Annotated in this window: 198 protein-coding genes and 1 pseudogene (2 of these 199 cut by a window edge); 89 read left to right on the top strand and 110 right to left on the bottom strand. The window is 72.6% G+C overall.

Features of this window, described 5'->3' with window-relative positions; translation table 11 throughout:
- Positions 1-95: the 3' end of a PucR-like N-terminal domain-containing protein gene (locus tag R2D22_RS04020; protein ID WP_318101272.1), read on the top strand. It extends 1126 nt beyond the left edge of the window; 95 of the gene's 1221 nt are visible here — the last part of the coding sequence; its start codon lies beyond the left edge, outside the window; its stop codon occupies positions 93-95.
- A 17-nt stretch (positions 96-112) separates the two neighbouring features.
- Here the strand turns inward: R2D22_RS04020 and R2D22_RS04015 are convergent, their stop codons facing one another.
- The 3 genes from R2D22_RS04015 to R2D22_RS04005 are packed head-to-tail and all read right to left on the bottom strand — an operon-like array spanning position 113 to position 3336.
- The gene (locus R2D22_RS04015; RefSeq protein ID WP_318101270.1) at positions 113-1342 is read right to left on the bottom strand and encodes a PP2C family protein-serine/threonine phosphatase; all 1230 of its coding nucleotides are present in this window, start codon (positions 1340-1342) and stop codon (positions 113-115) included.
- Between the two features lie 43 nt (positions 1343-1385).
- Positions 1386-2000 carry a phosphatase PAP2 family protein gene (locus tag R2D22_RS04010; RefSeq protein WP_318101269.1) on the bottom strand — a complete coding sequence of 205 codons (615 nt, stop codon included), beginning with the start codon at positions 1998-2000 and terminating at the stop codon, positions 1386-1388.
- A complete protein-coding gene (locus tag R2D22_RS04005) occupies positions 1993-3336 on the bottom strand; it encodes a diacylglycerol/lipid kinase family protein (protein ID WP_318101268.1) in 1344 nt (447 codons plus the stop codon). The genes R2D22_RS04010 and R2D22_RS04005 overlap by 8 nt, the downstream gene beginning before the upstream one ends.
- Before the next feature lie 165 nt (positions 3337-3501).
- Here R2D22_RS04005 and R2D22_RS04000 point away from each other — a divergent pair, with 165 nt between their 5' ends.
- Complete coding sequence (locus R2D22_RS04000; RefSeq protein ID WP_318101267.1) at positions 3502-3900, top strand: STAS domain-containing protein; 399 nt, start codon at positions 3502-3504, stop codon at positions 3898-3900.
- Positions 3901-4000: 100 nt separating this feature from the next.
- On the top strand, positions 4001-7027 hold the full coding sequence (locus R2D22_RS03995; RefSeq protein WP_318101266.1) for a hybrid sensor histidine kinase/response regulator: 3027 nt from the start codon (positions 4001-4003) through the stop codon (positions 7025-7027).
- A 30-nt stretch (positions 7028-7057) separates the two neighbouring features.
- On the opposite strand, the gene R2D22_RS03990 is transcribed toward R2D22_RS03995, so the two are convergent.
- Positions 7058-9355 carry a SpoIIE family protein phosphatase gene (locus R2D22_RS03990; RefSeq protein WP_318101264.1) on the bottom strand — a complete coding sequence of 766 codons (2298 nt, stop codon included), beginning with the start codon at positions 9353-9355 and terminating at the stop codon, positions 7058-7060.
- A 144-nt stretch (positions 9356-9499) separates the two neighbouring features.
- Here R2D22_RS03990 and R2D22_RS03985 point away from each other — a divergent pair, with 144 nt between their 5' ends.
- From R2D22_RS03985 to R2D22_RS03975, 3 genes are read left to right on the top strand one after another with little or no spacing between them, the layout of a single operon-like run.
- A complete protein-coding gene (locus tag R2D22_RS03985; protein WP_318101262.1) occupies positions 9500-9922 on the top strand; it encodes a DUF3040 domain-containing protein in 423 nt (140 codons plus the stop codon).
- 26 nt (positions 9923-9948) lie between these two features.
- Complete coding sequence (locus R2D22_RS03980; protein WP_318101261.1) at positions 9949-10266, top strand: hypothetical protein; 318 nt, start codon at positions 9949-9951, stop codon at positions 10264-10266.
- Positions 10267-10299: 33 nt separating this feature from the next.
- A complete protein-coding gene (locus R2D22_RS03975; RefSeq protein ID WP_318101260.1) occupies positions 10300-11229 on the top strand; it encodes a glutaminase in 930 nt (309 codons plus the stop codon).
- A gap of 14 nt (positions 11230-11243) precedes the next feature.
- Here R2D22_RS03975 and R2D22_RS03970 read toward each other — a convergent pair whose 3' ends face one another.
- Both R2D22_RS03970 and R2D22_RS03965 read right to left on the bottom strand, forming a co-directional pair.
- Positions 11244-12551: a serine hydrolase domain-containing protein gene (locus R2D22_RS03970; RefSeq protein ID WP_411976970.1), complete on the bottom strand. Its 1308-nt coding sequence runs from the start codon at positions 12549-12551 to the stop codon at positions 11244-11246.
- Between the two features lie 72 nt (positions 12552-12623).
- The gene (locus R2D22_RS03965) at positions 12624-14354 is read right to left on the bottom strand and encodes an FAD-dependent monooxygenase (protein ID WP_318101259.1); all 1731 of its coding nucleotides are present in this window, start codon (positions 14352-14354) and stop codon (positions 12624-12626) included.
- A 157-nt stretch (positions 14355-14511) separates the two neighbouring features.
- Between R2D22_RS03965 and R2D22_RS03960 the strand changes: the two genes are divergently transcribed.
- Positions 14512-15315 carry an N-formylglutamate amidohydrolase gene (locus tag R2D22_RS03960; RefSeq protein WP_318101258.1) on the top strand — a complete coding sequence of 268 codons (804 nt, stop codon included), beginning with the start codon at positions 14512-14514 and terminating at the stop codon, positions 15313-15315.
- Positions 15316-15357: 42 nt separating this feature from the next.
- Here the strand turns inward: R2D22_RS03960 and R2D22_RS03955 are convergent, their stop codons facing one another.
- A complete protein-coding gene (locus tag R2D22_RS03955; RefSeq protein WP_318101256.1) occupies positions 15358-15702 on the bottom strand; it encodes a MazG-like family protein in 345 nt (114 codons plus the stop codon).
- A gap of 88 nt (positions 15703-15790) precedes the next feature.
- Here R2D22_RS03955 and R2D22_RS03950 point away from each other — a divergent pair, with 88 nt between their 5' ends.
- From R2D22_RS03950 to R2D22_RS03890, 13 genes are all read left to right on the top strand, one after another.
- Entirely contained in the window at positions 15791-16384 is a 594-nt protein-coding gene (locus R2D22_RS03950; protein WP_318101255.1) for a TetR/AcrR family transcriptional regulator, read from the top strand.
- A gap of 142 nt (positions 16385-16526) precedes the next feature.
- Positions 16527-18596, top strand: coding sequence for a galactose-binding domain-containing protein (locus R2D22_RS03945; protein ID WP_318101254.1), 2070 nt, complete (start codon positions 16527-16529; stop codon positions 18594-18596).
- Between the two features lie 232 nt (positions 18597-18828).
- On the top strand, positions 18829-21210 hold the full coding sequence (locus tag R2D22_RS03940; protein WP_318101253.1) for a collagenase: 2382 nt from the start codon (positions 18829-18831) through the stop codon (positions 21208-21210).
- A 94-nt stretch (positions 21211-21304) separates the two neighbouring features.
- Positions 21305-22369 (top strand): proline racemase family protein, encoded by a 1065-nt coding sequence (locus R2D22_RS03935; protein ID WP_318101252.1) that lies wholly within the window; start codon positions 21305-21307, stop codon positions 22367-22369.
- Positions 22370-22392: 23 nt separating this feature from the next.
- A complete protein-coding gene (locus R2D22_RS03930) occupies positions 22393-23325 on the top strand; it encodes an ornithine cyclodeaminase family protein (protein WP_318101251.1) in 933 nt (310 codons plus the stop codon).
- 40 nt (positions 23326-23365) lie between these two features.
- Positions 23366-24082, top strand: coding sequence for a GntR family transcriptional regulator (locus tag R2D22_RS03925; protein WP_318101250.1), 717 nt, complete (start codon positions 23366-23368; stop codon positions 24080-24082).
- Positions 24083-24196: 114 nt separating this feature from the next.
- A complete protein-coding gene (locus R2D22_RS03920) occupies positions 24197-25354 on the top strand; it encodes an NAD(P)/FAD-dependent oxidoreductase (RefSeq protein WP_318101249.1) in 1158 nt (385 codons plus the stop codon).
- A gap of 34 nt (positions 25355-25388) precedes the next feature.
- Entirely contained in the window at positions 25389-25703 is a 315-nt protein-coding gene (locus R2D22_RS03915) for a (2Fe-2S)-binding protein (protein ID WP_318101248.1), read from the top strand.
- The gene (locus tag R2D22_RS03910) at positions 25684-27189 is read left to right on the top strand and encodes an NAD(P)/FAD-dependent oxidoreductase (RefSeq protein ID WP_318101246.1); all 1506 of its coding nucleotides are present in this window, start codon (positions 25684-25686) and stop codon (positions 27187-27189) included. The genes R2D22_RS03915 and R2D22_RS03910 overlap by 20 nt, the downstream gene beginning before the upstream one ends.
- 78 nt (positions 27190-27267) lie before the next feature.
- Positions 27268-28203: a dihydrodipicolinate synthase family protein gene (locus R2D22_RS03905; RefSeq protein ID WP_318101244.1), complete on the top strand. Its 936-nt coding sequence runs from the start codon at positions 27268-27270 to the stop codon at positions 28201-28203.
- Between the two features lie 35 nt (positions 28204-28238).
- A complete protein-coding gene (locus R2D22_RS03900) occupies positions 28239-29243 on the top strand; it encodes a proline racemase family protein (RefSeq protein WP_318101240.1) in 1005 nt (334 codons plus the stop codon).
- On the top strand, positions 29240-30616 hold the full coding sequence (locus tag R2D22_RS03895) for an aldehyde dehydrogenase family protein (RefSeq protein WP_318101239.1): 1377 nt from the start codon (positions 29240-29242) through the stop codon (positions 30614-30616). Before R2D22_RS03900 ends, R2D22_RS03895 begins: the two co-directional genes overlap by 4 nt.
- A 61-nt stretch (positions 30617-30677) precedes the next feature.
- The gene (locus tag R2D22_RS03890; RefSeq protein ID WP_318101238.1) at positions 30678-31226 is read left to right on the top strand and encodes a flavoprotein; all 549 of its coding nucleotides are present in this window, start codon (positions 30678-30680) and stop codon (positions 31224-31226) included.
- A 37-nt stretch (positions 31227-31263) separates the two neighbouring features.
- Here R2D22_RS03890 and R2D22_RS03885 read toward each other — a convergent pair whose 3' ends face one another.
- Positions 31264-33804, bottom strand: coding sequence for a PEP/pyruvate-binding domain-containing protein (locus R2D22_RS03885; RefSeq protein WP_318101237.1), 2541 nt, complete (start codon positions 33802-33804; stop codon positions 31264-31266).
- A gap of 114 nt (positions 33805-33918) precedes the next feature.
- Here R2D22_RS03885 and zapE point away from each other — a divergent pair, with 114 nt between their 5' ends.
- The 3 genes from zapE to R2D22_RS03870 all read left to right on the top strand — a co-directional run bounded on the left by zapE (position 33919) and on the right by R2D22_RS03870 (position 36655).
- Entirely contained in the window at positions 33919-34989 is a 1071-nt protein-coding gene (gene zapE / locus R2D22_RS03880) for a cell division protein ZapE (RefSeq protein WP_318101236.1), read from the top strand.
- A gap of 140 nt (positions 34990-35129) precedes the next feature.
- Positions 35130-35924, top strand: coding sequence for a pyridoxamine 5'-phosphate oxidase family protein (locus tag R2D22_RS03875; RefSeq protein WP_318101234.1), 795 nt, complete (start codon positions 35130-35132; stop codon positions 35922-35924).
- Between the two features lie 38 nt (positions 35925-35962).
- Positions 35963-36655, top strand: a complete 693-nt coding sequence (locus R2D22_RS03870) for a class I SAM-dependent methyltransferase (RefSeq protein WP_318101232.1) — start codon at positions 35963-35965, stop codon at positions 36653-36655.
- A gap of 18 nt (positions 36656-36673) precedes the next feature.
- Here the strand turns inward: R2D22_RS03870 and R2D22_RS03865 are convergent, their stop codons facing one another.
- From R2D22_RS03865 to R2D22_RS03845, 5 genes are all read right to left on the bottom strand, one after another.
- The gene (locus R2D22_RS03865; protein ID WP_318101230.1) at positions 36674-37174 is read right to left on the bottom strand and encodes a DinB family protein; all 501 of its coding nucleotides are present in this window, start codon (positions 37172-37174) and stop codon (positions 36674-36676) included.
- Positions 37175-37255: 81 nt separating this feature from the next.
- The gene (locus R2D22_RS03860; protein WP_318101229.1) at positions 37256-38878 is read right to left on the bottom strand and encodes an ABC-F family ATP-binding cassette domain-containing protein; all 1623 of its coding nucleotides are present in this window, start codon (positions 38876-38878) and stop codon (positions 37256-37258) included.
- Between the two features lie 296 nt (positions 38879-39174).
- On the bottom strand, positions 39175-39954 hold the full coding sequence (locus R2D22_RS03855) for a class E sortase (RefSeq protein ID WP_318101228.1): 780 nt from the start codon (positions 39952-39954) through the stop codon (positions 39175-39177).
- Positions 39955-40060: 106 nt separating this feature from the next.
- Positions 40061-41488 carry a chondroitinase-B domain-containing protein gene (locus R2D22_RS03850; RefSeq protein WP_318101227.1) on the bottom strand — a complete coding sequence of 476 codons (1428 nt, stop codon included), beginning with the start codon at positions 41486-41488 and terminating at the stop codon, positions 40061-40063.
- A gap of 161 nt (positions 41489-41649) precedes the next feature.
- On the bottom strand, positions 41650-42948 hold the full coding sequence (locus R2D22_RS03845; RefSeq protein WP_318101226.1) for a YhgE/Pip domain-containing protein: 1299 nt from the start codon (positions 42946-42948) through the stop codon (positions 41650-41652).
- Positions 42949-43117: 169 nt separating this feature from the next.
- Here R2D22_RS03845 and R2D22_RS03840 point away from each other — a divergent pair, with 169 nt between their 5' ends.
- The 3 genes from R2D22_RS03840 to R2D22_RS03830 all read left to right on the top strand — a co-directional run bounded on the left by R2D22_RS03840 (position 43118) and on the right by R2D22_RS03830 (position 47462).
- Complete coding sequence (locus R2D22_RS03840) at positions 43118-43705, top strand: thioredoxin domain-containing protein (RefSeq protein WP_318101224.1); 588 nt, start codon at positions 43118-43120, stop codon at positions 43703-43705.
- A 102-nt stretch (positions 43706-43807) separates the two neighbouring features.
- A complete protein-coding gene (locus tag R2D22_RS03835; RefSeq protein WP_318101223.1) occupies positions 43808-46345 on the top strand; it encodes an ATP-dependent Clp protease ATP-binding subunit in 2538 nt (845 codons plus the stop codon).
- A gap of 172 nt (positions 46346-46517) precedes the next feature.
- Positions 46518-47462, top strand: coding sequence for an NAD-dependent epimerase/dehydratase family protein (locus tag R2D22_RS03830; protein WP_318101222.1), 945 nt, complete (start codon positions 46518-46520; stop codon positions 47460-47462).
- 295 nt (positions 47463-47757) lie between these two features.
- On the opposite strand, the gene R2D22_RS03825 is transcribed toward R2D22_RS03830, so the two are convergent.
- The 4 genes from R2D22_RS03825 to R2D22_RS03810 all read right to left on the bottom strand — a co-directional run bounded on the left by R2D22_RS03825 (position 47758) and on the right by R2D22_RS03810 (position 53210).
- A complete protein-coding gene (locus R2D22_RS03825; protein ID WP_318101220.1) occupies positions 47758-48675 on the bottom strand; it encodes a LysR family transcriptional regulator in 918 nt (305 codons plus the stop codon).
- 63 nt (positions 48676-48738) lie between these two features.
- Positions 48739-49575 carry a formate dehydrogenase accessory sulfurtransferase FdhD gene (gene fdhD, locus R2D22_RS03820; protein ID WP_318101219.1) on the bottom strand — a complete coding sequence of 279 codons (837 nt, stop codon included), beginning with the start codon at positions 49573-49575 and terminating at the stop codon, positions 48739-48741.
- A 116-nt stretch (positions 49576-49691) separates the two neighbouring features.
- Positions 49692-50888: an MFS transporter gene (locus R2D22_RS03815; RefSeq protein WP_318101218.1), complete on the bottom strand. Its 1197-nt coding sequence runs from the start codon at positions 50886-50888 to the stop codon at positions 49692-49694.
- Positions 50889-50909: 21 nt separating this feature from the next.
- Positions 50910-53210 carry an FdhF/YdeP family oxidoreductase gene (locus tag R2D22_RS03810; RefSeq protein ID WP_318101216.1) on the bottom strand — a complete coding sequence of 767 codons (2301 nt, stop codon included), beginning with the start codon at positions 53208-53210 and terminating at the stop codon, positions 50910-50912.
- 324 nt (positions 53211-53534) lie between these two features.
- Between R2D22_RS03810 and moaA the strand changes: the two genes are divergently transcribed.
- The 4 genes and pseudogenes from moaA to R2D22_RS03790 all read left to right on the top strand — a co-directional run bounded on the left by moaA (position 53535) and on the right by R2D22_RS03790 (position 57312).
- Positions 53535-54575, top strand: a complete 1041-nt coding sequence (gene moaA / locus R2D22_RS03805; protein WP_318101215.1) for a GTP 3',8-cyclase MoaA — start codon at positions 53535-53537, stop codon at positions 54573-54575.
- A 31-nt stretch (positions 54576-54606) separates the two neighbouring features.
- A complete protein-coding gene (locus R2D22_RS03800; protein ID WP_411976969.1) occupies positions 54607-54906 on the top strand; it encodes a DUF6457 domain-containing protein in 300 nt (99 codons plus the stop codon).
- Positions 54907-55072: 166 nt separating this feature from the next.
- A pseudogene (locus R2D22_RS03795) lies at positions 55073-55423 on the top strand (molybdenum cofactor biosynthesis protein MoaE); the annotation flags it as partial.
- A gap of 95 nt (positions 55424-55518) precedes the next feature.
- Entirely contained in the window at positions 55519-57312 is a 1794-nt protein-coding gene (locus tag R2D22_RS03790) for an FUSC family protein (RefSeq protein ID WP_318101213.1), read from the top strand.
- An 11-nt stretch (positions 57313-57323) separates the two neighbouring features.
- Here R2D22_RS03790 and R2D22_RS03785 read toward each other — a convergent pair whose 3' ends face one another.
- The gene (locus R2D22_RS03785) at positions 57324-59645 is read right to left on the bottom strand and encodes an FdhF/YdeP family oxidoreductase (RefSeq protein ID WP_411976968.1); all 2322 of its coding nucleotides are present in this window, start codon (positions 59643-59645) and stop codon (positions 57324-57326) included.
- A 193-nt stretch (positions 59646-59838) separates the two neighbouring features.
- On the opposite strand from R2D22_RS03785, the gene R2D22_RS03780 reads away from it, so the two are divergent.
- The 4 genes from R2D22_RS03780 (at position 59839) to R2D22_RS03765 (ending at position 63873) form a co-directional block, all read left to right on the top strand.
- A complete protein-coding gene (locus tag R2D22_RS03780; protein WP_318101210.1) occupies positions 59839-60855 on the top strand; it encodes a Dyp-type peroxidase in 1017 nt (338 codons plus the stop codon).
- A complete protein-coding gene (locus R2D22_RS03775) occupies positions 60852-61664 on the top strand; it encodes a family 1 encapsulin nanocompartment shell protein (RefSeq protein ID WP_318101209.1) in 813 nt (270 codons plus the stop codon). Before R2D22_RS03780 ends, R2D22_RS03775 begins: the two co-directional genes overlap by 4 nt.
- Positions 61665-61670: 6 nt before the next feature.
- Entirely contained in the window at positions 61671-62306 is a 636-nt protein-coding gene (locus tag R2D22_RS03770; RefSeq protein WP_318101208.1) for a DUF1345 domain-containing protein, read from the top strand.
- A gap of 103 nt (positions 62307-62409) precedes the next feature.
- On the top strand, positions 62410-63873 hold the full coding sequence (locus tag R2D22_RS03765; protein WP_318101207.1) for a phytoene desaturase family protein: 1464 nt from the start codon (positions 62410-62412) through the stop codon (positions 63871-63873).
- Between the two features lie 64 nt (positions 63874-63937).
- On the opposite strand, the gene R2D22_RS03760 is transcribed toward R2D22_RS03765, so the two are convergent.
- Complete coding sequence (locus R2D22_RS03760) at positions 63938-64420, bottom strand: GreA/GreB family elongation factor (RefSeq protein WP_318101206.1); 483 nt, start codon at positions 64418-64420, stop codon at positions 63938-63940.
- A gap of 105 nt (positions 64421-64525) precedes the next feature.
- Positions 64526-64912 (bottom strand): VOC family protein, encoded by a 387-nt coding sequence (locus R2D22_RS03755; RefSeq protein WP_318101204.1) that lies wholly within the window; start codon positions 64910-64912, stop codon positions 64526-64528.
- Positions 64913-65042: 130 nt separating this feature from the next.
- On the opposite strand from R2D22_RS03755, the gene recQ reads away from it, so the two are divergent.
- A complete protein-coding gene (recQ, locus tag R2D22_RS03750; protein WP_318101203.1) occupies positions 65043-67028 on the top strand; it encodes a DNA helicase RecQ in 1986 nt (661 codons plus the stop codon).
- A 46-nt stretch (positions 67029-67074) separates the two neighbouring features.
- On the opposite strand, the gene R2D22_RS03745 is transcribed toward recQ, so the two are convergent.
- Entirely contained in the window at positions 67075-67530 is a 456-nt protein-coding gene (locus R2D22_RS03745) for a cupin domain-containing protein (protein ID WP_318101202.1), read from the bottom strand.
- Positions 67531-67682: 152 nt separating this feature from the next.
- Between R2D22_RS03745 and R2D22_RS03740 the strand changes: the two genes are divergently transcribed.
- Positions 67683-68576, top strand: a complete 894-nt coding sequence (locus tag R2D22_RS03740; protein ID WP_318101201.1) for a LysR family transcriptional regulator — start codon at positions 67683-67685, stop codon at positions 68574-68576.
- Between the two features lie 36 nt (positions 68577-68612).
- Positions 68613-69230 (top strand): DUF998 domain-containing protein, encoded by a 618-nt coding sequence (locus tag R2D22_RS03735; protein WP_318101200.1) that lies wholly within the window; start codon positions 68613-68615, stop codon positions 69228-69230.
- A 36-nt stretch (positions 69231-69266) separates the two neighbouring features.
- On the opposite strand, the gene R2D22_RS03730 is transcribed toward R2D22_RS03735, so the two are convergent.
- Positions 69267-70019: a hypothetical protein gene (locus R2D22_RS03730; protein WP_318101198.1), complete on the bottom strand. Its 753-nt coding sequence runs from the start codon at positions 70017-70019 to the stop codon at positions 69267-69269.
- Between the two features lie 166 nt (positions 70020-70185).
- On the opposite strand from R2D22_RS03730, the gene R2D22_RS03725 reads away from it, so the two are divergent.
- Entirely contained in the window at positions 70186-71379 is a 1194-nt protein-coding gene (locus tag R2D22_RS03725; protein ID WP_318101197.1) for an ROK family protein, read from the top strand.
- A gap of 65 nt (positions 71380-71444) precedes the next feature.
- Here R2D22_RS03725 and R2D22_RS03720 read toward each other — a convergent pair whose 3' ends face one another.
- The 4 genes from R2D22_RS03720 to helR form a co-directional block, all read right to left on the bottom strand.
- Positions 71445-71930 carry a VOC family protein gene (locus R2D22_RS03720; protein ID WP_318101196.1) on the bottom strand — a complete coding sequence of 162 codons (486 nt, stop codon included), beginning with the start codon at positions 71928-71930 and terminating at the stop codon, positions 71445-71447.
- Positions 71931-72121: 191 nt separating this feature from the next.
- A complete protein-coding gene (locus R2D22_RS03715) occupies positions 72122-73078 on the bottom strand; it encodes a hypothetical protein (RefSeq protein WP_318101194.1) in 957 nt (318 codons plus the stop codon).
- Positions 73079-73377: 299 nt separating this feature from the next.
- Complete coding sequence (locus R2D22_RS03710; RefSeq protein WP_318101193.1) at positions 73378-74856, bottom strand: glutamate-cysteine ligase family protein; 1479 nt, start codon at positions 74854-74856, stop codon at positions 73378-73380.
- 110 nt (positions 74857-74966) lie between these two features.
- Positions 74967-77135: an RNA polymerase recycling motor ATPase HelR gene (helR, locus tag R2D22_RS03705; protein WP_318101192.1), complete on the bottom strand. Its 2169-nt coding sequence runs from the start codon at positions 77133-77135 to the stop codon at positions 74967-74969.
- A 306-nt stretch (positions 77136-77441) separates the two neighbouring features.
- Between helR and R2D22_RS03700 the strand changes: the two genes are divergently transcribed.
- The 4 genes from R2D22_RS03700 to R2D22_RS03685 all read left to right on the top strand — a co-directional run bounded on the left by R2D22_RS03700 (position 77442) and on the right by R2D22_RS03685 (position 82475).
- Positions 77442-78953: a flavin-containing monooxygenase gene (locus tag R2D22_RS03700; protein ID WP_318101191.1), complete on the top strand. Its 1512-nt coding sequence runs from the start codon at positions 77442-77444 to the stop codon at positions 78951-78953.
- Between the two features lie 40 nt (positions 78954-78993).
- A complete protein-coding gene (locus tag R2D22_RS03695) occupies positions 78994-79953 on the top strand; it encodes an AurF N-oxygenase family protein (RefSeq protein ID WP_318101190.1) in 960 nt (319 codons plus the stop codon).
- Between the two features lie 126 nt (positions 79954-80079).
- Complete coding sequence (locus R2D22_RS03690) at positions 80080-81708, top strand: FAD-dependent oxidoreductase (RefSeq protein WP_318101189.1); 1629 nt, start codon at positions 80080-80082, stop codon at positions 81706-81708.
- Between the two features lie 56 nt (positions 81709-81764).
- Positions 81765-82475 (top strand): TetR/AcrR family transcriptional regulator, encoded by a 711-nt coding sequence (locus R2D22_RS03685; protein WP_318101187.1) that lies wholly within the window; start codon positions 81765-81767, stop codon positions 82473-82475.
- Between the two features lie 50 nt (positions 82476-82525).
- Here R2D22_RS03685 and R2D22_RS03680 read toward each other — a convergent pair whose 3' ends face one another.
- Positions 82526-83335, bottom strand: a complete 810-nt coding sequence (locus R2D22_RS03680) for a crotonase/enoyl-CoA hydratase family protein (RefSeq protein ID WP_318101186.1) — start codon at positions 83333-83335, stop codon at positions 82526-82528.
- Between the two features lie 83 nt (positions 83336-83418).
- Positions 83419-84138, bottom strand: coding sequence for a DUF2470 domain-containing protein (locus R2D22_RS03675; protein WP_318101185.1), 720 nt, complete (start codon positions 84136-84138; stop codon positions 83419-83421).
- A 181-nt stretch (positions 84139-84319) separates the two neighbouring features.
- On the opposite strand from R2D22_RS03675, the gene R2D22_RS03670 reads away from it, so the two are divergent.
- Positions 84320-85585, top strand: a complete 1266-nt coding sequence (locus R2D22_RS03670; RefSeq protein WP_318101184.1) for an NAD(P)/FAD-dependent oxidoreductase — start codon at positions 84320-84322, stop codon at positions 85583-85585.
- Positions 85586-85999: 414 nt separating this feature from the next.
- Positions 86000-86419 (top strand): TOBE domain-containing protein, encoded by a 420-nt coding sequence (locus R2D22_RS03665; RefSeq protein WP_318101183.1) that lies wholly within the window; start codon positions 86000-86002, stop codon positions 86417-86419.
- Positions 86420-86437: 18 nt separating this feature from the next.
- Here R2D22_RS03665 and R2D22_RS03660 read toward each other — a convergent pair whose 3' ends face one another.
- The 3 genes from R2D22_RS03660 to R2D22_RS03650 form a co-directional block, all read right to left on the bottom strand.
- Positions 86438-88378, bottom strand: coding sequence for an ABC transporter permease (locus tag R2D22_RS03660; RefSeq protein WP_318101182.1), 1941 nt, complete (start codon positions 88376-88378; stop codon positions 86438-86440).
- A gap of 95 nt (positions 88379-88473) precedes the next feature.
- Entirely contained in the window at positions 88474-89289 is an 816-nt protein-coding gene (gene modA / locus R2D22_RS03655) for a molybdate ABC transporter substrate-binding protein (RefSeq protein ID WP_318101181.1), read from the bottom strand.
- Between the two features lie 91 nt (positions 89290-89380).
- Entirely contained in the window at positions 89381-89773 is a 393-nt protein-coding gene (locus tag R2D22_RS03650) for a TOBE domain-containing protein (RefSeq protein ID WP_318101179.1), read from the bottom strand.
- A 75-nt stretch (positions 89774-89848) separates the two neighbouring features.
- Here R2D22_RS03650 and R2D22_RS03645 point away from each other — a divergent pair, with 75 nt between their 5' ends.
- The gene (locus R2D22_RS03645) at positions 89849-90355 is read left to right on the top strand and encodes a PucR family transcriptional regulator (RefSeq protein WP_318101178.1); all 507 of its coding nucleotides are present in this window, start codon (positions 89849-89851) and stop codon (positions 90353-90355) included.
- Positions 90356-90412: 57 nt separating this feature from the next.
- Here R2D22_RS03645 and R2D22_RS03640 read toward each other — a convergent pair whose 3' ends face one another.
- The 9 genes from R2D22_RS03640 to R2D22_RS03600 form a co-directional block, all read right to left on the bottom strand.
- Entirely contained in the window at positions 90413-90811 is a 399-nt protein-coding gene (locus R2D22_RS03640) for a TOBE domain-containing protein (protein WP_318101177.1), read from the bottom strand.
- A 63-nt stretch (positions 90812-90874) separates the two neighbouring features.
- Positions 90875-92293 (bottom strand): NADH-quinone oxidoreductase subunit N, encoded by a 1419-nt coding sequence (locus R2D22_RS03635; protein WP_318101176.1) that lies wholly within the window; start codon positions 92291-92293, stop codon positions 90875-90877.
- 5 nt (positions 92294-92298) lie between these two features.
- The gene (locus R2D22_RS03630) at positions 92299-93804 is read right to left on the bottom strand and encodes a complex I subunit 4 family protein (protein WP_318101175.1); all 1506 of its coding nucleotides are present in this window, start codon (positions 93802-93804) and stop codon (positions 92299-92301) included.
- A gap of 3 nt (positions 93805-93807) precedes the next feature.
- Positions 93808-95658 carry a proton-conducting transporter transmembrane domain-containing protein gene (locus R2D22_RS03625; RefSeq protein ID WP_318101174.1) on the bottom strand — a complete coding sequence of 617 codons (1851 nt, stop codon included), beginning with the start codon at positions 95656-95658 and terminating at the stop codon, positions 93808-93810.
- Positions 95655-95960, bottom strand: coding sequence for an NADH-quinone oxidoreductase subunit NuoK (nuoK, locus tag R2D22_RS03620; RefSeq protein WP_318101172.1), 306 nt, complete (start codon positions 95958-95960; stop codon positions 95655-95657). The genes R2D22_RS03625 and nuoK overlap by 4 nt, the downstream gene beginning before the upstream one ends.
- The gene (locus R2D22_RS03615; RefSeq protein ID WP_318109563.1) at positions 95957-96463 is read right to left on the bottom strand and encodes an NADH-quinone oxidoreductase subunit J; all 507 of its coding nucleotides are present in this window, start codon (positions 96461-96463) and stop codon (positions 95957-95959) included. The genes nuoK and R2D22_RS03615 overlap by 4 nt, the downstream gene beginning before the upstream one ends.
- A 50-nt stretch (positions 96464-96513) precedes the next feature.
- Positions 96514-97401: an NADH-quinone oxidoreductase subunit H gene (locus tag R2D22_RS03610; protein ID WP_318101171.1), complete on the bottom strand. Its 888-nt coding sequence runs from the start codon at positions 97399-97401 to the stop codon at positions 96514-96516.
- Positions 97394-98563 (bottom strand): hypothetical protein, encoded by a 1170-nt coding sequence (locus R2D22_RS03605; protein WP_318101169.1) that lies wholly within the window; start codon positions 98561-98563, stop codon positions 97394-97396. The genes R2D22_RS03610 and R2D22_RS03605 overlap by 8 nt, the downstream gene beginning before the upstream one ends.
- Positions 98554-98910 (bottom strand): NADH-quinone oxidoreductase subunit A, encoded by a 357-nt coding sequence (locus R2D22_RS03600; RefSeq protein ID WP_318101168.1) that lies wholly within the window; start codon positions 98908-98910, stop codon positions 98554-98556. Before R2D22_RS03600 ends, R2D22_RS03605 begins: the two co-directional genes overlap by 10 nt.
- Before the next feature lie 309 nt (positions 98911-99219).
- On the opposite strand from R2D22_RS03600, the gene R2D22_RS03595 reads away from it, so the two are divergent.
- Positions 99220-99459, top strand: a complete 240-nt coding sequence (locus tag R2D22_RS03595; RefSeq protein ID WP_318101166.1) for a hypothetical protein — start codon at positions 99220-99222, stop codon at positions 99457-99459.
- An 86-nt stretch (positions 99460-99545) separates the two neighbouring features.
- Positions 99546-99929 carry a hypothetical protein gene (locus R2D22_RS03590; protein WP_318101164.1) on the top strand — a complete coding sequence of 128 codons (384 nt, stop codon included), beginning with the start codon at positions 99546-99548 and terminating at the stop codon, positions 99927-99929.
- On the opposite strand, the gene R2D22_RS03585 is transcribed toward R2D22_RS03590, so the two are convergent.
- Positions 99926-100906, bottom strand: a complete 981-nt coding sequence (locus tag R2D22_RS03585; RefSeq protein ID WP_318101163.1) for a GlxA family transcriptional regulator — start codon at positions 100904-100906, stop codon at positions 99926-99928. The genes R2D22_RS03590 and R2D22_RS03585 overlap by 4 nt on opposite strands.
- A 127-nt stretch (positions 100907-101033) precedes the next feature.
- Between R2D22_RS03585 and R2D22_RS03580 the strand changes: the two genes are divergently transcribed.
- On the top strand, positions 101034-101957 hold the full coding sequence (locus tag R2D22_RS03580) for an NADP-dependent oxidoreductase (protein ID WP_318101162.1): 924 nt from the start codon (positions 101034-101036) through the stop codon (positions 101955-101957).
- Between the two features lie 24 nt (positions 101958-101981).
- On the opposite strand, the gene R2D22_RS03575 is transcribed toward R2D22_RS03580, so the two are convergent.
- The gene (locus tag R2D22_RS03575; RefSeq protein ID WP_318101161.1) at positions 101982-102620 is read right to left on the bottom strand and encodes a TetR/AcrR family transcriptional regulator; all 639 of its coding nucleotides are present in this window, start codon (positions 102618-102620) and stop codon (positions 101982-101984) included.
- A gap of 74 nt (positions 102621-102694) precedes the next feature.
- Here R2D22_RS03575 and R2D22_RS03570 point away from each other — a divergent pair, with 74 nt between their 5' ends.
- Complete coding sequence (locus tag R2D22_RS03570) at positions 102695-104332, top strand: FAD-binding oxidoreductase (protein WP_318101159.1); 1638 nt, start codon at positions 102695-102697, stop codon at positions 104330-104332.
- A gap of 54 nt (positions 104333-104386) precedes the next feature.
- On the opposite strand, the gene R2D22_RS03565 is transcribed toward R2D22_RS03570, so the two are convergent.
- Both R2D22_RS03565 and R2D22_RS03560 read right to left on the bottom strand, forming a co-directional pair.
- Complete coding sequence (locus tag R2D22_RS03565; protein ID WP_318101158.1) at positions 104387-105955, bottom strand: glycerol-3-phosphate dehydrogenase/oxidase; 1569 nt, start codon at positions 105953-105955, stop codon at positions 104387-104389.
- A complete protein-coding gene (locus R2D22_RS03560; RefSeq protein WP_318101157.1) occupies positions 105952-106551 on the bottom strand; it encodes a TetR/AcrR family transcriptional regulator in 600 nt (199 codons plus the stop codon). The genes R2D22_RS03565 and R2D22_RS03560 overlap by 4 nt, the downstream gene beginning before the upstream one ends.
- 74 nt (positions 106552-106625) lie before the next feature.
- On the opposite strand from R2D22_RS03560, the gene R2D22_RS03555 reads away from it, so the two are divergent.
- The 3 genes from R2D22_RS03555 to R2D22_RS03545 are packed head-to-tail and all read left to right on the top strand — an operon-like array spanning position 106626 to position 109935.
- Positions 106626-108221, top strand: coding sequence for an FAD-binding oxidoreductase (locus R2D22_RS03555; protein ID WP_318101156.1), 1596 nt, complete (start codon positions 106626-106628; stop codon positions 108219-108221).
- A 32-nt stretch (positions 108222-108253) separates the two neighbouring features.
- Complete coding sequence (locus R2D22_RS03550; RefSeq protein WP_318101155.1) at positions 108254-109135, top strand: diacylglycerol/lipid kinase family protein; 882 nt, start codon at positions 108254-108256, stop codon at positions 109133-109135.
- A 53-nt stretch (positions 109136-109188) separates the two neighbouring features.
- A complete protein-coding gene (locus R2D22_RS03545) occupies positions 109189-109935 on the top strand; it encodes a CPBP family intramembrane glutamic endopeptidase (RefSeq protein WP_318101154.1) in 747 nt (248 codons plus the stop codon).
- A gap of 37 nt (positions 109936-109972) precedes the next feature.
- Here R2D22_RS03545 and R2D22_RS03540 read toward each other — a convergent pair whose 3' ends face one another.
- Positions 109973-111664, bottom strand: a complete 1692-nt coding sequence (locus tag R2D22_RS03540; RefSeq protein ID WP_318101152.1) for an alpha/beta hydrolase — start codon at positions 111662-111664, stop codon at positions 109973-109975.
- A gap of 82 nt (positions 111665-111746) precedes the next feature.
- Between R2D22_RS03540 and R2D22_RS03535 the strand changes: the two genes are divergently transcribed.
- On the top strand, positions 111747-112718 hold the full coding sequence (locus tag R2D22_RS03535) for a 1-aminocyclopropane-1-carboxylate deaminase/D-cysteine desulfhydrase (protein WP_318101150.1): 972 nt from the start codon (positions 111747-111749) through the stop codon (positions 112716-112718).
- A gap of 5 nt (positions 112719-112723) precedes the next feature.
- Here the strand turns inward: R2D22_RS03535 and R2D22_RS03530 are convergent, their stop codons facing one another.
- Positions 112724-114148 carry a tetratricopeptide repeat protein gene (locus R2D22_RS03530; protein WP_318101149.1) on the bottom strand — a complete coding sequence of 475 codons (1425 nt, stop codon included), beginning with the start codon at positions 114146-114148 and terminating at the stop codon, positions 112724-112726.
- A 218-nt stretch (positions 114149-114366) separates the two neighbouring features.
- Here R2D22_RS03530 and R2D22_RS03525 point away from each other — a divergent pair, with 218 nt between their 5' ends.
- The 4 genes from R2D22_RS03525 to R2D22_RS03510 all read left to right on the top strand — a co-directional run bounded on the left by R2D22_RS03525 (position 114367) and on the right by R2D22_RS03510 (position 119713).
- Positions 114367-115578, top strand: coding sequence for a 4-hydroxybenzoate 3-monooxygenase (locus R2D22_RS03525; protein WP_411976967.1), 1212 nt, complete (start codon positions 114367-114369; stop codon positions 115576-115578).
- Positions 115579-115661: 83 nt separating this feature from the next.
- Positions 115662-117386 (top strand): methyltransferase, encoded by a 1725-nt coding sequence (locus tag R2D22_RS03520; RefSeq protein WP_318101148.1) that lies wholly within the window; start codon positions 115662-115664, stop codon positions 117384-117386.
- Positions 117387-117525: 139 nt separating this feature from the next.
- Positions 117526-118725, top strand: a complete 1200-nt coding sequence (locus R2D22_RS03515; RefSeq protein ID WP_318101147.1) for an NAD(P)/FAD-dependent oxidoreductase — start codon at positions 117526-117528, stop codon at positions 118723-118725.
- A gap of 13 nt (positions 118726-118738) precedes the next feature.
- A complete protein-coding gene (locus tag R2D22_RS03510; RefSeq protein WP_318101145.1) occupies positions 118739-119713 on the top strand; it encodes a sigma-70 family RNA polymerase sigma factor in 975 nt (324 codons plus the stop codon).
- On the opposite strand, the gene R2D22_RS03505 is transcribed toward R2D22_RS03510, so the two are convergent.
- Positions 119697-121082, bottom strand: a complete 1386-nt coding sequence (locus R2D22_RS03505) for a glycosyltransferase 87 family protein (RefSeq protein WP_318101142.1) — start codon at positions 121080-121082, stop codon at positions 119697-119699. The two genes, R2D22_RS03510 and R2D22_RS03505, sit on opposite strands and share 17 nt — an antisense overlap.
- Before the next feature lie 126 nt (positions 121083-121208).
- Between R2D22_RS03505 and R2D22_RS03500 the strand changes: the two genes are divergently transcribed.
- Both R2D22_RS03500 and R2D22_RS03495 read left to right on the top strand, forming a co-directional pair.
- Positions 121209-122366 (top strand): molybdopterin-dependent oxidoreductase, encoded by a 1158-nt coding sequence (locus R2D22_RS03500; protein WP_318101141.1) that lies wholly within the window; start codon positions 121209-121211, stop codon positions 122364-122366.
- On the top strand, positions 122363-122788 hold the full coding sequence (locus R2D22_RS03495) for a hypothetical protein (RefSeq protein ID WP_318101139.1): 426 nt from the start codon (positions 122363-122365) through the stop codon (positions 122786-122788). The genes R2D22_RS03500 and R2D22_RS03495 overlap by 4 nt, the downstream gene beginning before the upstream one ends.
- Here R2D22_RS03495 and R2D22_RS03490 read toward each other — a convergent pair.
- From R2D22_RS03490 to R2D22_RS03480, 3 genes are read right to left on the bottom strand one after another with little or no spacing between them, the layout of a single operon-like run.
- On the bottom strand, positions 122764-123426 hold the full coding sequence (locus tag R2D22_RS03490; RefSeq protein ID WP_318101137.1) for a class I SAM-dependent methyltransferase: 663 nt from the start codon (positions 123424-123426) through the stop codon (positions 122764-122766). The two genes, R2D22_RS03495 and R2D22_RS03490, sit on opposite strands and share 25 nt — an antisense overlap.
- Positions 123423-124055, bottom strand: coding sequence for a TIGR04282 family arsenosugar biosynthesis glycosyltransferase (locus tag R2D22_RS03485; RefSeq protein ID WP_318101136.1), 633 nt, complete (start codon positions 124053-124055; stop codon positions 123423-123425). Before R2D22_RS03485 ends, R2D22_RS03490 begins: the two co-directional genes overlap by 4 nt.
- Positions 124052-124729, bottom strand: coding sequence for a glycosyltransferase family 2 protein (locus R2D22_RS03480; protein WP_318109561.1), 678 nt, complete (start codon positions 124727-124729; stop codon positions 124052-124054). Before R2D22_RS03480 ends, R2D22_RS03485 begins: the two co-directional genes overlap by 4 nt.
- A 134-nt stretch (positions 124730-124863) precedes the next feature.
- Between R2D22_RS03480 and R2D22_RS03475 the strand changes: the two genes are divergently transcribed.
- Entirely contained in the window at positions 124864-125595 is a 732-nt protein-coding gene (locus R2D22_RS03475; RefSeq protein ID WP_318101135.1) for a response regulator transcription factor, read from the top strand.
- Positions 125592-126704, top strand: coding sequence for a sensor histidine kinase (locus R2D22_RS03470; protein WP_318101134.1), 1113 nt, complete (start codon positions 125592-125594; stop codon positions 126702-126704). Before R2D22_RS03475 ends, R2D22_RS03470 begins: the two co-directional genes overlap by 4 nt.
- 8 nt (positions 126705-126712) lie before the next feature.
- On the opposite strand, the gene R2D22_RS03465 is transcribed toward R2D22_RS03470, so the two are convergent.
- Positions 126713-127777, bottom strand: coding sequence for an NAD-dependent epimerase/dehydratase family protein (locus R2D22_RS03465; protein ID WP_318101132.1), 1065 nt, complete (start codon positions 127775-127777; stop codon positions 126713-126715).
- Positions 127778-127921: 144 nt separating this feature from the next.
- Here R2D22_RS03465 and R2D22_RS03460 point away from each other — a divergent pair, with 144 nt between their 5' ends.
- Together R2D22_RS03460 and R2D22_RS03455 are read left to right on the top strand one after the other, a co-directional pair.
- Positions 127922-128491 carry a DM13 domain-containing protein gene (locus tag R2D22_RS03460; RefSeq protein WP_318101131.1) on the top strand — a complete coding sequence of 190 codons (570 nt, stop codon included), beginning with the start codon at positions 127922-127924 and terminating at the stop codon, positions 128489-128491.
- Positions 128492-128596: 105 nt separating this feature from the next.
- On the top strand, positions 128597-130171 hold the full coding sequence (locus tag R2D22_RS03455; protein WP_318101130.1) for a multicopper oxidase family protein: 1575 nt from the start codon (positions 128597-128599) through the stop codon (positions 130169-130171).
- Positions 130172-130258: 87 nt separating this feature from the next.
- Here the strand turns inward: R2D22_RS03455 and R2D22_RS03450 are convergent, their stop codons facing one another.
- The 4 genes from R2D22_RS03450 to R2D22_RS03435 are packed head-to-tail and all read right to left on the bottom strand — an operon-like array spanning position 130259 to position 135568.
- Complete coding sequence (locus tag R2D22_RS03450) at positions 130259-131626, bottom strand: cytosine permease (RefSeq protein ID WP_318101129.1); 1368 nt, start codon at positions 131624-131626, stop codon at positions 130259-130261.
- 32 nt (positions 131627-131658) lie between these two features.
- Positions 131659-133101, bottom strand: coding sequence for a YlbE family protein (locus R2D22_RS03445; protein ID WP_318101128.1), 1443 nt, complete (start codon positions 133099-133101; stop codon positions 131659-131661).
- Positions 133098-134645 (bottom strand): acyl-CoA synthetase FdrA, encoded by a 1548-nt coding sequence (gene fdrA, locus R2D22_RS03440; protein WP_318101127.1) that lies wholly within the window; start codon positions 134643-134645, stop codon positions 133098-133100. Before fdrA ends, R2D22_RS03445 begins: the two co-directional genes overlap by 4 nt.
- On the bottom strand, positions 134642-135568 hold the full coding sequence (locus tag R2D22_RS03435) for an oxamate carbamoyltransferase subunit AllH family protein (protein WP_318101125.1): 927 nt from the start codon (positions 135566-135568) through the stop codon (positions 134642-134644). Before R2D22_RS03435 ends, fdrA begins: the two co-directional genes overlap by 4 nt.
- A gap of 115 nt (positions 135569-135683) precedes the next feature.
- Here R2D22_RS03435 and R2D22_RS03430 point away from each other — a divergent pair, with 115 nt between their 5' ends.
- Complete coding sequence (locus R2D22_RS03430; RefSeq protein ID WP_318101124.1) at positions 135684-136619, top strand: carbamate kinase; 936 nt, start codon at positions 135684-135686, stop codon at positions 136617-136619.
- 324 nt (positions 136620-136943) lie between these two features.
- Here R2D22_RS03430 and R2D22_RS03425 read toward each other — a convergent pair whose 3' ends face one another.
- From R2D22_RS03425 to R2D22_RS03415, 3 genes are all read right to left on the bottom strand, one after another.
- Entirely contained in the window at positions 136944-138908 is a 1965-nt protein-coding gene (locus R2D22_RS03425; protein WP_318101122.1) for an alkyl/aryl-sulfatase, read from the bottom strand.
- Positions 138909-138975: 67 nt separating this feature from the next.
- Positions 138976-139620 (bottom strand): TetR/AcrR family transcriptional regulator, encoded by a 645-nt coding sequence (locus tag R2D22_RS03420; protein WP_318101121.1) that lies wholly within the window; start codon positions 139618-139620, stop codon positions 138976-138978.
- A gap of 203 nt (positions 139621-139823) precedes the next feature.
- Positions 139824-141326 carry a SulP family inorganic anion transporter gene (locus R2D22_RS03415; RefSeq protein ID WP_318101120.1) on the bottom strand — a complete coding sequence of 501 codons (1503 nt, stop codon included), beginning with the start codon at positions 141324-141326 and terminating at the stop codon, positions 139824-139826.
- Positions 141327-141452: 126 nt separating this feature from the next.
- On the opposite strand from R2D22_RS03415, the gene R2D22_RS03410 reads away from it, so the two are divergent.
- Positions 141453-141782 (top strand): TfoX/Sxy family protein, encoded by a 330-nt coding sequence (locus R2D22_RS03410; protein WP_318101119.1) that lies wholly within the window; start codon positions 141453-141455, stop codon positions 141780-141782.
- Positions 141783-142038: 256 nt separating this feature from the next.
- On the opposite strand, the gene rpsR is transcribed toward R2D22_RS03410, so the two are convergent.
- From rpsR to rpmG, 3 genes are all read right to left on the bottom strand, one after another.
- On the bottom strand, positions 142039-142275 hold the full coding sequence (rpsR, locus tag R2D22_RS03405) for a 30S ribosomal protein S18 (RefSeq protein WP_318101118.1): 237 nt from the start codon (positions 142273-142275) through the stop codon (positions 142039-142041).
- Positions 142276-142350: 75 nt separating this feature from the next.
- Positions 142351-143502, bottom strand: a complete 1152-nt coding sequence (locus R2D22_RS03400; RefSeq protein WP_318101117.1) for a CobW family GTP-binding protein — start codon at positions 143500-143502, stop codon at positions 142351-142353.
- A 96-nt stretch (positions 143503-143598) separates the two neighbouring features.
- Positions 143599-143763 (bottom strand): 50S ribosomal protein L33, encoded by a 165-nt coding sequence (gene rpmG, locus R2D22_RS03395; protein ID WP_318101116.1) that lies wholly within the window; start codon positions 143761-143763, stop codon positions 143599-143601.
- Between the two features lie 67 nt (positions 143764-143830).
- Between rpmG and rpmB the strand changes: the two genes are divergently transcribed.
- The 4 genes from rpmB (at position 143831) to R2D22_RS03375 (ending at position 145875) form a co-directional block, all read left to right on the top strand.
- Positions 143831-144067 (top strand): 50S ribosomal protein L28, encoded by a 237-nt coding sequence (gene rpmB, locus R2D22_RS03390; RefSeq protein WP_318101114.1) that lies wholly within the window; start codon positions 143831-143833, stop codon positions 144065-144067.
- Positions 144067-144372, top strand: coding sequence for a 30S ribosomal protein S14 (rpsN, locus tag R2D22_RS03385; RefSeq protein ID WP_318101113.1), 306 nt, complete (start codon positions 144067-144069; stop codon positions 144370-144372). The genes rpmB and rpsN overlap by 1 nt, the downstream gene beginning before the upstream one ends.
- A 193-nt stretch (positions 144373-144565) precedes the next feature.
- Entirely contained in the window at positions 144566-145093 is a 528-nt protein-coding gene (locus R2D22_RS03380) for a VOC family protein (RefSeq protein ID WP_318101111.1), read from the top strand.
- 110 nt (positions 145094-145203) lie between these two features.
- On the top strand, positions 145204-145875 hold the full coding sequence (locus R2D22_RS03375; RefSeq protein WP_318101109.1) for a class I SAM-dependent methyltransferase: 672 nt from the start codon (positions 145204-145206) through the stop codon (positions 145873-145875).
- A gap of 15 nt (positions 145876-145890) precedes the next feature.
- Here R2D22_RS03375 and R2D22_RS03370 read toward each other — a convergent pair whose 3' ends face one another.
- Both R2D22_RS03370 and R2D22_RS03365 read right to left on the bottom strand, forming a co-directional pair.
- Positions 145891-146265 (bottom strand): FKBP-type peptidyl-prolyl cis-trans isomerase, encoded by a 375-nt coding sequence (locus R2D22_RS03370; RefSeq protein WP_318101107.1) that lies wholly within the window; start codon positions 146263-146265, stop codon positions 145891-145893.
- Between the two features lie 140 nt (positions 146266-146405).
- Positions 146406-147236: a dienelactone hydrolase family protein gene (locus R2D22_RS03365; protein ID WP_318101106.1), complete on the bottom strand. Its 831-nt coding sequence runs from the start codon at positions 147234-147236 to the stop codon at positions 146406-146408.
- A gap of 89 nt (positions 147237-147325) precedes the next feature.
- On the opposite strand from R2D22_RS03365, the gene R2D22_RS03360 reads away from it, so the two are divergent.
- From R2D22_RS03360 to R2D22_RS03345, 4 genes are all read left to right on the top strand, one after another.
- Complete coding sequence (locus tag R2D22_RS03360; RefSeq protein WP_318101104.1) at positions 147326-147919, top strand: TetR/AcrR family transcriptional regulator; 594 nt, start codon at positions 147326-147328, stop codon at positions 147917-147919.
- Positions 147916-149751 carry an alpha/beta fold hydrolase gene (locus R2D22_RS03355; protein ID WP_318101102.1) on the top strand — a complete coding sequence of 612 codons (1836 nt, stop codon included), beginning with the start codon at positions 147916-147918 and terminating at the stop codon, positions 149749-149751. The genes R2D22_RS03360 and R2D22_RS03355 overlap by 4 nt, the downstream gene beginning before the upstream one ends.
- Positions 149748-150806 (top strand): hypothetical protein, encoded by a 1059-nt coding sequence (locus R2D22_RS03350; protein ID WP_318101101.1) that lies wholly within the window; start codon positions 149748-149750, stop codon positions 150804-150806. Before R2D22_RS03355 ends, R2D22_RS03350 begins: the two co-directional genes overlap by 4 nt.
- Positions 150807-150995: 189 nt before the next feature.
- On the top strand, positions 150996-152849 hold the full coding sequence (locus R2D22_RS03345) for a glycoside hydrolase family 15 protein (RefSeq protein WP_318101100.1): 1854 nt from the start codon (positions 150996-150998) through the stop codon (positions 152847-152849).
- Between the two features lie 25 nt (positions 152850-152874).
- Here the strand turns inward: R2D22_RS03345 and R2D22_RS03340 are convergent, their stop codons facing one another.
- From R2D22_RS03340 to R2D22_RS03310, 7 genes are all read right to left on the bottom strand, one after another.
- Positions 152875-154647, bottom strand: coding sequence for a cation:proton antiporter (locus tag R2D22_RS03340; protein WP_318101098.1), 1773 nt, complete (start codon positions 154645-154647; stop codon positions 152875-152877).
- Between the two features lie 44 nt (positions 154648-154691).
- Positions 154692-155750 (bottom strand): cytochrome d ubiquinol oxidase subunit II, encoded by a 1059-nt coding sequence (locus R2D22_RS03335; protein WP_318101097.1) that lies wholly within the window; start codon positions 155748-155750, stop codon positions 154692-154694.
- Positions 155747-157183: a cytochrome ubiquinol oxidase subunit I gene (locus tag R2D22_RS03330; protein WP_318101096.1), complete on the bottom strand. Its 1437-nt coding sequence runs from the start codon at positions 157181-157183 to the stop codon at positions 155747-155749. The genes R2D22_RS03335 and R2D22_RS03330 overlap by 4 nt, the downstream gene beginning before the upstream one ends.
- 36 nt (positions 157184-157219) lie before the next feature.
- A complete protein-coding gene (locus R2D22_RS03325) occupies positions 157220-158059 on the bottom strand; it encodes an SDR family oxidoreductase (protein WP_318101095.1) in 840 nt (279 codons plus the stop codon).
- 159 nt (positions 158060-158218) lie between these two features.
- Positions 158219-159799, bottom strand: coding sequence for a GMC oxidoreductase (locus R2D22_RS03320; RefSeq protein ID WP_318101093.1), 1581 nt, complete (start codon positions 159797-159799; stop codon positions 158219-158221).
- A 147-nt stretch (positions 159800-159946) separates the two neighbouring features.
- Positions 159947-160864, bottom strand: coding sequence for a cyclase family protein (locus R2D22_RS03315; RefSeq protein ID WP_318101092.1), 918 nt, complete (start codon positions 160862-160864; stop codon positions 159947-159949).
- A gap of 38 nt (positions 160865-160902) precedes the next feature.
- Entirely contained in the window at positions 160903-162420 is a 1518-nt protein-coding gene (locus tag R2D22_RS03310) for a gluconokinase, GntK/IdnK-type (protein WP_318101090.1), read from the bottom strand.
- Positions 162421-162664: 244 nt separating this feature from the next.
- On the opposite strand from R2D22_RS03310, the gene R2D22_RS03305 reads away from it, so the two are divergent.
- Positions 162665-163345 carry a phosphatase PAP2 family protein gene (locus R2D22_RS03305; protein WP_318101089.1) on the top strand — a complete coding sequence of 227 codons (681 nt, stop codon included), beginning with the start codon at positions 162665-162667 and terminating at the stop codon, positions 163343-163345.
- A gap of 15 nt (positions 163346-163360) precedes the next feature.
- Here R2D22_RS03305 and R2D22_RS03300 read toward each other — a convergent pair whose 3' ends face one another.
- The 21 genes from R2D22_RS03300 to R2D22_RS03200 all read right to left on the bottom strand — a co-directional run bounded on the left by R2D22_RS03300 (position 163361) and on the right by R2D22_RS03200 (position 190938).
- Positions 163361-164686: a glutamate-1-semialdehyde 2,1-aminomutase gene (locus R2D22_RS03300; RefSeq protein ID WP_318101088.1), complete on the bottom strand. Its 1326-nt coding sequence runs from the start codon at positions 164684-164686 to the stop codon at positions 163361-163363.
- Positions 164687-164693: 7 nt separating this feature from the next.
- Positions 164694-165245 carry a dTDP-4-dehydrorhamnose 3,5-epimerase gene (gene rfbC / locus R2D22_RS03295; protein ID WP_318101087.1) on the bottom strand — a complete coding sequence of 184 codons (552 nt, stop codon included), beginning with the start codon at positions 165243-165245 and terminating at the stop codon, positions 164694-164696.
- The gene (locus R2D22_RS03290) at positions 165242-166462 is read right to left on the bottom strand and encodes a polysaccharide pyruvyl transferase family protein (protein WP_318101085.1); all 1221 of its coding nucleotides are present in this window, start codon (positions 166460-166462) and stop codon (positions 165242-165244) included. Before R2D22_RS03290 ends, rfbC begins: the two co-directional genes overlap by 4 nt.
- On the bottom strand, positions 166459-167406 hold the full coding sequence (locus R2D22_RS03285; protein ID WP_318101084.1) for a glycosyltransferase family 2 protein: 948 nt from the start codon (positions 167404-167406) through the stop codon (positions 166459-166461). Before R2D22_RS03285 ends, R2D22_RS03290 begins: the two co-directional genes overlap by 4 nt.
- Entirely contained in the window at positions 167403-168704 is a 1302-nt protein-coding gene (locus tag R2D22_RS03280; protein WP_318101082.1) for an MATE family efflux transporter, read from the bottom strand. Before R2D22_RS03280 ends, R2D22_RS03285 begins: the two co-directional genes overlap by 4 nt.
- A complete protein-coding gene (locus R2D22_RS03275; RefSeq protein WP_318101081.1) occupies positions 168701-169981 on the bottom strand; it encodes a DUF4910 domain-containing protein in 1281 nt (426 codons plus the stop codon). Before R2D22_RS03275 ends, R2D22_RS03280 begins: the two co-directional genes overlap by 4 nt.
- Positions 169978-171003 (bottom strand): NAD-dependent epimerase/dehydratase family protein, encoded by a 1026-nt coding sequence (locus R2D22_RS03270; RefSeq protein ID WP_318101080.1) that lies wholly within the window; start codon positions 171001-171003, stop codon positions 169978-169980. Before R2D22_RS03270 ends, R2D22_RS03275 begins: the two co-directional genes overlap by 4 nt.
- Positions 171004-171006: 3 nt before the next feature.
- Entirely contained in the window at positions 171007-171669 is a 663-nt protein-coding gene (locus R2D22_RS03265; RefSeq protein WP_318101079.1) for a PIG-L deacetylase family protein, read from the bottom strand.
- Positions 171666-172460, bottom strand: coding sequence for a glycosyltransferase family protein (locus tag R2D22_RS03260; RefSeq protein ID WP_318101078.1), 795 nt, complete (start codon positions 172458-172460; stop codon positions 171666-171668). The genes R2D22_RS03265 and R2D22_RS03260 overlap by 4 nt, the downstream gene beginning before the upstream one ends.
- A complete protein-coding gene (locus R2D22_RS03255; RefSeq protein WP_318101077.1) occupies positions 172457-173692 on the bottom strand; it encodes a class I SAM-dependent methyltransferase in 1236 nt (411 codons plus the stop codon). Before R2D22_RS03255 ends, R2D22_RS03260 begins: the two co-directional genes overlap by 4 nt.
- Positions 173693-174967 (bottom strand): glycosyltransferase, encoded by a 1275-nt coding sequence (locus R2D22_RS03250; RefSeq protein WP_318101076.1) that lies wholly within the window; start codon positions 174965-174967, stop codon positions 173693-173695.
- A 7-nt stretch (positions 174968-174974) separates the two neighbouring features.
- Positions 174975-176255, bottom strand: coding sequence for an O-antigen ligase domain-containing protein (locus tag R2D22_RS03245; RefSeq protein WP_318101074.1), 1281 nt, complete (start codon positions 176253-176255; stop codon positions 174975-174977).
- A gap of 1 nt (position 176256) precedes the next feature.
- Complete coding sequence (locus R2D22_RS03240; RefSeq protein ID WP_318101073.1) at positions 176257-177795, bottom strand: right-handed parallel beta-helix repeat-containing protein; 1539 nt, start codon at positions 177793-177795, stop codon at positions 176257-176259.
- A gap of 9 nt (positions 177796-177804) precedes the next feature.
- A complete protein-coding gene (locus R2D22_RS03235; protein ID WP_318101071.1) occupies positions 177805-179763 on the bottom strand; it encodes a heparinase II/III family protein in 1959 nt (652 codons plus the stop codon).
- Complete coding sequence (locus R2D22_RS03230; protein WP_318101070.1) at positions 179760-181949, bottom strand: bi-domain-containing oxidoreductase; 2190 nt, start codon at positions 181947-181949, stop codon at positions 179760-179762. The genes R2D22_RS03235 and R2D22_RS03230 overlap by 4 nt, the downstream gene beginning before the upstream one ends.
- 19 nt (positions 181950-181968) lie before the next feature.
- Positions 181969-183903, bottom strand: a complete 1935-nt coding sequence (gene asnB, locus R2D22_RS03225; RefSeq protein WP_318101069.1) for an asparagine synthase (glutamine-hydrolyzing) — start codon at positions 183901-183903, stop codon at positions 181969-181971.
- Between the two features lie 3 nt (positions 183904-183906).
- Positions 183907-185427, bottom strand: a complete 1521-nt coding sequence (locus R2D22_RS03220) for a Wzz/FepE/Etk N-terminal domain-containing protein (RefSeq protein ID WP_318101067.1) — start codon at positions 185425-185427, stop codon at positions 183907-183909.
- Positions 185424-186818, bottom strand: coding sequence for a Wzz/FepE/Etk N-terminal domain-containing protein (locus tag R2D22_RS03215; RefSeq protein WP_318101065.1), 1395 nt, complete (start codon positions 186816-186818; stop codon positions 185424-185426). The genes R2D22_RS03220 and R2D22_RS03215 overlap by 4 nt, the downstream gene beginning before the upstream one ends.
- Positions 186815-188080, bottom strand: coding sequence for a glycosyltransferase family 4 protein (locus R2D22_RS03210; RefSeq protein ID WP_318101064.1), 1266 nt, complete (start codon positions 188078-188080; stop codon positions 186815-186817). The genes R2D22_RS03215 and R2D22_RS03210 overlap by 4 nt, the downstream gene beginning before the upstream one ends.
- The gene (locus tag R2D22_RS03205; protein ID WP_318101063.1) at positions 188070-189386 is read right to left on the bottom strand and encodes a nucleotide sugar dehydrogenase; all 1317 of its coding nucleotides are present in this window, start codon (positions 189384-189386) and stop codon (positions 188070-188072) included. The genes R2D22_RS03210 and R2D22_RS03205 overlap by 11 nt, the downstream gene beginning before the upstream one ends.
- 73 nt (positions 189387-189459) lie before the next feature.
- Positions 189460-190938 (bottom strand): sugar transferase, encoded by a 1479-nt coding sequence (locus R2D22_RS03200; protein WP_318101061.1) that lies wholly within the window; start codon positions 190936-190938, stop codon positions 189460-189462.
- A gap of 406 nt (positions 190939-191344) precedes the next feature.
- Between R2D22_RS03200 and R2D22_RS03195 the strand changes: the two genes are divergently transcribed.
- Positions 191345-192736, top strand: coding sequence for a DUF5685 family protein (locus R2D22_RS03195; RefSeq protein WP_318101059.1), 1392 nt, complete (start codon positions 191345-191347; stop codon positions 192734-192736).
- A gap of 76 nt (positions 192737-192812) precedes the next feature.
- Here the strand turns inward: R2D22_RS03195 and R2D22_RS03190 are convergent, their stop codons facing one another.
- From R2D22_RS03190 to R2D22_RS03175, 4 genes are read right to left on the bottom strand one after another with little or no spacing between them, the layout of a single operon-like run.
- A complete protein-coding gene (locus R2D22_RS03190) occupies positions 192813-197327 on the bottom strand; it encodes an SAV_2336 N-terminal domain-related protein (RefSeq protein ID WP_318101057.1) in 4515 nt (1504 codons plus the stop codon).
- Positions 197327-198349, bottom strand: a complete 1023-nt coding sequence (locus R2D22_RS03185) for an AAA family ATPase (protein WP_318101055.1) — start codon at positions 198347-198349, stop codon at positions 197327-197329. Before R2D22_RS03185 ends, R2D22_RS03190 begins: the two co-directional genes overlap by 1 nt.
- The gene (locus R2D22_RS03180) at positions 198349-200382 is read right to left on the bottom strand and encodes a VMAP-C domain-containing protein (protein ID WP_318101054.1); all 2034 of its coding nucleotides are present in this window, start codon (positions 200380-200382) and stop codon (positions 198349-198351) included. Before R2D22_RS03180 ends, R2D22_RS03185 begins: the two co-directional genes overlap by 1 nt.
- Before the next feature lie 58 nt (positions 200383-200440).
- Positions 200441-200824, bottom strand: a complete 384-nt coding sequence (locus R2D22_RS03175; RefSeq protein WP_318101052.1) for a CU044_2847 family protein — start codon at positions 200822-200824, stop codon at positions 200441-200443.
- A 306-nt stretch (positions 200825-201130) separates the two neighbouring features.
- Between R2D22_RS03175 and R2D22_RS03170 the strand changes: the two genes are divergently transcribed.
- The gene (locus R2D22_RS03170; protein ID WP_318101051.1) at positions 201131-201865 is read left to right on the top strand and encodes a dienelactone hydrolase family protein; all 735 of its coding nucleotides are present in this window, start codon (positions 201131-201133) and stop codon (positions 201863-201865) included.
- On the opposite strand, the gene R2D22_RS03165 is transcribed toward R2D22_RS03170, so the two are convergent.
- The 10 genes from R2D22_RS03165 to R2D22_RS03120 all read right to left on the bottom strand — a co-directional run bounded on the left by R2D22_RS03165 (position 201814) and on the right by R2D22_RS03120 (position 215217).
- Positions 201814-203751 (bottom strand): hypothetical protein, encoded by a 1938-nt coding sequence (locus tag R2D22_RS03165; protein WP_318101049.1) that lies wholly within the window; start codon positions 203749-203751, stop codon positions 201814-201816. The two genes, R2D22_RS03170 and R2D22_RS03165, sit on opposite strands and share 52 nt — an antisense overlap.
- Before the next feature lie 16 nt (positions 203752-203767).
- Entirely contained in the window at positions 203768-205315 is a 1548-nt protein-coding gene (locus R2D22_RS03160; RefSeq protein WP_318101047.1) for a patatin-like phospholipase family protein, read from the bottom strand.
- Positions 205312-207000: a GMC family oxidoreductase gene (locus R2D22_RS03155; protein ID WP_318101046.1), complete on the bottom strand. Its 1689-nt coding sequence runs from the start codon at positions 206998-207000 to the stop codon at positions 205312-205314. Before R2D22_RS03155 ends, R2D22_RS03160 begins: the two co-directional genes overlap by 4 nt.
- 178 nt (positions 207001-207178) lie before the next feature.
- A complete protein-coding gene (locus tag R2D22_RS03150) occupies positions 207179-208579 on the bottom strand; it encodes an aminobutyraldehyde dehydrogenase (protein WP_318101044.1) in 1401 nt (466 codons plus the stop codon).
- Entirely contained in the window at positions 208572-209888 is a 1317-nt protein-coding gene (locus R2D22_RS03145; protein ID WP_318101042.1) for a flavin monoamine oxidase family protein, read from the bottom strand. The genes R2D22_RS03150 and R2D22_RS03145 overlap by 8 nt, the downstream gene beginning before the upstream one ends.
- 25 nt (positions 209889-209913) lie before the next feature.
- Complete coding sequence (locus tag R2D22_RS03140; protein ID WP_318101041.1) at positions 209914-211020, bottom strand: ABC transporter ATP-binding protein; 1107 nt, start codon at positions 211018-211020, stop codon at positions 209914-209916.
- A gap of 5 nt (positions 211021-211025) precedes the next feature.
- Complete coding sequence (locus tag R2D22_RS03135; protein WP_318101040.1) at positions 211026-211862, bottom strand: ABC transporter permease; 837 nt, start codon at positions 211860-211862, stop codon at positions 211026-211028.
- Entirely contained in the window at positions 211859-212749 is an 891-nt protein-coding gene (locus R2D22_RS03130; protein WP_318101039.1) for an ABC transporter permease, read from the bottom strand. Before R2D22_RS03130 ends, R2D22_RS03135 begins: the two co-directional genes overlap by 4 nt.
- Position 212750: 1 nt before the next feature.
- Complete coding sequence (locus R2D22_RS03125; RefSeq protein ID WP_318101038.1) at positions 212751-213881, bottom strand: polyamine ABC transporter substrate-binding protein; 1131 nt, start codon at positions 213879-213881, stop codon at positions 212751-212753.
- Positions 213882-213984: 103 nt separating this feature from the next.
- Positions 213985-215217, bottom strand: a complete 1233-nt coding sequence (locus tag R2D22_RS03120; protein WP_318101037.1) for an aromatic ring-hydroxylating oxygenase subunit alpha — start codon at positions 215215-215217, stop codon at positions 213985-213987.
- 414 nt (positions 215218-215631) lie between these two features.
- On the opposite strand from R2D22_RS03120, the gene R2D22_RS03115 reads away from it, so the two are divergent.
- The 8 genes from R2D22_RS03115 to R2D22_RS03080 all read left to right on the top strand — a co-directional run bounded on the left by R2D22_RS03115 (position 215632) and on the right by R2D22_RS03080 (position 223897).
- Positions 215632-216123, top strand: coding sequence for a hypothetical protein (locus R2D22_RS03115; protein WP_318101036.1), 492 nt, complete (start codon positions 215632-215634; stop codon positions 216121-216123).
- Positions 216120-217583, top strand: coding sequence for an NADH-ubiquinone oxidoreductase-F iron-sulfur binding region domain-containing protein (locus tag R2D22_RS03110; protein WP_318101035.1), 1464 nt, complete (start codon positions 216120-216122; stop codon positions 217581-217583). Before R2D22_RS03115 ends, R2D22_RS03110 begins: the two co-directional genes overlap by 4 nt.
- Positions 217580-217771 carry a ferredoxin gene (locus R2D22_RS03105; RefSeq protein WP_318101033.1) on the top strand — a complete coding sequence of 64 codons (192 nt, stop codon included), beginning with the start codon at positions 217580-217582 and terminating at the stop codon, positions 217769-217771. The genes R2D22_RS03110 and R2D22_RS03105 overlap by 4 nt, the downstream gene beginning before the upstream one ends.
- Before the next feature lies 1 nt (position 217772).
- Positions 217773-219842 carry an acetate--CoA ligase family protein gene (locus R2D22_RS03100; RefSeq protein WP_318101032.1) on the top strand — a complete coding sequence of 690 codons (2070 nt, stop codon included), beginning with the start codon at positions 217773-217775 and terminating at the stop codon, positions 219840-219842.
- A gap of 111 nt (positions 219843-219953) precedes the next feature.
- Positions 219954-221123, top strand: coding sequence for an acyl-CoA dehydrogenase family protein (locus tag R2D22_RS03095; RefSeq protein WP_318101029.1), 1170 nt, complete (start codon positions 219954-219956; stop codon positions 221121-221123).
- A 59-nt stretch (positions 221124-221182) separates the two neighbouring features.
- Complete coding sequence (locus tag R2D22_RS03090; RefSeq protein WP_318101027.1) at positions 221183-222355, top strand: acyl-CoA dehydrogenase family protein; 1173 nt, start codon at positions 221183-221185, stop codon at positions 222353-222355.
- Positions 222352-223242 (top strand): 3-hydroxybutyryl-CoA dehydrogenase, encoded by an 891-nt coding sequence (locus R2D22_RS03085; RefSeq protein ID WP_318101025.1) that lies wholly within the window; start codon positions 222352-222354, stop codon positions 223240-223242. The genes R2D22_RS03090 and R2D22_RS03085 overlap by 4 nt, the downstream gene beginning before the upstream one ends.
- Positions 223243-223285: 43 nt before the next feature.
- Entirely contained in the window at positions 223286-223897 is a 612-nt protein-coding gene (locus R2D22_RS03080; RefSeq protein WP_318101023.1) for a TetR/AcrR family transcriptional regulator, read from the top strand.
- Positions 223898-223925: 28 nt separating this feature from the next.
- Here R2D22_RS03080 and R2D22_RS03075 read toward each other — a convergent pair whose 3' ends face one another.
- Together R2D22_RS03075 and R2D22_RS03070 are read right to left on the bottom strand one after the other, a co-directional pair.
- Positions 223926-224621: a DUF6766 family protein gene (locus R2D22_RS03075; RefSeq protein WP_318101020.1), complete on the bottom strand. Its 696-nt coding sequence runs from the start codon at positions 224619-224621 to the stop codon at positions 223926-223928.
- A gap of 82 nt (positions 224622-224703) precedes the next feature.
- Positions 224704-225078 carry a hypothetical protein gene (locus R2D22_RS03070; protein WP_318101017.1) on the bottom strand — a complete coding sequence of 125 codons (375 nt, stop codon included), beginning with the start codon at positions 225076-225078 and terminating at the stop codon, positions 224704-224706.
- Between the two features lie 365 nt (positions 225079-225443).
- Here R2D22_RS03070 and R2D22_RS03065 point away from each other — a divergent pair, with 365 nt between their 5' ends.
- The 4 genes from R2D22_RS03065 to R2D22_RS03050 all read left to right on the top strand — a co-directional run bounded on the left by R2D22_RS03065 (position 225444) and on the right by R2D22_RS03050 (position 228460).
- Positions 225444-226142 carry a nucleotidyltransferase family protein gene (locus R2D22_RS03065; protein ID WP_318101015.1) on the top strand — a complete coding sequence of 233 codons (699 nt, stop codon included), beginning with the start codon at positions 225444-225446 and terminating at the stop codon, positions 226140-226142.
- On the top strand, positions 226129-226401 hold the full coding sequence (locus R2D22_RS03060) for a BON domain-containing protein (protein ID WP_318101013.1): 273 nt from the start codon (positions 226129-226131) through the stop codon (positions 226399-226401). The genes R2D22_RS03065 and R2D22_RS03060 overlap by 14 nt, the downstream gene beginning before the upstream one ends.
- A 50-nt stretch (positions 226402-226451) precedes the next feature.
- Entirely contained in the window at positions 226452-227213 is a 762-nt protein-coding gene (locus tag R2D22_RS03055; RefSeq protein ID WP_318101010.1) for a metallophosphoesterase family protein, read from the top strand.
- Positions 227214-227275: 62 nt separating this feature from the next.
- Positions 227276-228460 (top strand): alcohol dehydrogenase catalytic domain-containing protein, encoded by a 1185-nt coding sequence (locus R2D22_RS03050; protein ID WP_318101008.1) that lies wholly within the window; start codon positions 227276-227278, stop codon positions 228458-228460.
- Positions 228461-228538: 78 nt separating this feature from the next.
- Here the strand turns inward: R2D22_RS03050 and R2D22_RS03045 are convergent, their stop codons facing one another.
- Together R2D22_RS03045 and R2D22_RS03040 are read right to left on the bottom strand one after the other, a co-directional pair.
- Complete coding sequence (locus R2D22_RS03045; RefSeq protein ID WP_318101007.1) at positions 228539-228862, bottom strand: plasmid stabilization protein; 324 nt, start codon at positions 228860-228862, stop codon at positions 228539-228541.
- 24 nt (positions 228863-228886) lie between these two features.
- Positions 228887-229465 (bottom strand): SRPBCC family protein, encoded by a 579-nt coding sequence (locus R2D22_RS03040; protein WP_318101005.1) that lies wholly within the window; start codon positions 229463-229465, stop codon positions 228887-228889.
- A 147-nt stretch (positions 229466-229612) separates the two neighbouring features.
- Here R2D22_RS03040 and R2D22_RS03035 point away from each other — a divergent pair, with 147 nt between their 5' ends.
- A complete protein-coding gene (locus R2D22_RS03035; protein WP_318101003.1) occupies positions 229613-230440 on the top strand; it encodes a ribonuclease BN in 828 nt (275 codons plus the stop codon).
- A 12-nt stretch (positions 230441-230452) separates the two neighbouring features.
- Here R2D22_RS03035 and R2D22_RS03030 read toward each other — a convergent pair whose 3' ends face one another.
- Positions 230453-230686: the final stretch of a potassium channel family protein gene (locus R2D22_RS03030; RefSeq protein WP_318101001.1), read on the bottom strand. The gene runs 648 nt beyond the window's last position; 234 of the gene's 882 nt are visible here — the last part of the coding sequence; the start codon falls outside the window, past its right edge; its stop codon occupies positions 230453-230455.

Below are 230686 nucleotides of genomic sequence, written 5' to 3'. Positions count from 1 at the left end.
ACGCCCTCTTCGGCGAGCGCCTCGGCGACCCGCGCTTCCGCTTCGAAGCCCTCCTGGCGCTCCGTACCCACGCGCTGCGACCCGACGCCGGGTAGCCGGCGCCGGACCGGGCTCAGAGCCCCACCACGATGAGCGCGGTGTCGTCGGTCGCGCCGCCGAGCGGCAGCATGTCGAGCAGCAGCGCGTCGGCGAGCGTCTCCGGGTCGGCGTCGCGGTGCCGTTCCAGCGTTTCGGCGAGGCGACGGAGACCGGCGTCGATGTCCTCGCCGCGCCGCTCCACCAGACCGTCTGTGTACAGCACCAGCGTGGCGCCCTCGGTGAACGCGGCCTCGGCCTGCGGGCGGGCGGCGTGCGAGAGACGGGCGCCCAGCGGCGGATCGGTGGCCCGGTCCAGGAACTCCACCCTCCCGTCGGCGTGCAACAGCGCGGGCGGCGGATGCCCGGCACTGCTGTACGCGACGCTCCGGCCCTCCCAGTCGATCCAGGTCTCCACGGCGGTGCAGTTCTCCGCGCCCTCGACGGACCGCGCGTACAGGTCCAGGACGTCCAGCGCCTGCGCGGGACCCCGCACGACCCGGGACGCGGCGCTCAGGGCGCTGCGCAGCTGGCCCATCACCCCGGCGGCGACCAGACCGTGCCCGACGACGTCGCCGACCGCGACGCCGACGCGGTCGCCGCCGGGCAGCACGACCAGGTCGTACCAGTCGCCGCACACGTTCAGCGCCCCGACGGCCGGCCGGTAGCGGACCGCCGCCCGGTGCCGCCCGATCGGCGCGGGCGCGGGCAGCATCGCCTCCTGCAGCGCGAGCGCCACCTCCCGCTCCCGGGCGTGCGCCTTGCGCAGCCGCTCGTTCACCTCCTGGAGCTCACGGGCCCGGGTGTACAGCTCGGCCTCCAGGACCCGGGACCCGCTGCCGGACGGCCCGCCGCGGGCCCGCATCAGTTCGGTGACCTCCTCCACCCGGTGCACCAGCAGCACCACCCGCCCGTCCGGCCCCAGCACCGGGGCGTTGACCGGGCTCCAGTACCGCTCCGCCCACTCCCCGGGCCGCTCCACCGACTCGACGTCGTACCGCTGGAGCGCCATGGCGTCCCGCTCGCCGGTCTCCACCACCCGCCGCAGCGACGCCGCCAGGTTCCGCACACCGCTGGCCGCCGGGTCGCCCGGGTTGTCGGGGAACACGTCGAACAGATACCGCCCGACGAGCTGTTCCCGGGTGCGCCCGGACATGCGCATGAAGTCTTCGTTGGCGTCCACGTAGATCAGGTCGGGGGTGAGCAGCGCGACCATGCCGGGCAGTGCCGCGAACACTCCCGCGTAGTCGATCACCGCGTCGCTCATCCCTGGTCCTCCTCCGTCTCAGGGTGCGCCGTGCACGGGCCGCTCACATCTCGGAGCGGTGCGGAGAGGCGTACACGACCGTCAGGGACATCGCCGCCGCCGCGAAGCCGATCACAGCCCCGGCCGCGACGTCGCCCGGGTAGTGCACGCCGGTGTGGACGCGGGAGTAGCCCACGGCGACCGCCAGGGCCGCGAGCGGCACGGCCGCCGGCGGGAGCGCCACGCCCACGGCGGTGGCGAACGCGACCGCCGAGGCCGTGTGCCCGGACGGGAAGGACGCCGACGCCGGCATCCGCACCTGCCGGGCCACGATCACCCGGGCCGCCTCCCGGTCGGGCCGACGCCGGCGGACCATCCGCTTGCCGAACAGGTTCACCGTCACCGAGGCCAGCGCGATCGCGCCGGCGCCGGCCAGCGCCGCCCGACGGGGACGGCCCGGCCCCAGCGCCAGCAGGCCGGCCACCGCCAGCGAGATCTTGGAGTGGTCGGCCGTACGGGACAGCCGCCGCAGCGCGCGATCGAGCGTCGGCGTGGGCGTGGCGGCCACGGCCGCGTACAGCGCGCCGTCGATCGCCCGCAGGTCGCCGAGTACGGCGGCGACGGCCGTCTCGGTGCGCGGGGTGGGCCCGGCGGGTGCTGTGTCGTTCGGTTCAGACACGGTCTTCTCCTCGGGAGGTGCGCTCGGGCCGGGTGAAGGCGAGGGTGACGATCAGCCGCCAGTCCAGGCGCGGCGCGGGGGCCACGACGCCCGGCCGGTCGCGCGGCACCACGACCCGCAGCCCGCCCGGACGCAGGGAGCAGGTCACCGGGGCGGGCATCGTCAGGGCCTCGCCGTCCACCGCGACCGGAATCTCGTCCGTCGCGGCGCTCACCACGACCCGCCGCGCGGTGAGCACGTTGAGGCCGGGGGAGGCGGAGCCGCGTACGGCGAGGGCGGCGGCCTGCGCCGCACCCTCCACCCGGATCCCCACCACCCCCAGTTCGCCGCTGTCGAGGCGCGGCCTGCGGCCGCCGCCGAACGGGTCGGGGGAGTTGTACGGGTTGTTGCTGACGAGCAGCGCCTGCTGGTCGGCCAGCTCGGTGTCGTCGGCGAGCGCGTCGAGCCGCCGGACGCCCTCGCCGATCAGTAGGTCCGGCATCAGGTTCAGCGCCGTGCCCGCCTTGTCGTCGCGGTACTCGGGACGCTGCACGACGTCCGCGTACACCCCGAAGGACACCGTGTTGACGAACGGCCGGCCCGAGACGTCGCCCAGGTCGATGCGGAGCTCCTCGCCGTCCGTCAGCGCGTCGAGGCAGCGGGACGGATCGGCCCGGTCGAGCCCGAGGTCCATGGCGAAGTGGTTGCGCGTCCCCGCCGAGACGACCAGGAACGGCAGCCCGTGCTCCGCGGCGACCGCCGCGACCAGCGCCTGGGTCCCGTCGCCGCCCGCCACCCCCAGCAGGTCGGCCCCCTCCGCCACGGCCCGGCGGGCCAGTTCCGTCACGTCCGTCTCGACGGACGGGTCGAGCAGGATCACCGTCGCGCCGAGCTTCGCCGCCCGCTCGACCAGCCCGAAGCGGCCGACCTTCCCGCCCCCGGACTTCGGGTTCATGATGATGACGGCCCTGCGCGGCCGGGCCGCGGTGATCGTGCGCGGCCGCGCCGTGGGAAGCGCCCCGCGCAGCGCCGCCCGCGCGAGCGCGAGCGCGGCGACCCAGAGCGCGCACGCCACCAGCGCCGTCACCCAGCTGCCGCGCTTGACGTCGATGAGCACGACGCCGACCGGAGCGGCCAGCGCCACCAGTGCCCCCAGCAGACGCATCGCGCCGTGGTGCGCCACGAACCACCAGGCGCCGGCGGCGCACAGCACCAGCCCGACGAAGCCCGCGACGAGGATCAGCGCCCCGCCCTCGCCCAGGGCGAGCACCAGGACGACCACCGTGGCCACCGCCATCAGGACGGCACAGCGCGCGAGGAGCCGGGCGGCCCGCCGCTCGGTTTCGGAAGTCCTCATCGTCGTCCTCCCCACGTCGTCCACGTCGTCCTCATGCCCATGCCCTGCGGATCCATCCTCTCCCTCCTGGGGCGCAGGGCGTCCCGGTGGCGCCGTCCGGGTGAGTCGAGCGGGCGAATCCGGGCAGGGGCCATAGGGGAGTCCGACTGACAGGTGCGAGGAGAGATGCAGCCGATGGAGGCCGGTCCGGACGGGCGGTTCGCGGTGGCGAGCAGGACCGCGGGCGGCCCCGGCAGGATCGTGCTCGCGCTCAGCGGCGAGCTCGACGAGGACACCGTGGACGCGCTCCGGGGCGCGCTGTACGCCGCCCCCGGCGCGGGCCACGTCGTCGTCGACTGCTCCGCGCTGCGGTTCTGCGACTCCAGTGGCCTCAACGTGCTGCTGCGCGCCCGGCTGCGGATGCGCGAGCGGGGCGGCCGGCTCGACCTCGCGGACCTCCGCCCCCCGGTGGACCGGATGTTCGAGATCACGGGCGCGCGCTCCGTGTTCCGGGTGTACGAGAGCGTGGCCGCGGCCCTGGCCGCCGGACCCGGCGACGGGCCGGAGCCGCCGTCCCGAGCCTGATCCGCGGGCCGGTCCTAGAGTGGAGGCAGGGCGGACCGCCGCGGACCGATGCGACCACGGGGCCGTACTGCGCGCCGCGACCGCCCGGCGCGAGGCATCCATGACAGAGCACGGACCACCTCCCGACGGACCACCTCCCGGCGGCGCCCTTCCGGCGCGGCCGGAGTCCGGCAGGGAAGGGCTCCGGCAACTGCTCGCCGGACTCACCGCCGTACGGGACGGGGACCTCTCCGTGCGGCTGCCCGATCCCGCAGACCCCTCCGACGCCGTGCTCGGCGAGATCGTGCTGGTCTACAACGAGATGGTCGACCGGCTCTCCCTGCTCACCTCCGAGGTCACCCGCGTCGCCGGCGAGGTCGGCGGACAGGGCCTGCTCGGCGGCCGGGTCCGTGAGCCGCGGGCCAGGGGCGCGTGGCAGGAACTCACCTCCGGCGTCAACGCCATGGCGGACAACCTCACCTCCCAGGTCCGCTCCATCGCCCAGGTGGCCACCGCGGTGGCCCGCGGTGACCTCACGCAGAAGATCCGGGTGGACGCGCGCGGCGAGATCCTGGAACTGAAGGAGACCATCAACACGATGGTCGACCGGCTCTCCTCCTTCGCCGAGGAGGTCACCCGGGTGGCCCGCGAGGTCGGCACCGAGGGCAACCTCGGCGGGCAGGCGACCGTGCACGGCGTCTCCGGCACCTGGAAGGACCTGACCGACAACGTCAACTCCATGGCCGACAACCTGACCAACCAGGTGCGCAACATCGCCCAGGTCACCACCGCCGTCGCCCAGGGCGATCTGACCAGCCGGATCGACGTCTCCGCGCGCGGCGAGATCCTGGAGCTCAAGACCACCATCAACACGATGGTGGACCAGCTGTCGTCGTTCGCCGCCGAGGTGACCCGGGTGGCCCGCGAGGTCGGCACCGAGGGCCAGCTGGGCGGCCAGGCCGAGGTGGAGGGCGTCTCCGGGACCTGGAAGCGGCTCACCGAGAACGTCAACGAACTGGCCGGCAACCTGACCCGGCAGGTCCGCGCGATCGCCGAGGTCACCAGCGCCGTCGCCGAGGGAGACCTGACCCGGTCCATCACCGTCGAGGCGCCCGGCGAGGTCGGGGACCTGCGGGACAACATCAACTCGATGGTCGAGTCGCTGCGCGCCACCACCCGCGCCAACCAGGAGCAGGACTGGCTGCAGACCAATCTCGCCCGGATCACCGGCCTGCTGCAGGGCACCCGCAACCTGCCCGAGATCGCCTCCCTGATCATGGCCGAGGTGCCGCCGCTGGTCTCCGCCCAGTACGGGGCCTTCTTCCTGGCCGGCGAGGACGAGCGGGGCACCGAGCTGGTGGTGATCGCCTCGTACGGGGCGCCGGACGAGCCGGACGCCGAGCCGCGCCGCTTCCGCGTCGGCCAGTCCCTCGTCGGGCAGGCCGCCCGGGACCGCCGGGCGCTCCTCGTCGAGCAGGTGCCCGCCGGGTACGCGACGGTCGCCTCGGGCATCGGCTCCGGCGAGCCGGCCACCCTGATCGTGCTGCCGATCGTCGTCGAGGACCAGGTCCTCGGCGCCGTCGAACTCGCCTCGCTGCACCCGTTCACCGCCCTGCACCGCGACTTCCTGGACCGGTTCACGGACAGCGCGGGCGCCGTGCTCAGCTCCCTCGTCGCCAACCTCCGCACCGACGAGCTGCTCGGCCAGTCCCGTCGGCTCGCCGACGAACTGCGCTCCCGCTCGCAGGAGTTGCAGGCCCGGCAGCAGGAACTCCAGCGCTCCAACGCGGAACTGAAGGAGAAGGCCGCGCTCCTCGCCCAGCGCAACAAGGACATCGAGTCCAAGAACCGGGTCATCGAGCAGGCCCGCCAGGAACTGGAGGAGCGGGCCCAGGAGTTGTCCCGGACCTCGATGTACAAGTCCGAGTTCCTCGCCAACATGAGCCACGAACTGCGGACCCCGCTCAACAGCCTGCTGATCCTCGCGCGGCTGCTCTCGCAGAACCCCGAGGGCAATCTGACGGAGAAGCAGGTCGACTACGCCGAGGTCATCCACTCCGCCGGCTCCGACCTGCTGCAGCTGATCAACGACATCCTCGACCTCTCCAAGGTCGAGGCGGGCAAGATGGACATCCGGCACGAGCCGTTCTCGCTGCGCCGGCTCCTGGAGTACCTGGAGGCGACCTTCGGGCCCGTCGCCGACGAACGGGCGCTGGAGTTCACCCTCAGCGTCGCCCCGGACGTCCCGGAGGAGCTCACCACCGACGAGGAACGGGTCCGCCAGATCCTGCGCAACCTGCTGTCCAACGCCCTCAAGTTCACCGACGAGGGCGGGGTCGTCGTCACGGTGGAGTACGCCCCGGCCGACGAGCCGCCGGTTGACCTGCGAGGCGACCGGCCCGTCCTGGCCTTCCGGGTCACCGACACCGGCGTCGGCATCCCCGCCGAGCGCCTGGCGCACATCTTCGAGGCGTTCCAGCAGGGCGACGGCACCACCGCGCGCCGCTACGGCGGCACCGGCCTCGGTCTGTCCATCAGCCGAGAGGTCGCCGGACTGCTCGGCGGCACCATCCGGGCCGAGAGCACCCCCGGCCGGGGCAGCCGGTTCACCTTCTACCTCCCCGACCCGACGTCGGCGGCGGCCCCCGCCCCGTACGCGACGGGCGGCCCCGGCGCGTTCCGCACCGCGCACCCGCCCGGCATCGCGAGCCCGGCCCCCGAGGACGCCTCGGCGTCCGCGTCCCCCGCCCCCGGCACCGAAGGCGCCCCGGCCGGGTCCCGCCGGACGGTCCTGGTGGTCGACGACGACCCCCGCAACGTCTTCGCGCTCACCGAGGTCCTGGAGGGGCACGGCCTGCGCGTCCTCACCGCCGACGGCGGCAGGGCCGGCGTCGACCTGGTCACCGCGCACTCCGAGATCCGGCTCGTCCTCATGGACGTGATGATGTCCGGCATGGACGGCTACGCCGCCATCAAGGCCATCAGGCGACTTCCCGGCCGCGCCGATCTGCCCGTCATCGCCGTCACCGCCAAGGTGATGCCCGGCGACCGCGCCCGCGCGCTGAACGCGGGAGCCGACGACTACCTCGCCAAACCGGTCGACGGGACCGAGCTGATGGAGAAGATCCGTACCTGGCTTCCGGACTGACCGACCGTCACGGGTGCGGCGGTGCCGACCTCAGGACTCTTCGTCCGGCGCCTCGTCGCCCAGCCGTACCACGACGATGCTGGTGTCGTCGTCGGTGTCCCCGGCCGCCGCGCCCAGCAGCCCGTCCACCAGCCGGTCCACCGGCTGGTCCGCCAGCCCCTCCGCCGCCGCGGCGAGTTCGAGCAGTCCCGAGCCGAGCCCGTCGTGGCGGCGCTCGACCAGCCCGTCGGTGTACAGCAGCAGCGTGTCGCCGCGCCGCAGCATGGTCCGCCGCTCCTGGTAGGCGAACGACGGCAGTGCGCCGAGCAGGATGTCCTGCGGCGGGTCGAGCAGTTGGGCCCGGCCGTCCCGGATCAGCAGCAGCGGCAGATGACCGGCGCTCGACCAGTGCAGCGCCCGGTCCTCGGGGTCGTACAGCGCACACACCGCCGTCGCCGTGGTGCCGTTGCCGGTGCGCAGCGTCACCTCGTTGAGCCAGCCCATCAGCCGGCGCGGCGGGTGCCCGGTGAACGCCAGCGCCCGCCCGGCGTTGCGCAGCGCGACCATGCCGGTGACCGAGTCGATGCCGTGCCCCGCGATGTCGCCGACGGCCACCAGGATCTTGCCGCTCGGCAGCGGCAGCACGTCGTACCAGTCGCCACCGACCTGGTACTCCTCCGCGGCCGGCCGGTAACGGACCGCGACCTCCAGACCACCGGTGAGCTCCTGGACGCCGGGCACCTCCGGCACGATCGCCTGCTGCAGCTGGAGGGCCAGCTGACGGCGCATCTCCGCCTGGTTGCGCACCTCGGTCAGGTGGTCGAAGGTCGCGGTCAGCGCGGCCTCGGTGCGCAGGCTGTCCGACACGTCCTGGTAGACCCCGGCGAACCCGGTCACCGCGGTGCCTTCGAGCAGCGGCTGCGCCGCCACGCGCAGATGGCGCACCGCCCCGCCGGGCACCACGATCCGCAGCACCGCGTGCGCGCCGGTCTGCCGTTCGGTCAGCGTTCGGAGCAGCTCGGTGAGCGCCTCGCCGTCGCCGCGGTGCAGCCGGCCCCGCATCCCGAGGAGGGGGACCGGCGGCTCGTCCCGGCCGACGCCGAACAGCGCGTAAGCCTGCTCCGACCAGACCGTGCCGCCTCCGGTCAGGCTGTCCTGGAAGGTGGCCACTCCCTGCAGCTGCGCGACCGCCCGGTCCGTCGCGAGCCGGGGGTCGCCGGCCGTGTGCCACAGGACGACCGAACGCTCCTCGCCGCACGGCAGCACCCGGACGTCGATCAGGGGCACGCCCTCGCCCGGCTGGGCGGCGGCGGGGAGCCGGGCCGCCCGCTGGGTCCGCGCACTGCGCTCGGCCAGCCGGACGAGCCGGGCGAGGTCCTTGTGGACCAGCGGGAACGCGAGCGTCAGCGAGCCGAGGTCGGGGAATTCGGCGCCGTCGAGCGCCGCGACCGCCGCCTCGTTGAGGTGCTCCACCGTCGGAGTGCCGGACCGGCCGTGGGTGCGCAGCAGCATCGCCGGATGCACCAGGGCGTCGAGGACGTCCGCCAGCACCGGGGTGGCGGACTGGGGGGAGTCCGCGCCGTCCAGGACCGTGGCGGCGACCTCCAGGAGACCTGTGATCGCCCGCCGCACGGGCGCGTCGAGCACGGCGGTGCCCGGCCAGCCGACCAGGGCCAGGCCGAGCGTCGTGCCGTGCCGGCGCAGCGGCACCAGCGCCCGGGCCGCGTCCGGGGACGGGCCGGGCAACGGCTCGCCGCCCGGCGGACCCTCGTCCAGCCAGGCGGGCGTGCCCTCCGCGAGCACGGAGCGGAACGGCTCCGAGACCGCCGGGGGAAGCCACTGCCAGGCCGCTGCCTCGGAGGCGCCCACCCCAGCCTGCCCGGCGAGCCGAAGGCTCCGCGACCCGGCGCTGCGCCACAGCCACAGGCTGTCCGCGCCGAGCGGCGCGAGGCCGCCTTCGAGCAGGGCGCGGGCGGCCTCGCCGACGGTGTCCGCGGTCTCGGCCGCCGCGGCAGCCCTGCGTTCCCTGCGGGCCTCCTCGGAGCGCGCGGGAGCCGGTACGGGTGCGGCCTCCGGCGACGGCACGGTCACGGCGGGAGCGTCCCCGGCGACCGCGTTCACGATGTCCGCGGCGATGTCCGCGACGGAGAGCCCCGTCGCCCGCGCGAGGCTGTCGAGGTGCTCGGTCGCGTCGGGCAGGGGCAGGTGCAGCTGGGCGGAGAGGACGCCGGTGGCGAGGTCGAGCAGGTGACGGTGCGCGGCCTCCGCCCTCAGCCGCCGGTTCTCGGCGGCGAGGTCGGCGTACGCGGACTGCGTCCGGGCCCCGGACGGCCCGGCAGAGCTGGTCACGACGACCTCCGTTCTGCCACGGGGCATCCCGGAACGAGCGCGTTCTCCGCTCCCGATTTTACGCGTGCGGAAGCCACCGTTCCGGGTCTGAGCCGGGCGGTACGGGGTATCTGCTGGGCAGCAACTGGTGCATCAGCAGCAGCGGTGGCGGCGGCGTCCGGCCGGCGGGCGCTGCCGGAGCAGGAGGAGGTGTCCGGGATGGACGACGCCCGGCTCTCGCAGCGCGAGCGACGGATCCTGGCCGAGATCGAGCAGGCCCTCAGCCGCGACGACCCCCTCGACCGCAGCCTGCGCACCATGCGCCGGCGGCACTGGAGCCCGGGACGGGCCGTGGCCGGAGTCGCGTTCCTGGGTGCGGCGACGGTCACCCTGCTCGTGGCCGCCGTCGCCACCGCGGAACCCGCCCTGGTCTGGGCGTTTGCCGCGGCATGGGTGGTGACGCTGGTCTGCCTGCTGCGTCTGGTGATGAGCTGGTCGAGCCGACGGCTGGCCGCCAGGGCGGCGCGCAGCCGCGGCGCGGGCCGGGAGAAGGACGGGAGCGAGGGCGGCCCGTCCGCGAGCGCGTGAGGGGGATCCGACCCTAGGATCGGCCCATGGCCAAGCGCACGGACTCGCACCTGTCCCTGTGGTCCCGGGACTCCTTCCTCTCCATCGGTTCGGTGGGTTCGACGCTGTCCATCGGCTCCGTCGGGTCCTTCCTCTCCGTCGGCTCGGTCGGCAGCGCCCTGTCGGTCGCGTCGGTCGGCTCCTGGGCGAGCCTCGGCTCGCTGCTGTCCGCCCAGTCCTGCTGGTCGGTCATGTCCTGGCGCTCGAACAAGGGCGTCATGGCGGCCGGCTCGGCGGTCCTGCTCACCGGGGCGGTCGCGGGCGCGCTGCTCCTCACCACCCGGGATCGCCGCGGTCGTCCCTAGCCGGTTCCCCGCCGAGGACGTCGTACGGGCAGAATGGCGATCATGGTGCTGCAGTCCTTCCGCCCCGTCCTCGACACGATCGCCGAGGAGATCGCGAACCTCGACGGACGCGGTCGCCCCGCCGACTACATTCCCGCGCTCGCCGCCGGCGACCCACGGCACTTCGGCATGGCCGTGGCGGATCTGGACGGCACGGTGTACGGGGTGGGGGAGTGGCAGCGGCCGTTCTCCACGCAGTCCGTGACGAAGGTCTACACCCTCGCCCTGGCGCTCGCGCACGAGGGCGAGATCCTCTGGGAGCACGTCGGGCGCGAACCGTCCGGCAACCCGTTCAACTCCCTCGTGCAGCTCGAGTACGAGAACGGCATCCCGCGCAACCCGTTCATCAACGCCGGCGCGCTCGTCGTCACCGACCGGCTGCATCGCCTCACCGGCGACGCCTCCGGCGCCCTGCGGGACTTCCTGCGAGCCGAGAGCGGCAACGACGGCCTCGACTTCGACAGGGACGTCGCCGCCTCCGAGACCGCCCACGGCGACCGCAACGCGGCTCTGGCGCACTTCATGGCCTCGTACGACAACATCACGACCCCCGTGCCGACGCTGCTCCGTGAGTACTTCCGGCAGTGCTCGATCGAGGCGTCCTGCGCCGACCTGGCCGTGGCCACCGGCTTCCTGGCCCGTCACGGCATACGCGCGGACGGCACCCGCCTGCTCACCCGCAGCCAGGCCAAGCAGGTCAACGCCGTCATGCTCACCTGCGGCACGTACGACGCGGCCGGCGACTTCGCCTACCGCGTGGGCCTGCCGGGCAAGAGCGGCGTCGGCGGCGCGATCATCGCCGTCGTCCCCGGACGCTGCACGCTCTGCGTCTGGAGTCCCGGCCTGGACGCCCGCGGCAACTCGGTCGCGGGCGTCGCGGCGCTGGACCGCTTCACCACCATCACGGGCCTCTCCGTCTTCTGACTTCTGACGCCCGCTCAGGAGGACGGCGAAGCAGGGGTGGGTGAAGCGGAGGCCGGCGGTCTCGGCAGGTCGAAGACGTGGTCGGGGGTCACGATCCTGGTGATCGCCTCGCCGAAGAGGGTGCTCGGTTCGACGCCCTCGTCGAGGATGTCGGTGTTGAGGAGCACGACCAGGGTGGCCTGTGCCTCGGGCAGATAGACCGTCAGGGACTCGTAGCCCGGCAGCGAGCCGTTGTGGCCGATCCAGCCCTGGACGTCGAAGATGCCGAGGCCGTATCCGGAGCCGGGGACCGTCTGCGGGGCCTCCAGGCGCTCGGCCTGGGTCTCCGGGCTCAGCAGGGTGCCGGTGGCGACGACCCGGGCCCAGGTCCGCATGTCCTGGAGGTTCGAGATCATCGCGCCCGCGGCCCAGCCCCAGGAGGGGTTCCAGTCCGTGGCGTCCTCGACGTCACCGGACGCCGTCTGGTTGGTGTAGCCGTGCGCGTGCGGGCTGGGGAACGCGGCGTCCGTCGGGAAGAGGGTGTGCCGCAGCCCGGCCGGCTGCACGACGTTCTCGTCGATGTACTCGTCCAGCGGCATGCCGCTGACCTTCTCGACGACGAGCCCGAGCAGGATCGTGTTGGTGTTGCTGTACTCGAACTCCTCACCCGGCTGGAAGTTGACCGGGTGCTTGAACGAGTACGCCAGCAACTGCTCCGGGGTGAACGGCTGATCGGGGTCGCTCGTGAACGCGTCGAAGAAGTCCTCGTCCGCCGTGTAGTTGAACAGCCCGCTGCGCATGCCGGCGAGCTGCCGCAGGGTGATCTTGTCCCCGTTGGGGACCCCGTCGACGTACTTGTCGATCGTGTCGTCCAGTCCCACCTCGTCCTCGTCCACGAGTTCGAGCAGCGCCGTCACGGTGAACGTCTTCGTCTCGCTGCCGATCCGCATGTAGAGCCCGGGGTTCATCGGCGCCCCGGTGGCCTTGTCGGCCACGCCGAAGGAGCGGATGTACGTACCCTTGCCGGGCGCCGACAGGGCGACCATGACGCCGGGCACGTTCGCCTGCCGCATGACCCGCTGCACTGCGGCGTCCAGCTTCGCGGTGACGGCCGGGGTGAGTTCCGCGAACTCGGTGTCCGAGGGCGCCGGAGGTGGCGTGGGCGACGGCTGTCCGGTGAACGCGGCCACGGGGGCCGCCGGGTCGGTCATTCCGTACGCCGCTCCCGCCGTGACCGGAACGGCCAGCGTTCCGGCCGTGACCAGGGCCACGCAGAGCCTGGACCAGCGCGTCTGTGGATACCTCACGGCAGCCCTCCTGCCGGCCGAGGACGACACTCCCATCCAGGCTAGGCCCGGGCCCGGGTCCCCGCGCGGCGAGTTCCAGGTGCCGCGCGGGCGACCCTGTCCCGGCCCTCAGGTCCGGAAAACGGTCGCGAGATGCGCGGCGAGCCGCTGCTCGCCCGGCGGCGCGATCCGGGCGCCCAGGTACCCGTCGGGCCGCACCAGGAAAGCCGTTGGGGTGCTCACCGCGTAGCGCAGGGCGAACTCCCCACGCACGTCGCGGTACAGGGGCAGCCGGGTCCCGTCCGCCGACGACGCCGCCGCGAAGGATTCGCCGTCCGCGCCCGCGAGCACGGCGCACGCGTCCGTCCGACCGCGCGTCAACAGCCGTGCCGCGTCCGCGAGTCGGCGGAACCCGGCGACCGATCCGGCGTCGCCCTCCCCGTACAGGACGAGGACGTGCCCGCGCTCCCGGAGGAGGTCGTACAGCCGCAGCGGGTACGCCGCGATGTCCCCGGCGAGGCCGCCGCAGTCCGGTGCGCGGTCGCCGGGCTGCGGCCCGGTCCCGGCCTCGACGACGAGGTCCGGCGGGCCGACGATCGGGCTGCCGCGGTAGCCGACGAGGAGCTGCGCCTCGCGCAGCATCAGCGTCACGGGGTCCTCCGGGTCGGCCTGTACGCCCTCCGCCGCGTGCCGGACCGTCCGGCCGACGACCTCCTCGCCGACCGGCCGCCGCTCGACGTCGTAGCTGGCGAGCAGCCCGGCGTGCGCGCCGCCCTCGACCGCCAGGGCGAGCTTCCAGGCCAGGTTGTACGCGTCCTGGATGCCGGTGTTCATCCCCTGCGCGCCGGTCGGCGGATGGATGTGCGCCGCGTCCCCGGCGACGAACACCCGGCCCTCGCCGTACCGGTCCACCAGGCGGTGGCTGATCCGGAACACCGACGACCAGCGCAGCCGTGTCGCCGTCACCGGCCGCGGCGCCAGCCGGTCCAGGACGGCCTGGATGTCCGCAACGCCGGGGGCCGCGCCGCCCGCGAGGCCGTGCGCCACCCCACCACCTTCCTCGGGCCCGCCCTTCCGCAGCCCGGCCCCGTCCGGTGCGGAGAACTCCGCCGGCGCCGTCATCGACACGCGATAGCGGCCGGAGCCCGGCAGCGGGATGCACACGAGCACGTCGTCGACCTCGCCGTCCGCGTCACGGTGCATGGAGCGCACGCCGTAGCCGGCCGGCAGGTCCCAGCCGACCTCCACGTCGCCCAGCATGTACGTCGCGGGGAACGCGCTGCCCTCGAAGGACAGCCCCAGCCCCTTGCGCACGGCGCTGTGCGCGCCGTCGCAGCCGACCAGGTACCGGCAGCGGACCTCCTCCTCGACCGGCTCGGCCCCGTCGTCCCCGTCGTCGTCCGACACCAGGCGGGCGGTCACGCCGTCCGCGTCCTGCTCGAACGAGAGCAGGGCCGTGCCGCGTTCGACCTCGGTGCCGAGGCGGGCGAGGAGCTCCGCGAGGATGCGCTCGGTCTCGTACTGTGGCAACGCGGCGAATCCGTACGGCACTTCGGGCGGCAGGACGAGGTCGATCCGGGCCTGCTCCGCGCCGTTGACGTACACGAGCTGGCCGCGCATCGGCACGGCCGCGTCGAGGACCGGGCGTACACACCCCATCCGGTCCCAGACCTCCAGGGTACGCGGCTGGATGCCCACGGCCTTGGCGAACGGCATCCTGGCCCGCAGCCGGTCCACGATCCGCACGTCGATCCCGCGTCTGCGCAGCTCCGCCGCCGCGGTGAGCCCGACGGGCCCGGCCCCGACGACCAGTACGTCCGGCGAGAGGTCGCCACCGCTGTTGCTCCTGGACTCGCGCATCCCGGCGCCTCCTGATGTCGGCCCCTCCTTCATGGTCGGCCGCGCGGCCCGGCGCTGCACATCAGGGGCGCCCGGCGACCGGCCCCCGCCGCCGGGCACTCCGGGGGGCCGCCGTACGTTTCCGCACCGGCAGCGCCCCCAGACGACAAGGACCTCGATGAGCAACGCGACGGAGCCGTTCCGGCTCCTCGCCGGCGACCCCGGCTCTCCCGTCATCCTCCACGTGCCGCACTCCTCGCGGGTCGTCCCGGAGGACGTGCGCGCGGACATCCTCCTCGACGACCGCGCGCTGGAGACCGAGCTGGACCACATCACCGACGGGCACACCGCGGAGATCGCGGCCGTGGCGGCCGACCGGGCCGCGCTGCGGCCGTGGCGGTTCGTCAACGGTCTTTCCCGCCTGGTGATCGACCCCGAGCGGTTCCCCGACGAGCGCGAGGAAATGCTGGCCGTCGGCATGGGCGCGGTGTACACGCGCACCACCCACCGCGAGCCGCTCCGGCGGCCGGACCTCGACGGATCGCCGCTGGTCGAGCGGTACTTCCGACCGTACGCCCGGGCGATGACGGAGGCGGTCGCCGACCGGCTCCGGGCCGTGGGCCGAGCGGTGATCGTCGACGTCCACTCGTACCCGACGGCGCGCCTCCCGTACGAGCTCCACGGCGAGGGCCCGCGCCCGCCCGTCTGCCTCGGGACGGACGCGTTCCACACCCCGGAGTGGCTGCTCGGCGCGGCCCGCAAGGCCTTCGAACAGCTGGGGGAGACGGGCCTCGACAGCCCTTTCGCCGGCACGTACGTCCCGCTGCGGTACTACGGCCAGGACGCCCGCGTCACCGCCCTGATGGTGGAACTCCGCCGCGACGGCTACATGTACGAACCGGGCGGCCCCGCCCACGACGGACTGGCCCCGACCGCCGCGGCCCTGGCCGCACTCGTCGACGCCACGTCCGGACCGAGCTGACCGACACGAGCTCCCGCGGCACGCGCCCGCACGTCCCTGCGGCTAGGCGTCCTCGGGCCCGGGCAGGAACGCGGCGGACTTCTGGGCGAGCACGGCGTCGAAGTGCGGGCGTGCCTGGTCGCCCAGGAGTCTGGCCAGGGCGACCATGCCCGTGATCACGCAGTCGGCGACCTCGTCGCGGACGTCTTCCCACGAATGACTGTGCCCCTTGCGAGGGTTGGTGCCCCGGGCGCCGATCACGGCCTGCGCCGCCTCCCCGACCTCCTCGGCCAGCTTGAGGATCTGGAGCGACCACTGTTCCTCCCGCGCCATGCCCCGTGCGTCGTCCCACGCGGCGAAGTGCTCGGCGAGACGGCCGATCGTCTCCCACGGGTCGGTGCTGTCCATCAGGTCTCCTCGGATGCGTGACGGCGTTGCCGGAGAAACGCTCTCAGACTGCTGCGGTTACCCTGTCGGCCGGACGCGAGGAGGAATCATGGCGCGGATGCCGTCGGCCGAACGACGCCGTCAGCTGGTGGAGGCGGCGATCAGGGCGATGACCAGGGACGGTGTCGCCCGGACGACGACCCGCTCGATCTGCTCCGAGGCCGGCGTCTCGCTGAGCGTCTTCCACTACTGCTTCGACTCCAAGCAGGCGCTGCTCGAAGCCGCCATCGAGGCGATCACCGGCAACTACGTCGCCCGCGTGATGTCCGCCGTCGAGCTGAGGAGCACCCTGCGGGAGACCGTGCGCGGCGCGCTCCAGACGTACTGGGACCACGTCACCGCCCACCCCGGCGAGCACATGCTGACCTACGACCTCACCCAGTACGCCCTGCGCGAGCCCGGGTTCGAGCATCTCGCGCGCGCCCAGTACGAGCAGTACGTGGCCTCTGCGGCGTCGCTGATCGAGCAGGTCTGCGTGGGGCGGGGGATCAAGCCGCGGGTTCCGCTGGACCTGCTGGCCCGGTGCCTGGCGGCCGCGATCGACGGGCTCACCCTGCAGTTCCTCGTCCTCGGCGACGAGCGGGCCGCCGACGCGCTGCTCGACACCACCGCCGACCAGATGGTGGCCCTCATCGAGGGCTGAGAATTTCTGAACAGGTCATTTGACCCGGACTATTGACTCACTGCTCGTTCGTCGCGATCCTCTGGCGTTGAGTCACTGTTACCGCCAGAAACACCCGGTGGCTCGAGGAAGGTCCCCCCTCAAGCCGAAGGCGTCACTGACCATGATTCGACCCAACACACGCGGGGCCGGTGTCCGGCTCCCGCTGTTGTCCTTGTTCCTCGCCCTGGCGGCCGTCCTCTTCGGCGCGGCGCCCGTGCCCGCGGCCGACGCGGACGGCTCGTGGTGGGAGCCCACCGCGCGTCCCGCGGCGGACTCCCAGATCAACGTCACCGGCGCTCCGTTCAAGGGCAAGGACGCGCAGGGCAAGGTGCGTGGCTTCGTCGACGCGCACAACCACCTGATGTCCAACGAGGGGTTCGGCGGCCGCATGATCTGCGGCCAGACGTTCTCCGAGCAGGGCATCGCCGAGGCGCTCAAGGACTGTCCCGAGCACTACCCCGACGGCTCCGGTGCGCTCTTCGAGCACCTGACCGGCGGCGACAACGGGAAGCACGACCCGGTGGGTTGGCCCACGTTCAAGGACTGGCCCGCCCACAACTCGCTGAGCCACCAGCAGAACTACTACGCCTGGGTGGAGCGCGCCTGGCGCGGTGGACAGCGGGTGCTGGTCAACGACCTGGTCACGAACGGTCTGATCTGCTCGCTCCTGCCGCGGGACCGCACCTGCGACGAGATGACCGCCATCCGTCTGGAAGCCCGTAAGACCTACGAGCTGCAGGACTACATCGACAAGATGTACGGCGGTCCGGGCAAGGGCTGGTTCCGCATCGTGACCAGCTCCGACCAGGCCCGGTCCGTGGTCGAGCAGGGCAAGCTCGCCGTGGTCCTCGGCGTGGAGACCTCGGAGCCGTTCGGCTGCAAGATGATCCTCGACGTCGCCCAGTGCGACGCGGCGGACATCGACCGAGGACTCGACGAGCTGTACGACCTCGGCGTGCGCAGCATGTTCCTGTGCCACAAGTTCGACAACGCGCTGTGCGGCGTGCGCTTCGACTCCGGAACCACCGGTGTCGCGGTCAACATCGGTCAGTTCCTCTCCACCGGAACGTTCTGGATGACCGAGAAGTGCGCCGGTCCGCAGCACGACAACCCGATCGGCCTGGCCGCGGCGCCGCCCGCGATGGCCGAGAAGCTGCCCGCCGGGGTGAGCGTGCCCTCGTACGCCTCGGACGCCAAGTGCAACAAGCGGGGCCTGACCAGGCTCGGCGAGCACGCGCTGAAGGGCATGATCGACCGCGGGATGATGCTCGAGCTCGACCACATGAGCGTCAAGGCCGCGGGCAGGGCGCTCGACATCCTGGAGTCCCAGGAGTACCCGGGTGTCATCTCCAGCCACAGCTGGATGGACCTCGACTGGACCGAGCGTCTGTACAAGCTCGGCGGGTTCGTCGGGCAGTACATGAGCGGTGCGCAGGGCTTCATCGGCGAGGCCGGCCAGAAGGCCGCGCTGCGTGAGAAGTACAAGGTCGGCCTCGGCTACGGCACCGACATGAACGGTGTCGGCGGCTGGCCGGGTCCGGTCGGTGAGGGCGCGCCGAACGCCGTGAAGTACCCGTTCCGCAGCTTCGACGGCGGATCGGTCATCGACCGGCAGGTCACCGGTCAGCGCACCTGGGACATGAACACCGACGGGGCCGCGCACAACGGTCTCGTCCCGGACTGGGTGGAGCAGATCCGGCTCAGCGGTGGCCAGAGCGTCGTCGACGAGCTGGCCGGTGGTGCGGAGTCGTACCTGACCACGATGAAGCGCACCGAGCAGCACGAGCCGGGCGTCAACCTCGCGGCAGGGGCGCCGGCCTCGGCCAGTTCGACCGAGTGGTGGAACCCGTTCGTGACCTACGCGCCGTACCGTGCCACCGACGGTGACACCGGTACGCGCTGGGCCAGCGAATGGTCGGACGACCAGTGGCTGCAGGTCGACCTCGGTGCGGTTCGCCGGGTGGGCCGGGTCACCCTCGACTGGGAGCGGGCGTACGCCCGGGAGTACCGCATCGAGGTGTCGGAGAACGGCTCCGACTGGCGCACGGCGTGGTCCACCGAGGCGGGCGACGGCGGGTACGACACCGCCGAGTTCCCCTCCCAGTCGGCTCGTTACGTCCGTGTGCACGGTGTGCACCGGGCGACCGACTGGGGGTACTCGCTCTACGAGATGAAGGTCCAGCGGGCCTGACCGCAGGGCTGAACACGGCGCGCCCGTCGGAGCTTTCGCTCCGGCGGGCGCGCTGCGTCGTGCGAACTGACGGGTGCACAGGTCTTGTCAGTGCAATTTCACATTACTATGTTACAGCTCACGCAACGGCGCCCACCCGTTCGTCAACGACCGGACGAATCAAGGGTGTTCGCCCCGCGCGCCTTGCTCCACGCACCACTTCCCCCACTTCTCCTCAGACCAGGAGTCCTTGGTGTCCCAGCACAGAGCTGTGCGCTCGACCCTTCTCGCCACCGCCGTCACGGTGGCCCTCGTCGCCTCCACCGGGCAGGCCGTCACCCAGGCCGCCGAGAGGCCGACCGCGACGCAGACCCCGGGCTCGCCGGGCGCACTCGCCGCGCCGAGCGCCGCCGCGCCCGCCACCGCGCCCAACCCCTTCGACGAGGTGGACCGGCTCGCCGCCGCCAAGCCGTTCAAGCCCTCCCCGGCTCCCGCCCCGGGCGAAGTCCGCGACCAGGGGCGGGTGTTCGGCCCGGCCAGGACCGGAGTCGAGGCCGGAGCGAAGACGGCGATGCCGTCCCGGTCCGCTGCCGCCCGCACCGCGGCCGGCGTGCCCTGCACCCTCGACGGCATCACGAACCTCGCCCCCGAGCGGTTCGCCGACTTCCTCGCCGACCCCGCCGTCACCACCGAGGGCTGCCTGCGCGGCCTGATATGGACCTGGGACGCGCGCCTCGCCCCGGTCATGTCCGATGCCCACGTCCAGGCCGTCTCCCGCCGGATCTCCTCCCTCGCCGCCGCGCACGACGGCCGCAACTCCTCCCATCTGGAGGAGATGTTCACCTACCTGCACGCCGTGGCGTACCACGACTTCTCCCGCACCGAGATCGACGTCACCGACGCCCCCACCGTCGACGCGATGCGCCGCGCGATCGCCGACTTCGGCAACGCCGCCCGCACCTTCGACGTCACGCCCACCAACGCCTCCACCCTGCGCGAGGCCCTCTACGCGGGCAGCGCCCCCGGACTGCGGCAGCACCAGCTCGGGCTCATCAAGAAGGTCCTGGCGACGATGGACGCCGCGCACCCGGCGACGAACCAGGACCCCACCTGGGCGGGCGGCGCGCTGGCCGCGCTCTCGGTCAACTACCTCGGCGTCTACCCCGGCAACCGGGACACCGCCTTCCACGCGGCGGTCGCCGCCGACCCCGCCTACCGCGCCGCCTTCCGGGCGTTCTCCGGCCACACCCACCTGAAGGGCACCGCGAACGCCTGGGTGGTCCGCGACGCCCTCTCCGAGTACGGCCGCTTCGGCCAGATCGACGGTCTCGAGGCGCAGATCGTCCCGGACCTCGGCGCCCTGCTCGGGCCCGTCGAGTCGGCCTTCGGCACCGGCAGCCAGCCCTGGGCCAAGCTCGTCGGCTGGCTCAACTTCTTCGACGCGTGCGCGCCGTACGGCGTCTGCAAGGCGGACATCGAGAAGCGGATCTTCCCGTACACGTACACCTACGACAACGGCGCCATCAAGGTCCGCACCGGCCTGGACCGCGCCACCGTCGACCAGCTCTACTACGCCTCCAAGCAGGTCAAGGCGCAGTTCCACCGCGTGCTCGGTACCGAGCAGCCGCTCGCCGGGGACCCGAACTCCACCCTCAACATCGTGCTGTACGCGTCGCGCGCCGACTACGAGATCTACCACCCGATCCTGACCGGCTACGACACCAACAACGGCGGCATCTACATCGAGCGCGGCGCGACGTTCTACACGTACCAGCGCCGCGTCCCGCAGGACTCCTCGCTCACCCTCGAGGAGCTCTTCCGGCACGAGTACACGCACTACCTCAACGGCCGTTACGCCGTGCCCGGATTCTTCGGCGAGGGCCCCTGGTACGAGGGCGACCGCACCACCGCCATGGACGAGGGCACCGCCGAGTTCTTCGACGGCGCCACCCGCGACAACGGCATCGCCGTCCGCAAGTCCCTGGTCCGCAGCGTCATCGCCGACACGGCGGGCGGCGGCCCGCGCATGAGCGTGGAGCAGCTCCTCAACGCCACGTACGAGGGCGACGGCTTCCGTTTCTACTCGTACGCGGGCACGTTCTTCGAGTTCCTGTGGACCGAACGGCCGTCCCTGCTCCGCGAGATGTACACCCACCTGCGGGCGAACGACGTGGCCGGGTACGACTCCTGGCGGCACCGCCTCGGCGCGGACAGCTACCTCCAGCGCGACTACGACCGCTTCCTCGACGCACAGATCGCCAAGGTCGACGAGCTGTTCGTGCCGAACACCACCTACACGCCCAACGCACAGCTGCGTGACGCGACGCCCGCCGCCGTGCGGTCCGCCTTCGCCGCCGCCACGTCCAACACCCCCGACTGCGTGGAGAACGGCGACCCGGGCAAGCGCCGGTTCGTCTGCACGGGCCGGATCACCGCCAACCTGACGGACTGGCGCAGCGAGGACAGGGTCTTCAAGGACATGTCCGAGACGGTCGACTACTTCATCCTCGACCGGGCCGGCGCGGCCACCAACAACCTGGCCGACATGAACTGCTCCTTCGGACCCGTGGACATCTGGGACACGAAGGTGGCCGGCACGTCGGACTTCCGCTGCGAGGGCCCCCTGCGCAGCTGACCCACCGTCCGATACCGGCCCGGGAGGGGTAGTCCTGTCGGGACGCCCCCTCCCGGGCGCCGCGCACTGTCGCCCGCACCAGCCGAAGGACAGCATGAGCACCCGACACGCCCGTTCCCCCGTCACCGCCGTCCGCACCGCCGATTACCACACCGCAGGAGAGCCCTTCCGGATCGTCGACCTCGCGGCCGGCGGACTGCCGCCCGTCGCCGGGGACACCGTGGCCGAGCGCCGCGCCACCCTCCTCGGCCCGGCGGGCGACGGCACCAGCCCGCGCCCCGGCCCGCTGGACGACGTACGCCGACTGCTCGTCCAGGAACCACGCGGGCACGCGGGGATGTACGGCGGCTTCGTCGTGCCGCCGGACGACGACGGGGCGCACCTGGGCGTGCTGTTCTGGCACAAGGACGGTTACTCGACCGCCTGCGGTCACGGCACCATGGCGCTCGGCGCGTGGGCCGTGGACTCCGGCCGCGTCGCCGCCCGTGCCGACGGCGACGTCCAGGTCCGGATCGACGTACCGTCCGGGCGGGTCACCGCGACCGTGCACCGCACCACGGGCCGGACCACCGGCGTGACCTTCCGGAACGTCCCGGCCGTGGTCACCGCCCGCAAGGTCCCCGTCGCCACGGGCGCGGGCACCGTCGAGGTCGACATCGCGTACGCCGGCGCCTGCTACGTCTCGCTCCCCGCGAGCGCCCTCGGCCTGTCCGTGGAGCGGGCCGCACTCCCCGAACTCGTGCGGGCGGGCCGGGAGATCCGCGCCGCGCTCGCCGGACACCCCGCCACCCTTCATCCGGACGGCCCGGGGCTCTCCGGGGTGTACGGCGTGATCCTGTACGAGGAACTGCCCGACACCCCCTCCGGGCCGCGCCAGCGCAACGTCACCGTCTTCGCCGACGGCCAGATCGACCGCTCGCCCTGCGGCTCGGGCACCTCTGCCCGGATCGCCCTGCTCGCCGACGAGGGACGCCTCGCGGCCGACGCGGTCCTCACCCACGAGTCCGTCGTGGGAACGGTGTTCACCGGACGGGCGGTCCGTGCGGGCAGCGGACCGGACGGCCTCGTCACCGACGTGACGGGCACGGCCCACCGCACGGGCGAGCACCTGTTCACCCTGGACCCGGACGACGGCCTCGGCGCCGGGTTCCTGCTGTGAGGCCCGGCCGCGACGGGCCGCGTGTGATCGACGCCGCGGCGGTACGGCGGCTGCTCCGTCCGGCCGACGCCGTGGAGGCGCTGGCCGAGGCACTGTCCGCGGGGCTGGACCCGGAGGCCGAGCCGGCGCGCACCGCCGTTCCCGTCCCCGCCGGTGAACTGCTGCTCATGCCCGCCGCGTCCGGGTCCTGGGCGGGCGTGAAGATCGCCGGGGTGGCGCCGGGGAACCCGGCCCGCGGCCTGCCCCGCATCACCGGAAGCTACCTGCTCCTGGACGGGACGACGCTGACCCCGCTCGCCCTCGTCGACGGCGCCGCGCTCACCGCGCTGCGCACCCCGGCGGTCTCCGCCCTCGCGGTTCGTCACCTGGCCGCACGAGACAGGCCGTTGCGGCTGGTGCTGTTCGGATCGGGGCCTCAGGCGTACGGGCACCTGGACGCCCTGCTCGCCGTACGGGACGTCGCCGAGGCGGTGGTGGTCTCGCGGGACCCGGAGCGCGGGGACGCCCTCGCCGCGTACGCGCGCGGGCTCGGTGTGCCCGAGTCCGGTACCGGCGCCCCCGAGGACGTGGTCGGCGCGGACCTGGTGGTGTGCTGCACGACGGCGCGCACCCCGCTCTTCGACGGGCGGCTGGTGCCCGACGGGTCCGTGGTCGTGGCGGTCGGCTCGCACGAGCCGGAGGCCCGGGAGACCGACACCGTGCTGGTGCGCCGGGCCGAGGTGTACGTCGAGTCGCGGGCGGCGGCCCTGCGGGAGGCCGGCGACCTCCTGATCCCCGCGGCCGAAGGGGCGTTCGTGCCCGGGCGGGTCGCCGGGACGCTCGCCGACCTGGTGGCCGGACGGCTGCCCGACCGCGGGCCGGTGACCGGGCCGCGGTTCTTCAAGAGCGTCGGCATGGCCTGGGAGGATCTCGCGGTGGCGGTGGCTCTGTACCGGGCCGCTGGCAGCGAAACGTGACATTGTACGCTGTGCCTCCGCGAGTTCTCGGAGGTTGAGCGTGGGTGACCTGAAGCAGCACAGTCTCATCAAGGCGCAGGAGCGGCTCCGCGACCAGGTCGGGCACGCCCTCCGGGCGGCCCTGATCGCCGGCGAACTGAAGCCCGGCGGCGTGTACTCCGCGCCCGGACTCGCCGCCGAACTCGGTGTGTCGGCCACCCCGGTGCGCGAGGCCATGCTCGACCTGGCGCGCGAGGGCCTGGTCGAGCCGGTGCGCAACAAGGGCTTCCGGGTCACGGAGGTGAGCGAGCGGGAACTCGACCAGTGCACCGAGCTGCGCATGCTCATCGAGGTACCGACGGTCGGCCGGATCACCGAACTCGCCACGACCGAGCAGCTGGAGGCGCTGCGCCCGCTCGCCGAGGAGATCGTCGCCAACGCCCGGGCGCACAACCTGATCGGATACCTGGAGGCGGACCGCCTCTTCCATCTCACCCTGCTCGGTCTCGCCGGCAACGACCGTCTGGTGGAGACCGTCGGCGACCTGCGCAAGCGCTCCCGGCTGTACGGGCTCACCGGGCTCGACGAGGCGGGCAAGCTGGTCTCCTCGGCGGAGGAGCACGCGGAGCTCCTCGACCTGATGATCGCGCGGGACGCGGCGGGCGCGGAGGCCTGCATGCTCCGCCACCTCGGCCATGTCCGCTCACTGTGGGCCGAGGCCCGGGACGAGCCGGTCGAGCGGCCCACCGGCCGGCTCGGAGCCGTGCGCCGGGGCTGATCCGCCCGAGCCTGTGCCCCGGTCTCCCCATGGAGGCCGGGGCACATGCGTGTCCCAACGAGCTTGCGCTGCAGGGCTCTTGGCACAGGCAGTGCAATGTGAAATATTACTGAGGTGCTCACGAGAAGACTCTCGGACGTCATCGTCGTCGGCGCCGGCGTGGTCGGCGCGGCCTGCGCCTCCTACGCCGTCGGCGCGGGACTGCGCGTCACCGTGATCGACCGCGGCCCGGTCGCGGGCGGCACCACCGGAGCCGGGGAGGGCAACCTCCTCGTCTCCGACAAGGCCCCTGGCCCGGAACTCGAACTCTCCCTGCTCTCCATGAAGTTGTGGACCGATCTGGCCGGCGGGCTACCGTCCCGGATCGAGTACGAGGCCAAGGGCGGCCTCGTCGTCGCCCGGGACGCGGCAGGAATGGCCGCACTGGCCGAGTTCGCCGCGCGGCAGCGCGAGGCGGGCGTCGAGGCCGTCGAGGTCCCCGCGGACCGGCTGAACGACCTGGAGCCCCACCTCGCCGCCGGCCCGGCCGGCGGCTTCCACTACCCGGGCGACGCCCAGGTGATGCCCGCGCTCGCCGCGGCACACCTGCTGCGCGGCTGCGGCGAGCACGTCACGCTGCGCCTGGGGGAGGAGGTCACCGCCATCCTGCGCGGCGCCTCCGGCGAGGTGCGCGGAGTCCGTACGTCCCGGGGCGAGATCCACGCCCCCTACGTGGTGAACGCGGCCGGCGTGTACGGCGGGGAGCTCGCCCGGCTCGCGGGCGTGGACCTGCCCGTGCTGCCCCGCCGGGGCTTCGTCCTCGTCACCGAGCCGCTCCCGCGCGTCGTCCGCCACAAGGTGTACGCAGCCGACTACGTCGCGAACGTGGCCAGCGGCTCGGCGGCGCTGCAGACCTCCGCCGTCGTCGAGGGCACCCCGGCCGGACCGGTCCTGATCGGAGCCAGCCGCGAACGGGTCGGCCACGACCGCACGTTGTCCGTCCCCGCTCTGCGGCGGCTCGCGGCCGGGGCCACGGCGCTGTTCCCGGTGCTGGCCGGGGTCCGGGCGATGCGCACGTACGCGGGCTTCCGTCCGTACCTTCCCGACCACCTGCCGGCGATCGGTTCGGACCCGAGGGTCCCCGGCCTGCTGCACGCCTGCGGGCACGAGGGTGCCGGGATCGGACTCGCGCCCGTCACCGGGCTCGTCGTCGCGCGATGCCTCACCGGCGGCGAACAGCCCCTCGACATCGGCCCGTTCCGGCCCGAGCGCTTCCCGTCGTCCGCAGCCTGAGCTCCCCGCCTGACCCGCCCCGAGAGGAGGGCCCGTGGCCCGCACCCCCGCCGAACCGGCCGGCGCGCAGCCCGGTTCGCCGTTCGAGATCACCTTCGACGGCCGCCGCATCACCGCACGCCCCGGCCAGTCGGTCGCCGCCGCACTGTGGGCGGCCGGGATCCTGGCCTGGCGCACCACCCGTGGCACGGGCCGTCCGCGCGGCGCGTTCTGCGGCATCGGCCAGTGCTACGACTGCCTGGCCACCATCAACGCCCGGCCCAACCGCAGGGCCTGCCTGGTCCCGGCGCACCCCGGCGACGCGATCACCACGCAGGAGGGGCACGGCCATGACACCCTCGCCGTCTGAACCGTACGACCTCGCCGTCGTCGGCGCCGGGTCCGCGGGGCTCGCGGGCGCCGTCACGGCAGCCGAACTCGGGCTCCGCGTCGCCCTGTTGGACGCCTCGGCGCAGATCGGCGGCCAGTTCTACCGGCATCCCGCCCCGGCCCTGGGCGCGGTGCGGCCCGAGGCCCTGCACCACGACTGGTCCGCCTACGCCGACCTGCGCCGCAGGCTCGACCGGAGCACGGTCGACCACCTGGCCGGACACCACGTGTGGAGCGTGCTCCGCGCGCCCGGAGACAACCCCGGCGACCACACCCGGGACGACCCCGGCGACGCGCCCTGGACCGTGCACGCGGTCACCGGCCCCGACGGCGACGACGAACGGCCGGTACGGGTCCGTGCCCGCGCCGTGCTCCTCGCGACCGGTGCGTACGAACGGCACCTGCCGTTCCCCGGCTGGACGCTGCCGGGCGTCGTCGGTGCGGGCGGCGCCCAGGCCATGCTCAAGTCCGGCCTGGTCCTGCCGGGAAGGAGGATCGTCGTCGCCGGCAGCGGTCCGCTGCTGCTCGCGGTCGCCGCCTCGCTGGCCGCCGCCGGTGCCGAGGTGCCCGCGCTCGTCGAGGCCTCCGGCTACCTGCGCTACCTCCGGTACCCCCGGGCGCTCGCCGCCAACCCGCACAAGGCGGCCGAGGCCCTCGTCCACGGCGCGGCGCTGCTGCGCCACCGGGTCCCCGTCCGGACGCGCAGCGCGGTCACCGAGGTGCACGGCGCCGACCGCGTCGAGGCGGTCACCGTCATGAGGCTCGACCGCGACTGGCGACCCGTCCCCGGCACGGAAAACCGGATCGCCTGCGACGCGCTCGCCGTCGGGCACGGGCTCGTCCCGCAGATCGACCTGGCCACCGCGATCGGCTGCGCCACCCGCGTACTGCCCGACGGTGCCGCGGCCCTTGCCCTGGACGCCGGGCAGGAGACCAGCGTGCGCGGACTGTGGGCGGCGGGGGAGACCGGCGGCGTGGGCGGCGCACAACTCGCCCGCACTGAGGGTGAGGTGGCGGGTGTGGCCATCGCCGCCCGGATCCTCGGCCGCCCCGCCCACGCCGGCCGGATGCGGGAACTGCGTCGCCGCAGGGCGCGGATGCGTGCCTTCGCAGGCGTGATGACCGCCGCCCACGCGCCCGGCGCCGGATGGCCGGGATGGCTGACCGACGACACCGACGTCTGCCGGTGCGAGGAGGTCACCGCCCACCGGATCAGGGAGGCGACCAGGGACCTCGGCGCCCGGGACGCCCGCACCGTCAAGCTCCTCACCCGGGCCGGGATGGGCTGGTGCCAGGGGCGGATGTGCGGCCCGGCGGTCGCCTGTCTGGCGGCGGGCAGGGACGGCGCGGCAGCCCCGGACCCCGCATCCCCTCCTTCCCCCGAGCGGCGGCTCCTTGCCGTACCCGTTCCGCTGGCGGCCCTCGCCGCGCTCGACGACCCCACCGAAGCCGACTCGGCCTCTTGAACCGCATCTCCCAGCAACTCAACGCACCGAACCGAACCGCACCCGCACGCCGTGCTCCTCCCGAAAGGTTCACCGCACATGACCGCCACGTCCGCCACGCCCCCCGCCACCCCTGCCACCGCATGGAACGCGACCCGCCCTTGGCGCGGGATCATGGTCGCCACCGCCCTTCCCCTGCGGGACGACCTCTCCGTCGACCACGACGCCTACGCCGAGCACGTCCGCTGGCTCCTCGACAACGGCTGCGACGGCGTCGTGCCCAACGGCTCGCTCGGCGAGTACCAGACCCTCACCGACGAGGAGCGCGCCCGCGTCGTGCGCACCGCCGTCGAGGCGGCCGGCGGCGCGCGGGTGATGCCCGGTGTCTCCGCCTACGGCAGCGGCGAGGCCCGGCGCTGGGCCGAGCAGGCCGCCGAACTGGGCTGCGGTTCGGTCCTGTTGCTCCCCCCGAACGCCTACCGCGCCGACGAGGCGGCCGTACGCGCCCACTACGCCGAGGCCGCCCAGGCCGGCGTGCCGGTCGTCGCGTACAACAACCCGATCGACACCAAGACCGACCTCACCCCCGCCCTGCTCGCCCGGCTGCACCAGGACGGCAGCGTCGTCGCGGTGAAGGAGTTCAGCGGCGACGTGCGCCGGGCGTACGAGATCGCCGAACTCGCTCCGGAGCTCGACCTGTTGATCGGCGCCGATGACGTCCTTCTGGAGCTCGCCCTGGCCGGGGCGGTCGGCTGGATCGCCGGCTATCCCAATGCCCTGCCCAGCGCCTGTTCCGCGCTGTACCGGGCCGCCGTCGCGGGCGACCTGGACACCGCGCTGCCGCTGTACCGCTCCGTGCACCCGCTGCTGCGCTGGGACTCGAAGACGGAGTTCGTCCAGGCCATCAAGCTCTCCATGGACATCGTCGGCCGTCCCGGAGGCCCCACCCGGCCGCCCCGCCTGCCGCTCACCGGCGAGACCGAGGCCGCCGTACGGGCGGCCACCGAGAAGGCCGTAGCCGACGGCCACCGCTGAGCCGCCCCGCTCCCTGCTGACGAAAGGAACCCCGCGTGCGCACCCGTCACGTCTTCCATGCCGTCGACTCGCACACCGAGGGCATGCCCACCCGTGTGATCACCGGAGGCGTCGGAGTCGTCCCCGGCGCCACGATGGCCGAACGCCGGACGCACTTCATCGAGCACCTGGACCATCTCCGGACGCTCCTGATGTACGAGCCGCGCGGCCACGCCGCCATGAGCGGCGCGATCCTCCAGCCGCCCACCCACCCCGACGCCGACTACGGCGTCCTGTACATCGAGGTCTCCGGGCTGCTCCCGATGTGCGGCCACGGCACGATCGGCGTCGCCACCGTCCTCGTCGAGACGGGCATGGTGCCGGTGACCGAACCGGTCACCACCGTCCGGCTCGACACCCCGGCCGGGCTCGTGTCCGTCGACGTTCGGGTCGAGGACGGCGCGGCGCGCGCGGTCACCCTCACCAACGTGCCCGCCTTCTGCGTCGCCCTGGACGGCAAGGTCGACGTCCCCGGGTACGGCACGGTCACCTACGACCTCGCGTTCGGCGGAAACTTCTACGCCTTCGTCGAACTCGACGCGCTGGGGCTGCCGTTCGACCGGGAGCGCAAGGACGATCTGCTTGCCGCCGGACTCGCCGTCATGGACGCGATCAACGCCTCGCCGCACCGCCCCGTGCACCCCGAACAGCCGGAGATCGCCGGTGTGAAGCACGTGTACCTGACCGCACCCGGTTCCGACGCCCACCACTCGCGACACGCCATGGCCATCCACCCCGGCTGGTTCGACCGTTCGCCCTGCGGCACCGGCACCTCCGCGCGGATGGCGCAGCTCCACGCGCGGGGGCGACTTCCGCTGGGGCAGGACTTCGTCAACGAGTCGTTCATCGGCACGCGCTTCACGGGACGGCTGGTCGAGGAGACCACGGTCGCCGGCCGGCCCGCCGTCGTGCCGACGGTCACAGGACGCGCCTGGATCACCGGCACCGCCCAGTACTTCCTCGATCCGGACGACCCCTTCCCCGGAGGCTTCCTCCTGTGACCACCGTCGACACCCTGATCACCTCGCACAACCCCGCCGACCCGTCCGACGTGATCCTGCGCATCGCCGCACCAGGCGCCTTCGCGGTCGCCGACGCCGTGGAGCGGGCCCGCGCCGCGCAGCCGTCCTGGCTGCACGGCGGGGCCGCGGCCCGGTCCACCGCGCTGGCGGCGGTCGCCGACGCCGTCGACGCCGCCGCGGCCGAACTGGCCGCGCTGGCCGTACGGGAGGTGGGCAAGCCGGTCACCGAGGCGCGGGCCGAGGTCGCGCGTACGTCCGCGATCTGGCGCTACTACGCCCAGGCCCCGTACGAGCCCGTGGGCGCGGTCCACGAGCCGGCCACCGGCCCGGGGCTCCTGCTCACCCGCCGCCGTCCGCACGGCGTGGCCGGCCTGATCACGCCCTGGAACTTCCCCTTCGCCATCCCGAGCTGGAAGGCCGCGCCCGCGCTCGCCGTGGGCAACACGGTCGTGCTCAAGCCCGCCCCCGAGGCCACCGCCTGCGCGGTGCGGCTCGCCGAGATCGTGCGACAGGCCCTGCCGGCCGATGTGTTCACCGTGGTGCCCGGCGGTGCGACGGAGGGCAACGCGCTGGTCTCCTGCGCCGATGTCGTCTCCTTCACCGGCTCGACCGTCGTCGGCCGTTCCGTCACCCGCGCCGCCACGGACCGGGGCGTGCCGGTGCAGGCCGAGACGGGCGGGCTGAACGCTGCGATCGTGCTGCCCGACGCCGACATGGCGCGGGCCGCGACCCACATCGCGGCCGCCGTCGCCGGGTACGCGGGCCAGAAGTGCACCGCCACCAGTCGGGTCGTCGCGGTCGGCGGGGCCCTCGGACCCCTGCGGGACGCGCTCGCCGACGCCCTGCGGGCCGTGACCGTCGGCGATCCCGCCGCCGCGGCCACGGTGAGCGGACCGCTCATCGACCGGCAGGCCCGGGACCGCGTCGTCGAGGCCGCGGAGGGACTGTCGGTGCTGTCCGGCGGCGGCCCGCTCGACCGGTCCGGCTGGTACGCCGCGCCGACTCTGGTCGAGAAGGTCCCACCGGGCCACCGGCTGCTCCACGAGGAGGTCTTCGGGCCGGTCGCCGTGTTGCTGCCGGCGGACGACCTGGCCCAGGCGGTACGCATCACGAACGCCGTGCCGTACGGCCTGGTGACGTCCGTGCACACCGGCGACCTGAGCGCGGTCCTGCACGGGCTCGACGCGCTCGACACCGGAATGATCAGGATCAACGCCCCGTCCACCGGCGTCGACTTCCACCTCCCGTTCGGCGGCACGAAACATTCGAGCCACGGCCCGCGAGAACAGGGCCGCGCGGCCTTGGACTTCTACACCTCCAGCCGCACGTACACGATCTCCCCGGCGGGCTGACGCGGGCCGCCCCGTACGCTGCCGGGGTCGTCATCTCCGTCCGCCGACCCGGGAGTCCCACGTGTCCGAGCAGTCCGCCACCCCGTCGAAGCCCTTCCTGTACGTCGTCGTCTGCGCCGCCGGCATCGCGGACGACATCGGCGTGCTGATAGGCGCGGCGCAGGAGCGGGGCTGGCAGGTGGGCGTCGTCGCGACCCCGCAGGCCATGGGCTTCTTCGACGTCGAGGCGGTCGTCGCGCAGACCGGCCACCCGATCCGCTCGGCGTGGCGCGCGCCCGGCGACGACCGCCCGCTGCCCCCGGCGGACGCGATCGCGGTCGCCCCGGCCACGTTCAACTCGATCAACAAGTGGGCCGCCGGGATCGCCGACACGCTCGCCCTCGCCATCCTGTGCGAGGCGTACGGCATGGGCATCCCGACGGCCGTCCTGCCGCGCGTGAACGCGGCCCTGTCCGCGCACCCCGCCTACGCCCGGAGCCTGGACCGGCTCCGGGAGATGGGGGTGCTGATCGGCACCGGAGCTCCGGGGGACCGGGCCTCCGACGGCTTCCGCTGGGAGGAGGCGCTGGACCTGCTCGCCCCCGTCCTGAGTGAGCGGGCGGCCGTCTGACCCGGCCCGCCGCCCCGCCCCCAGCCGGTTCCGGCGGTCACTCCGCGTCCAGCACCTCCACCGTCCCGCGGCCGCCGTCCACGCGGATGCGCTGACCGGTCCGGATCCTCGTCGTCGCGTTGCCGCAGCCGACGACCGCCGGGATGCCCAGCTCGCGGGCGACGATCGAGGCGTGCGAGAGGTTCGCGCCGACATCGGTGACGATGGCCGAGATGCGGGTGAACAGCGGCGTCCAGCCGATGTTGGTGACCGTCGTCACCAGGATCTCGCCCGGCCGCAGCGACTCGCCCTCCTCGACCGTCGCCACGACGCGCGCGACGCCCTCGACGACCCCGCCCGAGGCGGGGGAGCCGCTGACCGTGTCGGACGGCGGGGTCGTGGACTGCGCGTCGTACAGGTCGGCGCGCCGGTCCGGGTCCGCCGCCCAGGTCTGCGGGTCGAACTCGCCCCGGATCAGGGTCGGGTACGTGGGCAGCGCCCGGTACAGCTCGTACGCCGCGCGGCGCGCCGGGACCGCGGCGAGCGGCTTCTCGTCCCCGTCGAGGACCGCCAGGATCTCCTCCGCCTCCAGGAAGAACAGGTCCTCGCCGTGCCCGGTCAGCTCGCCGGCGCGCAGCACCACGTCGCGCACCAGCCAGAACACCCGGGCCACCTCGGTCCGGGCGGCCTCGCGCAGCCGCGCCGAGGCGGCCCAGCCGTCCACCGCCGTCCGCATCGCGCGGACCCGCCCGGGGTGCTGCGACGCGAACCGCTCCCAGGCCGCGTTCCGCGCCTCGTACTGCCGCACCAGACGGACGTCGGCGTCCTCCTCGACCGCGCCGAGCGCGGCGAGCTGCCGGTCGATCCAGTCCGGGTCCTCGGCCGGCCGGGGGAAGGACAGCTCGAACTCGTGCGGGCCGCGGTGCCCGTACGTCTTCACGTACGCGGCGCGGTCGAGGTCGCCGCGGGCCAGCCGCTCCAGGCCGAGCAGCGGGCCCATGCTGGCGAGCTGGCCCTCGTCGCCGAGGCCGGTCGTCATGAGGTCGGCGTCCGCCTCGCCGACCAGGTCGCGCAGCGTGCCGCGGACCTTGACGAGGGTGTCGCCGTCCTTGCGGGTCGCCGCCTGGAGCATGTGGCAGCAGAGCCGGAAGTACGCGTCGACCTCGCGGTCCCACAGCCCCCGCAGCTCCCGCGCGTCGGCCGCCGCGGCCACCCGGCCCCGGAGGTCCGCGCAGCGGCCCGGGGCGCTCTCCAGGAAGGCGGGCAGCTCCTTGCCGTTGGCGCGGATCCGGCTGACGACGGCGAACGCCTCGGAGATCGTGTCCCGCCACACCCGGAACCGGGACGCCGGCAGCAGCGGGATCTCCATGCCCTCGGGCAGTCGGCCGAACACCATCTCGTTGGCCTGCGCGAACTTCTTCGCCTGCCCGAACGCGGCGGCCAGCGTCGCCGTCACGCTCAGGTTCATGTAGAAGCGGCCGCCGATGTTGCCGTACATCGGCCGCCCCTCCAAGGTGGCCCCGACCATCACCTCGCCCATGAACCGGCGCACGAACGACCAGGTCGCCGGCGTCATCACGTCGGGCACGGCCTCGCCGAGGTTGGCGCTGGTCCACAGTGAGTCGGTCCCGGTGCTGTCGTTCCACACCTCGGGAGCGGGCGCGGCGACCGTGGTGATCGGGCGCGCCTGGAGGATGCGCAACTCGCCTTTCTCCAGGGCCCATTCGACGTCGCGGGCGTCGCCGTACAGCTTCTCGATGCGGAGCCCGAGCCGGGCCAGTTCGACGGCCTCGGCGTCGTCGAGCACCGGGGCCTCGCGCCGGTCGGCGGGGACGGGCGCCTCACGGGTCCCCTCGGCGGTCGGGACGGTCATCACCTCCTTGGCGGCGGTGATCCGCTCGACGACCGTCAGCTCCGTCCGGTCGACGTACACCGTGTCGGGCGTGACCAGGCCGCTGACCACCGCCTCGCCCAGTCCCCAGGCCGCGTTGACGACCAGCCGGCCGGCCGGGCCGCCGAGCGGGTCCACGGTGAACATCACTCCGGCGGCGTCGGCGGCCACGAGCTGCTGCACGACGACGGCCAGGGTCACGTCCTCGTGGGCGATGCCGGCCCGCGCGCGATAGGTGATCGCCCGGTCGGTCCAGAGCGAGGCCCAGCAGTCGCGCACGGCACTCAACAGGGCTTGCTCGCCCCGGATGTTGAGGTAGGTGTCCTGCTGGCCGGCGAAGGACAGGTCCGGCAGGTCCTCTGCCGTGGCCGAGGACCGCACGGCCACCGTCGCCCCGCCGTCGCCCAGCGCTGCGTACCCGGCCAGTACCGCCTCACGCAGTGCGTCGGGCACCTCGGACGCGCCGAAGAGCGCGCGGATGCGACTCCCGGCCTCGTCCCCGCCGTCCGCGAGGGCCGCGGCGATCGGTGCGGTGAGCCCGGCGGCTTTGACGAACTCCCGGTAGGCGTCGGTCGTCACATGGAATCCGGCGGGCACCGGCAGGCCCCCGCGCGCCAGTTCGCCGAGCGCGGCCCCCTTGCCGCCGACGGTGTCCAGCGTCGCCGCCGGGGCGTCGAGCGCCATCACCCAGTTCATGTCGTCCCCCATGCCGATCTTCTCCTCGCCGAGGACCAAGAATGATCAAGGTGAGCGTAGTGTGCCGGAGGGGGTCATGGACATGGTGATCCACCACTTGCGAGAGCAATCGTGCCAGGGGGCGACGTGTCGGAGCGGTTCGAACAGGCGGCGCGGCGGGACGGGCTGGTGCTCGACGCCGGACAGCGAGCGGTGGCTGCCCGGCTCACCGAGCTCGGGGAGGCGCTGGAACGGGGCGGCAGGCGGCGCTGGTTCGGCCGGGCCGCGGCCGAACCGGTACGTGGGGTGTACCTGTGGGGGTCGGTCGGACGCGGCAAGAGCTGGCTGTCCGACACCCTGTTCGCGACCGTACGGATCGAGGAGAAGCGGCGCCTGCACTTCCACGAGTTCTTCCGCCAGTTCCACGCCGCCTACGCCCGGCACAAGGACGAGTCACGAGCCGGCGAACTCGCGGTGGCCGAGCTGATCGGGGACTGCCGGTTCCTGTACTTCGACGAGTTCCACGTGCACGACGCGGGCGACGCGATGCTGATGGGCCGGGTCGTCGGCACGCTCCTGGAGCGCGGCACGACCCTGCTCGCCACCTCCAACTACCCGCCTTCGGGGCTGCTCCCCAACCCGGTGTTCCACCCGCTCTTCGAGCCGACGATCGCGCTCCTGGAACGATCCCTGGACGTCGTCGGTCTCACCGACGGCCCCGACTACCGCGCCGCCGGGGCGTCCTCCCAGGCGCGTACGGGATTCGCCGGCGGCCGTTACCTGTGGCACGCGGACGGGGCGGAGGAGACTGAAGGCAGCCCGACGCCACCGCTCCCGCAGGAGCGTCGGGCCGTGCCGGTGGCCCACGGGACCGTCGAGGCCCTCGCCGTACGGGACGACCTGGTCTGGTTCGACTTCACCGAACTGTGCGACCGGCCGAACTCGACCATCGACTACCTCGCCCTCACCGACGCACACCGTCGCTGGGTGGTCTCCGGACTGCCCCGCCTCACCGAGGCCGGCCGCGACGCGGCGCAGCGGTTCGCCAATCTCGTCGACGTGCTCTGCGACCGCGATGTCGAACTCACCCTGATCGGCCGGACGTCCCTGGCCGACGCCCTGACGGGCGAAGGCCTGCCCACCGATATCGACCGCACGGCCAGCCGGCTCTCGCTGCTCGCCCAGGAGCCCGCCCCGGCCGCCGACCCGGCCCGCTGACGCCTCGGCGACGCATACCACCACCGCGGTCGGGATGGGTACGAATCGCCGGGAATCCCGCTAGGGGGAGGGCAATCGGGGCACACTCGGACCTCGCGTGCGAAGACCGACCCCGAGAGACGTGCGAGGCGAGGCCACCGATGGATGCTCCGACGACCCGGTCCTCCGGCCCGGCACCGCTGCGCACCCGCCGGCCGGGCAGCGACGGCGAGCACCGTCGGCAGCTGCGCACCGGCACCGCGGAGCGCGCCGACAAGTTCTACGCAGAGCAGGTCCTCGACCGACTCAACGGCCGGATGCGGGAGTTCGTGGCGCGCCAGGAGATGTTCTTCCTGGCGACCGCCGACCGGCACGGCGAGTGCGACAACACCTTCCGCGCCGGCCCGCCCGGCTTCCTCCTGGTGCTGGACGACGCGACGCTCGCCTACCCCGAGTACCGGGGCAACGGCGTGCAGGCCAGCCTCGGCAACATCGAGGAGAACCCGCACGTCGGCATCATCATGGTCGACTTCCTCCGCGACCGCATCGGCCTGCACGTCAACGGCGCGGCGCGGGTGGTGGCCGACGCCGAGATGCGCCGGGAGCATCCCGGGCTCCCGGTCGACCCGGTGCCCGGGCGGCGTGCCGAGGCGTGGGTGGTGGTCGCCGTCGAAGAGGCGTACGTCCACTGCGCCAAGCACATCCCCCACTTCCAGAAGGTCCCGCTGAACGGCGCCGGCCGCTCCTGGGGCACCGACGACTTCAAGCGCAAGGGCGGCGACTTCTTCGGAGCCGCCGCCGAGGCGCGGGACCGTGGCCCGTTCCTGCCGCTGCCACGCACCGAGCACGAGGGCACGGAGGACCGCACGCAGGAGCTGCCTTTGCCCAACATCCCCGCTGCCCGCGTCGGTTCGCGTGCGAGGCTCATGGCACGCTTGCTCCGACGGCGGTCGTGATCGACCGCCGGGTCCGATCGACATCACCGGGGGAGAAGATGACACGAGTCGCGGACGAAACAGCCACCGCGCCCGCCGACGGGCACGCCCGCCGCACGACCCGTACGAGCTACGACGCCGTGGCCGAGCGCTACGCGATCGAGATCGGCGACGAACTCGCCGGCAAGCCCCTCGACCGCGCGCTCCTCGACGCCTTCGTGGAGCAGACCGCCGGCCGGCAGGTGGCCGACGTCGGCTGCGGGCCCGGGCAGGCGACCGCCCACCTGGCGGGACGTGGCGCCGATGCCTTCGGGCTCGACCTGTCACCGGGCATGTGCGCGGTCGCCCGGCGCACCACCGCGCTGTCGTTCGGCGCGGCGGACATGACGGCGCTGCCGATCCGCACCGGCGCGCTCGGCGGCATCCTGTGCTGGTACGCGCTGATCCACCTGGACGAGACCGAACGCGCCGCGGCATACGCCGAGTTCGCCCGCGTACTCGGCCCCGGAGGCCAGGCGCTGCTGGCCTTCCACACCAGCGACGCCGACATCGCGCCCGGCGGGTCCAACCACCTCGACGACTGGTGGGACCACCCCGTCGACCTCACGTTCCGCTTCCTCGATCCCGAGGCCGAGATCGCCGCCCTGTCCCGGGCCGGCCTCACCCTCACCGCCCGCCTGGACCGGGCCCCCCACCCCGGGGCCGAACACCCCAGCCGGCGCAGCTACCTCCTCGTGCAACGACCGGCGTAAGGGCCCGCCCGCCCGCGCTCAGTCGAGGACGCGGTACTGGCGGCCGTCGAGGAGTTCGCGGGCCGCGTCCAGGTGGCCGGCGTGGCAGGCGGTCTCGGTGATGACGTGCAGGAGGACGTCGCGGAGCGTGTGGAGGTGCGGCGGGCCGAACAGGTGGTGGGGCCACCACGCGAGAGGGGTGTCCGCGGGTGACGACGCCACGAGGGCGTCCGCCCGCGCGCACTCCTCCCGGTAGCCCTCCAGGACCTCGGACACCGGGGTGGCGGGCGAGACCTGCCAGGCGTCGTCGGCGTCGTCGAATCCGGCGATGATCTCCTGATCGCCGCTGAACACCGCCTGGAACCACCACCGTTCGACATCGAGCGTCAGATGCCGGACCAGCCCAGCGCAGGTCCAGCCGGAGGGCAGCACGGGCTTGTGCAGCGCCTCCGGCGGGAGCCCTTCGAGCGCGCCGAGCACATGACGGCGCTGGTCGTTCAGTACGGACAACAGGGTGCGGACCTCGGTGCTCTCGGACATGACCCGAGCATCGACGAATCCGCCCCTGTGTACAGCCGTTGACGAATCTGCCACCCCTGTACAGGGGTTCAGGCCGCGCGCTTACCCCTCCAGCAGTCTGCCGTCGCGCAGTTCCAGCCGTCGGGTCACCGAGATCGCGGCGAGGAACCGTTCGTCGTGACTGACGACGAGGAACGCGCCCCGGTAGGCGGCGAGCGCGCTCTCCAACTGGCCTACGCTCACCAGGTCCAGGTTGTTGGTGGGCTCGTCGAGCAGCAACAGCTTCGGAGCGGGTTCGGTGCTCAGGACGCAGGCCAGGGTGGCGCGCAGCAGCTCGCCGCCGGACAGCACGCCCACCGGCAGATGCGCCTGCGGGCCCCGGAAGAGGAAGCGGGCCAGCAGGTTCAGGCGGTCCGCCTCCGGCATGCCGGGAGCGGCCGCGGCGAGGTTCTGCGCGACGGTGAGGTCCCGGTCGAGGACGTCGAGGCGCTGCGTCAGGTGCGCGACGCGGCCCTCCGCCCTACGGACCGTGCCGTGCTCCGGCTCCAGGTCCCCTCCGACGAGCCGCAGCAGCGTGGACTTGCCCACCCCGTTCGCACCGGTCAGCGCGATGCGCTCGGGTCCCCTGACCATCAGGTCGGCCCCGTCGCCGGCGAACAGCTCCCGGCCGCCGAACGACGCCTTCAGTCCCTCGCCGCTGAACAGCGTGCGCCCCGCGGGGACCTCGGTGTCCGGCAGCTCCAGCACGATCCGCTGGTCGTCGCGCAGGGCCCGGCCGGCCTCGTCCAGCCGGGTCCGCGCGTCGTCGACGCGCGCCGCGTGCGCCCGTCCGGACCTGCCCGCCGCCTCCTGGGCGCCACGTTTCATGTTGCCGGCGAAGATCTTGGGCAGCCCGGCGTTCTTGAGGTTCCGGGCGGCGTTGCCGGCCCGGCGGTCGGCCCGCTCCCGGGCCTGCTGCATCGCCCGCTTCTCGCGCTTGAGGTCCTGCTCGGCGGCGCGCACACCCCGCTCGGCCGCCTCCCGCTCGCCGCGAACGGCCTCCTCGTAGGCGGTGAAGTCACCGCCGTACAGGCGCAGTTCGCCGCGGTCGAGCTCTGCGATACGGTCCATGCGGTCGAGCAGCTCCCGGTCGTGGCTGACGAGCAGCAGAGAGCCGCGCCACTCCTCCAGGACGCCGTAGAGCCGGCGCCGCGTGCGGAGGTCGAGATTGTTGGTCGGCTCGTCGAGGAGCAGGACGTCCGGGCGCTTGAGCAGCTGGCCGGCCAGGCCGAGCGTGACGATCTGACCGCCGCTGAGGGTGCCGAGACGCCGGTCGAGGGTGACGTCGCCGAGACCGAGCCGGTCCAGTTCGGCGGCGGTGCGCTCCTCGATGTCCCAGTCGTCGCCGACGGCGAGGAAGTGCCGCTCGTCGGTGTCACCGGACTCGATGGCGTCGAGGGCGCTTACGACGGACGCCACGCCCAGCACCTCGGCCACGGTCGGCTCGCCGGTGAGCGGCAGGTTCTGCGGGAGGTGCCCGAGGACGCCGTCCACGGTGACGGATCCGGCGGTCGGTCGGTGCACCCCGGCGATCAGGCCGAGGAGGGTGCTCTTCCCCGAGCCGTTCGGGGCGACGAGACCGGTCCGGCCGGGCCCGACGGTGAACGACAGATCCGAGAAGACCGGGGTGTCGTCCGGCCAGGAGAAGGACAGGTGGGAACAGGTGATGGCGGAAGCCTGAGACATGGTGGAAGACCTCGGGTGCGCCGCAGGCGCGCCGGGCGCTGCTCTGCGGGAGGCGGGAAAAGGGCAGACGAGGGTCGGCCACGCACGGCAGCGCGTCGTTCACGCGCCGGCCGGTGGCCTGTCACCGCGGGGATCACCCCGAGATGTCTACGTCACCCGCCACTTTCGGTCTCCTCAGGTCGGGAACAGGTCACCACGACCATACGGGAGGGAAGCACGCGACGCCTGCGCATTTACGCCGGGCCACACCACCGGCTACAGCGCGGTCGCCTACACCGGCCGGCCACAGCGGTCGCCTACACCGGCCGGGAGGAGACCAGCACCCCGATCTTGTCGATGCGGTGTTCCGGGTTGCCCTGGGCGTCCCGCCAGAAGTTCCCCGCCGCGTTGTCCTCGGGCGTCGCGCACGTGGACAGCGTGATCATGGCCCGGGTGGCCTTCTCGCCGGGCTTCCCCGGCACCTCCGCCCGCTGCGCGGCGAGGGAGCGGGGATCGCGGAAGGACGTCTTGCGCGTCGAGACGATCTCGTACGTGTAGACGGTGCCGCCCGCCTTGACGACGACGGTGTCGCCGTCCTTCAGGGAGGGCAGGTCGTGCAGGGGACCGCCGGCCGAGAGGCGGTGGGCGGTCACCAGGTAGTTGCCGACCTCGCCCGGGCCGACCCCGCCGTGCTCCCCGTACGGGCTGGCGGCCTCGCCGCGGTCCTGTATCCGGGTGCCAGGCCGGTCGTCGGTCGTCCCCTCGTACGGGACGACCCGCAGGTCCGCCACGCCTATCGACGGTATGTCGAGGTCCGCGACCCGGGGCTGCCGGGTGGGCGAGGGGGTGGGGGACGGAGCCGTCGCCGGGTGCGGCGGCGCCGGGACCGCCGCAGGGGCCCCGGACGACGGCGTGGGCGGGGCGGACGGCGCGGACGGTCCCGACGGCTCGGACGGCGCGGTGGACACCACGGAGGCCGTGCCGACCAGGCTCTTCGAGGTGTCCGCCGCGCGCCCGTCGCCCGTGGCGGAGCAGCCGGCGACGAGGCCCGCAGCGAGTGCCGCGAGCGCGAGGGGGACGGTGTGGGTACGGTGCATGGTCTTCCAGAGTGCGTCCCGGACGGGCTGGAGGGAAGCCCCGAATCGCGGGCGAACCGTCACTCCGCGTAGTCGTCGCACTCGGGGAACCGTCCCCCGGCCTGTCTCAGGAGGCGTTCGGGCCCACGTCCGTGGGCGTGAGCGGGCGGCGGACCGGGGCCGCGGTGGAGTACTCGTCCGCGCCGATGTCCCGCGTGGTGCCGCGCGGCTGACCGTCGACGTCGTCGGCCACCGTCACGCCGCTCAGCGTCGCCGCGCCGATCGCCGGGCTGCCGGCCGACAGCCGGTACACCCCGTCCGTGCCCTGCTGGAGCTTCGGGTCGACCCGGGTGAACCCGCCGGCGGGGATGTTCCCGTTCGACGCCGCGCCCCACAGGATGTTGCTGCGCCAGGTGAATCCGCTGGTCGCGTCCATCGCGACCAGGCTGCCCGTGTCGCCGACCAGCAGGTTGTCGGCGACCACGACGTCCCGCGGCTCGTAGGTCCGGCTCTCGCCGGAGAGCGAGCCGGAATTGCGGAACAGCGTGTTGTGCGCGATCACCGCGCGGTCGCACGCGTCGTTGCCGCGCCGCTGCTCGGTCGTCTCGCCGTCGTGGTGGTCCCGGGTGGTGCCGCTGCCGATCACCAGGGCCCGGCCCGTCAGGCCGCCGAGATAGTTGTTCACGATCAGGTGGTCGTTGCCGTAGACGCGGATGCCCTCGTCCCCGCCGAGCAGGTGGTTGCCGTCCACGGTCGTGCCGTTGCCGTGCCGCAGCACGATGCCGCCGCGGCTGTCGCGGATCGTGTTGTACCGGACGGTGTTGCCGGAGGACTTGACCGAGATCGCCTCGGGGTCGCCGTCGCACCGCTCGAAGAGGTTGTACTCGACCTTCGCGTTCGCGACCGACAGCGCGCGGCTGCTGACCCCGAGCCGGATCGCCTCGCCGCCGTTGGCGCCGGTGTAGCCGTGGTCGGAGAAGTGGTTCTTGAAGACGTGCAGCCCCTGGGCCATGGCCGTCCCGGCGGGGCCGTCGACGACGAGGAAGATGCCCTCGGTCGACCGGTCGTGGAAATGGTTCCGGTCGATCTTGGCGTCGTCGCCGCGGACGGTGACCCAGTCGAGGCCGCTGACGTCGGCGAGCCGGAAGTCGTTGCGGGTCAGGCGGATGCGCGAACAGCCCGCCGGGATCTCCAGCGTGGTGCTCTGCCGGAACGCGAAGCCGCTGATCGTTATGTTGCTGGAGCCGCTGAACACGAAGCTGCGGGTGCCGCCCAGCACGACGCCGCCGCGGGACTCCGCGACGATCTCGATGGGCGCGGACGTCGTGCCGTTCCGCCCCGAGACCGCGATGCCGCCCGACGGGACGGTGTACGTGCCGTTGGCCAGCACGATCCGGTCGCCCGGGACCGCGCGGCTGATCGCGCTCTGCAGCGCGCTGATCGAGGTGACCGTCGTGGTGGCCGCGGCCGCGTTCGTCGCCAGCAGGGGGACCGCCGGGAGGGCCGCGAGGGCACCGGCCGTCAGGCCGGTCGTGAGGAAGGTGCGTCGTCGCATGGTGCCTCCTGGGGGAGAGGGAAAGGGAGGGGAAGCCGCCGGGAGCGGTGCGGGCGGCTTTCCCGTGCCGGTGGTCCGGCCTCCCCAGAGCTTCCCGCCCCGCCCTGCCGTCCCGCTTGCGCGTCGCTAACGCCGGGCGGCGGAGCCGGGGTTCTCCGGCGTCACTCCGGCTGCGGTGTGAGCCGGTGGAGGCCCCGGCGGTCGTAGTACCGGGTCATGCCGAAGCCGAACGCGAGGGCGAGCACCACGCCGACCGCGATCATGATCCAGCCGCGGGCGAGGCCCGCGTCGGCGCGGGCGTCGAAGTACAGGATCGCCCGCACACCCGCGCTGAGCTGGTGCATCGGCTCGAAGATGCCCAGGAAGCGGTAGAAGGCGGGGGTGGCCTCCAGGGGGATGGTCGCCCCGGAGGACGGGAGGGCCAGCGCGATGAACACGAACATGGACACGAGCTGGCCGATGCCGCCGAAGGCGGCGTTGATGGCCTGGACGCCCAGGCCCACGGCGACGGTCGCGCAGTACGAGAAGAGCCACAGCATCGGCAGGTGCGAGGCGTCCATGCCGAGGATCGCGATCGACGCCACCATCAGCAGAGTGGTCGTCAGCAGGGCGATGCCGGCGGTCATGACCATCTTCAGGACCAGGGTCTGCGTACGGTTGATCGGCACGGTCGGGCGACGGGTGTGCCAGGGGCCGAGCTCGCTGTCGGCGTACCCGAGCGAGGTGTCGACCGCGCTGTTCACGAGGTTGCCGCCGATGAAGCCGCCGAGCACCAGCAGCAGGGTGTAGTAGAACGCGGAGAGCCCGAGGCCGCTGTGCGATCCGATCGGGTGGCCGACGCGGGTGGTGACGTCGACCGGGTCGGTCAGGAGCACGCGGGTCGTCGGGGGCGCGGACGCGGCGGCGGCCGAGAGCTGCTTGCCGATCTCCAGCGAGGCGTGGTGGGCCGCGCCCTGGTTGATCTGCGCCGCCATGCTCGAACCCAGGCTGCCGAGACCGGGGTTGGTGAGCACGCTCAGCGTCGGCCGCTCCTTCGCCTGTGCCGTCGTCAGGGCGGCGACGGACGCTGTGAAGTCCTCCGGGACGACGAGCGCGCCGTAGACGCGGCCCGAGGCGAGCGCCTCCTGGGCCTCGGCGCGGTCGAGCCGGCGCCAGTCGACGGTGTCGTCCTCAGCCTCGGTGGCGGCGATCGTGTCGGTGATCTGCTTGCCCAGGTTCTCCTGCTGCCCGGGGAGCGGCCGGCCCCGGTCCTCGTCGACGAGGGCGACGGGCAGCCTGTGCAGGCTGTCTCCCGGGTTGAGGACGCCGCCCATGTAGAGGAGCGCCAGGACCAGGGTGACCAGAGTGCACAGGAGGGTCGGGAAGACCCACAGTTTGGCGTGCCGGACCAGGGTGCCCGCACGGACCTGCGGGACGTCGCCGGGCGCGTCTGGGGCGGGCGGGGGAGTCGCGGAGCTCATCCGGCCATCGTCGACGGAGGGCCGGCCGGGCCCGGTGAACCGGACGACGAACGCGTGTCGGGCGTGTCGGGTGTGTCCGGTGTGCCGGGTGTATGGGGTGAAGGGAGCGGGTCGGTGACGTGGCACGTCACCGGTCGTGGGGTCCGTCCGCCCGTGCGAGGCTCGTTCCATGAACCCGGCGAACACGACCGGCGCCGACGGCACCACGGTCTACTACGGGGACCTGGAAGCGCCGCACCAGGTCCAGGTCTTTCTGGAGATGCGCGACCGGGGGAGTCGCCGCGTGGTGGAGAGCCTCCTGGGCACCCTCCGGAAGGACGCCGACGACGGAAAGTACGTCGTGAAGTTCCACTTCGCGGGCATGATCGACGACACGGCCGGCGGCAGCGGTTCGCGCCGCGCCCTGAGCGCGCTCGGCGCGGCGGCCGACGCCGGACAGCGGCAGTTCGCCGACTACCTGGCGGCGCTGTTCGCCGCGCAGCCCTTCCCGCCCGGATACGACCACTTCTCCGAGACCCCGGTGCTGCTGTCGGCGGCCGACGCCGTCGACGGGCTGCGGTCCGCCGACTTCGACCGCAAGGTCACCGAGGGGACCTACCTGAACTGGGCCGGCGTGGCGATCGCCGACTTCGAGTTGTTCGGCGTCGTCGGGACCCCCATCGCCTGGTACGACGAACAGGTGCTCCAGGTCGTGAAGGAGGAGGACGGACCGGCCGTCTCCCCGCAGGAGTTCCTGGCCCAGCTCCCGGGCCGATGACCGTGCCGCGGTGCCGTGGATCCGTCCCCCGGCCCCGTTTGCGCGGTGGTGGGAGTCGGGTTTGAGTGGTGGGGACCCCCCACTCGCTCATCAGGAGCTGGCATGTCGATGGCATTCGGTTCTCCCTTCGGTTCGTCCGACCCGTTCAGCGAGATGCTGAACCGCTTCTTCGGTATGTCGCCGGCATCGTCGCCCCCCGCCGTGCAGCGCGTGCCCATCGGTCGGCTCCTGACGGAGTCGTCGCACGAACTGCTCAGCCTGGCCACCCAGAGGGCCTTCCAGGACGGCACCTCCGACCTGGACACCCAGCACCTGCTGTGGGCGGCCACCCAGGTCGACCCCTCGCGCCGGCTGCTGGCCCAGGCCGGGGTCGACCCGGACACCCTCGGGAACCAGATCGCCGCGGTGCTGCCGAAGGAGTCCGGCGAGCCGTCCGCGGACCCCGGCCTGACTCCGGCCGCCAAGCGCACCCTCGCCGCCGCCTACGCCGACTCGCAGGCCGCCGGGGTCTCGTACATCGGCCCCGAGCACATCCTCACCGCGCTCCTGTCGGACGCCGACTCCGGGGCCACCCGCTTCCTGCGGGCCGAGGACACGGACGTCAGGAAGCTCCGCGGCCTCACCGAGCAGGCGGCGCGCTCCGACGGCACGCCCGCCGCGGCCAAGCCGCAGGAGCCGGCCACCACCCTGGACGAGTTCGGCCGGGACCTCACCGAGGAGGCCAAGGCCGGGAAGCTCGACCCGGTGGTCGGACGGTCCGACGAGATCGAGCAGACCGTCGAGATCCTGTCCCGCAGGTCCAAGAACAACCCGGTGCTCATCGGCGAGCCCGGCGTCGGCAAGACCGCCATCGTCGAGGGCTTGGCCCAGCGGATCGTGGCCGGCGAGGTGCCCGAGACCCTGAAGGGCAAGCGGGTCGTCTCCCTGGACCTGTCCGGAATGGTGGCCGGCGCGCAGTACCGCGGACAGTTCGAGGAACGCCTGAAGAAGGTCATCGAGGACGTCCAGGAGGCCAGCGGCGACATCATCCTCTTCATCGACGAGCTGCACACGGTCGTCGGCGCCGGCGCCACCGGCGAGGGCTCGATGGACGCGGGCAACATGCTCAAGCCCGCCCTCGCCCGCGGCGAACTGCAGCTCGTCGGGGCGACGACGATCGACGAGTACCGCAAGCACGTCGAGAAGGACGCCGCCCTCGAGCGGCGCTTCCAGCCCGTCATGATCCCCGAGCCGACCGTCGAGGAGACCATCCAGATCCTCGAAGGGCTGCGGGACGCGTACGAGGCCCACCACCAGGTCCGCTTCGCCGACGGGGCCCTGGCGGCGGCGGCCGAGCTGTCCGACCGCTACATCAGCGACCGGTTCCTGCCCGACAAGGCCATCGACCTGATGGACCAGGCCGGCGCCCGGGTCCGGCTGCGCAGCGCCTCCCGCTCCACCGAGGTCGTCAGCCGCGAGGACGAGCTCGCCAAGCTGCGCCGCGAGAAGGACCAGGCCGTCGCGGGCGAGCAGTTCGAGAAGGCGTCGGAGCTGAAGGGGCAGATCTCCGAGGTGGAGGGCGAACTCGCGGGCATCCAGGAGCGCCGCGAGGGCGTCGTCTCGGTCACCGCCTCCGACATCGCCGACATCGTCTCCCGCCGCACCGGCATCCCCGTCTCCCAGCTCACCGCCAGCGAGAAGGAACGCCTGCTCAAGCTGGAGCAGGAGATGCACGACCGGATCGTCGGCCAGGACGAGGCGGTCACCGCGGTCTCCGAGGCCGTCCGTCGCAACCGCGCCGGCATGGGCGACCCGAACCGGCCCGTCGGCTCCTTCCTCTTCCTCGGCCCCACCGGCGTCGGCAAGACCGAACTCGCCAAGACACTTGCGGAGTTGCTGTTCGGTGACGAGGGCCGGATGGTCCGCTTCGACATGAGCGAGTTCCAGGAGAAGCACACCGTCGCCCGGCTCGTCGGCGCGCCTCCCGGATACGTCGGCTACGAGGAGGCCGGCCAGCTCACCGAGAAGGTCCGCCGCCAGCCGTACAGCGTGGTGCTGTTCGACGAGGTCGAGAAGGCCCACCCGGACGTCTTCAACACGCTGCTGCAGATCCTCGACGACGGCCGGCTCACCGACGGACAGGGCCGCACGGTCGACTTCCGGCACTGCGTCGTCATCATGACGTCCAACATCGGCGCCCACCGCATCCTGGCCCACGAGGGCGACGCGGCCGAGCTCAAGGACGAGCTGATGGAGGACCTGCGGGGCCGGTTCCTGCCCGAGTTCCTCAACCGCATCGACGACATCATCGTCTTCCACAGCCTCACCGAGGAGAACCTGTCGGAGATCGTCGAGCACCTCCTGGACCGCAGCAAGCACCGCGTCCACGCGCAGGGCATGACGCTGGAGGTCACCGAGGCGGCGAAGAAGCTGCTCGTCGCCCACGGCTACCAGCCCGAGTTCGGCGCCCGCCCGCTGCGCCGCACGATCCAGACCGAACTCGACAACCGGATCGCCTCCCTGCTGCTCGGCGGCGAGGCGAGCCCCGGCGACACGATCGTCGCCGACGTCAAGGACGACTCCCTGCACTGCACGGTCCGCAAGGGCGAGGGCGCGCAGGGCACGGCGGGCGAGGAGGCGGAGCCCCGGGCCGCCGCCTAGGGCTGGTCCGGTCGGTGACGTCCACGGGACAGGCGAGCGGCCCGGGACGCGACGGTGACGTGGGTCACACGGGTGGGCTGTCACGTTCGGTGGGGCTCGTTTGTCCCATGGGTGTCACCGGCAGCGAGCCGGTGCGCGACCCCGGGATACGGGGATGACCCAGGAGCCCACCATGAAGGTTCTCGTCACCGGCGCCACCGGCGCGGTCGGCGGCCAGCTCGTGCCCCAGCTCGTCGCGGCCGGCCACACGGTCGTCGCCACCACCACCTCCGAGTCCAAGACGGCCCGGCTGCGCGAGGCCGGGGCGGAGCCGATCGTGCTGGACGTACTGGACGCCGCCGCCGTGCACGACGCGGTGTCGCGGACCCGGCCCGAGGCGATCGTCCACCAGGCCACCGCGCTGGCAGGGAATCTGACGCTGCGCAAGGTGGACCGGGACTTCGCGGTCACCAACCGGCTGCGTACCGACGGCACCGACAACCTGCTGGCCGCGGCGGCGGAGTCCGGGGTGCGCCGGTTCGTCGCGCAGAGCGCGATGCAGGTGCTGTACGCCCGCTCCGGAGGCCCCGTCAAGGCGGAAGACGCCCCGCTCGACACGCACCCGGCCCCGGGCAGCGAGCTGACCCTCGCCGCGATCCGGTACCTGGAGCACGCGGTGACCTCCGCCCCCGGAATCGACGGCATCGTCCTGCGGTACGGCGGCTTCTACGGCCCCGGCACCTCGATCGAGCCGGGCGGCGAACAACTGGAACTCGTCCGCAAGTGCCAGTTCCCGGTGGTCGGCGGAGGCGGCGGGGTCTGGTCGTTCACCCACGTCGCGGACGCGGCCGGCGCCGCGGTGGCAGCCGTCGAACGGGGCGCGCCCGGCATCTACAACATCGTCGACGACGACCCGGCCCGGCTCTCCGAATGGCTCCCGGAACTGGCCCGGCTCGCGGGCGCGAAGAAGCCCATGAACGTCCCGCGCTGGGTGGGCCGCCTGCTCGCCGGCGAGTTCATCGCCATGGCCTCGACGGAGATCCGCGGCGCGTCGAACGCGAAGGCCAAGAAGGAACTCGACTGGACCCCGCGCCACCCCTCCTGGCGCCAGGGCTTCGCGGACATGCTGCACCGGTGACCCGGAGAACGCATCCCGTGTCCGGCACCCTGAGGTTCTGCGGCCTCGTCGCCCTGGCCCTCGGCACGCTCTGGTTCCTCGGCTCCTGCACGAGAACGACCTTCGGCGAAGCCTGCGTCCCGGGCAGAATCAAACCCACCATGGCCTGCCCGGACGAAGGCGGAAAGTCACCCACACCCGCAGCCGCAAGCGCGGCCGAGCACCGCGCATCGCAGGGCATGAAAACCGGCGCAACCATCGCAGCAGCAGGAGCAGGAATGGTCGCTCTCAGCCGCGGCGTCTCACGTGGGCGCCCCTAGTCCCCGGGCAGCCGCTCCAGTATGGCCGCGACGTCCGTGCGGTGGGCGGTTTGCGTGAGGGCGCGGGCCATGGGGGAGACGGGGTCGCGGGAGGTGGTGACGAGGCCGATGGGGACCGCGCGGTCGGGGTCGGTCATCGGGACCGCGCGCATGCCGTGGGGGACGCCGAAGACGTGCAGCCAGGTGTGAGGGACGATGCTGGCCCAGCGTCCCGTACGGACGTGGGCGAACAGAGCTGCCACCGAGTCGGTCTCCACCCGGGGGGACGGGCGCAGGCCCGCCTCGGCGAACAGCTCGTCCAGGACCCGGCGGCCCTGCATGGCACCGGTCAGGAGACACAGGGGCAGGCGGGACGCCTCCGCCCAGGTCGCCTCCGTCCGCTGGGCCAGGCCGTCGGCGGCTTCGGTGAGGAGTACGTAGCGCTCCTGGTACAGCGGGACCGCCTGGAAGCCCTCCGGGAGGTCCCGGTGCAGGTACGTGATTCCGGCGTCGATCTCGAAGTTCTGCAGCTGTCGCAGGATGTCGTCCGACTGCATGTCCGCGCGCACCTCGACGGTGACCAGCGGGTGCTCCGCGCAGAACGGGCCGGTCAGCTGGGCGACGGCGCCGGACGCGGTCGGGACCGCGCCGATCCGCAGCCGCCCGCTCAGCCCGCTGCGCAGTGCCGTCACCTCGCTCTTCAGGGAGTCGCGGTCGGCGAGGATGCGCTGCGCCCACAGCACGATCCGCTCGCCCTCCGGCGTCAGCCCCTCGTACTTGCGGCCGCGTCGGACCAGCGGCACGTCGAGCTCGTCCTCCAGCTTCCGGATCGCCTCGGACAGGGCGGGCTGGGAGACGTAGCAGGCCTGTGCGGCCCGGGCGAAATGACGCTCCCGGGACAGCGCCACCAGGTACTCGAGTTGACGGAACAGCACCCCACGGGTCTACCCGACCGCAGGTCGGAACGCCAACCCGCACCACCGTGCGGGCCCGGCCGGTCAGCCCACGGGCAGCGGTGCGAGCCGCTCCTCGCCCGCGTACACGTTCATCGACGCGCCGCGCAGGAACCCGACCAGCGTCAGCCCGCTCTCCGCCGCGAGGTCCACCGCGAGCGAGGACGGCGCGGACACGGCCGCGAGCATCGGGATGCCGGCCATCACCGCCTTCTGCACCAGCTCGAACGAGGCCCGGCCGCTCACCATCAGCACCGTCCCGCGCAACGGCAGCATGCCCTGCCTCAGGGCGTGCCCGACGACCTTGTCCACGGCGTTGTGCCGGCCGACGTCCTCGCGCAGGCACAGCAGCTCGCCGTCCGCGTCGAACAGCCCGGCGGCGTGCAGGCCGCCCGTGCTGTCGAACACCCGCTGGGCCGCGCGGAGCCGCTCCGGCAGGGCCGGCAGCAGCTCCGGGCCGACGCGCAGCGGGTCCTCGGCGACCGACCACGCGGCCGTCGTACGCACCGCGTCCAGGCTCGCCTTGCCGCACAGGCCGCACGACGACGTGGTGTAGAAGTTCCGCTCCAGCGATGCGTCCGGCGCGGCCACGCCCGGCGCGAGGCCGACGTCCACCACGTTGTACGTGTTGCCGCCGTCGGCCGTCGCGCCCGCGCAGTACCGGATCCCCGCCACGTCCTCGGCGGTGTGCACCACGCCCTCGCTGACCAGGAACCCGGCGGCGAGGTCGAAGTCGTCGCCAGGGGTGCGCATCGTCACGGTCAGCGGCCGCCCTCCGACCCGGATCTCCATCGGCTCCTCGGCGGCCAGCGTGTCCGGGCGGTGCGAGGCCTCGCCCTCCCGGATGCGCATCACACGCCGCCGCACGGTCACTCGTCCCATGATTCGCTCCTCTTCCCGGAGCCCCTGCTCCGGAGTCGTTGTGCGGCTGAGGGGGTGCGACGGCCCCGACCGCCGACGGTACGACCCGCTGCCGGGGCCACGCCGCTCCCACGCCGTCACGGCAGGTCCCGGCGGCTGGACCAGGCGGTGAACGCCAGGCACAGCAGGCCCACGGCCGCCAGCCCGGCGAGCAGCGCCGGGTACGTCGCCGCCCCGGCCGTGACGGCGAGCAGCAGCGGTGTGAGAAACCCGGAGCCGGTGGCGCCGTGGTAGACGGACGCCGCCGAGGACCGGTCCTTCGGCGCCGCGAGACGATCCATCTCCCGCAGCCCCGAGGCCAGCGTGAGGCCGTACCCGGCCCCCAGGAGCACCGCCGCGGCCAGCACGAGCCCCGCCGAGTTCCCGTGCACGGCGTACGCGCTCACCAGCAGCCCGCCGATCACGGCGGCCATCGCGGTGAGCGTCGCCCGCGCGCTGTGCGCGTGGTCGAGCCGGACCGCCAGCGGCTGGACGGCGATGCCCACGAGCAGCGTCAGCGCCGTCACCGCGCCGCTGAACACCGGCGCGTACCCCGGCACCCGGTCGGCGACCAGCGGCGGCAGCACCACGTACGCCACGGTGGACGCGGTGAACACCGCCGGCGTGGCCGGCAGGACCACCCGTACGAAGCGTGGATGCCGCACCGCCCCGCGGCACAGCTGCGCGAACAGTGGCTCGGCCGCGCGTACACCGGACCCCGGCGGCGCGGTCTCCGGTACGCGGCCGGTCGCGCCGAGCACCAGCAGGGCGAGCAGCGCGTGCGTCAGCGGGGGCAGCACCGTCGGCCCCGGCAGCCACTCGGCCAGCGCGCCGGCCGTCAGCGCCCCCGCGGCGAAGCCGCCACCGGTCGCCCACGCCGCACGCCGCGATCCCGCACCGGGACGCCCCGCCCGCGCCGACAGCTCCCGCAGCCACGTGCCCCCTGCGGTCAGGACGACACCCGCTGCGAAGCCGGTGGCCGGCCGGCTGACGTACACCACGGACTGCTCCGCCGTCGCCGCCGCGAGCAGCGCGCTGGCCGCAGCCGACAGCGCCAGCGCGGACCGCACCACCCGCCGCCGGCCGATCCGGTTCGCCGCCGGCCCGCCGAGCAGCAGGCCGGGCAGGAGCCCCAACAGGTACGTGGTGAACATGGCGGCGACCGGGACGGCGGGCCAGTGCTCCCGCATCCGGTACACCACCGCGAGCGGCGTGAACTGGTTCGCGCCCCAGCCGGCCGCGAAGACCGCGGCCGCCGCCGGAAGCCAGTCGCGCACCGCGCGGGAGGAGAGCATGCCCGGGAGTCCCTTCGTGGGTCACGCGGTGGCCCGGGACGGTTCCAGCCGGACCAGGACGCCCTTGGAGGTCGGGCAGTTGCTGATGTCGGCGACGCTGTCCAGCGGCACCAGGACGTTGGTCTCCGGGTAGTAGGCCGCTGCCGAGCCGCGGCTCGCCGGGTACGAGACCACCCGGAAGCCCTCCGCGCGGCGCTCCCTGCCGTCGTGCCAGACGCCCACCAGGTCCACCAGATCGCGGTCCGCGAGGCCGAGTTCGGCGAGGTCGTCGGGATTGACCATGACGACCCGGCGGGCGTTGTGGATACCGCGGTAGCGGTCGTTCGCCGCGTACCAGACGGTGTTCCACTGGTCGTGCGACCGCAGGGTCTGCAGCAGCAGATGCCCCTTCGGGACGTCCGGCATCGTGAACGCGTTGCAGGTGAAGACGGCCTTGCCGCTCGGCGTCGGGAAGACGCCCGAGTTCACCGGGTTGGGCAGCTTGAAACCGCCGGGCGCGGCCACCCGTGCGTTGAAGTCCTCGAAGCCGGGCACGACCCGCGCGATCCGGTCCCGGACGGTGCCGTAGTCCGCCTCGAACTCCTCCCAGGGGACGGCCGGTTCGTCGCCGAGGGTGGCGCGGGCCAGCCGGCCGACGATCGCCACCTCGCTCAGCAGGTGCGGGGAGGCCGGCGGCAGCTTGCCCCGGGAGGCGTGGACCTCGCTCATCGAGTCCTCGACCGTCACGAACTGCTCGCCGGTCGCCTGGACGTCCCGGTCGCTGCGCCCCAGAGTGGGCAGGATCAGAGCCGTGTCGCCGCACACCGTGTGGGAACGGTTGAGCTTGGTGGAGACGTGCGCGGTGAGCCGGCACCGGCGCATCGCCTCCTCGGTGACCTCGCTGTCCGGCGTGGCCCGGACGAAGTTGCCGGCGACCCCCAGGAACACCTTGGCGCGGCCCTCGTGCATGGCCCGGATGCTGTCGACCGCGTCCAGGCCGTGGTGCGCGGGCGGGGTGAAGCCGAACTCGCGGCCCAGGGAGTCGAGGAACGCCTGCGGCATCCGCTCCCACACCCCCATGGTGCGGTCGCCCTGGACGTTGCTGTGGCCGCGCACCGGGCACACGCCCGCCCCCGGCCGGCCGATGTTGCCGCGCGCCATCAGGAAGTTGACGATCTCGCGGATCGTGGGCACGCCGTGCTTGTGCTGCGTGACGCCCATCGCCCAGCACACGATGATCTTCTTGCTCGCCAGGACCCGCTCGAACAGGGCCTGGATCTCACCGCGGTCGAGGCCCGTCGCCGCCAGGATGTCGTCCCACGACACCTTCCTGGCGTGCTCGGTGAACTCCTCGAAGCCCGTGCTGTGGGTGCGGATGAAGTCGTGGTCGAGGACGGTGCCGGGCGCCGTGTCCTCGGCCTCCAGGAGCAGCCGGTTCAGGGCCTGGAACAGGGCCAGGTCGCCGCCCGCCCGGATGTGCAGGAACTGGTCGGCGATCGGCGTGCCGCGGCCGAGTATCCCGCGGGCCTTCTGCGGGTGCTTGAAGCGCATCAGACCGGCCTCGGGCAGCGTGTTCACCGCCACCACCTGACCGCCGTTGCGCTTGGTCTCCTCCAGTGCCGAGAGCATCCGGGGATGGTTGGTGCCCGGGTTCTGCCCCACGACGAAGATCAGGTCGGAGTCGTGGATGTCGTCCAGGGAGACGCTGCCCTTGCCGATGCCGAGCGTCTCACCGAGCCCGGACCCGCTCGACTCGTGGCACATGTTGGAGCAGTCCGGCAGGTTGTTGGTGCCGAACGCGCGCGCGAAGAGCTGGAGGAGGAACGCCGCCTCGTTGTTCAGCCGGCCGGAGACGTAGAACAGCGCCTCGTCGGGGGAGTCGAGCCGCTTCAGCTCCGCGGCGAGCAGGCCGAACGCCTCGTCCCAGCCGATCGGCTCGTAGTGGGTCGCGCCCGGCCGCTTGACCATGGGCTCGGTCAGCCGGCCCTGCTGGTTGAGCCAGTAGTCGGACATGCCGTCCAGCTCCGCGATGGAGTGCTCACGGAAGAAGTCCCGGGTGACGCGGCGCGAGGTGGCCTCGTCGTTGATGTGCTTGGCGCCGTTCTCGCAGTACTCGTTCATGTGCCGCTTGCCCGGCGCGGGCTCCGGCCAGGCGCAGCCCGGGCAGTCGATGCCCTTGGGCTGGTTGATGTTCAACAGCGTCAGCGCGGTGCGCCGCGGGGACGTCTGGCTCAGGGAGTACTCCAGCGCGTGCGTCACCGCGGGAAGACCCGTCGCCCACGTCTTGGGCGGGGTGACCTTCAGATCGTCGCTCGGGTCCTCGACAACGCCGCTGCCGCTCATGTGCCGTCCGCCTCATTTCCGTATTTCCGGATCTCGCTGCGGGGGCAGCATCACGAAAATCCCGGTGAAATGTCAAAGAGGGGACTCCGATGATGTGATAGGCAACGCTTATCACCCGTCGTTGCGCCGTTGACCTGCGATTTCCTGTGCCAGGATAGGCGTCGCCGATCGGGGGATCGGCACTCCCTCTTTGACTTGCGCGGGGAATTGGCCGAGGGTTTTCGAGGAGTTCTGGAATGGAAATTCGGTGTTCGGTGTCCGGGAAATGGCGTCGAATTCCGGGAGGACCTGGCTGCCGCCCGGCAGAGGAAGAAGGGCAGAACCGTGCCGCGACCGCGTCGCGACCTCGGCGGAGAGCGTTCCGCGACCCGTGGCCCGGCCCCGCTGGTGGACCGCTTCGGCCGGGTCCACACCGACCTGCGGGTGTCCCTCACAGACCGGTGCAACCTGCGCTGCACGTACTGCATGCCGGCGGAGGGGCTCGACTGGCTGTCCCGGCCCGAGGTGCTGACCGACGACGAGGTCGTCCGCCTGGTCCGGGTCGCCACCGAACGGCTCGGGATCACCTCGGTACGGCTCACCGGCGGCGAGCCGCTGCTCCGGCGCGGCCTGCCGGGGCTCGTCGCCCGCCTCTCGTCCTCGGGCGCGACGCCCGAACTGTCCATGACGACCAACGGGATCGGGCTGGCGCGCACCGCGTCCGCCCTGCGCGAGGCGGGCCTGAGTCGGGTCAACGTCAGCCTGGACACCCTGCGGGCCGACCGGTTCGCCGAGATCACGCGGCGCGACCGGCTCCCCGACGTCCTCGACGGGCTGCGCGCCGCGCGCGACGCCGGGCTCGCCCCCGTGAAGATCAACGCGGTGCCGGTGCGCGGGGTCAACGACGACGAGATCCTCGACCTGACCGCGTTCGCCGTTCGCAACGGCTACCGGATGCGGTTCATCGAGTCGATGCCGCTGGACGCGCACGGCGCCTGGGACCGGGACCGGATGGTCACCGCCGCGGAGATCCTGGACCGCCTCGGCGAGCGCTACGAACTCGTCCCCCTCCATGCGCGGGACAACGCGCCCGCGGAGGAGTGGCGTATAGCCGGGACGGCCGGCCTGGTCGGCGTCATCGCCAGTGTCACGCGTCCGTTCTGCGGCGGCTGTGACCGGGTCCGGCTCACCGCCGACGGACAGCTGCGCAACTGCCTCTTCGCCACCGAGGAGTCCGACCTGAGGGCCCTCCTGCGCGGCGGCGCCGACGATGCGGCCCTGGAGGCCGCCTGGCGGACCTGCCTGGCCGGCAAGGAGCCAGGCCACGCCATCGGCAGCGCGGACTTCCGCCGGCCGGAGCGCCCCATGTCCGCCATCGGCGGCTGACGAGACTACGGCTACGAAGGAGTAGGTGAGCATGATGCGCCGATGGATCGCCGCGGCCCAGGAGGAGTTGGACGTCGACCTCGAGGTCGACGTCGCCGGTCTGCTCGACATGGCGAGGACCGTCGCCCACGAAGTCGCCCGCCCCGCAGCCCCGTTGACCGCCTTCCTGGTCGGCTACGCCGCGGCGCGAGCGGGCGGCGGCGAGGCCGCGGTCGCCGAGGCCAACGCGAAGGCGCAGGGCCTGGCGGAACGCTGGGCGGCGGAGCACAGCGACGAGGCCAGGACCGCAGACGACGCCGGGCACACCGGCGGTGCCGGGGGTGCGGCATGACCTGGGTGCGGGCCGGCGAGGGGTGCGGCATGACCGGGGTGCGGGCCGGCGAGATGAACGGCATGGCCGTGGCGCAGGCCGGCGAGATGAACGGCGGGGCCGCTGGTACGGCTTCGGCGGTCGGCGGTACCGCTCGCTCCGCCTCGGAGCCGGATCCGTGTGGTCGGGCGACGACGCCGCCGGCGGCATCGCCGTCTTCGTCGGCACGGTGCGCGACCACGACGGCGGCCGGGCGGTGACCCGGCTCGACTACAGCGCGCACCCCGGCGCGGAGGACGAACTGCGCAGGGTGGCCGAGAGAACCGCCGCCGACTTCCCGGTCCGCGCACTCGCGGCCGTGCACCGGACGGGGCCGCTGGCCGTCGGCGACGTCGCGGTGATCGCGGCGGTGTCCTGCGCGCACCGCGGCGAGGCGTTCGCGGCGTGCGAGCGCCTGGTCGAGGACCTGAAGCACGAGGTGCCGATCTGGAAGCACCAGGTCTTCGAGGACGGCGAAAAGGAATGGGTCGGTGCGTAGCACCGTCGTTGAGGGGGGTGGTCGGGCGACGGGAGGGCGGGTGGGGGTGTGCTGACGGTCCGTCCGAGGCCGCACACGAGTGATATACACCCCACATGCCCCGATTTCGCCCACCGCTCTCCCCCGCGACCGGGAGCGGCCGACGGCGCTCGGCGGCCCGGGTGGCGCGTGCGCTCTCCCCGCGCGGCGCGCTCGCCCTGCACAGCGTGGACGGCGCCCTGTCCTTCGCGCTGCGCGCCGCGCTGGCGATGGCGCTCCCGGCGGTGCCGATGGCCGTGGCCGGCCGGGCCGACCTGGCCGTCTACACGATGCTGGGCTCCTTCACCACGACGTTCGGCCGCAATCTGCCGTACCCGCGAAGGGCCCGGGTGCTCGCGCTGGTCGCGCTCGCGATGACAGCGTGCGTGGGCTGCGGTTCGGCGCTCGGCGCCTGGGCCCGCCCGCAGGACGGGGGAGCGGGCGCCGCCGTGGTGGTCGCGGCGACCGCCCTGGTCGCCGGTCTCGCCAAGTTCGCCTGCGACGCGGCGCGGCTGAGCGGGCTCGGCGCGGTGCTGCTGCTCTTCTCCTTCGCCGTCGCGGCCAACGGTTCGCCCGTCCCGTCCGATGTGCTCCCGCACACCGGCCTGGCCGCCCTGGGCGCGGCGGTGGCCTGGGTCCTCGGCGTGGCGGGCCGGCTCGTGCACCCCGACCGCCCGCAGCGGCTCGCCGTCGCCGCCGCGCTGCGCGAACTCGCCGCCCTGCTGGACGTGGTGGGCGCCGGGGACGCCGCCCGGGCGTCGCACGGGCCCGCCCGGCACCGGGCGACGGCCGCCGTGCTCCAGGCGTACGGGACGCTCGGCCTCCTGCCCCCGACCTCCGACGAACGAGCCGGCCGGGCGGGCCGGTCCGGGCGACGCGACGTCTGCGTACGGCTCACCGACCTGTCCTGGTCGCTGCTGACCGGCGCCGCCCGCCGTCCGCCGGACGACCCGGCCGTCCTGGCCGGGCATCTGCGGGTGCAGGTCCGCCTCCTCGTGAGCCGCCGCGTCCGGGACCCGGAGCTGCTGCCCGAACTGGCGGGGCCGACCTCCGCCGCGGAGGCCGAGGCCGAGCCCGCGCCGTCCGGGCCCACCACCCGGCCCGCCGCCGAACTGCGCGCCGCGGAACTGGTGACCGGTCGGAGTCACGGCGGTCACGGGCGTACGGCGGTGCTGCTGGTGCCCGCGTTGCGGATGGTTCTCGGCACCGGGATCGCGGGCGGCGCCGCGCTCGCGCTGGGGCTCGGCCATGGCTACTGGGCGGCGATCTCCGCCGCCGCGGTGCTGCACTCGATCAACGTGCGCACTGCGGCCCAACGGGCCGTGCAGCGCACCCTGGGCACGGTCGCCGGGCTGCTGCTCGCGCTCGGCGTGCTGGCCGCCGAGCCCGGTCCGGTGGTGCTGGTCCTGGTGATCGTGCTCCTGGAGTTCCTGCTGGAGTACGTCGTGGCCCGCAACTACGGACTCGGCGTCGTCTTCCTGACGCCGCTGGCCCTGCTGCTCAGCGACCTGGCCGCGCCCGCGCCCGCCGGCGCGCTCGTCCAGGACCGGGCGCTGAGCAGCGTCCTCGGGATCGCCGTCGCACTGCTCTGCGCGCTCGTCGTGGTCCACGACCACGCGGCCCTCCGAGCCGAGCACGCGCTTGCCGCGTGCACGCAGGCGGGCAGGCGCGCCGAACGGGCGCTGGAGGACGGTGCCGAGGCGACGTACCCGATCCTGCAGACCCGACTCGCCGCTGCCGTCGTGGAACTGCGCGAGGCCGACGACGCGGCGGCGGGCGAGCTCTGGCCGGCCGAGATCGACCCGATCGAACTCGCCGCCGCCGAGCAGCGCGCGTACCTGTTGCTGGAGCGGCTTGCCCAGGGCCGCTGAGGAGCCTGAGCTCAGGGGTTGGGGGAGGCCGGGCTGATGGTCACGTTGACGTGCTTCATGATCGGCTGGTCGCTCTGGGTGCTGTAGTCGCCCAGCGCGCAGAGCACGTTCATCTCCGGCATGTACCCGGCCGCGCAGCCGCGCGGGATGTCGTACGGGACGGCCAGATACCCCTTGAGGTACCGATGGCTGCCGTCCCTCGCGGTGCTCGTGATGTCGACCGGACCCATGTCCTCGATGCCCCGCTCGCGCATGTCGGCCCGGTTCATGAAGACCAGCGTGCGAAGGTTCTTGATGCCGCGGTAGCGGTCGTTGTCGGAGTAGATCGTGGTGTTCCACTGGTCGTGCGACCGCATCGTGCCCAGCGCGAGGGTGCCCTCGGCAGGAACGACGTCGGGCAGCGCGGCGGAGGAGAACTCGGCGCGTCCGGACGGCGTCAGGAAGACCAGCTCGCGGGCGGGCTGCTTGATGCGGAAGCCGAGCGGCAGCCGCACCCGCCGGTTGAAGTCCTCGAATCCGTCCAGGGCCTTGGCCATGGTGTCGCGGATCCGGTCGTAGTCCTCGATGTACCAGGCCCACGGCGTCTCGCTGTCGGGCAGCGCGGCGCGCGCCATGCCGGCGACGATCGCCGGCTCGGACAGCAGGTTCGGCGAGGCGGGCCGCTTCATGCCGAGCGACAGGTGGACCATGCTCATCGAGTCCTCGACCGACGTGCTCTGCACGCCCTTGCGCTGGTGGTCCTTCTCGGTGCGGCCCAGGCAGGGCAGGATCAGCGCCTGGCGGCCGTGCACGATGTGACTGCGGTTCAGTTTGGTGCTCACCTGGACGGTCAGTTCGCACTTGCGCAGCGCCGCGTACGTGTAGGGGGTGTCGGGCGCGGCGAGCGCGAAGTTGCCGCCCATGCCGACGAACACCGTCACGTCGCCACTGTGCATCGCCTTGATCGTGTCGACGGTGTCCAGGCCGTGCGCGCGCGGCGGATCGATGCCGCAGACCTCGCCGAGCCGGTCCAGGAACTCGTCCGACGGGCGGTGGTCGATGCCGCAGGTGCGGTTGCCCTGGACGTTGCTGTGCCCGCGCACGGGGGAGGGGCCGGCGCCCTCCCGTCCGAGGTTGCCGCGGAGCAGCAGCAGGTTGACGATCTCCCGGACGGTGTCGACGCCGTGCTCGTGCTGGGTGAGCCCCAGGCACCAGCTGACGATGGTGCGGTCGGCCTCCTCGTACACCCGGGCCGCCTTGAGGACGTCGTCCCGGCTCAGCCCGGACTGGCGCTCGATCTCCTCCCACTCGGTGGCCTCGCACAGCGCCCGGTACTCCTCGAAGCCCGCGGTGTGGCGGTCGACGAACTCCTGGTCCAGGGCCTTGGGGTCGGTCACGGACTGTTCCAGGATCGCCTTGGCCATGCCGCGGATCAGCGCCATGTCGCCGCCGATCCGCGGCTGCAGGTTCAGCGTGCTGGTCTTCGTCGTCTTGAACAGGGCCATGTCGGTGAAGTCGTGCGGCACGATCGTGCGTGTCGCCGCGGCCTCGACGAGCGGGTTGACGTGCACGATCTGGGCGCCCCGGTGGTACGCCTCGGCGAGCGCCGTGAGCATCCGGGGGGCGTTGGAGGCGGCGTTGACGCCGAAGATGAACAGCGCGTCCGCGGTCTCCCAGTCCTTCAGATCGACGGTCCCCTTACCGGTCCCCAGGGACGCCTGGAGGGCCCGCCCGCTGGCCTCGTGGCACATGTTGGAGCAGTCTGGCAGATTGTTCGTGCCCAGCTCACGGGCCATCAGCTGGTAGAGGAAGGTGGCCTCGTTGCCGAGTCGGCCCGAGGTGTAGAACGACGCCCGGTTCGGGTCGTCCAGTTCGCGCAGCGTACGGCCGACGAGCTCGAAGGCCTCCTTCCAGCTGATCGGGACGTACCGGTCCGACTCGGGGTCGTAGACCATCGGTTCGGTCAGCCGGCCCTGGTCCTCGAGGTCGTAGTCGCTCCACTCGGACAGCTCGGTCACCGTGTGGGCGGCGAAGAACTCGCGGCCGACCCGCTTGTGGGTCATCTCCCACGTGACGTGCTTGATGCCGTTCTCGCAGATGTCCAGGTGGAGACCCTTGGTGTCGTCCGGCCAGGCACATCCGGGGCAGTCGAACCCCGTGTTCTCGTGGTTCATCTTCATGATCGCCCGCGGGCCGTCCACCAGCGCGCGTTCGCTCATGAGGAAGCGGGTCACGCTCTTCGCCGCCCCCCAGCCCGCGGCCGGGTGGTGGTACGGGTGGAACTCCGGCTCCCCCTGTGGAACGGGCCCCACGCGGGGCTCCACGGCATCCTGCTCTTCCTTGCTGGTGGTCACGATGCTCAACCCTTCCCAGGGGGCAAAAGGGGATGGAAACACGCTTTCGGGCAGGCTATGCCCGCCGGTGCGGGCCTGCCACCGCGCCGACTCCCCGGCGCCGTCGCCGGGCTGCGACCCGTCCGGCTCGCGGCTAGGGTCGGCCTATCGCCTTTGCCGGTTTTGTCGCTTCTCGCGGTCCGACGGGAGTCACATGGTCGCACCCCAGCCCGTCCCCCAGTCCGCCCCTCAGCGCATCCTCGCGCCGCCCGCCAAGGCGGCCGTGTTCCTCGTGGCCACGATCGCCCCCGGAGGCGAGGCCGTCGTGCGCGAGGGGCTCCAGGACCTGGCGGGGCTGACCCGCTCGGTGGCGTTCCGTTCCCCCGACGACGCGCTCACCTGCGTCGTCGGTCTCGGATCCGACGGATGGGACCGTCTCGTCGGCGGACCCCGCCCGCGCGACCTGCACCCCTTCGAGCCGCTCCAGGGCCCCCGCCATCGCGCGCCCGCCACACCCGGCGACCTGCTCTTCCACCTCCGCGCACGGCGCATGGACCTGTGCTTCGAACTGGCCAGGCTCATCGTGGACCGGCTCGGCCCCGCCGTGACCGTCGTCGACGAGGTCCACGGCTTCAAGTACTTCGACGAGCGCGACCTGCTCGGCTTCGTCGACGGCAGCGAGAACCCCGGCGGCACCGCGGCGGCCGGAGCCGTCCTCGTCGGCGACGAGGACCCGCGGTTCGGCGGCGGAAGCTACGTGATCGTGCAGAAGTACGTGCACGACCTCACGGCCTGGGACTCGCTCACCGTCGAGCAGCAGGAGCACGTCGTCGGCCGCACCAAGTCCGCCAACGTCGAACTCCCCGACGGCGTCAAGCCGTCGAACTCGCACGTCGCCCTGACCACGATCGTCGACGACGACGGCACCGAGCGGCAGATCATGCGCGACAACATGCCGTTCGGCCGGGCCGGCAGCGGCGAGTTCGGCACGTACTTCATCGGCTACGCGCGGACCCCCACGGTCACCGAGCGGATGCTGCGCAACATGTTCCTCGGCGACCCTCCCGGCAACACGGACCGCATCCTCGACTTCTCCCGGGCCGTCACCGGCGGCCTGTTCTTCGTGCCGAGCGCCGATCTCCTCGACGACCTCCCCGCCGCGCCCGCCGAAGCCCCCGCCCTCGCGGACTCCCTGGGCATCGGCAGCCTGAAAGGAGTCCGGGCCGGATGACGACCCCCACCACGAACAACCTGCACCGCGAACTCGCCCCGATCACCCCCGAGGCCTGGGCCGAGATCGAGGAGGAGGCCCGCCGCACCTTCCGCCGCCACGTCGCCGGACGGCGCGTCGTCGACGCCCCCGACCCGGCCGGCCCGGAGCTGGCCGCGGCCGGCACGGGACACCTCTCGGACCTGGCAGCGCCCGCCCCGGGCGTTGTCGCCCGGCTGCGCGAGTCCCGGCCGATCGTCGAACTCCGGGTGCCGTTCACCGTCACCCGGGCCGCCGTCGACGACGTCGAGCGCGGCGCGAAGGACTCCGACTGGCAGCCCGTCAAGGACGCGGCGCGCACCCTGGCCTTCGTCGAGGACCGGGCGATCTTCGACGGATACGAGGCCGCCGGCGTCGAAGGACTGCGCGACCGGTCGTCCAACCCGGTGCTGCGGCTGCCCCCCGAGCCGCGCGACTTTCCCGACGCGGTCAGCCGGGCCCTCACCTCGCTGCGGCTGGCCGGCGTCGACGGTCCGTACGCGCTGCTGCTCGGTGCCGACGAGTACGCCGCGGTCAGCGAGACCTCCGACCACGGCTACCCGATCGCGGCCCACCTCGGCCGGATGCTCGACGGCCCGCCGATCTGGGCGCCCGCCCTGCGCGGCGCGTTCGTGCTGTCCACCCGTGGCGGGGACTTCGAGCTGCGGATCGGCCAGGACGTGGCGATCGGCTACGCGGGGCACGACGCGCACGGGATCGAGCTGTACCTGCACGAGACGCTGACGTTCCTGACGTACACGGACGAGGCCGTCGTCGTCCTCGAAGCCTGAGCCGCGATGAGCCCGTGGGCCGAGCTCTCGGTCGTCCCCCGCGTCTTCGGTGCCCTGACCCTCGGCGTGGCCGTCGGTCTGGCCGTCGGCCTGCCGACGAACGCCCCGCTGGGCGTGCTGGCCGCCATCGCGTCGGCGGAGACCTTCTTCGTCGCGACCGGCTGGCTGGTCCTGTGGCCCATGGACGCGGACGCCACCCGGCGCAACGCCCGGCGCGAGGAGTTCAAGCCCGTCGTCGAGGAGTTCGCCGTGGTCAGCACTGCCGTGTGCGGGCTCGGTGCCATCGTGCTGCTGCTCCTCGTCGACAAATCGGGCCTGAGCCAGGCCGCAGCCGCCCTGGCGCTCGCCGGCGTCTTCATGACGTGGTCGGCGCTGCACCTGATGTACGCCTCCCGATACGCCTACACCTACTACAGGCCGCCCGGGGGTGGGATCGACTTCAACACCGAGGAACCGCCGCGGTACATCGACTTCCTCTACTTCAGCTACAACCTCGGCATGACGTACCAGGTTTCCGACACGAGCGTCTCCTCGACCGAACTGCGCGCGGTCGTCCTGCGACACTGCCTGCTGTCCTACGTGTTCGGGACCAGCACCCTGGCCACCGCGATCAACCTCGTCGTCGGGATCTTCACCGGCTGACAGCCGGGCGGACACCGCGGCCGGGACCGCCGCGACCCGCGTTCCGGGCCGGTGTCAGACTCGGACGCATGGGATCCACGACGCCGCCCCCGGACACCGCCTCATGACGACCGCCGTCATCGTGGGCGGCGGGCCCAACGGGCTCGCCGCCGGGGCCCTGCTCGCCGAGGCGGGACTGCGGGTCACGCTCCTGGAGGCCGCCGACGAGGTCGGCGGCGGCACGCGCAGCGTCGAGGCGATCCTGCCGGGGCTGCTGCACGACCACTGCTCGGCGATCCACCCCATGGCCGTCGGCTCGCCCGTGCTCCGGCACCTGGACCTGGAGCGGCACGGGCTGCGCTGGCGGCTGCCGGAGATCGACTGCGTCCATCCCCTGGACGACGGGACGGCCGGGGTCCTGCTGCGCTCAGTCGAGGAGACCGCCGCGGGGCTCGGCCCGGACGGCGACCGCTACCGGGCCCTGACGGCCCCCTCGGTGCGACGGTGGGACGCGCTCGCCGAGGACGTGATGGGCCCGCTGCTGCGGATCCCCTCGCACCCGCTGCTGCTCGCCCGGTTCGGGCTGCCGACCGTACTGCCCGCGGCCGCCCTGGCCCGTCTCTTCCGGACGCCGCAGGCCCGGGCCCTGTGGGCCGGTGTGGCAGCTCACGCGTACCAGCCGCTGTCGCACCCGTTCAGCTCGGCGATCGGGCTCGGCATCCTCACCGCCGGGCACGCGGCGGGCTGGGCCGTGGCCGAGGGCGGCTCGCAGTCGATCGCCCGCAGCCTCGCCGCCGTCCTGCTCGCGCACGGCGGCACGATCCACACCGGGGTGCGGATCCGCGACCGGCGCGAGATCCCACCGGCGGACGTGACGCTCCTCGACCTCGACCCCGGCCAGGTCGCCGCGCTGTACGGCGACCGGCTGCCGGCCCGTGCGGCGGCCGCGTACCGCCGGTTCCGGCGCGGCCCCGGCGCCTTCAAGGTCGACCTGGCCGTGGCCGGCGGCGTGCCGTGGACGGACGAGCGGGCGCGGCGGGCGGGCACCGTGCACCTCGGCGGCACGTTCGACGAAGTGGCCCGGACCGAACGGGACGTGACCGAGGGGCGGATGCCCGAGCGGCCGTTCGTCCTGGTCGGCCAGCAGTACCTGGCCGACCCCGCCCGGTCGGTCGGCGACGTCCACCCCGTCTGGACCTACGCCCATGTCCCGCACGGCTACGACGGGGACGCCACCGAGGCGATCCTGCGGCAGATCGAACGCTTCGCGCCCGGCGTACGCGACCGGATCGTGGGCCGTCACGTCACCCGCCCGGCCGACTTCGCCGCCGCCAACCCCAATTTCGCGGGCGGCGACGTCCTCACCGGGGCGAAGACGGTTCCGCAGCTCGTCCTGGGCCCCCGTGCCGCGGTCGACCCGTACGCCACCTGCGTGCCCGGCGTGTACCTGTGCTCGGCCGCCACCCCGCCCGGCCCGGGCGCGCACGGCATGTGCGGCGCCGGAGCCGCCGCCTCGGCGCTGCGCGGGCTCGGCATCCGTGCGGCCTGGGCGAGCGGTCAGGAGCGCCACCAGGGCTCGCGTACGTAGAGGCTCTTCCGGGCGACGTCCTCGGCCGGCTTCGTCTCGGTCCGTACCTCCGGCACGGCGGGTGCTAGGCCGCGCCGCCCGCGGCGCCGATCGACAGCACGACGGCGGTCGTCCGCCCGGCGGGCGTGGCGTAGGCGACGGTGTCACCGGCACGGTGGCCCATCAGGGCCCGGCCGAGCGGGCTGTCCGCGGTCACCATGGTCCCGTCGTACGCCTCGGCGACCTCGCCGATCTGGACGGTCTGCTCCGTGCCGTCGCCGAAGCGCACCGTCACCGAGCTGCCCACGCCGACGGCGTCGGTACGGGCGGGGCCGGCGACGCTCCCCTCGCGCAGCCGCCCTTCGATCTCGCCGATGCGCCGGTCGAGCCGGTCCAGTTCCGTGCCTCGCTCCAGCTCGTCGGCCTGGTCGGCCCGGTCGCCGGTCTGGTCGCCGCCGCCGTCCCGCAGGGTGACGGCGACGGCCTCGCGCTCGGTGCGCAGGTCGGCGAGCTCGCGCTCCAGCGCCTCACGGGCGACAGCGCTGATGGGTTCGGGTCCACCGGTCATTGCAGTTCCCGTCGTGCAGGCGGCAAGGTGAGGGTCGCCGAAAAAGCGACAATCCGAACGTAGCAGGCGAATCGCTGCATCGCGGGCGCGGACTGCGCCGCCCGGCTACCGCTGGTGCACGATCTGGATGAGGTTGCCGCAGGTGTCGTCCAGCACCGCGATGGTGACCGGACCGGCCTCCATGGGGTTCTGGGTGAAACGCACGCCGAGGGCGCTGAGCCGCTCGTACTCCTTGTGCACGTCCTGGACGGCGAAGGCGGCGGCCGGGATGCCGTCCTCGACGAGCGCCGCCTTGTACGGCTTCACCGCGCGGTGGCCGTCCGGTTCGAGCAGCAGCTGCGTGCCGTCCGGGTCCTCGGCGGAGACCACCGTCAGCCACCGGTACTCGCCCACGGGGACGTCCTCCTTCTTCACGAAGCCCAGGACGTCGGTGTAGAAGCGGAGCGCCTTCTCCTGGTCGTCGACGAAGACGCTGGACAGATGGATCCTCATGCGGGGTCCTCCGGAATGTCGCCGAGAGCCGCCGGGCGGGAGCCCGCGGCCTGTCTTCACCATCGTGCACGTTGTCCACAGGCCCGGTCGGGCGGCCCGGGGTGTCGGCGCGGGCCGCTAGGCTTTTCGGATGGCCCTCACCGACGCTTCCCCCGAGACCTCCGACGCACTGCGGGTGCTCCACCGCGTCTTCGGGTACGACTCGTTCCGCGGCGAGCAGCAGGAGATCATCGAGCAGGTCGTCGCGGGCGGCGACGCGCTCGTGCTGATGCCGACCGGCGGCGGGAAGTCGCTCTGCTACCAGATCCCGGCTCTGGTCAGAGACGGCACGGGCGTCGTGATCTCGCCGCTGATCGCGCTCATGCAGGACCAGGTGGACGCGCTCACCGCCCTCGGGGTGCGGGCCGGATTCCTCAACTCCACGCAGGCCCCGCACGAACGGCAGGCCGTCGAGCAGGCCTTCCTCGCCGACGAGCTGGACCTGCTCTACCTGGCGCCGGAGCGGCTGCGCACGGAGGGCACGCAGCGCCTGCTCGACCGCGGCAAGGTGTCGCTCTTCGCGATCGACGAGGCGCACTGCGTCGCCCAGTGGGGTCACGACTTCCGACCCGACTACCTGGCCCTGTCGATGCTGCACGAGCGCTGGCCGAAGGTGCCGCGGATCGCGCTGACCGCGACGGCCACCGAGGCCACCCACGCCGAGATCGCCCAACGGCTCGGCCTGGAGGACGCCAAGCACTTCGTCGCGAGCTTCGACCGGCCGAACATCCAGTACCGCATCGTCCCGAAGAACAACCCGCAGAAGCAGCTCCTCGAACTGGTCCGGACCGAGCACGAGGGCGACGCCGGAGTCGTCTACTGCCTGTCGCGGGCCTCGGTGGAGAAGACGGCGGCGTTCCTGGTGGAGCAGGGCGTCCAGGCCGTGCCGTACCACGCGGGGATGGATGCCCGGGACCGCGCCGCGAACCAGGCGCGCTTCCTGCGGGAGGACGGGGTCGTGGTGGTCGCCACGATCGCCTTCGGCATGGGCATCGACAAGCCGGACGTGCGCTTCGTCGCCCACCTCGACCTGCCGAAGTCCGTCGAGGGCTACTACCAGGAGACCGGCCGCGCCGGCCGCGACGGCGAGCCCGCCACGGCCTGGCTCGCGTACGGCCTGCAGGACGTGGTCCAGCAGCGCAAGCTCATCGACGGCTCCGAGGGCGACGACGCGCACCGCCGCTCCCTCGGCATGCACCTGGACGCCATGCTCGCGCTGTGCGAGACGGTCGCCTGCCGCCGGGTGCGCCTGCTGGCGTACTTCGGCCAGCAGGGCGAGCCGTGCGGCAACTGCGACACGTGCCTGACGCCGGCCGAGTCCTGGGACGGCACGGTCGCCGCGCAGAAGCTGCTCTCCACCGTGTGGCGGCTGGCCAAGGAGCGGCGGCAGAAGTTCGGCGCGGGCCAGATCATCGACATCCTGCAGGGCAAGAAGACGGCCAAGGTCATCCAGTTCGACCACGACGGCCTCTCGGTGTTCGGCGTCGGGGCCGATCTGAGCACCCAGGAGTGGCGCGGAGTCGTCCGCCAGCTGCTGGCGCAGGGACTGCTGGCCGTCGAGGGCGACTACGGGACGCTCGTGCTGACGGAGGCCAGCGGCGAGGTGCTCGGCGGCCGCCGCAGCGTGCCGATGCGGAAGGAGGCCGTGCAGGCTTCCCCGTCCCGCAAGGCCTCCGGCGGGCGCTCCGGGAAGGGCGCCCGGGTGCCGGTCGACCTGCCGGAGGCCGCGGCGCCGGTCTTCGAGGCGCTCCGCGCCTGGCGGGCCGCGACGGCCCGCGAGCAGGGCGTCCCGGCGTACGTCGTCTTCCACGACGCGACGCTGCGGGAGATCGCGACGCGGCTGCCGGCGACGGTCGCCGAGCTCGGCACCGTCGGCGGCGTCGGCGAGGCCAAGCTCGCCAAGTACGGCGAGGGCGTCCTCGAAGCCCTGGCGGGGTCCGGCGAGGGCGGGAGCACCGCCCCCGCTCCGGCGGCCTCGGCGCCCGCCCCCGCCGCGACCCCGGCGGCCCCGCCGGCGCAGGACCACGACGAGCCGCCCTTCGACGAGGAGGAGCCGCCGTGGGACGACTGGGAGTAGTCCGCCGGTCGCCCGGCACGTCCGGGGACACCGTCACCGTCCGCCGTCACATGAAGTGGACGTCGTACCGGTCCTGTTCGGGCAACAGGCCGTCGAACGGCTCCAGGCCGTGCTGGATGCGGCTCAGCGCGCGGAAGTAGCCGAAGCGGTCGACGCCCGGCGTCAGGACCGCGAGGAGGTCGGCGGTCGAATCCGGCGCGGCCTCGAAGGAGTGCGTCATGCCGGGCGGGACGGCCACGAGACCACCGGACGTGACGGTCGTGGCGCGACCGTCCAGGGTGAAGCGCATGACGCCGTCGAGGACGAGGAACAGCTCCGTCGACCGCTCGTGGAAGTGGGGGCGGGCGCCTGTCGCGCCCCTGCCGAGCGTGAGGCGGTTGGCGCCCAGCGCGCCGCCGGTGTCGCTCGCGTCGGCCAGCAGGTGGAACGCGCCGCCGTGCGGCAGCGCCAGCTGCTCGGCCGCCCCGGCCTGCACGATCAGCGCCTTGCCCGTCTCGGTCATCGTCCTCGCTCCTTCTCGTCCGACGTTCGTCCGTCCGCTTCATTCGATCCCGGGAAGAAGCGGCGAACCAGCGGCGGTTGACGGAGGGAGCGATCACCGTTCGCGATGAATGGCGCCCATGGCGCCAACGAGAGACGGGGAGGGGGAGCCGGGTGGAGCTGCGGCAGCTGCGCTACTTCGTGGCCGTGGCCGAGGAGGGCGGCTTCGGGAGGGCCGCCGAGCGGCTGACCATCGTCCAGTCGGCGGTCAGTCAGCAGATCGGCCGACTGGAACGCGAGCTGGGCGTCGTGCTCTTCGACCGCACGACGCGACGGGTGCGGCTCTCCGGCGCGGGCGAGCGGCTGCTGCCCGAGGCGCGCGCCGTGCTCGCGGCGGCCGACCGCACGGCCCGTGTGGCCGCCGACATCGTCGCGGGCGACGACGGCGTCCTGCGGCTGGGCGGCATCCACGCCCCCGGGGACCGGATCGACCGCATGCTGGCCGAACTCGCCGCCGCCGCACCGGGGTTGCGGCTCAGTCTGCGACGCCTGCCGGTCGCCGCGCGGCTGGCCGCCGTACGCGACGGAGAACTGGACGCGGCGCTCGTCAGGGCGGCGTCGTCCGTGCCCGGCCTCGAACTACTGCCGCTGTGGCGCGACCCGCTGTACGCGGCCCTGCCCGCGCAGCACCCGCTCGCCGCCGAGCCGGTGCTGCGCCTGGAGCAGCCCGCCCGCCTCCCGCTGCGGCTCGCGCCGCGCGACGCCAACCCGCCCTTCCACGACCTGATCACCGGCGCCCTGCGGGCCGTCGGCGTCGTCCCCGTCCCCGGCCCGGCGTTCAGCGACCTGCGGGCCACGCTCACCGCGATCGGCACCGACCCGGAGCCCTCGTGGACCGTCTTCTACGAGGTGCGCGGCCTGCCGACGGCACCCCGCGTCGCCGTTCGGCCGCTCGCCGCTCCCACCGTCACCACGTCGCTGGCCGTCCGCCCCGGCCCGCCGGGCCCCGCCCTGCGGCACCTGCTGGGTGCCCTGCGCGCGGTCGGCTCGCCGGACGAGGCGGGGTGAGGACACCGGCACTTATGGACGTTCTAGGCTGTACCGATGCGAACAGTGCCAAAATGGGCCTTGTTCTCGTCGGGATGCGCGCCGCTCCTCCTGGTAGGTGGCTGGACGATCGCGGCGGTACTCGAAGGGCCCGCCTACGACCCCGTCACCCAGACGATCAGCGTCCTGGCGGCCTACGGCGCCTCGGGATTCTGGGTCATGACCGGGGCCCTCTTCGCGCTGGGGATCTGCCACCTGCTGACCGCCTGGGGCCTGCGCCCCGCCGCGCGCGCCGGCCGGCTCGCGCTGGCCGGCGGGGGAGTGGCGGCGCTGGTGGTGTCGTTCGTCCCGACACCGAGCAGCGGGGGTTCCCTGCGGCACGGCTCGGTGGCCGCGGCCGGCTTCGCCCTGTTGGCGCTCTGGCCGCTCCTGGCGGCCGTCCGCGACAGGGCCGCCGCGCCCTGGGGCCTGCGGCCGGTACCCGCCCTCACGGCGACGGCACTGATGTGCGGCGGCGCGCTCTGGTACCTGTTCGAGACGCGTACCGGCGGCGCGGCGGGCGTCGCCGAACGCCTCGTGACGTCCCTGCAGTCGCTGTGGCCCTTCGTGGTCGTCGCCTCCTGCCTCCGACCCTGGAACACCCCGCCGCCGGACCGCCCCGATCCGGGCGCCTGACGGGTCGGTCCGGCCGCCCCGTCAGGCGCCGCCCCGTCAGGCCGTCGCGTCCCAGGCCGTCGTCAGCCCGTCGAGCCACGCGGGCGGCAGTTCGGCGGCGTCCCACTCCTCCCGCAGCGCCGCCGGCGCCACGGCGAGGCGCTCCAGGACGGCGACGCAGGTGGGGGAGTGGAGCAGCGAGTAGCGGCCGTGGATCGCGATGGGGCTGCCGGGCCCGTACTCCGCGAACAGCCGCTCCAGCCGGACGCGGTGCGCCGACGCGAACTCGGTGAGCCGCCCCGCGTACCCGGCGCGCGCCCGGGGGCCCATCGTGCCGAGCACGGCGACGAGCACCTGCTCGGAGACCTCGGGGTCGAGGTCGGAGACCGCGGCGAAGGTGAGATGGAGCGGCGTCACCGCCACCTTCGCCCGCTCGATCTCCATCCGCCCGACCCGGGTGCGCGGGTCGTCGTCCTGCTCGGCGGCCGTGTCGGAGCCGACGGCCTGCCGTAGTGTCCGGCCGGCGATCCCGTCCAGCTCGTCGGCGACGGCCCGGGCCCCGTCGAGCCAGCCGGCCGCGTAGAGCTCGCCCTTTTCCGCCGGGGCGTCCCCCATGATCCCGCCCGTGCCGCCGCCCCCGCCGATCTCCCGGTGCGCGACGGCGAGCGCCCCGGCCTCGACGAGCCCGATCAGTTCCTCCGCGTCCCCGGCGTAGACCCCGGCCCGGCCGAGGAGCTGGACCAGCGTGATCTTCGCGTTGAGCACGCTGACCGGGTCCAGCCGCTGTCGGCCTCCATCGGGGGCGTTCATGAGTCCTCCACGTCACATAGGCGCCGAGCCGAGCCTACGTTCCCCGCCCCGGTCGTCGCGGGGAGGCCCGCGGCCGATGCGCGGGCGGGGCCGATGAGAGGGGGGCGGTCGATCGGAAATAGAATCAATATTGGAAGAAGATATTCATTTACTCTACGTTGCCTCCGTGTCGTCGAACCTCTCCCGGCCGTTGGTCACCGCACCGGCCGAAACCGCCGTCCTCGCCCTGCTGTTGGCGGAAGGACCCCTCAGTCGTGTCGAGCTGGCACGGCGCACGGGACTCTCCTCGACCGCCGTCACCAAGGCCGCCAGGCCACTCATCGACGACGGTTACCTGTACGAACTCCCACCGGAGCGCACCGCGCCCGGGGCGGGCCGCCCGGTCAACCCGCTCGCGGTCGTCCCCGACCGGGAGTTCTTCGTCGGTGTGAAGATCAGCATCGACCAGGTCTTCGGCGCCGTCTGCGATCTGCGGGCCGGCATCAGGGCCACGGCGGTCAGGCCGCTCGACGCGTGCACGCCCGAGGCGGCCGCCGCCCTCGTCGGCGAGCTGGTCGACGAACTGCTCGACGCCGACCCCGCGTTCCGGGACGGCACCCGACACCTCGGCGTCGCCATGAACGGCGACGTGGACCGCGACAGCGGCACCGTCCGCCGCTCCGGCCTCCTCGGCTGGCGCGACGTCCCGCTCGCCGATCTGCTCACCGCCGCCACCGGTCTGGCGGTCACCGTCGAGAACGACGTCCGGGCCCTGACCGTCGCCGAGCACTGGTTCGGCGAAGGCGTCGGCACGGGCTACTTCGCGCTGGTCACCATCGGCTCGGGCATCGGATCCGCCCTCGTCGTCAACGGGCGCCTGCTCACGGGCGCGTACGGCGTCGCGGGCGAGGTCGGACACATCTGCGTCGACCCGGCCGGTCCACGCTGCCGCTGCGGCGCACACGGCTGCGTCGAGGCGATCGCCTCGACCGACGCGATCCTCGCCGACGTCCGCGACCTCACCGCGAACCCGGACCTCACGCTGGACGAGGTCGTCGGCCTGGCCCGCGACGGCCGCCCCGCGGCGCGCGAGCGCTTCGCCCGGGCCGGACACGCCATCGGGGTCGGCATCGCCACCCTGGTCAACGTGATCGGACCGGAACGGGTCGTCGTCAGCGGCGAGGCGGTCGACGCCTACGACCTGCTCGGCCGCCCCATCCAGGACGCGTACGCCGCGCACGCCTTCGGCGCCGCGTCCCGCTGCCCCCTGTCGCTGCGGCCGCTCCCCTGGGAGGACTGGGCCCGCGGCGGCGCCGCCGTGGCGATCCAGGCGCTCTTCCCGCAGGATGCGCCCACGGCGGCGGCGATCACCGTCGGCTGACCGGTCCCGACACGGCCGAGACCCGCGTCCCATCGGACGCGGGTCCCGGCCCGGGCAGCGGGGCGTCAGCTCCCGTTCGACCCGGCGTCCATGGACCGCATGGCCTCCGCGGCCCGCTTCTCCATCTCGTCCGCCGGAACGTCCTCGATGTGCGTGGCGACGTTCCAGCGGTGGCCGAACGGGTCCTCGAACTGACCGGTGCGGTCGCCGTAGAACTCGTCCTTGACCGCCCGCAGCTCCTTGGCGCCCTGCGCGAGGGCCTTGGCGAAGACCGCGTCGACGTCCTCCACGTACACGTGCAGGGTGACCGGCGAGCCGCCGATCGCCTTCGGCGAGCGGAACTCCATGTCCGGGAACTCGTCCGCGAGCATCACGACCGAGTTGCCCAGCGCCAGCTCGGCGTGGCCGATCCGGCCGCCGGGCGCGGGCATCCGCATCCGCTCGGTCGCGCCGAGCACGGAGACGTAGAAGTCGATCGCGGCCGCGGCGCCGTCGACGCAGAGGTACGGCGTGATGCGCGGATAGTCCTCGGGAACGGGCAGGACGGGCATGGTCTCGAGCCTTTCGGAAGAGTGACGGTCACCGCCGACCGCCGCATGCGAACACTGATATCCCCACCCGCGCCGGACGGGGCCGCCGCCGCGCGGCGGCCCCGCGGCGGATGCCCCGAAGGGCGGCGGCACCGGGCACACCGCGGGCGCCTGACGGGGGGATCGCCGTCAGGCGCCCGCTGTCGACCGCGTCAGGCGCTGTCGGTGGTGCCGGTCGTCCTCGTATGGCGCAGCAGGGTCGAACCAGCCAGCGCGACCACGGCCGCGCCGCTCAGCAGCGCCGTCGCCTTCGCCCAGGCGAACGTCGCGCCCAGACTGCCGTCCAGCAGATCGACCGTACGGACGCTCGCCACCGCGTGGAGGGCGATGACCCCGACCGCGAGGCCCGCGGCGGCGGCCCACACGACCAGGGTGTCCCGTGCCGCGAGCCAGACACCGCACACCAGACAGAGCGCGGTGACGACCACGGACAGGGTCTCGGAGAAGCCGCCCGAGCGCAGACCCGCGAGGTCCGTGGGCAGGTGGATCAGGCCGCAGGCGAACAGCGCCAGCGCGGCCGGCCAGCGCAGCGCCGACCGCAGCTCGGGGGAGGCGGTGTGGCTGCCGGGACCCGCGGCCAGCGCGCCGTCCAGGGGCGACAGGACCGGCCGCGAGGGTCCCCGCCGCCGCTTCCTGACCGCGGCGGCGATCGGGCCGACCTTCCGGCCGTCCCGCGGATCCGTCTTCTCGCCGCCCTCCGGGCCGGGGCCGGCCTTCCGTCTCCCGGTGTCCGCGTCGTCGGAGCCGAGGATGTTCACCAGCGCCACGACGTCCTCGATCGGGCGGCCCACGGCCGCGGCACGCAGCGTGGTCTCGGCCTGACGGAGGTCGTAGCCGGATTCGCCGAGCAGCTCGACCAGTTGCCGTACCTCGTCGAGGGGCCGGGACACGGCCGCCGCGCGCAGCGCGACGTCCGCGGGGCTGGACATCTCCCCGGTCTCCTTGAGTCGGGCGACGAGCCCGACGACCTCCTCCACGGGACGCTCGGTGGCGGCCGTCCACAGGACGGTGTGCACGGCCTCCTCGCCCGCCTCGACGGGCTCGCTCGGCTCGGCGGCCTCGATCTCGGCTTCGTCGGGACGGTCCGGGCCCGCCGGGGCAGCGGCCACGAGGAGGGGCGTGGGGGACTGCGGCGTGCCGGGAGCCTGGTCCGGCGGGAGGGGAAGCCCGGGATCCGGTGCGGGAACGGGCCCCGCTATTCGGTCTGCGTCGCCGTTCGCCGGATGGCTGGGGAAGGGGTCCGGGGTCATGCTGCTGGCTCCGATCGTGGAACAGCCCGTGGGCGTCCACCGTGTTGACTCGTGAGACGCCAGAAAGCGCTCACTTGAGTACAACTAGTGCGCAGTTCATGACGCTGCGCCATCCGGAAGCCGGGCGGATGGTCCGTTGGAGCGAAGATCCGCCCCGCTCAGTCGACGGGCCAGGTGTGCGCCGGTGCGTTCAGATGCATGTAGTCGATGTACTGCCGGGTCATCCGCTGCAGCGCCCGGTGCCGGTCCACATGGCCGATGTCGTGGATGTGGTGGAACATCTCGGACTGCCACACGGCGCCGTTGCGCCCGCTGACGCAGCGCTGCTCGATGATCCCCAGCAACGGCTCCCGCCAGGCCGCGTCCATGCCCAGCCGTTCGAGCCCGCGGTCCGCCAGCGGCAGCAGCCGCCGCAGCACCAGCTCGGTGGCCGGCACCTCGCCCACGCCGGGCCAGTACAGCTGCGCGTCGATGCCGTGGCGCGCCGCGGCGTGCAGATTGTCCTCCGCGACCGCGAACGACATCCGGGACCAGACCGGCCGGTCCTCGTCCACCAGGGCACGGACGAGCCCGTAGTAGAAGGCGCCGTTCGACAGCACGTCGGCCACCGTCGGGCCGGCGGGCAGCACCCTGTTCTCCACCCGCAGGTGCGGCACTCCGTCCACGACGGCGTAGACGGGACGGTTCCAGCGGTAGACCGTCCCGTTGTGCAGGGTCAGCTCCGCCAGCGTGGGCGTCCCGCCGTGGTCGAGGGTCTCCTGCGGGTCCTCCTCCTCGCACAGCGGCAGCAGCGCGGGGAAGTACCGCGCGTTCTCCTCGAAGAGATCGAAGACGCTGGTGATCCAGCGCTCGCCGAACCACACCCGGGGCCGCACCCCCTGCACCTTGATCTCGTCCGGCCGGGTGTCCGTGGCCTGCTCGAACAGCGGGATACGGGTCTCCCGCCACAGCTCTTTGGCGAACAGGAACGGAGAGTTCGCCGCCAGGGCCACCTGCACCCCCGCGATGGCCTGCGCGGCGTTCCAGTAGTCCGCGAACTCGTCCGGCGACACCTGCAGGTGGAACTGCGTGCTGGTGCACGCGGCCTCCGGCGTGATCGTGTCCGTGTACGTGCGCAGCCGCTCCACCCCGTCCACCGAGATCAGCAGGTCCTCGCCGCGCGCGGAGAAGATCTGCTCGTTCAGCAGGTGGTACCGCGGATTCTCGGACAGGGCGTTCGGGCCCACGTCCTCCAGCTCCAGCGTCGGCAGGATCCCGATCATGACCAGGTGCGCGCCGACCGCGGCGGCCCGCTCCTCGGCGTGGTTGAGCGCGTTGCGGATCTCCTGCTCCCAGGAGTCCGGGCCGCCCGCAGTGAGCCGCCGCGGCTCGATGTTGATCTCCAGATTGAACCGGCCCAGCTCGCTCGACCAGGAGGGATCCGCGATCGCCTCCAGGACGTCCGTGCTGCGCATCACCGGTTCGGCGGTCTCGTCCACGAGGTTGAGCTCGATCTCCAGGCCGACCTGCGGCCGCTCGAAGTCGAAACGCGACTCCCGCAGCATCTGGGCGAGCACGTCGAGGCAGCTGTGCATCTTGTTCCGGAACCTGCGCCGGTCGTCACGGGTGAACACCAGCGCGGGGACGTCGCGGCCCATGCAGCCCTCCCGAGTCTCCTCGGCAACCACCTTCAGCGTCCCACTTCGGCGCCGACCCAACCACCGAGGCCGGTGGCCGGGCCGGCGGGCCCGGCCCCCGGCCGGGGGTGTCAGGAGCTCGTGAGGACGACGAGCTGCCGGGTCGCGCGCGTCATCGCGACGTAGCGGTCGACGGCTCCCTCGATGCCCTCGCCGAACGTGTCCGGGTCGACGAGGACGACCAGGTCGAACTCGAGGCCCTTCGACAGGCTCGGAGTGAGCGACCGGACGCGGGGCGTCTCCGGGAACGTGCCGACCGCGATGTCACCCGTGCCGATGACGCAGGCGACGCCGTCGGCGTTCTCGGCGAGCCAGCCGCCCAGGACCGAGTCGAGGTCGGCGACCGATCCGTACGCGACGGGGATGCCGCTGCTGCGGATGGACGTCGGCACGTTGGCGTCCGGCAGCGCGGCCCGGATGACCGGCTCGGCCTCCGTCATGATCTCTTCCGGGGTGCGGTAGTTGACGCTCAGGGAGGTCACGGTGATCCGGTCGATCCCGGCCCGCTCCAGCCGTTCCCGCCACGACTCCGTGAACCCGTTCCGGGCCTGGGCGCGGTCGCCGACGATGGTGAAGCTCCGGGACGGGCAGCGCAGCAGCAGCATCTGCCATTCGGCCTCGGTCAGTTCTTGCGCCTCGTCCACGATGACGTGCGCGAACGGGCCCGCGAGCAGGTCCCGTTCGGCCTTCGGCAGCGCGGAGTCGTCGATCAGGCTGTCCTGGAGGTCCTTGCCGTGCAGCATCGTCACCGCGCCCTCGCCGTCGTCGTCGGAGGCGATCACGTTGGCGATGACGCCGGCCATCCGCTCGCGTTCCGCGGCGACGGCCGCGTCGCGCCGGCGCTTGCGCCGGGACGCCTGCGGGTCGCCGACCCGCTGCCGCGCCGCGTCCAGGAGCGGCAGGTCGGAGACCGTCCATGCGTGGGCGTCCGCGCGCTGCAGCGTACGGACCGCGTCACGGTCGAGCCAGGGGGCGCACAGACGCAGGTACGCGGGGACCGACCACAGGTCGCCGACGACGTCGGTCGGTTCGAGCAGCGGCCACGCGCCGTTGAGCGTGTCGACCAGCGCCTTGTCCCGCATGAGCGAGGCGCGGAACTGCTCGGGCGTGACGTCGCGGTCGAACCGCTCCATGAGGATCGAGACGAGCTCCTCCCAGATCTGCTCGCGCCCCTCGTTGTGCGGGATGCCCCGGCGTGCGCTCTCGAAGGCCTCGGTCCAGTCGTCGGCCCCGACCCGGATGTCGCCCCAGTCGGTCGTGACCGTCATCCCCTCGGCGGGCGGCTCCTCGTAGAACCTGACGGCCTTCTCGATCGCCTTGACCATGGCCGCGGACGACTTGAGGCGGGCCACCTCCGGGTCGGTCTCGATCGCCGCGTCGGCTCCCTCGTCGACCAGGTCCCGCAGGGTGCAGGTCTGCACACCCTCCTCGCCGAGGCTCGGCAGGACGTCCTCGATGTAGGACAGGTACGGCCGGTGCGGGCCGACGAACAGCACGCCACCCCGGCGGTGACCGAGCCGCGGGTCGGCGTAGAGGAGGTGCGCGGCGCGGTGCAGGGCGACGACGGTCTTGCCCGTACCCGGACCGCCGTCGACGACGAGAGCGCCGCGGGATCCCGCACGGATGACGGCGTCCTGGTCGGCCTGGATGGTGGCGAGCACGTCCCGCATCCGGGCCGACCGGTTGCCGCCCAGGCTCGCGATGAACGCGGACTGGTCGTCCAGCGCGGCGTGCCCCTCCAGCCCCTCGGCGGTGAACACCTCGTCCCAGTAGTCGCCGACCCGGCCGCCGGTCCAGCGGTACCGGCGGCGGCTCGCCAGGCCCATCGGGTCGGCGTGGGTCGCGGCGAAGAACGGCTCGGCCGCGGGGGAGCGCCAGTCGAGCAGCAGTCGGCGCCCGTCGCCGTCCGTGAGGCCGAGGCGCCCGATGTAGACGGGCTCGGGATCGTCCGCGGCGACGATGTGTCCCAGGCACAGGTCGAGGCCGAACCGGCGCAGGGTGCGCAGGCGACCGGACAGGCGGTGGATCTCCAGGTCCCGCTCCATCGCCTCCCGGCCGGCGCCGCCGGGAGCCCTGCGCATCTCGTCGAGGCGGTCGGACAGCTCGGCGATCGACTGCGCGAGGGCATCCTCGATGGCTGCGAAGTGCCGCTCGTCGCCGTCGATCAGCGCCGGGTCGGCCTTCGATGAGAGGCGGTCGGGCAGGTCGAAGGCGCTGGTGGTCACGGGGTTCGCAGGCATGCGGTGCATCTCGTTTCTGCAGGTGAACTGGCCTAGGCCTGCGATTTTGACCGAACAGGGGGGCCTTGCCGCAAGCCCCCCGGTGCGCTATAAGTTGAGAGTGGCAAGGAGTGGGTCGACCTCCTTGCCTTTCTTCGTCCGGTCCGGACGCGCAACCCCTCCGCGGTTCCTTCCCCTCCCCCGGCCACGCGTCATGCCCTGCTTCGGGTGTGACCTGGATCACATTACCGCCGGTATCTGAAACAGTGTGTCGCAGGTACATTGCCGCGTACAGGCCAAGACGGGGTCGGACAAGGGGAGACGGTCGTGGAGCAACGTCATGTCGATGTGCTGATCATCGGCGCGGGACTGTCCGGCATCAGCGCCGCCTGCCATCTGATCCGGGAGAACGCCGGCCGCACGTACGCGGTCCTGGAACGGCGGACCGGGATCGGCGGCACCTGGGACCTGTTCCGCTACCCGGGCATCCGCTCGGACTCGGACATGTACACCTTCGGCTACCGCTTCCGCCCCTGGACCGGCACCAAGATCCTCGCCGACGGCACGGACATCCGGCGGTACGTGCAGGAGACCGCCGAGGAGTACGGAGTCACCGAGCACATCCGCTTCGGACGTCGGGCCGTCCGGGCGAACTGGTCCAGCGGCGAGGGGCGTTGGACCGTCGAGACCCGGGACGAGACCACCGGCGAGACCGAGGTCCACACCTGCGCCTTCCTGGTCAACGCCACCGGCTACTACGACTACGACCACGGCCACCGCCCGGACTTCCCCGGCGAGGAGCGCTTCGGCGGCACCCTCGTCCACCCCCAGCAGTGGCCGGAGGGCCTCGACCACCGCGGCAAGCGCGTGGTCGTCGTCGGCAGCGGCGCCACCGCCATCACGCTCGTGCCCTCCATGGCCGAGGACGCCGCCCACGTGACCATGCTCCAGCGCTCGCCCACGTACATCATGAGCCTGCCGCGGCACGACCCGCTCGGGGTCCTGCTACGCAAGCTGGGCGTCCCGGCCGGGCCCGTCCACCGGCTCGGCCGCTCCCGCAACATCGCGCTGCAGCGGGCGCTCTACGCCCTGTGCAGGACCGCCCCCGGCGTCATGCGCAGGGTGCTGCTCGCGGGGGTGCGGGCCCAGCTCGGGAAGAGCGTCGACATGCGGCACTTCACCCCCTCGTACAAGCCGTGGGACCAGCGGCTGTGCGTGGTGCCCGGCGGTGATCTGTTCAAGGCCCTGAAGAGCGGCAGGGCTTCCGTGGTCACCGACCACATCGACACGTTCACGGAGAACGGCATCGTCCTGCGCTCGGGCGAGGAGATCCCGGCGGACATCGTCGTCACCGCCACCGGACTGCGCGTACAGATCGCCGGCGGCGCCGAACTCCGCGTCGACGGACGCCCCGTGACGACCCGCGACCACGTGGTCTACAAGGGCGTGATGCTCGACGGCGTACCCAACCTGGCCGTCATCCTCGGCTACACCAACGCCTCCTGGACCCTCAAGGCCGACCTCGCCTCCGAGTACATCGCCAAGCTGCTCGCGCACATGGACCGGCGCGGCTTCACCCACGTCACCCCGGTCGCCGGCGACGCCGACCGGGCCGCCGAGTCCGCCATGGGCGACTCGCTCACCTCCGGGTACATCGCGCGCGGCGACGCGGTCATGCCCCGGCAGGGCACCCGCGCGCCGTGGCGGATCCGGAACAACTACTACAGCGACCGGCGCGCCCTGCGGCGCTCCCCGATCGACGACCCGGCGCTCCGCTTCGGCCGCACGGACGCCGCGGCCCCGCGCGAGGACCGCCAGGACTCCGCCCCCGTGGTGTGACGGACGATCCCCCTTCCCCCGCCAGAGATCGAGGACCGTGATGACCAAACAGCAGACCTACGACGACACGCTCCGGACGCTGTCCGAGGGCTCGGTGCGGGTCCACTTCGACGCTTTCACCGACATCGACTGGGAGAACCCCGACTTCGCCGTCGACCCCCGGGACCCGCGCTGGATGCTCCCGGAGGCCGACCCGCTGGGCGGACACCCCTGGTACCGGGCGCAGTCGCCGGAACGCAAGGCGGAGATCGGGCTGTGGCGGTACGCCAACATCGCCAAGGTCGGCATGCAGTTCGAGAACGTGCTCATGCGCGGCGCGCTGGACTACCTGTTCTCGCTGCGCAACCAGGACCCCGAGTTCCGGTATCTCACCCACGAGATCACCGAGGAGTCCCATCACACCCAGATGTTCCAGGAGTTCGTGAACCGCACCGGCGTCGACGTGCACGGCGGACGGCTCTCCTTCCGGGTGGTCAGCCGCCTGCTGCCGCTGGCCGGTTCGCTGCTCCCCGAGGCCTTCTTCGCCGGCGTGCTGGCCGGCGAGGAGCCGATCGACCACCTCCAGAAGGCGATCCTGCGCTCGGGGGACGACGGCCATCCGCTGCTGCGGCGGATCATGCAGATCCACATCGCCGAGGAGGCACGGCACATCTCGTTCGCCCACGAGTTCCTGCGGCAGAAGGTGCCCGGGCTCGGGAAGGCGCGCAGGGGCACGCTGTCGGTCGCCTTCCCCGTGATCATGCGCGTCCTCGGGGACGTCATGGTGATCCCCGACCGGAGGACCGCCGAGAAGATGGGCGTGCCCCGGCAGGTGATCAAGGACGTGTTCTGGCAGTCCGCCGAGGGGCGGAAGCTGCTGCGCGACCTCTACGCCGACGTGCGGATGCTGGCCGAGGACATCGGCCTGATGAACAAGGTGTCCCGGCGGGTGTGGCGGGCGCTGCGCATCGACGGCCGCCCGTCCCGCTTCCGCGGCCAGCCCGCCACGCGGGCCACCTGACCGACGGGCCTGCCACGGCCGACCGGACGGCGTCGCCCGACCGGTCGGCCGTACGACCACGCTGCCCCGCGCCGCCCCGCACCACCGAGTCGCCCGCACCAGACTTCCGAAGCGGAGAAGCCCGCCATGCCCTACGTCGTCACCCGGTCGTGCTGCGCCGACGCGTCCTGCGTCCTGGCCTGCCCGGTGAACTGCATCCACCCCGCACCCGGCGAACCGGGCTTCGCCGAGGCCGACATGCTCTTCGTCGACCCGCTCGCCTGTGTCGACTGCGGCGCCTGCGTGACGGCCTGCCCCGTGGACGCGATCAAGCCGCACACCCGGCTCGCCCCCGCCGAGCTGCAGTTCCTCGACCTCAACGCGGCCTACTACGAAGCCAACCCGCACGGGGACCGCACGCCGCTGGCGCTCGTGCCCCGTCCGCGCACGCTGCCGGCGGGCGACCTGCGCGTCGCGGTGGTCGGTGCGGGACCGGCCGGCATGTTCGCCGCCGACGAACTGCTCGGACACCCCGGTGTGCGGGTCACCGTCCACGACCGGCTGCCCACCCCGTACGGCCTGGTGCGCGCCGGGGTGGCCCCCGACCACCAGGACACCCGCCAAGTCACCGGACTCTTCGGGGACATCGAGTCCCAGCCGGGGTTCTCGTACCGGCTCGACGTGGAGATCGGGCGGGACCTCCACCACGACGACCTGCTCCGCGACCACCACGCCGTGATCTACGCGGTCGGCGCATCGACCGACCGGCGGCTCGGCATCGACGGGGAGGACCTGCCCGGCAGCGTCTCCGCGACCGACTTCGTGGCCTGGTACAACGGTCACCCCGACCACAGCGCCGCCGCCCACGCGCTCGACTGCGAACGCGCCGTCGTCATCGGCAACGGCAACGTGGCCCTGGACGTCGCCCGCGTGCTGACCGCCGACCCCGAGGCGCTGGCCCGCACCGACATCGCCGACGGGGCGCTGACCGCGCTGCGGGGCAGCCGGATCCGGGAGGTGGTCGTGCTCGGGCGGCGCGGTCCGGCGGAGGCCGCGTTCACCGTGCCCGAACTGCTCGCCCTCGGCGCCCTCGACGGGATCGACGTCCTGGTCGAGGACTGGCCGCAGGGCCTGGCCCCCGATGCCACGCCCAGGACCGCCCTGCTCGCCGAACTCGCCACCCGGACCCCCGTACCGGGTCGGCGCCGAATCGTCCTGCGCTTCCTCACCGCGCCGACCCGCGTCCTCGGCGACGAGCGCGTGACCGGGCTGGAGGTCGCCCGCACCGAGCTGCGCGAGGACGCCGACGGTTCGGTACGGGCCGTCCCGGCGGCCGGGACGGAGGTCCTGGAGACCGGTCTCGTCCTGCGCGCGGTCGGCTACCGCGGACGGCGGGTTCCCGGCCTGCCGTTCGACGAGACCACCGGCACGGTCCCGCACGAGCAGGGGCGGGTCGCACCCGGCGTGTACGTGACCGGCTGGATCAAGCGCGGCCCCACGGGATTCATCGGCACCAACAAGACCTGCGCGCGGGAGACCGTCGCCGCGCTCCTCGACGACTTCGAGGCGGGCCGGCTCACCGGACCGGCCCGCGATACGTCCCCGGCGGCGGGCAGGGCGGTCGCCGCGGTGCGGCACGCCGTCGGACTCGACGGCTGGCGGGCGATCGACCGGGCGGAGCGCGCGGCGGGCGCCCCGCAGGGACGCCCGCGCGTCAAGATCACCGACCGGGACGACCTGCTCGCCACCGCCCGATCCGGACGGCGACCCTCCTGATCCCGCGCCGCCACCCGCCGAGGCGGACCCCCGGAGCGCGCACGTATCCTGCTCGAATGGCGGAGACAGCGAACCGGGGGGCCGAGGTCGAGCGGGCGGCCGAGGTCGACGGACGCTCGACGCGATGGAACGCGCACAAGGCCCGGCGCCAGTCCGACCTGATCGACGCGGCCGTGGCCGCCATCGAGGAGGACGGCCCCGGCGTCGGCGTCAAGCAGATCGCCGACCGTCTCGGGCTCCCGCGGTCCGTGGTCTACCGGCATTTCAAGGACCGGGCCGACCTCGACGAGCTGATCCGCCGACGCATCGTCGACTCGCTCATGGCCGACCTCGCGCCCACGCTGGAGCCCGGCGGTACCGTCATCGAGGCGATCCGGCGGGCCGTCGACGCGTATCTCGGCTGGGTCCGCCGGCACCCGCGCCTGCACGCCTTCCTGGGCTCGGGCGCCCCGGCGCCCGGGGAGGGGGCCGGCGTGGTCGCCGGGACCAAGGAGGCGATCGCCGTACAGGTCGGCGACGTGTTCTCGGTGGTGCTGAAGTCCCTCGGCGAGGACTCCGCCTCGGCGCCGTCGCTCGCCGTCGGCATCGTGGGCTTCGTCGACGCCACGGTCAACCACTGGCTCGCCGGCGAGCCGCAACGGCTGACCGGCACCCAGCTCGCGGAGCTGCTGACCTGCTCGATCTGGTCGGTCCTCGACGGCAACCTCCGGGCGCTGGGCGTCGAACTCGCCCCGGACCGCCCCATGTCCGACCTGATCGGCGCCTGACCGCAGCCCGCGTGGTGCGCCCGCGGGGCGCACGACACGGGCATCACGGGTCAGTCGCCGAAGGTGCCGTGGCGGCCCGCCCCGGCCGCGAAGCGCGCGGCTCCCGCGAGGGTCTCGCCGGCGGTCAGCGGGACCATTCCGTGCCGCAGTTCGGCGGCGAGCGCCTCGTGCTCGGGCAGCCCGTGCTGCTCGCGGACCGACAGCCGGTCGTGGCGCAGGCAGAGCTGCGGGAACGCGGCGATCTCCCGGGCCAGCTCCTCCGCAGCGGCGCGGGCGCGGCCCGGCGGTACGAGGCGGTTGGCGAGGCCGATCGCGTACGCCTCGGCGGCCGGTACCGCCCTGCCGGTGAGGATCAGGTCCATGGCGCGGCTCTCGCCGATCAGGCGCGGCAGCCGGACGGTCCCGCCGTCGATGAGCGGCACGCCCCAGCGGCGGCAGAACACGCCGAGGACGGCGTCCTCCTCGACCACCCGCAGGTCGCACCAGAGGGCCAGTTCGAGCCCGCCCGCCACGGCGTGGCCGGCCACGGCCGCGACGACCGGCTTGGTCAGGTTCAGCCGGGTGGGGCCCATCGGGCCGTCGCCGTCCGGCGCCACCCGGTTCCCGTCCTCGGTTCCGACGGCCTTGAGGTCGGCGCCCGCGCAGAACGTCCCGCCCTCGCCCCACAGCACTGCGACCGAGGCATCCTCGTCCGCCTCGAACGCCCGGAAGGCGTCCGCCAGTTGCGCGGCGGTCGGCCCGTCGACGGCGTTGCGGGCGGCGGGCCGCGACAGCACCACGGTCGTGACGGGCCCGTCGCGCTCGACCCGGACGGCGGGGGCGGCATCGGGCTGTTCCGGAGTCGCTGAGGTCTCGGTCATGGCGGCATTCTCACGTGCCGGCGGTCCGTGGACCAGGCTGCGAAAGTGGTTCGGGCCCGCGCCGCGGCCCGAGGCCGTGGCCGTCAGGGATGCGTGTGCGTCGGGTGCTGGTGATTGCAGGTCCGGGGCCGGGTGAGGAGTTGCCGGATGCGTTCGCCGGCCTGGGCGGCGTCGAGCGCGGGGGACGGGAACAGCAGGCGGAGGTCGCAGTGGCCGGTCTCGTACTCGCAGCGCAGGGTGACGGCGTGCCGGTCCATGGCGTACGGCAGGGCGCGGACCACGCCGTGCGGCAGCCTGGCGCCCGCGAGCCCGACCAGCTCGCCCAGCAGGTCCTCGTGCGCGTCGACGAGGTGCATCAGCAGGGCGGCCTCCTCGACGGCGAGAGGGTCGGGCTCGGCGAGGACGAGCTCGTCCGGCCCGACGTCCGTCGTACCCGTCGCGGTCCGCAGGGTGACGCGGGCGATGTCGAGCCGCAGGCCGCCGTCGCCTTCGGCCGGGGCGAGCCACCCGGAGACCGTGGCCCTCGCCCGGACGCGGTCGCGGACCGCCGCGGGCGCGACGTCGGTGAACTCCAGCAGCGCGGCGAGCCCTCCGTGCGGTGCGTCGGCGGCCTCGAGCGCCAACGGGCTGTCGGCCGGCGGGTGGAGCGTGATCAGTCCCCTGGAGCTCACGGAGTGCATGCCGATCAGGTCGTACTCCCGCGCCGCGGTGGTGAGGGACAGCGAGATCGCACGGGCCAGCACGGTGCGCACGCGTTCCGCCGCGGTCGGCTCGGGCAGGGCGGTGGCTGCATGAGTGCTCAAGGGGAACCTCCTCATGGGTTAGGTAAGCCTTACCTTAGCGGGTGTCGGTGTGGTGTCCAGCTCGCGACCCGGCCGAAGGTCGCGCCCTACACTTCGCCATGTGCCTGACAGCACGGGCAGCGCAGGCACCGCACCACTCCCACGTACGGCACCACACACCACGACAGGGGGCGATCAGCGCATGACCACGCCTGAGAGCGCGGCACACGACTACGACGTCGTCATCAGCGGAGCCAGTCTCGCCGGCAGCGCGGCGGCGATCCTGCTCGCCCGGCGCGGTGTCCGCGTCGCACTGCTGGAGCGCCGTTCGGACCCCGATGCGTACAAGGTGCTGTGCACCCACTCCATCACGGCCAACGCCTACCCGGTGCTGGAGGAGCTCGGCCTCGTCCCCGCGCTCGAGAAGGCCGGGGCCGTGCGCAACGAGGCTCGCTGGTACACGCGTTGGGGGTGGATCCACCCGAAGCCGGCGCCCGGGGGGCCCGAGCTGCCGTTCGCGTACAACATCCGGCGGAGCGTCCTCGATCCGATGATCAGGGCCCGTGCGGCGGAGACCCCGGGTGTCGATCTGCTCCTCGGGCACCAGGTGACCGGGCTGGTCCGGGAGGGCGGGCGCACCCTGGGGGTGCGCGCGTCGACGCCGCAGGGCGAACGTGAGATACGGGCCCGCCTGGTGGTCGGCGCCGACGGCAAGGACTCGGCTGTGGCGAAGTACGCCGGCCTTCCCACCCAGGAGTACGAGAACACGCGGTTCGGCTACCTCGCGCATTTCCGCAACCTTCCGCTGCACGGCGGCATCGGTCAGGCCTGGTTCCTCGAGCCCGACATGGCGTACGCGTTCCCCAACGACGACGGGGTGACGGTCCTCGCGGTACTCCCGGAGAAGACGCGGCTGCCCGACTTCCGGGCGGATCTGGAGGGCAGCTTCCTCGCGTTCGTCCGCGCGCTGCCCGAAGCGCCGCCCGTCGACTCCGCCGAGCGCGTCTCGAAGATCATCGGCACCGTCAACTACCCGCTGCACAGCCGCAAAGCGGCGGCGCCGGGCCTCGCACTCATCGGCGACGCCGCCCTGACCGGCGATCCTCTGTGGGGAGTGGGATGCGGGTGGGCGCTCGAGACGGCGCGATGGCTCACGGACGCGGTCGCCCCGGCCGCGGCCGGGCACGGCGACCTCGACAAGGCGGTCGCGGCGTACGCGCGCACCCACAAGCGCCGGCTGACCGCTCATCAGTCCCTGGCCGCCGACTTCTCCAAGGCGCGCCGGTTCAACGCCATGGAACAGCTGATGTTCGCGGCGGCGGCGCGCGACGAGGCGGTGGCCCGGCACATGCATCGGTTCGCCTCGCGCCTCATCGGGCCGCTGGGCTTCCTGAACCCCGTGATGATGGCCAGGGCCGCGGTCGTCAACTTCCGGCACCGCAGGGCCGCCTCGGCCTCCGCGCGCTGAGCCGCCGGGGTCCGGGTCCTGCGTGCCGAACACCGCGATCGGCGCGCAGGACCCTCCGGCCGGTCGACCCGTCGCGGCGAGAGCCACTCCTCCGCCACGGGGCCGGTGCGCAACAGTCAAGCAGCCCTCGCCCGGCCCAGGCGATTGGACCGGGACACAGAAACGGCCCGCTGGGAGTCGCCCGCGCACGGTGGATCATCCAAGAGGCCAGCACGGCCCATGGCCTCACATCTGCAGGGTGGAATGCGATTCGCTCTTGCTTGTGCGTGCAGAGGGCTGGAGGAGGGCGCGTCCATTCGGCTGGTTGATGCGACACAAGGTGCGAAAGGGATTTTCCCCTCCGGTAGCGTCGGCCCGGACGCAGGTCACAGAAGTGACGACTGCCCGTTTCCGGCTTTGCGAGGCGTGTGCTCCATGACCCTGTCCATTCGTAACCAGCTCCCCGGCACCGTCACCGCCGTCACCACGGGCGAGGCCATGGCGTCCGTGAAGGTGCGGCTGTCCGGCGGCCAGGAGATCACCGCGGCCATCACCGCCGACGCGGTCAAGGACCTGGGCCTGGCGGCGGGTTCCGCGGTCAACGCCCTCGTGAAGTCGACCGAGGTCGCCCTCGCGACCGGCCCCGTCCAGGGGATCTCGATCCGCAACCAGCTCGCGGGCTCCGTCACGGAGGTGTCCACCGGCGGTGCCATGGGCTCCGTGAAGGTCACCGTCGAGGGCGGTCAGTTGACTGCCGCGATCACCAAGGACGCCGTCGAGGACCTCGGCCTGGCCGCCGGCACCTCCGTCGTCGCACTGATCAAGTCGACCGAGATCGCTCTCTCCGCCGCCTGACCGACGCCGCCGGAGCGGTCACAGGGCCACGACGGTCGCCTCGGTCGCCTTCACACTCGTCCAGACCGACACCCCGTCGGCCAGGGCGAGTTCGGCGGCGGCCTGCGGGGTGATCTCGGCGACGAGATCGGGGGCCCGGTCCGAGGTGATCAGAACCCGCAGCCGGCTGCCGCTGCTGGTGATCTCCCGTACGGTTCCGGGCCAGACGTTACGAGGGCTGCCCGCGGGCTTCTCGCGGTGCACGGACACCGCCTCCGGCGCGACGATCGCGAGCGCCGGAGTCCCGGCCGCCGGCGGATCGGCCGCGACCAGAACACCGCCGCCGTCGAGCGCGACGCCCTCCGCGGTGGCCTTGCCGGGCCAGGCGTTGCGGCCGAGCATCCGCGCCACCCAGGGCGAGCGCGGATGGCGGGTGACCTCGGTGGGGGCGTCGTCCTGCAGCGCGCGGCCCTCGTCGAGCACGAGCACGCGGTCGGCGAGGGAGACGGCCTCGACGGGGTCGTGGGTCACGATGAGGCACACGCCGCCGAAGCCCGCCAGGTGCGTGCGCAGGGTGTGCCGGACATGGGCGCGGGTGGTCTGGTCGAGCGCGGCGAGCGGTTCGTCGAGGACGAGGAGCCGCGGGCGGGCGGCGAGCGCCCGGGCCAGGGCGACCCGCCCGGCCTGCCCGCCGGACAGCTGGGTCGGCCTGCGGTGCGACAGATGACCGACCCCGAGGCGGTCGAGCCAGGACTGCGCCTCCCGCCGGGCCTCGGCGCGCGGGACACCCTGCGCCCGCAGCCCGTACGCGGTGTTGCCGAGCGCCGTCATGTGCGGGAAGAGGGCGCCGTCCTGCGGCACCCAGGCGACCCGCCGCCGGTGCGGGGGCAGGGCCGTGGCGTCGGCGCCGCCGAGGGTGAGGTCCGCGTGGGCCCGGTCGGTGAGCCCGAGCAGGGCCCGCAGCAGCGTGGTCTTGCCGGCGCCGTTCGGCCCCACGACGGCGATGGTCGTGCCCGGTTCGGCGTCCAGGGTGAGCCGGGTGAAGCCGGTGACCTCGGCGTGCAGGGACCACCGCTCGTCGGACGGTGCGGGCGGGGCGACGGGGCCCGGCGGCTCCTCCGCGTCGATCGGCTCCGTGTCCGCCGGGGGCGCAGCCGCGCGCCGCATCCGGTCGGCCGGAGTACCGGTCCACCGGCCCCGCAGGGCGATCAGCACGCCCATCGCGATGGCGAGCAGCAGCAGCGAGACGGAAGTCGCGGCCTCCGGCTCGTCCTGGAGCAGCAGGTAGACCTGGAGCGGCAGGGTCTGGGTGGTACCGGGCAGGTTGCCGGCGAAGGTGATCGTGGCACCGAACTCGCCGAGCGCCCGGGCCCAGGTCAGCGCCGCACCCGCGACGACGCCGGGCGCCACCATGGGCAGGGTCACCGTGAAGAAGACCCGCACCGGTGAGGCGCCGAGCGAGGCCGCCGTCTCCTCGTAGCGCGGCCGCAGTCCGCCGAGCGCCCCCTCCAGACTGATGATCAGGAACGGCATGGCGACGAACGTCGCCGCCAGCACGGCTCCTGAGGTGTGGAACGGCAGCGTGATGCCGAAGGTGGACTCCAGCCACGGGCCGAGGAGCCCGCGCCGGCCGAAGGCGAGGAGCAGCGCGACACCGCCGACCGTGGGCGGCAGCACCATGGGCAGCAGCACGAGCGAGCGGACGAACGCCTTGCCGGGAAACGGGACCCGGGCGAGCAGCCAGGCCAGCGGGACGCCGAGCAGCAGCGAGAGGCCGAGCGCCCAGAAGGAGACCAGGAGCGACAGCCGCAGCGCCTGGACGGTGCCCGGCGCGCCGAGGTGGTCGGCGAGTTCGCTCCACTCCGTGCGGACGAGGATGCCGAGCAGCGGGAGGGCCAGGAAGGCCACGGCCGCGAGCGCGGGCAGGGCCAGGGCGAGGGGCGGGCGGGCGCCGGGCGTACGGACGGCTGCTCGTTTCATCGATGATCCCGAGTACGTGAAAACGTGGAGCGGAGGGGCTGTCCGTTCCCCCGCGGATACGGACAGCCCCTCCGGGTCTGGGTGATCCCGGACGGTTACGGCTTCTGGAAGCCGGCGTCCTGGAGGATCTTCTGGCCCTCCGGCGAGGACAGCCAGGCGACGAACGCGGCGGCGGCCTCGGCGTTCTTGGAGTCCTTCAGCGTGGCGGCCGGGTACTGGGCGACGGCGTTCTGGGCGTCCGGGATCTCGACCGCGTCGACCTTGTCCTTCGCGCTCTCGGCGTCGGTCTTGTAGACCAGGCCCGCGTCGGCCTCGCCCAGCTCGACCTTGCTCAGCACGGCGCGCACGTTGGGCTCCTGGGAGACCGGCTTCACCGTGATCTTCTGCGCGTCGAGGATCTGCTTGCTGTACTTGCCGGCCGGCACCTCGGGCGCCGCGAGTACGACCTTCAGCTCGGTGTTCGCCAGGTCCTTCAGGTCGTCGACCTTGTGCGGGTTGCCCTCACCGGTGGCTATGACGAGCCGGTTCCTCGCGATGACCGCCGGGGTGCTCGTGTCGGCCTTCACCTTGTCCATGCTCTTGGTGTCGGCGGTCACCAGGACGTCGGCCGGCGAGCCCTGGGACACCTGGGCGACGAGCTCCTGCGAGCCGGCGAAGGAGAAGGTGAGCTTGGTGCCCGGGTGGGACTTCTCGTACGCGGCGCCCGCGGTCTTGAACACGTCGGTCAGGGAGGCGGCCGCGAGGACCGTCAGGTTCGCCTTCGGCTCGGCGCTCGCGGAGTCGGACGCGGCGGAACCGCCGGTGTCCTTCTTGTCACCGTCGCTGGAACAGGCCGCGAGCGGCACGAGCAGGGCGGCGGTGAGGGCGGTGGCGGCGACACGGCGTCCGGCGACGGTGAGGGTGACGGACATGAGGGTCTGAACTCCTTGGGAACGAGGAAAGAACGGGAGCAAGGCCGGTCGCGCCGACGGCCGAGACGTCTCGGTGGTGCGTGAGTGGTGGTCAGGTGCGGTCGATGTGCACGCTGGTCGACTTCACGCGGGCGGTGGCCTGCATGCCGACTTCCAGTCCCAGTTCCTCCACGGCCTCACGGGTGAGGAGGGAGACCAGCCGGTGCGGCCCGGCCTGGATGGTGACCTGGGCCGCGATGTCGCCGAGCTTGATCCCGGTGACGATGCCCGGGAACGCGTTGCGCGCCGAGGTGTACGACGCGTCGTCGTCCTCCTCGCCCTGCGCGATCTCCACGGAGAACGCGGCGAGCGACTTGCCGTCGATCACGCGCCGGCCGCTCTCGTCGCGGTGGGTGGCGACCCGGCCCGCGTCCGCCCAGCGCCGCGCGGTGTCGGGGCTGACGCCCAGCAGACGTGCGGCCTGGCCAATGGTGTAGGACTGCATATGCGCCACCGTAGGCCGGAACAGCTCTCAGCTGCAACTATGTCGTGGGACTCTCCATCGCGGATGAGAGTCCGCTTGGAGGAACGGACGAGAGGTGAGGCCGGCGTCGCCGCGCTCACGGAGGCGCTGATCCACGCCTGCCGCCCGGACCTCGCCCTGCACGCCGGCGTGAGCGCGCCGGTCACCGCCCCCGAGGGGCTGAACGCCGCCCCGACCCAGGCCCGTTACGCGCTGGCGGCGGCCCGTACCGCGTCGCCGTCGGCGCCGCGGGTCGCCGGACTCGGCGACCTCGACGGCCTGGGTACGCTGATGGCCGGCATTCCGGCCGACGTACGGACGGTGTACCGCGACACCGTCCTCGGGCCGCTCCTCGGCGCCGGCCGGGGCTCCGGCGCGATGCTCCTGGAGACCCTGGAGGTCTTCCTGGCGCACGACTGCTCCTGGGCACGGACCGCCGAGGCCCTGCACGTCCACGTCAACACGGTCCACCACCGCGTCGAACGCATCGAGGCGCTCACCGGCCGCGACCTGTCGCGACTCGACAACAAGGTGGACCTGCGCGCTGCCCTGCTCTGCCGCTGACCGGCCAGGCGCCGGAAACGGTCGGGGCGCCCGGGTCCGTCACGGCACCCGGCGCCGTCAGGGCAGGTCGATGTGCACGCTCGTCGACTTCACCCGGGCGGTCACCGTGACCCCGACGTCGAGCCCCAGCTCCTCGACCGCCTCCCGCGTCACCAGCGAGACCAGCCGGTGCGGACCCGACTGGACCTCCACCTGCGCGGCCACCTCGTCGACCCGTACCGCCGTCACGATCCCCACGAAGGAGTTCCGTACGGAGGTGGGCACGCCGTCCTCCGGGACGGCGTGGAGGCCGGCGCCCCGCTCCTGCGCGAAACGGGCCAGGGCCGTGCCCTCGATCACCCGCTTGCCGGACCCGTCCCGCTCCATGCCCAGCCTGCCGCCGTCCGCCCACCGGCGAACGGTCTCCGAACTCACTCCGAGCAGCTGCGCTGCCTGCCCAATGCTGTACGACGGCACACCCGCACTCTAGGCCACGCCCGCGCGCCGGAGCGCGAGCCGCTCGTCACCCCGGATTCAGGACTAGGCGGCGAGCGAGCCGCCCAGGACGGGGAGCACGGGCCCCGCCGCCGTCCCGAGCCCGAGGGAGATCGCGGCGGCCGTGTAGGCGACGCTCCGGGCGAGGCCGTCCTCGGCGGCGGGCGCGGCGCCGTCGCCCCGTGAGACGGCCGGCACGATCCAGCGCAGGTAGTAGAAGACGGAGGCGACGGTGTTGACGGCGGCCAGCACCGCGAGCCAGCCGTGTCCGCCGTCGAACGCGGCGCTGAACGCCTCCAGTTTGCCGACGAAGACGGCGGTCGGCGGGGTGCCGACGAGGCCGAGCAGACAGACGACGAGACTCGCGGCGAGCAGCGGCCGGTGCCGCACGAGGCCGCGGTAGTCGGCGAGTCGGGTGGCCCGGGGGAGGGCGCAGACCACGGCGAACGCGCCCAGGTTCGTGACGGCGTACGCGGCCGCGTAGTACAGCAGGGCGGGCTGCGCCAGGACCGACCGCCCGGCGACGGCCACCGGCAGCAGCAGGTACCCGACCTGACTGATGGTCGAGTACGCGAGGAGCCGCTTCACGTCGTCCTGGAAGAAGGCGGCCAGATTGCCCAGCGTCATCGAGGCCGCGGCCACCACGGAGATCACGGCGGCCCACGGCATCGCGCCGTCGGTGAGGACCGTCTCGCCGAGGCGCAGCAGGGCGGCCAGGGCGCCGACCTTCGGGATCGTGGTCAGGAACGCCGCTGCCGGGGCGCTGCTCCCCTGGATCGCGTCCGGGACCCAGAAATGTGCCGGGACCGCCCCCGCCTTGAACAGCACGCCGGCCAGCAGCCCGACCGCTCCGGCCGCGACCAGCGCCCTCGGCGCCTCGGGCAGCGCCGGGCCGAGCGGCGGATACCCGGTGGCGCGTCCCGCCGCGTACAGCAAGGTGATGCCGGCCAGCATGAGCACGCCGAGCAGCGCGCCGATCACGTAGTACTTGAGCGCGGCCTCCGTGCCCGGGCCGTCCTTGCGGAATCCGGCCAGGGTGTAGGCGGGCACACTGGCGAGCAGGTACCCGGCGGCGAGCAGCAGCAGGTCCTGGGTGCCCGCCATGACGAGGGCGCCGAGGGCGGACAACTGGAGCAGGACGTACGCCTCGCTCTCGCGCGGATGCGCGTGGAACGGCCGCGCGAAGAGGGCGAGGACGAGCAGGACGGCGCCCAGGACCACGATCCGGGACGTGCCGGTGATCGCGTCGACGGTGAACGCCTCGCCGAACGCGGTCAGATCGGGCCGGGAGGCGGCGACCGCCGCCGCCACGATCCCCCCGCCCGCGGCGAGCGCGGCGAGCAGGCCGACCAGCCACTGGCGGCGGCGCGGCAGCCAGGCGCCGAGCAGCAGCCCGGTGACGGCCGAACCGGCCAGCAGCACCTCGGGGAGGATGTCCAGCGGGTTCTCGTTCATGTCGCCCATGCCGGTCACCTGTCGACCAGCTCCAGCACCGTGCGCGACGCGGGCTCGATGACGTCGAGCAGGAAACGCGGCGTGATGCCGAGGACGACGGCCCCCGCGAGCAGCGGGACGACGGCCGCGCTCTCGTGCGCCCGCAGATCGGGGAACGCCCGTGGGGTGCCGGGTGCGTCGGGCAGCCGCAGCGGCCCCGTCAGGATCTGGCGCAGGGCACGCAGGAAGAGCCCCGCCGTGAGCAGGATCCCGAGCACGGCGAGCGCGGTGGCCAGCGGTCGCGGCCCCAGGGAGCCCGCGAAGATCTGGAACTCCGCGACGAAGCCGGAGAACCCGGGGAGCCCCAGGGACGCGAACGCGGCCACGCCGGTCAGGGCGGCGAAGACCGGTGCGAGGGCGGCGACTCCGCCGTACGCGGCCATCTCGTAGGTCCGCCCCCGCTCGTACAGCACCCCGGCGAGGAGGAACAGCGCCCCGGTGATCAGCCCGTGGCTCACCATCTGGGTCACCGAACCCGTCAGCGCGAGGGAACGGGCCTGCGCCGAGGTGTCGGCGGTCGCGGCGGCGGCGCCGACCGCGAGCACGATGTACCCCATGTGATTGACGGAGGTGTACGCCACCATCCGCTTGAAGTCGCTCTGGGCCAGCGCCACCAGCGCGCCGTGCAGCACGGAGACCACCCCGATGACGACCAGGGTCAGCGCGTAGCGCCGCCACGCCTCCGGCAGCAGCGGCATCGCGATGCGCAGGAACCCGTACGTCCCCATTTTCAGGAGCACCCCGGCGAGGATCGCGGAACCGGCCGCCGGGGCTTCGGTGTGGGCGGGCGGCAGCCAGGTGTGGAACGGCACGGTCGGGGTCTTCACCGCGAGGCCCACGACCAGCGCGAGCAGCACGAGCGCGGCGTAGGCGGACCGGCCGGCGAGCGGGTTCTGCCGGGTCAGCTCCACGATGTCGAAGGTGTGCGGGGACGCGGCGAGGTACAGCCCGATGAAGCCGAGCAGCAGGGCGAGCGAGCCGGTGAACGTGTACAGGAAGAACTGCAGCGCCGCCTGCCTCGCGTCGCGGTGCCCCCAACCGGCGATGACGAAGTACATCGCCACGATCGACAGGTCGAAGAAGACGAAGAACAGGATCAGGTCGAGGGAGACGAACAGCCCCAGGCACGTGGTCTGCAGGAACAGGAAAAGCGCGGCGTACGCGCGGACGCGACGGGTCTCGCGCAGCGAGTACACCGCGCAGGCGAGGAACAGTACGCAGGTGAGGGCGAGCAGCGGCAGCGACAGGCCGTCGACGCCGACGTGGTAGCCGACACCCGCGCTGGGGATCCAGCGGGCCCGCACCTCGTACTGCCGCCCGCCGCCGGTCTCGTACCCGGCCCAGACGGCGATCACCAGACCGAGTTCGACGGCCGCCGTCGCCGGCCAGACGAGCCGCAGGGCCGTGAGCGGGGTACGGGCGGGCAGCGCGAGCAGCAGCAGGGCGACCGCGGTCGGGGCGAAGACGAGGGCGGTGAGCAACGGCTACCTCACGAGGACGAGCACGACGGCGAGGACGGAGAATGCGGCGACGGCCTGGGCGAGGTACTGGTGCAGCTGTCCGGTCTGCGGTCGGCGGGCCCAGCGGCCGAGCCGCCGGGCCGCGGTGGCGACGCCCTCGACCGCACGCTCGATCGCCCCCTCGACGAACCGGTTCGTCCAGCGGGCGCAGGCGACGGCCCCGAGGGCCGATGCCTGTACGGCTCGGTCCAGGACACGGGCGTCGAACCGGGCGGCGGCGCGGGCGGTCCGCAGCGTGGGGGACACGAGGAGGACGTGGGCGGCCCGTTCGAGCCCGAGCCACTGCCCGCCGGCCCGCTGCAGAGGGCCGGACCGGCCCCATGACCTGGCCCGGGGCCACGCCCAGGCACCGGCGGCGGAGGCGAGCGCGAGGGCACCGGACAGCGCGAACTCCCAGAGGTGCGGGTCGGGTTCGCCCGCGGTGCCGAGATAGTCGGCGAGCGCGGTCCGCACCGGAGGGAAGGCCACGGGCGTCAGGGCGAGGCAGGCGAGGGCGAGCAGCGTCAGCGGGGCGATCGCTCCGCCGGGGATCCGCCGCCCGGAGGCCGCGCGCGGCTCCGGTCGGTCCCACACGAACCGGAGGATCCGCACGCTGTAGACGGCGGAGATCACGGCCGCCGCGAGCCCGGTCGCGTACAGCCACGCGCCGTCCTCGCGAGCCCCGGCCAGCAGGACGTCCTTGGCCGCCCACAGGGCGAACGGGGGCAGCCCTGCCAACGACAGCGCGCCCACGGTGCACACCACCCCGGCGGCCCGGTACGTCCGGGCCGCGCCCCGGAGCTCGGGGAGCCGCTGCGTCCCCCATGCGGTCAGCCAGGCACCCGCCGTCAGGAACAGCAGGCTCTTCGCCGCGGCATGGGCCATCAGCTGCAGCACACCGCCGGTGCTCGCCCCCGCCCCGGCGGCGAGCACCATGTATCCGATCTGCGCGCACGTCGACGCGGCCAGCAGCTGCTTGAAGTCGGTCTGTGCCACGGCCACGAGACCGAGCACGACGGCGGTCACGGCACCCGCCCACGCCGCCGCGTCCGCGCCCCACCCCGACGCTTCGAGCAACGGCCGGGTCCGCAGCAGCAGATACGCCCCCGCCACCACCATCGCCGCGGAGTGCAGCAGCGCCGAGACCGGGCTCGGCCCCTGCATGGCCCGCGACAGCCAGAAGCTGAAGGGGAGCTGGGCCGATTTGCCGAGCGCGGCCACGAGGAGGCCCGCCGTCACGACGGACAGCCACGGTTCGCCGGCGCGCGCGAGCCCGTCGAGGGCGAGCGGACCCGGTGCGGCGGCCAGGGCGGCGCCCGCCGCCAGATAGAGCCCGAGGTCGGCCGCGCGGGTGGTGAGGAAGGCCGTGTCGGCCGCCGCCGTACGAACAGGGTCGCGCCACCAGTAGCCGATCAGCGCCCAGGAGGCGGCGCCCATGACCTCCCAGCCCAGGAGCAGTGTCAGGAGGGTGCTGGCGGTGACCGTGACGAGCATGCTGCCCGCGAAGACGAGCATCAGCCCGAAGAACCGGGCCCGCGCCTCCGAGGCGTCGAACTCCGCCGCCGCGAACAGCAGGACGGCCAGGGTGATGGCGGTGACGGTGACGACGAGGACCCCGGACAGGCCGTCCACCGCCAGGCGCACGGGCAGCCCGGCGAGGAAGGGCGCCTCGACCGCCGGATGCCGGACCGCGGCGACGACGGCGAGCCACAGTGCGGCCGCGGCGACCGCGACCGCCACCACGGGGGCCCATCGGTCCGCCGGCCGCCCGGCGAGCGCGAGCAGCGTCCCGGCCGTCAGCGGCAGCGCCACGAGCGCCCAGAGCAGGACGCTCACTCCTTCAACTCCGCGGCCATGTCGGTCATGTCGAGCTCGCGCGACCGGAACAGAGCGGTGACGACGGCGAAGCCGATCGCCATCTCGACCGCCATGGCCGTGATGGCGACCACGATCAGCACCTGCCCGTCGACCGAGCCGGGCGCGATGTGGTGCCAGGCCGCACCGGCCGCGAGGATCACGCCGCCGAGCATCAGCTCCAGGCCCATCATCAGCATCACGATCGACTGCTGGGTCAGCGCGCCGAACAGGCCGACGCAGAACAGCGCGGCGGCGGTGATCAGGAAGAGTTCGAGGTTCACCGGCCCACCCCGCCCCGAACCGGGTCGTCGGGCCGGGCCGCCCGCAGCTCGTCACCGAAGCGGTCGTACCGGCCGCGCCGGGTGGCCAGGACGACGGTCGACACGATCGTCGCGAACAGCGCCATGCCGAGCGTCGTCATCGTGAGCATGTGCGGCCCCATCAGGGCGTTGCCGAGGTCCAGGGTCGGGTCGGCGGGCGCCCGACCGCGCCGGCGCGGCCAGGGGGCGAGCAGGATCCCGGCGACGAGCAGCGCGAACGTCAGGGCGCAGATGACCGCCGCGCCCCGCCTGTTGTGCATCATCGTCATGGGCATGAGCCCGGCCGGGTTCATCATGAACATGATCATGAAGACGGCCATGACGGCCATCTCGATCGTCATCATCAGGACGGTGACGACGCCCAGATAGTCCAGGCCGAGCACGATCAGCTCCCCGCCCACGCAGAGCAGCGAGGTGAGCAGCGAGAACGTCGCCCGTGCCATGGAGTCGAACCGGAACACCATCACGCCGCTCGCCACGGCGACGACGGCCAGTACCCAGAACGCGACGGCGCTCACCGGCCGAGCACCACCACGGCCACCACCAGCGCCTGCGCCACCGCCAGCGGGGTCAGGACGACCCAGGCCAGCTCCACGTAACGCTCCGTCCGAACGGTCGGCACCCGGCGCCGCACCCAGAGCAGGCCCCCCAGCACGGCGGCCGTCTTGAGGACCGTCCAGGCCCAGCCGGGCAGCAGCGGTCCCTGCCCGCCGCCCAGGAACAGGGGAACGGCGAAGGCCGCGGCGACCACGAGCAGCAGCCACCGGCCGCCGAGGAACACCAGGCGGTCCACGCCGGAGAGTTCCGCTGCCGCACCGCCCGCGACGTCCGTCCCCACCGGCTGACCGAAGGGCCCCCAGAAGGCCATCGCCAGTGCGCTCAGCAGGTAGATCCCGAACGCGACCGGCATCCACACCGCGAACCAGAGCCCGGACTGGGCGTCCACGACGGCCCCGACCCGCAACGACTCCGCGCCGAGCGCCGCCGTCGTGATCGCCAGCATGTGCGGAAGCTCGTACGCCAGCCCCTGCGCCAGGAACCGGTAGCCGCCGATCAGCGACAGCGTCGAGTTCGGGCCCCAGCCCGTCAGCCACACGGCCGCCCACGCCAGCGCCTCCATGGCGTTGAACCACACGATCCCGTCGGGCAGGTCCGAGACCGGGCGGAACCCGAAGGGCAGGACGACGGCGGCCAGGACCGCGGCCACCGGGAGCAGGGTTGTCCCCAGCCGTACCAGGGGGAGGTCGGCGGCCCTGGTGAGCCGCCGCTGCTGGACCAGGAGCCGCAGCACCTCGCGCCCCGGAGCGGCCGACCGCGCGTCGACGGACGCGGTGGCCCACGCGACGAGCGCCAGCGCGCAGGGCAGGACGAGCGCCGTCCACAGCGGAGCGGGGTCAGCCATGGCCATGGCCTCCCGGCACGGACTCCGGGGTGAGTTCGTCGAGATCCGGGTCCAGGCTCGCCACGACGAGCCGGGCGCAGGCGAACTCGGTTCCGGCGAGGAGCTCGGGCAGCGCGTCGAGGAGGGCCCGCGAGGGCGGAGTCCCGGTGCCGACCGGGCCCCGGGGCCCCACCGGCGGCCGGTCGGCGAGCGGAGCGCGGTCGGCCAGGTCGCCGAGGGCGTGCTCGATCGCGTCCAGCCACGCCGTCAGCCTGCCGTGCGCGTCCTCGGCGACCGGGCCGTCGGTTCGCGCACCGACCCCGGCCAGGAGCCACCGCAGCGTCCACGATCCGCGCACCCGCCGCACCAGGCGGCGGACGCGTGGCCCGAGTTCGTCGCCCGGCGCGCCGCCGAGCGTCAGGTCGCGGGCCTCGCGCGCGCGGAGCGCGGCGTCGTCCCAGCCGGCCACGTGGAGCAGCCTGCCGACGCTGTCGAGATGCGCCGCGCACCGGCGCCGCGCCGCCTCGCCGACGGTGACCGGCTCGCCGGCCAGGGCACGGAGCCACGGCTCGTCCCAGAAGGCCGGCCGGGACGGTGCGGGCGCGGCGGTCGCCTCGACCTCGGCGCGCTGCACCACGTCGCCCTGGAGCTCCAGGCGCAGCACGAGCCCCGCCGGCCAGTCCGGCAACGCGGGGCCGAGCGGTACGTGCAGCCGGTCGAGCCGCAAGCCGTCGCGGTCGTCGGCCCGTTCGGCCATGGGCAGGCCGGCGACGACGCCCATGTGGTGGCCGTGGTCCATGCCGGCGTGATCGCGGTGATCGCCGTGATCAGGCGCTTCGTACGAGGCGTGCCCGGCGGGTTGGTCCACATGAGCCCGGAGGAGCATCGCGTGACCGTGGTCCAGCGCGTGCGCAGCGTGCTCGGCCTCCGTCACGGTCACCCGTGCCCTCGGCGCGGGCACACCTCCCCACACCCGTTCCGCCCAGTTGTCCTCCCGTACGCGAACGGGAGCCCCCGCGAACACCACCAGGTTCGCGGCGGCCGGGCTCGCGGCGTGCCGCCAGCGCCTGCGGGCGAGTTCGGCCTCTACGGCCAGCCGCTCCCGCGTGGCCCCCGGCCCGGCCACGACCATGACCGCCGGCCGAGCCAGCGCCACCCGGGCCACGCGCGCCCTCAGGTCCACCGGAACGCCCCCTCGCGCCAGGCGTAGGCCACGCCGGCGAGCAGGATGCCGAGGAACAGGAACATCTCGACGACGGCCGAAGTGCCGACCTCGGGAACGACCTTCGTCCACGGGTACATGAAGAGCATTTCCATGTCGAAGGCGAGGAAGATCATCGTGACGGGGTACCAGCGCACATGGAAGCGGGACACCGGATGTTCCCGCGGTTCGAGTCCGCCGCTGAACGGAGCCGTGAGCAACGGCTCCCGTACGGTCCTGAGCACCGACCCGAGCCCGTGCGACAGCAGCACACCCGCCAGGACGACCGCGAGCAGGACGACGACCGGTTCCCACCGCGCGGCTGCCACGTGACCCCTTTCCCGGCGGCGGCCGGCCCCCGGCAGCCCTCGGCAGGCAGCATGGCAGCAGCCCCGGCGGGAAAAGGGGACCAACACGGGCAAAGACGCGTTTTCGAGAGCGTGACGACGGAACCGCGCGACCTGTTGCGGCGAACGGCATTCGGCCCAACGGTCGTCACGACAAAGGCGGGGCTTCGGGTCGCCTGCTCCGCGGCTCATGTGCGGCGCGGACGTGGAGTGCTGTTCTTGGGGTCGAGCCGATGGTCCGCCGCACCCGCGGCCGGCCGGCTCCCAGGGGCACTGCGACAAGGAGGCGTCGTGACCAAGAACAACAAGCACGAGTTCAAGTTGGTGCTCACCGATGTGGAACTCACCGAGGAGCAGCAGGAGCGAGTCAGCCGAGCGGTCGCGCAGGCCGGCGTCATGGCGCTGGGCGACCTGCTGCCGAAGGAGTCCCTGACGGTTCCGGTGCGTCGGGGCGTGTGGTGGTACGGGATTCCCCGGCCCGATCTGATGACGGAGCTTCAGGGGCTGGCGACGGAGCGGGAGCGCCAGTAGTGGCCACGGCACCTGCCGGCCGTCGTGGCGGGGACCGGGCCTGCCCGAGCAGTCCCTGCCACGAGGGCGCCTCGATCATCGGCGTCATGACGGAGCAGGGGAGCTTGGCGTACCTGCCGATGCCGGTCGTGGTGGACCCCGCGTTCGCCGCTCGCCTGCAGGAGGCCGGGGAGCCGGAGCGCCGCTACCGCTTCAGCCGGCCCTGCATCGAAGGTGCCTGCTCGCAGTGGACCGGCGAGGGGTGCGGCGTCGTCGACCACCTCGTGGACGACGACGCGGACGGCCCGGAGCACCGCCGAGTGACGGACCAGGGCGCGCTCCCGGTCTGTGGCATCCGCCGCGACTGCAGGTGGTTCTCCCAGCGTGGTGCGGCGGCGTGTGCCGCCTGCCCCACGGTCGTGGCGGACGCCGGCGGGACGGCCACGTACCGCTCGGAGGTCGTGCGTCAGGGCGGCGCGGCGACACCCTAGCCCGGCGCGGCGCCGGTGCCGAAGGCGCGGCGGTAAGCGGCGGGGGAGATGCCGAACGTGGTCCTCATGTGGGCGCGCAGCGAGTTCCCGGAGCCGATCCCGGCCCGGTGCGCGACCAGATCGATCGGGAGATCGGTCGTCTCGAGCAACTGCTTGGCGAGTTCCAGCCGCTGTGCGGTGAGCCACTGCACCGGCGTCATGCCGACCTCCTCGCGGAACCGGCGGGTGAACGAGCGCAGGCTCATCCGGGCGTGCTCGGCCAGCCGGCCGAGGGTGAGCGGTTCCGCGAGGTGTTCGAGCGCCCAGGCGCGGGTGGCGGAGGTGCCCGCCAGGGTCGGTTCCGGGACCGGACGGTCGATGAACTGGGCCTGCCCGCCGTCCCGCCAGGGCGGCACGACGCACATGCGGGCGGCGCGGTTGGCGGCCGCGGCGCCGTGGTCGCGCCGGATCATGTGCAGGCACAGGTCGACGCCCGCGGCCACGCCCGCCGAGGTCAGCACGTCGCCGTCGTCGACGAAGAGCACCTCGTCGTCGACCTTGACCTCGGGGTAGGCCCGGCGGAACTCCGGGGCCAGGTTCCAGTGGGTGGTGGCCGGCCGTCCGTCGAGCAGCCCGGCGGCGGCCAGCACGTACGACCCGGAGCAGATCGACACGAGCCGGGTGCCCGGCCGGATCCCGGCGATGGCGGCGCGCACCTCGGGCGGCAGCGGGCCTCCCCGGCTCAGCTCGGGCATGGCGTGCGTGGGCGGGACGATCACCGTGTCGGCCGCGGCGAGCGCCTCCGGTCCGGCGGCGGGCTGCACGGTGAAGCCGGCGTCGCTGAGCACGGGTGCGCCGTCGGCCGTGCAGACGGTGACCTCGTACAGGGGCCGGCCCTCGGCGTCCTCCGCGCTGCCGAAGACCCGGGAGGGGATCCCGAGATCGAACGGGGGCACTCCCGGGAGGGCGAGCACGGCGATGCGGTGGAGGGTGCTCATGGCCAGATCCTGTCACATGGTGTCTGGATGGCCAACACCGAAGAGGGGTGGATTGTCCGATCGTGGATCCGTCGCCGCCGGAAAGACCCGGTGGCAAGCCGATGAGAGACGGAACGAGGCGTACGGCATGCGTGCGGTGGTCGTGGAGCAGTGGGGCGGACCCGAGAACCTGGTCGAGCGCGAGGTGGAGCGGCCCGAGCCGGGCGTGAACGAGGTCCTGGTCCGGGTGCACGCCGCGGGGGTGAACCCGGTGGACTGGAAGACCCGGGCCAGCGGGGCCCTCATCGCCTGGGGCGAGGTCCCCGTCGTCGGCTGGGACCTGTCCGGCACGGTGGAGGCCGTGGGCCCCGGCGTGGGGATCTTCCGCCCCGGCGACGAGGTCTTCGGGATGCCGCTGTTCCCGCGCCAGGCGGGCGCGTACGCCGAGTACGTGGTGGCGCCGGCCCGCCACCTGGCACCGAAGCCCGCGTCCCTGACGCACGTGCAGGCCGCGGCGCTGCCGCTCGCCGCCCTGACCGCCTGGCAGGCCCTCGTCGACGCGGCGGGCGTCCGCCACGGCGAGCGGGTGCTCGTGCACGCCGCGGCCGGCGGTGTGGGCCATTTCGCCGTGCAGATCGCCAAGGCCCGCGGGGCGTACGTGATCGGCACCGCGAGCGCGGCCAAGCACGACCTGGTGCGGGAGCTGGGCGCGGACGAGGTGGTCGACTACCGCGCCACCCGCTTCGAGGACGTCGTCTCCGACGTGGACGTCGTGCTGGACGGCCTCGGCGGGGAGACGGCCGAGCGCTCCCTGAAGGTGCTTCGGGACGGGGGCAGGCTCATCACCCTGCCCGGGCCGGACGACGTCCCGGCCGTCCGGGACGGTGTGCGGGCCGACTGGGTCCTGGTCGAGCCCGACCACCTCGGCCTGCGCGAGGTCGCGGCCCTGGTGGAGTGTGGGGAGCTGAGGCCGGTCGTCGACACCGTGCTGCCGCTCGGCGAGGCCGCGCAGGCCCACGCCATCGGCGAGCGGGGCCGCACCACGGGCAAGATCGTCCTCACGGTCGCCTGATCCCCGGAGACCCGCGGGCCCCGGTCAGGCCCGGTCGTCGTCGGCGGGCCCGATGAGGCGGGCGGCCTCGAAGATCCGTGCGCAACGCCGCGTCATGGCCTCGGGGGACTGGTCGGGGTGGTTGATCCACCAACGGACCAGGGCCGTGCACAGGCCGCGCCAGGCGTACTTGAGGGCGTCGGCGTCCAGCGGGTCGGCGCCCCCGGATGTCTGCAGGAGGTCGGCGGTGCCGGTCGCGGCGAGCTCGTCGATGGCGCCGCGGTAGTACGCCGCGCGCTGGGCGGCGTCGCTGTCGGGAGGCAGCGTGGCGTCGTAGAGGACGAACCATGCCTCGCGCTGCCCGTCCAGGGCCGTGAACAGGGCCTCCATGACTCGCAGGGGAGTGGGCGGCGCGCCGGTGGCGCGCTCGGCCATCGCGGTCCGGACAGCGCCCAGCAGCCGGTCACCTACCGGGTCCAGGCAAGCCAGGTAGAGGTCCTGCTTGCTGCCGAAGTACTGGTGCAGCAGCGGCTTGGTGACGCCAACGCGGGCGGCGATGGCGGCCACGGTGGTGGCCTCGTAGCCGTGGCGGCCGAACTCCTCGGTGGCCGCGGCCAGCGCCTGTCGTTCGCGTTCGGCCCTCGGCATGCCCTTGGTGCCGGCTCTGGAGGGGACTGTTGTCATGAGTACGGATCTTACCCTACGGTAATTTTCCCTCGGGTAAGTTCACTGTCACCGGACCTCGCTGGAGCGCACTCATGCCTGCCACCGCGACCGACCCCGGCACCGCCCGCCCCCGTTCCTGGTGGGGCTGGGGTTACACCGACGCCCACCCCGACGACGCAGAGTGCGTCGCGACGGGCTCCCTGCTGCCGGGCACCCTGGCCCGCCCGCTGCCGATACCGCAGGTCGCCGACCTGGGCATCGGCCGGCCGGCGGTGGCGCCGCCGTCCTCCCTCGCCCATCTGGTCGCCGCCGATCCCGAAGTCCGTGCCGCCCACGCCATGGGCAAGGGGTACCGGGACGTCATCCGGGCGCTGCGCGGCCGGCCGGGCCGCATCCCCGACCTCGTCGCCCGCCCGACCGACGACCGGGAGGTCGCCGACCTGCTGGACTGGGCCGGGGACCACGGCGTGGCCGTGATCCCCTTCGGCGGCGGCTCCTCGGTGGTCGGTGGCGTGGAGTACCGCGGCGACGCCCACCGCGCCGTGCTGTCACTGGACCTGACCTCGATGGACCGGGTCCTGGAGATCGACAAGGGCGGCCGCGCCGCCCGCATCCAGGCCGGCGCCCTCGGTCCCGTACTGGAGGACCAGTTGCGGCCCCACGGGCTGACCCTGCGTCACTTCCCGCAGAGCTTCGAGTTCTCCACCCTCGGCGGCTGGCTGGCCACCCGGGCCGGCGGGCACTACGCCACCGTCCACACCCACATCGACGACTTCGTCCAGTCCCTGCGCGTGGTCACCCCCGCCGGGACGAGCGAGTCCTGGCGGCTTCCGGGATCCGGCGCCGGGCCGTCGCCGGACCGGATGTTCCTCGGGTCCGAGGGCGCGCTCGGTGTCATCACCGAGGCATGGATGCGGCTGCAGGAACGCCCCCGGCACAAGGCCTCGACGTCGGTCGTGTTCGCCGACTTCCACCGTGCGCTGGACGCGGTGCGCGCCATCGCCCAGTCCGATCTGAATCCGGCCAACTGCCGTCTGCTGGACCCCGGCGAGGCGCTCCTGTCCGGTGCCTCGCAGGACGGCTCCACGGTCCTGGTCCTCGGCTTCGAGTCCGCGACCGCCCCCGTCGACGACCGTCTCGCGACCGCCCTGGACCTGGCCCGCGCCCACGGTGGACGCGGCGAGGCGCCGGCGGCGGACCGTGCCGCGGCCGACGGGACCGCCTCGGCCGACGGGACCGCCCCGGCCGACGCGGCCGTGAGCGCCTGGCGCTCGGCGTTCCTGCGCATGCCCTACCTGCGGGACGGACTGGCGCGCATGGGCGCCGTCGTCGAGACCTTCGAGACCGCCGCCACCTGGGACCGGATTCCCGCCCTGATCGACGAGGTGCGCACCGAGGCCATGTACGCGGCCCTGAAGGCCACCGGACACCAGGCCACCGTCAACTGCCGCCTGACCCACGTCTATCCCGACGGCGCCGCCCCCTACTTCACCGTGGCCGTCGCGGGCCGGCCCGGCGACGAGGTCGCGATCTGGGACGACATCAAGGCCGCCGTGACCGACGTCCTGCACCGGCACCGCGCCACCGTCACCCACCACCACGCCGTCGGCCGCGACCACCGTCCCGGCTACGACCGCCAGCGACCGGAGCCCTTCGCCCTGGCGCTGCGCGCCGCCAAGGCGGCCCTGGATCCCCACCACATCCTCAACCCCGGCGTCCTGATCGACTGATGGTGCGAAGCCGGCGCCTCCCCGCCCGGAGGGCGGCAGGGACGCGCACGCCCGTCAGTGCAGCTGGGCGTGCCGGGCGAGGGCGTCCTGCGCCGCCTCCTCCGCGGTGGCGCGATCCTCCGGGACCAGGCCGATGCGGGTGCGGCGGTCGAGCAGGTCGGAGGCGTCGAGGGCGCCTTCGTGGCGGACGGCCCACAGCAGTTCGGCGCCCGTGACGGGGTGGCCGGGTACGACGGGCCGGGCGAGCGCGGGGTCCTCGACACCGAGCGCGTGGACGGCCACTGCCTCGGTGCCGTAGCGCTGCACCAGGCGCGACGGGACGTCCAGACCCGCGAGGGTCCGCGGCCCGGCGGCGCCGACGAGGGGCAGGGACGCGGTACGGCACGCGCCGGCGGGCAGGCCGCGGGCGGCCACAGCGGCGTCGACGGCGTCCTGCGCCATACGGCGGTACGTGGTCAGCTTGCCGCCGACCACGGTGACGACGCCGTCGGGCGAGGTGAGCACGGCGTGCTTGCGCGAGATGTCGGCGGTGCGGCCCTCCGCGTCCTGGGTGTCGAGCAGGGGCCGCAAGCCCGCGAAGGCCCCGACCACGTCCTCGCGTCGGACCGTGACGGCCAGCGCGGAGCCGAGCACGTCGAGCAGGAAGCCGATGTCCGTCTCGGGGACTTCGGGCACGTCGGGGATCGCCCCGTCGACGGGCTCGTCGGTGAGACCGACGTACACGCGCCCGTCGCCCTGGGGCAGGACCAGGACGAAGCGGTTGGTCTCGCCGGGGATCGGGATGTGCAGGCCGGCGGAGAGCCGGCCGAGGTGCTCGGAGCGCAGCACGAGATGGGTGCCGCGCGAGGGCCGCAGGCGCACGTCGTCGACGAGACCGCCCGCCCACACACCGGCCGCGTTGACGACGGTTCGGGCGCGGATCCGCAGCTCCTCGCCGGTGAGTTCGTCGCGGACCAGCGCACCGTCGCCGCGCAGTCCGAGGGCCCGGGTGCGGGTGAGGATGCGGGCGCCGTGGGCGGCCGCGGTGCGGGCGATCGCGGTGACCAGGCGCGCGTCGTCGCTGAGCTGGCCGTCCCAGGACAGCAGTCCGCCGCGCAGTCCGGTGGGGCGTAGGGCCGGGGCGAAGTGCCGGGTCTCGACGGCGGACAGGGTGCGCGGCCGGGGCAGCGTGCCGCGCGAGGTGCGGGCGCCGGCCCGCAGCAGGTCGCCCGCGAAGAAACCGGCCCGCGCGAGGGCGGCCTGACCGCGGCTGACCAGCGGGGTGAGGGGCAGCACGAAGGGCTGGGCGCGCACCAGGTGGGGGGCGGTGCGCTCCATGAGGATGCCGCGTTCGACGGCGCTCTCGTGCGCGACGTCGAGCTGGCCGGACGCTAGATAGCGCAGTCCGCCGTGGATGAGCTTGGAGCTCCAGCGGGAGGTGCCGAACGCCAGGTCGTGGGCGTCGATCGCGGCGACGGAGAGGCCGCGGGTGGCCGCGTCCAGCGCGGCGCCGGCGCCTGTGGCGCCGAGGCCGACGACGAGCACGTCGACGACGTCGCCGTCGGCGAGTTCGGCCAGTTCGCGGCGGCGCCGCTCGGCGTCGAGGGAGGAGCCGGGCAGGGCGGGGCTGCTCGTGGGGTTCATGGGGTGAGGGTCCTCTCCAGCAGGATGCGCAGCTCGTCGAGGAAGGCGGCTTCGCTCAGTTCGGGATCGGTCTCGTCGGTCATCGTGCGCAGCGAGAGCGTGAAGGACTGGACGACGAGGAGCAGGGACCGGGCCTGCAGGTCCGTGCGGGCGGGGCGTACGGAGCCGTCCTCGTGGCCCGCGTCGAGCGCCGTGACGAGGAGCCCGAGGAAGGCGTCCTGACTGGCGCCGCGGCGGTCGAGGACGTACGGGAGCAGGAGCTCGGGGTCGACGTCGAGGATCTTGCGGAACAGCGGGTGGGCCCGGAACGCCGCGGCGCCCGCGACGAGCCCCTCGACGATCCGCGTCCGTAGGGGTGTGCCGTCGCCGCCGGCCGGCATGGCGTCGGTGGCGACGGCGATCCACTCACGGGTCATCAGGTCGCCGACGAGGCTGCTCACGTCCGGCCAGCGCCGGTACAGCGTCATCCGGGACACGCCCGCGCGCCGGGCGACGTCCGTGAGGGTGGTCCGCCGTACGCCGACGGCGAGCACGCAGTCGCGTGCGGCGTCGAGCACGGGATCTGCGTCCGAGTGGTTGTGACGAATGGGCGTCATCTGTCACAGTGTAATGCCAGTGCGGGTCGAGCGGCAGAGCCATCCGTGAAACAGACCGTGAGGAACCTCTCGAAGTGGACATGTTGTGGAGTGGCTGGGGCGACCCGGCCAAGGCGGCACCGCTGCCCGAATCGGTGACCGGCCTGCTGCGGGACCTGCTCGGCGTCACCCCGCGCGAGAGCGGCCCGGCCGCCCTCGCGGACATCGAGACGCCCGCCCCGGCCCTGACCGAGGAGGCGCGCACCGCGCTGCGCGCGGCCGTCGCCGCCGAGGACGGCCTGCGGGAGGACGCCGAGAGCCGCGTCCGGCACACCCGGGGCAAGTCGACCCCCGACCTGCTGCGCATCCGCGCCGGTGAGGTCGAGGACATCCCGGCCGCCGTGGTGCTCCCGGCCGGCCACGACGAGGTCCTCGCCGTGCTGGGCGCCTGCGCCGCCCACGGCCTCTCCGCCGTTCCGTTCGGCGGCGGCACCTCCGTCGTCGGCGGTCTCGCGCCCGACACGAAGCGGCCGTTCGTCGCCCTCGACCTGCGGCGGCTCGACCAGCTGCTCGCCGTCGACGAGGTGTCGCGCACCGCGACGCTGCAGCCCGGCCTGCGCGGCCCGCAGTGCGAGGCGCTGCTCAACGAGCAAGGCTGGACGCTCGGCCACTTCCCGCAGTCCTTCGAGTGGGCGACCGTCGGCGGCTTCGCCGCGGCCCGCTCCAGCGGCCAGGCGTCGGCCGGCTACGGCCGCTTCGACGAGATGGTCCTCGGCCTGACGGTCGCCACCCCCGAGGGCACCCTGGAGACCGGCCGGGCCCCGCGCTCGGCGGCCGGCCCCGACCTGCGCCAGCTGATCCTCGGCTCCGAGGGCGCCCTCGGCGTGATCACGGCGGTGACCGTGCGGATCCGCCCGCTGCCGCAGAAGCGGATCTACGAGGGCTGGCGCTTCGCCTCCTTCGAGGCCGGCACCGCGGCGCTGCGCCGACTCGCCCAGGACGGCCCGCGGCCCACGGTGCTGCGCCTGTCGGACGAGTCCGAGACCTTCATCGGACTGGCGCAGCCGGACGCCATCGGCAACGCGGAAGTCCCGACGAACCCCGGCTGCATGGCCATCGTCGGTTTCGAGGGCACCGAGGCCGAGACGGCCGCCCGCCGCGCCGCCGCCCGCGAGGTCCTCCTCGCCTGCGACGGCGAGTTCATCGGCGAGGAGCCCGGCGACAAGTGGGAGCACGGCCGCTACAACGCGCCCTACCTGCGCGACGCGCTCCTCGACGCCGGCGCGTTCGCCGAGACGCTGGAGACGGCCGCCTTCTGGTCCGCGATCCCCGGCCTGTACACGGCGGTCCGTGACGCGCTCACGAACACCCTCACCGAAGCCGGCACCCCGCCGCTCGTCATGTGCCACATCTCGCACACGTACGAGAACGGCGCCTCGCTGTACTTCACCGTCGTCTCCGCGCAGGGCGAGGACGCCGTCGCGCACTGGGCGCCGGTGAAGCGGGCGGCCAACGACGCGATCCTGGCGGCCGGCGGCACCATCAGCCACCACCACGGTGTCGGCACCGACCACCGGGACTGGTACGTCCGCGAGATCGGCCCCCTCGGCATCCGTATGCTGCAGGCCGTCAAGGCCGAGGTCGACCCGTCCGGCGTGCTGAGCCCCGGAGTTCTCATCCCCGTCCGCTGAACCCCTTCTTCTGCCGCCCGGAGGCCAGATCCATGCGACAGTTCACCGCCGTCGTCAACCCCACCGCAGGGGGTTCCAGTGGCACGGCGGGCCTGCTCCCGCTGGCCCGGCTGTTGCGGGAGGCGGGCGCCCAGCTCGACACCGTCTACAGCCGCAGCCTGGAACACGCCCAGGAACTCGCCCGGGAGGCCGGTGCGAAGGGACACGTCGTGCTCGCCGTCGGCGGGGACGGCATGGCCGGCTGCGTCGGTGGCGCGCTCAGCGGCACGGACACGGTCTTCGGCCTGGTCCCCGCGGGCCGCGGCAACGACTTCGCCCGTGCCCTGGGGCTGCCCACCGACGCCGCGCGGCTCGCCGAGACACTGCTCGAAGGCGAGCCGCGGAGGGTCGACACCATCGAGGTGGAGTCCGCCAAGCACCCGCGGATCAGCGTCCTGGGCAGCGTGTACGCGGGCGTCGACGCGGTGGCCAACCACCACGCCAACGCCTCCCGGTTCCTGCGGGGCGCGGCGTCCTACTACGCCGGCGGTCTCCGGGCGGTCCTCGCCTGGAAGCCCGCCGCGTACCGGATCACGATCGACGGAGTGCTGCACGAGCGCAGCGGCTACACCGTGGTCGCGGCGAACTCCGGCTTCTACGGGTTCGGGCGGAACATCGCCCCGGGGGCGAGCGTCGACGACGGGCTGCTGGACGTCGTCGTGATCCAGAAGGCGCCGAAGCGTCTCTTCTTCGCCATGATGAACGAGCTGAAGACGGGTGAGCACGTCAAGCGTCCTCAGATCGAGATCCTGCGCGGCAAGGAGATCCGCATCGAGGCGGACCGGCCCCTGCCGTACGGCGCCGACGGCGAGGTCGACGCGACCCTGCCGGTGACCCTCCGGGTGCAGCCGTCCGCCCTGCGGGTGCTGGCCTGACCCGGGCGGGCGCCTGCCGGGCGGCCGGGGCGGGTGACCGATAGCGTGGATCGATGGACGGACGGGCCGTACGGTCGGACGCGCCGCCGGGGAGCCGGTGGCGCGGGCCGATCGGCACCTGGCCGGCCGTCGGCCTCACGGTCGCCGTCCTCGTCGCGTCCAACCTGCTGCTGGACCGCTGGACGGGCGCGCTCCGCCTGCTGACGGCCGTCGCCGTCAGCGCCCTGCTGCTCGCCGTGCTCCGCTGGGCGGGCGGCACCCTGGCGGACGCCGGGCTGGCACCCGGGACCCTGGCCCGCGGTGCCCGGTGGGGGCTGGCCCTGATGGGGCTCGTCGCCGTCGTCTACGCCGCCGGAGCGCTGCTCCCGGAGACCCGCTCGCTCTTCGAGGACCGCCGGTACGACGGGATGACGGGGGGCGAGCTGGCGGTGCGCGTGCTCGTGCTCGTCCCCGTCGGCACCGTCCTGGTGGAGGAGGTCGCCTTCCGTGGCGTGCTCTACGGCCTGGTCCGCCGGGCCAGAGGGACGGTATGGGCGACGACCGTGTCGAGTCTGCTGTTCGGCCTGTGGCACGTGCTGCCGTCCCTGCACCTGGCCTCCGCGAAACCGGCCCTGACCACGACCTTCGGGGACTCCGGGTTCGGCTCGGCCCTCGCGGTCGCGGGCGCCGTCCTGTTCACGGCGGCAGCGGGCGTCCTGCTCTGCGAACTGCGCCGCCGCAGCGACAGCCTGCTGGCGCCGATGAGCCTGCACTGGGCGGTCAACGCCTTCGGCTACGTGGTGGGGTTCCTGCTCGACTGACCACGCGCGGACGCGCGTCCCCGGCCGGCGGCCCGCGTCAGCCCTCCGGGTGGATGACGTCCTTCAGCCGGTCGAGATCCTGCGGAGTGAACCCCGTAGGACGCATCACGGTGTTCCAGCCGTCCACGTACGCGGCCTTGTACGTGTGGCCGTGGCCGTCCGGGACGCCCGTGGAGAACGGCAGGTCGGCGGTGACCTGCCAGAAGGTCACGAACGGGATCCAGACCATCGACTCGAGGACGTCCGGTCCGGGCGCCTGACCGATCCAGTCAGGTTCGGAGAGGGCCAGATCCGGGCTCCACCAGACGATCGGGTCGGACGCGTGCATGAGGTACAGCACCCGTGTGTCGTTCCACGGCTCGTCCGTCGGGGGAATCCCGGTGGTCGGGTCCTCGGTGAACCGTACGGTACGTCCGTCCCGGTAGACCGGCTCGATCTCCGGGCTTCCCTTGTCGCGGTGGTCGCTGAACTCGCGGAACAGGGCGTTGAAGTTCGGCGGACCGGCGAACAGGGTGCCGGCGGTGCGGTTGCGCAGGTCGTACTCGCCGCTGAAGGCCGTCTCACCGCCGAACGAGCCCAGGCTCTCGCCCGCCACGAACAGCCGAGGACGCTTGTCCTGGGGCAGCTTGGACCAGACGTCGTAGACCGCGTCGAACAGCTCGCGGCCGGCCGCGCGCGCCTTGGACTGGTCCACGAGATAGGAGAGCCAGGACGGCAGGTACGAGTACTGCATCGCCACCGTGGCCGAATCGCCGTCGCCGAGGTACTCGAACGAGTCCACGGCGGCGGGGTCGACCCAGCCGCTTCCCGTGGTGGTCAACACGAGCAGGTTCGCGCGCTGGAAGCCGCCCGCCCGTTCGAGGTCCGCGACGGCCCGCTTCGCGCGGGACTCGGTGTCGTCCGCGGTCTCCAGCCCCGCGTAGGCCCGGACGGGTTCCAGCGCCCGGCGGTGGGTGAACGAGCCGATGTCCCCCGCCGTCGGACCGCTGCCGGTGAACGCCCGGCCCTCCCGGCCGAGCGAGCCCCACGGCACCAGCGAACCGGGTCCGCCGGAGCGCAGCGCCGAGGTGGGCTGGTGCACGCCCTCGGGCGTCTCGTCGTCGCGCAGCGAGAACGCCTCGTTGGCCGCGTTCACGAAGCCGCTCAGCAGCACCCCGCTGAAGACGGACCAGGCCAGCGCCGCCACCACGAGCCAGCCGACCACCTGCGCCGCGCGCGGGCCGACCCACCGGCCGAGAAGCCCGGCCACCCATCGGTACAGACGCCGGAGCCCCCGGCCGGCGTACAACAGCAGAAGGAAGACGAGCGCGGCCACGAACGGGCAGGCGATGGTGGCGAGGACGTTGTAGTCGGAGACCCCCATGAGTCGGCGGATCTCGTGCTGCCAGTACTGGCCGAAGCCGAACGCGAGGCCGAACAGCACGAGCGCGGAGCCGCAAAGGATCTGCCACGACCTGCTCGACGGGCTTCGTGCCTCCCGGTCGGCGAACGCGCGCCACACATAGGCCGCGATCACGCCGAGCCCGTACCCGATGGCGGCGCTGATGCCGGCGATCAGCCCCTGGAGGATCCCGCCGCGCGGCAGCAGCGACGGAGTGAAGGAGAGGCAGGTGAAGAGGAGCGCGCCCCAGCAGCCGGGGAGCGTGAGGCGCGGCGACCGTCGGCGCTTCCCGGGACTGTCCGGCGGGGACTCGTGCACATCCGGGGACTCGTGCACATCAGGAGTCATGGCAGCCTCCGGATGACATGATCCCAAGGCCCGCCCCGACGTGCCACCCGGACCCGGACCCATCGCCGCGCAGGGAGAGACCATGACCAAGCCGATTCTGCAGAGGCGCTTTCCCGCGCTCGAGCGGACGCTGCCGTTCCGCCGTCTCGGGGACGGCCCGACACCGGTACGGCGGCTCACCGGAACCACCCGGGACGACCTGTGGTGCAAGGACGAGAGCGGCTACGGGACCGGCGGCTGGGGCGGCAACAAGGTACGCAAGCTGGAATGGCTCCTGCCCGAGATGCAGCGGCGCAAGGCGCACACCGTCCTGACCGTCGGCGCGACCGGCACGAACTGGGGGCTGGCGGCGGCGTTGTACGCGCGCGAACTCGGCATCGACACCGTCCTCGCCCTCGTCGACCAGCCCGAGGACGAGCATGTGCGCGAGCAACAGCGCAGGCTGCGGGAGTCCGGCGCCACCGTGCACCACACCCGCAGCAAACTGCTGACGATGGCCGGTGCGCCGTGGCTGTTCCTGCGCCACACGCGCGGCGGGCGCCTGCCGTACTACCTCCCGCCGGGCGGCTCCGCGCCCATCGGCGTGCTCGGCTACGTCGAGGCCGGACTGGAACTCGGGGAACAGGTGGTGGCCGGCAGGCTGCCGGCGCCCCGTCACATCGTCACCGCCGTCGGCTCGGGCGGGACCGTCGCGGGTCTCGCCCTGGGCTGCGCGCTGGCCGGGTTGCGCGCGCGGGTGATCGGGGTGGTGGTCAACGACACGCTGCCGCTCGCCACGCGCGACCTGACCCGGCTCGCCGACCGGGCGGCCGCCGTCCTGCGCAAGCGCGGCGCGGCGTTCGACACCCCGCAGCTACGGCTCACGGCGACCCGTGACTACCTGGGCGGCGGCTACGGCCACCCGACGGCCCAGGCCGCCGACGCGGCGGACACGGCCGAGGCCGCCGGCCTGCGGCTGGATCCCGTGTACTCCGCGAAGGCGTTCGCGGCGGCGCTGACCGCCGACCTGGAGGGTCCGGTGCTCTTCCTGAACACCTACGGCCCGAGGAAGTGAGCGACTCAGACGCGGACGGAGGTCAGGTCGCCGGTCCTGCCCAGCGTGCTCGCCCGGTCGCGGGCGACGGCGGCCTGTGCGGCGTCGCCCAGTGAGTCCGCCAGGCGGGCCCGGCTCAGCCAGTTGTACGGGCTGTCCGGGCGCAGCGCGGTCCGCTCGCTGATGAGCGTGCGGGCCATGTCGTGCCGCCCGGACTTCAGCGAGGATTCGAGAAGGGTCTTCTGCACCGCGTCGCGCTGGGCGTGGCTGCCCCCGAACTCGTGCAGGCGCCGGCGCACCGGCCAAAGCAGTTCCACCACGGCGGCGTGATCGCCGCGGCCGTACGCGACGAGCGCCTCGCAGACGGGCAGGCCGACGTGCGCCGTCATCGCGTGGTTCGTGACCGCCGTCGTCCCGGCCTCCACCAGCCACCGCCGGCGGTCGGCGATCAGCCGCTCCGCCTCCGCGACCCGTCCGGCTCCGACGTAGGACATCACGGCGTGCACGTCGTTGAAGACGTAGTGCGGCGGATCGGCCCGCCCGGACCACGCGTCGGCGAGCGCCTCCCAGCGGGCGGACTGGTCGATCCCCGCCAGGTGGAACCGCCACAGCATGGCCGCCGCGTCGAGGAGTTCCATGGCGAGGCCCCTGGACTCCTCGTTGTGCAGGGCCGCGTCGTAGATGCCCAGCGCGGTGTCGGTGGCGCCCGCCTCCAGGGCGTAGAGCGCGTAGTGCCACCAGTTGTGCACCGTGAGGAAGTTGCCGCTCGACCAGTGCTCCGTGCGGGCGTCGAGGAAGGCGATGCCCTCGGTGAACCGGCCCTGCATCTCGTAGGTGTGCACGACGGCGTGGATCGCCCAGACGTCGTGCGGGTTCTGCTCGATCGCGGCCGAGCCGGTCTCCCGGGCGTGGACGTAGTGCCCGGACTCCTCCAGACCGAAGGCGTACATGCCCAGGAGCGGTCCCCGGTGCGGGTCGTCGGCCTCCCAGGCGGACAGCACACCGCCGATCCTGTCCCGCAGTCGCAGGGCGTCACCGGTGAGGAAGTCGAGCTGGTGCCCGACGAAGAGTGCGAGAGCGTCGCGCGGATGCGCCACGACGACCTCCTCCAGGAGCGCGCTCCCTCGCCGCAGATCGCCCGCGAGCAGGGCCTCGGCGGCGGCCATGTGCAGGAGCTCCCGCATGGGCAGACCGGTCGGGTCCACGTCCGCGGCGAACGCGTCGAAGCGCCGGCGCGCCGCGGCGGCGTCGCCCGGCTCCGTGCCCAGCACCCCCAGATAGACCGCGAACGCCTGCGCCAGGGGCGAGGCGGGGGCGACCTTCAGAAGATCCTCGACCGCGTCGGCCACTTCGGGGCGGAAGAAGAGCAGGGACTCCACCGCACGGTCCAGGTGAGCGGCCGCCTCCGAGGTGCCGTTGTGCACGGCGTGGCCGTATCGGTCGGTTGTCACCACTGATCACCTCGTCATGAGAGCCGCACCACGGACAGTCCTTCCCATGAAGCCAGTCGACGGCACCTGGGGACAGTCCCTGAACAGGTGATCCGTCGGGGTCTCCCTGGACGCGCCCCCGTTCGTTCCCTCGCGAGAAGAACCCTTTTCTCGGCTACAGGTGCATTCGGGTGATCTTGGTCCGTCCGCATGCTCATCGATGCCTATGATCCACTTCCGTGACAGAAAGTCAGTATGCCCGAGTTGCCCACGAGTTGGCCGATGTGGTCATCCTCGGGGCCGGTCCGGCCGGTCTTGTGCTGGGGAACCTTCTTCTCCGCGACGGTGTCGACTGCGTCGTTCTGGAACGCGCCGGTCGCGACCACATCCAGAACCGGCCGCGGGCGGGGTTCCTCGCCCCGAACACCGCGCGGATCCTGGAACGCAACGGTCTCGACGGGGGGTTACGCCGCCGGGGGCAGGAGCACGGCGTCTGCGAGTTCCGCACCGAGGACGGCCGATTCCGCCTCGACTACCGACAGCTCGGCCGGGGCGAGCCGCACACCGTCTATCCCCAGCACGAGCTGGTCACCGACCTGCTCGCGCAGTTCCTCGACGCCGGGGGGCGGATCCGTTTCGACACGGAGGCGGTCGCCGTCTCCGACGCGGACGGCCCGACGCCCTCGGTGACCGTACGGGACGTGGACGGGCGCCCCGCGCGATGGCGGGCACGGTACGTCGCCGCCTGCGACGGCCGCCACGGGGCGGGACGGCGCTCGCTGCCGCCCGGCGCGGTGCGCCACCACCACCGCGACCACGGCGTGTCCTGGCTGGGACTGCTCGCCGAGGCGCCGCCGAGCATCGACGCCGTGGGCTATGCGATCCACCCGGGCGGGTTCGCCGGGCACATGGCCCGGTCCGCCGAGATCACCCGCTACTACCTGCAGTGCCGACGCGGGACCCGGCCCGACACCTGGAGCGAGGACCGACTCTGGGACGAACTCGACCTGCGCATGCGCGCGGCCGAGTACGGACCCTTGCTGCGCGGCCCTCTCGTCCAGCGCGCCGTGGTCGACCTCGAGTCGGACGTACTCGAACCGCTGCGTCACGGCTCGTTGTTCCTGGTGGGCGACGCCGCCGCCCTCATCAGCCCGTCCGCCGCGAAGGGCGCGAACCTCGCGGTGCTGGAGGCCGAGATCCTGGGCCAGGCGCTGATCGACGCCCTGGTCCACGGCGACACCGAGCCGCTCGCCCGCTACTCCGAGCGGTGCCTGACCCACATCTGGCGTGCGCAGGAGTTCTCGCACTGGATGATCCGCCTTCTGCACGGCGCCTCGGATGCCGAGGGCGCCTCCCTCTTCCGGGACCGTCTGCGCCACTCCCGTATCGCCTCGCTGCGCACCTCGCGCACCCAGCAGGACTGGTTCGCCGAGAACTACGTCGGCATCTGACCGGCCCTCACCCCTCCTTCACCCACGGACAGGGAATGCACTCCGAACATCCCTTCACCATGCCCATGCCCATGCCCATGCCTATGGCCACGACGACGGCGAACGTCGTCGTCGACGACGCCGGGCGACTGAGCGCGACGGCCGGCTTCGTGCGTGAGCAGGACACCTCCGTCCTGCTCTCGCGCGTGCTGCCCGGCCTCGACGGCCCCGAACTCCGGGCGCTCACCGACCGGTGCAGCTTCGCGCACGCCGCCCTGCTCGTCTTCCCGCCGGACGAGCAGACGCTGCGGACCGAGCTGGCGGCGTGCGGGCTTCCGGCGGACGCGCGGCCACAGCCCAGCGTCGTCGTCCGCGAACGCCTCGCCGCACGCTGCGGTCGCCCTGCCGCCGATCTTGACGTAAGGATTCTCCGTCCCGAGGTCCGCGGTCCCGCCGGAGAGCACCGGGCGGTCGAGGTGTTCGCGCTGACCGTGCCGCCGGGCTCCGGACTGTCCGGGATCGCCGCCGACGAACGCGGCTCCGACCACGAGGCGCACCTCGCCTTCGACGTCACGCGGCCCGACCCGCTGGTGCTCCGGGGGCTGCTGGAGAGCTTCGCACAGCACGGAGCGGCCGCCGACGGGGGCGGCTACAACCCGCACGAGGACGGCACGGTCTTCTACTTCACCGCCCCCGTCGGCACGAAGACGCCGTACGGGCGCGTGGAGTTGTACGCGAGCGGCGACCACCGCGACGTACTGACCGAACACCTCGGCCGGCGCCCGGCTGCGGGTCCCGCACGACAGCGCGGTGAAACGCAGCCCACGGAAACTCTCCTGCGCCTGCTGACCGGCGCCTGGACCACCCAGGCCCTCGCGGCGTGCGCGCAACTCCGGCTGCCGGAGGCCATGAACCGTCAATCCGGGTCCGGCGTCCCGGAGCTGGCCCGGACCGTCGACGCCGACCCGCAGAGCCTGGGGACCCTGCTGCGGTACCTCGCCATGCTGGGCGTGGTCTCCCAGGGCCCGGACGGCTTCCGCCTCACGGATGTCGGCGCACTGCTGGACGCCGGTGCCCCACGCTCGATGCGGCCCCTGGCGCTGATGTACGGCGGTCCCTTCTACCAGTCCTTCGCGCACCTGGCCCACGCCGTACGCACCGGACAACCGGGCTTCGAGCATCTCTACGGCGAGAACCACTTCGACCACTTCGCCCGCGACCCCGAACTCACCGCCCTCTTCGATCAGTCGATGGTGTCGAGCGCCCCCATCTTCGATCCGCTTCCAGCGCACCCCGTCCTCACCGCCGCCGCGACCGCCCCCGGCCGCCCCCGCACCGTCGTCGACATCGCCGGCGGCACCGGAGAACTCCTCGGCCGCATCCTCACCGCCCACCCCGCCCTGCGCGGCATCCTCCTCGAACGCCCCCAGGTCCTGGAGGCGGCACGCGCGCACCTGGCCGCCACCGAGGCCGGCGCACGGTGCGAATACCGGGCGGGCGACTTCGCGGACGTACCCCCGGGCGCCGACGTGTACATCCTGTCCCGCGTCCTGCACGACTGGGACGACGACTTCTGCCGCGCCATCCTGGGTCACTGTGCCGGGGCCATGCCCCGGCACGCGGACCTGCTCGTCGTCGAGCGCCTCCTGCCGACCGACGACACCCCCTCGCTCGCCACCGCGTGGGACCTCCACATGATGTGCAACACCGGCGGCCGGGAGCGCACCGCCGACCACTACGCCCGCCTGCTCGAAGAGCGCGGCCTCGTGCTCGTCGGCCACACCCCGCTGGCCCTCGGCGCGCATGCCCTCCACGCCCGCAGAGCCTGAAATCCTGGTTCGCCCGGAGGCGAAACGTCCCCTCCGGGCGGCCCCCAGCCTGTGACCCACGTCACATTCGAATCCTGTCAGGAATCGGGATGCTGCCCCGCTCAACCACCGGGAGCAAGCGAACGGACAGGAGCATCACATGAAGCACCGCATCGTCGTCCTCGGCGCCGGCTATGCCGGGGCCTACGTGGCCGGGACCCTGGGGCGTCGGCTGGACCCGGCGGACACCGAGATCACCGTGGTCAACGCCGAGCCGGACTTCGTCCAGCGGCTGCGGCTGCATCAGCTCGCGGCCGGGCAGGAGATCGAGGCTCCGCGGCTCGCCGACGTCTTCGCGGGCACGGGCGTACGGCTGCGCCTGGCCAGGGTCACCGCCGTCGACCCCGAGCGCCGGGTCGTCGCCGTGGCCGACGCCGACGGCGGCGGCGAGCTCGGATACGACACGCTGCTCTACGCGCTCGGGAGCCACGGCGCCGACCACGGCGTCCCCGGCGTCGCCGGGCACGCCTTCGACATCGCCGCCCGGCCCTCGGCGCTGCGCCTGCGCGAGCGCCTGGACGGCCTGGAGGAGCGGGGCGCGGGCGGCAGTGTGCTGGTCGTCGGAGACGGGCTGACCGGCATCGAGACCGCCACGGAGATCGCCGAATCCCGGCCCGGCCTTTCGGTCACGCTGATCGCCCGCGGCGAGCTGGGGGCCAGGCTCTCCGCCGCAGCCCGCGGCCACCTGCGCCGGGCCTGCGCCCGGCTGGGCGTCGCCGTGCTGGAGCACACGCGTGTCGAAGCCGTCGAAGCGACACGGGTGTTGTGCGCCGACGGAACCGCCCTGACGTCCGACGCGACCGTGTGGACGGCCGGGTTCGCGGTCGGCCCCATCGCCGCCGTCGGCGGTCTCGAGGTCACCGAGGACGGTCGGATCGTCGTCGACCGCACCATGCGGTCGGTCTCCCACCCGGACGTCTACGCCGTCGGCGACAGCGCCCACGCCATCGGCGACAACGGCCGGCCGTTGCCGATGTCCTGCGCCTCGGCCGGTTACACCGGGATGCAGGCCACCGGCGCGATCGTGGGGCGGCTGACCGGCCGCAAGATCCCGAACACCTCGCTGGGGTACCCGGGCAACCACATCAGCCTCGGGCGGCGGGACGGGATCCTGCAGATGGTCGACGGCGAGGCGATGGCGAAGCCCAAGTTCGTGGGCGGCCGGAAGGCCGCGCGGATCAAGGCCGCCATCCTCAGGATGTCGCTGTGGACCACCTCGCACCCGACCTTCGGACTGCCCAGGCGCAGGCACCGGTTGGCCGCGTCGCCACGGAAGTCCGCCGAGAAGGCGGTGGCGTAGCCGCCTGACTAAGGTGATCCGTGTGGACAGCACCGACACCGATCGCTTCGACGCCGATCGCTTCGACACGGACCGGTTCGAGGCCAGCCGGAACCGGCTGGCCTCGCTGGCGTACCGACTCCTGGGCTCCGCCACCGACGCCGAGGACGCCGTGCAGGACGCGTTCCTGCGCTGGCAGGCCGCCGACCGGCGGCGGATCAAGGTGCCGGAGGCATGGCTGACCAAGGTCGTCACCCACCTCTGCCTCGACCGGCTCCGCTCGGCGCAGGCCCGCCGCGAACGCACCGCCGGTGCCTGGCTGCCCGAACCGCTCCTGGACGGCGACCCGATGCTCGGCCCCGCCGACACCTTCGAGCAGCGCGAGTCCGTCTCGCTGGCCATGCTGATGCTCATGGAGCGCCTGGCACCCCACGAACGGGCCGTCTACCTCCTGCGCGAGGCGTTCTCGTACAGTCACGCCGAGATCGCCGAGATCCTCGACATCACCGAGTCCGCGAGCCAGCAGCACCTCCACCGGGCCCGGCGCCGCATCACCGCCGCGCGCCGCGGCGGCGAAGTCGACCCGGCAGCCGCCCGCAGGATCGTCGAGGAGTTCCTCACCGCCGCCTCATCGGGCCGCACCGAACAGCTGGTGGCCCTGCTCACCGACGACGCGACCGCGATCTCCGACGGCGCGGGCCTGGCCGAGAAGCTGCTGCGGTTCGACACTGCGGAGCGCATCGCCGCCGTCGCACGGGCGGGCTTCAAGCCCACGGCCGCGAAGCGGCGCCTGGCCGGCGGCACGCCCGCCGTCCACTACGCGTCCGTCAACGGCGCCCCCGCCGTCCTCTTCGTCGTCGGCGACCGGGTCGTCGGCGCCGTGACGTTCGACCTCACGGACGGCAGGATCGCCACCCTGCGCGGCATCGCCGCACCGGCCCGCCTCGTCCGCCTCACCGAAGCCTGGCGGCGGCACGAGCCGGACAGCCCGCTCATCGGCGCGTGGTGACCCCGAAGGGCCGGACCGGGCTCCCCGTGGGTGTCGCTCGGTCCCGGTGGCGCCGCAGCCACGCCCCGGCGCACACCGCCACCGCCGCGGCCCCGTACGCGGCGGTCGCGGCCCCCGGGCCCACCGTGGGCCCGGCGAGGTACGCGACCGCGCCGGCGAGGGCGAGGCCCAGCCACTCCCACCGGCCGTCCAGGGCCACCAGGGCGACGAGCAGGAGCGCGTACCAGGAGTAGCCGGGGGTGAGGAGCAGGAAGGCCGTCCCGGTGGTGAACAGGGCGCCGCGCCAGGGGCGTTCGGGGTCGCCGCGCCACCAGACGGCGAGTGCCACCGCCGTCATGACGAGCAGCACGGCGGGCGTCGCCCACGCGTCGGGCAGGACGAGCCGCAGCAGGGCGTACCGCCCGCCCGCGCCCGCGTCGTCGTACCCTTCCTCCCGCGCGTATCCGCCCAGGTAACCGAGGACCGATCCGTCGGACAGCAGGACGTACGGGAGGTACAGCAGCCCGACGACCGTCATGGCCGGAGCCACGACCGACAGGACCGCGCGCGGCCGGCGCGTGCCGGAGAGCGCGCCCGGGAGCAGGACGGCGGGCAGCAGCTTCGCCGCGATCGCGAGACCGAGCAGGACGCCGCCGGTGACGCGCCGACGCGACACCACGGCGAGGGCCGCGACGGAGAACAGAACGGCGAGGACGTCGACATGGGCGTTGTTCACGGCCTCGACGGGGACGGCCGGGCACCAGGCCCAGAGGGCCGCCCGCCGGGGATCGCCGCGACGGCGCAGGACGACGACCAGAAGCCCGGTCACCGCGAGCGAGAGGACGACGGCACCGGTCTGCAGCCCCTTGTGGCGGCTTCCGACCGGCGAGACGGTGTCGACCAGAAGGAACCAGCCCTCGGCGACGGGCGGGTAGATCGTGTGCACGGAAGGCCGGTTGATGCGGGTGCACCCGCCGTCGGCCAGCGGGGCGAGGCCGCGCTCCTGCGCGCAGCCGGCCGCGTCGGGGAAGAGCCATCCGTCGCGCAGGCGGGCGAGCGCCGGGTCGGCGGGGACGTGGTCGTACGGGGAGAGGCCGGCGGCCTGCACGCGGCCGTCCCACGCGTACCGGTAGGAGTCCGTGCTCGTACGCGGCTCCGCCACCAGCCCGACGACGGTGACCGCGACCGCCCCCGCTAGTACCAGCGGGACCACCGAGTGGGCGGGAACCCGGCGCAGGGCGACCAAGGCACCTGCGAACAGTGCCCAGCACCCCGCGTATCCCGCCAGGAAGCGGGCCCCGAGAGCGTCCCCGCCCAGCAGGACGGCCAGGGCGGCGGTCAGGGCCGCGAGCAGCAGCGCGGCGAGGAAGAGCGAGCGGGCACGGAACATGGGCGCAGCCTGGCAGTGCGCCCGGCCACTTCGGCGGCCGACCCGTCGAGGCGTTCGGGTTTCGTAAGGTGTCGAACGCTCCGCACGGAGCCCAGCGGGGGTGTCATGGACGTCATGACCTCCCGCATGCCCAGGCCGCGTCGGACCGCCCTGCCCACGCTCCGGCCACCCGCCTTCAACGGCCGTCTGCACGACGCGCGAACGGCGACCGCCGTGGGCCGGTGGCTCGGCGCGGCGTTCGCGGTCTGCTTCGTCACCGGGCTGGTCAGCCACTACCTCCAACACCCGCCGGACTGGCTCGCGAACCATCTGCCGCCCCGCCCGGTGTGGGGCTACCGGCTGACCCAGGGGCTGCACATCGCCAGTGGTCTCGCGGCGATCGTGCTGCTCCTGGTGAAGCTGTGGGCGGTGTACCCGCGGCTGTTCGTGTGGCCGCCGGTGAGGTCCGTGCGGCACGCCCTGGAGCGGCTGTCCGTCGCGGTTCTTGTCGCCTCGGCCGTGTTCCAGGTGCTGACCGGGCTGCTCAACATCGTCGAGTGGTACCCCTGGCCCTTCTCCTTCGTACCGGTGCACTTCGCCGTCGCCTGGGTCGTGACCGGCTCGATCCTGCTGCACCTGGCGGTCAAGGCGCCCGAGATCACGGCCCATTGGAGCAGGCGCTCGGAGGGGACGCTCACGCTGCCGGCCGAGGACGGCCCGGACCGCCGTTCCCTGCTCCTCGGTGCCGGAGCCGCCGTCGGCGTGGTCACGCTGACGACGGTGGGGCAGTCCTTCACTCCGCTGAAGGCGTTCGACCTGCTGGCCCCCCGCCACCCGGACCACGGTCCGCAGGGGCTGCCGGTGAACAGGACCGCCGCCGCGGCCGGAGTGTCCGAGCGGGGCATGGAGGCCTGGCGCCTCGAGGTCGCCGGACCGCGCCCGTACACGCTCACCCTCGACGCCCTGCGCGTGATGCCCCGGGCCGCGGCCCGGCTGCCGATCGCCTGCGTCGAAGGCTGGAGCGTCGAGGCCCGCTGGGAAGGCGTACGGATCCGGGATCTGCTGGAGCGGGCGGGTGGCCGACCGGGGAGCGACGCCGTGCGGGTGACCTCGCTGGAGGTGAGCGGCGCCTACCGGGTGATGGAGATGGGCGCCGAGTACGCGGACGATCCGCTGAGCCTGCTCGCCCTCACCCTCAACGGTCGGACCCTCTCCCTCGATCACGGCTTCCCGGCCCGGATCATCGCCCCGAACCGCCCCGGGGTGCTGCAGACCAAGTGGGTGCACCGGCTGGAGGTGCTGTGAAGGCCACGGATGTGCTGCGGTACGCGGTCGGCGCGCTCGGCGTCGCGCTGATCGGCATCGGCGCGTGGCTGGTGGCTTCCGAGCCCGAACCGGCGGGCGTGCTGGTGTGGTTCGCCGGGGCGCTCGTCCTGCACGACGGGTTCCTCGCCCCGCTGGTCCTCGCGGTGGGGCTGCTGCTCGTCGGACGCCGGTACCGCGGCGTGCTGCGCGGCGCGCTGGTCGTGGCGGGGAGCCTGATCCTGGTCACGCTGCCGCTGCTGGTCCGACCCGGAGAGCCGCCGAACCCCTCCGCGCTGCCCCTGCCGTACGCGCGGAACCTCGCGATCGTCCTGGCGGCGGTGGCCGCCGTGGCCGGGGCGGTGATCCTCGTACGGCGGGGGCGGGGGCGGGGGCGCGCTCAGCGGGGAGCGGACGACGACTGACGGGCCAGGGTCACGAAGTGACGGCCCCACAGGCTCCACCGCTCGGACACCGTCCAGCCCGCGGCGGCCGCGTGCGCGGTCAGCGCGGGCACCCCGACGCGGGCCCACGGGAACCGTTCGCCCCGCCCGCCCCGACCGTCGTCCACCCGTACCTCGCACCGCTCGTCGACGTCCGCGGGCGCGCATTCGGCGATGACCCGGCCGGAGCGTGACACGACCCGCCGCAACCGGCGCAGCAGAGCGACCGGGTCCCCGCCGATCCCTATGTTGCCGTCGATGAGCAGCGCCGTGTCCCAACGCCCCTCACCGGGCAGGGGGTCGAAGACGGACCGGCACAGCGCCGACCCGCCGAGCCCAAGGGTGCGGGCGACCGCCTCCGGGCTGATGTCGACGCCCAGCGCGCGGCGCCCCTCGGCGGCGAGCGCGGCGACGAGCCGCCCCGGGCCGCAGCCGACGTCCAGGACCGCGCCGCGGCAGCGGTCCAGGACGGACCGGTCCGCGCGGTCGGGCGCCTCGCACCAGCGCTCGACCTCCAGCGGCAGCAGCCATCCGTCGTCACGGCGCAGGAAGAGCGGGCCCTGCCCCGTGCGCAGGGCGTCGGCGTACGGGTCGGCGCGCCAGGCCGTTCTCACGCTCACGCCCCCGCTCCCGCCGCCGTGCCCGTCAGGGCCGCGTGCAGCGCCGCGAAGCGGGTGCCGGGCGCCAGGTCCGCCACTCGGCGGGCGTCCTCGGCGGTGTCCACGTCGCGCAGGACGGCCAGGGTGCCGATCCGCAGCCCGGCCGCGCGCAGCCGTCGGTGCTGGACGGCGCCGGTGTCGGGGCGCGACATCGGAACACCCAGCAGCAGGGCGGGGTCGGGGGCGGCCAGGCCGAGGGCCCAGAAGCCGCCGTCCGCCGCGGGGCCGAACCAGGCGTCGTACGCATCCCAACGCAGGGCCGGGGTCAGCAGGGCGGGGGTGATCTGCGGGGTGTCCATGCCGATGAGCAGCGTCGGACCGTCGCAGGCGGCGAACGCGGCGGCGAGCCGTACGTCGAGCCCGCCCTCCGCCTGGGGGACGGTACGGAATTCCGGTGGCAGCCAGGGCCCGGGCCGCCCGTCGAGGACGAGGACATGCCGGTCCGCCGGTACGCGGACGGCCGTTGCGAGCGTGTCGGCGAGGGCCGCCTCCGCGAGGGCGGCGGCCTCCTCGGGCCGGAAAGGGGGCGTGAGCCGGGTCTTGACCCGACCGGGCCGGGGCTCCTTGGCGATGACGAGGAGGGTGGTCACCGGTCGCCACCGCCGCTCGCCGCCGGCTCGTCGAGGACTCGCCGCATGTCGTGCACGGCCTGCCACGTGCCCTTCCACGTGCCGGTGACCTTGGACCGGCCCGCCCGGGGCCGGTAGGGCACGTCGGTCTCGCGCACCCGCCACCCCGCGTCGGCGGCCCTGACCACCATCTGGAGCGGATAGCCGCTGCGCCGGTCGGACAGGCCGAGTTCGAGGAGCGCCTCGCGGCGGGCCACCCGCATCGGCCCGAGGTCGTGCAGCAGCAGCCCGGTTCGCCGGCGCACCAGCCACGACAGCGCGAGGTTGCCGGCCCGGGCATGGGCGGGCCAGGCGCCCCGCCCGGTGGGGCGGCGGCGCCCCAGGACGAGATCGGCGGACCCGTCGGCCACCGACAGCGCGAGGCCGGGCAGCAGGCCGGGGTCGAGGGAGGCGTCGCAGTCGCAGAAGCAGACGAACTCGGCGTCCGCGGCGGTCAGCCCGGCGTGGCAGGCGGCGCCGAAGCCGCGCCGGGGCTCGTGCACGACGGTGGCGCCGAGGTCGGCCGCGAGCGCGGCCGACCCGTCGCTGGAGCCGTTGTCCACGACGATGGCCCGCCACCCGGCGGGGACGCGGGCCAGCACCCACGGCAGGGCCTCGGCCTCGTCGAGACAGGGAAGGACGACATCTACGGTCATGGGGGTCACGCCTCTCACGGTAGGAATCGCGGAGCGGTTCGGGGCCGTGGAAGTCCTTACGAAACGCGGACGCCGGGCGCCGTCCCCCCGACCGGCCGTGACCACCCGCGGGCGCGGATGCGAGGCTGTGCGGCATGAGCGAGCGCACTGCCCCCGGAAGCGGGGCCCGGGTCCTGGTGGTGGACGACGACCCGACGGTCGCGGAGGTCGTCACCGGCTATCTGGAGCGGGCCGGTTTCGCCGTCGAGCACGCCGCCGACGGATCCGACGGCCTGCGCCGGGCGGAGGAGCGGTGGCCTGACCTCGTCGTGCTCGATCTGATGCTGCCCGGCCTGGACGGTCTGGAGGTCTGCCGGCGGCTGCGGGGGCACGGACCGGTGCCGGTGATCATGCTGACGGCGCGCGGTGACGAGGAGGACCGGATCACCGGCCTCGAAGTGGGCGCGGACGACTACGTCACCAAGCCGTTCAGCCCGCGTGAACTCGTGCTGCGCGTCGAGTCCGTTCTCCGCCGCAGCCGCGCGGCGACGGCCGGCGAGCCGCCGGAGATGCTGCGCGCCGGGGAGCTGACCGTCGACCCGGCGACCCGCAGGGCCACCCGAGCGGGCGCCGAACTCGCGCTCACGCTGCGGGAGTTCGACCTGCTGGCGCACTTCCTGAGGCATCCCGGCCGGGCGCACAGCCGGGAGGACCTGATGCGGCGGGTGTGGGGCTGGGACTTCGGCGACCTGTCCACCGTCACCGTGCACGTGCGGCGGCTGCGCGCCAAGATCGAGGACGATCCGGCCCGGCCCGCCCTGATCCAGACGGTCTGGGGCGTCGGCTACCGCTTCGAACCCCACCACGCGCAGGAGCGGACGGTATGAAGGACGTCCTCCTCATCGCCGCGTTCGCCCTCGCGGGCGCGGCCGGCGCCGGGCTCGCCGGTGCGGTCGCCCTGCGTCTCGTACGCCACCGTTCGGTCGCGCTGTCGCTCACCGTCGTCGCCGCCGTGACGGTGACGGCGATGCTCGCCGGGACGCTCGCCGTCGCCCGGGCGATGTTCCTGTCGGCGCACGACCTGTGGGTGGTGACCGTCGTCGTCGCGATGGCCGCCCTGGTGTCCCTGTGCACGGCTGTCGTCCTCGGCCGGTGGGTGGTGGCCCGCAGCCGTGCCCTCGCGCGGGCCGCGCGGGACTTCGGCGACGGCGGCAGCTTCTCCGCGCCCGACGGTGCCGCCACCGCCGAACTGGCCGCGCTCACCCGGGAACTGGCCGCCACCAGCGCCAAGCTCGACGCCTCACGCCGCCGCGAACGCGCCCTGGAGGCGTCCCGCCGGGAGCTCGTCGCCTGGATCTCGCACGACCTGCGCACCCCGCTCGCCGGGCTGCGGGCGATGGCGGAGGCCCTGGAGGACGGCATGGCCGCCGACCCCGCCCGCTACCACCGGCAGATCCGCACCGAGGTCGAGCGGCTCACCGCCATGGTCGGCGACCTGTTCGAACTCTCCCGCATCCACGCCGGGGCGCTGATCCTCAGCCCCAGCCGCATGTCCGTGTACGACCTGGTGGGCGATGCCCTGAGCGGCGCCGCCCCGCTCGCCCACCAGCAGGGTGTGAGACTCGTGGGGGAGGAGGTCGAGGCCGTGCCGGTCGAGGTGGACGGCAAGGAGATGACGCGCGTGCTCGCCAACCTCCTCGTGAACGCCATCCGCCACACCCCCGCCGACGGCACGGTCGCGGTGGCCGCCGAACGCCGGGACGGTGGCGTCGTCGTGTCCGTCACGGACGGCTGCGGCGGCATCCCGGACGAGGACCTGCCCAGGGTCTTCGACACGGGCTGGCGCGGCACCGAGGCCCGTACCCCGCCGGCTGGGGCCGGGCTCGGCCTCGCCATCGTCCGCGGCATCGTCGAGGCGCACGCCGGCCGGGCCGAGGTGTGCAACGTGCCCGGCGGCTGCCGCTTCGAGGTCACCCTGCCCGCGGCCGCCGGCTGAACAGGGCGTCAGCCGCCCGGAGTCGCGGACGCCCGCTGTCCCGCCCGGGCGAACTCCGCCATGCCCTCCGCGAATCCGGTCTCCGGGCGCCAGCCGAGGTCGCGGCGCAGCCGTGACGAGTCCGCGGTGATGTGCCGGACGTCCCCGAGCCTGAACTCGCCCGTCGTCACCGGCAGCGGACCGCCGTGCGCCCGTGCCAGGGCCGTCGCCATCTCGCCCACGGTGTGCGGATCGCCGCTGCCGGTGTTGTACGCGGTCAGCGCGCCGGGCGGCAGTGCGCCGGCGGCCTCCAGCGTCAGGACGTTCGCCGCCGCCACGTCGCGTACGTGGACGAAGTCACGGCGCTGGCCGCCGTCCTCGAAGACGCGCGGGGCCTCGCCCCGGGCGAGAGCGGAGCGGAACAGGGAGGCCACCCCGGCGTACGGGGTGTCCCGGGGCATGCCCGGCCCGTACACGTTGTGGTACCGCAGCGACACCGCCGTACCACCGGTCGACCTGGCCCACGAGGCGGCCAGATGCTCCTGGGCGAGCTTGGTCGTGGCGTAGACGTTGCGCGGGTCGGCCGGCGCGTCCTCGCCGACGAGACCGGGCGCGAGTTCGGCGCCGCACGCCGGGCAGTGCGGTTCGAACCGGCCCGCCGAGAGGTCCTCGGGGAGGCGCGGGCCCGGCCGCACGAGAGCGTGCCGGGGACACGCGTACCGGCCCTCCCCGTACACCACCATCGACCCGGCGAGGACGAGCCGCCGCACCCCGGCCTCCGCCGTCCCGGCCAGCAGGACGGCCGTGCCCAGGTCGTTGCAGCCCACGTACGCGGGGGCGTCGGCGAAGTCCTTCCCCAGGCCGACCATGGCGGCCTGGTGGCAGACCGCGTCGACCCCGCGCAGCGCCGCCCGTACGCTCGCCGCGTCCCGGACGTCCCCCCGCAGGAACTCCGCCGCGGGCGGCTCCGGGGCGGTGGCGTGCGCGCTGGGCAGCAGCGCGTCCAGTACGACCGGCTCGTGACCGGCCTCGGCGAGCGACCTGACGATGTGCGAGCCGATGAACCCGGCTCCTCCTGTGACGAGTACACGCATGGCCGCGACGCTACGGACCGGCACCGCCCGGCGGGGCCGCGCGCGCCGGGCCGTAAGACTTCCGTCATCAGGCCGGGCCTGTTCCGTCCGGGCGGCTTCGATTTGGATGGCCGGAGGAGAAGGAACATCCGAAGGAGGCACGCCGTGGGGCGTTTCAGGACCGAGCGGCGATGGAGGGCGGCGGCGGTTGTCGCCGCGGTGGTCGTCGCGGCCGGGCTGGTGTGGTTCAAGCCGTGGGCGCTGTGGGTGGACGAGACCGTGCACGAGGCGCTGCCCGCAGCGCAGGCCACGCCGACGCCCGGGAGCCCGACCTCCGCGATGCCGTCATCCGCCGCCACGCCGTCCACCGCGCCGAGCGGGCCCGTCACCGTCGCGCGGGGCTCCTTCATCAGCCACGAGCACGCCACGACCGGCACGGTGAAGATCGTCCGGCTCGCGGACGGCGGCCACACGCTCCGCCTCGAAGGGCTGGACACGAGCAACGGCCCCGACCTCCGCGTGTGGTTGAGCGACGCACCGGTCAAGGCGGGCACGGCCGGCTGGCGTGTGTTCGACGAGGGCAAGTACGTCAACCTCGCCAAGCTCAAGGGGAACAAGGGCGACCAGAACTACGCACTGCCGGCCGACGTCGACTGGGCGGCCTACCCGAGCGTGAGCATCTGGTGCGACCGCTTCGACGTCTCCTTCGGAGCCGCACGGCTCGTCCGTACCTGATCCTCCGCACAGGTGGCGGCCATCGCTGTGTGTCATCCGGGCACCCTTGCCCGAGTTGATCTAGATTGCCCGCTTGTGCGAAGAAAAGGAATCAGTCGTCGATCGGTGCTCAAGGCCCTCCCTGCCGGCCTCGTGGCGGCGCCCGGCGGGGCCCTGGTCGGGCGGCACGCGACGGCGTCGCCCGCGCCGTTTCCGCAGCCGGTCGTGGCGGCCTCGCGGCCGGTGCTCGGCTGGGGTCCACCCATGGTCGACCAGACCCTCGACGTCCGCTTCACCGACGTCTCCGTCCCGGGCCTCGGCTCCGTCACGACACGCACGTACAACGGCACGATCCCGGGGCCGACCCTGCGCGTGCGCGCCGGTCACACGCTGCGGCTTACGCACATCAACGGCCTGCCGCCCAACCCGCCCCACACCGGCGAATCCCACGAGCCGCACCACGCCAACAGCTTCAACCTGCACACCCACGGGATGCACGTCTCCCCGTCCGGGAACGCCGACAACGTCCTGCGCGAGTTCGCGCCCCGCACCGCCGACGAGGCCGCTGCGGGTGCCGCGGAGCCGACGTACGTCACGACCGTCGACGTCCCGGCCGACCACCCCGCCGGCACCTACTGGTACCACCCCCACCTGCACGGATCCACGGCCGAGCAGATCGTCGGGGGAATGGCCGGGGTGATCGTCGTCGAGGGCGACGTCGACGACGTCCCCCAGATCAGGGCCGCCGCCGACGTCGTCGTCTGCATCAGCGAACTCAAGATCAAGGACGGCAGGGTCCCCGCCTTCACCTCGGGCCGCTGGGTGGCCGGCATCCCGTCCACCTTCACAGTCAACGGCGCCGTCAACCCCACCCTCACGCTGCGCCCGGGGGAGGTCCAGCGCTGGCGACTGGTCGCCGCGACGGCCTTCACAGCCCTCCGGCTCACGATCACCGGAGACCGCGGCGATCTGCCCATGCATCAGATCGCCCAGGACGGCGTCACCTTCGCGCGGCCGGTCGCCCTGACGGAGGTGGGGCTGGTCATGGGCAACCGCGCCGACGTCCTGGTCCGGGGCGGCACACCCGGCAGCTACACACTGCGGGCGGCCGGGCTGCCCGGGCCGCTGATGACGATCCAGGTGACGGGCGAGCCCATCGAACCGCCGATGGAGCTGCCGGTCACCCTGCCGCAGGGAAGGCCGTTCCTGGACGAGCGGGAGGTCGCCGACCCCGACGCGGACCGGGAGGTCGTCTTCCACGCCGACTCCGGCGTCTTCACCGGGGCGTTCCCCAACGCCTTCCGGATGCTGGGCACCCACGCGACCCCCGCGGCCGACCCGGGCGGCGACCTCACCCACGACAAGGCCTACGGCCTCTTCGACCCCGACTACACGAATCACACCCTGCGCCTCGGCACGGTCGAACGATGGACCGTCCGCAGCGACGAGACCGTGCCGGCGTTCAACCACCCCTTCCACCTGCACACCAACCAGATCCTCCTCACCCACCGGAACGGCGAGCGGCTCGATCCGCCCGTCTGGCACGACACCGTCGGCCTGGCCGGTGGCGCACCCGGTCAGTCCGTCACCTTCCTGGTCAGGTACGAGGACTTCAGCGGCCGCACCGTTGCCCACTGCCACCAGCTCCATCACGAGGACCTCGGCATGATGCAGACCGTCGAGTACGTCCCGGGCTCGTAGCCGTCGGCGGCGACGACGGCGAAGCGCCCCCGCCGCACGGTGCGGTGGGGGCGCTTCGGTCTCGTGGGAGTCCCGGGGCCGGGTGGGCTATCCGGCGGCCGGGACCTGTGCGGTGTCCTGGGCCGGCCGGTCCTGGGACCGCTGGGGCGCGAGCCGTTCCAGTACGGCGTAGGCGACCACCGCGACGACGAGGCCGGTGACCGCGTCGGAGAGCTGCGGGGCGAACCAGTGGGCCAGGCCCGCGCCCGCCGCGCCGATCGCCCAGGCGAGGAAGGCCGTGGTCCGCACCTTCTCGGTGGGACGGCGGTCCATGGCGCCCCGGCCGCCGCGGGCGAAGAACTGGTCGGCGATGAGCACGCCGCCGAGCGGCGGGACGAAGACGCTCAGGATCACCAGCCAGCTCAGGAAGTGGTTCCAGACGCCGGCGAGCGCGGCGAGCGTGCCGACGACACCGAGGACGACCGTCATCAGCCGCATCGTCCGGCCCGTCAGGTGGGACCAGCCCAGGGCACCGTTGTACAGGCAGTGGCTGCACACCGAGCCGAGGTTGACGAAGACGAAGACCGCCGCGAGCACGTTGAGGAGCGACGAGCCCTCACCGGTGAGGATCGGCAGGAAGTCGCCACCGGCCGTGGCGGGCAGGGCGACCGCGCCCGCCGCCACCACCAGACCACCCGTGACCTGTGCGATCACGCTGGCCATCGGGAAGGCGCTGACCGTGGCGAGGACGGCCTGCCGGCCGTTCTTCGACCAGCGGGTGAAGTCGGCCGTCATCGTGCCCGAGTCGGCGAAGGTCGCCATGATCATGGAGACCGCGGCACCGAAGGTGAGGGCGGCGTCGCCACCGACGCCCTGGTACGAGAAGACCGCGCCCAGGTCGTGGTCCTTCGCGGCGATGACCAGGGCGGTGACGCCCGCGATCACGAAGAGCGGGGCGGCGACCGCGCCCAGCCAGGACAGCGCCTTGATGCCCAGGTACGTCAGGGCTATGAAGCCCAGTCCGGCCAGGAGCGCGACGAACTGCTCGTGCCAGCCGAAGGCCTGGTGCAGGGTGGCGCCGGTGGCGCCGGTGTTGAACGCGAACCAGCCGACCACGATGGTGGCGAGGAACGCGGAGGCGATGATGTAGCCGGTGCGGCCGAAGGTCCGCGTCGCCTGGAGCGAGAAGCTCTCGCCGCTGGTACCCGCACGGTGGCTGAGGATGCCGACGTACAGGAGCATCACGAGGTTGGCGACCGCGATGGCGGCCAGCCCTCGCCAGAAGCCGAGCAGGGCGACGACCACGCCGCCGGGGACGGCGTTGGTCAGGATCATGGGGAATCCGAACCAGACGGCCGAGACCGTCAGGAGCGACTTGCGGCTGTGCGCCGGGACGGGGCTGTGCTCGTACTCGGGGTCGAGTTCCCGTCCCGCGGGGGAGCCCTGCTCCTCCGCCGTGGTGCGGTGTGTGTTCATCGTGTCCGGTCTTCCGGGAGGGCTGTCGCGCGTCAGGCGAGAGCGGCGGCGAGGGCGGTGGCAGCCTTGGTGAAGGCCTCGGCCGGCGGGTGGGTGATGCCGGCGCCGATCATTCCGATGCCGGCCTCCTTGTGGGCGATGGCCGTGTTGATGATCGGCAGGATCCCGGTGTCGATGACCTTGCGGACGTCGATGCCGGTGGGCAGGCCCTGGAAGTCGAGGGCCGGGATGGTGACGTTGGGGTTCTGCGCCGTGGTGATCTCGCCCATGTCGCGGGTGTAGCCCATGGCCTCGGCCACGGTGCCGCCGACCAGGGCGACGATGGCGGGCGCCGCCGACATGGCGAAGCCGCCGAAGCCGTACGTCTCGGTGATCGCGCTGTCGCCGATGTCGAGGCCGGAGTCCTCCGGCTTGTACCCGGCGAACATCGGGCCGACGACCTTCTGCGCGGGGCCGGTGAACCACTGTCCGGGCAGGCCGGCGACGCGGATGCCGAACTCGACGCCGTTGCGGGCCATCGTGGTGACGATCGTGGAGTCCGGCACGCCGTTGGCGGCGTCCAGCGCGGCCTTGGCCATCGCCATCCACGTCGGGCCGGAGAAGTAGTCGGAGGACGCGACGAAGTCGAAGACCTCCTTCTTCTGCTCGGTCGTGAAGGACGACTGGAGCAGACCCGGCGCGAGCGCCTGGAAGAGCAGCAGCGTGCCGGCGCCGTTGCGGTTGTGGCACTCGTCGCCCATGTGGAGCGCCTGGGACAGCAGCAGGCGCAGGTCGACGGGGCCGGTGAACTCGACGGCCTCCTTGAGCATCGGGCCGAAGACGTCCCGCATCCACACCAGGCGGTCGATCACGCTCTGGTCGTTGGCGCCCATCCGCAGGATCTTCGCCATCTGCTCGGACAGGTTGGTGTACGCGACGTTGCCGTGCGTCTCGTTCTTCACGATGTGCAGGTACATCGACGCTGAGGTGACACCGGCCATCGAGCCGACCGAGTCCGCCTCGTGACACGGCTTGAAGGTGATCCGGCCGGAGGCCGCGACCTCGGCGGCCTCGTCGAGGTCCTCGGCCAGGCCCTCGAAGACGATCGCGCCGGTGACGGCGCCCTTCATCGGACCGTTCATGTCCTCCCAGGCGATGGGCGGACCCGAGTGGAGGATCGTGGTCGGGGTCATGCCGGGGACCACGTCGAGGGCCCGGCCGAAGCCGATCAGCATCGGGCGGGCGGCCATGATGCGCTCGACGGCCTCGGCGTTGGCGGCCTCGATCCGCGCGGCGAGCTCGGGGCGCTCCAGCGCGTCGAGGGCGCGGGCCGCCTCCGGGTTGCCGCCGCCGGGCGGGGTCCACTCCAGGGTGGAGACCTCGGCGTTCTGGGCCGTGATGTCGGCGTCGAACATGGCGAGGCCGACGTTGACGACACTCAGGTCGGAGGCGAACAGCCTTGCGGCCGGGGTGAGTTCGGTGGTCTCGGTGCTCATGCCTGTGCCTTCTTCGCGATCTCGCGGGCGAACCGGCCCGTCTCGGTGGAGCTGAGGGTGACGGTGACGCCGGCCGCGCGCAGGGCGGCGCTCTGGGCGGCGACGGAGGGGGTGTCCAGGTCGGTGCCGAGGACGTAGGCGACGAACTCCAGGTGGCGGCCGGCGTCCTGCGCGATGCGCCGGCCCTCCTCGATGGCGGGGAGGGTGGTGCCGACCGGGTCCTCGTGGGAGCCGAAGCCGAGCACGAAGTCCATGACGATCGCGGCGACTTCGGGGTCCTTGGCCTCCTCGACGATGCGCTCGATGCGCAGGGCGGGGTCGATCATCGGGTGCGGACGGCCGTTGGTGAAGTCGTCGTCGCCGAAGTCGAGGAAGGTGTGGCCGCGCGAGGCGGAACCGGCCGGGAGGCGGAAGTCGGCGTTCTTCTGGATGTTGGACCAGACGTCGAGCCCGGCGTCGCGCACGGCGTACATGGTCTCGTCGCAGAGGGTGCCGCCGCAGAACAGGCCGCGCACGTACTTCTGGCCCTCGGCCAGGCGGGAGACGACGGCGTCGGCGGCGGCCTCGGCGTCGAAGTCCTCAGCGGCGTTCCGCTCGACGCCGGCGAGCTCGACGGCCTTGCGGGCGGCCTCGAGGCTGCCGGCGGCGAAGTGGCCACCGGCGGCGGTGACCGCCTCCTCGGAGCCGTCGATGAACCAGACGACGACCGGCTTGCCCGCGGCGGCGGCCTCGGCGAGGACCTTCTTCTCCACGGAGGCGGCCGGCGGCTTGGAGACGAGGACGATGACGTCGGTGGCCGGGTCGGCGGCGAGCGCGCGGATGCCGTCGACCATCATGATGCCGCCGACCTGCTCGGAGAGGTCACGGCCGCCGGTGCCGACGAGCTGCGAGATGCCGCCGCCGAGCGCGTGGACGCGGACGGAGACCTCCTGCGAGCCGGTGCCGGAGGCGGCGACGATGCCGATCGAGCCCGGGCGGACCTTGTTGCCGAAGCAGAGCGCGATGTTGTTGATGATCGCGGTGCCGCAGTCCGGGCCCATCATGAACAGGCCCTTGTCGTGGGCGAGGTTCTTGAGCGCGATCTCGTCCTCGACGGCGACGTTGTCGCTGAACATCATCACGTGCAGGCCGCTCTCGAGGGCCTTGCGGGCCTCGCGGGCGGCGTAGGCACCGTTGACGGCGATGACCGCGAGGTTGGCGCCGTCGATGCCCTCGGCGGCGGAGGCGATGGTCCGGTAGGTGACCTCGCCGCCGCCGGCGGAGGCGGGAGCCTTGCGGGTGAGGAGGTCCTCGATCTCCGTGAGCAGGGCCTCGGTGTCGGCGCCGTCCTCCGCCACCAGGACGATCATGAGGTCGCCGCTCTCGGCGGACCGCAGCTCGTCGGTGAGCAGGCCGAGGTTCTCCAGCACCCCCTTGTTCATCTCGGTGCCCATGGCGGTGAACGCCTGGTCCACCCCGTCCAGGGCGTTGGCCTTGGTCGAGACGGACATCAGGGAGACGGAGTCGAAATAGGTGTTCTTCCGTACGACGGCTGTGATGCTCACAGCGGACCTCGCAGTTCTTCTTCCAGACGGAATCCGGCCGCCAGGCCGGACAGGGTGTCGCCGCCCGAGGTGTGGCCGATGGCCAGCACCTTTCGGACGGGAACGTTCAGGTCCCGCGCCGGGCGGTGCTCCGCCAACTGCCGCAGGAGGTCGAGGAGTTCGGCCCTGGCCCGGCCGTCGGCCGCCTCGGTCAGCGTCGCGAGGGCGAGGGCCGTGGTGCGCGCGCCGTGCTCGGCGAGTACGTCGCGCAGGACAGGGACGAGGGCGGCCAGTCGGCTGCCGGGCAGGGCCGCGACCAGGGCGAGGCCGGTCAGGAAGTCGTCGCCGGCCGGGGTGAGTCCGGGGCCGAGTCCCAGGAGGCCGAGGACGCCGCGCCGGACTCGGCTGTCGTCACCGGCCCGTACCCCGGCGACCAGCGTTGCCCGCCCCTCGTCGAGTGCGCGGACGACGGCGATCTCCATCGGCCCGGCGTCGGGTCCCGCGCCGAGCATGCCGCCGAGCGGGCCGTGCGTACGGCAGAGCCCGTCGAGGACGGTGGCGGCGGCCGCGAGCGCGCCCGGGGGAAGGGCGGTGAGGGAGGGAGCGGCGGCGTGCCAGGGGCGGGCGCCCTCGGTCGTCAGCCGGAGCGGCCGGTGGGGGTGCGGTACGTCGACAGAGATGTTCCCGGTTGCGAATGTCACACCGCGTCCGGCCTCCAGGCCGTGCTCCGTCCACGTGGCGACCTCGGTGACCAGAGTCCTGGGTGCGTCACCGCAGTCGCGGGCCGCGAGGGCGATCAGCGTTCCGTCCGGTGTCAGCAGGTTGACGACGCGGGTGAACACCGAGTGGACCGAGCCGGTGCCGGACAGGGTGCGCAGCAGGTCCAGCAGGCGCGCGTCGCCCGAGCCCGTCCGGAGCTCGCCGGCATGGTTGTGGCACCTCACCGTGCCCTCCTCGTCGCTGTACGTCCGTGACCGTCAGAGCCCCCTTCCGGTCAACCAATATTGGTATACCATTCTGGCTCTCATAAGCGAACACAAGCACCGCAAGGGAAATCACATGCGCATCGTCGTCGCACTCGGAGGAAACGCTCTCGCTCGCCGCGGGGAACCGATGACGGCCGACCGCCTGCGCGCCAACGTCCGGGGTGCCTGCCAGGCGCTGGCCGGTCTGGCCCGCGAGCACGAGGTCGTCATCACGCACGGCAACGGACCGCAGGTCGGCCTCCTCGCGCTGCAGAACCTCGCCTACCAGGACGTCGCGGCGTACCCGCTGGACATCCTCGGCGCCGAGACCCAGGGCATGATCGGCTACGTCATCCAGCAGGAGCTCTCGAACGCCCTGGCCGGCGAGCGCGAGGTCGCGGCCGTCCTCACCACGACCGAGGTCGACGAGGCCGACCCGGCCTTCGAGCGCCCCACCAAGCTGATCGGCCCCACCTACTCGGCGCAGGACGCCGCCGAGGCCGCGGCCGAGTACCGCTGGACCATCGCCCGCGACGGCGGCGCCTTCCGCCGGGTCGTCCCGTCCCCGGAGCCGCTGCGCATCATGCAGGCGCCGCTCGTCAGCACCCTTCTCGACAACGGCACGCTGGTCGTCTGCGTGGGCGGCGGCGGCGTGCCGGTGCGCACCGACTCCAAGGGCCGCCAGATCGGCATGCAGGCCGTCGTCGACAAGGACGCGGCCAGCGCCGCCCTCGCCGCCGACCTGAAGGCGGACATGCTGATCATGCTCACCGACGGCGACTTCGTCAGTCAGAACTGGGGCACCCCCGAGCAGCGCGACATCCTCACCGCCTCGCCCGAGGGCCTGGCCGAGCTCGCCTTCGCCGAGGGCTCGATGAAGCCGAAGGTAGACGCCGCGATCCGCGTCGCCCGGGCCGGCGGCCGCACCCTCATCGGTCCCCTGGAGCGCCTCGACGACCTCATGGCGCGCCGGGTAGGCACGGAGATCCGCGCCGACGTGGACGGGGGCGTGGTCTACGTCGGCGAGTGAGGTCGAGCCTCACTCTGATCGGTATACCGTTAGATCATCCTGGCGTGATCACGACCGGCCGCGCTGCGCGCCGCCGATCTGATCGGGGGTGCCGCCCGCCCGGCAGGAGGGGAAGAGCCCACCGCGCCGAGGGAGGCCCCTGTGGGCGCACCCTCGGCCGGCCGCCTTGCCCCGACGCGGGACGCCCCCCGGGCCTCCGCGTCTGCCGGATCTCGCACGGCCCTTCTCCGCGGCGGGGTGTGGACCCCCGACCACGGTGCGCGACCGGATCGTGGGAGGCGGCGCCACCGCGCAGGCCTCGCCGCCGGCACGGCACCGTGCCGTTCACGGGGTCACGATCGGGAATTCCGGCTCGGGCGCTTCGAGGACCGCGAGCAGCTGCGGCAGGAGGGTGCGGTCGCCCGTCATGGTGATGCCGTCGGTGCCCTTCCCGGCGAGCAGACCGATGAGTTGGGGCTTGGTCATCGTCATGGTCAGGCCGGCGTCGGGGTCGGGCCGGGTGTCCGTGGTCCAGGTGAGCAGGCCGTTGGCGAGGCGCAGGTGCCAGTGGTCGGCGCCGATGTGCCAGTCCATGGCGATCCGCAGCGACCAGGCCTTCGGGCCGTCGACGCGGACGGCGAGGCTGTCGATGATCTGGCCGACGGTCAGGGCCAGATACATGTCGGGCCCCAGGGCGGCGGTGGCGTGCGGCGTGATGCCGTGCAGGAGTTCCTGGGCCCCGGTGAGATAGAAGTTCCGCCACACGGCGTTCTCGACGGCCTGCCCCAGGCGGGTGTAGAGCGCGGCGAGTTGTCGCCTTGCCCGGCTGTCCCGGGGGTCGTTGAAGACGGCGTGGTTGAGCAGGGTGACGGCGAAGCGCACCTCGCCCCGGTCGGCGTAGTGCCGGGCGCGGGCGCGGACCGCGGCCTGGCCGCCCAGCGATTCCACCCAGAGCCGGGCCTCCTCGACGGGCGGGTGCTCCCAGAGGTGGGCCGGGTTGCCGTCGAACCAGCCCATGTACCGTTGGTAGACCGCTTTGACGTTGTGGCTCAGCGAGCCGTAGTAGCCGCGATTCGCCCAGACGCCTTCGAGCTGCGGCGGGAGCCGGAAGGTCTCCGCGATCTCGGTGCCGGTCATGCCCCGGTTGATCAGCCGGACGGTCTGGTCGTGCAGATAGCCGTACAGGTCCCGCTGGTGGGTGAGCAGCGCGACGATGGCGTCGTTGCCCCAGGTGGGCCAGTGGTGCGAGGCGAAGGCGACGTCCGCGGTGCCTTCGTAGAGGCCGATCGACTCGGTGAGGTAGCCGGCCCAGGCATGGGCGTCGCGCACCTGGGCGCCGCGCAGGGTGAGGATGTTGTGCATGGTGTGGGTGGCGTTCTCCGCCATGCAGACCGCGCGCAGGTCGGGGAAGAGGAAGTTCATCTCCTCCTGGCATTCCGCGCCCGGGGTCATCTGGAACCGGATCCGCACCCCGTCGAGGACGACCTCCTCTCCCGTCGTGCCGATGTACCGGGTGGGGGCGATGAGTCCGACGGTGCCGAGCGAGACCGTGAGACCGAGCCCGCAGCCGACCTGCGCGCCCGCGTTCTTGGGGAGCGTGGAGCCGTACATGTAGGCGGCGCGGCGCGCCATCGCGGTGCCGACGTACACGTTCTCGCTGACCGCGTGCTCCATGAAGCCCTTCGGGGCGAGCACGGGCACGCCCCCGGCGCCGTCCGGCAGTACGCCCCGGCAGCCGCCGAAGTGGTCGACGTGCGGATGGGTGTAGATCATCGCCCGGACCGCGCGGTCTCCGCGGTGCGTGCGATAGAGCCGCAGGGCCGCGGCGGCCGTCTCGGCGGAGATGAGCGGGTCGATGACGATGATGCCGGTGTCGCCCTCGACGATCGTCATGTTGGACAGGTCCAGGCCCCTGACCTGGTAGATCCGGTCGGTGACCCGGTAAAGCCCCTCGCGTGACAGGAGCAGCGCCTGCCGCCACAGACTGGGGTCGACGGTGTCGGGGCCGTCCTGATCGCCTGACTCCTCGGTGAGGAAGCGGTAGGCGCCCGGGTCCCAGACGGTCTTCCCTGCGGCGTCGGTGATCGGCCCGCCGGTGAACGCGGCGATGAACCCGCGGTCCGCGTCGGTGAAGTCGGCCTCGTCCTCGTACGGGAGCCCGTCGGTCCGCGTGGGGGTCGGCGTCTCCCCGGGCGGCTGCCCGCTCCCGGCGAGCGCCTGGGCGGTCTGCGGGTTCAGGGAGACGGAGGCGGCCGCGGCCCCCATCGCGGCGGCGGCCGCGACGAAGCCGCGCCGGTTCATCGGAGTCATGGCAGGGTCACGTCCTTCTCGGCTCTCGGTGAGGACGCCCACTATTGCAGTCCGACTGTAATACGAGTCAAGAGGTGTGCGGCACGACCTCCAGGAGTGCCCGCAGCGTCCGCTCGATCGCCGCCCGGGCCGTCGCCTCGTCGAGCCCTCGGCGGGAGCGCAGATGGTCCCAGGCCGCCCAGGACGAGGCGGCCTCCAGGGCGTCGAGCAGCCCCCCGGGCTCCTCGGCGTCCGGCCCCCGTCCCAGCTCCGGCGCGAACACCGCGGCGAGATCCGCCCGGAACCAGGCGTCGCCCTCCGCCATCACCCCGCGCAGTCCCGGCGAGTCGGCCTCCAGACCCAGCCCGATCCTGCGGATCGGCGTCATCACCTCGTACATCCGGCCTCGCTGTGCCACGAGCGCCCCCGCCTTCCGCGCCGTCTCCCACGCGGTCGGTACCGGTTCGGCGTGAGCGCGCCACCGCTCGGCCTGCCGCCGGGCCGCCGCCACGTACAGCGCCTCGCGGTCGGCGAAGTGCACGAACACGGTCCGCTCGGACACCCCCGCCCGCTCCGCGATCGCCTTCCTGGTGGGTTCCCGGCCGCTCTCCGAGATCAGCCCGAGCAGCGCGTCGAGCAGCGCCGCGTACGTCCACTCCGGGTCCCGCCGACGCCGCCGCCGGGCGCCGGCGTCCGTACGCCCGGGGCCCTTTCCCGCCTCTGTGTCGCTCACCGGCCCATGGTGGCAGCAATACGCGGCCGTGCGATCCAGCGGCCGAGCGGATCCACCTCGCCGGTCCGCGCTCCGGGCGGGCCGGTGACCCCCGGCCGCCGCCGACACGTGGGCCGTGATGGTGTCGGGCGACCGAGCGGTGGTGTCGGGCGACCAGGCGGTGGTGTCAGGCGACCCCTGAGGACGAAGGTTCGGTGCCGCCGTCACCCCACCTTGGTGAGTTCCCCGCTGAGGGAGCGGTGCAGGCCGGCGCTGTGCTCGTTGAGGCCGGTGATCTCGACGGTCTTGCCACGCTGGGCGTAGCGGTGCTCGATCGCGTCGAGCACCGCCACCGAGGAGGCGTCCCAGATGTGGGCGGCGGAGAGGTCGATGACGATCCGGTCGGGGTCGCCGGCGTAGTCGAAGCGTCCGACGAGCTCGTTGGAGGAGGCGAAGAACAACTGCCCGGTGACGACGTAGACGACCCGGCTGCCGTCGGGGTCGGTGACCGCGGTGACGTCCGCGAGCCGGGCGACCCGCTTGGCGAAGACGACCATCGCGGTGACGGAACCGGTGACCACGCCGACCGCGAGGTTGTGCGTCACGACGACGCACACCACGGTGACGACCATGACGGTGATCTCGCCGGCGGGCATCCGCTTCAGTGTCCTGGGCGCGACGGAGTGCCAGTCGAAGGTCGCGAAGCAGACCATGACCATGACGGCGACCAGGGCGGCCATCGGGATGTCGGAGACGACCGGCCCGAAGACGATGCACAGCACCATCAGGAACGCGCCTGCGAGGAAGGTGGACAGCCTGGTCCGGGAGCCGGAGACCTTCACGTTGATCATGGTCTGGCCGATCATGGCGCAGCCGCCCATGCCGCCGAAGAAGCCCGTGACGATGTTCGCGATGCCCTGCCCGACGGCCTCCCGGGTCTTCGACGTGCGGGTGTCGGTGATCTCGTCGACGAGCTGCGCCGTCATCAGGGACTCCATCAGCCCGACGAGCGCCATGGCGAAGGCGTACGGGGCGACGGTGGCCAAGGTGTCGAGCGTGAAGGGGACGTCGGGCAGGCCGGGGACGGGCAGTGAGGACGGCAGCGCGCCCTTGTCGCCGACGGTCGGCACGGCGATGCCCGCGGCCACGGTGATCACCGTGAGGATCACGATCGAGACCAGCGGGGCCGGGACCGCGGTGGTGATCCTCGGGAACAGGACCATGAGTGCCAGGCCGGCTGCGAACAGCGGGTACACGGCCCAGGGCACGTTCCACAGCTGCGGCACCTGCGCGATGAACACCAGGATGGAGAGCGAGTTGACGAAGCCGACCATCACCGAGCGCGGGATGAACCGCATCAGCCTGCCCACGCCCAGCGCGCCGAGGACGATCTGCAGGACCCCGGCCAGGATCACCGCGGCCACCAGATAGCCGAAGCCGTGCTGCCGGTTCAGCGGGGCGATCACCAGGGCCACCGCCCCGGTCGCCGCGGAGATCATCGCCGGCCGGCCGCCGACGAAGGCGATCGTGACGGCCATGGTGAAGGAGGCGAACAGGCCGATCGCCGGGTCCACCCCGGCGATGATCGAGAACGAGATCGCCTCCGGGATCAGCGCCAGCGCCACCACCAGGCCGCCCAGCACCTCGGTACGCAGCACCTTCGGTGACAGCCAGGACGAGCGGAAGGAGCGCAGCCGCGCGGGCACGGGGACAGCGGAGTCGGGCAAGGCGGGGAAACCTGTCGGGCGGGCACACCGCCGGCGGGCAGGCGAGCGTACGAGGAGAGGGGACGACCCTCCACGGTACCGGCGCCGCGCCCGGCGAAGCACGGCCCCCTGGGGGAAGGTGGACGCATGACGTACGACGAGGGCCTGGCCCAGCGGATCAGGGAGCAGCTCGCCGAGCGGTCGGACATCACCGAGAAGCGGATGTTCGGCGGGCTGTCCTTCCTGCTGGCCGGCCACATGACCGTGGGCGTGGTCGGCGACGAACTCATCGCCCGGGTGGGCACGGACCGCACCGAGGCCGCGCTCGCCCGGCCCGAGGCCCGACCCATGGACTTCACCGGCCGACCGATGCGCGGCTGGGTGACGGTCTCGGGCCCCGAACTCGCGGAGGACTCCGTCCTGCGCCACTGGGTGACGGCGTCGGTGGCCTTCGCCGCCACGCTTCCGCCGAAGTAGCGTCGCCCGGCTCGCGGTACGCGCCGGGGGCGGCCGTCCCGGCCCGGACGCCTGGGTGCAGCCGCCCACCCCCTGACCGCCTCGATCAGGCCGGCCGCGTGGGGCCGGCGTCGGTCGGCTCGTTCGGGGGTTGTTTTGGGCCGGGTGGATTGGGCCGGTACCGACGAGTTGAGGAACTGGCGGGCCTGCAGCTCGTACATCTCGCGGAACGCCGAGCCCGCCCCGGCCCGGCTCGGCCACCTCGGGCGCCGCGTGGTCAGCGGTCGGCGTAGGGGAGCAGGGCCATCTCGCGGGCGTTCTTGACGGCGGTGGCGAGGGCCCGCTGCTGCTGGGCCGTCACTCGGGTGACGCGGCGGCTGCGGATCTTTCCGCGGTCGGAGACGAACCTTCGCAGCAGGTCGGTGTCCTTGTAGTCGATGTACGTGATCCCGGCCGCGTCGAGTGGGTTGGGCCGGGACTTGACCGGCTTGCGGGGGTCGGGGTGTCGGGCCATGGTGGTGTCTCCTTGTGGGTACGGGGTGTCGGTTGTGCGCGGCTGGCCCGGGCGCCAGGCCGGGCGGAGTGGATTTCAGGCGGGGTCGAGGAGCGCGTCGAAGGCCGCGGGCAGGTGGCTCCACCCGTCGCGTCCCGACTCGTACTCCGCGTCCGTCAGGAGGCAGGAGTCGAGGAGCCGTTCCAGCCCGTCCCGGTCGAGGCCGGGCGAGGTGAAGACGAGGTGCTGGCAGCAGTCGCCGTGGTCGGGGTGCCAGTCGAGGGCGGCTGCGGCACGCCGCACGGGAGGGACCAGGTCCCAGGCCGCGTCCGGCAGTGACGCCAGCCAGGGGCCGGCGCTCTCCACGCACAGGGCCCCGCCGGCCGCGTCCCACGCGAGCAGCGTGTCGGGGCGGTCGGCGAGCCAGAAGCGCCCTCGGCTGCGAGCGGCCGCGCAGCACAGGTCCTCCAGCGCCTCGTAGAGACGTCCGGGATGGAACGGCCGCCGGCGGTGCCAGACGAGCGTGGTGACGCCGGCCTCGTCCGCCTCCTGCGGCAGGAGAGCGCACGCGGGATGCTGTGCGGCCGCGGCGGCCTCGACGTCGAAGCCCGCGAACGCGGCCCGCGCGAGTTCGGGGGACGCGGCCGGCACCCGTCGGGCGGTGGGGTGCAGTTGGGCGAGGAGGGCGTGGCCCTCACCGTCCGCCTCGCCACCGTCGACGACGGCGAGGACGGGCGCGTACTCGAGTTGGCGGGCCCAGGTGTCTCCGACGGTCCGCCGGTCGGTGGGGGCCGCGGCGAGGCCGGCTTCGGCGAGGTCGTCGCCGTTGGCGAGGTACGGCAGGACGAGTGAGGGGTCCACCGCGGTGATCACGCCGGTCACGACCAGGCGGTCCCCGCCGTGAGCGGCGACGACCTCCGCCATGGCCTTCGGTTCGACCGAGTCCCAGAGTTCGACCACGGCGAGACGGGTCAGGCCGCTGTCCGCCATGCGTTCCAGCTCGGGTACGAGGTCCTCGCGCAGCGCACAGCAGGCGCAGTCGTCGACCAGCGGCGTCTCGCCGTGGGAGACGGCACCGGAGGCATCGCGGACGACACGCAGCACGGTGCCCTGAGACGCTCCGGACAGGTCGTGGTGGAGTGCGACGCTCCCCGGGACGGCCCGCAGGAGGCGTTCGACGACCTCCATGCGGGCCTCGGTGTGGAGCCCGGCGACGATCACGACGGGCATCTGCTGATGGTGCGTCATCGATGGGCTCCGTGGCGACGTCGCTCGAAGCGTCGAGGGTGGATTCCGGGCTCCATGGCAGGCCCTTTCAGTGGTCGGGACAAAGGGGGGTGCGGGTCAGCGCTCTTCGCGGAAGTCGACGTGCCGGCCGGCGACGGGGTCGTACTTGCGCAGCACCAGCCGGTCGGGGTCGTTCCGGCGGTTCTTGCGGGTGACGTAGGTGAATCCGGTGCCCGCGGTGGAGCGGAGCTTGATGATCGGGCGGATCTCGTTGCGTGCCATGGCGCTAGTATATGGCAATGATTTCCATTTCCAACAAGCCTGTCCGTCCCGAGGAGGAGCAGCAGCCATGTCCGCCCACTGCCAACTGACCGGCGCCAAGCCGGGATTCGGCAACAACATCTCCCACTCGCACCGGCGCACCCCGCGCCGTTTCGACCCGAACATCCAGCGCAAGCGCTACTGGCTGCCCGGTGAGGGCCGGTACGTCCGGCTGACCCTGAGCGCCAAGGCGATCAAGACGGTGGACGCGATCGGCGTCGAGGCCGCGGTCGCCCGGATCCGCGCGCGGGGAGGGAAGGTCTGATGGCGAAGAAGAGCAAGATCGCCCGGAACGAGAAGCGGAAGCAGGTCGTCGAGCGGTACGCAGCCCGGCGGGCCGAGCTCAAGAGCATCGTCCGCCGGCCGTCCTCGACCGCGGCCGAACGGGAGGCCGCCCTCGCGGAGTTGCGCCGGCAGCCGCGCGACGCCAGCGCCACACGCGTCCGCAACCGCGACAGCGTGGACGGCCGTCCGCGCGGCTACCTGCGCACCTTCGGACTCTCCCGCGTCCGGATGCGGCAGCAGGCACACGCCGGATTCCTGCCGGGAGTGACCAAGTCCTCCTGGTGAGGCGGCCCCGCCGCAGCCGGTCCGCCCCCGCGACTCGCCGCGGGGGCGGACCGACCCTCGAACGTCGAGTGGTGCGTGCGGCAGGGGGCTGCGAGTGCACCGGTACGTCGGTGTGCGGGGCGGTTCTTCATACTTCTCGTGACCGCAGGCCGATTCGTGAACGGAGCCGAGACCGACCATGCCGATCCACCGGTTGAACCACGCCGTACTGTTCGTGTCCGATGTCGAGCGCAGTACGGCCTTCTACTGTGACGTCCTCGGTTTCAGGGCGCTGCCCCAGGCGTTCCCCGGCGCCGCGTTCCTGCAGGCCGCGGACTCCGCCAACGACCACGACCTGGGACTCTTCCAGGCCAGGGACGCGGCGCCCGGCGGTCACCGGGCCGGAACGGTGGGGCTGTATCACCTGGCCTGGGAGGTGGACACCCTGGCCGAACTGCGCCGTATTCAGACCCGTCTCGCCGAGGCGGGTGCGCTGACCGGGGCGAGCGATCACGCCTCCACGAAGGCGCTGTATGCGCGTGACCCCGACGGTCTGGACTTCGAGGTGTGCTGGCTGGTCCCGGACGGTGCGGTCGTCGCGGAACTGTCGGCCATGACCACTCCCACCCGCCCCCTCGACCTCGACGCCGAGATCGCCAAGTACGGCGCGGACACCCGCGGCGGGCCCCGCACGGATCCGACGGTGTGGCAGCACCTTCACCGGCCCTGGTCGATGGGGTGAACGAGGCCGCGGCCGCTCGGCCTGTGGCTCGATCGCCACGCGCTCCGCGTCAGTTCGTGGTACGAACCCCACGTACGTACGTACGCACCCCATGACGGAAGGGATTCGGAATGGACCACGACGGTACGAAGGGGCAGCCGATGTCGGCGGCGGAGCTCTTCGACGGCCTGGGGATCGACTACGAGCGCGCCTTCGTCCGGCTGCCGGCCCAGCTCGAGGCGATCGAGTGGCTCACCGCCCGGCTGGGCGCGGGGGCCAGGGTCCTCGACGTCGGCAGCGGTACGGGGCGTCCGGTGGCCGACCTCCTGGTGCGTGCCGGTCACGAAGTGACCGGCATCGACGTGTCCGGCGAGATGGTCGCCCTCGCGAGCGCGCAGGTGCCCGGGGCCCGCTTCGAACAGTGCGACGTGCGCGCGTTCGACGCGCCGGAGGGCCACTTCGACGCGGTGTGCGCCTTCTTCCCGTTGCTGATCATGAGTCGCGCGGAGGCGACCGACACGCTGAAGCGCATGGCCGGTTGGCTGGCGCCGGGTGGCTTCCTGGTGACGGCGACCGTGCCCGCGGACGTGGAGGACGTCGAGATCGTCTGGATGGAGCGCACCGTCAGGGTCTCCAGCTTCTCGACGGAGGAGTACCTGCGCATCCAGCGGGAGGACTGCGGCCTCGATGTCCTCCACCACGTGGTGTCGGTCTTCGCCCCGGACGACGACCGCGCGGCCCCCGAGGACCACCTCTTCACCTACGCCCGCCGCCCGGCCCTCACGGACGGCGGGGCCGCATGACCAGGTGGGCCTGTCTCAGACCGAGAGCAGGTCCACCACGAAGACCAGGGTCGAGCCCGCCGGGATCAACGGCGAGGGCGACTGCTTGCCGTAACCGAGACGCGGGGGAACGATGATCTCGCGCCGACCGCCGACCTTCATCCCCCTCACTCCCCGGTCCCAGCCCTTGATGACCCTGCCACCGCCCAGGGCGAACTTGAACGGCTGGCCCCGGTCCCAGGAGGTGTCGAACTCCTTACCGGACTCGAAGGTGACGCCGACATAGTGAACCCGGACGACCATGCCGGGCTTCGCCTCGGCCCCGTCCCCGACGACCAGGTCCCGGATGGTCAGCTCGGTGGGCGCGTCCCCTTCCGGAACCCGCACCTCGGGCTTCGTCGGTTCACTCATCGCAGCCTCTTCACTCTCCGCCGGAAGCCCTCGCGCGGACCAGCCGGACACATGGGCACTCCATGCAGCGGTGATCACGCTACCGAAACGGTTCCGGGGCTCGGCCCGTACGCTCCGCGGCCGGTCGGGTAGACGGCTTCTCAGGGCGCTTCGGTGGGAGCGAGGAGGCGTTGACGGAAGTGCTCGAGCACCTGGTCCAGGGCCTGGCGGGTGGGTTCGCCGGGTTCGTCGACGAGGTGCTCGGTGAGGACGGAGTGCGGGGGCAGCAGGCCGTCCGGGTTCGCCGCGCTGTCGTCGAGTTCGACCGCGACGAAGGAGTCCCCGAGCTTGTCGCGCAGGAGAGCGAACCGCTCGTCGGGGACGAGTCGGTCGCTGCGGAAGCGCAGGCCGAGGACGGTCAGGCCGGTGGCGCAGCGCTCCTGGACCGTTCGCAGGTCGTTCGGGGAGATGTCGATCGAGCGCCGGTTGCGGGCGGTGACGGCGAGCGGGAGGGAGGGCTGGCACAGCACGGGCGCGAGAAGTCGGTCGTCGGTGGCCATGGCCAGGGCGTAGCCGCCCGTGAAGCACATGCCGAGGGCGCCGACCCCCGGTCCGCCGCAGCGCTCGTGCTCGCGAACGGCGAGGGCGCGCAGCCAGGTGACGACCGGTGAGGTACGGCCTGCGGCCAGTGTGGTGAACTCACGTCTCACGCAGACCTGGAACATCGCGCGCATGCCCGTCGTCGCGGCACCCGCCCAGCCGTGCTCCTTCGGGTCCGGGTCGCGTCCGGCGATGCCGAACAGGTCCGGTAGTACGACGGTGCAGCCGATGTCACGGACCCGTCGTGCGAACTGCGCGACCTTCGGAGTGATGCCGGGGATCTCGGCCATGACGATCACGGCGGGGCCGGTACCGGAACGCAGCACCACATGGGTGCGCCCCTCGTGGGTGAACCGTTCGCGGACGAAGTCGGTCAGCGCGTCGTCGGGCACTTCTCCTCCTCGGCATGGTCACGCCAATCGTTCCGCGGATAGTACCGTGACCCCTGTGAAAAATATGTAGACCGGTCTATTCTGCGGTCATGGTTGAAACCAAGGGAGCCAGGACCCGCTTGCGGCTGGCCGAATCGATGCTGGAACTCATCCAGCGGCACGGTTACAGCGGTACCGGGCTCAACACGGTGGTGGAGCACTCCGGTGCCCCGAAGGGATCCCTCTACTTCCACTTCCCCCAGGGGAAGGAGGCCCTCGGGGAGAAGGCCGTCGAACTCGCCGCCGCCCGCTTCGGCTCACTCGTGGCCGACTCGGCGCCGGCGTCGGCCGCACCGGCCGATGTGTTGCGGCATGTGATCGACGAACTGGCCAAGATGCTCGAGGGCAGCGACTTCCAGCTGGGCTGCCCGGTCTCGGTGGTGACGCTGGAGATGGGCGCGCAGAGCGAACGACTCCGCGACGCCTGCGCCGACGCCTTCGAGTCGTGGATCGAGCCGGTGAGCGAGCTGCTCGTCTCCCACGGCCGTCCTCGCCCCGACGCCCGTGCCCTGGCGACCGCCATGGTCAGCATGGTGGAGGGAGCGGTGATCGTGTCGCGGGCCCAGCGGTCCACCGAGCCGCTGCGCTGCGCCGCCCAGGCGATCGCCGTGCTGCTGGAACCGGCTACGGAGGCCTCGGCATGAGCCCGGAGGGCAGACACGCCTTGGTGCTGGGCGCGAGCGGCTTCATCGGGCGCCACGTGGTCCTCGAGCTCGGCCGGGCCGGCGTCCGGGTGAGCACGGCGAGCCGGAGCCGCGAGTCCGGTCTGAGGCTGGCCCGGTGGCTGGCGGGGCGCGGGTACGACCAGGCCCCGGCCGACCTCCGGGTCGATTTCACCAAGGCGTCGCTGATCGAGGGCGAGTTCGACGATTTCACCGAGATCTACAACTGCGCCGGGGCCTTCCGGTTCGGGATGTCGGTGGACGAGGCACGTCGCGCCAACGTGGACAGCGTCCGCACGGTCGTCGCGTTCGCGGCGGGGATGCCGAACCTGCGCCGCCTGGTCCAGGTCTCCGGGTACCGCGTGGGCGGGCAGGGCCCCACTCGTTGGAGCGAGGAGCGTCGGCGCGAGACCTACCGGGCGCTGGGCGCGTACGAAGCGTCCAGGGTCGAGGCGGACGCCGTCTTCCAGGAGATGGCAGGGCAGTTGGGCGTCCCATGGTCGATCGTCAATCCGGCCAGCGTCATCGGGGACAGCGCCACGGGGGAGTCCGACCAGTACCTGGGGCTCGCCGCCAACCTCGAAGAACTCTGGCAGGGTTCACTCGCCGCGCTGCCGGGCAACGGGCGCACCTTCGTTCCCGTGGTCGCCGTCGACCACCTCGCCCGGTTCATGACGCTGTTGCCGATGGACCCGTCCACCGAGCGCACCTCCTACTGGCTCCTCGACGACGAAACCCCCTCGCTGCCCGACCTGCTGACGTCCGTGGCGGAGCACTACGGCGTCAAGGCTCCACGGACACGCGTACCGGTGCCCCTGCTCAAGCGGCTTCCCCGCCGGCTCACCAAGGCCGACCCGGAGACCCTGACGTTCCTGTCGGCGGACCGGTACCCGACCGACTCGGCCCATGCCTTCGCCGCCCGGCACCGACTGACGATGCCGGACACCGCCACGACGATCCGCCGCTGGGCCGACCACCTCGCAGCGCACCGCTTCGGCGACGCCCCCGCGGGTGACCGACGGTTCACCGAGCCGGGCGGGATACGGACGTTAGAACTGGGGGAGAAGGACGCGCCCACGGTGGTGCTGCCCGGCCTGCCGGTCAACGCGGACACCTGGGCGCCGGTCGTCGCAGAGGTCGGGCACGCCCGCGCCGTCGACCTGCCGGGCCTGGGCATGAGCGGCGGGTGCCACGACGACTGGCAGTCCTGGCTGACGGCACTGGTGACCGAGACCGGCGCTCGTCACCTGGTGGGCCACTCCATCGGTGCCGCGGCGGCCGTAGAGGCCGCGGCCGCCCACCCCGACGCGGTGGAACAACTCACGCTCGTGGCGCCGTTCTTCCTCCAGGCGTACCCGCCTCGCACCGCCAAAATGACGTTCCTGACCCGCCGGCTCCTGAGCCGCGCGACTCCCACGGCGCTGGCGGAACGACTGACCGGCGCCACACAGCACGCGACCGCGCTCCGCTCGGCTGTTGCGGACCTGCGCCGCGGCACCACCGCGGCCACCGCCGCCCGGCTCCTCGCGGCCACCGGGAGCCCGAGGTGGCGCGCCGATCTCCGAGCCGGACTGCAACGCTACCCGGGGCGCGTCCACATCATCACGGGCTCCCGCGATCCACTGGCCGCCGAGGGACAATCCCTGCTGGACGCCCTCCCGCACGCCACCGTGACGGTGATCGCCGGTGCCGGGCACCATCCCCAGTTGACACACCCACAGGACGTCGCTCGGGCCATCGGTGCAGAGGCCGGGGTTCTCGGCCCGCCCCTGCCGCAAGGGCCCGGCCCGGGATGCGGCACGATGGCCGGATGAACGCACAACGGGGAAGCACGGCAGAGGAATCCATCGGGGAGCTCGCCCGGCGACTGGTCGCGGCGGACACGGACGGCTGGACGCCGGAGGGCGTGCGGGCGGTGGCGACCGAGCTGGGGTGGGCCTGGGGAGGCACGTCCGACGCTCCTGTGCTGATCACCGGCCGCTCCGCGGGCGATGCCCGCCTGCGCCCGGTCGGCGAGTACGAGAAGCGTTACGTCGACGGCGAGTCGTACGTGGAGCTCGCGGTCCCGGTGGCGGTTCCCGCGCCGGACGCCGCAGCGCAGGCGACCGCCTTCCGCGCCGCGAAGGAGGAATTGACGGCCGCGCTGGGCGAGCCGTCCATCATGGGCTCGCACGGCGACATGGGCCCCTTCTACGACAGCGAGCCGCTCTGGGGCGCACCCTTCCTGCGCTGGCGCGGCAGCCCGGACACGCTCGAACTGCGAGCCGGGAAGTCGGGGCCGGAGCTCGTCCTGCAGCCCACCGACCCGGCGGAGAACTGGTTCTGGCGTCAAGGCGTCGGCGAGGAGCACTCGATCAGCGGCTTCTTCGGCAGCAACCGTGATCAGGCCAACGTCGGCCTCGGCTTCCCGGGCGGCTGGACCGCCCGTAGCTGGGAGACCGTCACCCGGTCGCTGGGAGACTTCCTGGGTGCGCTGCCTGCCGAGACCACCGCCCTGGGAGTCCGGATCGCGATGCCGTTCTATGGGCGCAACGGCCGAAGCGCGCCCCTTCTTTTCGACGTGGTGTGCGGCGACCGGCTCTCGATCGCCTGCTTCGCCCCCGACGACGTCGATCCCGCCTCACTCGGCTGGGGCACGGTCGCCGCACACCCGCACACGGCGTCGGTCTTCGGCGACGACGACCCGGTGTGGCGCGTGGACGCGGGCGGCCCCGGCGAGCCGAATGGCCGCGCACTGGCCGAGATGCTGGTGGCCACGGCCAGGGCGGCGGGCGCGAGCGATCCCACCGACCTGATCATCGGCGGCGAGGCAGGGTACGTGGACGGCTACCACGTCACCTACTACGGACTGGGCCTGCCGACCGGCTGACCGCCCCCGGAGGGCGCCCACCGCGGAGGGCGCCCACCGCGGAGGGGGCCCTCCGTCGTCGCCCGGTGACGTTCGCTCGCCAGGACGGGACGGCGCCGTCGGCCTAAGCTGGCCGAGGTGGCCGCAGCACCTCCGGCGCTGAGTGGTGGCGCCCGATCGTTGTCTACCGGGGGCCGAAAGGGGCTCGAGATGGACGACTACCCCCTGATCGAGAACCACGGCCTGATCGGCGATCTGCAGACCGCGGCCCTCGTGACGACCGATGCGACGATCGACTGGTTCTGCTGTCCGCGTTTCGATTCGCCCAGTGTCTTCGGCGCTCTGCTCGACCGGCGGAAGGGCGGCCATTTCACCGTCAGGCCGGCCGCGGACGACTACACCACCAAGCAGCTCTACCACCCGGACACCGCTGTTCTCGTGACGCGTTTCATGACCGAGGACGGGGCGGGCGAGGTGGTCGACTTCATGCCCGTGACCGGCACGACGGCGACGGACCGGCACCGTCTGGTCCGCATGCTGCGCTGTGTGCGGGGCAGCATGACGTTCGAAGGCGAGATCGCCCCGCGCTTCGACTACGGCCGCAAGCCGCACGAGCTGCACCTCACGGAGCAGGGGGCTCTGTTCACGTCGGAGGACATGCACCTCGCCGTCCACCCCGTCCGTGAACCGCAGGACGAGCGGTTGTTGAACCGACTCTCGGACGACAAGGACCTTCGTTTCAGTCTGACCCTCCAGGCGGGTCAGCAGCGCGGCATGATCCTGGAGTCGTCCCCCGACGGGCCGCCGCACGTGGTCCGGGTGACGGAGTTCGAGCAACTCTTCGACGAGACCGTCCGCTTCTGGCGCTCCTGGCTGGGTCAGTCCACCTACTCGGGCCGTTGGCGGGAGGAGGTGGAACGGTCGGCCGTGACGCTGAAGCTCATGACCTACGCGCCGACCGGCGCCCTCGTCGCCGCCCCGACGACGGCTCTGCCCGAGCAGTTGGGCGGGGAGCGCAACTGGGACTACCGGTTCACCTGGATCCGTGACGCCTCGTTCTCGGTGTACGCGTTGCTGGGCCTGGGATTCGAGGAAGAGGCGACGGCGTTCATCAACTGGCTGCACGACAGGGTGAAGGAAAAGGCCGGCCGGGCGAACGGGGCCGGGAGCGGGCCACTGAACATCATGTACCGGGTCGACGGCTCCTCCGACCTGGTCGAGGAGACCCTGGAACACTGGGAGGGCTACTGCGGTTCCGCCCCCGTCCGCATCGGCAACGGAGCGGCGACCCAGTTGCAACTGGACATCTACGGCGAGGCGCTCGACAGCATCTACTTCGCGCACCGGCACGGCAAGCATCTCGACACCGGGGGCTGGAAGGCGCTGCACACGCTGCTCGACTGGCTGGTCGACCACTGGGACCAGCCCGGCGAAGGTCTGTGGGAGACCCGCGGCGGCCGGAAGGACTTCACGTACGGCCGCGTGATGTCCTGGGTGGCCTTCGACCGCGCGCTGCGGATCGCCTTCGACGACGGGCGTCCCGCGGCCGGTGGCCGCTGGGTGGACGCGCGCGACGAGATCTACGACCAGGTGCTCAGCCGGGGATGGGACCCGCAGAAGCAGTCCTTCGTGCAGCACTACGGCGACGACGTCCTGGACTCGTCGTTGCTGCGCATGCCCACGGTCGGGTTCATCACGCCGGACGATCCGAAGTGGAAGTCCACCTTGGACGCGATGGAGCGTGAGCTGGTCAGCGACAGCCTGGTCTACCGCTACAACCCCGAGGCCTCTCCCGACGGACTGCGCGGTTCCGAGGGAACCTTCTCCCTGTGCACGTTCATGTACGTCGACGCCCTGGCGAGGGCCGGACGCACCGACATGGCCAGGCTGGTGCTGGAGAAGATGCTCTCGTACGCCAACCACCTGGGCCTCTACTCCGAGGAGATCGGCCTGACGGGGCGGCAGCTGGGCAACTTCCCCCAGGCTTTCACGCACTTGGCTCTGATCGACGCGGCGATCACCCTGGACGCGAAGCTCAACGGGGCGCGCAGGGGCCGGGCATGACCGCGCGAGCGCCCGGCGGCGGGCCTCACTCGCCGGGCCAGGGGACGGAACCGAGGAGCACGACGGTGTCGCCCTCCTGCGGGACCGACTCCTCCCTCTCGGTGACCGGCTCCAACCGCTGGTCCGCCCGCACGACGAACAACGTCTCGTGCTCCGCCGGCAGCGGGGCCGAGGCCGGCTGCACCACGAACCGCGCACCCCGCTCGTAGCGTTCCGCCAGGACGTGACGGACGAGGGAACGGCCGAAGAGGATGTCGCCGCCGGTGTAGGGAGCGACCACTCCATGGGTGTCGTGCGGCGGTCCGACCCGATAGACCGGCCCCTCGACGTTGTCCTGCATCACGAGCGAGGCCAGCGCGTTGAAGTCGTCGTCGTCGGTGGCCAGGAACACGGCCGTCACTCCCTCCAGCCGCGCCCCGGGGTTGATGGCCGTGGCCAGCAGATCGCCCTTGGCCAGGTCGATCCCCGCCTCCTTGATCTGATTCCGCTGCTCATCGAGCCCCGCCCACATCAGCACGTCCAGGCCGGCGGTCCGCAGGGCCCTTCCCAGGTCGACCACCCAGGGCTCGCCGCCCACCAGGAGGATGCGCCTGCCCGCCGGTTTGACGACCCCCAGCCTTCTGGCCATGGGCGCAGCCGTCAGCGAGTAGAGCAGAACGGTTCCCACGATCACCAGGAAGGTGACGGGAAGGATCCTGTCGGCGCCGCTCACCCCGCGGTCGACGAGGCTGGCCGAGAAGGTCGACGCCGTGGCTGCCGCGACGATGCCGCGTGGGTCCATCCATCCGATGAAGGACCGTTCCCCTCGGGCCAGACCTGAGCGCGCCGTCGAGGCGAAGGCGACGAGCGGCCGGACCACCAGCACCAGGATCGCGATGAGGGCGAGCGAGGGAAGGAGCACCGGCACCAGGGATGCCGGGGTGACGGTGGATGAGATGGAGACGAACAGCAGCCCGATGATCAGCTGGACCAGCGTCTCGAAGAAGGGACGCCGAGCAGGCATGTCGAACCCGCGGATGTTGGCGACGGCCAGTCCCGTGACGATAGCTGCGATGAGCCCCGTGTCGTCCCGCACGATGTCGCAGCCCGCCGATACGGCGATCACCGTGGCCAGTTGGGCCAGCGTGCCCAGCGTCTCGCCGAGTCTCAGCGTACGCAGGGTGAACCACAGCAGCACGGCTCCCACGACCCCGCCGACCAGCCCGACAGCCAGGCTGATGGCGAACTGGCCCAGCTGGTATCCCCAGCCGATTTCTACCCTGTGCGTCGTGGCGATGGCGTGGAAGGTGAGTGCACCGAGGATGCCGCCGATCGGGTCGGTCAGCGTCCCCTCCCAGATCAGGATGCGTCGCACCCTGTCGTTCGGCCGCACGAAGTCGAGCAGCGGACCCACGACGGTGGGACCCGAGACGACGAGGATCACGCCGAGCATCGCGGCCACGCGCAGCGGCATGTCGAACATCACCGGCGCCACCGCCAGGACGACCAGCGACGTGAGCAGCACCCCGTACGCCAGCAGTCGTCCCACGATCCCCCGGGGGCGGCCGGTGAGTTTGCGCAGGTCGAGCCCCAGGCCGGCGTCGTAGAGGATCACCGCGACGGAGAGCGACACCAGGGCGTCGAACACCGGCCCCATCAACCGGTCCGGATGGATGACATCGGTGATCGCGCCGGCGGCGAACCCGACCGGCAGCAGGATGATCAGGGCCGGGAGGCGCAGCTTGTTCGCCAGGATCTGCGAGGCGGTGGCGAGCACCACCGTCAGAGAGAGTCCGAGAAGGATCTCGTCTTCGGTCACAGTGGCTTCCTTCGTCGGATGCGGGCGAGACGGGGACCGGGCGGTCAGCCGCTCGGCGCCGGGCCCTCACCGTCCGAGCCGCCACCTCTCCGCAGCTCGGCGTCGGTGAGCTCTTCCAGTTCTCCGTGGGTGTCCAGCCAGTAGAGGAGGGCGACGGCCGGCACGACGAGCACCAGGGCCACCAGAGTGACGATCGCCAGCCACGTCAGGGTGGCGGGTGCGCCCGCGGCGTCGGCCACGGTCAGCGACGTGGGAACGAGGTAGGGGCGCTGCGCCATGCCCCAGGCGAGGACGGCGGACGCGACGACCCCGACCGCCGTGACGCGCACCCACGTACCCGGCGTCCGCAGGAGCAGCCAGGCCGTCGCGAGCGCGGTCACGCCGGCCACGACGACGAAGAGCAGCCCCAGACCGTGGGTGAGCCCGTGCCACACGTGGGGGGAGTCCTCGTGGGTGACGAACCCGGTGATCACCGCCAGGACGGTGAGTACGGCGAGACTGCCCAGGGCCCGCCACCTGAAGTAGCCGACCAGATCGGGCGCCTCGAAGCGGCGGGCGTCCCCCGTGAGGAACACCGCGCCGAGCAAGGCGGTGGTCGCGATGGCGATCAGCCCGAACATCAGAGAGGTGGGGTTGGACCAGGCGTCCGCCGAGGCCGCGGTACCGGGCGCCACCCGTCCCGACGCGACCCCGCCGACGGCGGCGCCGAGGAAGAACGGCGTGACGACCGAGGCCACCGCGAACACGGCGCCGTACAGCCGCCGGCCGGCGAGCCGCCGGGACGGCTTGCGGAACGCGAAGCCGGCGCCGCGCAGGACCAGGCCCATGGCGGCCAGTGCCAGGGGGAGCCACATCGCGGTGAACACGGTCTGGAACAGGATGGGGAAGCCGGTCCACATGATGACGAGAACGAAGATCAGCCAGACGTTGTTGACCTCCCACACCGGAGCCATGGCGTGGTCGATGAGCCACCGGGGCCGTCGGCCCCGTTCCGTTCCTCCCGCCGTCAGGTCCCAGAAGCCCGCCCCGTAGTCCGTGCCGCCCGCGCAGGCGTACGCGGTCACGGCGAGGAGCAGGACCACGGCGATGAGGTCGGCGGTCATGGGCGACCGTCCGGGACCGGGGCCCGCGGGCCGTAAGGGGTGTCCGCCTCCGGTGCGTGGAGCGGCCCTCCGGCAGACCGTTCCGCGTCGGCGAGCCGCCAGCGCCTGCGCATCCTGAGGAGGATGACGAGGAACGAGCCGAACAGGAACACGTACACCGACATCACCACACCGAGCGTGATCCACAGCGTCGTGGAGTGTGTGGAGGTCACCGCCTCCGCGACCCGCATGTTCTGGTAGACGATCCAGGGCTGGCGGCCCACCTCGGTGGCGATCCAGCCGCACTCGACGGCCACGACGGAGGCGACGCCGGCACAGGCAGCCGGGCCGTAGAACCAATTCGAGGCGGGAAGCCGACGATGCCGCAGCCAGACCAGGCCGTACCAGAGGGCGAGCAGCACCAGGGCGGACCCGATCAGGACCATGATGTCGAAGGCCCAGTGGGCGATGGTTGCCTGAGTGGCCGTCGGCCGCTGGTCCGCCGGGACGGAGGTCAGTCCCACCACCTCGGTGTCCACGCTGAATCCGGCCAGGAACGAGTCGAGCAACGGGATCTTGATACCGCCCTTGACGCTCCCGTCCTCCTGCAGGCGTCCGAAGAGGTACTCCGGTACACGGGTGTCTGTCTTCCAGACGATCTCCATCGCGGCGAACTTCACCGGCTGCTTGTGGAACACCGACCGGGCGATGGCGTCGCCCAGGACGAACTGCACCGGAGTGGCCACCGCGGCGATCGTGAACGGAACGGCGAAACCGAGCCGGTGGTAGTGGTCCCGGCGGCCGCGCAGCCAGCCCACGGCGTAGACACCGGACACCATGAAGCCCGCGGTGAGAATCATCGCCACGACGAAGTGCCAGTACTGCGGCCCGAACATAGGCGTGAAGATCGCCTTCCAGACGTTGACGTCGACCGGGTTGCCCTCGGAGTCGAGGGAGAAGCCCTGCGGCGTGTTCATCCAGGAGTTGGCGGCCAGGATGCCGAACGCTCCGAGCAGCGCGGCGGCCGGGAGCGGCAGCCCGAGCAGGAAGTGCGTACGGGGCTTCAGCCGCCGCCACCCGTACAGATAGATGGCGATGAGCACCGCCTCCAGGAAGAACGCCCAGGCCTCGACGCCGAATCCGATGCCGAAGACATCACCCCATCTGCCCATGAGGCCGGGCCAGAGCAGGCCGAACTCGAAGGAGAGCACCGTGCCGGTGACGATGCCGAGCGCGAACTGCACCGCCATGACGGCCGACCAGCGCCGCGCCAGGAGCAGTGCCGTGGCGTCCTTGCGGCGCAGTCCGCGGTAGTGCATGACCAGGGTGATGAAGGGGAAGGCAACGCCCAGGGGCACCAGAATGATGTGGGACGCCAGGGTGAAGGCCATGAGTTCCCGGGCCGGCAGCAGTTGGGCCGGGGCATCCGCCAGCAGGTGGAACGAGGTGGGCATACGCGCCTTCGCTGCTCGTGACGTCCGGGAACAGGGTCAGCCGCCGGTGGCGAAACCCGGGAAGAGGGTCATCCCGCCGTCCACGTACAAGGTGGTCCCCACGACGTAGTCCATGAGGTCGGAGGCGAGTGCGACCACGGCGTTCGCGATGTCCTCGGGGTCGCCGATCCGGTCGTACGGGATCAGCCTCAGGAGGTCCTCCCGGGCCTCGGCCGTCTCCCAGGCAGCGCGGTTGATCGGTGTCCTGATCGCCCCCGGGGCGACCGCGTTCACCCGGATCTTCTCCGGTGCGAGCTCCTGGGCCAGGGTCTGCATCATCATCTGCACACCGCCCTTGGAGGACGCGTAGTTGACGTGGCCCGACCACGGGATGATCTGGTGCACCGAACTCATGCAGATGATCTTCCCGGCGGCGCGGGACACCTCGGGGACCACGCCGCGGCGCCGGAACTCCTTGGTCGCCTCCCGTGCGCACAGGAACTGACCGGTGAGATTGACGTCGATGACCTTCTGCCACTGGGCGAGCGTCATGTCGGCGAGCCGGGCGTCCCGCTGCAGTCCCGCGTTGGCCACGAGGACGTCGACGGTGCCGAACTCCTCGACCATCCGGTCCATCATGGCCGTGACCTGGTCCTCCTGGGACACGTCGGCCTCGTAGGCCGCCGCGCGCACGCCGAAGGAGGCGATCTCCTCGACCACTTCCTCCGCCGCGTCACGGCCGGACACATAGTTCACGACCACGTCTGCGCCGGCTCGGCCCAGGCCGATGGCCGTGGCCTTGCCGATGCCCGAATTGGCCCCGGTGACCAGTGCCTTCTGGCCCTGCAGCAGACGTGCGGGGACCACACCCTCCGGTGCCTCCACGGTGGAACCCATGTTGCCCTGCCTCCCTCGCCGCGCGATCCCGCCCCGCCCGGCTGTGGGGCGGGCACGGGGCCACGCAATCACCGACTGTGGCGGGCGGCGTGCAGGGAGGACCGTCGTTGGCCCGTTGGGCCGAGCTGCTTCGTCCGATCGGAGCAGCGGTCCCCGGTCTCAGCCCAGCCGGGCCAAGAGGTGGTCGCCGACCCGGAGGGCATTGGCGATGGCCGTCAACGACGGGTTGACCGCACCGATGCTCGGGAAGAAGCTCGTGTCGACGACGTACAGATTGTCGAGGTCGTGGGCCTTGCAGTGGACGTCAAGCGCGGAGGAGGCGGGGTCGGTGCCGAAGCGTACGGTGCCCGCCTGGTGAGCCGTCGCACCGATCGGCATGCCCTTGTGCAGATAGATGCTGCGGGACAGCAGGTGGTGCTCGTGCATGCCCAGGTGGCCGAGCATTCCCTGGAGCTTGTGCCTCAGCCGCTTCAGGCCTTCGACGTTGTTCTTCTCGTCGAGAGCGAGGTGGATGCGGGCGTCACCGTCCAGGGTGACCCGGTTGTCGGCCCGGGGCAGGTCCTCACCGCACAGCCAGAAGTCGACGGCGTGGTGCGCCAGCACCTCGAACGGCATGTCCGGTGCGACCGCACCGGCCCACCGCGGGGCCTCGCCGTGGATCTGCTCCGCATCCGACTTTCCCAGCATCTGGATGCCGCCCAGCGGGTAGTCCCAGTCGTCCGCGCCGAGGTACCAGTCGTGCAGGGCCAGGGTCTTCTGGAACTGCGTGTCGTTGGGCTCCTTCGACACGGCCATCAGGGCCAGGTTGTTGTGCCGCATGTAGAAGCGGCCGACCACGTCCGAGCTGTTCGCCAACCCGCGGGGATGGTGCTCGTTCGCCGAGGCCAGCAGCAGTGCCGCCGAGTTGACCGCCCCGCAGGAGACGACCACCACATCCGCCGTGAACCGGACCTCCGAACCGTCGGGCAGCCGGCCGACGACCGCGCTGACACGGCGTCCCCTCGCATCGGTCTCCAGGCGGACCACGTGCGTGTTCGTGACCATCTCGACGTCGGGGTGTCTCAGGGCCGGCTCGACGCAGATCACCTCGGCATCGGACTTGCCACGCACCAGACACGGAAAGCCGTCCACCCGGTTGCAGCGGATGCAGACACTGGAGTGGGTGGCCCGCCCCCCGTTCCCCTGACTGAGGTTGACGCCGATCGGCAGGTGGAAGGGGTGCAGACCACGCCGCTCGAGGTCGTCGCTCAACTGCTGGATGCGAGGCTCGTGCTCCACGGGCGGACGGGCGTACTGGGCGCTCACCGGCCCCTCGCCGGGATCCTCGCCGTGCCGCCCGTGAACGAGGTAGAGGTGCTCCGCCTGCGTGTAGTACGGCTCCAGATCCTCGTAACGGATCGGCCAGGCGGGGGAGAGGCCGCCATGATGACGGAGCTCGCCGAAGTCCTCGGGCCGCAGCCGGAAGAGGGCGGCGCCGTAGAACTTGGTGTTGCCGCCCACGTAGTAGTTGACCTCGGGAGGGAACTCGTTCCCGTGCTGGTCGATCCAGAACTCAGGCGCCCGGTACTTGCCCTTGACGAACACGGCCGTCGAGTCCCAGTTGTCCCGCTCGCGCGGCAGGTAGTCGCCGCGTTCGACGAGGAGGACTCGTTTGCCGGACGGGGCGAGCCGATGGGCGAGGGTGCCGCCGCCGGCCCCGGTACCGATGATGACGACGTCGTAATGAGGGGCGTCGCCCACGACGACCACCGTCCTTGCGATCCTGGCCTTGAGCCGGCGTCGGGCCCTTCTCCCCGCCGCGCGGGGACGGGCGTCCCACCCGTTCGAACGTATCCGCCCTCCCCCTGAACGGCGACCGGAGGAGCGCTCCACGCCCGGCCGCGTCGGTCACAGCACCGCGATCGGGTTCACCGGCGAGCCGGTGGCTCCGGGCAGTCGCAGTGGGGCGACCGTACACAGGAAACTCCATCGCCCCGCCTGCGCGCAGACAGGTACCAGTTCCTCGAACTGCAGGTAGTCCATCAGAGGGATGCCCATGGCCTGGACGGCCAGGACGTGCACGGGGAAGGCGATGCCCGGCACCGCACTGGGCGCGGTGTCGTTGTTGCCGTCTCCGCCCAGGACAGCGACCCTCCGCTCGGCGAGGAACTCGACGGCAGTCGGGTGGAGGCCGGCCCGAGCCGTCGCCGCGTTCCACGGTCCGAGTTCCGTACGACGGAGGCGATGTCCCACCCGTACGAACAGCAGGTCCCCCGGTCCGACGCGGACCCGCTGCGCGGCCTCGGCGCCCGTCAGGTCGTCCGACGTCACCTGGTCGCCCGGTTCCAGCCAGGGCACGCCGCGCAGCCGCGGGATGTCCAGCAGCACGCCCCGGCCCACGATGCCGTCCGCGACCAGGTCCACGGAGAGCTCACGGGCGCCCTCCGGCGTCACGCTGCTCGCGGGCACCCCGCCGTACAGCTCCCCGTCGAGCACCACGTGGCAGAGCGCGTCGATATGGCTGTCCGCGTCCCCGTGCACGTTCATGGCGAAGCGGTCGGTGGCGAAATGCAGCCCCTCCGCGCCGAGGCCTTCCGGGGCCGGCCCGGTCATCCGGTGCACCGCGGGCTCGGGGTCGTCGGGGCTCGGCACGGTCTCGATCGGAGCGGCCAACGACACCGTACGTCCGAGGCGGACCTCCGCGACGGCGGCCACGACCCGGTCGGGCGTCACATGGCGGAGTGCGCCGGGCCGACCGTCCGCCGCCGATCGTGTCGCCCCGCGTCGCAGCCGCTCGTAGAGCGCCCGGAACTCGTTCGTGGGCATATCGGGACCGGGCACCGCCGAGGGCCGTACGGTCGGGGTCAAGGCGGCCCCCAGGGGCTGAGGCCCCACCGGAGCACATGCGTGGCGCCCGGTTCGAGCACGGTGAGGTCCGTGCCGCTGCGAAAGGCGTCCGGCGGGCAGGACATGGGCTCCACGGCCACGCCACGCCGCCGCCTCCCGGGTTCCGCCAGTGTGTCGCCCGTGTACACCTGGACGTACCGGGTGCCTTCGCCGAGCCACAGATCGACACCCCGCAGCCCGGACGGGTGTGCCAGACGAACGACGGCCCGGCCGTCGGGGCCGCGGTCTAGTCCGGTGAAAGCCGTGTCCAGCCGCAGATCACCGATGGGACGGGCGGCGCGGAAGTCGTACGCGGTCCCGTCGACCGGCTCCTGGCCGACCGGCAGCCCGCGGTCGTCGGTACGGATCAGATACCGGGCCGGAACGGTCAGCAGCGCGCTGTCGACGAGGTCGGTTCCCACGGTCAGATAGGGGTGCTGCCCCACTCCGTAAGGCGCCGGCCCCGTACCGGTGTTGGTGGCGAGAACGGTGGTCTCGAGCCCGTCGGGGCCGAGCCGGTACTCCGCGCAGATCTCGAGGAGGAAGGGATAGCCGGGCTGCGGGCAGAGCGTCGTGCCGACCCGGACCGCGTCGTCGGTACGGGCCAGTCGCCGCCACAGGCACCACCGCAGCAGCCCGTGGATCGCGTTGTTCTTCTCCGGTTCCGTCAGGGCGAGTTGGAGGTCGTGGTCGCCGAACCGGTAGCGTCCGGCGCCCACGCGGTTCGGCCAGGGCGCGAGCAGCTGCCCCCGCCCGCCCGTGATGGCGGACCCCGGGGAGAACCCGTCGAGCACCGGTCGGCCGTTCACGACGTAGTCGCGCAGAGCGCCGCCCAGCTGTACCACCGTCGCACTCTGCTCCCCGTGGACCAGTCGCCACGACGCGCCGGTCGGGCCGGGGGACGCCGAAGGACCGTCGCGCACCACCGTGCGGGCGCCCTGCTCCGTGGCGGATCCGTCCTGCGGCCTCCAGGAGCCGGTTTCCCGGTGCATCAGCGAAAGCACCGCCTCGACGACGGCCTCCGGAGGCTGGTCGATCTCCACCACCAACGGGTGTTCGTCCGGCTCCGGCTCCTGCAGATCCGCGAGCTGGGACCCCAACAGGCCCGCCGGGAAGAAGTGACCGTGCCGCGCGGCCAGTCGGGAGGCCAGCAGCTCGGGCGAGCCGTGCAGGTACACCAGAAGGACGTCGGGGCGCCCTGCCAGCAGCTTGTCCCGGTAGGCGCGCTTGAGCGCGGAGCAGGTGACGACGGCGTGCCGGCCGGTCGCGATCGCCCGGTCCATCCACTGCCCGATCGCCTCGAGCCACGGCTCCCGGTCGTCGTCGGTGAGGGCATGACCGGCCGCCATCGTGGCGCGGTCGGCCTCGGAGTGGAACTCGTCCGCGTCCCGGTACTCCCATCCCAGTCGATCGGCGAGGAGGCGCCCCACGGTCGACTTGCCCGACCCGGCGACACCGACGACGAGCACCAGCCGCGGCAGCTCTCCCGTCGCCATGCCAGGCTCCTCCGTGTCGTCCGGCCGGTCCGCCGGGGTGTCTTCGTCCGGTGGACCGAACACATCCCATCTGACCCCCGTCGTCCTCCGGACGCACGTCGGCGAGGCGAGCTGTTTGCCATGACCGGATCGTTGGTTAGGCTGACGAGCCGAGGCTGATCACGGACACGACGGGGGCTTGCTTTGGACGGCGGTCGGCTTCGTGTCGGGTCCACACGTCAGGTCGACCGGACGTGGTGAGCGGGTGACCGGCCGACCCGCGCCCGCGGTGCTGCCCCCGTCGCTGCGCGTCCCGCTCGGGCCGATCGCGGCCCTCGCCGCGCTGGTGGTCGTCGCGCTCGGGGTCCTGTACGCCGGCCACGGTGAGCCCGGCAGCGCGGACGCGCGGATCCAGTCGGCCGTGGGCGGCGTGCGGCCGCCGTGGCGGCGCGTCGCTCTGGCCCTGGACTTCCTGGGGGAGCCGGTGGGAGCGGCGATGCTGGTGGTGGCCGTCGTGGCGGGCTGTCTGCTGCTCCGGCGTCCTCGCGCCGCCGTGCTCACGGTCGCCGGCGCCGGCGCGACCGTGGCGACGACGACGCTGCTCAAGCCCCTGGCGGGGCGCACCATCAACGGCCCGTACCTGTCCTACCCGAGCGGGCACACCGCCTTCCTCACCGCGATCGCCCTCGTGGTGGCGCTGCTGGTGACCGGCCGGCTCGGCCTCGGCAAGGCGGTCGGCACGTCACTCGTGCTCGCCTCGGCGCTGGTCGCCGGGGCCGCCATGGGCTGGGCGCAGGTCGCGCTCGGTGCCCACTACCCGACCGACACCCTCGGCGGCTGGTGCACCGCGCTGGCGGTGGTGCCGGCGACGGCGTGGCTGGTCGACCGGACGGCCGACCGGCTCGCAGAGCGGTCGGCCGACGCCGGTCGGCAGGAGTCTCGCTGACGTCAGGTCACACCGTCACGCCAAGCGGCGGAACACGGGCTTCACGGGCCGCCCCGCCAGCCAGGGGGTGGGGTCGGCGGCGTCCAGCGCCTTCCGGTACACCGCGCACGCCTGGGCCACCACGTCGACGGTGTGGTCGATGTCGGCGTCTTCGAGCGCGCTGCTCACCACGAACGATGGGGCCAGCACCCCGCCCGCGAGGAGCCGGCGCAGGAACAGGGTGCGGTACTGCTGCGACGGCTGCCGGTTCTCGTCGAGGGTGGCGAAGACCAGGTTGCTGGCCCGGCCCCGGACGACGACGTGGTCGCCCACGCCCATGCCGGCCGCGGCCTCGCGGACACCCGCGGCCAACCGCTCGCCGAGGGCGTGCAGCCGCGCGGTGACGTCCTCCTGGACATAGGTGGTCTGCACGGCCATCGCGGCGGCCAGCGAGTGGGTCTCCGCACCGTGTGTGGTGGACAGCAGGAACACCCGGTCGCCGGAGTGCCGCAGCCCGCCCCACTCCATCAGTTCGCGGCGCCCGGCCAGCGCGGAGACGGCGAACCCGTTGCCGAGCGCCTTGCCGAACGTGGAGAGGTCGGGGACGACGCCGTACAGGCCCTGGGCGCCGGCCTCGGACCAGCGGAACCCGGTGATCATCTCGTCGAAGATCAGGACGCAGCCGTGCCGGTCGGCCAGCTCGCGGAGGCCCTCCAGGTACCCGGGCGGCGGCTCGTTGTGGCCGGCGGGTTCGAGGATCAGACAGGCGACCTCGTCCTGGTACCGGGTCAGCAGTTCCTCCGTGGCGGCCAGATCCCCGTACGGGAACGCCACGGTGAGCTCGGTGGTCGCCGTCGGGATGCCGGCGGACATCGGTGTGGTGCCGATGAACCAGTCGTCGACCGAGAAGAACGGATGGTCGCCGCAGATGGCCACCCGCGGGCGCCCGGTGACGGCGCGGGCGAGCCGCACCGCCGCGGTGGTGACGTCGGAGCCGTTCTTGGCGAACTTCACCATCTCGGCGGTCGGCACCGTGGCCAGGAAGCGTTCCGCGGCCTCGACCTCCATGACGGACGGCCGGACGAAGTTGCTGCCGCGGTCGAGTTCCCGCCGCACCGCCTCGAGCACGCGTGGGTGGGCGTGACCGAGGCTGACCGACCGCAGGCCGGAGCCGTACTCGATGTAGCGGTTGCCGTCGACGTCCCACACGTGGGCGCCGAGGCCGTGGCTGATGACCGGGGCCAGGTTCTCGGGGTACTGGTCGTCGCCCTTCGCGTAGGTGTGCGCGCCCCCGGGGATCAAAGCGTGCAGCCGCTCGTTCGCCTGCTGCGACCGGGGCAGTCGGAACTCTTCGGTGTCCACGCTGACTTCAGCTCTCCTTCTGCTTCAGGACCTCGGCGAGGCTCGGCGCCTCCCGGTCCCGCCGGGACATGAGGGCGGGCGGGAGCGGCCAGGGTATGGCGAGTTCAGGGTCGTCGAAGGCGATCGTCACGTCCTCGGACGGATCGTGCGGGCGGTCGATCCGGTACGAGGTGTCGGCGGTCTCGGTGAGGGCCTGGAAGCCGTGCGCGCACCCTGCCGGGATGTACAGCGTCGTCTGCGTCTCGCCGGACAGTTCGAAGGTGGCCACGTTGCGGTAGGTCGGTGAGTCCGGCCGCAGGTCCACGACGACGTCGAAGATCTGCCCGTACGAGCACCGCACCAGCTTGGCCTCGCCGTTGCCGGAGCGCAGGTGCATGCCGCGCAGCACGCCCCGGACCGAGCGGGACAGGCTGTCCTGGACGAAGGCGTCCGGGTCGAGGCCCACCGAGCGGACCACGTCGGCGTCGAAGGTGCGGCAGAAGAAGCCGCGCTCGTCGGCGTACGGTGTCGGCTCGAAGAGGAACGCGCCCGTGATCGCCGGGACTTCGATCGCTTTCATGGAAGAACCTTCCGTGCTCCGTGGTCGTGGCCCGCCGTCGGGAACAGGGCCGTGGTCAAGGCGGTGAACTGGTCCCCGAGCCGCCGGGCCGCGACCGCGTTCCGCTCGGCGAGGGTCCGCCGCAGCTCCGCCGCCCGCTTCTCCAGCGCGCGGAACTGGTCGAGCAGCCGGTCCGGGTCGACCTCGCGCGCCGGGTGGCAGTACGCGCCGAGTCCCATCTCGGCCATGAGCGCGTCGCTCTTCGCCGCGTAGCTGAGCGCGAGGGTCGGTGTGCCGACCTTCAACGCGCAGACCAGGTTGTGGTAGCGGGTCGCCACCACCGCATCGGCGGCCGCCGTCTCCTTCATCAGGTCGGCCAGCGAGGCCGCTTGGGCGGCGGTGACCAGTGGCGAGTCCACCGCGTCGAGGATCGCGGCGACCACCGGAGCATCACAGGCGTCGCCGGTGATGAGCCGGACCGGCCGTCCGTCCTCGACCAGCGCGCGGACGAAGCGGGTCGTCCCGTCGAGGTAGCGCCGGTGGATCTCCTCGGCCCGGTCGCGGTCGTCGTTGCCGCCGTGGAAGTCCATGACGCCGACGCAGACCGGGCCGGGCGGGCCCGAGGGAGCGCTCGACGGAAGCGTCGGCAGGGAGAACGCGAGGTCCGGGTGGACCTCGTCGCGCTCGGTGTCCACGCCCATCTCCCGCATCGCGTCGCGGGACTGGGCGTCCCGGTACGAGCGGTACGAGGCCAGGCGCGCCGACCAGCGGACCAGGGCCCGGGTCGGCCGGTTCTGGATCGGCCCGGCGCCGACGCCGAGCAGCGCGACCGGGGTGCGGGCCAGCCGGCCGGACGCGCAGAGCAGGAACAGCGCGTACGGGAAGCCCCACGGCCGCAGCGGCAGCGTCGCCTCCAGGACGCCCATGCCCGGCACGATCACCACATCGTGCCGGCGCACCCAGGCGGCGGTGCGGAAGGCGTCGACGAGCTTGCCCAGAGCCTTCCCCGCGACCGCGCCCGCACGCGAGGCGGTCCGGTACTCCCCGCGGTACCAGTGCAGTCGCGTCGCGGGGATCGCGTACCGCGCCGTCACGACCTCGGGTCCGCCGCACAGCGCGTCCACGACGGCCTCCGGGTGCTCGGCGCGGAGGTACCCGAGCACGGCCTCCAGCGACCCGTCGTTTCCGAGGTTGCCGGAGCCGAGCAGGCCGAACACCCCGACACGTACCGGATTCATGCGCGCCGACCTTCCCGCCCCGCGACGAGGTCGTCGACCGAGACGCCGAGCCGCGCCGGGTCGACCGGAGTGCGGTCCTCGACCCGCTCGCCGGCGCCCGGCCGGGCCCGGCTGGTCGCCCACGCCGCCAGATGGCCGTAGCAGGCGCGGCGGTCGGCGGTGGACAGTGGAGCCCGCCGGATCGCCGAGACGAAGCCCCAGACGTACTCGGCGAGCAGCCGGGGCGTCGGGTGCAGCGGCCCGGCCCGGCGCGGGTCCAGGTTGACGCACCGGGAGCGCTTGGACGGGTTCGCCCGCTCGGCGCGGGTGGGGTGGTCGCGGCGGAAGTACAGCAGCTCCGGCACCTGGTGGAAGGGCCCGTGCAGGCCGATCTCGGAGACGAACGTGCGGTCCGCGTGGTGGTAGCTGTCGTGCGGCTTCACCCGGCGCAGCACGTCGGCCCGCATCACCCCGTAGAAGTCGTCGCCACCGGGTTCGAACAGCATGCTGCGGAAGCGCTCCGGCGCGTGCGGGGAGGCGGTCGCGAGCGTGTACTCGTACGGGACCTTCACCTGGCCGTCGCCGTCGATGACCGCCTGGTCGGCGTGGGCGAGGATCACGTCCGGCCGCTCGTCCAGGGCCTCCACACAGCGCCGCAGCAGGTCCCGGGCGTACAGGTCGTCGTGCGAGGCCCACTTGAACAGCTCGCCACGGCACTCGGTGAACACGAAGTTGTGGTTCGGCGCGGCGCCGATGTTCCGGGGCAGCCGGATGTACCGGATGCGGGAGTCCTTCTCGGCGTACCGGCGGCAGATGTCCTGCGTCCCGTCGGTCGAGGCGTTGTCGGAGATGACCAGCTCGAACTCCTCGTACGTCTGGCCGAGCAGGGCGTCGAGCGACTCGGCGAGGTACTCCTCGCCGTTGTACACGGGCAGGCCGATGCTGAGCCGGGGTCGGGCTGTCATGAGGTCCTCACTTCGGGAATCGGGTTCTGGCGGTGCTCGCGCAGGGCGGAGCGCAGCTGCAGCCACCACACGGCCGAGCCGCAGACGGTCGCGGCGGCGACGCCCCAGGCCGAGCCGACCGTGCCGGCAACGGCCGCGCCGCCGAGCCCGCCGACGACGTAACAGGCGGAGGCGATCAGCTGACTGCGCAGGCTGCGCCGGGCCGCGCCGAGCGCGCGCAGCCCGGCCGCCGCGCCGGTGCCGAGGCCGGCGCCCGCGACGCCGACCGTGACCGGCACGACGAGCTCCGAGGCGGCGCCCCAGACGCCGCCGAGCACGAGCTCGCCGACCGGGTCCGGGACGAGCAGCAGCGCCCCGCCCCAGAGCAGCGCGGCGACGGCCTGCCCGCCGCCCAGGAGGAGGCAGAACGCGCCCAGGCGGTGCGGGGCCCGCCGCAGCACCCGTGCCGCCTCCGCGACGGTCACGAGGGACAGCCCCATCAGGACGGCGAGGAACGGGCCGAGGAGGAGTTCGGCGCCCCGGACCACCCCCACCGCGCCGACCCCGACGATCACCCCGAGCCCGTACGCCCGCAGCTGGCTCGCGCCGCTGTTGGCGACGTTCTCGACCAGGTAACGGGAGCCGAGGTCACGGTGCTCGCGAAGCCATGCGCGCGCTCCGGTCGGCCGGGGCCGGATGCCGGACTGGAGGCAGCCGTACACCGCGGCCACCGCGGCGGACGCGCCCCAGGCCAGCAGGAAGGCGGCCACGCTGCCCACACGGGCCGCCACCACCATGGCCGGGACGAGGGCGACGCACCACACCATGTCGTTGACGAACGCCTTCCGACCGGCGCCGGCGGCGAAGAACGCGAACCGCCACGCGTCCTGCAGCAGCAGCCCCGGCAGGACCACGCCGAGGCAGACGAACGCCGTCCCCACGCGGCCGCCGAGAGCGAGGCCGACCAGCAGGGACACCGCACCGAGGGCGGCCCCGACGCCGAGCGCGGTCCCCGCCGACTTGGCCGCCGCCGCGCGCCAGGACGCGGCCGGGACGCCGCTGAAGCGCACCACGAGCGGGTCGGTGGCAAGGCCCCGGGAGACGTTGAGAACCACGCCGTAGGTGACCCAGGCCAGGCTGAAGACGCCGAACGCCGTCAGCCCCAGCGAGCGCGCCACGTAGATGCCCACCGCGAAGTTGGACATGCTGGAGGCCGCCTGGTCGGCCAGTCCCCAGGACAGCCGTCCGGCGATGGCCCGCTTGCCGGTCCGCCGGTCCGCCGGTGCCGTCGTCTCCTCCTCGGTGGGCATCGGCGTCATGCCTTGACCAGCCCGGCGGCGCCCAGTGCGTCGGCCGCGACGGCGACCGTGTCGAACGGCAGCCCGGACCGCTCGGCGATGTCCAGCAGGCTGTGCTCGCCGTCGGAGAGGCTGAGCACCCAGAGCATGGCCATCTGGGCCTGCTTCGCGTCGCTGCGGCCGCCGAGCGAGTCGTACAACCCACGCCGGCCCAGCTGTGGTTCGCCGTAGGGGCTGAGGTTGACGTACCGCCGGTTGCGGTCGAGCACGTCGAACGCCTCGCGGCAGACGGCGAGCGTGTCCGCCATCGCCTCCGGGGAGACGAAGTCCGGGTTGTCCGCCGAGGTGTGGTACTCGGGGTATCCGGCGTACGGGGTCCGGGTGAGCGAGCCCACGCCGAGGTCGAACCCGGGCGAGCAGAACTGCCGCTCGTCGTAGCCGTAGGGCGTGAACTCGTTGACCTGGTGCGGGCGTTCGGAGGCGGTCAGGACGTGTCGCATCACCCGGTCGATCTCCGCGTCGCCTCGTCGGCTCTGCTTGTACGTCAGGCTGCCCCGGTCACCCGCGCAGGCCAGCACGACGCCGTGCTTGACCTGATCCACCCGCTCCGCGTTGCGAGCCAGCCAGGTGATCGCCCCGATCGTGCCGGGCGCGAACAGGAACCGGTAGGTGTAGTACGGCGTCTCCTCCGCCAGCGCCCGGGCCAGGAACGTCGCCACCGCGATGCCGGCCAGGTTGTCGTTGGCCAGCGACGGGTGGCAGACGTGACAGGAGACGATCACCTCGTCGGCGACCTCCCCGGGAACCACATGCTCGGCGTACGTGAGGTGGCCGTCCGCGAGCGTGGAGTCGATGCGCACCTCGTACTCGCCGTCCAGCAGCGCGTCCAAGGTCTCCTGGGCCAGGCAGAACCCCCACTCCGGCCTGTAGTAGCTGGTGCGGTACGGCACCCAGGACGGGTGGTCCGGCAGGGTGTGCAGGTGCTCGCGCAGCTCGGCCAGCGGCATCGTCGCCGACACCGGCACGCTGTAGCCGAGCACGTGCAGGCTGGACGCGGTGAAGTCGACGACCCGGTTGCCGGCGGCGTCGGCGACGTACGCGTCGCGGATGTTCCACTCCTGCGGCACCGTCCAGTCCAGCACCTGCGTCCCGGTCGGCACCTCGTGCACCTGCAGGGGGATGTACTCGCCGACGATGTCCAGGGTGGCGCGCACGCCGTCGCCGGTGATGCTCCGGCAGATCGGGTACAGCCGCTCCACCAGCGCGTGCATCTCCTCGCCGGGATCTGCCGTCGTCATCGGCGCCACCGCAGGGTGTCGTCGACGGCGCCGGCTTCGGACGCCGCGCGCAGCACGGCGAGACGGGTGAAGCGTTGCTCGAAGTCCTCCCGGGTCAGCCCGAACTGGCGGTAGGCGTCGGCGAGTTCGAGAGCGCCTCGGCGCACCGTCCACTCGCAGTCGAAGCCGGGTATCGCGGCGCGGAACCGGGCGAAGTCCACCCGGTACGACCGCGGGTCGGCGCCGTTCTCGCCGGTGATCCGTACCTTCGCGCCGTCGACCGCCTCGGCGACCTGTTCGGCGATCTCGGCGACCGTGACGTTGTTGGCCTCGCTGCCGATGTTGAACGCCCGGTCGTGCACCGCTTCGCGGGGCGCGGTCAGCGCGGCCGTGAAGGCCCGTGCGATGTCGGCGGCGTGCACCAGCGGGCGCCACGGGGTGCCGTCGGAGAGCACCAACACCTCTCCGGAGAGCAGCGCGTGGCCCACGAGGTTGTTCAGCACGATGTCGGCGCGTAGCCGGGGCGAGTAGCCGAAGGCGGTGGCGTTGCGCATGTACACCGGGGTGAAGTCGCCGTCGGCCAGCGCGTGGAGGTCGTCCTCGACCCGCACCTTGGACTCCGCGTACGGCGTCACGGGGCGCAGCGGAGCGTCCTCGGTCACCAGCTCGTCGCCACCCGCGGCGCCGTAGACCGAGCAGGTCGAGGCGTACAGGAAGCGCCGCACCCCGGCCTCGCGGGCGAGCCGGGCGAGGTGTACGGAGGCGTGGTGGTTGATGTCGTAGGTGAGCTCCGGCGCCAGCGATCCCAGCGGGTCGTTGGACAGCGCGGCCAGGTGGATCACGGCGTCCACCCCGGCGACGTGGTCGGCCGTGACATCGCGCAGGTCCACCCGGTGCCCGGACGGGTCCGCGGGCCGCGGGCCGAGGACGGAGTCGGCGAACAGGCCGGCGTCGAGACCGACGACCTCGTGCCCGGCGGCACTGAGGACCGGGGCCATCACGGTGCCGAGGTAGCCCTGGTGTCCGGTCAGAAGTACGCGCAAGGTTCATTCCCCCAGAGTGAAGGTGCCCAGATCGAGCGTGAGTTTGGTGACGGCGAACGCCTCGGCGTAGCGCGCGTGACATTCGATGCCGCGGATCCGCGCGAGGCCCAGGAAGGCCTCCCGGTCGTACCAGGGCCGGTGTCGCTGCGACGGGTAGTGCCCCTGCAGCAGCCGCACCTTCTCCTCGGCGACCTCCGGCGACAGCGGTTGGTACGCCGCCGGACGGCCGAGATCGCCGTCCCACTTGACGATCTCGTAGCCGAGCACGAGGTGGTCGCGGAACGCGGTGGGGATCAGCTGCGCCAGGCCGCGGTGGTCCTGGTGCGCGTCATCGGTGCGCGGCGCCAGGACGAGATCCGGCTCCGTCCCCGCCCGCAGCTCCTCGACCGCGGCCTTGGCCTCGTCCCAGTGCGTGGGCAGCCGGCCGTCCGGCAGCTTGAGCACGGTCAGCCGCAGGTCGGCGCCGGGGCAGAAGGCGGCGAGCGCGGCCCGCTCCTCCTCCTCCCGCTCGCTGCCCCCGCCGGAGAGCACCAGCGCGTCGACCCGGAGACCCGGCCGGGCGAGGCACAGGGTCAGCAGCGTGCCACCGGCGCCGATGGCGATGTCGTCGCAGTGCGCTCCCACCGCGACGATCCGGTCCAGACGTTCGGGGCCGAGCCGGATCACACGCTCACCCCCACGCGGTCCCGCTCCCAGACGGCCCAGGGGCGGTCGCCCCGCGCATAGGCCTCGTCGAGCGCGGCCCGCTCCTTCACCGTGTCGGTCGGCTTCCAGAATCCACGGTGCTGATGCGCCACCAGCCTTCCCTGCTTGGCGAGTTGGGCGCAGCCGTCGGCGACCAGGTCCCCGTTCTCGGGGATGTGGTCGAAGACCTCCTGGCGGAGCACGAAGTAGCCGCCGTTCTCCCACAGCGGGAGCTCGCTGACGGCCGTGATGCCGCCTACCAGGCCGTCCTCACCCAGTTCCACACAGTGGAACGAGGACTGCGGCGGCACCACCATCATCGACGCCCCGGCGTCCCGCCGCGCGAACCGGTCGATCATCTCCGGCAGCGGGGCGTCCGTCAGCACGTCCGCGTAGTTGGCGAGGAACATCTCGTCGCCGTCCAGATGGTGGCGGACCCGGCGCAGGCGCTCACCGATCGGCGACTCGATACCGGTCTGGGCGAAGGTGATCGTCCAGTCGGATATGTCGGTGGACAGCAGCTCGGTCTGCCCCTGACGCAGCACGAAGTCGTTGGACGTCGTCTCCTCGTAGTTGAGGAAGAAGTCCTTGATGTGGTGGGCGCCGTAGCCGAGGCACAGGATGAACTCCGTGTGCCCGAAGTGCGCGTAGTACCGCATGACATGCCAGATCAGCGGGCGCGGGCCGACCATCGCCATCGGCTTGGGCACGTCGTCCGCGGCGCCGCTCCGCATCCGCATCCCGTAACCGCCGCAGAACAGTACGACCTTCATGAGTTGGCCTCGACAATGCTCAGTTCCGGGATGGGGAAGACGAGACGGCCGCCCCATTCGTGGACGAAGGCGAGCTGTTCGGTCAGCTCGGTCCGCAGGTTCCAGGGAAGGACGAGGACGTAGTCCGGCTTGTCCGCGGCGATCTGCTCGGGCGGCAGGATCGGGATACGGGTGCCGGGGGTGAAGCGGCCGTGCTTGTAGGGGTTGCGGTCGACCGTGTACGCGAGGAGGTCGGGGCGGATGCCGCAGTGGTTGAGCAGGGTGTTGCCCTTGCCGGGAGCGCCGTAGCCGACGACCGTCTCGCCGCGCTCCGCCGCGTCGATGAGGAACCGCAGCAGGTCCCGGCGCACCTTGGCCACCCGGGCGGAGAACTCGGTGTAGCCGGAGAGTTCCTGCAGCCCGGCGGCCTTCTCGCGGTCCAGGACCTCCGCCACGCGGCCGCTCGGCTCGCCGGCCACCTCGGCCGGCCGGGCCCACAGCCGGATGGAGCCGCCGTGCGTGGGCAGCAACTCCACGTCCACCAGCGTCAGTCCGCCGCTCGCCAGGGCCCGCGTCGCGGACGCGACCGTGTAGTACTGGAAGTGCTCGTGGTAGATCGTGTCGTACTGGTTCTCCTCGATCAGGGTCAGCAGGTGCTGCACCTCGATGGAGACCCAGCCGTCGTCGGCGACCAGGGCGCGCAGCCCCTGCGTGAAGCCGACCACGTCGGGGATGTGCGCGTACACGTTGTTGGCCACGACCAGGTCCGCCGGTCCGTGCTCGGCACGGACGGCCGAGCCGGTGTCCGGGGACAGGAACTCCGTGAGCGTCGGCACACCCGCGTCGCGCGCCGCGGCACCGACGTTCACCGAGGGCTCGATGCCGAGGCAGCGGATCCCCCGGTCCACCACGTGCTTCAGCAGATAGCCGTCGTTGCTCGCGACCTCGACCACGAAGGCGTCCGGGTCGAGAGCGAGCCGCTCGACGGAGTCGGCGACGAACGTGCGCGCGTGCTCCACCCAGGAGGTCGAGTAGGAGGAGAAGTACGCGTACTCCTCGAACGTCTCCTCCGGCGTGATCAGCGGAGGTATCTGCGCGAGCCAGCAGTCGGTGCAGACCCGCAGGTGCAGCGGGTACGCCGGTTCCGGCCGGTCCAGTCGGTCCGCGGCGAGAAAGCTCTCGCACGGCGGTGTCGCTCCCAGGTCGACGACGCTGGCCAGCGCCGCCGAACCGCAGAGTCGGCATCGTGTCATCTACTTCCCCCCATCTCCGCTCGCGCGGGAGCCCCGCAGCGAGCCGGTTTCTTCATTCCCTACCGGCGGCGTGCTGTTCCCGCCGCCCGACCGCAGCGCGATCGCGGTGCGGTACTCCTCCACCAGGCGCTTCAGCCCGACGGCCGGGCCGAACCCCTGTTCGTAACGGCGCCGGGCCGCCTCGCCCATCTCCCGGTTGTGGTCCGGCCCGGCCGCGATCCGGCGGATGCGGGACGCGAGCGAGGCGGGATCGCCCGGCTCGTGCAGCAGCCCGGTCACCCCGTCCTCGACGAGTTCGACGAAGGCGCCGTGACCGGCGGCGACGGCCGGGACCCCCGCCGCCATCGCCTCCGCGACGACCAGACCGAAGGTCTCCCTGGCCATCGAGGGAGCCACCACGGCGACCGACCGCGCGATGCCTTTCCGGCACTTTTCCTGGTCCCACAGGCCGACGTACCGTACGTCGTCCCGGCCCGCCGCCCAGGCGGTCACCTCGTCCTCCAGCGGACCCGCGCCGGCGATGACGAGCGGCACGCCCGCACCGCCGTCCGCCGCGAGTTCGTCCCACGCGGCCATGAGCAGCCGCACGCCCTTGGCCTCCGCGAGCCGGCCGAGAAAGAGCAGATGCTCGCCGGCGCCCGCTCGTCGGACACCCGGCTCGGGCACGAAGTTGTGCTTCACCGCCAGCCGTTCGGCCGGCATGCCCGACTGCACCAGGAGGTCGCGCTGCGCCTCGGAGATGCAGAAGAACCGCTCCACGCCGGACCACCACCGCCGCCGGTTGACCGACAGGCTGACCGCGAGCGGAACCGTGGCGAGCCGGGAGTTCCGGTAGCAGCCGTGCCGGATCGCGGGCAGCGACGCCACCGTCCCGACGCACTCGGTGCACGGTCGGCCGTCCCGGCGCAGAGTGCCGGGCGAGCAGACCTGCATGTAGTTGTGCAGCGTGGCGACGACGGGCACACCGGCGTCGGCACAGGCGGCGAGGACCGCGGGGGACAGCAGCGGGAAGACGTTGTGGACGTGCACCACGTCCGGCCGCTCCGCGCGGAGCCGGGCGGCGAGCTCGGTGCGGACCCCCGGATTCCACGGCACGAGCAGCGGCACCGCGACCTTGCCGAGCAAGGACTTGGCGGCGATGTCGTCGCTGCGCCGCTCGAACACGTCGACCCGGTGGCCGGCCGCCCGCAGCAGCCCCACCTCCTGGTCGACGACCCTGTTCTCCCCGCTCGGCTGCGCCGAGGAGTAATGGTTGTGCACGACAAGGACATGCATGCTCAGGTCACCTCCGGGCCCATCGCGGGATACGTCGTCGTGGGATCGCGGCCGGCGGCAGGGGTGTGGCCGTCGCGGGTGCCGCGAGCAGCGAGGCGGCCAGGGCCAGATGCAAGAGATAGGCCGAGGCGTCGCCGAGCCCGACCTCGGTGTACGAGGAGAGCGCGCAGTAGCTGATCAGGAAGATCGCGCAGGCCCTCGGCAGCGACGGTGGTCGCAGCAGCGCGACGCCGCCCAGCACGATGATCATCGCCGCCACGAGCGTGACGCCGATCAGCCCCTGCTCGTCGTAGACGGCCAGCCAGCTGTTGTCGATCGGCAGCCCGTCGAACGACTTGTCGCCCAGGCCCGTGCCGAACACCTGCTCCCCGGTCGTCCGGGGCGCTGCCAGCAGGGCGTCCCAGACCTTGGCCCGGCCGGTGAGGTTGGCGAAGTTCTCCTGGCTCTGACCGCGCAGGAACCACGCCCGCAGCGCCGAGCTGAACACCACCGCGGCCACCGCGGCGCACAGCACCGCCCAGGCGAAGAACCGGCGGGCGGCGGCGCTGGTCAGGACGAGCGAGCCGATCGCCAGCGCCAGCCCGACGAGCAGGCCGACCGTGGCCGTCCGGGTATGGGTCATCGCGAGCAGGACGAGCGACGGCACGATGATCACGGCCGCACCGCTCCCGGTGGTCCGGTGGCCCATCAGCAGCAGCACGGTGAGTCCGATGATCACGGCCGCGTACTGGCCGATCTGCGGCGGGGTGAGCGGCCACAACGCGCCGACCAGGCGTCCGCCGTAGTACTCGGGCATGGCCGTGCCCGGGGCGACGACCAGGCCGGCGGCCACCAGCACGAGCACCGCGAAGTACATCCGGACGTGGTGGCGGACGAACGTCAGACTGCCGTCCCACCAGCGGCTGAGCAACCACAGCGTGCCGACGAAGAGCGACAGCCGCGCGCAGCGGAACAGCGCGCCGAACCCGACCTCCAGCTGCACGCTCGAGATCAGGCTCGGCACCAGCAGCAGGGTGAGCAGGAACAGGAAGGCGCTGGGCCGGATGCGCAGCCGGAGATTGAGCGCGAGCGCCAGCGCGAACGCGGCGACCAGCGCGCCCATGGTGGCCATCTGGATGAGGGAACGGGGGAGCGGGACGACGGTCTTCGCGCCGGCGGAGCCGAGCGTGTTGAGGCCCAGTAACGCCCAGGCGATCCCGACGGCCTTCGGCGTGGCGGCGGGGCGGGGCCCGGTACCCGGTCGGGTACCGATCGTGTCCGGTCCGGCCGGCTTCAGCTCTCCGGCCATGTCAACCACCGGCCCGTGGGGCGAAGCTGCTGCCCGCGTCCTGCCGGTACGGCGCGCCCTGCCACTGCTTGGAATCGAGCTTCCGGCCCGGGGCCTCGGCGACGAAGCTCCACGGTCCGCGGTAGAGGTTGTCGTGCCAGCGGTTGTGCTGCCGGTGGGTGATCGCCTCGGCCACTCCCTTGCCCCGGTACGGCGACCAGTCCGGCGAGGTGCCCTCGTCGGCGAGCACCGCCATGCGACCGCACTCCACCGTGCATTTGAGGACGGACGGGTCCAGCACGAAGCGGTTGTCGTGGATGTCCACCCGCTGCGTCTTCCACCGGCAGTCGGAGCGGAGCGGTGCGCCGGCGATCGCCGGCGGCGCGCAGCGGGCGGTGTCCTTCACCAGCAACGTGCAGTAATCCGTCGAGGTGTTGGCCGGGCTGTTGCAGAACCGGTCGGCGCTCTCCCAAAGAGTGATCCCGTTCCAGTTGTTCTCCAACAGGTTCCGGTAGATCTCGATCTTGTCCGTGCGAGCCCGGACCCGTGGTTCGCCGCCGGCCTCGGACACGTAGACGGTCGCGTACGGGAAGTCGTCGCCGCCCGCGGCCTCCTCGCGGCCCTCGACCAGGTTGTTCCGCCGGATCGTGTTGTTCCGGACGACCGCGTTGTAGCTGATCTCGTAGATCAGCGCGGCACCGTCATTGGCCTCGATGAGGTTCCCCTCGACGAGGAAGTCGTTGTTGTTGGTGTCCGCCCACAACCCGGTTCCGCGGTTGTCGTGCACCCAGTTGCCGCGTACGTCGGCGCCGTCGACGGCCCAGAACTTGATGCCCGCGGTACAGCCGCAGCCCGGCTGCCGCCGCTCCCAGTCGTCGGTGTTGTTGCCGACGATCTCGTTGCCCTCGACCACGAGGCCGCGGATGGAGTCACCGGTCTTGTACGCGTTCATGCCGTACTGACCGTTACGGCGCAGGCAACTGGCACGCAGCTGCTGGCGGGCTCCGGCCATCAGCCCGGCACCGGAGTTGTCCTGGATGGTCGCGTGCTCGATCACCCATCCGTCGGCCATGTCGTGGTTGACCACACCCTCGTCCTGCGGTGCGACGAAACCCTGCACGGTCAGGTGGCGGATGGTGACGTCGCGGGCGGTGCCGCCGAACGCGTACTGGTTGGTCTTCCGGCCGTCGAGCACCGCGCCCGGGGCGCCGAGGTAGCGGTTCCCCGCCTTGGGCATGACCTGGGCGTAGGGGTTCGAGGTGAGCCGGTGGGTCCCCGGCCGAAGCCAGAACGTGGTGTTCGGGGGGTTGCTGTCGGTCTTCGCGTCCAGGTCACCGACCACCGCCGGGTCGACCGTCACCGCGCCCGCCGGCGCCTTCGCCGGACCGGGCGCGGGCTCGGCGCACACCCGGGCCACGGGCCCGGTGGGCGCCCCGGACGTGGCCGGCGTACCGGCCGACTTCGCCGGGGCGTCCGACGTGCTCGTACAACCGGTCGCCGCCGGCAGGACGAGCGCCAGCGCCGCCACCGGCAACGCCCAGCGCCGCCTCCTCAACACCACGCCTCCTCCCTAGCCGCGAAACCCGAGTACGGTGATGAACTCCCCCGACTTCGCGGTGCCGTCGGCGAAGCCGGTGCCGACCAGCGTCGTGGTGGGCTCCTTGCGCCCGAAGCCGGCCGAGTACCAGCCCAGCGGCGGATCGGTCTCGCCGCGATGTGCCTGCCAGGACAGCTGCTCGGGCAGATCGAGCACCGCGGAGCGGTCCTCGCCGTCCCGGGTCCAGGTGAGCACCGCCCGGTTCCCCACGAGCTCCGCGGCGATCGCCGGACCGAGGTGGAACGCGAGGCGCACCGTCCCGCGGTCGCCGCGGACCTCGTCGACCACGCGCAGCTCCTCGCTCGCGGCGGTCAGCTCCACCCGGCGCCGGTGCACGGAGCGCTCGTATCCGTCGTGCTCGGCGCACCAGCGGGCCACCGCCTCGGTGGAGGTGTCCGCGACCAGGACGCGGCTACGGGCATGCCGGGTCCACAGGAACGGGCCACCGGAGACGGACTGGTCACCACCGTCCCATTGCAGGGTGTTGTGGCCGAGGGTCGACCGGAAGTACTGCCGCCACTCGGGCTGCCCGTGGTAGCAGAACGTCCCCGGGTCGGCGAGTACGTCGACCCCGTCGTGCCGGACCTCCACGGACAGCGCGTCCGCGTGGGCGTGCGCGGCGATGGACAGGAATCCGTGTGGACCGCCGTCGCAGCGGACCCAGACCTTCCCAGGGCCCCGCAGGATGGTGAGCCCCGCGTCGGCGAAATGGGCCGGGCGGCTCGCCGGGCGGGTCACGGTTCCGTTCTTCGCGTACGGCCTGACGAGCGCCGCCAGTAGGGGCGTGCGCACATCAGTGCCGGTCACCACGGGCCACCAGGCGAGCCGGCCGAACACGGCGTCCCCGGTCGCCAGCAGCGAGGCCCAGCGGTCGGTGCCCGCGCCGTCCAGGACCAGGCCGTGCCCGTCGTCCGCGTCCCCCTGGCGCGGCGGCCGCAGCCGGTCGTCCACGACGGCCGCGAGCGCGTCGGTCATCCGCAGCAGGACCAGCCGGATCGACGCGGGGACCGGCACATCGGCGGCATCCGCCTCGGCCACCGCGGCCAGGCCGAGCTCCAGCACCAGTCCGTGGTACTCGGTGGCCAGCTCGCGGTTGAGGCCGGAGACGAAGGTGTTGCTCCGCAGATGACGCTCCAGCGACCGCAGCGCGTCGGCTCGCCAGCGCTCCGAGGAGGGGAACCAGTCGAACGCACAGGCAGCCGCGAACTGCCCCGCGGCCTCGGCGATGACATGGTTGTTCGCCGAGGACCCCCGGCTGGGGAAGGCGGCCAGCCAGCGCTGGTGGTGCCAGATCTGGTTCAGCGCCACCGGGTTGCCCTCGAACAGCCCGGCCGCGCCGGACCAGCCGTCGAGCAGCCGGCGGATCCACACCCAGGACAGCAGCCGGATCCCCAGCTCGATGCCGCTGATCCAGTGCGCACCGCGCAGCGGCGCGTTACCCGCCCACCACGACCGCAGGTGCGCGGCGACCCGCTCGGCGTACCGCTCGTCCCCGGTGATCGCGTATGCGGCGGCGAGCACCGTGAGGTACTGATGCCGGGACAGCTCCCAGATCTGCTTGATGTCCCCGACCGCGTCCTCGTTCCGGTACGGCACGTCGAAGGCGTAGCCCGACGGTGCCCGGCGCCCGGTCTTCGGGTCGCGCCACCAGTCCGGGTCGACCAGGTCGTCGCGGGGCACCCCGAAGTACTCGGCGTGCCCGGCCATCAGCCGGTCCGCCTCGGCGACGAGGCGCTTCGCGGCGTCCGGCGGCAGCGTGTCGATCGTGCCCACGGGCAGTCCCGCGGTGAACCGGGCGCCGGTCACACCGGGGGAGTGGGGCGGCGCCGAGCGCCAACGCCGCCTGCGCAAGGCGTCGCCCGCCCGGTCGCCGACCTCCCGCGGCCCCATGCGGGACAGCCGCCGCAGGTACCAACCCGCGCTCATGGTCATCGCGCCCTCGCCAACGTCACCGGCGCGCCGCCCGCCAGGGCGGTCCGCACGGCGAGGGTGGCCGCCGTGGTGGCGACCAGCGACTCCAGCGGCACCGGCATCGGCCCGCCGGTCCGCACCGCCTTGACGAACGCGGCCAGCTCCGCGTTCTGGCCCTTGTCCCGGGCCTTCGGCAACCGCGAGCTGACCCACCGCTTGCGGCTGTACACCGAGGCCCGGACGAAGTCGTCCAGCCGCAGCACCTTGCCGTCCGCGACGAGGTCCAGCGTCTCCTTGGGGAAGCCGGGCGCGCCGGTGGTGACGTAGCTGATGGTGGCGGTGGACCCGTCGGCGTAGCGCAGCACTACCTGCAGGTCCTCGTTGCCGGCCGTCGCGACGGCGTACACCGAGACCGGGTCGGCGTCGAGCAGCCAGCTCGCCGTGTCGATGAAGTGCCCGCCCTCACCGGCGAACCGCGAGCCCTCGGTGCCCTGCTGCAGGTACCAACTGCCGTGCTGCAGTTGACCCGCGTTGACCAGGTAGCGGAGGCTGGCCGGACCGGTCCGGGCGCCGAACCGCGTCCTGGCCTCCTGCAGGAGCGGCGCGAACCGGCGGTTGAAGCCCACCTGCAGCCGGTCGTTGCCGGACTCCTCCACCGCCGCGAGTACACCGGCCAGCTCGTCCTCGGTCAGCGCCAACGGCTTCTCCACGAACACGGCCTTGCCGGCAAGCAGCGCCTTCCGGGTCAGCTCGGCGTGCGAGCTGTGCCGGGTGACCACGAACACCGCGTCGACGGACGGGTCGCCGAGCACGGCGTCGAGATCGGTGGTCGCACGGGCGAAGCCGAACTTCCGCTGCGCGTTGGCCGCGGACAGCGCCGTCGTGGTGACGACGGCCGACAGCTCGACGCCGTCGCGCTGTGCCAGGTGCGGCAGCAGCATCGACGTCGCGTAGTTTCCCGCGCCGACGAACGCCAGCCGCACCGGTGTTCCGGCGGGCCTGCCGGAGCCGGCCACCGCGCCGCTGCCTCGCTCGACCGCGGGCACCGTCACCACCGGGGCCTCCGATTCGCCTTCCGCCGCCGGTTCGGGATACCGGAACAGCACGGCCACGGCCTTCAACTCGCCGTCCTTCAGGCGCCGGTACGTCTCGACGGCGTCGTCGAAGTCGGCGATGTGGGAGACCAGGGGCCCCACGTCGACGCTGTCGCGGGCGAGGAGATCGAGGAAGCACGCCAGGTTGCGACGCTCGGTCCAGCGCACGTAGCCGATCGGGTAGTCCCGCCCCTCGAGCTCGTACTCCGGGTCGTAGCGCCCGGGGCCGTAACTGCGGGAGAACCGGACGTCGAGCTCCTTCTCGTAGTACGCGTTCCACGGCAGGTCCAAGCGGCACTTGCCGATGTCGACGACCCGGCCGCGGTCCCGGCACAGCCGGGCGGCCAGTTCGACGGGCTGATTGCTGCCGCCGCCGGCGGCCAGGTACACCTGGTCCACGCCGTGGCCGTCGGTGAGCTCGGCGACGGCGGCCTCCACGGCCGCGGACGCGGGATCGCCGCAGGCCGCGGCGCCCAGGCTCTCGGCGAGCTCGCAGCGCACCGGGTCGGGGTCGACTCCGACGACGCGGACCCCCGACGCGACGAGGAGCTGCACCACCAGCTGCCCGATCAGCCCGAGGCCGATGACCAGCGCCGCGTCGCCGAGCCGCGGCTCGCCCTGGCGGACGCCCTGCAACGCGATCGACCCGACGGTGCCGAAGGCCGCGTGCTGCGGCGCGAGGCCGTCCGGCACCCGGGCGTAGAGGTTCTTCGGTACCCAGTTCAGCTCGGCGTGCAGCGCGTGCTCGTTGCCGGCGCAGGCGACGAGGTCGCCGACCTTCACATCGTCGATCCCGGTACCGACCTGCTCGACCACCCCGCACAGCGAGTAGCCCAGCGGGGTGTAGGAGTCCAGCTTGCCCATCACCTTGCGGTAGGTGGCGGGCACGCCGTTGGTGGCCACGCTCTGCATGACCTTGGCCACCTGGTCCGGCCGGGAGCGCGCCTTGCCCAGCATCGACATGCCGGCCTCGGACACCTTCATGAGCTCGGTCCCGGTGGATATCAGCGAGTAGGCGGTGCGGACCAGCACACCGCCCGGCTTGCACCCCGGCACCGGCACGTCGAGCACCGCCAGCTCGCCGCTCTTGTAGTTCTGCACGACCTGTTTCAACCCGAACTCCTCTGAATTCCTAAGCCGTCAACCGATTGATCCGGCCGGACCCGGAGGTCGCGTCGCGGTACCAGTACTCGAGCGTCAGCACGTGCCACAGATGCTTGGAGAAGTCCCGCTGCCCGGCGGCGTCCTCGGCGACCATGCGGGCCAGCGCGTCGCGGCGCAGGAGCCCCGAACCGACGAGCACGCCGTCGTTCACCACCTCGCGTACCAGCGGCGCGAGATCCCGGCTCATCCAGGCCCGCAGCGGGGCACTGAACAGGCCCTTGGGCCGGTACACGATCTCGCGCGGCAGGATCGAGGTCGCCGCCTCCTTGAGGACGGCCTTGCCCTGCCGTCCGACGATCTTGCGATCGCCGGGCACGGCGAACGCCGCCCTGACCACCTCGACGTCCACGTACGGCACCCGCACCTCGGTCGACGCGGCCATGCTCGACCGGTCCGTGTACGCGAGGTTCAGGCCCGGCAGGAACATCCGGGCGTCGCCCAGGCACATGCGGTTGACGAAGTCGTCGAGCTCGTTGTCCTCGTAGACGTCCGCATGCTCGGTGAGCACGTCCTCGACGGTCCCGGCCAGGTCCGGATCGACCAGGGCGAGCAGCTCGTCCCGGTCGTACATGGTGTAGCTGCGCCGGAACGCGGTCTCCTCCGGCAGGTCGGCGAAGGAGAGGAACCGCTTCGCGAACCGCACCGACCGGTACCCCCGGCGGGCCGTGGCGACCGGCAACCGGTCGACGGCCGCGGACAGGCCGCGCCGCAGGGGCCGCGGGACGCGCTGGTAGCGCAGCGCGATCAGGTTGGCCAGATGCTTGCGGTAACCGGCGAACAGCTCGTCGGCGCCCATCCCCGAGAGCATCACCTTGACCCCGGCCTCCCGGGCGGCCGAGCAGATCAGGAAAGTGTTGATCGCGGCGGGGTCGCCGATCGGCTCGTCCAGGGAGTACGTCATCTGCGGCAGCAGATCCAGCACGTTCGGGGCGATCTCGATCTCGTGCAGGTCTACGCCGAACCGTCGGGCCACCTGCCGGGCATAGCGCAGATCGTCCGGCATGGCCTCGAACTTGGCGTCCTCGGCGCGGAATCCGATCGTGTACGCGGAGATCCCGGGCTGGTGACGGGCCGCCAGCGCGGTCAGATAGCTGGAGTCGAGACCGCCGGAGAGGAAGGTCGCCACGGGTACGTCGGCGAGCAGATGCCGCTTGGTCGACTCCTCGACGATGGCGGCCAGATCCGGCTGTTCACCGCTCAGGGCCCGCTCCCGGCCCTCGGCGGCGACATCCTTGAGGTGCCAGAACCGGCCGCGTTCCGTCCGGCCGTCGGGCCGGCATCTCAGCCAGCTGCCCGGCGGCAGCTTCTCCGCCTCGCGGAACGCGCACCGCGAGTCCGGCACCCAGTAGTACAGCAACGAGGCCACCAGCGCCCCGTGGTCCACCTCCAGCGATCCGCCGGTGGCGGCGGCGAGTGCCTTGAGCTCGGAGGCGAACACCAGACCGTCGCCGCGGCGGAGCAGGAACAGCGGCTTGATGCCGAGCTGGTCGCGGGCGAGGACCAGGTCACCGGTTCGCTCGTCGAAGATCCCGAACGCGAACATGCCGCGCAGCCGGGGCAGACAGTCCGTACCCCAGCGCCGCCAGGCCTCGAGCACCACCTCGGTGTCGGACGTCCCGCGGAAGCGCACCCCCGCGGCGGCCAGTTCGGCGCGCAGCTCGGGCGCGTTGTACAGCTCGCCGTTGTACGTCAGGACGAGGCCGTTCGAGACCATCGGCTGGGCGCCGGTCTCGGACAGGTCGACGATGGCCAGCCGGCGGTGCCCGAGGTGCACCTCGCTGTCACCGACCGGGTGGCTGTACCTGCCCGCCCCGTCCGGGCCCCGGTGGGCGAGGGTGTCGGTGAGCCGGTCGGTCACCGCCTTCCCGTCCGGCCATCGGTACGTGCCTGCGATGCCACACATGTCCTACCGCACCTCCTGGTCGTTGTCCGGGACCCGCGCGGCCCACTTCGGTACCCGCTCCGCCAGCCGCCGGCCGGCCATGTCCTGCCGGGCCGGCCGCTCGTTCCTGCCGCGCAGCGCGGTCTGCAGCCCGTCCCACAGCGTGCCGTCCGTCCGGTCACGCGGATCGGGGTCGATCAGCACCACACCGATCACCGGAATGTGCTGGTCCGCGAGCTGACGCGCCACGGTGTGCAGCCACGCGGCGCTGCCGTGCCCGGCACGCACGACCAGCACCGTCCGAGTGCCGAGGTACTGGAGGTCGGTCCACGCCGCGCCGGGCGCCACCGAGCCGACCCCGACCCGGCGCTCCTGAGGAGAGAGGGACGCGGCACGCTCGCCGCCGACCACGGTCGGGTCTCCCGGCTTCGGGCGGCGGTCGGCGAGGTGCGGCCCGGGCAGGCCGTCGATGACGGCCACCGGCCCGTCCGCCGCCAGTGCCCTGGCGAGGTCCAGGGCGATCGCACTCGTGCTGCGCGCACAGCCCAGTTCCAGGAGAGACAGCGGTTCCGCGGAGCCCCGTACGGTGCGCGCCAGGGACGCGGTGAGGCGTTCGCGTGCCGCCCGGATCCGGCGGCGCCGCCACAACCCGCCCGATCGGAGCGGCAGTTCCGCGATGACCGAGGCGCCGAGGTTCGCCGCGATCTCCCGGCGCAGCACGGGGCGGTCCGCCACCACCGCGGTGACCGCGGCCACCGCGAGTCCGAGGGCGAGTCCGAGGGCGAGCCCGATCGCGGCGTCGGTGGCGGCCGCCTTGGCCAGGGAGTGCCGCACGGGGCGTGGGGCGTCCACGATCTGTGTGCCGGCGATGAGATGGGGCGCGCCGATGCGCGCCTCGGTGGCGCGCTGATCGAAATCGGCGATCCGTGAGGTGAGTTCGGCCCGGCGGGCGAAGAGCGACTCCATGTCCGCCGATGTCTTCGGCCCGCTCGTCGGCGTTCGGTCCCCGATCGACTTGTTGACCTGCGTGAGTTCCGCCCGCAGCCGGTCACGCTGGTCGAGCAGGGCCTTGGCCTCGGAGTTCGCGGCTTCCTTGATCCGCCTCACATGGTCCGCGATGAACGCGTCGGCCAGCGCCTGGGCGCGGGCCACCGCTTCCGCGTCGCTGTCACCGGTCACGTTGATCTGCAGCACGTTGTTGGTCAGGCCGACACCCTCGTAGTCCTTCATGAACTCCTCGGGTTCCTCGGTGGAGTTGAGGGACTTCAGGGCCTTGCCGCCGATCCGGGTGGTCTGCAGCAGCGCGACATCGGTGCGGATCAGTGTTCCGGGGTCGTTCGGCTGGTCCTCCTGATGCGCGACCAGCAACTTGGTCACGGCGGTCGGCGGCGGCGGCAGCAGGACCGCCAGCGCCACGCCGGCGAGCAGCCCCAGGAGCGCCAGGGAGCCCCAGAGGCGACGACGCCTCCGCACCGCCACAACCAGCACGTGCAGGTCGAGCAGCGGAGCGGCGGTCGGTGCCTCCGACGTCGTACTCGTCGTCACCCCGAACCTCCCGTCGAGTCGGCGCCGACCGCGAGCGCCGGTGCGGCGGCGTCCCGATGACGTCCGGCGGCACGCGACGGACGGGACCGGACCGGGTCGGCGAGGACGATGCCGATGACCTCGTGCCGGGCGTCGGCACACGCCTCGGCGATGCCCGCCAGCTCCCCTGCGGTCCAGCTGCCCGCGCTGAGCACGACGACGGCACCGGACTCGTCCTCGCGGTCCGGAACCATAGGCCGGGACACCGACACCTCCACCACCCGCAGCTCTGGACGTCCCCTGCTCGAAGAGCCCGGGGAAGGAGCGCTCTCCGCCTCGGTGACGAGCTGCCCGGCTGCCCGACGGGCGCTCTCGTCCCCGTCCGGGACGACGAACAGCACCCGCAGGGGTGCCGACACCCGTTCCCGGAGCCGGGCGGACACCCGCCGGTAGCGGACCTTCCTGCCGGCCTCGTCGCCGGAGGTCCGCGGGGTCGGCATGTCCCACCGGATGTCGAGGCCGAGCAGCCGGCGGATCAGGGCCCGCGGGCCACGGCGTTCCGCCTGGTGCCCGGAAGGCTCACCGGGTACGTCGACGGTGCCGAGCAGCGTCGAGCCCAGTGCCGCGGCGATCTCCGGCTCGGTGCGCAGCCGGCGGCTCATCCGCGCGGCGGCGAGGTGACCGATGACCGTGAGCAGGAAGAACAGCAGCGCTCCGGCGCCGATGAGCTGCGTCCTCGTCGGCGGTGCCTCGTCGGCCGGCCGGACCGCCGGGCCCATGACGACCAGGTTGGCCTTGGCGGCTGCCGGGTCGACCTCCGCCAGCTTGTCCACGGCCTCCTGCAGGGAGGTGCGCAGCTTCGCGAGCTCGGTACGGGTCTGCACGCTCTCCACGCTCTGCCCCGAACCGGCCGCATCGGCCAGCTCCGCGATACGGCGGCTGGTCTGTGTGACCAGCTGACGCAACGCCTCGGGCGCCGCCGCCCCTTCGGCGGTGCTGTCGCCCTCGATCTGCTCGACGAACGTGACGAACTGCTGGGCCACCTGGTCCGAGAGTCGCTGGGCGCGCTCCGGGGTCTCGGCCGTGCCCGAGATCTTGATGATGTTCCCGTCGGCGGCCTTGGCGGTCACCTGTTCCCGCAACTCGTTGCCGTCGACCCCGGGCAGGCCGAGCGCGGCGGCGGCGCGTTCGAGCACCACCGAACTGGTCGCGATCTCCGACTGGGTCAGCAGCTCGCGCTCCCCCCACGCCCCCGGCATCAGGACCGATGCCGAGGTCGTGTAGCGCGGCGGCATCAGCAGCGAGATGCCGAAGCCGACGAGCGCACCCACCAGGGTGAGGAGGGTGAGAAGCCGCCGGCGCCGACGGAGAATCCGCCCGATCGTGACCAGGCGTATCGAGTCATCGCTCAACGACGCGGCCTTCTCCCTGACCTGACCGGGCCGGCCCCCGTCACGGGAGCGCGGTCGCGGACGGCGACGGCGTACGCGGCCAGCAGCGCTTGCTGCGAGCGCCGCCATGAGAGCTCCCCGCTGATCCGCTCCTGGCCGATCTTGCCCATCCGGGCCCGCTCCTCCGGATCGTCGAGGAGCCGCGCGATGAGCCCGGCGAACTCGCCCTCGTCGTCGGCGGTCGCGTAGACGGCGGCGTCACCGGCGGAGACTCGCGCCTCCCGGAGGTCGAACGAGACGATCGGCCGGCCCATGACCATGTACTCCAGGACCTTGTTCATGGTCGACACGTCGTTGAGCGGATTGCGCGGGTCGGGGGAGAGGCACACGTCCGCGGTGGACAGGTAGCGCACCAGGTCGGCGTCCGGAATGCGTCCGGTGAACTGCACCTGCTCCGAGAGCCCGAGCCGCCGGGACAGCTCGACCATCGCGTCGAAGGCGTCGCCGGCGCCGACGAACACCGCGTGCCAGTCGGCCCGCCCGAGCTCGTCGCGCAGCTTCGCGAGGGCCCGCAAGGCGTAGTCGACGCCGTCCTGAGGGCCCATCACCCCGAGGTAGCACAGCAGATGAGGCTTGCCGCGCTTGAGGTCCGGCTCGGCCGGCACCGGGTGGAAGCGTTCGATGTCGGGCGCGCTGCGCACCACGAAGACGTTCTCCGGCCGCACACGCCCGCGGCGCAGTGCGACGTTTCGGTAGCTCTCGTTCGTGGCGAGCACGACGTCCGCGGTCCGGTAGGTCATCCGTTCCAGCGCGCACACGGCCCGGTAGAGCAGGTCCTTGCCGCGGCCGAACCGGGAGAGGTACAGCTCGGGGACCAGATCGTGCTGGTCGAAGACGAACCGCGTCCCGCGCCGCTTCAGCCACAGCGCAGGCAGGAACAACAGGTCCGGCGGATTGCAGGCGTGGACCACGTCGACCGGGCCGACCTTGCGGGCCAGCCGGAACGTGTGCCACAACGCCGTTCCGTACTCCTGCAGGAAGCCGGCCGGCCCTCCGGTGGCCGCGCGCAACGGGTAGCGGTGGATCCGCACCCCGTCGATCACCGCCTCCGGTTCCCTGTCCCGCTTCTCCCCCCGGGGACAGATGACGTGCACCTCCCAGCCGGCGTCGCGCAGCGTCGTGCACTCCTGCCACACCCGCCGGTCGAACGGCACCGACAGGTTCTCCACCAGGATCAGCGCGCGCCGGCCGAGCCCGTCGCCGCTCTTCGTGTCACCAAGCAAGGCCCATGTACCCCGGTTCGGCCCGGCGCGCGTCGGCGTCGGGAAGGCGGACGAGGTCGACGATCAGCGGGCCGTCGCCATGGGGCAGCGCCGCGAGCACGGCCGGATCCATGGTCCCGACCAGGCACACCTCGGCATGGTCGAGCACCTCGTCGACGGACTCCGCGAGCAGCTGCGCGAGGTGCGGCAGCCGGGTCTCGATGTACTCGCGGTTGGCGCCGAGCAGCCGGGAGAGGTTCACGTTGGGGTCGTAGATCCGCAGGTCGTACCCCTTGCCGAAGAGCCTCTCCGCCAGCTCGACGAGCGGGCTCTCACGGAGGTCGTCGGTGCCGGGCTTGAACGACAGCCCGAACAGACCCACCCGGCGCTTGCCGGTGCGCTCGACCAACTCCACCGCGCGGCGAAGATGTTCGGAGTTGGAGGGCAGCACGTGGGCGAGGATGGGCACCGAGACGTCGGCGCGCTGTGCCGCGTGGACCAGGCTGCGCAGGTCCTTGGGCAGGCAGGAGCCGCCGAAGGCGAAGCCGGGCCGCAGGTAGGCGGGGCTGATGTTCAGCTTGCGGTCGGCCAGGAACACGTCCATCACCTGGTGGGAGTCCACCCCGAGCGCCTGGCACACCGCGCCCAGCTCGTTCGCGAAGCCGATCTTGAGGCCGTGGAACGCGTTGTCCGCGTACTTGATCGCCTCGGCGGTCGGGATCGGCACCCGGAACACCTCGCCGGGCAGTCCTTCGTACAGTGCCGCCACGATGTCGCCGCTCGCCGGGTCGAGTTCGCCGATGACGGTCTTGGGCGGGTCGAAGAAGTCCCGCACGCTCGTGCCCTCGCGCAGGAACTCCGGGTTGACCGCGACGCCGACGTCCACCCCGGCGGTGCCGCCGACGTACTTCTCCAGGATCGGCACCAGCAGGTTCAGGCAGGTGCCCGGGAGCATGGTGCTGCGGAACACGACGGTGTGCGCCCCACCCCGCTCCGCCAGCGCGGCGCCGATCTCCTCGGTGACCCGCTCCAGATACGTGGTGCACAGGCTGCCGTTGGGCTCCGACGGCGTGCCCACGCAGACCAGCGACACGTCGCTCTCCATGATCGCCTCGCGGACGTCGCCGGTGGCTCGTAAAGCTCCGGTCCGCACGACCTCGGCGATGAGTTCGCCGATCCGTTCCTCGACCACCGGGGCCTTGCCGTCGTTGACCAGGTCGACCTTCACCTGGTTCACGTCCACCCCGATGACCTCGTGACCCATGCCGGCCAGGCACGCGGCCGACACGCAGCCCACGTAGCCGAGCCCGAAAACGCTGACTCTCATCTCCCGTTCCTCCCCCCTGGCAGGCCCTTCCGGCCCGCGGTCCGTATCCCGGCCGGACGACGATCCCCATGCATCAGTAGGCCCCCTGGCCGTAGAGCACCGCCCGCAGCGTCTTCCACAAGATCACCGTGTCCAGTGCCAGCGACCAGTCCTCCACGTACCGCAGGTCCAGCCGGACCGCTTCCTCCCACGACAGGTCGCTGCGTCCGCTGATCTGCCACAGACCGGTGAGCCCGGGCTTGACCAGCAGCCGCCGCCGGATGTCCGGGCCGTACGCGGCGGTCTCCTCCGGCAAAGGCGGCCGCGGACCCACGAGCGACATCGATCCGGTGAGCACGTTGAAGAGCTGCGGGAGTTCGTCGATCGAGTACCGGCGCAGCACTGATCCCACCCGGGTCACCCGCGGATCCCGGCGGAGCTTGAACAGTGGGCCGGCGCCCTCGTTGAGGTCGGCCAGCTCGGCACGCGCCGCGTCGGCCCCGGCGACCATGGTGCGGAACTTGAGCATGGTGAACTCGCGGCCGTCCCTGCCGACCCTGCGCTGGCGGTAGAACGCCCCGCCCCGGCTCTCCAGCAGCACGAGCAGCGCGACGAACACCATCAGGGGCGCGAACAGCATCAGCAGGATCACCGCGCCCAACCGGTCGACGACCCCCTTGACCGCCCGGCGGCCGCCGGTGAAGGTCGGCATGCTGACCCGCAGCAGCGGGATCCCGAGCACCGCGTCGACGTGCAGCCGCGGTCCGGCCACCTCCATCAGCACGGGGGCCACGATCATCTCGGCGTCGCTGCCCTCGAGGTTCCAGGCCAGCCGCTTCAGCCGGTCGGGCGACCAGTGCGGGTCCGGAGTGACCGCGACGACGCGGTAGCCGTCGCGGTGGACGTGGCCGGCGACATCCGTCAGCCGGCCGACGACCGGAACTCCGTCGAGTCGGTCACCGTCGGGCCCGAGACCGTCCGTGGTGCACACCGCCTCCACCCGCCAGCCGAGGTGCGGGAACTTGCGGGTCCGGGTGATCAGATCGCGCAGCGTGGCCGGGCTGCCGGCAGCGAGCACGGGTCTGAGGCATCGTCCTTCGTTCCGCTGCCTGTGCAGCCAGAGGCGCAGCAGATACCGAGCGGTCATGGTGACGAGCGCGATCGCCGGGATCGCGACGAAGATCCAGAGCTTGATGTTGCGCGAGGTGAGGGCGATCCCGCCGAGCGCCAGCACGACGGTCGCCGTCAGCAGTGAGCGACCGAGCCGGCGGAATTCCTCGGCGCCCTGGCCGAGCACCGCCGGAGCCCACGACCGGCTCACCGCGAGCGCCCCCAGCACCAGCAGCTCGGTGCCGAAGGCGAGAATCCCCCATTTCTCATGCCAGTTGGCCGCGTCCCGGGCGCCGAAGAAGTTGCCGATCGTCGCCACCACGAAGGCGGTGGCGACGGTGTCGCTGGTGATCACGGTACGGCGGTACCGCTGTTCCCAGTCGCTCGTGGTCCGGCTGATCTCCCCGCTCGCCACACGTCCGCCCGCCGGTGGAAACGGGCTGACCAATCCCCCTTGCCGCACAGAACCCCCCAGGTCCCCAGTGGTTCGACATGTTCGTCCAACACTGTTCCTCGCTCCGGGAGCCCCCCGCCCCCGGTGAACGGCACACCGGCCGATGCGCGCTACTTGAACACCCACCCGAGCGGCAGCAGACTCGTATGTCCTGCCGGAGTCCCGAGGTACGCGGAAACCCGCCTGCTGGCTGTCCGTAGCGCGCAGATCACTGTTTGTTGCGTGCGAAGCATGGTCAATGTAGACCATAGGACCCGACCGAGTGAGGGGAATGTGTGCAACGTGTGCGCAAACTTTGAAGCTCGATCCGCCGAACGCTGACCACCGGCCACCCGGAAGGTCGACGAGCTTCGTATGGAAGGCTGTTGCGACGGCCTACGCGGCCGGACAACTGTTCCTACGGGGGAGAACTTCGGTGTTCGGAATCATCAGGCCGTGCCGCCATCGGCTGGGCGAGGGCCTGCGTACCGAGTGGATGGCGCATCTGTGCGGGCTGTGCCTGGCGTTGCGCAGCGAGTACGGGCAGTTCGCCAGGGTGGCCACCAACTACGACGGCCTGATCATCTCGGTGCTGACCGAAGCGCAGTCGGAGCGTTCCGGGGACTGGCGGCGAGGCGCCGGTCCGTGCCCGCTGCGCGGGATGCGGTCGGCGGACGTGGCACAGGGTGAGGGCGCCCGGCTGGCGGCGACGGTGTCGCTGGTGCTGGCCGCGGCGAAGGTGCGCGACCATGTGGCCGACGGCGACGGCCTGTTGGGCCGCCGCCCGGTGGCGACGGCGTCCCGCCGGATCGCCCACCGCTGGGCCCGTGCGGGCGCCACGGGCGGCGAACGACTCGGCTTCGACACCGGGGTGCTGCTCGAGGCGGTCGAGCGCCAGCCGGAGATCGAGCGTTCGACCGGACCCGGTGGCTCTCTGCTGACGGTCACGGAGCCCACGGAGACGGCGACCGCGGCAGCCTTCGCGTACACCGCGGTGCTCACGGACCGCCCGGGCAACACAGGACCGCTGTCGGAAGCCGGCCGCCTGTTCGGCCGGCTGGCGCATCTGCTGGACGCGGTGGAGGATTTGGACGCGGACGAGGCGTCAGGCGCGTGGAACCCGATCGCGGTGACCGGCGCACACCGCGCCGAGGTGCGCCGGCTATGCGACGACGCCGTCCATGGAATCCGACTCGCCCTGTCCGACGCCGAGTTCGTCGACGGGCGGCTCGTACAGGCGCTTCTGGGCGGCGAGTTGGAGCGTGCCGTCGAGCGAGCCTTCGACCCTCGGCATCGTCACCATGAGCACCGTCGGCAGGCGCGGGGCCCGCGCATGCTGCCCTGGCTGGGACGTCGTACGGCGACGGAAACGCCGGCGGAGACCGGCACGGGCGCGGCCTGCGGCGTCGGGGTGCTCACGGGCGCGGCCCCGGTGGGCGGAGCGATGGCCTCGGGCCGACCGCCGGAGGGGCAGTGCCGACGGTGCGGCGAGTGGCGCCGGTTGTGCGCCGATTGCGGGTCGTGCTTCAACTGCTGCCGCTGCGACGACGGCCAGGACGACGGAGAATCCTGGCAGTTCGGTGACGGCAACCGCAACGGCGGCTCGACTCGGGACGGTTCCGGCAGGGACGGTTCAGGCGGTGACGGCTGGTTCGGCGGCGGTCAGGGCGGCGGCAACTCAGGTGGCTCCTCGGGTGGTTGGGGCGGCGGCCAGGGATCCGGGGGCTCGGGTGGCTCAGGTGGTTCCGGCGGTGGCTCGGGTGACGGATGCGGCGGCGGCGGTGGCTGCTGCAACCCGTGCAAGTGCTGCTGCGACTGCTGCGACTGAACGCCACACGCGGGCGCGACGGAAGGGGTGCCTGGCCCGGGTGAAAGCCCGGGCCAGGCGCCCCCTTCGAAACCTCTCAGAGGTCGATCTTGAGCGCATACAGGCTGCCGTCGATGACGAGGCTCAGGTAGCGGTACGTGAGAGCCAGTGCGGAGGCGGGGGCCGGGAGATGGATCCGGTGCACGTCGGGCTCCGCCTGGGTGAGGTTCCAGATGTAGGCCACCGGGTCGTCGGCCCCGGTGGCGACGGCGTGCGGGACACCGCCCACGAGCCCGGCTACGACGGTGCCGACGGGGGACCCGAGCCAGAGTGTGTGCAGGCGGGCGCGGCGCTGGAGGTCCCAGGTCTGCGCCCTCCCGTCCGCCGTCCCGGCAACGGCCACGGGCACGGCGTCGACGTACGTGCAGGAGACGGTGGTGACGGGTGCCGCGAACGGCAGGGCGAACCGGTTGTCGTCCTGGTCCAGAGCGTTCACGTGCAGGCGCTCCCTGGCGGCGGCGACCACATGCGGCCGGCCGGACACATGCGTGCGCGCCATGTCCACGATGCCGCTCGACAGGGTCAGCGTGCGCCGGATGGCTCCGGTCACGGCGTTCCAGAGCTCCGCGTGCAGCCCGTTGACGGGTGTCGCGACGACGTAGGCACCGTCGTCCAGATCGAAGCCCGTCGCGGCCACCGGCGGACCGGAGGACGCCCGGTGGCGGTGCTGGGCCCACACCGAACCGTCGTCGAGACGCAACAGCGTCGCGAATCCCTCGGCGTCCAGGGCGACCACGTGCGGCGTTCCGTCGGGGTGCACGCACGTGAGCGTGGCAACGCCCCCGCTCGTCCGGGTTCGCGACAGCCTCTGCCCGGTGGACAGGTCCCGGACCTCGACGAATCCGCCCTCGTGACCGGACGCGACGAGGGGCTTGGCCCGGGCCACCGCGGACTCCACGGCGGTGACGGCCTCGTCCTCGGTGCACCAGTGGGGAGTCCAGATACAGTCCTTCGCGAGCGCGCGTGCGAGATCCACGTCTCCGTGACTCAGAGCGCCGAACGCGAGGATGTCCCGGCGGGCGGCGGGGGAGAGTTCCGTCCGCAGCCGTTCGTACGACTGCTGGTACACGGCGACGTCGCGCCGCCGACGCCCGTCCTCCAAGGAGGCCAGGGCGTCCAGGAGGTCCGGGGTCGGGTCCGCCGCCACGAGGAAGCCGGTGTCGTCGAGCAGCGTGCCGAGCACGTCGCCGTCGGCCGCGTGCGAGGCCAGGTGGCGGCGTGTGTAGCGTCCGGCGCGGGGCCAGTCCGGGCCCGAGAGGCCCGGGCGGGGTGGCACCAGCGAGGTCAGGGTCTGCGTGATCGCGGCCTGATGGGCCGTCTGGTCGTCGTCGATGCGCAGGGCGTCCGCGAGTGCCGGGTGCGGGAGGCGGAACCAGACGCCGTCGGGGCCGGCGGACATCACGATCAGCTCGTCGGTGTGCGAGGCGAACCACTCGATATCCCTCGACCGGCAGCGCCCGCCGAACACCGCGGTCGTCATCGCCTGCCACTCGGTGACCGAGACGCCCTGCCCCTTGGCGTACGCCAGCGACTTCAGGAGCCGGCGGACGGTGTCCCGGGCCGTCTCGTCGAAACGCTGGACGAACGCGTCGAGCGCGCCGGCGATCTCGGGTACGGTGACGCCGCCCGTGTGCCGCTCGCGGTCGGTCAGCTGTCGCACACGGTCGACCAGCAGCCGGGCCATCGTCCTCGACTGCCCGGAGAGCAGTGCGATCTGGTCGGCGAGCACTCGCGCCTCGTTCCTGGGCACGGCGCCGGGCGAGAGGAGGGAGTGGACGTACTGCTCCATGGGGAGCCGGTACTCGGGGCTGTCGAGGTCGATGACGAGCGCTTCGCCGTCGAGGATGAGCTCCTCTCCCGGCCCGGGAGCCGCGATGACCTTGACGTTCCGCAGGGCGGCCAGCGCGTCGATCGTGTCGGCGTGGTGCGTGCCGACGTCGTCGGCGACGACGACGACCTGTTCGCCGGTGGAAGGAACCCCGCCGACCTCGGCTTCGCGCAGCGTGAGGTACCGGGCGGCCGCCGGCGGGAGTGTTTCCTGCGGCAGTCCCTGCCGCAAGGGGTTGCCGGGAGCGCCCAGCTCGATCACGTCGCTGAGGAGGCTCAGCCGGCCGAAGCCGTCGGAGCCGACGACCAGACAAGTGCTCCCGACGCCGGTCCGCAGCCAGGTCGACACCGCGGTGAGAGCGGCGACGTTCGGTGCGAATTGCCGCGATGCGTAGGAGGGATTCGGGAAGAACGGGGCCGGCGTGGCGTCCGAAGTCCTGGTGCTGAGACGGACCTCCTGCGGGGTCTGGTTGCCCCGGAGGATCTGCCCCAGCCGCTGGTGGAACCTCTCGACCGACACGAACGGGACCGCCGGATCGGCCTCCGGAGTCCTCAGAGCATGGGACACCGCCTTGGTGAAATCGCTGCCGTCCGCGCTCTCGCGGCTGATCGGCATCGTCAGTGCCCAGATGTTCGTCGTTGCGCGAGCCGCGTCGAACACGTACCGAAGAGGATGGTCCTCGTTCGCCGCGTGGTGGAGCGAGGTGTCGAACAGGAACAGGACATGCCCGACTTCGCTCCGCAGCAGCCCGGCGAAGGCGTCCTCCAACGGCAGGAGCCCCGCCTGGGTGTCGGAGCCGTGGTCCGTCGCCACGAGGGCGGCCCGGCCGTTCGGAAAGCCGGCGTGGCCCGCGTAGTACACCGCGACCGCGTCGTCGGCGTGCAGTCCGACGGCCTCGGCCCATTCGGTGACCGCACGCTCGATCACCGACGCGGACGGGTTCAGGAGGCTCAGCGGGTGCTCGTAACTCAGGTGGCCGAACGCTTCCCCGACGCGGAGCACATCCTCCCGAACGCCCCGTACCGGTCCGTCCGCGTAGTCCGACACCGCGATCGTGATCAGGAACCGGCGGCCCTCTCGAGCCACCCGCGGCCGCTCCTCCTCCCGTTCCGCCTCCGGCAGACCGTCCCGCCGCGTTGCGACCCGCGCCACCCCCCGCCCCTGCTTGCGCCGGACCAGACTGTGCACCTCCGCCCAGTGTCTGGCGCCGACCGGGAGGGTCAGCGGGCCGTCCGGGTCGGTGACCGCCGCGGTGAAGCGGGCGGTGAAGCCGGGGGAGTGGCGCTCGTAGTAGGTGGAGACCGCGGTGATGACGTCGTCGGCCTCGTCGCGGCGGAGGGTCGACAGAAGACGTTCGCGGACGCCCGGGGCGAAGTCGTACGCGCGGTCCAGGGGTCCGTCGGCGCGGGTGGCGGCGCCGACGCGCTCCAGAAGCCCGCTGTAGACGATCTCCGCCAGGTCCGACGGCGGGCTGTCCGGGACCATCGCGGCCTGGACGGTCCGCATCACCGCCAGGTTCAGCGGCGCCGCCGCCAGGTACGTGGCCAGCCGGAAGACCTCCGGGTGAGCACGGGCGCGGAACTCCTCGAACCCCGCGCGGGGTTCGGGAACCCGCGGTGTGCACCCGGGCGGCGCCGCCGGGACCACGACCGCCGCGCTGTCGAACGCCCCGGGCCCTGCCACCGCCCGCGCCCACGGGGCCAGCCACTCCGGCGTGATGCCGAGCACGGGCACCGCGACAGCACCCGGGGCCGTCGGCGTGGCGTCCAGGCGGTACCCCTCGTACAGCAGGCGGGTGTTCGGGCCGCCCGCCTCCGTGCTGCGGAAGCGGCCGGGCTCCGGCGCCAGGGCCGTGCTGTCCCAGACCCGCTCGGGGAGCGCCTGCAGGATCGCTGTCGGGCCGCCCGTCGCCCAGGTGTGCAGGGGTCCGAGCAGCGTCCGGGTGCGCCAGGCGGGAGACACCCCGTCGGTGAGGACCAGTGTCAGCGTGCGGCCCGCCGGGTCGACCGACAATCCCGGTGCGCGCACCTGGTGGTCGGGGACCGCGGGCCCCGCGGCGAGGCCCGCCGTGCCGTCGGCGCGCGGGAGCAGGTGGTGGAGCCGTACGTCACGGAACGCGCCGAGCCGTTGCAGCAGTGTGCGCAGTTCGCGGCCGAGCGGCTCCCAGAACGCCGCACCGCCGTCGAACGCGTCCAGGACGAGCGAGACGTCGAGCCAGCGGTCGGCTTCAGGGACGAGCACGGGCAGCCAGTGCCCGTGCTCGGCGATCCGGCCCGCCGTCGCGTCCTCGTCCAGCACGGTGCGTACCGCCGAGGGCACCCGGCGCTTCAACGGCCGCAGCGCGCGCCCGAGTTCCCGGGCACGAGGCAGGGCGGCGGGACCGGATACCCGGACCGGCGCGGCCCGTTCGGTCGCGGCCGTGCCCGTCACCTCGGCCCGTTCCTCTTCCGCCGCCGCCCCGTCGTCGTGCTCTGGGCCCGGCAGGAACAGCCGCGTGGGAGGCGCGTCGACCTCCGCGGGCGGGCCCGCCGCGCCGTCGGCCGACGTCGTGCGATCCGAGGCCTCCGGGCGCGGCCGCCCGGCCGTCGCATCCGCGTCGTCTCCGGCCGCCGGCCCCGGCAACGCGCCCGCCAACCACAGGAGCTCCGCGACCTCCCGGGCGTTCGGTGGCGCGTTCCCCCCGTCCGGATCGAGGGCACGCAGCAGCGCGGCCAGCCGCTCCATCACGACTCCGCCGGGACCGTCACATTGAGATGGTGGAAGACCAGCTCGCTCAGCCGGTCCAGGTCCGGGGCGCCGGCGCCGCTGGTGCGGCTCATCAGGTAGACGGCGTTGAGGAGTTGGTCGGTGGCCAGCTCGCCCGACGCGGCGCGCCGCAGGAACCGCGCGATGACCGCGTCGGCGTGGCCGTCCGCGCCGGGCAGATGGGCACGGACGATGGCGCGCAGCCGCTCGTCGTCGTCCACGGCCGGTAGGTGCAGCCGGACGCAGCGGCGCAGGAAGGCGGGCGGGAACTCGCGTTCGCCGTTGCTGGTGAGGATCGTGAACGGGAAGGCGTGGCAGCGCACCGTTCCGCGGACGACCGACACCGCCTCTCCGTCGTCCGCGGGGCGGACGCGCACCTCGGGTTGCGTGTCCGCGACGCGGGACAGCTCCGGGATCTCGAAGGAGCCCTCCTCGAACACGTCGAGGAGGTCGTTCGGCAGGTCGATGTCGCACTTGTCGATCTCGTCGATGAGCAGGACGCGGGGCAGCGCGTACGGCGCGAGGGCGGTGCCGAGCGGACCGAGCCGTACGTACCGGCCGAGGTCGGCGGCGCCCTGGCCGCCGCCGGTGCCCAGCTCGCGGGCCACGCCGGCCTCCTCCAGCCGGCCGAGCGAGTCGTACCGGTACAGGCCGTCGCGCAGTTCGGTCTTGCTGTTGACCGGCCAGCGCAGTACCTGACCCAACTTCAGCTCCCGGGCGACCGCGTGCGCCAGGGTCGACTTGCCGACCCCGGGGTCGCCGGTCACCAGCAGCGGCCGACGCAGGTACAGGGCGGTGTTGACCGCCTCCACGGTGCCCTCGTCCGCCCGGTACGCGTCGGCGCCGGGCAGCCGACGATCGGCGCCGCCGTCGTCGGCGGTGCGGTCGAACGGCGTGAGCCGCCCGTCGTGCGCGAAGTCCCGCCACGGGGGCGGGTCGGGCAGCTCGTCGATGCCGTCGTGCGGTTCGCTCACACCGCGGTAGATCAGCCATTCGCCCATCAGGATCTTCCTTCCTCGGCCGGAGCCAACGGCACGGGCGGGATCTGCCGCCGTGGGTCGTCCCAGAGCAGCACGATGTCCTCGCCGATGTGGTCGCCGCCGTCCTGTCGCGGCAGCAGAGCGCCGAGGCGTAACCTCCGAACTTGTTCGGGGAGTTCGTCGCGGGCGGCATGCCCCAGGTGCTTGCGGGCGGCCGTGTAGAACGAGCCGGTGCAGGACTGCCGCCCCGGCACCCCGCACGGCGTGCCGTCCCCGCGCTCGCAGGCAGCGCTGTTGCGGTGCCACATCATCATCGGCACCCCCGAGACCACCGCCACCCGGTACGCGTCCCCGACCGGCCCGGATCGGGGCGAACCCGCCAGGGCGAGCGCGGCCAGCGTCTCGTCCAGCTCGAACGAAGCCCCCAGGGCCGCCTCGTGCTGGGCGTCCCGGCCACAGACGCACACCAGTGCCTCGCCGACCGTCCGGTCATCGAGCTGCCGCCAGCGCCGCTCCAGCGCCCCGCGCAGGGCCGGCGCCTCGTGTCGCTCCAACGGGCGCACCACGACGTGCTGTTTGCCGCCGAGCCGCCACGATTCCCACGGTGGGGGCATCCGGACCTGCGGGAACCCCTCGTCGAGCGCCTCCTTGGGCAGGATCAGCTCGATGAGACCGGTCTCGCCCGACTCGCCCATGATCTTGACCTGTTCGGGCAGCCGCTCCGACAACAGGGCGACCGCGTCGGCCAGTGGCAGCGCGTCCGACTCCGGGCCCGCGGCCGTGACGTCCGTCGGCGAACGGAACCGCCACACCATCACGTGGTACAAGCGCCGGTCGCGCATCGAGTGCCGTATCCTGCCGACGACCGACGGCCGGGTGTCATGGGGCGCCGCGTCCCGCATGTCGCATGCCCCCGCCCCGAGTCCGATCGCCCCGGTCCCGCTCGCCTGCGTGGCGTACGACCGGGGGCCCGCGTCCAGCCGTCGCCGCGCCTCCTTCCCGAGGCGGAGCTCGCCGGCCGCGATGAAGACATGGTCCCGCAGCATCAGAGCCGCATCCGCCCCGCTCTTGCCCCGCCCCGCGTCCGGTCCCTCGTCGCGGGTCGCCTCGCGGGTGCGGTCCGCCGCGAAGGCCAGTTCGTACGGCAGCACACCCGGGTCCGGGGGCATCAGCGCGGCCAGGTCCGTGAACACGTCGCGGTGGTCGAGGAGCGGCGGGCCCGGCGGCGGGGGCATGCCCTCCGGCGACGCGGCCACGTACGCCGCCATGTGCGACGCGGCCTCGGTCCGTACCGGCAGCTCGGCCAGCACCCCCAGGAGAGCTCGGGCCGAGGCGGGTGCGAGCTGCGTGGCCGCGGCACCGCCCGCCTCCTCCGCGACCCGGTCGGACAGCGCCGCCCAGCGCTCGTCGGCCAGGTGGAAGCGGTCATGGGCGCGCATCAACTCCCGGTACACGGACGGTTCCAGCAGTCGCAGCGCGGTGACGGGCGTGCCCAGGCCGCCCATGTCCGTGTCCTTCTTCCGGGTCGCCTTCACGACGGCGCAGACGCCCCCGGAGCGGTGGTTGAGCACCGGACCGCCGGACAGCCCGTGGTTCACCTCGCCGCCCGTCAGCTCGACCATGGGGCCGCCCTGGAACGAGTGCCGGCCGCCGACGGTGAGCAGAGCCATCCGCTCCGCTGCCGCACGGCGGTCGTACACGCCGGAGAAGCCGACCGCGGTCAGCTCGGTGCCCGAGGCGATCGGCAGGGTGTCCAGCCAGACGCAGGGGTGCCAGGCCGGCGGATCGGCCAGTTCCACGATCGCCAGATCCGGGTACGGCCACAGTCCGTCGCCCCGGGCCGCTGCCGAGGCCGCGCGGACCACACCGGTGTACTCCGCGCCGCCCCACACCACCGGCACCCACGTCCCGGGCGCTGACCCGGCGACATGTGCGCAGGTCACCACGTATCCGGGCGCGACGAGGAAGCCGGTGCCCTGCGTCACTCCGGTGACGAGGACACGGCAGTTCTCCAGCAGACTCTGGAGCCGGGACAACGAGGTCTGTCCGCTCACGGGTACGGGCCGCTCACACCGACTGGTCCTTCACGATGACGTCCGGGTCGGGTCGCGCTCAGTCCACCGCCGGGGACGACGCGGGGACAGGCACGGGCCCGGTCGCGGCCTGCGGAGCCGGTGCGGCGTGCTCCGCCACCCCGTTCCAGGTCAGCGTCACCTTGAAGGCGGCCTTGCCGCTGCCCCCCACGAGCGCGGCGACGACGCCGCTCTCGCCGGCCGCCAGCTCCAGGCCGAACTCCACGCTCACCTCGTCCGGGCGGGCCGACGCCACCGCGTCGCGCACGTTCGTCGCCACGACCTGGAGGGACTCGTGGAAGCCGTGCAGCTTCTCCGTGAGCCGGTCGCCGAGTCCGGAGTCACTCGGCCCGTCGTCCTCGGCCACGGTGGCCCAGAGAACCTGGCCGTCCGGCATCTCCAGCTGTACGAGCTGCGACGACATGGAGCGCTCCCCCTCTACCTCAACTGTCCTGGCGCGACAGCCGACATCGTAGAACTCTGCCGCGACCCCGGGGGGAGATTGCGCCAGCCTCGCTGTTGGCATCGGCTCGGTTCGGTGGACTATGTTGCAGGCATGACTACCGGGACGGCATTGCGCCACACACGGATCGGTGACCCGGTGCTCCTCTGAGCGCCGAACGGGCCGGTGCGGGCCCGCTGTTGGATCGAGGGTCCTGCGCCCCTGCGAGGGCTCCGCCTCCGTCGTGTTGATCACAAGCTCGACACATCAACCACGACAGGAGAACCCATGCCCATCAAGACGCTGCAGATTCCCACCCCAGACGGCCGGGCCGATGCCTTCGCCGCCTTCCCCGAGCGCGGCGAGCGGCACCCCGGGGTGTTGATGTACGCGGACGGCTTCGGTATCCGGCCCGTACTGCGGGAGATGGCCCTCGAACTGGCCGGGCACGGGTACTACGTGCTCGTCCCCAATCTCTTCTACCGGCACGGCCCGGCCCCGGTGATCGAACTTCCCGAGTACATCGGAGAAGAGGCCCGGCCCGCGGTCTTCGCCCAGCTGATGCCCTTGATCGAAGGGCACACTGCCGACCGGGTCCTGCGCGACGGCGACGCCTACCTGAGTTTTCTCACCGCCCAGCCCGAGGTCAGCGCCGGACCGGTCGCGGTGACCGGCTACTGCATCGGAGGCCTCGTGGCGCTGCGCACCGCTGTGGCCCATCCCGGCCTGGTGGCCGCCCTCGCCGCGTTCCACGGCCCCGTGGGCGCCGACGGGCCCGACGCCTTCTCCAAGCTCACCGCCCAGGTCCACTTCGGCCACGCCGAGGGCGACATGACGCCCGAGGCCCTCGGTGAGCTCAACCGGGCCCTGGACGCCGCGGGTGTCGATCACACCTCCGAGATCTACCCCGGCACGGTCCACGGCTTCACCATGTCCGACACCGACGCCTTCGACCCCGCGGGGCTGCAGCTTCACTGGGACCGCCTGCTCCACCTCCTCGGCCGCACCCTGACCGACCACTGAGGCTCGGCCGGTAGATGGAACGCGTCCGGCCCGGGCTTGCGCACGGGTCGGACTTCGTGCCGCGCGATCACGACGGGCTCCTCGATGAGCCGCACGGTCGGTGCCCGCTCGGGCACCGGACGCTTCCACACGCCGTCCGTGTCCGTGACCTCGGCGAACCTCCAGTTCCGGCAGGTCCCGTCGAGTGCCAGCGGGTAGAGGGTGAGCGTGCCGTCCCGTGCGAGGTGCATCCGGAGGAAGCCCTTGTGGTCGTCGAGGGACTGCCCGGACATCTGCCAGTCGGCGACCACGCCCCGGTGCGTCCACAGGATCCACAGGGCGAAGAGCTGGGAGCCGAGGGAAGCGCCCATCACGGCGGCGACGACCAGCAGGATCGCCAGGAGCGCGAAGCCGTTCCAGGAGGACGGGACCGACCGGGCGATGGCGACGGTGACAGCCAGGGCCGCGGCGGCGACCGCCGCCTGGAACAGCACGGCCACGACCGGACCGGACGGCGCCCTGGGCCGCCGTTCGCTCAGCAGTCCCGTCCACCAGCCGATCGCGAAGGGCAGGAGGAAGAGGGCGGCACTCGTGCACAGCAGGCCGAGCAGGTCCTCGACGCCGGCGCTCCGCAGCGCCCCGACGGGATTGTGCCGGCCCTCGGCCAGCGCGAACGCGCCGCTCGTGATCAGGACGAGCACCACCTGGACCGCCCCGGCCAGGGCGGCGAATCCGGGGTTGCGCCGCGGGAGCCAGTACCGCGACCAGGGTTTGGCGATCGCGCGGGAGAGCGAGCGGGACTCCGCCGCGTCCGGGTACGTGTGCTGGGCGAGGGCGAACGCCGTCGGCGGCTGGTCCTTCTTGTACATGCGCGAGGTGGCCGGCGGCAGAGGCAGGGCCTTCGGGAGCCCGTGGGTGGACGACAGGTACGCTCCGCCCAGGCCGCATGTCACCATCTGGCGCCGCCGGGGATCCGGAGGCAGGGCCTCGTCGGCCCCGAGCGCCTCGTCGTCGGGCAGCCGCTCCGCGTAGCGGGCGTAGTGGTGCTTGTCGCCGGTCAGCCACAACCGGATCGAGGCGCCCGTCTCCTCGTGCGTCCCGGTCGTGCGGTCGTAGCGGAACCGTACGATGTTGCGGTCGAACCAGTGCAGGGAGTTGAAGGCGTCGGGCCTCTCGTCGCTCTTCACCCAGGTGGGTTCGGCCGTGCAGACGATCACGCTGTCGCCCGGACGCAGCCGCGGCGAGAGATGGGTCTCGAAGTAGCGCCGCTGCGGATCGTCGAAGTAGGAGCCGAGCTGGCTGTCGAGGCCGACGAGCCACCAGCGCTGCGGCAGTTGCACGGCGAAGTAGCTCCGGGTCTGCCGGGTCTGCCAGCCACCGATCACGCTTTCCTGGGCGAACAACCGCAGGAACGCGGTGAGTCCGTCGTACCAGTCGTGGTTGCCCGGCAGCGCGACCATGAGCGGCTCGTCCGTCGCCGACGGGAGCGCCGCGCGGTAGGGCCCCTTCATCCGGTCCTCGTACGCGGTCGCCGACGCCACCGGGTACACCTGGTCCCCGCCGAGCACGAGCAGCGAGCCACGGGGGAGCGAGCCGGGTCCGCCGACGGCGAGCCCGTCCGCGGCCAGGGCGGAGGCGACCGAGGCAGTCGCCTCGAATCCGTCGCCGAGGTCCGCGACGAAGTCGATCCAGATCTCCTCGGCGCCGGGATCGGCCAACGGCGCCCGCAGGAGACCGGCCTCCAGCGCGCCCTGGATCTCTCGCTTGTCCGAGTAGTCGGCGAAGACGGCGGCCAGGCAGACCTTGACCGCCGTACGCGCCAGCTCCTTCGGCGCGAGCCAGCGCACCGGCTCCTGAGGAGTGAACCGGAGCTCGTCCGCATGTCTGCGCAACTCATGGAAGTCCATGTCGGGCCCTCCTCCGTCACAGCGGGGACCAGGGCATGACGTTCTGCGCGTACACGTCCCACAGCTTGCCGAGGAAGAACTGCCCGAACCGTCCCAGGGTGCTCACCCTGCCGGGCAGCGTCGGCGCCTCGACCCGGAAGGTGGTGAGTTGCTTCAGGAAGTCGGTGGGGCGGATGTGAACCGTTCCCGCGGCCACCGACTCGGCTCCGGACTCCTCGTCGGCGTCGACGTGACCACGGAGGATCCTCGTGTAGAGGACGGACGTGTCCTTCCAGATCCCTCGACGGGAGTCCTCGCTGACGTCCTTGTACCCGCTGAGGGTGAGCGGGTGTTCGGCCCGGTCGCTGAAGAACAGGCGGTAACGCATCCGCAGGTGCTGCGGGTCGGAGTGCTCCACGAACAGCTGGAAGGTTCCGCGCTCGACCGGAAGGCGCCCGCCCAGCTCCTGGCAGAGGATCTCTCCGCGCAGCTCGGCCTCGTGCTCCGGGCCGGAGAGGAAGCGGTCCATTCCCCGGACGTCGACGGTCACGTGCAGGGCGATGTCCGCGGCGGCGCCGCCCGTCGACGAGGCCGCCTTCCGGGGGTCGTCCTCCCCGAAGACGACACGGCCGACCATGCGTTCGGTGAAGCGCAGGCGGGTCGGGTCGTCAGGGCCGTCCTGAGGTTCACCGGGCTTCCAGGGGATCCCCTGGTCCGTGCACCAGCGGCGCGCATGCTGGACTCCGAGTTCCACGGCCTGGGCGAAACGGTCCCGGCTGAAGTTGATGAGGTAGTTCAGGGGGACCTCGCCGCTCAGCAGCCGGACCTCGATCGGGCGCCCGAACTCTCCCTCCTCCCCGTTGCGGATGGCGGCGTTGCTGGCCTCGATCCGGCGGAGCCAGTGCTGCAGCCGGCCGTTGGCCGTCGTCTCGATGATGTGGAAGTAGTTGGCCACGAAGCCGTTGCGCCAGCGGTGCCTTCGGCTGACCGTCCAGACGATCCACAGTTCGTCGCAGCCCCGCCGGATCGCCTCCTCGACGTTCGCGTCGGTCAGATAGACCGGGTCGATGTACGTTTCCCCGTCGATGACGACCGGAGGGAACCACATGGGCAGCGCCACCCCGGCGCAGAACCGGTCCTCGTCCATGCGGTCGGCGGTCACCGGCTCCAGTTCGTTGGCGCTGAAGTTGTAGAGGTTGAAGGTGGCTTCACGGTCGGTGGCCCGGATCCGCTCCCAGTCCAGCCCCCAGTCCGGGAAGACGTGACGCCGGTAGCCGTCCAGGGTGAAGAGGGACCGGGCGTAGGGCCCCTTCGGCAGCTCGCGCCAGTTCGGGGTGACGCCTTTCAGCGGCGAGAGCGTGCGCCAGTTGTCGGCGATCTCGCGCCCTGACATCCCCTGGCAGTACATCGCCAGGTTGAACACGCCTCCACTGGCGCCGTCGGCGTGGTCGAACGTCAACCGGGCCTCGTCGAGCAGGACCTGGAGGGCGCCGGCCTGGTAGGCCACCTTCAGCCCGCCGCCGGCGAGGAGGAGAGATCTGCGCGGGGATCCGCTGCGGGGCGTGGTGCTCTGTCCGGTCGTCATGAGGGGCCCTCAGAGTTCTGCCGGTGGTCCTCGATGATGCGGGTGGCCGATCGGTCGGCCAGCGCCGCGATGGTGAGCGAGGGGTTCGGGCCGACGGGTCCGGGCAGCACCGAGCCGTCGGCGATCGACAGTCCCGGGCAGCCGTACACGCGGCCGAAGGAGTCCACCACGCCGTCCCGAGCGGTGTCGCCCATCGGCGCGCCGCCCACGGGATGCACGGTGATGAGGCGGTTGAGCAACCACAGGGGATTCGCGGCGTAGCGTCCGCCGAGACTGCGGGACACCCGCTCCATGGTCTCGTTCATCTGGTCGAAGTACTGGTCGGACGCGGTCAGTTTCCAGTCGAGGTCGAGATTCCCGTCCCGGAGGAACATCCGGCCGTTGGGGACGTCCCTGCCCATGCCGAGCAGCGGCAGGGTCGTCGCGGTGAACAGCCCCTTGCCCATGGCGTCACCGAGCTGTCGTCCCACACGGCTGCGCGCGGTACCCGTCAGCTGCGACCACCCCCGGCGCAGCAGGAACCTCGCGACCCTGTTGGACATGGTGAGGACGTTGTGCTCGACGAGCCAGTTGAGGAATTCCGGGTAGCCGGCGTCCTCGATGTAGAACCCCCGGTCCCTCGCGCCGCTTCCCCTGCGGTCCACCCGCATCGCACTCGTGATGACCGGCCCGAGACTCGGCTCCATCAGGCGCGGCACCGGCTCCCCGGGCCGGTCCTGACGCCTCTCCCTGGCCTTGAACACCAGTCCGAGGAAGTCTCCGTTCCCGGAGAAACGGGTACCCAGCGCCGGGCTGAGCGCGGGGAGGGCACTGCGGTTCCGCAACAGCAGATAGGTCGTGCCGAGCGTGCCGGCGGAGAGGACCAGCCGCCTCGCCCTGACGGTCCGCCGTACGGGAGGAGCCGACGGATCCTCGTCCCCGGCGGCGCGGTGCTCGATGTACGAGACCTGGAAGCCCTCGTGCACCGGTTCGAACGAGCGGACCTCGCAGAGGGTTCGGATGTCCGCCCCGAGCCGGTCCGCGGCGCTGAGGTAGGTGAAGTCCAGACTGTTCTTGCTGCCGAAGTTGCATCCCAGGTCGCATTCGCCGACGAGCCTGCACGCGTAGCGCGGGCTGTGGTGAAGATTGTCCGCGCCGTCGTCGAGGGCGGCGCCGGGCACCGGAGGTTCTCCGAAGGAGACGGCCAGCAGCGGAAGTTCCCACGGAAGACCCAGCCGCTCGGCCGCCTGGCGCATGGCGAGGGTCTTGGGCGTGCTCCGGTAGGGCTCCACGTCGAAGGGGTACCTCCGCGCGCCCAGCATGGTCTCGACGGACTGGTAGTGCGGATCGAGGTCCTCACGGGTCACGGGCCAGTTCTCGTAGCCGCCGTCGAACGACTCGTGCACGAACCAGCTCTCCGGCTTGCGGATCAGCACGTTCGCGTAGATCAGCGACCCGCCGCCCAGCCCGCTGGACACGAGCGCGTCCATCCCCGAGAAGCTCCACATGTCGTACATGCCGTACAACCGGGAATCCGGGTCCCAGAAGTTCTTGGCAGTCTCGTGGGGGCTGCGGGGAAAGGACCCGGGCGGGAACGGCTTCCCCCGTTCGAGGACGCATACGCGGAGGCCGGCCTCGGCCAGGCGATACGCCGTCACGGACCCGCCGAAGCCCGACCCCACGACGACGGCATCGAAGACGTCCACGCTCGCCACCTCTGGAAGTCGGAGCCGGAACAGCTGCCTTGACTTCCCCCCGTCTGCGGCTGCCGCACGCACGACCTCTTTCCATGGTTCACCCGCGTGCGGTGAAGCGCATGTCGAGGCGTCGGTGGCCACCGGTCAGCGACGCGGTTTTCGGGGCCGCGCCCGGGCCGGCCGCGGCTCAGAGCATCACGTGCTTGGGCCGGGTGTAGTCGAGGAGGCCGGAGAGGGACAGGTCGCTGCCGTAGCCGGAATGTTTGACTCCACCGTGTGGCATTTCGGAGACCGTGGTGCCGTGGGTGTTCACCCACACGATCCCGGTGTGCAGGGCCCTGGTCGCCCGCATCGCCCGGTCGTGGTCCGTGGTCCACACGCTCGCGGCGAGTCCGAAGCGGACGTCGTCGGCGAGCCGCAGCGCTTCGGACTCGTCGGTGAAAGGCTGCACGGTCACGACGGGTCCGAAGATCTCCTCCTGGACGATCTCGTCGTCCTGGCGTACCCCTGCGACGACGGTGGGGGAGTGGAAGAAGCCGGGCCGCGCGGGCCGTGTGCCGCCGGCCACGATCCGGGCGTGGCCGGGCAGCCGGTCGAGCAGGTCGCGGACCGAGGCGAGCTGGGCCGCGTTGTTGAGCGGGCCGAGGTCGGTGCCGGGGCGCAGTGCGCGGGCGGCGCCGGCAAGGGCGTCCACGAAGGCGTCGTGAATGCGGGCGTGGACCAGGAAGCGGGTGGGGGCGGTGCAGTCCTGGCCCGCGTTGTAGAAGGCGACCCGGGCCAGGGCGGCGGCGGTGGCGGGGACGTCGACGTCCTCGTGGACGATCACAGGCGCGTTGCCCCCCAGTTCGAGATGGGCCCGCTTCAGGCCTGCCGCGGCCGCGGCGGCGATCTCCTGGCCGGCACGGACGCTGCCGGTGAGCGCGATCAGGGCGACGGCGGGGTGGGCGGTGAGGGCGCGGCCGGTGTCGCGGTCGCCGCAGACGACGTTCAGCACGCCCGGGGGCAGGTGGGGGGCCGCGATCCGGGCGAGCAGTACCGACGAGGAGGGGGTGGTGTCGGCGGGTTTGAGAACGGTGGTGTTGCCGGCGGCCAGGGCCGGCGCGATCTTCCACGCGGCCATCATCAGGGGGTAGTTCCACGGCGTGATCTGGGCGCAGACGCCGACCGGTTCGCGGCGCAGCAGGGAGGTGCGGCCCTCGGCGTACTCGGCCGCGGCCGCGCCCGGGAGGGTGCGGGCAGCACCGGCGAAGAAGCGGAAGACGTCGGCGATAGCCGGGAGTTCCTCCGCCCGGAACTGTGCTGACGGCTTCCCGGTGTCGGCGGTCTCCGCGGCGGTCAGCTCGTCCGCGTGCGCCACGACGGCGTCGGCGACGGCGAGCAGGGCCCGCTGCCGGTCGGCCGGGGTGGTGGCGGACCAGGGCCCGTACGCGGCCGCGGCGGCCGCGCAGGCGGCGTCGGTGTCGGCGCGGCCGGAGCGTGGGGCGCGGCCGTGCACGCGCCCGGTGGCGGGGTTGACCAGCTCGGTGGTCGCGCCCGTGGCGGCGGCTCGGTCCTCGCCGCCGATGTGGTTCAGCAGGCTGTCAGCCACGGCGCAGGGCCTCCTTCGCGGCGCCCCGCCCGGTGCGGACGGCGCCCTCCATGTAGCCGGCCACCCACTGGTCGGATCCGCAGACGTAGAACGGCGGTTCATGGGTGCCGTGACGGGGACCGACGGCCATGACGTCGCCCGGAGCCCACTGCGTGACGTACCCCTGGGTCCAGGGGTCGGTGCCCCACAGGCGCAGGTGCGCGGCGCGTGGCCGGTGGGCCTGGTCGCCGTACAGCCGGGCGATCTCGGCGAGGAGTTCGCGGGTGCGCAGGTGGGCGGGGGTGCCGAGCAGGACGCCGTATCGCTCGGGCGGGATCAGGGCGGACAGGACGCCCTCGTTCTGCGGCCAGGTGCTGCCCAGCACCCCTTCGCACTCGGACAGACCGCTGAGCCCGCGGTCGCGCCAGAACGGGCGGTCGTAGGCGGCGACGAACTTCGCGGCGAGGGCGTGCCGTTGGTGGTGCAGCGAGGTCAGGAGCTCCTCGCCGACGCCGGTGACGGCGAGCGAGCGCAGCGGGCCGGCGGGCAGGGCGCTGACGACGGCGGCCGCCGTGAGGGTCTCGCCGCCCGCGAGGCGCACCGAGCAGTCGCCGGAGCGGCGGACGACGAGCGCCTCGACGGGCGCGCCGGTACGGATTCTGCCGTCGAGCCCGGCGGCCATCCGCAGGGCCACGGTCGCCGAGCCCTCGGCCACCCGCAGGCCCTCCCAGGCTTCGTACTCGTAGTGGCCGACGCCGGGGACGGCGGCATGCTTGCGGAGCGCGGCGAGCAGCGAGGTGCGTTCGTACGAGCCGTCGGCGAGCGCGAGCTGGCCGATCTCCCAGAGCCGCACGACGGCGGGGCTCGCCCCCTCGTCGCGCAGCCAGCCGGCCACGGACAGCCGGTCCAGGGCGGTGGCCTGCGGGTGGGACCAGGGGTCGTCGGGGTCGACGGTCGCGGCGAGTGCGGCGAAGGCGGCGGTGATCTTCCGATGGGAGGCGTCGTCGCCGGGGCCGAACCAGTGCGGCGGGTCGCCGGCGCTGACGCCTTCGGGCGTGGCGCGGGCGAGCGCGCCGGGTTCGGCGACGTAGCTGGGGACGAGGGAGAGGCCGAGTTCGGCGACGAGGGCCGTGTACGCGGTGTGCGCCGAGCCGACGACCTCCCCGCCGAGCTGGACGAGGCGGCCGTCGGGCAGCGCGGTCTGCTCGACGCGGCCGCCGACCCGGTCGCGGGCCTCGACGACGAGGACGTCGGCTCCGCCCGCGGCCAGGTCACGGGCGGCGGCGAGTCCCGCGAGTCCGGCGCCGAGCACGATGACATCGTGGTTCATGGGTGTTCCTCCGGTGGGGCCGTCGTCAGTCCAGGACCAGGCAGTGCTCGGGCCGCCAGCCGAGCTCGACCTCCTCGCCCCCGCTCCAGCGGTCCTCCATGCGGGAGCGGGCGGTGTTCTGCTCCAGGACGTGCACGGTGACGCCGGGGGCCAGTTCGATGAGGTACGTGGTGGTGGGGCCGGAGTAGACGGTCTCCCGGACGACACCGGTGACCCGGGCCATGCCGGGCTCGAAGTCGGACAGCCAGATCTTCTCGGGGCGCAGCGAGAGGCTGACCCGGCAGCCGTCGGTCATGCCGGGGCGGTCGCCGACGCGGAGCGCCGGGCCCTGGTCGAGCAGCACCCGTCCGGCGCGGTAGGTGCCGGGGACCAGGTTGGAGGTCCCGAGGAACGAGGCGGTGAAGCCGCTGGTGGGACGCTCGTACACGTCCTCCGGAGTCCCGCACTGTTCGATGCGGCCCGCGTTCATGACGGCGAGGCGGTCCGACATGGTCAGGGCTTCGTCCTGGTCGTGGGTGACGAACAGAAAGGTGATGCCCACCTCGCGCTGGATCTGCTTGAGCTCGACCTGCATCCGGCGCCGGAGCTTCAGATCGAGAGCCGCCAGCGGCTCGTCGAGCAGCAGCACCTGCGGACGGTTGACCAGCGCGCGGGCGAGGGCGACGCGCTGGCGCTGGCCGCCGGAGAGGGTGGGCGGCCTGCGGCCCGCCAGGTCGCCGAGCTGCACGAGGTCGAGCATCTCGGCGACCCGGCGGCGGATCTCGGGGCGGGCGACGCCCTTGCGCTTGAGGCCGAAGGCCACGTTGTCGGCGAGGGACAGGTGGTCGAAGAGTGCGTAGCTCTGGAAGACGGTGTTGACGTTGCGCCGATGGGGAGGGAGGCCGGTCACGTCCTCCCCGTCGAGCAGGACGCTGCCCTCGGTGGGGTCGGTGAAGCCGCCGATCATGCGCAGCAGGGTGGTCTTGCCGCAGCCGGAGGGGCCGAGCAGAGAGAAGAACTCGCCGGGGGCTATGTCGAGACCGATGTCGTGGACGGCGTAGGAGGCGGAACCGCCGGAGCTCCCGGCGCCGCCGGGGTACCGCTTGCCGACCCGGTCGAGCCGGACGGCGGGCGGCGTGGGTTGCGAGGTCATGGCGTTCACTTCCCAGAAAGCAGGTCGAGGCCGCCGCGCCGGCCGAACAGGCGCGGGATGGCGAGGGCGAGGGCGATGAGTGCGACGGAGCCGGCCAGCATCAACGTGCCGACGGCGTTGATGGTGGGCTGGACGCCGAACCGGATCGCCGAATAGATCCGGACCGAGAGGGGCTGCGGATCGACGCCGGTGGTGAAGTAGGCGAGGACGAAGTCGTCGAAGACCAGGGCGAAGACGAGGACGGCGGAGGCGAGGATGCTGGGGAGCAGCGCGGGCAGCGTCACCAGTCGTACGGCCTGCCGGCGGGTGGCCCCGAGGTCCATCGCCGCCTCCTCGATCTCCGGGTTCAGGGCGGCGACGCGGGAGCGCAGGATCACCGTCACGTAGGAGATGGAGAAGGTGATCTCGGCGAGCATCACCGTCGTCGTGGACAGGGCGATGCCGAGGCCCTTGAACAGGAGCATCGCGGCGACGCCGGTGACGATCTCCGGGGTGATGAGCGGTACGAGCATCACCAGTCCGGCGAAGGAGCCGAGCCGGTTGCGGCCGCGTACCAGGCCGAGCGCGAGGGCGACGCCCAGCACCACCGAGCCGGCCATGGCGACGAGGGAGACCCGCAGGCTCATGCCGAGCGAGTTCAGCAGCACGTCGTCGCGGAGGAATACCCCGTACCAGCGCAGGCTGACGTCGTCGAAGACGGTCAGGGACTTCTGCGAGTTGAAGGAGAACAGGACGACGACGCCGATGGGGACGTAGAGCAGCGCGAAGAAGACGGCAGTGACCGCGATGGCGAACCGGGGACGCCGTTCGGCGCCGCGGCGGCGCCCACGGGCGGCCCTCATCGGACCGCCTCCGCCTCGTCCTTGCGGGTGCGCCGCAGGTAGCCGAGCATGCCGAGGAAGAGGACAGCCATCAGCAGCATGGTGAGGGCGGAGCCGAGCGGCCAGTTCTGGCCCTGGAAGAACTTGTCCTGGATCAGGTTGCCGATCATGATCTGGTCAGGGCCTCCCATGAGCTGGGCACTGACGAAGTCGCCCATGGCGGGCAGCAGGACGAGGACACAGCCGGCGGCCGCGCCCTGCCGGGTGGCCGGGACGGTGACGAACAGGAACGTCCGCAGTGGACCGGCGTACAGGTCGCGGCCGGCCTCGATGAGCGAGGTGTCCATGCGTTCCATCGCCGCGTACAGCGGGATGATCATGAAGACGACGAAGCCGTAGACGAGACCGGCGACGACGCCCGCGCCGGTCTGCAGGATCCGGGTCCCCCCGTCGGCGAGTCCGATCGCGCGCAGCGCCCCGAGCAGTGGTCCGTCGTCGGACAGGACGACGGACCAGCCGTACATCCGCACCAGGTAGTTGGCGAAGAACGGGACGACGATCGCCGCGATCAGCAGGTTCTTGTGCCGGCCACCGCTGGTCGCGATGGCGTAGGCGACGGGATAGGCGATCAGGAGGCAGACGGCGCAGGTGACCAGGGCATAGCCCAGCGAACGCAGCAGGACCGTGCGGTACGCGGGGTCTGCCAGAGCGGTGATGTTGTCGAGGACGAAACCGAAGCGCGGGTTGCCGAGCGGGTCCGTGGTGCCGAAGGCGAGGGTGGCCACCAGGATCAGGGACGCGACCAGGAAGACGGTCATCCAGAGCGTGCCGGGCAGCATCAGCCAGGTCCACAGACGTTCCTGGGCAGGCTTTCTGACGGTACGTGAGGTACGGACGGCATCGGCCATGTCAGCCCGCCTTCACGTCGGTCCAGGCGGCGTCGCGGGCCTTCTCGCCCGCCGCGGTGCCGTTGCGGAAGAACAGGTCGTCCCTGAGGTCGGCCGCGGTCACCTGGCACTGGGGGAAGGGCTCCACGAGCGCGGCGTAGGTGTCCTCCGTGCCGCGTACCGGCATCGGGTAGCCGATGTACTCGATGTTCCGCTTCACGTTCTCGGGCCGGAGCATGTAGTCGATGAAGAGCATGGCGGTGCCGGGGTGCGGCGCGTCGACGGGGATGGCGTAGCAGTCGGAGTTGACCGGGGCCCCCTCGCGGGCGGTCTCGAAGCCGAAGACGGACGGGTCCTTCGCCTGGGCGAGCATCGCGGCCATGTCCCCGCTCCACGCCTGGGTCATGTCGGCGTTTCCGTTGAGCAGGTTGTTGTAGCTGTCGCTGGAGAAGCCGCGCAGCCGGGGACGCAGGGTGCGCAGGCTGTCGGTGACGCGGTCGAGGTCGCCGGGCTTCTCGGTGGTGAGGGGCAGGCCGTGCTTGAGCGCGCCGATGGCCAGCACCTCGTCGCGGTCGTCGAGGACGAAGACCTTGCCCTTGGCGTGGTCGTTCCACAGGTCGTCCCAGGAGCCGGTGAGGTCGCCGAGTCGGTCCCTGCGCCAACCGATGCCGGTCTTGTACATGGTGAAGGGGACGGTGTGAGCGGAGCGGGGGTCGTACCAGGGGTCGGCGAAGTAGTCGTACGCGCCGAACACGGCCTCGGCGTTCCTCAGTCGCCCGTGGTCGATGCGGCGCAGCCGGCCCCCTCGGGAGAGGCGCTCGGCCCACTTCGCCGTGGGGAAGATGATGTCGTAGCGGTTGCCGGCGTTGAGTTTGGCGGCCATGCCTTCCATGGAGTCGTAGTTCGACTGGACGACTTTCACCCCGTACTCCTTGGAGAAGCCCGCGAACACCGCCGGGTCGACGAAGTCGGCCCAGTTGAAGTACACGAGGTCGCCGTCGACTTCGACGTCGATGGGGGACTCGGAGGCCGCCTGGCCGGCGGCGTCGGGGGCGGAGGAGAATCCGCAGCCGGCTGCCGTCAGACCGAGGGCGGCGGTGGCGCCGGCACGGAGCAGCGAGCGGCGGGACAGGGAAGGTGCCTCGGGGGACATGGGGTCCTCTCCGTAGGGGCCGCTGGGGGACGGCGGGTGGGCGGTCAGCGGTGCGGCGGTGCGGCGGAGCGGCAGTGCGGGTACGGGGGTGCGGTCGTATCGCTCACTGGCCCGGCGGGTCGGGGTCCGGTGCGGTGTCCGTGCCGGCGGCGAGGTCCGAAGCCAGGTCGGCGCGGATGCGGTCGGCGAACCAGCCGACCGCGAGCTCCCGCCGGGACAGCGGTCCGGGTTCGAACCCCGGCGTGGACAGACCGCGTTGGACACGAGCGACCAGCTCGGCGTCCTCGTCGTTGGTGATCCACCCGATGTGCATGTTCAGGCGCCGGGCGAGGCGGGTGCGCAGCCCGGTGCCGCGGCGTGTGTAGAAGGCGCCGGGAACGGCCACCCGGTCGACCGCGGTCGGCACGGCGGTCCACGCGAGCACGTGGTCGGGGTAGAAGTCGATGAGGGTGTTGGGGTAGATCACGGCGTACCGCCAGACCCTGCGGTCTGCCTCGGTGAGGCCGGGCATGGGCGCGGCGAGGCGCTGGTACAGCCGCTCGGCCCAGTTGGAGGACGGCTTTTCGCGCAGCGGCGAGGTGAACAGGACGTAGGAGTCGTGGATCTCGCAGCCGTAGCCCTGGTAGTCGAGCAGGCGCATCAGTCCGGGGTGGGCGACGGGTACGTGGTACCCCTCCAGGTAGTTGTCGACCGCGACCTTCCAGTTGGCCTCCTGGACCTCGGCGCGGGCCAGGTCGTGGATCCGGTCCCGGCCGACCGGCACCAGGTCCGCCCCCGTGTAGCGGCCGACGGCCTCGGCGAGCCCTGCGCAGCTCTCGGCGAGTGGAACGGCTCCGGGGTCGAGGTTGACGAAGACGAAGCCGAGGAAGGATTCGACCCGGGCCGGGAACAGGCCGAGGCGGGGCTTGTCGAGGCAGGGGATCTGCCGGGCCTCGGGCGCGCCGACCAGGCTGCCGTCGAGGCGGTAGGTCCAGCCGTGGTACGGGCAGCGGATCGCCTTGCCGGCCGGTTCGGGGGCGGTGACCAGGCGCGTTCCGCGATGGCGGCAGACGTTGAGGTGGGCGGCGAGGCCGCCGTCCTCGGTGCGGACGACCAGCACCTCCCGGTCGGCGACGGTGGCGGCGAGCCGGGCCCCGGGGCCGGGCAGGTCGGACTCGTGACACACGAGCTGCCAGGACCTGGCGAAGACCTGACGGGTCTCGGCGGCGGCGACGGCGGGATCGGTGTAGTGCCGGGCCGGCAGCGCGGGAGCGGGGAGGTCGTGGGCGGCGGTGTCGGGTCCGGTGGGTGCACCGGTCGCCGTGAGTGCGCCGGGTGCGGGGGCTCTGGGGTGCATCGGTGACTCCTCGTGCCGCGGGGCGGCGATCGGTGTCGGGCTTCGATGTCGTGCGAACCGGATGCGGGCAGCGCGTCGGGGCGGGCGCCGGGATCGGGCTGACCGATTGGACAGCCAGCGTGGTGGCTGAAATCCGCCGGGTCAAGACTTGTACGCTGACCGATCGGTCAGCTAGCTTGGTTATTGCCTGACTGATCGGTCAGCAAACGTCTTTATGTCGCTGCTCTGCCGCCACACCGCCTCTGACCTGCGCATTTGCTCGTCACCCCGGTGGGTGCGGCCCACGGCCCTTGCGCCGGAAGCAGCCCGGCGTGCCCTGGCACCCGCCCCGGCACGCACCTCCCTCGCTTTCCTCACTCGGCGGAGACCGCGGACGTCCCGGCACCCGCACCCCCTTCCCTCCCGGAGGCACGCATGAGTGGTCGTCGGCATCTGGACTGGCTCGGGCTCACCCCCGAGCCGGAGCGGGAGCTGCCCGCAGCCGTCGCCGCGCTACGTGCCTCCCTCGGCACGGCGTACCACCCGCCGCCGGGCCGGGCCGAACTCACGGCCGCCGAGCGGCACCGGGTGGAACGCCTGGTCCTGCGGGGCAGTCGACACAGCTGGTTGCGCTACCTCGCCGAAGCCACCGCGCTGGTGACCGCCGTGGCCCTCCGGCTCGACGAGCAGGGCGGCAAGGACGGCCACGCGGACGCCGACGCGGACACGGACGCCTCGGCCGCGGCCGCGCTGCTCGCCGCCGAAGTGATCCTCGACCACCACAGCATGCTCATCGGCCTGCCCGGAGCGGGATACGGCCGAACCGCAGGGGACCGCGCCGCGCTCGAAAGCGCACTGCGACTCCTGCGCACCCGGTCCCGTGCCGCCGGACCCGCCCCCACCGCCCGTACAGGAGACGGCAGATGACCTCCAGCCTCCCCTCGACCTCCAGCCTCCCCTCGACCACGAGCCTCCCCTCGACCACGAGCCGCCCCCCGACCACCATCCGCTACCCGACCGCCCCCGTGCCGGGTTCCGTGCTGGGCGCGACGCCGTACACGACGGAGAACGCCGAGGCCTACGAGGCCACCGGTGGCTACGCCGCCGCCATCGCCCCCGACGAGCTGCTGCACCACCTCGACGCCTGCGGCCTGAGCGGCCGCGGCGGCGCCGGATTCCCGGCCGCCGTCAAACTCCGCACCGTCCGAGAGCACGGGCGACGTGGCCGGGGGCGTGGGACGCGCGGCGAGCGCACCGCAGGTGCCGGCGCCCCGGTCGTGGTGGCCAACGGGGAAGAGGGCGAGCCCGGTTCGGTCAAGGACCGCTGGCTGCTGCGGGCCCGCCCGCACCTGGTGCTCGACGGTCTCGTCCACGCCGCCGCGGTCACCGGCGCCGAACACGGCTACGTCTACCTCTCCGACCCGGAGGCGGCCCGCCGCGTCCGCCGGGCCCTCGCCGAACGCGTACCGTCGCTGCCCGTCGAGGTCGTCGAGACCGCCGCCGCCTATGTCGCCGGCGAGGAGACCGCGGTCGTCCGCCGGATCGACGGCGGTCCGGCCCTGCCGACCGCCAAACCGCCCCGCCCCTTCGAGCGGGGAGTCCGGGGTGCACCGACCCTGGTCGCCAACGTCGAGACCCTCGCCCGGATCGCGCTCGTCGCCGCCCGGCCCGACCTGCGCGAGCCGATCGCGCGCTCCACCCTGGTCACCCTCTCGGGCGGGAGCGTCGCACCTGTGCTCACCGAGGTGCCGTACGGGGTTCCCCTCGGCACCCTTGCCGCCGCCCACGGCACCCCGGCCCCGGCCGGCGCCCTGATGGGCGGTCTCTTCGGCGGGCTCGTCGACGCCCGCGCCCTGGACCTGCCCCTCGAACCCGGCGCACTCGCTGCCGCGGGCACGGCGCTCGGCTGCGGAGCGATCCGCCTCCTCACCGCCGAAGTCTGTCCGGTGGGCGCCGCCGCCGATGCGGTCGGTCACCTCGCGGCCGAGAGCGCACGGCAGTGTGGCGTCTGCGTGTCGGGCTCGGCCGCGATCAGCGACGCTCTGGAGCGCCTCGCCTCCGGATCCGCCCGACCCGACACTGCCGAGCGGCTGCACCGATGGGCGGGGGGACTGCCCGGGCGAGGTGCGTGCGGGCTCCTTGACGCCGCCGCCGGCCTCGCCGGAAGCCTGCTGCGCGTGTTCCCGGAACATGTCCAGGCCCATCTCGACGGGCCCTGCCCGGTATGCCGCGCCGACGCCCCCGGGCGGAGCCCGCACCGCCCGACCCGCCTGAGCGTGCCGGTGCCGGCCGTGGGAGCACCCGCGCCGACCGGATCCGGCCCGACCACGCCCGCCACGACCACATCCGCCGAGCCCATGGCCGCAGTACGGGAAGGAACGTCATGAAACTGCTGCTGGACGCCACGCTGTGCAACGGCTACGGCCTCTGCCAGGAGAACACCCCCGAGCTCGTCGAGCTCGACGAGTGGGGCTACGCGACGGTCGTCGTTCGCGACGTGCCGCCCGCTGCCGAGCACCGGGCCCGCGCCTGCGTGGAGAGCTGCCCCAACTCCGCCCTGCGCGTGGAGGGATGAGATGACGCGTGATCTGACGTCGCTCTTCGCCCCCGGATCCGTCGCCGTCGTCGGCGCCAGTGACGACCCGGCGAAGTACGGCCACGCGGTGGCCGCCCAGGCACTCCGCGCGCCCGACCGGCGGCCCGTCCACCTGGTGAACCGGCGCGGCGGCACCGTACTCGGCAGGACGGCGGTCACCTCCCTCGGAGAGATCGGCGAGCCGGTCGACCTGGTGGTGATCTCCGTACCGGGCAACGGCTTCGAGGCGGCCGTCGACGACGCCCTCGCCTGCGGGGTGAAGGCGATCGTCGCCATCACCGCCGGCTTCGCCGAGGCCGGCCCTGCCGGACTCGCCCGCCAACGGGCCGTCGCCGAGCGGGTCCGGGCCGCCGGAGCCGTGCTCGTCGGCCCCAACTGCCTGGGGATCGCGGACAACACCACCGAGCTGTACCTGGCCTCGGACCGGTTCGCGCCCGGTGGTGTCGCCCTGCTCAGTCAGAGCGGCAACCTGGCCCTCGAACTCCAGCTGCGCGGCGCCCCGCACGGCCTCGGCTTCTCCCGTTTCGTCTCGCTCGGCAACCAGGCCGACGTCACCCTCGTCGACCTCGTCGAGGACTGCGCCCGCCATGAGCCCACCTCCGTGATCGCCGTGTACGCCGAGGACTTCGGCGACGGCCGGGCCTTCGCCCGCGCCGCCGCCGAGGCCGGCAAGCCCGTGGTCCTCCTCACCGCCGGCCGCGGCACCGCCTCGGCCCGCAGCGCCCGGTCGCACACGGGGGCACTGACCACCTCGGCCGACGTCGTGGCGGCGGCCTGCCGCGACGCGGGTGTCGAACTCGTCCGCACCCCACGGGAGATGACCGTGGTGCTCGCCGCCCTGGCCGGTGGGCGGCGCACGACCGGCAGGCGGACCGCGGTCCTCACGGACGGCGGCGGCCACGGCGCGGTCGCCGCGGACGCCGCCGAGGACGCCGGGCTCGACGTACCCGAGCTCGGCGCCCCGGTCCAGGACCGCCTGCGGAGCGTGCTGTGGGAGCAGTCCGCCGTCCGCAACCCGGTCGACCTCGCCGGCATGGGGGAGCAGCGCCCCCTCTCGTACGCCGACACCGTCCGCGAGCTGCTGGCCGCCGACGAGGTTGACGCCGTCCTGATGACGGGCTACTTCGGCGGGTACGCCGCCTCCGAAGGCGGCCTGGGCGGCGGGCCGGTCGGCGGCTCGGTCCTCGCCGAAGGCGAGCAACGGGCCGCGAAGGAGATTGCCGTGCACCTCGCCGCAACACCGAAGCCGCTGGTCGTGCAGTCCATGTACCCGGAGTCGCCCAGCTGCCGGGCGCTCGCGGAGGCCGGGGTCCCGGTGTTCAACGCCACCGAGGACGCGGCCCGGGCCCTCGCCGCGCTGACCGGCCGCGCGGCGGGCGCTCCGGCCGGGGTGGCCGCGCCTCCGCCGGCCGCGGTGCCCCTGGGGGACCCCTCGTACCACGGTGTGCGGGCGCTGCTGGCCGCGTCCGGAGTGCCCTTCCCACCGGCCCGGGAGATCACTGACGAGGCCGGGCTGCTCGCCGCTGCCGCCTCGTTCGAGGGACCGTACGTCCTGAAGGCCCTTCACGTCCTGCACAAGTCCGACGCCGGCGGGGTGGCGCTGCGGCTCGCCGACCGGGACGCGCTGCTGGCCGCGTACCGGCAGATGCACATCCGCCTCGGCGCCCCGTCGTACTCGGTCGAGGCCATGGCGGACCTCTCGGACGGTGTCGAACTGATCGTCGGCGTCCAACGCGACCCCCGGTTCGGCCCGGTGACGATGGTCGGCCTCGGCGGGGTGCTCACCGAGACCCTGCGCGATGTGGCCTTCGCCCTCGCGCCCGTGACCGCCGATTCCGCCGAGAAGCTGCTGCGGGGGCTGCGGACCGCCGCCCTGCTCGACGGTGTGCGCGGCCGTCCCGCCGTGGACGTGACGGCCGCCGCTGCTGTCATCGCCCGCATCACCGAGGTCGCCGCGGCCCACCCGGAGATCGCCGAGCTGGAGGTCAACCCGCTGCTTGTACGCCCGGACGGCGCCCTCGCGCTGGACGCGCGAGCCGCCCTCGGCTGACCTCCGCCCTCCCCACGGAGCCTTCCCCCTTCCCTCACCGCGAGACCTTCCCCGCACACCCCCGCCACACCTTCCCGCACACCCCTGCCTGCCCTGGAGGAGACCCGCACCATGGACTTCCGCTACACCCCCGAGCAGACCGCGCTCAAGGCGCGCGCCGCGGCCTACACCCGGCTCCTGATGCGGTACGAGGAGCGGTCCGAGGAAGCCGGCGGCCCGCTGCCGGCCGACACCGTGCGGGAGCTGACCCGGGCCGCGATCGACGCCTCTGTCTACGCCATCAACATGCCCGTCGAGTGGGGCGGCGCCGGACTCTCCCTGCTGGACCAGGTGATCGTCGAGGAGGAGTTCGGCAAGGTCACCAACTGCCTGTGGGACATTCCCTGGCGGCCCGCCAACGTCCTCGCGTACGGCACGGAGGCACAACGCGAGAAGTACCTGCTGCCGGTGATCCGCGGCGAGCGTTTCGATGCCTTCGCCGTCACCGAGCCCGGGGCCGGATCCGACCCCGGCTCGGGCACGAGCACCGCGACCCGCACGGCGGGCGGCTGGCTTCTGAACGGCGAGAAGTGGTTCGTCACCTGCGGCGACATCGCCGACTTCCTGCTGGTGCAGGCCGATGCCGGGCCGGACCGCGCGGCGACGCTCTTCTTCGTCGACAAGCAGGCGCGGGGCGTCGAGATGACGCGGGTCCCCCGTTTCATGCACTCCGCGGTGAACGGACACCCCGAGTTCCGGTTCACCGACGTCTTCGTGCCCGACGAGGACGTGCTCGGTGGCGTCGGCAACGGCTACGAACTGACGAAGGAGTGGTTCACCGACGAGCGGCTGATGATCGCCGCCCGGACTGTCGGCGCCGCCGAGAGGGCCCTGGAACTGGCCCGCGACTGGGCCGTAGGACGCCGTCAGTTCGGCTCCCGTATCGCCGACTTCCAGCTGATCCAGGGCATGCTCGCCGACTGCGCCGTCGACATCGCCGTCAACCGCGCCTACACCCACCAGATCGCCTGGGAGGCCGACCAGCCCCAGACCGACCGCAAGACCCTGCACGCCAAGGCCTCCACGGCGAAGCTCGCGGCGAGCGAGGCTGCCGGCCGGGTGGTCGACCGGTGCCTGCAGATCTTCGGCGGGCGCGGCTACGACCGCTCGTACCCGGTCGAGCGGATGTACCGCGAGCTGCGCGTCGACCGGATCTGGGAGGGCACCTCGGAGATCCAGCGGCTGATCATCGCCAACGAGCTGATCAAGCGCGGCACCGGGGCGCTGGCCCTGCCGCGCTGATCCCACCGCCCTGCCCCGGCATCCACACCCACACGCACTACCGAGAGGACGAGCACCCCATGGACTTCCGTCTCACCGCACGTCAGCAGGAGCTCAAGGAATCGGCGCGTGACCTCACCGACTTCATCATGAAGTACGAGCTCGACTGCGAGGAGAACAACGGCCTGCCGCCACAGGCCCACGCCGAGATCCGCGACGCCGTCCTCGACAGCGGCCTCCAGGCCGTCAACATGCCGGCCGAGTGGGGCGGTGCCGGACTCACCGTCCCTGAGCAGGTCGTCGTCCAGGAGGAACTGGGCCGGCTCACCGGCGCCCTGTGGGACATGGTGTGGCGGCCGGCCAACGCCCTCTCGCACTGCACGCCCGAGCAGCGCGAGCGGTACCTCGTGCCCGTGATCCACGGGCGCCGGCGCGACTGCTACGCGGTCAGCGAGCCCGAGGCCGGCTCCGACCCGCAGAACCTGCGCACCACCGCGACCCGGACCGCCGACGGCTGGGTGCTGAACGGCGAGAAGTGGTTCGTCACCGTGGGCGACCACGCCGACTTCATGATCGTGCTCGCTGCCGCGGGGGAGGAGCGGGCGCCGACGCTGTTCCTCGTGGACAAGGACACCCCGGGCATCGAGATGACCCGGGTGCCCCGCTGGATGCACACCTTCGTCTACGAACACCCCGAGTTCACCTTCACCGACGTACGCCTGCCCGAGGACGCGGTGCTCGGCGGCGTCGGCAACGGTTACGACCTCACCCGCTCCTGGTTCTCCGAGGAGCGGCTGATGATCGCCGCCCGCACGATCGGGGCGGCCGAGCGGGCCCTGGAGCTCGCCCGTGACTGGGCCGTCGGACGCCGTCAGTTCGGCTCCCGTATCGCCGACTTCCAGCTGATCCAGGGGATGCTCGCCGACTCGGCCGTCGACATCGCCGTGAACCGCGCGTACACCGCCCAGGTCGCCTGGGAGGTGGGCGATGGCCGGACCGACCGCAAGACCCTGCACGCGAAGGCCGCGATCGCGAAGCTCGCGGCGAGCGAGGCGTCCGGCCGGGTGGTCGACCGGTGCCTGCAGATCTTCGGCGGGCGCGGCTACGACCGCTCGTACCCCGTCGAGCGGCTCTACCGAGAGCTGCGCGTCGACCGGATCTGGGAGGGCACCTCCGAGATCCAGCGGCTCATCGTCGCGGGCGAACTCGTCAAGCGCGGGACGGGTGTCCTGCAGCTGCCGGTCACTCCGTGAACGACCTCGCCCGAGTGGGGATCGTGGGGTGCGGGCTCATGGGCTCCGGCATCGCCGAGGTCTGCGCCCGCGCCGGACGCGACGTCGTGGTGGTGGAGACCGGAGCGGCGGCCGCGAAGGCCGGACTGCGGCGGATCACCCGCTCGCTGGAACGGGCCGCGGCGGCCGGCCGGCTGACCGTGGCCGAACAGCAGGCCGCGGCCGGCCGGATCGCGGTGACCACCGACATGGCGCGGCTCGCGGATCGCGATCTGGTCGTCGAGGCGGTGGCGGAGGACGAGCGGGCGAAGACCGAGGTCTTCGCCCGGCTCGACGCCGTCGTGGAGCGCGGGGACGCCGTCCTGGCGACCAACACCTCGTCCCTGCCTGTCATCAGGCTGGCGGCCGCGACCTCGCGGCCGTCTCAGGTCATCGGCCTGCACTTCTTCAACCCGGTGCCGCGGCTGCCGCTGGTGGAACTGGTGCCCTCACTGCTCACCGGCGAGGACACCGTCCGGCGCGCGGGGGCCTTCGCCGCCGAGGTACTGGGCAAGGAGGTCGTGCACGCCCGGGACCGGGCGGGGTTCGTCGTCAACGCCCTGCTCGTTCCGTACCTGCTGGCCGCGGTGCGGATGGCCGAGTCCGGTGCGGCGTCGGCCGAGGACATCGACCGGGCCATGACCCTGGGCTGCGCCCATCCGCTCGGCCCGCTCGCCCTGGCCGACCTGATCGGCCTGGACACGGTGCAGGCCATCGCCCGGTCGATGTACGCGGAGTACCGCGAGCCGCTGTACGCCCCGCCGCCGCTGCTGGCTCGGATGGTGGAAGCGGGGCGGCTCGGTCGGAAGACAGGTCGTGGCTTCCACCCGTACCCGGGGCGCCCGGCGGGGCAGGATGGGCAGGGATGATGGTCCGGGACGTGGACCGAGACCGAAAGCGGGGGTTGCCGACGTGACCAAGGCCGAGCGCGCACTCGAGACACGGGAGCGAATCCTCAAGGCCGCGTGCGAGGTGATCGCGGACATCGGGTTCGAGAACGTCAGCATGCGCAAGGTCGCCGAGCACGCGGGGGTGTCGAAGGCGCTGCTCCACTACCACTTCGACACCCGCGAGAAGCTCTTCGCCGAGGCGATGACACACTCGTTCGCCCAGACCGGCACGGACCTCGACGGTGGGGACGCCGACGTGCCGGCCGGGGTTCTGCTCGCGCGCATCGTGCGCACCATGCTGCCCACGGACGCGGAGCTGCGCCAGGACTGGAAACTGTGGCAGGAACTGTGGGTGCGCGCACAGCGCGACGACGCAGCCCGGCACCTGGCCGTCGACCTGTACGACCAGCTCCACGCCTGGGTCGGAGGCGCGGTGGAACGCGGCGTCGCGTCGGGCGAGTTCGCCCCCTGCGATGTCGCCGCGATCAGCACTCTGATCCTGGCGCTCTGTGACGGTCTGGGCATTCGCGTGATGCTCGCCGACCCCCATGTCGACCTACCCACGGCCCAGTCGACGATCTGGTCGGCCATCGCCCCGTCACTGGGCATCTCTCCCACCTTCCCTGAGGCCTGACAGTTCTGCCCCATGGGTCCGGCAGGGGTCAGCCTTCCACGCCGGTCGCCGTGTGACCCGCGCCGACGGGCTTGGACTCGGGGGAACCGCGCTGGCGAAGGTAGACGGAGAGAATGGCCATGGCGGCCACCGCCAGAAGCTCGGACTGCCAGTTCTGGAGGGACCGGTTCCAGAAGTCGGCCGAGGCCAGATACGAGCCCCAGCCGACGGGCTCCTGAAGCTCACGCAGCCGCAGTTCGTTGAACGCGGCCACGCCCGCGATGGACTGTGCCAGCCAGGACAGAAGGAAGAAGCCGCCCATGACCAGGCCCAGGGAGCGTGAGTAGACGATCTGCCGCCAGTCCTTCGTTCCCGCCCGGCGGGGCGAATCCGACCGGGCGTGGTCGCCCACCCGCTGCTCACGGTCGCTCTCGGTCCCGACCTTGTGCAGCGGTTTGGACTCCGGAGAACCGCGCTGCAGAAGATAGACGGTGCCGAAGATGTAGAGGAAGAACTGGAGGAACTCCGACTGCCAGTTCTCGGTGACGTCGACGGCGAAATCGGAGGACATCAGATAGTCGCCGAGCCCGATCTGCTGGAGTCCGTCGACGGCGAGCTGCTCGTTGAACTCCGCCCGTCCCGCGACGGCCTGCGCGGCGAGTACGACCAGGAAGGCCGCGCCGAAGCCGAGGGTGAGGCTGTTCTCCTGCCAGAATCCGCGCCGCCGGCCGCGATCGGCGGTCATCGGTGCATCGCCCCGATCGCCATGAAGTAACCCAGCCCGCCCACGATGGTCAGGATGCAGGCCACGAACAGGGCCCTCACGATCAGGCTCCCTTCACTGCGCACTGGTACGGCGTATCGCGCGGTTGCTCGACGCATCCGGCAGCGGTGACCTTCCATCCCTCGTCGAACTGCGACAGGAACAGCGTCTCGCCGACCAGGCGGAGGAGCGCCTGCCGACCGTAGACGTCCACATCGCGCACGTCCCCGCCGTCCGGCAGGCCCTGGGCGCGCAGCGCCTGCCCGCACGGCCGCTTCTCATCCTGTTCGAGCTGCCCGCGGCTCTCGGGCGCCAGCAGCCGACAGGCCGCGGCGTAGTCGCCGGAGGCGAGCGCCGCTTCGAAGGCCCGGCCCGCCTCGACGGCACCGTCTTCGCGGGCGGCCGGTGCGCCGCATCCGCACAGCAGAAGCACGAGCATCCCCACCCCGAAGAACGCCGAGCTCGTCCTCCGGCACGCTGTGGACCGGATCACCCAGCGCTCGGTACTGCCGGGAGGGCGCGAGGCGCATCGCTCATCGCCGTCCGCAGCTCCTCGACCTCACGCAACAGCACGATCGCATCCAAGGGGATTCCTCAGTCTCGGTCCGAAGTCGCCGGACGAGAGGCTCCGGCGACTTCAGACATGCCCGCCTTCGCTCTCCAGGTCGCGGAATCGGGACCGAATGGACGCAACCCTCGCCTCATCGAGTGCCGAGGCCGCGCACGGAGACAGGTACGCGTCGACGTGGGGATGCATGGCGCGCTCGTGGGTAGTCGCCCATCCCGCGGCGAGAGGAACGCGAGATGAATCTCGGCGACGCCTCGAAAACGCGAGCGCCCCGCCGTTCCGGCGGTTCGCCCGCACAGCCCGATGCGGTCCGGCACGGGGTCGAGGCCCATGGCGAGGGGCTGCCGGCCGATCACACGCAGGCCATTCTGGAGGCCACGAAGGAGATCGGCTCGCTCCTCAAGAGTTCGGGATGCCCGTTCGCCCTGGTCGGCAGTGTCGCCGCGTACGCGCACGGCATTCCCGTCCGGCTCCAGCACGACACCGACTTCGCCCTGCGGCGACAGGACGCGGACACGGTCGTCCAGCTGCTCGACGCGCATGGTGTGGAGCTCGTCGATCCTTCGGAGGACTGGCTGATCAAGGCCCGCGTGGGCGGCGAGAGCATCGACCTGATCTTCGCGCTGGCCGGACAGGCGGTCACCGCCGAACTGCTCGACCGCGCCGAGATCCTGCCGGTCGATTCCGTCCGCATGCCCGTCCTTGCCGCGACCGACATCATGATCAGCCGTCTCGCGGCGCTCTCCGAGCATCATTGCGACTTCGGAGTCCTGTTGCCGGTGGCCCGTGGTCTGCGGGAGAAGGTCGACTGGGACCGGGTGCGCCGAGACACGGGGGACGCTCCGATGGCGGCGGCGTTCCTGTACCTGCTGGAACTGCTCGACGTCGTTCCGGCCGTAGCGGATGAGCGGAGGCATCGCGATGCCACTCGGTGAACAGGCGGCCTACCCGGTGGAGTACCGGATCGAGCATCTGCGCGAGCGCCTGGCGAAGGACGACATGGGGGAACTGGGTGTGCGCGTGGAACTGCGCGGTGCCACGGTCCTGCTCGTCGGCGTGGTGCAGACCGCCGAACGGCGTGACGAGATACTGCGCCTCGCCCGGGCCGAACTGGCGGGCGTGCCGGTGCGCGTCCGTGCCGATCTCGTCCTCTCGGGTGCCGGACCTCCCGCCCGGCACGAGGAGCTGTGGTGACCGGCCCAGGTGGGGCTGCGACACGATCGGCGGGCCGTGCGGTCGTGCGCGTGGCGGCCGTCGGCGACATCCACCTCGGTCCCGACTGCAGCGGGTTGTTGCGCCCGGCCTTCGAGACCTTGCCGGAATGCGCCGACGTGCTGCTGCTGGCCGGGGACCTGACACGGCACGGCACCGTCGCCGAGGCGGAGGTGGTCGCGGAGGAAGTGCGCGACCTCGGAGTGCCGGTGGTGGCGGTGCTCGGCAACCACGACTACGACGCGGACCAGCAAGCAGGCGTGGCGCGCACATTGGAGGCGGCCGGCGTCGCCGTTCTCGAAGGGCGCGGCGCGCGACTTCCGGTGGGGGAGCACCTGGTGGGGATCGCGGGGGTCAAGGGCTTCTGCGGCGGTTTCGCCGGCCGCAGCGCGGGTGAGTTCGGTGAGCCGGAGATGAAGCTGTTCGTCCGTACGAGCCGGCTTGCCGCGGATGCTCTGCGGCATGCGCTGGACGGGCTGGCGGACGACGGATGCCGCGTACGCATCGCGTTGACGCACTTCGCGCCCGTGCCGGACACCTTGGCGGGCGAGCCGGTGGAGATCTATCCGTTCCTCGGCAGCTACCTGCTCGCGGAGGCCATGGACCGGGCGGGCGCCGACCTGGCAGTCCACGGGCACGCGCACCTGGGCACGGAGCACGGCATGACGGCGGGCGGCGTACCGGTACGCAACGTGGCCCAGCCGGTCATCGACCGGGCCTTCGCGCTCTACGACCTCGCGCTCGAACCCTCGCAGCCGACCTTGACGGGCTCACCCGCGTTCGGCGACGCATAGTCGTGCGACGCACGGGAAGGCGCAGTGCGACCCCTCGAACCCGCTCCCAGGGAGGCAGAGCCATGCGCGCAGTGACCTGGCAGGGCACACGGGACGTCCGCGTGCAATCCGTGCCGGACCCGCAGGTGAAGGAGCCGACGGATGTCGTCGTGAGGGTGACGTCCACCGGCATCTGCGGGTCCGATCTGCACCTCTACGCCGTGATGGGGCCCTACCTCGACGCCGGCGACATCCTGGGGCACGAGGCCATGGGCATCGTCGAGGAGGTCGGGTCCGAGGTGTCCACACTGCGCACGGGCGACCGGGTCGTCGTCCCGTTCAACATCTCCTGCGGTCGATGCTTCATGTGCGACCAGGGCCTCCAGTCCCAGTGCGAGACCACCCAGGTCCAGGAGTACGGGAAGGGCGCGGCGCTCTTCGGCTACACCAAGCTGTACGGGCAGGTCCCCGGCGGACAGGCCCAGTACCTGCGGGTGCCGTTCGGCGACACGCTGCCCGTCAAGGTCCCGAAGGGGCCGCCCGACGAGCGGTTCGTCTACCTGTCCGACGTCCTGCCGACGGCATGGCAGGCCGTGGAGTACGCCGACATCCCGCCGGGTGGCTCCGTCACCGTCCTGGGGCTCGGCCCGATCGGGCAGATGGCCGCGCGGGTCGCCCTGCACCGGGGCGCGCGTCTGGTGATCGGCGTCGACCTGGTCGAGGCGCGACTGTCCCGAGCCGCCGCACACGGCGTCCATGCGCTGGACCTCAAGGAACACGGAAAGGGACTGGCCGACGCGGTCCGCGGTCTGACCGACGGACGGGGTACGGACTCCGTGATCGACGCCGTCGGCATGGAGGCGCACGGAACGCGCTTCGGCAGCGCGGCGCAACGGGCCACGACGATGCTGCCCGACGCCCTCGCCCGCCCGCTGATGGAGCATGCGGGCATCGACCGGCTCGACGCCCTCCACGCGGCGATCGACATCGTTCGCCGCGGCGGCACGGTCTCGGTCTCGGGCGTCTACGGCGGGGCCATCGACCCCATGCCCCTCCTCACGATGTTCGACAAGCAGGTCCAACTGCGGATGGGACAGGCCAACGTACGCTCCTGGGTGGACGACATCCTGCCGCTGCTCGACGACTCGGATCCGCTGGGCGTGGAGGGCTTCGCCACGCATACGTTGCCGCTGGAGGACGCTCCGCAGGCCTACGCGATGTTCCAGGCCAAGAGTGACGGCATGATCAAGACGCTGCTCACCCCCTGACGAGCGCCGCCTGACGAGAGGAACGGCCACGGCCCGGCGACCGCCGGGCCGTGGCCGTGTGTCCTTCAGATTCAGGTCTCAGTGGCCGAGTTTGCGCTTCAGCTCGGCCTTGTTCATGTGGGAGCGGCCGTGCAGGTTCCGACGCTTGGCCTCGTTGTAGAGCTGGTCGTACGTAGGACCTTCCGAACCGCTGTGGGAGCGCTGCCCCCCGCGCTTGGACGAGGACATGTCCTGGGTCGAACTCTTGCTCGCCGTCTTGGACTCTCCCGATCGCGCCCGCTCCTTGTTGACGGTACGGGCCGCGATCTCCTTCGCCCGCTTCGTGCTCTCACCGCGCTTCTCGGCGCTCTCCTTGATGTGCTCGTACTGCCGTTCACGCTTCGGACTCGATCCGCGGGGCATGGCGACTCTCCCTGGGGCCTGTTGTCACGGACGACGCATGTCGTCGGGATCCACCGGAAGTTGATCGAGGGGCTCGCCCCGCACCGCGGCGTCGCTGGGCGTCGGAGCGGTGATCCCACTGGTCTGTTCCGTGGGAGGCATGCTGTCGGACGGTGCGACCCGCCCGCGCCAGCCGCCGGTCGCCTGGCCGCGCTCCTCGATGAACTCCTTGAACCGCTTCAGATCGCCCTTGACCCGCCGGTCGAGGACGCCGAGTGTGTCCGCCGCCTTCTCCGCCACGCCCTCGGACTCCACGTCCATGGCCAGACTCACCCGGGTGTGCATCTCGTCCAGAGGCTCGAAGCTGACCACCCCCTTCTGCTTGACGTCACCACCGACCGTGCGCCAGGCGATGCGGTCGTCCGGCCGCTGGTCGATGATCTCCGTGTCGAACTCGCGCTCGGCGCCGCCCACCTTGGTGCGCCAGTGAGAGTGCGTGTCGTCAAGTTGGCGTACCTCTTCCACGCCCGCCATGAAGCTGGGGAATTCCTCGAACTGTGTCCACTGGTTGTAGACGTGGCGCAGCGGGGACTCCACGTCGATGGACTGCTTCACCATGCTCATAGTCGTCTCCCTCGGCTTTGTCGTGCCGACAATTTGCGGCAACCCGCGCCTACCCGGGCATAGGCACCCCAACCGTTTGAATCGGCGGAGCGGGAGGCCCTACGGTGGAGACACGGCTGGCGCGGCGCTGCCCGGCAGCCCTTCGTGATGAAGAGGTCCGAGAAGCCAAGACGGCTGTCGCCCGTCGAACGGGTACACAGCGCGATTCGCCGTGCACGCGCCGGATCGCACTGGGGACACGTTCGAGCGCTGGAACTGTGGCAGCGCGCCCTGAGCTTCGCCGCGCTGGGGTTCCTGACGCTCGTGCCGCTGCTGGTCGTCGTCTCTGCCGCCGACTCCGAAAGCGGGCAGGGTTTCGCCGAGTGGCTCGGTGACGGGCTGGGAGTGTCCGCGGGCGCCACCGCGGAGATCGAGCGGCTCTTCGCACTGCCCGGTCAGGCGTGGCGGACGACGACGGCCTTCGGACTGGCCCTTCTCGCCGTGTTCGGGCTGTCCTTCGCCACCTTGGTTCAAGGCGGCTACGAGAAGATCTGGGACCTGCCACCGGCACGCTGGTGGGGGCGGTGGCGACACGCTCTGTGGCTCGGAGTACTGGTCGGTGTCCTCTATCTGTCGGCGCTCGCGCCGCTCTGGCGCACCTCGCCGGCCCGTGGCTTCGTGGCCGTCGCCATCGGTCTGCTGTTCTTCTGGTGGTCCCAGCGTCTGCTCCTCGGCGGCCGTGTCGCATGGAAGGCATTGCTCCCCGGGGCGGTGGCCACCATGGTCGGCCTGCTGGGCCTTCGGCTCTTCTCCCGGTACGTGTTCTCGCCACTGATCGCGTCGACGGCGGTCACCTACGGCCCTTTCGGGACCGTCCTCGTGATCGAGTCCTGGTTCGTCGGCGTCGGCGTGGTGGTCTTCGGCGGTGCCCTCGTGGGCCGGCTCCTCCACGACGAGCTGCGGCGCCGGGCGCACCCGGCGAACCGGCCCCGCTGATCGGCCTCACGCTCAACGCACTCCTGCCGGGGAGCGTCCGTGGTCGTCGGCGTAGGCGCTGAAGACGCGTTCGGGGGCCTCGCCCGTGCGCAGGAAGCGTTCGTCGAGCACGGTGGACAGGTCCTCCAGCGCCGTGCGCAGCACCGAGGCGGAGAGCCGGACGTCGGGATGACGTGCCTCCGCTGCCTGGTCCGCCAGGCCGACGGCGTGGCCGAGCTGCCCGGCCAGGGACGTGTTCTCGTCCCC

The sequence above is a fragment of the Streptomyces sp. HUAS YS2 genome (assembly GCF_033343995.1).
Taxonomy (GTDB): Bacteria; Actinomycetota; Actinomycetes; order Streptomycetales; family Streptomycetaceae; genus Streptomyces; species Streptomyces solicathayae.
This window is presented reverse-complemented; position numbering and strand designations above follow the sequence as displayed.

Excerpts from the sequence above, each read along its gene's own strand:
- R2D22_RS03345 (WP_318101100.1), top strand. The coding sequence starts at position 150,996 with ATGGACGACTACCCCCTGATCGAGAACCACGGCCTGATCGGCGATCTG.
- R2D22_RS03580 (WP_318101162.1), top strand. The coding sequence starts at position 101,034 with ATGCGTGCGGTGGTCGTGGAGCAGTGGGGCGGACCCGAGAACCTGGTC.
- R2D22_RS03260 (WP_318101078.1), bottom strand. The coding sequence starts at position 172,460 with ATGAAGGTCGTACTGTTCTGCGGCGGTTACGGGATGCGGATGCGGAGC.
- R2D22_RS03335 (WP_318101097.1), bottom strand. The coding sequence starts at position 155,750 with ATGACCGCCGACCTCATCGCCGTGGTCCTGCTCCTCGCCGTGACCGCG.
- R2D22_RS03590 (WP_318101164.1), top strand. The coding sequence starts at position 99,546 with ATGACGGAGCAGGGGAGCTTGGCGTACCTGCCGATGCCGGTCGTGGTG.
- R2D22_RS03185 (WP_318101055.1), bottom strand. The coding sequence starts at position 198,349 with ATGGGCGAATGGCTGATCTACCGCGGTGTGAGCGAACCGCACGACGGC.
- R2D22_RS03070 (WP_318101017.1), bottom strand. The coding sequence starts at position 225,078 with ATGCTCGTGCTTCTGCTGTGCGGATGCGGCGCACCGGCCGCCCGCGAA.
- R2D22_RS03950 (WP_318101255.1), top strand. The coding sequence starts at position 15,791 with ATGGCGCGGATGCCGTCGGCCGAACGACGCCGTCAGCTGGTGGAGGCG.
- R2D22_RS04005 (WP_318101268.1), bottom strand. The coding sequence starts at position 3,336 with ATGAGGACTTCCGAAACCGAGCGGCGGGCCGCCCGGCTCCTCGCGCGC.
- R2D22_RS03275 (WP_318101081.1), bottom strand. The coding sequence starts at position 169,981 with ATGACGACGGCAGATCCCGGCGAGGAGATGCACGCGCTGGTGGAGCGG.
- rpsR (WP_318101118.1), bottom strand. The coding sequence starts at position 142,275 with ATGGCCCGACACCCCGACCCCCGCAAGCCGGTCAAGTCCCGGCCCAAC.
- R2D22_RS03360 (WP_318101104.1), top strand. The coding sequence starts at position 147,326 with ATGGTTGAAACCAAGGGAGCCAGGACCCGCTTGCGGCTGGCCGAATCG.
- R2D22_RS03060 (WP_318101013.1), top strand. The coding sequence starts at position 226,129 with ATGCCACTCGGTGAACAGGCGGCCTACCCGGTGGAGTACCGGATCGAG.
- R2D22_RS03500 (WP_318101141.1), top strand. The coding sequence starts at position 121,209 with ATGCCCAGGCCGCGTCGGACCGCCCTGCCCACGCTCCGGCCACCCGCC.
- R2D22_RS03235 (WP_318101071.1), bottom strand. The coding sequence starts at position 179,763 with ATGACCATGAGCGCGGGTTGGTACCTGCGGCGGCTGTCCCGCATGGGG.
- R2D22_RS03045 (WP_318101007.1), bottom strand. The coding sequence starts at position 228,862 with ATGCCCCGCGGATCGAGTCCGAAGCGTGAACGGCAGTACGAGCACATC.
- R2D22_RS03130 (WP_318101039.1), bottom strand. The coding sequence starts at position 212,749 with ATGGCCGATGCCGTCCGTACCTCACGTACCGTCAGAAAGCCTGCCCAG.
- R2D22_RS03735 (WP_318101200.1), top strand. The coding sequence starts at position 68,613 with ATGCGAACAGTGCCAAAATGGGCCTTGTTCTCGTCGGGATGCGCGCCG.
- R2D22_RS03965 (WP_318101259.1), bottom strand. The coding sequence starts at position 14,354 with ATGCGCGAGTCCAGGAGCAACAGCGGTGGCGACCTCTCGCCGGACGTA.
- R2D22_RS03480 (WP_318109561.1), bottom strand. The coding sequence starts at position 124,729 with ATGACCGTAGATGTCGTCCTTCCCTGTCTCGACGAGGCCGAGGCCCTG.
- R2D22_RS03040 (WP_318101005.1), bottom strand. The coding sequence starts at position 229,465 with ATGAGCATGGTGAAGCAGTCCATCGACGTGGAGTCCCCGCTGCGCCAC.
- R2D22_RS03970 (WP_411976970.1), bottom strand. The coding sequence starts at position 12,551 with ATGGGAGTGTCGTCCTCGGCCGGCAGGAGGGCTGCCGTGAGGTATCCA.
- R2D22_RS03760 (WP_318101206.1), bottom strand. The coding sequence starts at position 64,420 with ATGACCGGTGGACCCGAACCCATCAGCGCTGTCGCCCGTGAGGCGCTG.
- R2D22_RS03690 (WP_318101189.1), top strand. The coding sequence starts at position 80,080 with ATGCCCTACGTCGTCACCCGGTCGTGCTGCGCCGACGCGTCCTGCGTC.
- R2D22_RS03885 (WP_318101237.1), bottom strand. The coding sequence starts at position 33,804 with ATGGGGGACGACATGAACTGGGTGATGGCGCTCGACGCCCCGGCGGCG.
- R2D22_RS03905 (WP_318101244.1), top strand. The coding sequence starts at position 27,268 with ATGACCGCCACGTCCGCCACGCCCCCCGCCACCCCTGCCACCGCATGG.
- R2D22_RS03685 (WP_318101187.1), top strand. The coding sequence starts at position 81,765 with ATGGCGGAGACAGCGAACCGGGGGGCCGAGGTCGAGCGGGCGGCCGAG.
- R2D22_RS03430 (WP_318101124.1), top strand. The coding sequence starts at position 135,684 with ATGCGCATCGTCGTCGCACTCGGAGGAAACGCTCTCGCTCGCCGCGGG.
- R2D22_RS03310 (WP_318101090.1), bottom strand. The coding sequence starts at position 162,420 with ATGGCGACGGGAGAGCTGCCGCGGCTGGTGCTCGTCGTCGGTGTCGCC.
- R2D22_RS03575 (WP_318101161.1), bottom strand. The coding sequence starts at position 102,620 with ATGACAACAGTCCCCTCCAGAGCCGGCACCAAGGGCATGCCGAGGGCC.
- R2D22_RS03190 (WP_318101057.1), bottom strand. The coding sequence starts at position 197,327 with ATGGAGCGGCTGGCCGCGCTGCTGCGTGCCCTCGATCCGGACGGGGGG.
- R2D22_RS03560 (WP_318101157.1), bottom strand. The coding sequence starts at position 106,551 with ATGACGCCCATTCGTCACAACCACTCGGACGCAGATCCCGTGCTCGAC.
- R2D22_RS03475 (WP_318101135.1), top strand. The coding sequence starts at position 124,864 with ATGAGCGAGCGCACTGCCCCCGGAAGCGGGGCCCGGGTCCTGGTGGTG.
- R2D22_RS03995 (WP_318101266.1), top strand. The coding sequence starts at position 4,001 with ATGACAGAGCACGGACCACCTCCCGACGGACCACCTCCCGGCGGCGCC.
- R2D22_RS03850 (WP_318101227.1), bottom strand. The coding sequence starts at position 41,488 with ATGCGACGACGCACCTTCCTCACGACCGGCCTGACGGCCGGTGCCCTC.
- R2D22_RS03935 (WP_318101252.1), top strand. The coding sequence starts at position 21,305 with ATGAGCACCCGACACGCCCGTTCCCCCGTCACCGCCGTCCGCACCGCC.
- rpmG (WP_318101116.1), bottom strand. The coding sequence starts at position 143,763 with ATGGCACGCAACGAGATCCGCCCGATCATCAAGCTCCGCTCCACCGCG.
- R2D22_RS03855 (WP_318101228.1), bottom strand. The coding sequence starts at position 39,954 with ATGCACCGTACCCACACCGTCCCCCTCGCGCTCGCGGCACTCGCTGCG.
- R2D22_RS03355 (WP_318101102.1), top strand. The coding sequence starts at position 147,916 with ATGAGCCCGGAGGGCAGACACGCCTTGGTGCTGGGCGCGAGCGGCTTC.
- R2D22_RS03770 (WP_318101208.1), top strand. The coding sequence starts at position 61,671 with ATGAGCCCGTGGGCCGAGCTCTCGGTCGTCCCCCGCGTCTTCGGTGCC.
- R2D22_RS03350 (WP_318101101.1), top strand. The coding sequence starts at position 149,748 with ATGAACGCACAACGGGGAAGCACGGCAGAGGAATCCATCGGGGAGCTC.
- R2D22_RS03515 (WP_318101147.1), top strand. The coding sequence starts at position 117,526 with ATGAAGCACCGCATCGTCGTCCTCGGCGCCGGCTATGCCGGGGCCTAC.
- R2D22_RS03375 (WP_318101109.1), top strand. The coding sequence starts at position 145,204 with ATGGACCACGACGGTACGAAGGGGCAGCCGATGTCGGCGGCGGAGCTC.
- R2D22_RS03720 (WP_318101196.1), bottom strand. The coding sequence starts at position 71,930 with ATGCCCGTCCTGCCCGTTCCCGAGGACTATCCGCGCATCACGCCGTAC.
- R2D22_RS03065 (WP_318101015.1), top strand. The coding sequence starts at position 225,444 with ATGAATCTCGGCGACGCCTCGAAAACGCGAGCGCCCCGCCGTTCCGGC.
- R2D22_RS03755 (WP_318101204.1), bottom strand. The coding sequence starts at position 64,912 with ATGAGGATCCATCTGTCCAGCGTCTTCGTCGACGACCAGGAGAAGGCG.
- fdhD (WP_318101219.1), bottom strand. The coding sequence starts at position 49,575 with ATGGGACGAGTGACCGTGCGGCGGCGTGTGATGCGCATCCGGGAGGGC.
- R2D22_RS03800 (WP_411976969.1), top strand. The coding sequence starts at position 54,607 with ATGATGCGCCGATGGATCGCCGCGGCCCAGGAGGAGTTGGACGTCGAC.
- R2D22_RS03730 (WP_318101198.1), bottom strand. The coding sequence starts at position 70,019 with ATGAACGCCCCCGATGGAGGCCGACAGCGGCTGGACCCGGTCAGCGTG.
- R2D22_RS03775 (WP_318101209.1), top strand. The coding sequence starts at position 60,852 with ATGACGACCCCCACCACGAACAACCTGCACCGCGAACTCGCCCCGATC.
- R2D22_RS03100 (WP_318101032.1), top strand. The coding sequence starts at position 217,773 with ATGACGCGTGATCTGACGTCGCTCTTCGCCCCCGGATCCGTCGCCGTC.
- R2D22_RS03075 (WP_318101020.1), bottom strand. The coding sequence starts at position 224,621 with ATGACCGCCGATCGCGGCCGGCGGCGCGGATTCTGGCAGGAGAACAGC.
- R2D22_RS03810 (WP_318101216.1), bottom strand. The coding sequence starts at position 53,210 with ATGAGCGGCAGCGGCGTTGTCGAGGACCCGAGCGACGATCTGAAGGTC.
- rpsN (WP_318101113.1), top strand. The coding sequence starts at position 144,067 with ATGGCGAAGAAGAGCAAGATCGCCCGGAACGAGAAGCGGAAGCAGGTC.
- R2D22_RS03400 (WP_318101117.1), bottom strand. The coding sequence starts at position 143,502 with ATGACGCACCATCAGCAGATGCCCGTCGTGATCGTCGCCGGGCTCCAC.
- R2D22_RS03090 (WP_318101027.1), top strand. The coding sequence starts at position 221,183 with ATGGACTTCCGTCTCACCGCACGTCAGCAGGAGCTCAAGGAATCGGCG.
- R2D22_RS03980 (WP_318101261.1), top strand. The coding sequence starts at position 9,949 with ATGGCCAAGCGCACGGACTCGCACCTGTCCCTGTGGTCCCGGGACTCC.
- R2D22_RS03465 (WP_318101132.1), bottom strand. The coding sequence starts at position 127,777 with ATGCGTGTACTCGTCACAGGAGGAGCCGGGTTCATCGGCTCGCACATC.
- R2D22_RS03205 (WP_318101063.1), bottom strand. The coding sequence starts at position 189,386 with ATGAGAGTCAGCGTTTTCGGGCTCGGCTACGTGGGCTGCGTGTCGGCC.
- modA (WP_318101181.1), bottom strand. The coding sequence starts at position 89,289 with ATGTCCGTCACCCTCACCGTCGCCGGACGCCGTGTCGCCGCCACCGCC.
- R2D22_RS03695 (WP_318101190.1), top strand. The coding sequence starts at position 78,994 with ATGACCAAACAGCAGACCTACGACGACACGCTCCGGACGCTGTCCGAG.
- R2D22_RS03585 (WP_318101163.1), bottom strand. The coding sequence starts at position 100,906 with ATGAGCACCCTCCACCGCATCGCCGTGCTCGCCCTCCCGGGAGTGCCC.
- R2D22_RS03285 (WP_318101084.1), bottom strand. The coding sequence starts at position 167,406 with ATGACAGCCCGACCCCGGCTCAGCATCGGCCTGCCCGTGTACAACGGC.
- R2D22_RS03615 (WP_318109563.1), bottom strand. The coding sequence starts at position 96,463 with ATGGTGTTCCGGTTCGACTCCATGGCACGGGCGACGTTCTCGCTGCTC.
- R2D22_RS03325 (WP_318101095.1), bottom strand. The coding sequence starts at position 158,059 with ATGGGTTCCACCGTGGAGGCACCGGAGGGTGTGGTCCCCGCACGTCTG.
- R2D22_RS03470 (WP_318101134.1), top strand. The coding sequence starts at position 125,592 with ATGAAGGACGTCCTCCTCATCGCCGCGTTCGCCCTCGCGGGCGCGGCC.
- R2D22_RS03245 (WP_318101074.1), bottom strand. The coding sequence starts at position 176,255 with ATGGCCGGAGAGCTGAAGCCGGCCGGACCGGACACGATCGGTACCCGA.
- R2D22_RS03765 (WP_318101207.1), top strand. The coding sequence starts at position 62,410 with ATGACGACCGCCGTCATCGTGGGCGGCGGGCCCAACGGGCTCGCCGCC.
- R2D22_RS03095 (WP_318101029.1), top strand. The coding sequence starts at position 219,954 with ATGGACTTCCGCTACACCCCCGAGCAGACCGCGCTCAAGGCGCGCGCC.
- R2D22_RS03445 (WP_318101128.1), bottom strand. The coding sequence starts at position 133,101 with ATGAGCACCGAGACCACCGAACTCACCCCGGCCGCAAGGCTGTTCGCC.
- R2D22_RS03175 (WP_318101052.1), bottom strand. The coding sequence starts at position 200,824 with ATGTCGTCGCAGCTCGTACAGCTGGAGATGCCGGACGGCCAGGTTCTC.
- R2D22_RS03960 (WP_318101258.1), top strand. The coding sequence starts at position 14,512 with ATGAGCAACGCGACGGAGCCGTTCCGGCTCCTCGCCGGCGACCCCGGC.
- R2D22_RS03565 (WP_318101158.1), bottom strand. The coding sequence starts at position 105,955 with ATGAACCCCACGAGCAGCCCCGCCCTGCCCGGCTCCTCCCTCGACGCC.
- R2D22_RS03650 (WP_318101179.1), bottom strand. The coding sequence starts at position 89,773 with ATGCAGTCCTACACCATTGGCCAGGCCGCACGTCTGCTGGGCGTCAGC.
- R2D22_RS03610 (WP_318101171.1), bottom strand. The coding sequence starts at position 97,401 with ATGGCTGACCCCGCTCCGCTGTGGACGGCGCTCGTCCTGCCCTGCGCG.
- R2D22_RS03840 (WP_318101224.1), top strand. The coding sequence starts at position 43,118 with ATGAACCCGGCGAACACGACCGGCGCCGACGGCACCACGGTCTACTAC.
- R2D22_RS03680 (WP_318101186.1), bottom strand. The coding sequence starts at position 83,335 with ATGACCGAGACCTCAGCGACTCCGGAACAGCCCGATGCCGCCCCCGCC.
- R2D22_RS03570 (WP_318101159.1), top strand. The coding sequence starts at position 102,695 with ATGCCTGCCACCGCGACCGACCCCGGCACCGCCCGCCCCCGTTCCTGG.
- R2D22_RS03250 (WP_318101076.1), bottom strand. The coding sequence starts at position 174,967 with ATGCATGTCCTTGTCGTGCACAACCATTACTCCTCGGCGCAGCCGAGC.
- R2D22_RS03845 (WP_318101226.1), bottom strand. The coding sequence starts at position 42,948 with ATGAGCTCCGCGACTCCCCCGCCCGCCCCAGACGCGCCCGGCGACGTC.
- R2D22_RS03450 (WP_318101129.1), bottom strand. The coding sequence starts at position 131,626 with ATGAACACACACCGCACCACGGCGGAGGAGCAGGGCTCCCCCGCGGGA.
- R2D22_RS03105 (WP_318101033.1), top strand. The coding sequence starts at position 217,580 with ATGAAACTGCTGCTGGACGCCACGCTGTGCAACGGCTACGGCCTCTGC.
- R2D22_RS03140 (WP_318101041.1), bottom strand. The coding sequence starts at position 211,020 with ATGACCTCGCAACCCACGCCGCCCGCCGTCCGGCTCGACCGGGTCGGC.
- R2D22_RS03875 (WP_318101234.1), top strand. The coding sequence starts at position 35,130 with ATGGATGCTCCGACGACCCGGTCCTCCGGCCCGGCACCGCTGCGCACC.
- R2D22_RS03545 (WP_318101154.1), top strand. The coding sequence starts at position 109,189 with ATGGACGGACGGGCCGTACGGTCGGACGCGCCGCCGGGGAGCCGGTGG.
- R2D22_RS04000 (WP_318101267.1), top strand. The coding sequence starts at position 3,502 with ATGCAGCCGATGGAGGCCGGTCCGGACGGGCGGTTCGCGGTGGCGAGC.
- R2D22_RS03975 (WP_318101260.1), top strand. The coding sequence starts at position 10,300 with ATGGCGATCATGGTGCTGCAGTCCTTCCGCCCCGTCCTCGACACGATC.
- R2D22_RS03505 (WP_318101142.1), bottom strand. The coding sequence starts at position 121,082 with ATGTTCCGTGCCCGCTCGCTCTTCCTCGCCGCGCTGCTGCTCGCGGCC.
- R2D22_RS03280 (WP_318101082.1), bottom strand. The coding sequence starts at position 168,704 with ATGACGCCGATGCCCACCGAGGAGGAGACGACGGCACCGGCGGACCGG.
- R2D22_RS03955 (WP_318101256.1), bottom strand. The coding sequence starts at position 15,702 with ATGGACAGCACCGACCCGTGGGAGACGATCGGCCGTCTCGCCGAGCAC.
- rfbC (WP_318101087.1), bottom strand. The coding sequence starts at position 165,245 with ATGAAAGCGATCGAAGTCCCGGCGATCACGGGCGCGTTCCTCTTCGAG.
- asnB (WP_318101069.1), bottom strand. The coding sequence starts at position 183,903 with ATGTGTGGCATCGCAGGCACGTACCGATGGCCGGACGGGAAGGCGGTG.
- R2D22_RS03780 (WP_318101210.1), top strand. The coding sequence starts at position 59,839 with ATGGTCGCACCCCAGCCCGTCCCCCAGTCCGCCCCTCAGCGCATCCTC.
- R2D22_RS03535 (WP_318101150.1), top strand. The coding sequence starts at position 111,747 with ATGACCAAGCCGATTCTGCAGAGGCGCTTTCCCGCGCTCGAGCGGACG.
- R2D22_RS03315 (WP_318101092.1), bottom strand. The coding sequence starts at position 160,864 with ATGCCCACGAACGAGTTCCGGGCGCTCTACGAGCGGCTGCGACGCGGG.
- R2D22_RS03660 (WP_318101182.1), bottom strand. The coding sequence starts at position 88,378 with ATGAAACGAGCAGCCGTCCGTACGCCCGGCGCCCGCCCGCCCCTCGCC.
- R2D22_RS03870 (WP_318101232.1), top strand. The coding sequence starts at position 35,963 with ATGACACGAGTCGCGGACGAAACAGCCACCGCGCCCGCCGACGGGCAC.
- R2D22_RS03835 (WP_318101223.1), top strand. The coding sequence starts at position 43,808 with ATGTCGATGGCATTCGGTTCTCCCTTCGGTTCGTCCGACCCGTTCAGC.
- R2D22_RS03330 (WP_318101096.1), bottom strand. The coding sequence starts at position 157,183 with ATGCCCACCTCGTTCCACCTGCTGGCGGATGCCCCGGCCCAACTGCTG.
- R2D22_RS03910 (WP_318101246.1), top strand. The coding sequence starts at position 25,684 with ATGACACCCTCGCCGTCTGAACCGTACGACCTCGCCGTCGTCGGCGCC.
- R2D22_RS03160 (WP_318101047.1), bottom strand. The coding sequence starts at position 205,315 with ATGACGACCGGACAGAGCACCACGCCCCGCAGCGGATCCCCGCGCAGA.
- R2D22_RS04015 (WP_318101270.1), bottom strand. The coding sequence starts at position 1,342 with ATGAGCGACGCGGTGATCGACTACGCGGGAGTGTTCGCGGCACTGCCC.
- R2D22_RS03830 (WP_318101222.1), top strand. The coding sequence starts at position 46,518 with ATGAAGGTTCTCGTCACCGGCGCCACCGGCGCGGTCGGCGGCCAGCTC.
- R2D22_RS03135 (WP_318101040.1), bottom strand. The coding sequence starts at position 211,862 with ATGAGGGCCGCCCGTGGGCGCCGCCGCGGCGCCGAACGGCGTCCCCGG.
- R2D22_RS03115 (WP_318101036.1), top strand. The coding sequence starts at position 215,632 with ATGAGTGGTCGTCGGCATCTGGACTGGCTCGGGCTCACCCCCGAGCCG.
- recQ (WP_318101203.1), top strand. The coding sequence starts at position 65,043 with ATGGCCCTCACCGACGCTTCCCCCGAGACCTCCGACGCACTGCGGGTG.
- R2D22_RS03120 (WP_318101037.1), bottom strand. The coding sequence starts at position 215,217 with ATGCACCCCAGAGCCCCCGCACCCGGCGCACTCACGGCGACCGGTGCA.
- R2D22_RS03165 (WP_318101049.1), bottom strand. The coding sequence starts at position 203,751 with ATGGACTTCCATGAGTTGCGCAGACATGCGGACGAGCTCCGGTTCACT.
- R2D22_RS03710 (WP_318101193.1), bottom strand. The coding sequence starts at position 74,856 with ATGGGCCGCGACGTCCCCGCGCTGGTGTTCACCCGTGACGACCGGCGC.
- R2D22_RS03945 (WP_318101254.1), top strand. The coding sequence starts at position 16,527 with ATGATTCGACCCAACACACGCGGGGCCGGTGTCCGGCTCCCGCTGTTG.
- R2D22_RS03125 (WP_318101038.1), bottom strand. The coding sequence starts at position 213,881 with ATGTCCCCCGAGGCACCTTCCCTGTCCCGCCGCTCGCTGCTCCGTGCC.
- R2D22_RS03815 (WP_318101218.1), bottom strand. The coding sequence starts at position 50,888 with ATGCTCTCCTCCCGCGCGGTGCGCGACTGGCTTCCGGCGGCGGCCGCG.
- R2D22_RS03255 (WP_318101077.1), bottom strand. The coding sequence starts at position 173,692 with ATGACACGATGCCGACTCTGCGGTTCGGCGGCGCTGGCCAGCGTCGTC.
- R2D22_RS03865 (WP_318101230.1), bottom strand. The coding sequence starts at position 37,174 with ATGTCCGAGAGCACCGAGGTCCGCACCCTGTTGTCCGTACTGAACGAC.
- R2D22_RS03540 (WP_318101152.1), bottom strand. The coding sequence starts at position 111,664 with ATGACTCCTGATGTGCACGAGTCCCCGGATGTGCACGAGTCCCCGCCG.
- R2D22_RS03670 (WP_318101184.1), top strand. The coding sequence starts at position 84,320 with ATGACCACGCCTGAGAGCGCGGCACACGACTACGACGTCGTCATCAGC.
- R2D22_RS03290 (WP_318101085.1), bottom strand. The coding sequence starts at position 166,462 with ATGAATCCGGTACGTGTCGGGGTGTTCGGCCTGCTCGGCTCCGGCAAC.
- R2D22_RS03745 (WP_318101202.1), bottom strand. The coding sequence starts at position 67,530 with ATGACCGAGACGGGCAAGGCGCTGATCGTGCAGGCCGGGGCGGCCGAG.
- R2D22_RS03035 (WP_318101003.1), top strand. The coding sequence starts at position 229,613 with ATGAAGAGGTCCGAGAAGCCAAGACGGCTGTCGCCCGTCGAACGGGTA.
- R2D22_RS03425 (WP_318101122.1), bottom strand. The coding sequence starts at position 138,908 with ATGACTCCGATGAACCGGCGCGGCTTCGTCGCGGCCGCCGCCGCGATG.
- R2D22_RS03370 (WP_318101107.1), bottom strand. The coding sequence starts at position 146,265 with ATGAGTGAACCGACGAAGCCCGAGGTGCGGGTTCCGGAAGGGGACGCG.
- R2D22_RS03410 (WP_318101119.1), top strand. The coding sequence starts at position 141,453 with ATGACGTACGACGAGGGCCTGGCCCAGCGGATCAGGGAGCAGCTCGCC.
- R2D22_RS03790 (WP_318101213.1), top strand. The coding sequence starts at position 55,519 with ATGCCCCGATTTCGCCCACCGCTCTCCCCCGCGACCGGGAGCGGCCGA.
- R2D22_RS03860 (WP_318101229.1), bottom strand. The coding sequence starts at position 38,878 with ATGTCTCAGGCTTCCGCCATCACCTGTTCCCACCTGTCCTTCTCCTGG.
- R2D22_RS03635 (WP_318101176.1), bottom strand. The coding sequence starts at position 92,293 with ATGGGCGACATGAACGAGAACCCGCTGGACATCCTCCCCGAGGTGCTG.
- R2D22_RS03520 (WP_318101148.1), top strand. The coding sequence starts at position 115,662 with ATGGCCACGACGACGGCGAACGTCGTCGTCGACGACGCCGGGCGACTG.
- R2D22_RS03110 (WP_318101035.1), top strand. The coding sequence starts at position 216,120 with ATGACCTCCAGCCTCCCCTCGACCTCCAGCCTCCCCTCGACCACGAGC.
- R2D22_RS03050 (WP_318101008.1), top strand. The coding sequence starts at position 227,276 with ATGCGCGCAGTGACCTGGCAGGGCACACGGGACGTCCGCGTGCAATCC.
- R2D22_RS03170 (WP_318101051.1), top strand. The coding sequence starts at position 201,131 with ATGCCCATCAAGACGCTGCAGATTCCCACCCCAGACGGCCGGGCCGAT.
- R2D22_RS03665 (WP_318101183.1), top strand. The coding sequence starts at position 86,000 with ATGACCCTGTCCATTCGTAACCAGCTCCCCGGCACCGTCACCGCCGTC.
- R2D22_RS03550 (WP_318101155.1), top strand. The coding sequence starts at position 108,254 with ATGCGACAGTTCACCGCCGTCGTCAACCCCACCGCAGGGGGTTCCAGT.
- helR (WP_318101192.1), bottom strand. The coding sequence starts at position 77,135 with ATGCCTGCGAACCCCGTGACCACCAGCGCCTTCGACCTGCCCGACCGC.
- rpmB (WP_318101114.1), top strand. The coding sequence starts at position 143,831 with ATGTCCGCCCACTGCCAACTGACCGGCGCCAAGCCGGGATTCGGCAAC.
- R2D22_RS03145 (WP_318101042.1), bottom strand. The coding sequence starts at position 209,888 with ATGAACCACGATGTCATCGTGCTCGGCGCCGGACTCGCGGGACTCGCC.